The organism is Pollutimonas subterranea, from assembly GCF_002849655.1.
Taxonomy (GTDB): Bacteria; Pseudomonadota; Gammaproteobacteria; order Burkholderiales; family Burkholderiaceae_B; genus Pollutimonas; species Pollutimonas subterranea.
Window position 1 is genome coordinate 1 of the sequence record NZ_PDNW01000002.1, and the last position, 230,686, is coordinate 230,686.

Genomic DNA, 230,686 nt, shown 5'->3' on the forward strand with positions numbered 1-230,686 from the left:
GCCAACAGGCCTTTGGTTTCACTGCGCTTCGCCGTCTGCACCGCGGGTAAACCCTAGGTGTTGGAGCAGCGAAGAACGAAACTATAGCACAGGTATTTTGTGCCGCGCAAACGAAAAACGGGGAAATTAGCAGGAAAAACGGGGGATGACGATCGAAATTGGCGTAAGCTGTTGAAACAAAACGGTAAGATATTTTTAACCGGAACGAAATAATTTGGGGTCACGGGCCCAAATCACGCGAAGGGGACGGAAAATGAGCTGTTCTCCCCGGTAAAATCTCTGGATGCGTGACATAAAACAGCCCGGCGCTTCCCATACAGCTTCGACTATTGGCCTCCAGGCTAAGCAATACGATCTAAAAAAGTTTCCCCTATACCTACATATATAGATCCCTGCCCAAATAAGGCCTCTTCCCAGAGGACGTGAGCGGATCTGCGGCTATATCAAAGCTCTCTACCTATATAAGATCTCTACCTATATAGAATCCCCACCCACCTCTATGTAGGATCTCTACCTATACAGGATAGATAGCGCCTCGACCTCAAGGTGACGCCCACTATAATCGGCGACACCCATACTCAATACTATTGCACGACCATGAATTCGCAAACGCCTTGTTTCGTCGTTAACCTTGACTCCGATACTCGGCGGCGCCGGTCAATGGAGGCGACGCTACAACGTGCAGGCGTGCGTGCTGAGTTCTTCTCGGCCGTAGATGGCCGGCTCATGTCCGAGGATGTCCTTGAAAGTCATGTGGACCGCATAAAAGCCGAGAAAGAATACGGCGCGCTGGCAAAGGCCGAGATAGGCACTTCGTTAAGCCATATCTATATATATAGGGAGATGGTGAAACGCAACCTTCCCTACGCTGTCATTCTGGAAGACGATGTTTGCCTGGACAGCGGCTTTGCCCGACTGCTCCAATCAGGGTCGGCCGATGCGCTTGAAAGCTTGTTTGACGCCAGTGTGGCGGTGATGATCCAGCTCTCACATGTGAATCGCGCCTATCGGCGCCCGGAAAAATCACTTGGATCGACTGCTTACGCGGCTGTCCGTCCCTATGGCGCGGTATGGTTGACCAGCGGCTACTTCATCACTCTGGCGGCGGCAAAACAGCTGGCCGATGGCTTGTACCCTGTATGGGCGGTCGCCGATTATTGGGGCCGCTTCCAGCAACTGGGACTGGTCGAGCTATGGGCGCTGACGCCCAATGCGGTGTGGGAATCAAGTGAAGCGCAAAACTCGAATATTTCGGCAGAACGCAAGGTGCGCCGCAAGTCGCCCAAGACATTGAAAAGCCGTTTACAACGCATAGGCCACGAACTTATCGTGAAACCGCTGCTAGTCAGGCGCCTTCCGAAAATTTCCACCTGATGCTCAGACAGCCTATAGTGGAAACCTGCTCACAGAATAAAGACAATCAGCACATGACTGAAGACATCCTCATTAACGTAACGCCTTTCGAAACACGTGTCGCACTGGTCGAACAAGGATCCGTCCAGGAACTACATATGGAGCGCAGTATCCAGCGCGGACATGTGGGCAACATCTACCTGGGCAAAGTGGTACGAGTACTGCCGGGCATGCAGAGCGCCTTCGTCGACATCGGACTGGAAAGAGCCGCTTTCATCCACGTCGCCGACCTCAGGCAGAATCGGCTTGAACGCACGAGCGGCGCCATTGCCACTCCCATTGAAAAATTGCTGTTCGAGGGCCAGTCGCTCATGGTCCAGGTCATCAAGGATCCGCTGGGCACCAAGGGCGCGAGGCTTTCCACCCAAATCAGCATAGCGGGGCGCATGCTTGTATACCTGCCGTACGACCCTCATGTCGGCATATCGCAGAAAATCGAATCGGAAGAAGATCGCGCATCGCTGCGCGAGCGCGTACTTTCGTTCATGCCGGAAGGCGAGAATGGCGGATTCATCGTCCGCACCCAGGCTGAGGGCGCCACCGACGACGAATTGCGAGCCGACCAATCCTACCTTCGTACTATCTGGAACAGCATACAAACGAAGACCAAGTCTCAACCGACGCCATCTGTGCTGTACACCGACCTGACGCTGGCTCAGCGGGTACTGCGCGACATGGTGGGGCCGTCGACAGGCATGATCACGGTGGACTCGCGCAGCACTGCGCAAGAACTGCTGGACTGGGCCACCACCTACACCCCTTCCGTACTGAGCCGCATCCGCCACTACAGCGGCGAACGGCCGCTGTTCGACACTGCCAATGTAGACGAAGAAATAGCGCGCGCACTGTCTCGGCGCGTCGACCTGAAATCGGGCGGCTATCTGATTATCGACCAGACAGAGGCATTGACCACGGTTGACGTCAATACCGGCGGCTTTGTGGGTGGCCGCAACTTCGACGACACCATATTCAAGACCAATCTGGAAGCGGCTGTGGCTCTTGCGCGTCAATTGCGCCTGCGCAACCTGGGCGGCATCATCATTTTAGACTTCATTGATATGGACGATGCCGGGCATCGAAGTTCAGTGCTGGCCGAGCTGAACAAGGCGTTGTCCAAGGATCGCACCCGCATGACCGTCAGCGGTTTCAGCCAGCTTGGCCTGGTCGAGATGACGCGCAAGCGCACGCGCGATTCATTGGCTCACCAACTGTGCGAGCCCTGCCCGACCTGCCAATCACGCGGCAATGTGCGTACGCCTCGTACCCTGTGCTACGAAATCCTGCGCGAGATATTGCGCGAGTCGCGCCAATTCAACCCCAAGGAATTCCGAATACTGGCATCCCAGGCCATTGTGGACTTGTTCCTGGAAGAGGAAAGCTCTCACCTTGCCATGTTGGGCGATTTCATCGGCAAACCCATATCGCTGGAAGTCGAAAGCCTGTATTCCCAGGAACAATACGATATCGTGCTTATTTAGCCGGACACACTTCTGGGTGCAGGATAGCGTTGAACACCTGATCAACGCGGTTCTTTGTGGCGGTATCGCTATAGTAAGTATAGATCTGCCCTCTGGTCCGCGAGTCTTCCATCATGGTCGACTGATACTGGACCAGATCTACCAGCACAGCGTGTTCGAAATTTTCAGCACCCTCGGGCCTATCGATAATCGTGGCGTAATTCGTTTGGCGCGGGTCTACGGAAAAATGGGGTGCGCTGCCACATGCGTCTTTATGCTTGAACAAGGCCATCTGAATCTTGGGGAAGGTCAGCGGAATGGTACGCTCACCCCGGGAATATTTTGGATCGCGCAAGTCGACCAGCCTCAGGCCTGCCGCACCCGCAGCGCAGCCGGCCAGCACCAGTGCGGCAACCATAATCGTCAGTTTCTTCATGTTGTTCTTCCCGTTCATTGTTCAATCCTCGTCCCGGAATTGCATGCGGTAAAGCGACGCATACAAGCCATTCAGTTCCAGCAATTCCTCATGGCGGCCCTGCTCCACTACCTGGCCGGCATCCAGTACGACGATACGGTCGGCTTTCTGGACCGTGGAGAGCCTGTGCGCGATAACCAGCGTCGTTCGCCCGGCCATCAGCAGTTCAAGCGAGGCCTGTACTTGCCTTTCCGATTCGTTATCCAACGCCGAGGTGGCTTCATCCAGGATCAGGATGGGCGCATTCTTGATCAAGGCCCTGGCAATCGCCAGGCGCTGCCGTTGCCCACCTGATAGCTGTCCCGCATTCTCGCCGACAGGCGTATCGAGGCCTTGCGGCAGGCCTTCGACAAAAGAAAGCAGATTTGCCGCATCAAGGGCATTACGGATTTCTTCACGGCTGGCTTCGTGCAGCGCACCATAACCCACATTTTCGGCGATGGTGCCTTCGAAAAGGACGACATCCTGGCTGACCAGCGAAAGTTGGGCACGCAAATCGCGCAAGGCGACATCTTTGACGTTCTGCCCATCGATCCGGACTTCTCCGCTTAGCGGATTGACGAAGCGCGGCAACATATTCACGAGTGTGGTCTTGCCGCTGCCCGAGCGGCCCACCAACGCTACGGTTTGGCCCGGCTCGGCAAGGAACGACACGTTGGAAAGCGTATCGGTCTGCGAATTGGGGAAGCGGTGATAGACATTGCTGAATTCCACGCGTCCCTTTACGGGGAGGACCAGCGCTTGCGTTCCTTTGTCGTCCTCGGGCTTCTCGTCGATCAGCGTAAAGACACTTTCCGCGGAAATGAGCATGCGTTGCATGGCGCTTGCGATATTGGTCAGCCGCTTCATGGGATCGAAAATCTGGCCCAGGGCGGCCATGAAGGCCGCAAAACTGCCCACGGTAAGTCCTTCGGTATTGGCCTGGTACAAGGCGACCGCAATGACGGCCGCGACGGACAAGCCTACCGAGAACTGCGTCAACGGCGACATGGCGGCATCGGCGCCCGCTGCTCTCATGGCAAAGCGACGCAAGCGGCCATTGACGTACTCGAAGCGGCTGGCCTCGCGATCATAGCCATCGAACAGCTTGATGACGCGCTGGCCATCTATGCCTTCGCGCACCACGCGGGTCAGTTCGGCGTTCATGCCGATCGTTTCCCGATTGATGCGCCGCAACCGCTTGATGAACACCCGGGCAATCAGTGTGGAAATCGGCAGCATGATCAGCACGATCAAGGTAAGCTGCCAGGACATGTATAGCAGGACGGCGAGCAGGGCCACGACCACCAATGTTTCGCGGACCACCACCGTGATCACTTCGGTGGCCAGCCCGGTGACCGTACCGGCGTCTATGGTGAACCGATTCAGCAGGCGGCCGGAGTCGCCACGCTTGAAATGTTCGTCGGAGAGCCCCAGCAAGCGCTGGAACATCTCTTTGCGCAATCCAAGCAGCATATTGTTGGCCACCCAGGCAAGCAGATAGGTACTGCCATAACTGCAAACGCCGCGCAGGAACATCAGCCCCACGACAGCCAGTGGAATTGACCAGATGTACGACGGTTTATTGCCGGAAAAGCCTTCGTCCAGCAGTGGCTTCATGATGATGGCGAGCGTCGGCTGCGTTGCGGCGGCCACGCTGACCAGCAATACCGCAACCAAGACTGCCTTCCAATAAACCCCGACGCGAGTGTAGATCCGACGCCACAGTTCGAATTTAACGGGATCAGAATGAGACGAAGTGGCTTGAGAGGGAGACTTCAACAATTAACTCGCTTATATACTATTGGATGCGTCATTTTAGCGTTCTTGCCAGGGCATGACCCTGCATGCACCGTTGAACAAGAATATCAGCCATCATACTTCCCCGCTACCGCCTGCAATACATGCCTACTCTTTCAGCTATCTATGTGCGTCTACCCAACTGGATTGGCGATGTCTGCATGAGCCTGCCCAGTCTGCATGCCCTGCTGAATACCCGCCTGCCCATCGTGGTATGCGCCAGGCCGTGGGCCCGGGACCTCCTTTCCGCCTATAAGCTGGGCGGATTCATAGAAATGAAAGGCCGGTGGCGCGAAGACAGGGCCACCGTGCATGCGTTCCGCAAGAAAGCTCAGCACGCTCATCCGCGCGGGCTGCTATTGCCGGACTCCTTGTCCAGCGCCATGGTGTTCAAGTTTGCAGGCGTGCCAAGCGCCGGATATCGTGACGACGGCCGCAGCTTGATATTGCGCTGGCCCGTCAATAAGCCGTCTTCGCGCATGCATGCCGTAGAGTCCTGGTATTACATTACGAATCAGGCCCTGAAGCGATGGAATCAAACGCCTCCGCCGGCCAACCCTCCGTCTGCCCTGGATCTTCAACTGACGGACAAACACCGCGCCGAAGCACTGCAGGCACTGAACACCGCGGGTCTTGCCGCTGGGCAGTTCATTTTGATTGCACCGACCGCGACGGGATTGCATCGGGGCAAAGCCAAAGTATGGCCGCATTTTGACACGCTGACCCGAAGACTGCAGCGACGGGGTTACCAAGTGGCCATGTGTCCCCCGCCCAGCGAAGCCGAAGCGGCCAGGACCAATGCACCCACCGCGATCACGCTTCCTCCGCTGCGCCTGGGCGCGTTTGCTACACTCACCCGACTTGCCTCACTGGTCGTGTGCAATGATTCGGGAGTTTCCCATCTCGCGGCGGCAACCAGCGCCCGGCAACTTTCCTTGTTCGGCGTCACACAGCGCGAGCGTACCGGCCCCTGGTCCGAGAACGCCAGTTGTCTGGGATCGTCGCACGCATGGCCCACCATCGAGGAAACGGAACAACGGATTCTCGCCCTTTTGCAATAGAAGAAAACTTAACGGCAGCGCATGACACTATCGAGTTTCCTGACTAACCTCGTGATCCCCTTAAACTTGAGTATCACGCTTTTGGTGCTGGGCGTCGTGTTGTTCATGCTGCGGCAGCGCAAAACAGCCTTCTTCTTTGCCGCACTCGGCCTGGGCTGGGCTTTGTTCTGGTCGTTGCCTGCATCGTCGCTGTGGGCAGGCGGCCGGCTTGAGCAGCTTTATGCCCACACGATGCCGATGAAGCTGCCCAACGCACAAGCCATCGTGGTACTCGGGGGAAGCACGGCAAACAATAGATCGAACTGGTTCGAACCCTACGACAGCGACACGGCCACCGCCCGCGTCGATACCGCTGCCATGCTTTACAAGGCGCATCGCGCGCCGTTTATCATCGTGTCAGGCGCGGCGCTGGAAGGCAACATCAGCGAAGCGCAAATCATGGCCAATGCACTCAGGCAACTGGATGTTCCCCAACAGGCGATCATCCTGGAAAGCGGCAGCTACACCACGTACGAGAACGCGGTAAACACCAGCAAGGAACTCAAGCAGCGCAATATCGACCGCGTATTGCTGGTCACGTCGGCGCTTCATATGCCGCGCGCCATGGCCGTCTTCAAAAAGCAGGGCGTCGACGCCATAGCAGCGCCGTCAGCACCGCAAATCGTCGTACCCAGCGATCGCGGATTCTCGTTCTGGCAGCCCAGTATGCGGGCATTACAGGCCAGCCGTTCCATCGTCAAGGAATATGTCGGGCTGCTGGTGTATTGGGTGCGCGGCTGGATTTGAATATGGAATGCCGCGCACATTGCGGTGCCTGTTGCATCGCACCATCCATATCAAGTGCGATTCCCGGCATGCCCGATGGCAAGGCGGCTGGAGTGCGCTGCGTCCAGCTGGACGAGAATGAACAATGTTTGATATTTGGCCATCCTGATCGCCCCAGCGTGTGCGCTTCCCTACAGCCGCAGCGCAGTATGTGCGGGGTAAACCGCGAACATGCCTTGCATTGGCTCGGGCACCTGGAAGCGCTTACGGCGCCAGGCAACTGAGAGGTCCGCGCCGGCAGATCAGCATCCCTGGCTACTGGAGGATACAAAAAAAACCCCAGCGCAGGCCGGTGCAGCATGGCGCAAGAGTATAGTAATTCATGGAAATGGCCGCCCCCAAAACAATGCGGCCTGCAGGTGGAGTGCCGGGTCTAACAGCACGTTGACCGAAAGGCCATGTTTAGAATAATCCGCATATTCCAGAACATCCGGCGGGTTCTGCGTTCATCACTATGTCCGATTCAATTGGCGATAACGGACTATGGAGATAACCATGACGAATACCCAAGCCATTGCCACCGAAAAACTGAAGAACGGATTTGGCGGAGGGATCTTCCTGCCGGGCGACCCCTCATATGAAGATGCACGAAAAGTCTGGAACGCAACCGTCGACAAACACCCTGCGCTGATCGCGCGGTGCTCCGACACACAAGACATTACCCGTGCAATAAACTATGCACGAGACCACGAAGTCTCACTTGCAATACGAGGTGGTGGCCATAACATCGCGGGCAATGCCATTTGCGACGATGGCATTGTCATTGACCTTTCCGCTATGAAGGCAGTAAATGTGGTTCCCGCTGACCGCCGGGTTACCGTGGAAGGCGGCGCGACGCTTGCCGACATGGATGCCGCCACACAAGCCCATGGGCTTGCAACTCCGCTGGGCATCAACTCCACCACAGGCGTAGCAGGCTTGACACTGGGCGGCGGATTTGGATGGCTCAGCCGGAAGTTCGGCATGACGGTAGATAATCTGGAATCGGCAGAGGTCGTCACGGCAGATGGCCGACTGATACGCGCCAGCGAGACCGAATATCCTGACCTGTTCTGGGCGCTAAGAGGCGGCGGCGGTAATTTCGGCGTCGTCGCTCGATTTACCTTCAGGCTTCATCCAATAGGACCGGACCTGTTGAGCGGCTTGATGGTCTATCCGATTGCCGAGGCAAAATCAGTACTTCAAAAATACCGCGACTTCATGGCCGCGGCGCCGGACGATCTTACCGTATGGACCGTACTGCGCCAAGCCCCGCCGCTGCCCTTCCTGCCACCGGAATTCCATGGCCAGCCCGTCATAGTCCTTGCAATGCTTTATATGGGCGACCCCGAGTCCGGTAAGAAAATCATTGAGCCTTTGCGCACGCTTGGCACCTTGGCGGGCGAGCACATAGGCGTCCAACCTTATGTTGATTGGCAAAAAACCTTTGACCCGCTGCTCACGCCAGGAGCCCGCAATTATTGGAAATCCCATAATTTCGCGAAACTTGAGGACGGCTTGTTCGATATCGCTATCGAATACACGAAAACGCTTCCATCACCGCAATGCGAAATTTTCTTCGCTGCAATCGGATGCGCTACAACAGAACAGTCTCCCGACTATACGGCCTACGCCCACCGTGACGCGCAATTCATCATGAACGTGCACGGCCGGTGGGACGATCCCGCCGATGACAAGCGCTGCATAGCCTGGGCTCGCGACTTCTTCGCGGCCACGGCGCCCTTCGCCAGCGGTGGCGTCTATGTCAATTTTCTTACCGCTGAGGAAACCGATAGGGTGCGTAGCGCTTATGGTCCGAACTATGATCGCCTGGCCCAGATCAAACGGAAATACGATCCCGATAATCTGTTTCGCATGAATCAGAACATCGCGCCCGCGTGAAGGGGCCAGCACGCCTACGCTCAAATAGAGGTACGCCGCGGCTTCCGGACAATACCGACGAGCTGCGGCGTGCGATCGTCAGGTATCCGCAACGCCCGGCGCGCTGCACGAAAACCGCGCCGGCGGCAATGACTAGCGCTCTTTCATCACATCCGCGTAAAGTTCCAGATACCGATCTGTTACCTTCGCCCAGCTATGGCGGTCCACGACCTGGCTTCCACCTTCGACCAGGCGCTCACGCCATGCCGCGTCACCGCTGATTTGCATGGCGAGCTGCGCCAACTGGTCGGCATCTTCGGGATGAGTCAGCAACGCTGCCTCATGTCCGTCGCGGACATACTGGGCAAAGCCGCACCATGGTTCCGGACTAAGGATGACGGGCAGTCCAAAAGACATGGCCTCCAGCGGCGCCATGCCGAAACTATCGTTCAGGGTCGGATGTACATAGAGATCGGCGGCCGCATAATACGGTGCCACATCATGGGTTTCCTCCACCAGCCGTATACGATCGGCCAGAAGGCGAAACGCCGACGAGCGGTGAATGTATTCGCGGGTGCTTGCATTGCCGCCAACGACCAGCAGCTTGAAATGCCCGGGCAGTTTCTCGAGCGCTTTCAAGACGGTCGGCAAGCCCTTGCGCAGAGGGTTGCGGGCGACCAGCAGGCATACGTAGTCATCCGCTGTCCAGCCCATGGCATTACGAACCTCGCCCCTACGATCAACAGTCGACGCTTGAGGTCGAGTGACGCCGGGAGGAATGACGGGGCAGGAAAATTTTCGACCATAAGCCTGGCTAAGCTGCTCGGCGATAAGCCCGGAAACTGCCACGGTACGGTGGGCAGCCCGGGGCTCGACCCGCTTTTCCTCCAGCTTGAGATAGGTATATACCCGCAGGCTGACGTATGAGAGCAGCCGTTTGATTGCAGGTAGCGGACGCACGCGCCAGTTATAACGCACCGGTGTGACGTGCACCACTTCAATGTCGCCGCACCATCCATTCATGTGTGAATGGACGATATCGAATTTGCCGCGGGTGGCCATTCGGGCCCGCCATGCAAAAATCAGCACGCGGATCCAGCTCGGCCAGCGGGACCAGGAGCGCAACGGTACGAAAGGCAAGCGCAAATCGCAAGCGTCGTCGTACTCACGCGCGTATACCGTAACATCGTGGTCCCGTACCAGCTCACGCATCAAGGCCACGCCATAGGCTTCGGCGCCCCCGAAGCGATTACCGAATCGATCTACAACAAAAGCGATCTTGAGTCTCTGCGTCGGCATAGGCCTGCAATCAAAATGAATAAAAAGCCTCTTGGGCTGAGGGCCTAGCCGTCGCGTCGTTTCTCTTCAAGCCGCGTCATGCATTTTTGCAGGAAACGCAAGATATTGGTGGATCGCGCCACCGTTACCCTGGGCAAACCGTAGATATCGTCGGAAGGATTGGCCAACCCACCCTGAGTCGTAGTGGCATTAAGATAGCCGGCATTCCGCACCATGGCACGCAATTCAGGCGTCTCGCCGCCATACGGGTAACAGAAGGCCGTGACCTCCGCAGCGAGGACTTCCTGCAATTCGTGCCGCGATTGCCTGATTTGATAGTCGGCAAGTTCCGGAGAAAGCTTGGGCAGATAAGGGTGGTCGAGGGTATGCGAGCCCACTTCCATGCCGGCGGTTGCCCACGCCCGCATTTCGTCTGGCGACATGAGGTCGGAATGGACGATGCCTTTTTCCCGGTCCCACACATTGCCCCCACCCAGCTGGCGGGCTACGAAGTAGTTGGTCGCGGTGAAGCCTTGCTCGGCCAATACAGGCAATGCATTCTGATAGACGTTGCGGTAGCCGTCGTCGAACGTTATACCCACCACTTTGCCGTGGCGTTGGCCGTTGACATAAGGCATGAGATCCCGCATGGAAAGGCCGCGATAGCCGAAGCGCCGCAACCATGTCATCTGCCGCCGGAAGTCGGCCGGATGCACGACAAGACTGCGATAGGGCGACCCCTTGGGCGCGGGCTGCCCTATCTGGTGGTACATGAGGATAGGAATCATGAAGACGATTATATCGGCGCAAGCTGGTTGCTTGCCACCGTACAGGCACTTATGTAGGCTTTTTTCGTATCGCCAAGAAAGTGGCTGCTGGAGAACCTATGTGTCACCCTCTCGCGGGCGGATCTTCCCATTACCGGCAGGCACGCGGGATCGGCGAGCGCTTGACGCAATACCGGGACGAGGAGATCGACATTGCCCGTGGGTACGATCCATCCGTCCATGCCATGACGAATGTTTTCCGGCAGCCCACCGGCATCTGATACCAGCGTGGGCAAGCCCATGGCCATGGATTCATAGCACGCATACGAGGCCGCCTCGCGATACGATAATACAAAGCCGACATCGCAAGCGCCAAGCACGGGACGTACGTCCTTGACCAGGCCCGGGAACACGATTTGATCTTCCACGTGAAGCGACTTGATCTTGCTGCGCATTTCCGGCGATGGGGGATCGCCGGCGACCACCATCCGGAAACGGCTCTTCGAGTCGCTGTCCAGGCGGGAAATCGCTTCGGCAAGAACCAGCCAACCTTTGTTGTAGTCTGTTCCGCCGGTGCTTCCGAATACCAGTACATCATCATCCAGCTTTCCGAAGAGCTGCTGTCGATAGTGCTGCCTGGCCTGAGGGTCGGCGGGTTGCCATGCATTCGCATCAATGCCATTGCGCACTACATGAATAGGGCTGTGGCGATACCGCGAGTCCGATAACATTTGCCCGACATAATCAGATACCGCAATGCAGATATCCGTACCGAAGCGTGCCCGCAAACGGTGCCCGAAACTGCTCACTGGGCTCGTGTTGTGCTTGGTCCAGACAATGGCGGCGCGATGGCGCAAGCCTATGCTGGCCAGCATGATGTGGCGATGATCCGCCCCACCGTTTACGTGAATGATATCGAATCGCTCCTGGCGCAAAAAACTGCGCAGGCGCGCCACTTCTTTCACCAGCGCCAGGGGCCTTGAAGTATAGAGTCCGGGTAGAACCCGTACGCCGGATTCACCGGAAGCACTTTTATACAGGCGGCCTGTAGGCGGTGCCGCGACAGTCAGGTCGAAGTCGTCCTTGAATCCCTTGAGAAGATTGAGCACATACGTGACATGGCCACCACCATTTCCGTGGTGTATGTCGGTAATCAGGACTTTCATTGTGGGCCCGCAGCTGTCTACAGCAGCGCCGCCCTAGGGACTTCGCCGTATAGCTATTTATTTTGTTTATTTAAAAAAAGCAGTTTATTGTAACGAAAAAAGCTGCCGGCGGCGCCCATTGTTGCCAAAATGAAACCTTCCTTGCCGTCGAGAAATCCACGCCTGATCAGATAGATGCGAACGAATGTCCATACCGCATGGCCGGTAGCGCCGAGCACACTGGTTCGACGGCCTTTGGCGTGCATCATCCCCGCCGCCTCGGACGAATAATGGTTGATCTTGGCAATGAATGTTTCAAGATCGGCATACGGATAATGCAGAAAATGGTTCTTCAGCGTTGTCACCGATGAGGTGGTCTGTACGCTTTCGTGTACCGCCACATCTTTGAAACGCGCGGTTCCACGCTTGAATAAACGCAATACGTGATCAGGCCACCATCCGCTGTGACGTATCCAGCGCCCCCCGAAATTCGAAAGCCTTGCAATCTTGTAGGCGTCGGACTGCGGAGCGGCGAGCTCTCTTTGTATTTCAAGCGCCAGCTCCGGCGTCACGCGCTCGTCCGCGTCGATGGAAAGCACCCAGGCACAGCTTGCCAGATCCAGGGCCCTGTTCTTCTGCCGGCCAAAACCGGGCCAGTCGTCGGTCAAGCTGACCCTGGCGCCTTTAGCTTGCGCGATTTCACGCGTTCCGTCCGTGCTGCCGGAGTCGACGACAATAATTTCATCGGCAAAACTGACCGAGTCGATGCATTCGCCAATATGTGCCGCCTCGTTTTTGGTGATGATGATGACGGACAGCGTCATGCGTGCTTCTTGCCGAGGCCGCGTTTCCATAGTTTCCACTTATTGAATAGCGGTCCGATCACGGGATGGCCGGCAACCTGGATACGGCGCCCTACCGAGTTGCCTGTCGTATTGCGCACCGCGAAGCGATAAATATGCGCAGGATCCGTGCCGGCCCGATTTTGTCCAAATGCTTTGGTGGTATAGAGATAACGAAATCCCGCATCTTGGGCGAGCTTCGTGTAATCGGCATCGAAATAGCCTTGGGGCCAGCAGAAATGCTGGGACACGTCACCCAGGTTGTCCCGCAATGCCGCGCGGGACAATTCCAACTCTTGCGCCATATGCTGGTTTTTCTCGTGCGGCACCTTTTGGTCCCAGCGCGTGTGTGTGTGCGTATGGCTATGGAACTCGACCACGCCTTCATCGCGCATGACTTTTATTTCGCTCCAGCGCAGAATGACGTCATCGCTCTGGCCCGCTTCTATGCGGCGTTCACATTCGCGATGCGAAGGTGTTTCGGGCAATTCGCCCTGCCCCAGACAATGCCGCAAAGGGCCGTCCTTGATCCAGGAAGTTACCAGGAACACAAGCGCCGTGTAGCCGTACTTCTTGAGCAATGGATACGCGTACACCCAGTTATCCAGATAACCATCGTCAAAGGTAATAAGAACGGACTTTGCAGGAACCGGTTGGCCGTTCAAATGGCCCGCAAACTGATCGCTGGACAGCGAACGGTAACCCCGCCGTTGCAGCCACTGCAACTGATTCTCGAAATTCGTGGTCGATACGGAAATCATGCCGTCCACCGGGGAAACGTGGTGATACATCAGTACCGGTACAGTCTGCGCAGACTTCATGCTTTTCGTTCCTTGAGCCAACGGACGTAATTGTTCTCGGCGTGCTCTGCCATGGATTCGGCGCTGAACCTGCGCTCGACCCGGCAAAACATCAGGCCGGCCTGCCCCATGGTTCGGCGCAGCGCCGGATCATCAATAAGCTGCTTCAAGGCGGCCGTAAATGCGGCACGGTCGTCCAGAGGAACCAAAAAGCCGTTGATGCCGTCCCGGACCATTTCAGGTACACCATCTACTTTCGTGCCGACAACCGGCAGTGCAGCGGCGCCCGCCTCGATGAAAACAGTACCGGACGCTTCTTCGCGGGTCGCCAGCGCAAATATATCGAAGCCCGCCAGCAAATTGGGAACATCCTGGCGCGCGCCCAGCAAATGCACCCGCTTTCCCAGTCCTTTTTCGGTCACGTATGCCTGCACTTCCTCGAATACAGGCGATCCGCCGCCCACGAATACCAAATGCACGTTAGGCCGTTCCTTGATGAGCGGCTCCATGGCGTCGACGAGATCACGGTGTCCTTTTTGCGCCCGCATCACTGCGACACAGCCCACCACAATATCGTTCTGCGCCAAATGCAGTTCCTGTCGCAAGGTGGACTGTTCCGGCACGGCGTGCAGATCCACGGCCGGATATAGCGTGGCCACATGTTCTGGGCGCACGCCCCTTGAAATGAGGTGGTTGCGCACGAATTCACTGGCCGCGGTAACGCGGTGCGGAATAATCGTATACGACAATAAAGAACCGACTTTCTTGGCCAGATGCCGGGTGCGCACGATAAGTGGCGTACCTGCCAGCCGGGCGGCGCAGCCGGCCAGTATCGTGTCGCGTCGGCTGTGTGTATTGAGTACGTCGAAGCGACCTTTCTTCAATATTTGCCGGATTTTTATGACACCCTTGATGAAGTTGGCCGGCCCATCCATGTAAGTGGTGTGCACGGTGAATCCTTCATCGCGCAGGCGCTGCGCCAACTTGGCATGGGGCTGGCAGACGGCTTCCAGGTGATGGCCGCGTTCGCGCATGGCCATCATCATTCGCAAAATATACTGTTCCTGGCCACCAAAACTGGTGGCCGCCTCGGAGTGCAGGATGCGCAAGGGTGTCATAAGTAGTTGATCTCCACGCCTTCGGGTTCAACCCAGGCACTAAGCTGCTCCAACATGGCATCGGCCATGCGCACGCGCCACTCTTCCCCGAGCCGGACGGTGCACAGAAAGTCATTGCGTTTCAAGCGCAACTCAACGGGTATGCCGGGAACGCCGTTTTCGGGCTCGGCCCGGAAAGGGTTCAAGAGCTGGCGCAGACGCTGCGCATCGGCATTGCCATTGAGCGTGACACGCAGGCTGCGCGCCCTGGCTTCGCGCGCCAGTTGCAGGTCGAATACCGACTCGGCCGAGACGCGCAAGCCACCCGAATAATCATCGTTGCTGACCTTGCCCTGGATGATGATGAGTCGATCTTCCTTGAGGCGATTCCGATGCTGCTCGTACAGTTCGTTGAAGATGGCCACTTCGACCTGGGCCGAGCCATCGTCCAGCAAGGCGTAGAGCATCTTGCCCCGGCGCGTCATTTTAGGCCGCACAGACGAGAGCACGCCAGCAAACCATTGCAGGCTGCGCGAAGGCTCGAGACGGGCCAGCGGTTGCGGCGCAAAGCGCCGGACCTCGTCGCGCCAGGCATCGAAAAGGTGACCGCTAAAAAAGAATCCCAGCGCCGCCTTTTCTTCGGTAAAGCGCGTCTGGAGGTCCCAAGGCGGCACCTTGGCCAGCTCGCCTTCGACAATGTCATTGGCATCGTCGGCAAACAGGGAAACCTGGTTGGCGCTACGCTCGGCCTGCTCGGCAGCCTCCATCGCGCTGCCCACCGTGGCCAGCAAGGCCGCGCGGTTCTCTTCGATCTGATCGAACGCGCCCGCGCGAATCAGTGCTTCGATGCTGCGGCGGTTTACGGAATGCCGATCGATGCGGCGGCAGAAATCGAACAGGCTGACAAAGGGGCCGCCTTCCTGGCGCGCCTTGATAATGGCTTCCACTGCGCCCTGTCCAGTGCCCTTGACCGCACCAAGTCCAAAGCGCATGGTGCGCGGCGGCAAGCCCTTGGCCGAGTGCTCGTCCATGACCGGCTCGAACCGGTAGGCCGACGCATTGACGTCCGGGGGCAAAACTTGTACATCGTTAGCCAGTGCATCCTTCCAGAAAATCTGCACCTTGTCGGTGTCGTCCATGTCGGAAGACAGGGTGGCAGCGATAAATTCCGCAGGATGATAAGCCTTGAGCCATGCAGTCTGGTAGGCGATAAGCGCATAGGCGGCGGAGTGGCTCTTGTTGAACCCGTAGCCCGCAAACTTTTCCATCAGGTCGAACAGCTTGACGGCCAAATCCGCCGCATAGCCTTTTTCCACCGCCCCTTTCTCGAAGATGGCCCGGTGCTCGGCCATTTCCTCGGCCTTCTTCTTGCCCATGGCGCGTCTAAGTAGGTCGGCGCCCCCCAGCGAGTACCCGCCTATGATCTGCGAGATGAGCATGACCTGCTCTTGATACACGATCACACCATACGTGCTCTTGAGTACCGGCTCCAGGTCTTTGTGGAAGTAGTCGACCTCGGCCCGCCCGTGTTTGCGGTTGACGAAGTCGACCACCATGCCCGATTCAAGCGGTCCGGGACGGTACAGGGCCAGCATGGCAATGACGTCTTCGAACGTATTGGGCTTCAGGTTCTTGAGCAGCTCTTTCATGCCGCGCGACTCGAGTTGGAATACAGCCGTGGTGTTGCCCTCGCTAAGCAGCTTGTAGGCACGCATGTCATCGAGCTTGAGCGCCATGACGTCGAAATCGCGCTTGGTCTCGTTGAACTGGCGCACATAGCGGACAGCCCAGTCCAGAATGGTCAGGTTGCGCAAGCCGAGAAAGTCGAATTTGACCAAACCGGCCGCCTCGACATCGTCTTTGTCGAACTGCGAAACCGTATTGCTGTCGACGCCCGGCTGGCAATATAGAGGGCAAAAATCCGTCAACTTGCCTGGCGCAATCAGCACCCCACCTGCGTGCATGCCGATATTGCGGGTCAGACCCTCAAGGGGACGCGCCAGATCGATAAGCGCCCTGACTTCTTCATCCTGCTCGTAACGTTCCTTGAAGCTGGGCTCTTCGGCGAGCGCGCGGCCCAGCGTCCAGGGGTCGGCCGGACTGAACGGTATCATCTTGGACAGGCCGTCGCACAGCATGTAAGGCATTTCCAGCACCCTCCCTACATCGCGCACCACCGCCTTGGCGCCCAAAGTACCAAACGTCGCGATCTGGCTCACCGCCTCTTTACCGTACTTCAGCTTGACGTAGTCGATGACGCGTTCGCGGTTGTCCTGGCAGAAGTCGATGTCGAAGTCGGGCATGGAGACCCGCTCGGGATTCAGGAAACGTTCGAACAGCAAGTCGTAGCAGATGGGATCCAGATCAGTAATACCCAGCGAATATGCAACCAGCGAGCCGGCTCCGGAGCCGCGACCTGGCCCAACGGGCACCCCGTTGTTCTTGCCCCAGTTGATAAAGTCGGCGACGATCAGGAAGTAGCCCGAAAAGCCCATGCTGGTAATGGTCTTGCATTCCCATTGCAGACGCTCGAGATACTGCGGATAGCGCGCCTGGCGTTCGGCCTCGTCCGGAAACAGCTGGGCCATCCGTACAGCCAAGCCTTCTTCCGCCAAATGACTCATGTAGTCATCCAGCGTGATGCCGTCCGGCGTGGGGAAGTCGGGCAGGTGTGGCTTGCCCAGGACCAACGTGAGGTTGCATCGCTTGGCGATTTCGACAGTGTTGGCCAAGGCAGACGGCACATCGGCAAATCGCAGCGCCATTTCCTGGCTGCTAAGCAGATACTGGTCTTCGGTGAACCGGCGCACTCGCTTGGCATTGGCCAGCTGCTCGCCTTCGGCGATACAGACCCGGGCCTCGTGGGCGCGAAAGTCGCTGCGCTGCACGAACTGCACAGGATGGGTCGCTACAACCGGCAGGCCAAGCTCACCCGCGAGTCGCATGGCTTGTTGCACGTAGGCTTCGTCGCCGTCGACACCTGCTCGCTGAAGCTCGACGAAATAACTGCGTGGAAACGCCTTGGCCCAGCCGGACGCCAGCACGGCAGCCTCGGCCGGTTTGCCGGCTTCCAGCATCTGGCCTACATCACCCTGTCGTCCCCCGGATAGCACGATAAGGCCGTCCTTGCCCAGAAGCCAGTCGCGACGCACCTCGGCTCGGCCGCGATACTGGTTCTCCAGCCATGCCCGACTGAGTATTTCGCACAGCGCCAGGTAGCCTTGCTGGCTGCTGGCGAGCAGCAGCAGGCGAAACGGCTTGTCGCGATCGGCTTCGTTTTCCAGCCAGATATCGGCGCCCGCAATGGGTTTGACGCCCGACTTGCGGGCTGCCTTGTAGAACTTGATGAAACCGAACAAATTGCATAGGTCGGTAAGCGCCATGGCAGGCTGCCCATACTCGGCGGCCTTCGCAACCAGGTCGGGGATGCGGCCAATACCATCCACCACCGAAAACTCGGAGTGGATGCGCAGGTGTACAAATAGAGGAGAGGAATTCGCTTCGGTCATGCTCGAATTGTACTCAGTGATCGACCCTCGCGCGTCCTAGCGCTGCATGGCCGCCCACGCTTTTTGCAGCCGTTTCACCGAAACCGGCATGGGCGTGCGCAATTCCTGCGCAAACATTGCAACCCGTAGCTCTTCGAGCAACCAGCGGTATTCATCCATCTGCGTATCCGGGGCACCTTTGCGCGCCAACAGTGCGCGCTGATACTGGACGATCAGCGGCGCCATCTCGGCCATCAGGCGACTGTCCCGTGCCGGATCGGCACGCAGCTTGTCGATGCGAACCTGCGCGGCCTTGAGGTAGCGCGGATAGTGAGTAAGTTGACGATAAGGCGTGTCCTTCACGAACCACTTGCTCATCAATTGGCCTTGCTGCTTTTGCAGGTCGGCGTAGGCGGCCGCATGGGGCTTCGCCTGCGGCAGCTTTTTCTGCAGCGCATTCCATTCGGTCAATATCTGGCCGGTAAGCCGGGCGATTTCCTGCGCCAGCAGGCCCAGCCGGGTTTTCCCCTCGCTGCGGCGCAATTCAAACGCCTCCTTGTCACTGGGCCACGGCTCAGCCAGGCACGCCTGGTCCAGTGCGCAATCGATGATCTGATCGCGCAGTTCTTCCTGCGTGCCCAGGCTCATGTACAGCATGCTCATCCGGGTCAGGTCGCTTAAATTCTTTTCCAGGAACTTCACCTGCTCGCGCAGGGCCAGGCGGAACAGCCGCAGCAGTCCCGCGTGATGCTGCACACGCGCTTCCCCCGGATCATCGTAGACATCGAGGTCGCAGTGCGTCTGACGGTCCACCAATGCCGGATAACCCACGAAAGATCGCCCCTTGCGGCGAATCTCCATAATTTCGGGCAAGGCGCCGAAGCTCCAGTCGGTGAGCTTCTCATGGGCCAGGGCGTGAGCGACCTGCTCGTCGCGCGCCGCAAATTTCTGGAACGACGCCTGTGCCTGCTTGCCGTGCTCAGCCTTGAGCTGGTCCAGATTTCTTCCGCCGGAAAGCATACGCCCGTGCTCATCGACGACCTTGAAATTCATGAACAAATGAGCGGGCAAGGTTTCGACCTTGAAATCGCTGCGTAGCGGCCGTACCTTAAGCTGCGTCCACATGTCCGAGCCTATGGCTTCCAGCAGCCCGCCTTCGGGATCCGATGCATGATCGAACCATCGGTCCATGAAGCCCGCCGCGTAGTCGGGCAGGGGTACGCAGTGCCGCCGGATTTTCTGCGGCAGCGATTTAAGCAGCAAATGCACTTTTTCCTTGAGCATGCCGGGCACCAGCCATTCGCAGCGCAGTGGATCGATCTGGTTCAGCGCGAACAGCGGAACGGTCAGCGTTACGCCGTCGCGCGGCGAGCCCGGCTCAAAATGGTAGTCGAGCGCCATCTGCACGCCCTGCCATTCGACCTTCTTGGGAAAGACGTCGGTGGTGATGCCGGCGGCGTCATGCCGCATCAAGGCGTCACGGGTAAGCACCAGCGATTTCGCCTGCTGTTTATCAAGGCGCTTGAACCATTTCTCCAGCGTTACGGCCTGGCAGATCTCAGCGGGTATCTGCTGATCGTAGAACGCGTAGATCAGGGCATCGTCGACCAGAATATCGGGCCGCCGTGTCTGATGCTCCAGCTTTTCTATGGAGGCAATCAGCTGGCGATTGTGCTGGATAAATGGCAGGGCAGTATCGATGTCGCCCGGCACCAGCGCTTGGCGGATGAAGAGTTCGCGCGCCTGGACGGGATCGACCTTCCCGTAGTGGATCCGGCGTCCTGTATAGACCGGCAAGCCGTAAAGCGTGGCACGCTCGTTGGCGACGATTTGTCCGGCCTTTTTTTCCCAGCGCGGATCGGACCAGCTGCGCCGTATCAGGTGCGCACCGACTTTTTCCAGCCAAACCGGGTCTATGCGCGCCACGCAGCGTGCGTACAAGCGTGTGGTTTCCACCAGTTCGGCGGCGACTATCCAGCGCCCGGCCTTCTTGACCAGGCGCGAACCCGGATGGATCATGTAGCGTATATCGCGGGCACCCTGGTAGGTGCCGCTATCCTCGCTTTTCAGGCCGATATTCCCCAGCAGTCCGGATAGCAGGGCCAAATGGGTCTGCTCATAGGTGGCGTCGAGCGTATTCATGCGCCAGCCCTGCTCGCCGACGATGGAAGCCAATTGGCTATGCACGTCGCGCCATTCGCGCAGGCGCAGCGGCGATAGGAAATTTTGGCGCAGCAAAGCCACCAGCTTGCGCTGCGACGCCTTATGCTCCACCTGTTCGCCATACCATCGCCACAGCTTGATGTATGAAATGAACTCGGACTTGTCGTCGCCAAATTTGGCGTGGGCCGCTTCAGAGGCCTCGCGCTCGTGCATGGGGCGGTCGCGCGGATCCTGTACCGACAGCGCCGAAGCGATGATCAGGATTTCCGCCAGGCACTCGTGGTCCTTGGCCGCCAATATCATGCGGGCCAGGCGCGGGTCGACAGGCAGGCGCGCCAGGGCCTGGCCCACTTCAGTCAGGCGATTGTCCTCGTCCAGTGCTCCCAGTTCCTGCAGGAGATGGTACCCGTCTGCGATGGCACGGCCGGACGGCGCATCCACGAAAGGAAAGGTCTCGATATCGTCCAGCTTCAACGCCTTCATGCGCAGAATGACCGATGCCAGTGAAGAGCGCAGTACTTCCGGGTCGGTAAACGCGGCGCGGTTCTTGAAGTCCGCCTCGTCGTACAAACGTATGCATACGCCTGGCCCTATACGGCCACAGCGCCCTGCACGCTGGTTTGCCGATGCCTGACTGATGGGCTCGATACGCAGTTGCTCGACTTTGTTGCGCCAGGAATAACGCTTGACCCGTGCCAGTCCGCTGTCAACTACGTAGCGGATGCCGGGCACCGTAAGAGAAGTCTCAGCCACGTTGGTGGCGAGTACGATACGGCGCGCATTGCTTTGCGGGCGGAAGATTTGCTCTTGTTCGCCCTGGGAGAGCCTGGCATACAGTGGAAGCACTTCCGTGCTGGGCGGATGGCTTTTACGCAGGGCTTCGACCGTCTCCCTGATTTCGCGCTCGCCAGGCAGAAACACCAATACATCGCCCGGGCCATGGCGCGCGCATTCGGCGACGCCTTCCACGATCGCATCGATAAGATCCCGTTCCTCGTCGGCATTGGCCCGCCGGCTGCCCGGCTCGGCACTGTCCTGCTCTTTGTCCTGCATGACAGGCCGATAGACGATGTCGACCGGGTACAAGCGGCCCGACACCTCGATGACCGGCGCCGGCTTGCCATTCTGTGCGAAATGCCGGGAAAAGCGGTCCGCATCGATGGTTGCCGAGGTGATGATTACCTTGAGATCGCGACGCTTGGGCAGCAGTTGCCGAAGGAATCCCAACAGGAAATCGATATTCAGGCTGCGCTCGTGGGCTTCATCAATGATGATGGTGTCGTAGCGGCGCAGCAGCGGATCGCGTTGCGACTCGGCCAGCAAAATACCGTCGGTCATCAACTTGATCGCGGCGTTGGGGCCAGTGCGGTCATTGAACCGGATCTGGTATCCCACCCAATCGCCAAGTTCAGTCTTGAGCTCTTCGGCGATTCGCTTGGCCACTGACGTAGCCGCCAGCCTGCGCGGCTGGGTGTGGCCTATCATTTTTTCCTGGCCACGGCCCAGCTCCAGGCAGATCTTGGGCAACTGCGTGGTCTTGCCCGAGCCAGTTTCGCCGCAGACTATCACCACCTGGTGCGCCTTGATGGCAGCGGCAATATCGTCGCGGCGTGCGCTTACCGGCAGGTCCTCGGGATAGTTGACCGGCGGCAATGCCCTCTTGACCGCCGGCCTGGCCGACGGACGTCGCTGGGTGTTCCTGCCCGTGGAGGGCTTCGTATTCTTGTCTTTGTGTTCGTTTTCCGACAAATTGACTGGCTCTTGCATGAAACTTCTTTTTAGTGGGCTGTCCGTCATTATAATTTTGCTCCGGACCTAAACAATTTGCAGACACATTACATTACCTCATGACCCCTAGCGACATCGATACCACTCTCTCCGCGCAGGATGCGCCTGAATTCGCCCCGGCCCAGTTTGTGCGTTGGTTTCGCGAGGTCGCGCCCTACGTCCACGATTTCCGGGGCAAGACGTTCATCGTCGCCTTTGGCGGCGAGCTGGTCAGCGACAATGCCCTTAACACACTGGTACAAGATCTATCGCTGCTATCGGCGCTGGGCGTAAAGCTTGTATTGGTGCACGGCTCGCGTCCGCAGGTAAACGAACAGCTCAAGCTCAAAGGGTACGCGACGCAGTTCGGCCGCGACATCGAACCGACCAGCAACGAAGCGCTGGAATGCGCCAAGGAAGCCGCCGGAGAAATCCGGCTTGATATCGAAGCGTCGTTCAGCCAGGGTCTGCCCAATACGCCGATGTCGCATGCGCAGATACGGGTTATATCGGGCAATTTCGTTACGGCGCGTCCGGTAGGCGTCATAGATGGAATCGATTACACCCACACCGGCGCCGTGCGCAAGCTGGATGTCGATGCCATAAAGATGATCATTCACCAAGGCGCAATAGTACTGCTTTCGCCACTTGGTTTTTCGCCGACCGGCGAAGCGTTCAATCTGGCCATGGAAGACCTTGCTACCAGCGCCGCCATCGCCCTGCGCGCGGAAAAGCTCATTTTCCTTACCCAGAATAAGACGGTCTTCAATGAAGATGGTTCCGTCGATACAGAACTGGCTCGCGAAGATGCCGACAAGCTGCTGGCCTCCGGTACGCTCGATGAAGACACCTCGTCATTCCTGACTCACGCCTCCCGCGCCGTCAAGCGCGGTGTGGCCCGAGCGCACCTGGTGCCCTACACGCTGGATGGCAGCGTATTACTGGAAATTTTTACCCATGACGGAGTTGGCACTATGGTCGTGGAAGATACGCTTGACGACCTGCGCCCCGCCACCGTCGACGACGTGGGTGCCATTGTGCAGCTTATCGAACCGCTTGAAGCGGACGGCACCCTGGTGCCCCGGGGCCGCGCCGTTATAGAGCGTGACGTCGAAAAGTTCACCGTACTGGAACATGACAGCGTCATTTATGGTTGCGTGGCATTGATGCCGTACCCGGAAGACAACATGGCCGAAATGGCCTGCCTGATCGTCCAGCCGGAATGGCAAGGTTCCGGCGAAGGCGAAGTGCTGTTGCGCCATGCCGAATCAAAGGCCCGCGCCGTAGGCGCCAAACGGCTGTTTGTACTGACCACGCGCACCTCACACTGGTTTATGAAACGCGGCTTCGTGCAAGGCGGAATTTCCGATCTTCCCAAAGAGCGCCAGGCGCACTACAACCGTTCACGCAACAGTTTGGTCTTCATCAAGAAACTGTAATCGCAACCGGCCCGGTCCATGGAACCCTGGGTACAATACCCAGGTTGGATAACTCGTTCTAAAGGTAAGACTGTCATGGCACGTATGGTTCAGTGTGTAAAACTCAAGCGCGAGGCCGAGGGCCTTGAGTACCCGCCGTATCCCGGCGATCTTGGAGTGCGCATCTGGCAAAGCGTTTCCAAAGATGCCTGGGCGCAGTGGATGGATACTCAAACCCGCCTGGTCAACGAGAACCGGCTGAATCTGGCCGATGCGCGGGCGCGCAAGTATTTGGCTCAACAGATGGAAAGCTTTCTATTTGAAGACGCCAATGTCGAGGCCCAGGGCTACGTGCCTCCCGAAAATTAAGGCACGCTCCCCGGCACGGGCCCTTATACTTCGTTGTCTTCGCCTACCGGTTCGCCACGGGCCAGGCGCTCAGTGTTCTTGATGCCGGTATGGCGCACGTCATCACCGCGGACCATGTAGATGACACGTTCCGACATATTCTTGGCATGATCGCCTATGCGCTCCAGCGCGCGCGCAATGAAGATAAGGTCGATGGAGCGCGAGATGGTACGGGGATCCTCGATCATGTAGGTAATGATGTGCCGCAACGAGCCCTTCCATTCCTTGTCGACTTCCTTGTCGTTGCGCACGACCTGTGCGGCATGCAAGGGATCCTGGCGGGCAAAGGCGTCAAGCGAGTCACGTATCATGGTCGTGACAAAACCCGCCATATGCCGCAGCTCGACCACCGGTTCGTAGCGAGCGCCAGATTCATGCAGGCGGCGCGCCATTTTGGCAATTTTCTCGGCTTCGTCACCGCAGCGCTCCATGTCGGTGAGCATTTTCGAGACAGACAGCAAGAGACGTAGATCGCCAGCGGTAGGCTGATTGCGGGCGATCAGCAGGCCTATGCGCTCGTCGATTTCGACTTCCAGGCGATTGACCTCTTTCTCGCGCTCCCGCACCTGGTCAACCAGGCTGAGATCGCCGCTTGCCAGGGCCTCCATGCCGTCTTTGACCATGGACTCGACCAACCCGCCCATTTGCAGGAACAGGGAACGCGTGGTTTCAAGGTCGGATGTGAACTGCTTATTGGTATGCTCGGACATGTCAGCCTTCGGTCAATACAGGAATCAATAAATAAGTAGCGTAGCACCGTGACCATCGCGTGCAAGCGATTTCGTACGGCCCGGTATCACCGCAGCAAGGCTACACGCAGATGATGACACCATTATGACGGGTTTTTTTCCATGCGCAGCACACCGTCCTGCGTGGAGACGAGTACGACGTCGGCACCCGCGATGGCGAACAGGCCGCAACTGACGACACCGGGAATATTATTGATACGCGCTTCCATCTGGCTGGGGTCACTGATGGCAAGGCCCGACACATTGAGAATCTGGCAGTCATTGTCCGTGACGAAGTCCGTACGCAAGGCGGGCTTGCCGCCCAGCTGTGCCAACTGGCGCGACACGGATTCGCGCGCCATGGGAATTACCTCTACCGGCAAGGGAAACGTGCCCAGGCAGTCAACCCGCTTGGATTCGTCCACGATGCATACAAACTGGTCAGCCACCGAGGCTACGATTTTCTCGCGCGTCAGCGCGCCGCCCCCGCCCTTGATCATGCTGAACCCGTGGTCGATTTCGTCGGCGCCGTCGATATAAAACGGCATGCCCTGTACATCGTTCAGGTCAAACACCTGGATACCGAGCGCAGCCATCCGCGCCGAACTGCGTTCCGAACTGGATACGGCGCCGCGAAACCGGCTTCTGTGCGGTCCCAGGCAGTCGATGAAAATATCGACAGTGGAACCGGTGCCCACGCCGAGTATGGTGTCTGGTGTCAAAAAAGGGAGGACGTATTCAACAGCCGCCTGGGCGACATTCTGTTTTAGCTCGTTCTGGGTAAGCATGGTAGCAATTCCTGGCGTATGCAATAACGTTTGATTGTGTATGGGTGGCGCGTAGTGTGTGACTGCATGGCCCCGGGGCTATGCGTTCGGCGTAAAAAGCTCGCTGTACTTTTTCTCGGAGAATCCGACGGCGACATTGTTGGGGCCGGTCACGGCTACCGGCCTTTTCACCAGCGCCGGAAATTCGGCGATCAGCGCCAACCACTGCTGCTCGTTTCCCGGGGCCTTGCGGCTCTCAGGCAGGTTGCGCCACGTCATGGAAGCGCGGTTCACCAGCTTTTCCCACCCCCCTAGCACCCCCGCCCACGCTACCAGCTGTGCGCCGGAAATCGGCTGCTCGCGGTAGTCGGTGAACGAGTAAGGAAGCTCGCGCTGCGTGAGCCAATTCATGGCCTTCACACACGTGCTGCAGTTCTTTAAACCATAGAGTTGCACAACGTCCATCGTATCTTTTCCCTTTACTAAGATTGCTTGCGCCACTGCATGCGACTGAGCAGCACCACAATAATGCCGACGGCAACCATGAACAACGTGGCGAGCGCGTTTATTTCAGGCTTCAGGCCCAGGCGTACCCGTGAAAAAACCTCGAGCGGCAATGTAGTGTAGCCGGGGCCGGACAAGAATGAGGCAATGACCACATCATCGAGCGAGAGGGTAAAGGCGAGCAGCCAGGCGGCCAGGATGGCCGGGACGATCAGCGGCAATGTAATGACGAAAAACACCTTCAGCGGCGTTGCCCCGAGGTCAAGGGCGGCCTCCTCCAGGGAGCGATCCAGGTCGCGGATGCGCGACTGGACGATGACGGCCACATAAGCCATGCACAAGGTTACATGCCCCACCCAGATGGTGAAGACGCCATTGCCCGCCGGCCACCCGAACAAATCACTGACCTCGACGAACATCAAGAGCAGCGAAATACCCAGCACCACCTCCGGGATGACCAGCGGCGCGCTGAGCATCCCGATATAAAGCGAAAATCCCCGGAACCGCCCCATCCGCGCAAGAACGTATCCGGCCCAGGTACCGATAATGACAGCGGCCGTGGCAGAGAGCGTGGCGATCAGCAGCGACAGGCTGGCAGCGGATAAAAGCGCCTGGTCGTTGAAGAGTTCGCCATACCACCTCAGCGAGAACCCGGTCCATGAGGTCATCATGGACGAGTCGTTGAACGAAAACACCATCAGGCACAAGATGGGCACATAAAGAAACGCATACCCGATCGCAAGGACAATCGCGCGCAGTACGGGATCAGGTTTCGTCATGCCGCCCCCCGTTTACCGGCTTCCTGCTGCTTGACCTGGTTGTACTGGAATAGCATCAGGGGCAGGAGCAATAGCATGACCATCACGCAAGTGACAGCGGCCGCCATGGGCCAGTCGGCATTATTGAAGAATTCGGTCCACATCACCCGGCCCATCATCAGCGTATTGGCGCCTCCCAGCATTTCCGGTATGACATATTCGCCCACGGATGGTATGAAAACCAGCATCGCCCCGGCGACTACGCCCGGCATCGACATGGGCAACGTCACCTTGCAAAAGGCGCGCCATGGAGTAGCACCGAGGTCATAGGCCGCTTCCAGCAGCCGGACATCAAGCTTGACCAGATTGGCATACAAGGGAAGGATGAAGAAAGGCAGATACGCGTATATCAGCCCGATATACACCGCCATATCGGTACGATAGATTTCCAGCGGCGCGCTGATGATACCCAACCACTGCAGCAGCTTGTTAAGCAGGCCGTCATTGCGCAATATTCCCACCCAGGCATAGACTCGCAACAGCAAGGACGTCCAGAATGGAAGAATCACCGCCAACAGCAGGAGGTTGCGTATCGACGGACTGGAACGCGCGATGTAGTAAGCCATCGGGTAGCCGATCAAGGCGCAACACACCGTGGTGACCAGCGCCATTTTTATGGAGTTCAGGTAGGTCGCGATGTAGAGGCTGTCGGTAAACAAAAGATCGTAACCGCGCAGGTTCAACATCAGCGATACGGTTTGATCCTTGATTTCGGTCAGCGATGTATAAGGCGGAATACCAAACCTGAGGTCCGCAAAACTGATCTTCAAAACCAGGATGAACGGCACCAGCAAAAACAGGATAAGCCACAGGAATGGCGGCACGACGGCCAGGGTCGTCCTTGCGGGCAAGGCGCCGCGCCAGGTGAACTTTTTCATGATGGCAGTACCGTCGCGCCGTCGCTGCACCAGCTTGCAAACACTTGATCGTCCAGAGCAGGAGCATCGGCTTGCGAAAGAACAAGGCTGGGTACCATTGCTTCGACGATCAGTCCTGAGTCAAGCCGGATCTGGTAGCGCGCATAGCTGCCCATCCAGGCCACATGGCTGACGACGCCGCGCCCCCAGTTGGATTCGGATTCCGGCTGCTCCCGCAGAACCTGTATGTGTTCGGGGCGGACCGAAACATGGACTTCCATGCCGAGAGGCTCGCTGATGCCATGGTTCACATACAAAGGGCGCGAAAGATCGCCGCTTTCAATAAGGACATGGTCGGGCTCATCGACCACTATCGTTCCGGTAAACAGATTGGTGTTCCCGATAAAGCCGGCTACAAAGCGGGAGTTCGGAAAGGTGTAGACGTCTTGTGGCGTGCCGTATTGGACGATCTGGCCCTCCGACATGACCGCCAGGCGATGCGCCATGGTCATGGCTTCTTCCTGATCGTGTGTCACCATGATGCAGGTAACGCCGACATCATCCAATATTCTGGCCAGCTCAATCTGGGTTTTCTGCCGGATTTGCTTGTCGAGCGCCGACATGGGTTCATCGAGCAGCAACAGCTTGGGTCGCTTGACCAGGCTGCGTGCCAGGGCGACCCGCTGTTGCTGGCCGCCGGAAAGCTGCTGCGGCTTGCGCCGGGCATAGCCGGCCATCTGAACAAGATCCAGTACGTCGAAGACACGATCGTGGATTTCGTTCTTGGGTACGCCCTCTTGCTTGAGGCCAAAGGCCACATTCGCCTCGACAGTCATATGCGGAAAGAGCGCATAAGACTGAAACATCATGTTGACCGGCCGGCGGTAGGGAGGCAGGTCGGTGATGTCTTCGTTGTCAAGGTAAATGCGCCCCGAGCTTGGCTGTTCGAAGCCGGCCAACATGCGCAGCAACGTCGACTTTCCGCAGCCCGAACTACCCAGCAAGGCAAACATCTCGTGGCGGCGCACCGAAAGATTGACAGATTGCACAGCCACGGTGTCGCCAAATATTTTGACGACATCCTCGACGCGCACAAACTCATCGGCATCCCCCGACCACGACGGAACGACAGGGCGAGCATCCGGCATACGACTACCTTCCCGATTTCAGTTCGGCCCACATGCGGGTTTGCAGACGCATGATGGCCAGAGGCTGTGGCTTGATGACGTACAAGGTCTTGGCAACCTCGGGCGCCGGGTAGATCATGGGATTATCGGCAACGTCCTTGACCACGTACTTGCGAGCCTCTTTGTTGGCATTCGGGTAGAACATGGTGTTGGTGATTGCCGCGTGCACCTGCGGCGTTTCAATGTAATTGATGAACGCATGTGCTTCATCGACATTGGCAGCGCCCTTGGGGATGGCCATGGTATCGAACCAGGCCGGCGCCCCACCCTGCGGAATGAAATAATCGACGCTGTAGTCCTTGCCCGCTTCGCGGGCACGATTCCGTGCAATCATCACATCGCCGGAAAATCCATACACCATGCATAGATCGCCGCCCGCCAATTCATCGATATAACCGGATGAACTGAACTGCCGGATGTAGGGCCGTATGGTCTTCAATAGCTCGAGCGCCTGACGGTAGTCGTCGGGCTGGCTGCTGTTGGGATCCTTGCCCAGGTAGTGCAATACCGCCGGGAAAACCTGAGCCGCTTCGTCTAGCACGGAAATACCGCAAGCCTTCAGCTTTTCCGCGTTCTCGGGTTTGAACAACATGTCCCAACTGTTCAGGGGCGCGTCCTTGCCCATGATCTCCTGGACCTTGCTGACGTTATAACCCAGACCGTTGGTGCCGTATCCCCACGGAACCAGGTATTGATTTCCCGGATCGACCGACGCGACCAGATCCATCAGGTCTTGATCGAGAAATTTCCAGTTGGGGATCTTCGACTTGTCCAGTTTCTGGAACAGGCCGCCTTCAATCTGGCGCGCCGCATAATGCGTAGAGGGAACCACGACGTCGTAACCCGATTTACCTGTGAGCAGCTTGGCCTGCAGGGTGTCGTTGCTATCGTACACATCGTAGCGCACCTGTATGCCGGTAGCTTCCTGGAAACCGGAAATCGTATCGGGAGCGGTATATTCCGCCCAGTTGTAGACGTTGACCACCTTGCCTTGCGCCCATGTTGACGACAGTCCCGTCAACAGTGCCGTGCCCAGTAGCAACTGTTTCGCCATGCTGAATTTCATTGCGGCCTCCACAGACAATACAAACAGCGAAAAGGCATGATGATAATGCCTTTTCAGGCCGGATTGGCTAGAGTATGCCTTTGGTGCGCGCAAGAAGCGCGTAGGCACGGCTGAGTTCGTCCCACCAAAGCACTCCGGCTGTATCCGCCACCTTTTCCAGTGAACGGCGCAAGCGCAAAAGATTGGCTTGCCGACGCTCCAGCGACAAATCCTGGCGATGGCATTTGTCAAAGTCGATGATCCAGACTTTTCCGGCTTCATCGACCAGAATATTGTAGGCATTCAGGTCGGAGTGCCAGACTCCCGCTTCGTGCATGGCATAGATAGCGCCGGCCACCGCCTTGTGGCTGGCCTGTTCAAGAACGCTTACCAAAGGCAGCACGCCGGGTATTCTCTCGACCAGAATGGCAGCACGGTAGCTGAGGCCATGTCGCCAGTATGCGGCGGCAATCGGCCGCGGCACGGCTAGGCCCTGCACCACCATGGATTGCAAAAGATCGAACTCGGCAAAGGAGCGTGTTGCGGAGGCGCCGGTCCAGAAATAGCGATCGGCATTGATGCGAGCCATCAGGCCGCCGCGCCGATAATGGCGCAACACGCCGGATCCAAACTCCCCTTTTACGAACCAGGCGGCCTGGCGTCCGCCCTGGCTGACCGCCTCCGCCTCAAGCTGCGCGCTCGAAGGATCAAAAAGAAACGGCCCTGGCAAAGAAATACGGCTGGCATCATAGCGCACGCAACCTGCCTCGATAGGCATATCAAGCGGACGAACGTCCTGGCTCATACAACCTCCCGCAGCGATACCAGAGGCGGGGTCTTCAACACGCCTGACAGCGTCATGCTGCCGCCTATGACCGACGCCAATACGCCGACTCCCACGCCTGCGGCCCATGGCCACCACGATAGCGTCAGGGTGAAATCGAAAACCTGCAGCGCCAGCACCCATGCTACGCCCACCGCGCCGAATGCCGCCAGCAATCCGGCCATGCCTCCCAGAACAACCAGCTCGATGCGCAGCGCTGAAGCCAGCTGGCGTCCGCTGGCGCCCAAGGCCCGTAGAACGGCCACTTCATGCATGCGCTCGTCGCGTGTCGAGAACAAGGCCGCGCCCAACACCAGAATTCCGGCGGCCACCGTAAAGAGGAATAACAACTGCACGGCCTGCACGACCTGGTCGAGCACGTGCTGTACCTGTCCCAGTATCGATCCCACATCGAATACGGTGAGGTTGGGAAAGCGGCTCAGCAATTCCTGTGTAAGCCGCGTATCGCTTGAGGGCACATGCATGGACGTGATGAAGGTCGCGGGTGCGCCTTCCAGGGCAAGTGGTGTCATGATGGCGAAGAAATTGGCCTGGAAGGAGTCCCATTTGACCTCGCGCACCCCGCTTACCGTGACTTCCGTGGGGCGTCCTGCAACCTCGAAGGTAAGCCGGTCGTTGACGGCTATGCCCAGCGATTCGGCAAGCCCGCTTTCCAGCGAAACCTCGGCCTTCGTTGGGTCCAGCCAGCGTCCGTGCACGATCTCGTTACTGGACGGCAATGTTTCTGTATAGGAGAGATTGAATTCGCGATCGACCAGACGCTTGGCGCGGTCATCGTCATAGTTGTCCGGATTCACCGGCTTTTGATTGATGGCAAGCAAGCGTCCTCGAACCATGGGCGAAAGCACGGGATCGGGGATGCCTGCCTGCTTGAGGCGTGCCGACACGGCCACGCGCTGATCCGGCTGAATATTGATGAGAAAGGTATTGGGCGCATCCGCGGGCAAGGTGCTTTGCCAGCCTTGCAATAAATCGGTGCGCGTAATGGCCAGCAGCAGCAATATCATCAAGCCCATGGCCAGGGAACAAAGTTGCGTCACGGTGAGACCGCGGCGGCGTACCATGCCGGCCAACGCAAAGCGCAGCGTCGGATATCCCCGGACGCGATGCCGCAGCATGGCCAGGACTCGCAACAAGCCGTATGCCAGCGCTGCGAAAGCCAGGAATGCGGCCAGGAAGCCCAGCGACACCACGACGCTCAGGCGCAAGTCGCCGGATATCCATACGATAAGCAGGAAGAAAGCGGTCAGGCCGACGATACGGGAAGGCCAGCGCCGCATCAGCGCCATGGATGCGTCGCGACGCAAGACGCGCGCGGGGGGAACCTGCCGCAAGGATGCCAGCGGCGGCAAGGCAAAACCCAGCAGCAATAGCAGCCCGGTTACGAGCCCCTGCAGCGCAGGCTGCCATGATGCCTGCGGCAGACGTGTATCGAGCCATGCCGTCACCACAGCGACCAGCCCCTGGTGCACCGCATAGCCGACCAAGGCGCCGAGTGCCGAGGCAATCAAGGCCAATAGCAGGAATTCCGTCCACAGCAATATACTTAATTGCGATTTACTGGCTCCCAGGCAACGCATGATGGCAATGCCGTCCTGGTGGCGCAGGCTGAACCTGCGCGCCGCCAATGCAACCGCGACGGCCGCTATCATGACCGTCAGCAAAGCGACCAGAACCAGGAACTGGTTCGCGCGAACCAGCGCCCGCTGGATTTCTGGACGGTTGGATTCAATCGTCACCAGCTTCTGCCCGCGCATCAATTGGCTGTCCAGCCACGATTCATAGGTGGCAACGGCTACGGGATCGCCTGCGATCATCAATTGGTAGGATATCCGGCTGCCCGGTGCAACCAGGCCGGTGGCGGGCAAATCAGCCTGGCTGATCATCAGTCGCGGCGCAACGTTGACAAATTGCATACCGCGATCCGGCTCATAGGAAATTACCTTGGCAACTGTCATGGTGGCATCACCGACAGACAGCGCATCACCTATGGCTATGCCGAGCAAACTAAGCAATTGCGCGTCCACCCAGACGGTTCCCGGTTCGGGCGGCTGGCGCAGCAGTTCCCCGGTTCCGGCAGCCGTATCGGCCAGGCGCAGCTGGCCACGCAGGGGGTAACCGGGCGATACGGCCTTGAGCGAGACCAGCTGGGCGCCCTCGCCGTTGCTTACCATGGATGGGAATTGCTGCGTGGTGGCGGTGGCCAGATGCAAGTCGGCTGCCTTATCGATAAATCGATCGGGAATGGCTTCATCGGCCTGGATGACAAGATCGCCACCGAGCATTTGTGCGGAATCGCGCTGCAGTGCGCGCCCTACCCGGTCGGCGAGAAAGCCCACGCTGGTTACCGCCGACACGGCAATAATCAGTGCCAGCATCAGCAGGCGGATTTCTCCAGAGTGCCAATCGCGTCGTAGCGCGCGCACTCCTAGCCGAATGTCGGGAAATCTGCTTGGACGCATGATGTCAGGCCTTTATCAACAACAAAACCATGATAACCAGAAGCATACAGGCAAAGGTCAGTTTCAATCGCGGTTCCGGCAAGGAATAGGCCAGCCTCACTCCGTAGGGCACCAGGAAAATACTGCCCATCGCCATCGGTATTCCTATTGCCCAGTCAGCCTGCCCATGCGCGGCGTACGCGAACAGGGCCACAAAGGTTCCGGGTATGACCATGGTAAGCGCCAAGGCTTGCGCGCCAGTCTGGGTCAGGCGAAACACAGTCGTGAGTATCGGGACGGCCAGGACCGAACCGCCCACACCGAAGATGCCTCCAGCCAGACCCGCGATAGTGCCTATCAGGGCAAACCAGCCTTTATGGAATTCTTCAACACTGCGCCGCGGCTTTTGTGGCGGGCCTTGTTGCCCCGAACGCCGGCTTTGGTAAAGATAGAATATGGCAATGGCCAGTACGAAGCCGGCATAGGTGCGGCGCAGCATCATCGGATCTATGCCCAGGGCGATCTGCGCACCGATCCAGGTGAAAACGATAGAGCTTGCGGCCCCGGCCGCGGCGGCCTGCAAATTGATCTTCGCTTTCTGGTTGTACTTGCGCACCGTCATGAGCACGGCAGGCAGCACCATGATCAGGGCCGTCCCTTGCGCCGCCTGTTGGTCCATGTCGAGGATTAATCCCAGCAATGGAATGGCAAGCAGGCCTCCGCCTATCCCAAGTACTCCACCTGCGAAACCAATCAAGGCGCCCGCGGCCAGGCAAGCCAAAACTACTCCATACCACTCCAACACAATACCCCTTTAGACTAGCGCAAACGCTCGATCGCGGATTCTACGCGGTCTACCGCCCATATTTCGAGCCCCTCTATGGGCTGCTTGGGTGCATTGGCCTTGGGAATTAAGGCAACACTGAATCCCAGCTTGGCGGCCTCTTTGAGGCGTTCCTGCCCTCGCGGGGCGGGACGGATCTCGCCAGCCAGGCCCACTTCGCCAAAAACGATCAGTCCTTTGGGCAGGGATCGATCACGCAACGACGACACAATGGCAAGCAGGACCGCCAGGTCGGCGGCCGGTTCGGTAATCTTCACGCCACCGACGGCATTGACGAAGACGTCCTGGTCGAACGTAACAACCCCCGCGTGGCGATGGAGCACCGCCAGCAGCATGGCCAACCGCGTACCTTCCAGCCCTACGGACAAACGCCGCGGATTCGGTACGTGGGCGGTATCGACCAGCGCCTGGATTTCCACCAGCAGGGGCCGCGTTCCTTCCTGTGTCGCCATGACGCAGGAGCCGGCGACGTCTTGCGCGTGTTGCGAAAGAAACAGGGCCGAAGGGTTGGCTACCCCACGCAGGCCGCGATCGGTCATGGCAAAGACGCCCAATTCATTGACAGCACCGAAGCGATTCTTGAACGCCCGCACCAGCCGGAATGAGGAATGGGTGTCACCCTCGAAATACAACACCGTGTCCACGATATGTTCGAGAACCCGCGGTCCGGCCAGGGTGCCGTCCTTGGTGACGTGCCCGATCAGAACAATGGTGATTCCTGTCTGCTTGGCCATGCGCGTCAGCTGTGCCGCACATTCCCGTACCTGCGACACGGAGCCGGGCGCAGCGCTTAATTCGCTGGAATACAAGGTCTGGATGGAGTCGATGACCGCCACGCTGGGGCGCTGTTCAACCAGAGCAGCCATGATGGCTTCGAGACGGATTTCGGCAAGCAGATCTACGTCGCCCGTTGCCAGCTCGAGCCGTCTCGCCCGCAAGGCAACCTGCTCAGCGGACTCTTCCCCCGTTACATACAGCACCTTGACCGCATGCGAAAGCGATACCAGCGCCTGCAGCAACAGCGTGGATTTTCCGATGCCCGGGTCGCCGCCGATAAGGACGACAGCACCCTTGACCAGTCCGCCACCCAAAACGCGATCGAATTCGCTGATGCCCGTGGGCTGACGCGGCAATTCGCGCGCCTCGATCTCAGCCAGGCTGCGTATTGGGCTGCTCCCGGCCAGCGGCGCAAACCGGTGCGCCGACACGCCCGGGTCGCGCGATTCCTGCAAGGTATTCCAGGCATTGCAATGGGGGCACTTGCCTTCCCATTTGGGGCAGCTTCCCCCGCATTCGCTGCAAACGAATAAAGTTTTAATCTTGGCCATGCAGCGAGTTTAACCGGCGCAGCGTTTTCTACCGGCCGGCCAGGCTGCCGCCGCCGTCCACGCCCAGCACCTGGCCGGTAATGAAGCCGGCCTCGTCGCCGAGCAGGAAGGTGACCGCGGCGGCCACATCGGCAGGCTGGCCAAAACGGCCCATGGGTATGGAGCTGAGCGCCTTTTTTTCGGCCTCGCTGCCTGTGGCATGGCCAGCGCGAAACAGTTCAGTATCGACAGGCCCCGGCGATACCGCATTGACCGTAATACCGTAAGGTGCAAGTTCGAGCGCCCACGTTTTGGTACAACCGACAAGCGCGCTTTTCGCCGCGGAATAGCTGGTGCGATTGATCGCCCCATGCGTCACGCGGCTGCATATATTGACGATACGGCCGTCCCGGCGGGCTTTCATGGAAGGAACAAAGGTTTGCGTGACCTGAACGGCAACCCGGACATTCAGGTCGAAGACCTGATAAAGCGAAGCCAGGTCCACTTCGCCCAAGGGCTCGGGCATCACCAGGCCTACATTGTTCACCACGGCGTCAACGGGATACTTTTCACGTATGACTCGCAAGACATCCTCGGTTTCACCGGCATTGTGCAGGTCGCAGGAATACAGATACCCCGGGAAATCGATGTCCTGGGTGTGACGCGCCAGGCCGACCACATGACATCCCAGGTCGGCCAGCCGCCGGCTGATTGCCCACCCTATTCCCTTGGTGGCACCTGTTACCAATACACATTTGTCTTTCACGCGATTTCCTTTGAGCGTTCCTGGAGGGCCCACCCGCCGCGCGGGCCCTTCGCAAGCACTGATTAAACTCCAATTTGGCCTTGCATACTGCTAAGAGATGACAATTTTGGGCACCCGGGCCGCCACGGCGCACAACAACTCGTAGCCTATAGTCCCCGCCGCCTGGGCCACCTCATCGACTGAAGGACCCTCTTCGCCCCACAACACCACCGTCGAACCGTTATGGGCCTGAGGCACTGGAGTCAGATCGACCACCAGCATATCCATGGATACGCGACCGAGCAGACGGGTTCGCACACCATCGACGGCGACCGGTGTGCCGGTGCCCGCATGCCTGGGATAACCGTCGGCATAACCACAAGCCACCACGCCTATGCGCATCGAGCCACTGGACGTAAACGTGTGGCCATAGCCTATGGATCCGCCCGAAGGGATATCGCGCACGCTGATCAGCCTGGATGACAGCGTCATGGCCGGGCGCAAGTCCAGGGAATCGGCCGATTTGCCGGCGAAAGGCGACGCGCCGTAGAGACAGATGCCGGGGCGGACCCATTGCTCCTGGTCATCCGGGATGGACGACCAGACGCCGGGCGTCAAGGTAGCCGCCGAATTGCAAACGCTTACTCTGCCGGGCAAGCCCGTGGTGACGCGTTCAAACACCTGCAACTGCTGCCTCGTCACATCGGGATCGTCGTCCGCCCGGGCAAAGTGGGTCATTTTGCCCAGAGTGTTCACGAGACCTTCGGCTTGCATGGCCCGGGCCCGCTCGTACGCCGCAGGGTAATCGGCAGCCGAAAATCCAAGCCGGCTCATACCGGTATCAAGCTTCACGAACGCATCGATCGCCTGTTCGACGCGGGCTGAGGCCAGCATATCGAGCTGTTCCTGGCAGTGCAGGGTCGTGGCGATACGATAGCGGTCCATGAACGCGATATCCGAAGGTTCGAAAAAGCCCTCCAGCAGAAGGATCGGACCCGTCCATCCCGCCTCCCGGCATCGCAAGGCCTCGTCGAGATCCAGCATGGCCAGGCCGTCGGCTTCCTTGAAGCTCTGGATAGCGTTTTCAATGCCGTGCCCATACGCATTAGCCTTGATTACCGCCCAGACCTTGGGCCGCCTTCCGCCGGCCTTCCCGCTTATATCGCTTAAGCCTTGTGTAACGACGCGCAGATTATGACTGAGCGACGGCAACGAAATCGTCGCCGATATTGGACGTGGCATGATTCTTTCCCAAAGACCAAGATAAAGCAGCGCAAAGACGTGAATGGTACGACTATGAGGCGAGCCCATGCAACTCGAACGCAGCCGCAGTACCAGCCATGGCATGCGTCAGCGTACGAAGGGACCAACAGCGAAGGCCATGTCTTATACTTCCCGCCTATGGCCGTCGATCACTACGAAAACTTCCCAGTGGCATCTTTGCTGTTGCCGCGTCGCCTGCAAGCCCCCGTCAGAAATATCTATCGCTTTGCACGAAGCGCCGACGATATTGCGGACGAAGGCGATGCCACCCCGGACCAGCGTCTGCAGCAGTTGGCCTCCTATCGCGATGCGCTGCGTCAGATAGAGGCCGGCGCACTTGCACTGCCGGCGTGCGACGCAAGGGCCGAGGTCTTCATGCCGCTGGCTCAGTCCATCAGGCAGCACGAACTGCCCATGGAACCCTTTTTCGACTTGATATCGGCCTTCGAACAGGATGTGGCGACCACGCGCTACGAGAGCGACACCGAATTGCTGGATTATTGCCGCCGCTCGGCAAATCCGGTCGGACGCCTGATGCTGCATTTGTATCAGGCCGCCACGCCGCCGAACCTGGCGCAGGCCGACGCCATCTGTACCGGCCTGCAACTGACCAATTTCTGGCAGGATATCGCCGTGGATTGGCAAAAAGGACGCATCTACCTGCCACGGCAAAAGCTGAACCACTATGGCGTCAGCGAGGATCATATTGCACGGAAGCTGCACACAGATGCCGCATGGCAGGCGCTTATGCAGGCGCAGGTTCAACAGGCGCGCGAACTGCTAAATTCGGGACTGCCGCTGGCGCATAAGCTGCCCGGCCGCTTAGGCCTGGAGCTCAAGCTTGTCGTCCATGGGGGATTACGTATCCTTGAGCGTCTCAACCAATTACACTATGACGTATTCTTCCACCGCCCCACACTGACAAAACGCGACTGGACCCTGTTGCTTTGGCGCTCCCTATGGTAAGACGCCCTGCCACGGGTCCGTCACCACTGTGCCTTACCGAGCCCCGCTACCATTACGCATGAGCCCCGACGAATACTGCCAGAACAAGGCCGCCCAGAGCGGCTCGAGCTTCTACTACGCTTTCCTTTTCCTGCCCCCCGAACGGCGCAAGGCCATCACCGCACTCTATGCGTTCTGCCGCGAGGTGGACGACGTGGTCGACGAATCCAGCGAACCGTCCGTCGCACGCATGAAACTGGCATGGTGGCGTACGCAGGTCGAACGCCTGTATGAAGGCCATGCCGATCACCCGGTCATGCAGGCCCTGCTGCCGCACCTGCACACTTATTCACTGACTTCAGAGCGTCTGCATGCCGTCGTCGAAGGCATGGAAATGGACTTGGATCAGTCACGCTACATGGACTGGCCGGGACTGCGCAAATATTGCTGGCATGCCGCCGGGGTGGTGGGCGAATTGTCCGCCAGCATATTCGGCTACACGCAGCCCGAAACACTCGTTTATGCCGAGAAACTCGGCCTCGCATTTCAGCTCACCAATATCATCCGCGACGTAGGCGATGACGCGCGTCGCGGTCGAATTTACCTGCCCGTCGATGACATGCAGAAATTCAACGTCACGGCATCCGAGATCATTGACCGGCAACATTCGGAACGCTTCGTCGAATTGATGCGCTTCCAGACCGAAAGAGCGCGGCTATGCTACCGCGAGGCCATGCAGGCCTTGCCCGAAGCCGACCGCCGCGCACAGCGGCCCGGCCTTATGATGGCGTCCATCTATTACGCCTTGCTCGAGGAAATCGAACGCGATAACTGGCAGGTATTGGACCAGCGCATTTCGCTGACGCCTATCCGCAAATTCTGGCTGGCGTGGAAGATCTGGGTGGGTGGCGGACGCGGCCTGGTCAAGCGCCTGGGACGATGAACATTGCCGTAGTCGGCGGTGGCTGGGCCGGCCTTAGCGCCGCAGTCCGCCTGAGGCAGTACGGCTGCTCAGTCGTCGTATTCGAGGCCGCGCGGACGCTAGGCGGGCGAGCCCGCAGGGTGTCCTCTGCGACGCTCAATACCCGCATCGACAATGGCCAGCACATATTGCTGGGGGCCTACACCGAGACACTGGCATTGATGCAAGAGCTGGGCCTGAACGTGCCGGACCTGTTCCTGCGCGAGCGCCTGCAACTGCACTCGGCCGATGGCAGCTTTTCCTTGCGCGCTGGCGCCCTGCCCGCGCCCCTGCATTTGCTGGGCGCCATCCTGGGCGCACGGGGCTTGGGCTTGATGGAACGCTTGCGCATCATCGCCATTACCACCCGGCTGCGAAGGCACGGATGGAAGGTCGATGGCGGGATGACTGTTGCGCAATGGCTGGCACAAGGAAGGCAATCGCCCCGTGCAATCCAGTTGTTCTGGCAGCCCCTGTGTCTTGCCGCACTCAACACCCCCATGGACGCTGCATGCGCCCGGTTGTTCGCCCGCGTCCTGCAGGATAGTCTGGGTGGACCAGGTCATGCGTCCGATGTGCTGATACCCCGGGTCGATCTATCGCAATTATGGCCGGACCAGGTCGCGCAATACAGGCCCGACGGGACTCCCGGCGAGCTGGCTGTGCGCCCCGGATGTGCCGTAAGAAAATTGCAAGCATGGTCCTCGCACGTCAATGTGGACGGATCGCGGTTCGATGCCGTCGTCGTGGCCGGCAATGCACCCGCTACGCATCGGCTGCTGCAACAACTGGACCCTTGCGAATCCGGTATCGACTACCTTTCGACGCTTTCCGCATTTCAATACCTGCCGATCGCCACCCTCACGCTTCAACTGGAACGACCGTGGAATAGGGTGCACCCCATGCTGCTGCTCAAAGATTTTCCCGAACGGATGCAGTACGGCCAATGGCTTTTCGACCGCAGCGCCAGCGGACCGGCTGATTCACAATGTTTGCTGAATATCGTCATCAGCGATGCCCGCGCCTTCATGGAGCATTCCAGGGCGAAGGTCATTGCCGCCACGATCGACCAGGTAAGGGAACAGAGCGAGCGCGAGGCCGACATGCCCGGGGTGCGGAACCACGAAGTCATCATCGAAAAACGCGCCACATTCGCCGCCGTTCCGGGCCTGAGGCGGCCTTCCAACAGCACGCCCTGGCCACGAATATGGGTGGCGGGGGACTGGACGGACACCGGCTACCCGGCGGTGCTGGAGGGCGCCGTGCGCAGCGGCAAGGAGGCCGCGCACGCGATTTATCGAACGCTAGGATCCCGCCTGGCCCAATGACGATAATAGGCTGGCCGTGGCAAAACCAAGACAAGTCAGGGCCAGGCTACCCGCAAGACTGAAACCGATATAGCCAAAGGCCGACAAGTAGGCGCCACGCTCCAGCAGGCCCACCGCCTCCCCGGAAAACGTCGAAAATGTTGTCAGCCCACCCAGAAAGCCGGTGACCAGCATGAGCTTGAGCCACATCGGCGCTTCGGGATACATCGCCAGGGCGCCCAATAGCAGCCCAACGAAATAGCCCCCCAACAAATTAGCCGCCAGCGTGCCCCACGGCAAAAGCCAGCCTGGCTGGTTGAGCCACAATCCCAGCATCCAACGGCATATTGCTCCCGCTGCGGCGCCTATGCCGATGGCCATGAAATTAGTGGGCGTGAACATGGATTCGCAAGAGTCTCGGCGACTACCCCTTGGGGGCCAGGGTTACATCGGCCCACCAGCGGTCCGGGTGTGTTTGAAGGACTTCTATTTCAGCATGGTTCTGATTTGACATGTAGGGCTCCTTGTGAGGGTGCTACCGCTGTTCGAATTCAATGCCTCATCACACAGGCGCATGCTGACGGATATAGTCGCGCACCAGTTCCACGTTGCAGTCCATGACCTCCACCCGTTGCGGCAGCGCCGCCAGTTCCCGCAAATGTGCGGGGATTGGCGCGGCTTGGCCTATGGCTTCCTGTATGGTTTCTCCGAACTTGGCCGGCAAGGCTGTCTCGAGCACCAGCATGGGTATGCCTTCTTCGGTATAGTCGGCGGCAACTTTTACGGCGTCGGCGGTATGCGGGTCGATGAGCACGCCGGTTTCACCATACACCTTCTTGATCGTCGCCAACCGGTCCTGATGACTGCTTACCCCGGCCACGAAGCCATAACGCGACTCAAACAGCGGCAAGAGCCGGCTTAGATCGAATTCGCCCTTGATTTCAAGCTGCTTCCAGCAATCACGAACCTGCTCCGCATCCTGGTCAAGCAGATCGAATACGAAACGCTCGAAATTCGATGCACGCGAGATGTCCATGGAGGGACTGGAGGTTGCATGGGTGTCAGCGGCGGACCGGGGACGGTAGATTCCGGTGCGGAAAAATTCTTCGAGCACGTTGTTCTCGTTCGTCGCCAGGACCAGCCGGTGTATCGGCAGGCCCATTTGACGGGCAACATGCCCGGCAAGGATATTTCCGAAGTTACCCGATGGCACGGCAAACGACACCAGCTGCCGCGGCGCCGTGGTGGCACGCAACCAGCCCCAGAAATAATAAACCACCTGTGCCGCGATCCGGGCCCAGTTGATGGAGTTCACTGCGCCCAGATGATGACTGGACTTGAATTCCAGGTCGCCAGCCAGCGCCTTGACAATATCCTGGCATTCATCGAACACGCCCTTCAGCGCAATGTTGTGAATATTCTGGTCTTGCAGCGAATACATTTGCGCGCGCTGGAATTCGCTCATGCGGCCATGAGGCGAGAGCATGAACACCGATACGCCGCGCTTGCCGCGCAACGCGTATTCCGCAGCCGACCCGGTATCCCCCGAGGTCGCTCCGAGGATATTCAGGCTTGCATGGCGCTTGTCCAGCACATATTCGAACACCTGGCCCAGGAACTGCATGGCCATGTCCTTGAAGGCCAACGTCGGGCCCTCGGACAAACCCAGTAGGCTGACGCCCTGCGCCAGCGGCTTGAGCGGCACCATTTGTTCACCCGGAAACACGTCGGCGTTGTAGGCGGCGTGAGTCAACCGGGAGAGATCTTCCCGGGGAATGTCGCCGATGAACAGGCTCAATATTTCGGTGGCCAGGTCGGCATAATCGAGGCCACGCCACGATTCGAGCGTTTCCGCACTGATTGCAGGGAGGCTTGCAGGCATCGCCAGGCCGCCATCGGGCGCGAGCCCCTCGAGCAGGATATCGGAAAAGGCCATGGGCGCCATGGCACCCCGTGTCGAGCGATATTTCATACCAGATTCTCCACGCGCAAACGTGTGACCGGGGAACGTACGAACGGCAGGGCCTGGATACGTTCGAGCGCGGTGTCGACGTCGCCTTCCCGTGCCGAATGCGACAGGAAAATAATGTCAGCCTCTGTCGTGCCGTGCGGCTCCTGGAACATCGAGCCGATCGAAATTCCGGCGTCTGACAGAATGCGGGCCAAATCGGCCAGCACGCCCGGACGATCCTCGACGCGCAGGCGCAGGTAGTACGACGATTGGATATCGGCAATCGGCAGGATGGCAATGTCATCCATGGCATCGGGCTGGAAAGCCAGGTGCGGCACCCGGTGATCGGGATCGGCTGCCTGCAGACGGGTTACATCGACCAGATCGGCGATGACCGCCGAAGCCGTGGGCAATTCGCCCGCGCCCTGCCCGTAATAAAGCGTGGGACCGACTGCATCACCCTGTACCAGTACCGCATTCATGGCACCTTCGACATTGGCCAGCAGGCACTCCATAGGCACCAGGGTAGGATGCACACGCAGCTCGATACCGTCGGCGCGCCGGCGGGTAATACCCAGCAACTTGATGCGGTAGCCCAGGCGTTCGGCGTGGGCAATGTCTTCCTGCGCCAGCGAGGAGATCCCTTCGACGTGCGCTTTATTGAATTGCACTGGAATACCGAAGGCCAGCGAGGCCAGCAGCGTAAGCTTGTGCGCCGCATCGATGCCTTCAATATCGAAGGTGGGATCGGTCTCGGCATAGCCGAGCCGCTGTGCTTCCGAAAGCACTGCGTTAAAGGGCAGGCCGCGGGAGCGCATCTCCGACAGGATGAAATTGGTCGTCCCGTTGATGATGCCTGCCAGCCATTGAATCCGATTGGCGGTAAGTCCTTCGCGTATGGCCTTGACGATGGGTATGCCACCGGCGACGGCGGCTTCGAATACCACCATTACGCCCTTCTCGTGTGCCGCGGCAAAGATTTCGTTGCCATGCCGGGCAAGCAGCGCCTTGTTGGCGGTGACCACATGCTTGCCCTGCTTGATGGCTTCCATGACCAGGTCGTGCGCCAGCGTATCGCCGCCGATCAGCTCGACCACGATATCGATATCGGGGTTACGCACGATGTCCATGCCGTCTGTCGTGACCGATACCTGGTCGCCGACCAGGCGCCTTGCCTTTTCAATGTCCCGCACCGCCACGGCAGCGACTTCAATACGTCTTCCCGCCCGGCGTGCGATTTCTTCCGCGTTTTGCGTCAATACTTTCCAGGTTCCGCCGCCAACAACACCCAGACCCAATAAACCAACTTTCATAGGACTCATTTATTTACTACCCAACCCGTCTTTGCGGAACATTTCTTTAATGCCGCGCACCGCCTGGCGGGTACGCTGCTCGTTTTCGATCAAGGCAAAGCGCACGTAGTCGTCGCCGTACTCACCGAAGCCTATTCCCGGCGAAACCGCCACCTTGGCATCGGCCAGCAGACGCTTGGAAAATTCCAATGAACCGAGCTTCTGGTAGAACTCGGGAATCTTTGCCCAGATATACATGGATGCTTTCGGTATATCGACCATCCAGCCCGCTTCGTGCAAGCCTTTGGCCAGAACGTCACGCCGATTCCGATACTGTTCGACAACTTGACTTACGCCGTCCTGAGGGCCTTCCAGCGCGGCAATCGAGGCGACCTGGATAGGCGTGAACGTGCCGTAATCGTGATAGCTCTTGATGCGTGCAAGGGCGTTGACCAACTCCTGGTTGCCCACCATGAAGCCCACGCGCCAGCCCGCCATATTGTAGCTTTTGCTCATGGTGAAAAATTCGACGGCAACGTCGCGGGCGCCTTCGACCTGCATGATGGATGGCGCGACGTAGCCGTCGAAGGTGATGTCGGCATAGGCCAGATCGTGCACGACCAGTATATTATGCTCTTTGGCCAAGGCGATCACCCGCTCGAAGAACGACAGGTCGACACACTGGGCAGTGGGATTGCTGGGGAAACCCAATATCATCATCTTGGGCTTCGGAATACTTTCACGCACCGCCCTGTCGATTTCTTCGAAAAAATCCAGGCCGGGCGTCATAGGCACGGAACGTATGTTGGCGCCGGCGATTACCGCCCCGTAGATATGAATGGGATAGCTCGGATTCGGCACCAGTACAGTATCGCCGCGATCCAGGGTCGCCAGCATAAGGTGCGCGAGGCCTTCCTTGGAGCCTATCGTGACAATGGCTTCGGAATCCGGATCGATCTGCACGCCGTAGCGGCGTTCGTACCATCCGGAGATTGCCTTGCGCAGTCGCGGTATGCCTTTGGACACCGAGTACCCGTGCGTATCGGGCCGGGAGGCGGCCTCGACCAATTTATCGACGATATGCTTGGGGGTCGGGCCGTCAGGGTTACCCATGGACATGTCGATGATGTCCTCACCTCGTCGCCGTGCCGCCATCTTCAGTTCGCCGGTAATGTTGAATACATAGGGCGGTAGGCGCTCTATACGCGGAAAACTCGTCATGATGGTCCTTGGGCGACAAAAATGGGAAATGGGTAGTGATGAATGCAGCGCAACAAAACGGGGTGTCCAATTTGAACGCGCGAGCGCAAAACAGCTAAGTAGTTTAAACGATCCAAAAAAAAGGCGGAGTCGCCATAAATCGACCGGCTTTGCGCTATGATCTTCAAGACTTTGGGAGTTTTTTGTGCAATTGCAAAGCGAATCCAACCCGGCGCTCAATACCGTGACCGCGTACGGGCATGACTATATAGAAATCAATGAAGTCTCCTATGGGCACGCGGTCTACTTCGCGCCCGAAGGAGACATCAACACTTGGTCGGTGAACGTCTTCAGCGACATCACCGCCGATACGCTGCGCGCCATCGTCGGCATTACGTCCGCCCGCGTTGACCCCATGGCTTTCCTGGATGCCGATGCTGCACCGCAAAAGCCGGCTGGCGCGCCAGAGGTTCTCCTGATCGGGACCGGAAACAGGCAGCATCTGCTGCCGGCACACATAACACGGCCATTGCTTGAGGCAGGCATTGGCGTAGAAGCCATGAGCACTCAGGCAGCGGCCCGTACCTACAACATTCTGATGGCTGAAGGGCGACGCGTTATCGTCGCGCTCCTGCCTCTCGAGGAGGCCGACGCATGAGCGAAGTTGCCGTTGGAAAACCCATCCCCGACTTCGTCGCCGCCAGCACGCACGGCGACATAAGCCAGGAAACGCTTCATGGCCGCACTACTGTCGTGTACTTCTACCCAAAGGACAGTACACCGGGCTGTACGACCCAGGCCCAAGGCTTTCGCGATCATCACCAGGATTTTGCCGACGCAGGCTGTCAAATCGTCGGAGTCTCCCGCGACTCGCTCAAGTCGCATGCCAACTTCACCGAGAAGCAAGGCCTGCCCTTTGCGCTCATCGCCGATCCCGACGAAAACCTGTGCGAACTGTTCAAGGTCATGAAAATGAAAAACATGTACGGTAAACAGGTACGGGGGATCGAACGCAGCACGTTCCTGATCGACAAACAAGGCGTGCTGATTAAAGAGTGGAGAGGGCTGCGGGTCCCCGGCCACGTTGACGAAGTACTGAAGGCGGTGCGCGAACAGGCATGACGCCGCACGCACACTCCGCGCTGCCTTGACTCCGACTGCTACGATTACTTACTTTCCAGAACGCTCAGGGAGCACACACCTTATGCCGCTACCGAAGTTGCCGACCCGCATGGGAGCCATGATTTCCCCTGCTGCATATGACGATGCAAGCAATGCGCCCGAACCCGCAGAAACGCAAGTGGCTCCTACCCCCCGTGCTCCTGTGCGTAAAACACCCTCAAAACGCGTCTCCACCAAGCCGGCCGCCTCTCCGCCCGTAACGCCCGTACCCACCACGGCGTCGGCAAAAGCTGCCGTTGCGCCGCCGCTGGCGGCAGTGCCTACACGCAGCCCGCGCAAATCCCGCCTGCCTGCGGCCAAGCGCAAGCTGTTTGTGCTGGACACCAACGTGCTGTTGCACGATTCGAATTCCTTGTTCAAGTTCCAGGAACACGATATTTTCCTGCCCATGATCGTGCTCGAAGAACTCGATCATCAAAAAAAGGGAATGTCGGAAGTGGCGCGCAACGCGCGCCAGGTCAGCCGTTTCCTCGATGGCCTGGTTGGCACATCGACCGAACTGGAACCCGGCGTCGAGCTTGACACATTGGGCAACCAGGAAGCCCTAGGGCGCCTGCATTTCCAGACCACCGCACTGCACTCGCAACTGCCCATCGAATTGCCGCTGGGCAAGGCCGACAACGTCATCCTGAACGTCGTGCACGCGTTGCAGGAAGCGTACCCCAAGCGCGCCGTGGTGCTGGTATCCAAAGACATCAACATACGCCTGAAGGCGCGCTCGCTCGGCATGCCCGCCGAGGACTATCTGAACGATCATGTTCTGGATGACTCCGATCTTCTCTACGACGGCGTCATGCCATTGCCGGAAAATTTCTGGCTCAAGCATGGCAAGGACGTGGAGTCATGGCAACAAGGCGGCACGACCTTTTACCGGATCAAAGGGCCTCTGTGCTCCGAATTCATCGTCAACGAGTTCGTGTATTTCGATGGCGAGCTTCCGCTGCAGGCCCAGGTCAAGGAAGTCAGCGGCACGACCGCTGTGCTGGCCACGCTGCGCGACTACAGCCATGGCAAGAACAATGTATGGGGCATCACCGCGCGCAATCGCGAACAGAATTTCGCCCTGAACCTGCTCATGAACCCTGACTGCGACTTCGTCTCATTGCTGGGTCAGGCCGGCACAGGCAAGACGCTGCTGGCGCTGGCAGCCGCCCTGACGCAAACGCTCGAAACCAAGCGCTACAACGAGATCATCATCACGCGGGCCACTGTGCCAGTCGGCGACGATATCGGCTTCCTGCCCGGCACCGAGGAAGAGAAAATGCTCCCCTGGATGGGTGCGCTCGAAGACAATCTTGAAGTACTGCATCTGGGGCCCGGCAATAGCGACATCGCCCCTGCTCCCGGCGGACAGGACTGGACCAAGAATGCGACGATGGAACTCATACGCTCTCGCATCAAGGTCAAGTCCCTGAATTTCATGCGCGGCCGTACGTTCATGAACAAGATTCTGATCATCGACGAAGCCCAGAACCTGACTCCCAAGCAGATGAAGACCCTGGTCACCCGTGCCGGACCTGGCACGAAAATCATATGCCTGGGGAATATCGCCCAGATCGACACACCGTATCTCACCGAGGGCAGCTCCGGCCTGACCTTCGTGGTCGACCGTTTCAAGGGATGGCCGCATGCCGGCCATATCACCTTGCAGCGGGGCGAACGCTCACGCCTGGCCGACTACGCCAGCGAAGCGCTGTAAACCTTTGCGTACGACATGAGCCAACCTTCACGCTTACCGATAGGACTTACCATGGGCGATGCGGCAGGCATCGGCCCTGAAATAATCGTCAAGCTATTTGCCGCCGGCCTGCCTTACCCCGCGGTGGTATATGGCGACGCCGGTGTCCTGCAAGCCACCCTTGAACAATTGAATATATCGGATTCGCTGCACATAGAGCTGGTAAGCGAAGCCGAGCTTGCCAATCACAAGCCCGATTCCATTCCAGTACTTAATCGATGGCAAGCCCTGCCGGCCAGCCTGCCTCCGGGCCGGCTCAGTGCCGAAGCCGGCCGTGGCGCCTACGAGTATTTGTGCCACGCCATCGACGATGCGCAGGCCGGGCGCCTGCGCGCCATCGTCACCGCGCCGCTCAACAAGAAAGCCATGCAGGCGGGAGGCATCGATTTTCCGGGCCATACGGAAATCCTGGCTGAACGAACCGGCACGTCGCGCTACGCGATGATGCTTGCCAATCCCGAGCTGCGGGTCATCCTCGTCACCATCCACGTGCCTTTGCAACAGGTCAGTGCCCATATCGCTTACGAAACCGAACTCGACACCATACGGCTGGCTCAACGGGCCTGCCTGCAGGCAGGCATCGAGCATCCCCGCATCGCGGTTGCCGGACTGAATCCGCATGCGGGCGAAGACGGACGATTCGGACAAGAAGAAATCACGGTCATCACACCCGCCATCGACCAGGCACGGACAGAAGGAATGGACGTCAGCGGCCCCTTTCCGGGCGATACAGTCTTCATGCGCGCCCGCCAGGGTGAATTCGATATCGTTGTCGCTCAATACCACGACCAGGGACTAATACCCGTCAAGTACCTGGGCGTCGATGAGGGCGTTAACGTAACGGTAGGATTGCCCTTCGTGCGTACCAGCGTCGACCATGGCACGGCCTTCGACATTGCCGGGCAAGGCATAGCCGACGCGGGTTCCCTGCGTTGCGCCTACGACCTTGCCTTGTCCATGACGCCCGACAACACTTAAACTCCTCCTTCGCAATCTCTCTGCTGCATCCCTGATGACCCCACGAATCTCTGTCGACCCCTTCCTGATCAAACTCTTTTTTGCCATCTTGCTAGCCAGTTTCGCACCCGCCCATGGCATAGGCACGCCCATTTTCGGCTGGATCACCAACGTCGCCATCGCCCTGCTTTTCTTTCTGCATGGCGCGCGATTGTCCCGCGAGGCGATTGTCGCGGGTGCATCGCACTGGCGCCTGCACAGCACCATCTTCGCGGTAACCTTCGTGGTATTCCCGGTACTGGGCATCCTGTCGGGACCGCTGCTCAAGCCCTACCTCACCCCCGATCTCTATACCGGCATCTTGTTTTTGTGCTGTTTGCCGGCCACGGTGCAGTCGGCCATTGCGTTTACTTCCATTGCCCGGGGAAACGTGCCTGCCGCGGTATGCAGCGCCTCGGCGTCAAGCCTGCTGGGCGTATTCGTAACGCCTGTACTCGTCGGCCTGGTGCTGGCGGGCAGCAGCATCAATGACGTGCCCTTGTCCTTTGATGCCATCGGCAAGATCATGCTGCAATTGCTCTTGCCATTCGTGCTGGGGCAGATTGCCCGGCGCTGGATCGGGGCGTGGGTCATCAAGCGCAACCGCCTGCTGAAGATCGTGGACCAGGGATCGATATTGCTGGTGGTCTATACCGCGTTTTCCGAAGCCGTGATAGGCGGACTATGGGCGCGCACGCCGCTATCGGCCCTGATCGCACTGGTGATCATTTCATTGGTTCTACTGGGACTGGTGCTGGGTATTTCGCTGCTGCTGGGGCGCCTGTTCAAGTTCGAGCTGGCCGATCGCATCACGCTGATGTTCTGCGGCTCAAAGAAAAGCCTGACCAGCGGGATTCCCATTGCGAACATCCTTTTTGCGGGCAGTTCCGTGGGTGCCATCGTGCTGCCGCTGATGATATTCCACCAGATACAACTCATCATCTGCGCCATGATCGCCGGCGCCTACGCAAGGCGCCCGTAGGCAGTGGTTTAGCCCATTCCTGAAGTGAAATTCAGGAATCGGGTGCTGGCACCCTGGAAGGTCAGGCGCACGCTGCCGATTGGACCGTTACGCTGCTTGCCCACGATGATCTCTGCCGTACCCTTGTCAGGGGAATCCGGGTTGTAGACTTCATCGCGATAAATAAACAAGATCAAGTCGGCATCCTGCTCGATAGCGCCGGACTCGCGCAAATCGCTCATTACCGGGCGCTTGTTCGGGCGCTGCTCAAGACTGCGGTTCAACTGCGACAAGGCAATAAGCGGGCACTGCAGCTCTTTGGCCAGGCCTTTCAGCGAACGGCTGATCTCGGAGATTTCGGTAGCCCGATTTTCGCCGGAGGAATTCGCCGACATCAACTGCATATAGTCGATAATGATCAAGCCCAGTTGACCACACTGCCTGGCCAGTCGACGAGAACGGGCCCGGACTTCCATGGAAGTCAGTGCCGGTGTCTCGTCGATGTAGATCTGGGCTTCCTGCACTTGCTGTACGGCATGGGTAAGCCGGGGCCAGTCGTCGGCCGTGAGCTTGCCCGTACGCATGCGATGCTGGTCCAGCATACCCACCGAGCCGACCATACGCATGGCCAACTGCACTGCACCCATTTCCATGGAGAACACGGCCACCGGCAAGCCCTGCTCAATGGCGACATGCTCGCCGATATTCATGGAAAACGACGTCTTGCCCATGGAGGGACGGCCCGCGACGATGACCAGGTCGCCCGCCTGCAAGCCCGACGTCATGCGATCAAGGTCGGTAAAACCGGTGGGCACACCGGTAATGTCGGAATCGCCTTCGCGATGGTACAGTTCATCGATGCGCTCGACGACCTGCGTCAGCAGTGGCTGGATCTCTTGAAAGCCGGTCGTGCCACGCGAGCCCTCTTGTGAAATCTGGAATACCCTGGACTCGGCCTCGTCCAGCAACTGGCGCGCTTCTTTTCCTTGAGGATTGAAGGCGGCGGCCGAAATTTCGTCGGCGACCGACACCAACTTGCGCAGCATCGAGCGTTCACGAACGATTTCCGCGTAACGCCTGATATTGGCAGCGGACGGCGTGTTATGCGCCAGAGCATTCAGGTAGGCCAGGCCGCCGACTTCGTCGGACTTGCCGGCGCTTGCCAGCGATTCATTGACCGTGACCACGTCGGCTGGGCGCGCCAGGCCGACAAGCCTAGTGATGTGCTGCCAGATGATCTTGTGGTCAAAACGATAAAAATCGTCTTCGTTCAGTACATCGGTAATGCGGTCATAGGCGGCATTGTCCAGCAACAGCCCGCCCAGCACAGATTGCTCGGCCTCGACCGAATGGGGCGGCACACGCAGGTAATCCAGCTGCGCATCACTGTTTTTCTTCTTGCTGTCCAAATCGACGCTCCGGAACAAAACTGATCAAAATACAAAAAGCCGGCATACACCGGCTTCTTGCTTCATGCGGGCGAGGTGTACATTCCAGAACCAAGGAATGTACCACGTGGCTGATACGGGATCAGGCCATTTCGCCTTGTACACGAACCGTGATGTCGACCACTACGTCAGCGTGCAGAGCAACGGACACGGGAAATTCGCCGACGGCCTTGATGGCGCCATCGGGCAAGCGAACTTGCGATTTCTGGACCGAGTCGAAGCCTTGCTTGGCCAACGCGGCAGCGATATCCATGCTGGTGACGGAACCGAACAAGCGGCCGTCGACACCGGCTTTCTGTGAAATGACGACAGTCTGGTCGGCCAGCTTTTCGCCGGTGGCCTGTGCTGCAGCCAGTTTGTCGGCCTGGACTTTTTCAAGTTCGGCACGGCGCTCTTCGAACTCTTTCAAAGCAGTTTCAGTGGCGCGACGGGCTATTTTCTGGGGAATCAGGAAATTACGGGCATAACCGTCGCGGACGCGAACGACTTCACCGAGATTGCCTAGATTGACGACTTTTTCGAGCAGAATGATTTGCATGACGATAGGCCCCGGATTAGTTGTGGTTATCGGTGTAAGGCAACAAGGCCAGGAAACGCGAACGCTTGATCGCGGTGTCCAGCTGGCGTTGGTAAATTGCCTTAGTACCGGTCAAACGCGCAGGAATGATCTTGCCGTTTTCCTGGATGAAGTCACGCAGGGTGTCCAGATCTTTATAGTCGATCTCGTCAACATTGGCGGCTGTGAAACGGCAGAATTTGCGACGTTTGAACAGCGGGTTTTGTTGCGTGAACTTGCGTTTTTCTTTGTCTTTTTTGAAGAAAGCCATAATGTGCCTCTTTAATGTCTGGGCTTAGCCCAAGCTGTATGTTCCATGCATCGAGCGTTTATTCGCTCGCGCAGCGATTTACCATGAATTCCTGCTATACAACGGCGCTTGCGCCGCCGGCAAAAACCCGATTTGCCTGCTGTATATGCAATACCAATTTGTTGGAGCCTTTACGCGCCGGAGCCAAAAAGCCCTGGATCGACAAAGACGCACCCAAAGGGGTATCGGCCAACAACAAGGCGATGTCTCCGAGAGCAACCGCAGAAAGTACCAGTTCGATCCGGCGCATATGACCGGCTTCCTGAACTTCTGATTCGTGACTCAACATCATTTCAACTGCTGGCAATCCGGCCGGGGTATACCTTAAAGGCTTGACCTCGAGGGCTGAAGCAGACAATAGAAGTTGATTCACGCGTTGGCTCGAGACACAGGTCCTTATTCCGCCTGTGCTGCGGGCGCGGCTTCGGCGCTTGCCTTGCGGGCTTCTTCACGCTCGACCGACTTCATCATGAGTGACGGCGCGGTGTGCGCTTTCTTGGTCTTGATGAGCAGGTGGCGCAAGATAGCGTCGTTGTAGCGGAAAGAATGTTCGAGTTCGTCGAGCACGGTCTGGCCGCATTCGATGTTGAAACAAACATAATGGGCCTTTACCAGCTTCTGGATAGGGTAAGCCAATTGACGGCGGCCCCAGTCTTCCAGGCGATGGATCTGGCCACCATTGCTGGTAACCACTGCCGAATAACGTTCGATCATGGCGGGCACTTGCTCGCTTTGATCGGGATGCACAATAAACACTACTTCGTAGTGACGCATAAACTACACTCCTTGTGGATATCTTTTGATGCGGCCAGCGACATCGCTGCCATCAAAAGGGACAGCCCGCCCATAAAGCCCGATAAGCCGCCAAGGCGGCATAACCAGCATGAAAACATATGGGTCGAGCAAGAAACAACCAAGCATTCTACCACTGTTGCACAAACCATCGCAAGCGCTGATGGAAGGGACGCAGTGGTCGATCTACCCTTCGACTACGGCGTAGGCGGAATGATTGTGTATGGATTCAAAATTCTCGGCCTCAACGCGAAAGCGTTGGACGCCTGCCACATTCTGAAGCTGAACCGCCACATCCCGTACAAGATCTTCGACGAACTTCGGGTTTTCGTAGGCACGCTCGGTCACGTACTTCTCGTCGCCGCGCTTGAGCAGACCCCAGAGTTCGCATGACGCCTGCTGTTCGATCCCGCGTATAAGCGTATCGATGTCCACCAATGCCGGATCGGCAAACACGGCATTGACCGTGATATGTGAGCGCTGATTGTGCGCCCCATACTGGGAGATGGCCTTCGAGCATGGGCAAAGGCTGGTGACGGGTACGAGCACGGATAGTTCGAATTCCGTCTGGCCGACCGCCTTCACGTCTGGGGAGCCAGCCAGGCCTGCGGCAGCGAAGGGCGCGACCTGCGCTCGAGCAGTCCATTTGATTTCATAGTCCATCAGGCTTGCCACGCCGGACACCGGCGCCACCTTGGTCATGAAATAGGGAAACGATGCCGCGATATCGCCTTTATCGGAATTAAGGAGCACCAGCATGGAAACCGCCATGTCGCAGAACAGCGCGGGGGTCATGGGCGTTTGCCGATGTTGCTCGAGCAAGGCCACGAAACGGGACATATGAGTGCCCTTTTCATGGGCCGGCAAGGACACGGTGAGTTCCCAGTTGCCCACGGTGGGAAGCGATGGGCCCTGTGCGGCGGCTATCAGCATGGGATGCCGTACCCCGCGCACACCCACACGTTCGATGGCAATATGCCGTGTATCGACGCTGCTTTGCACGTCAGGCATGGCAACAGCAGAATCAATCATAATATTCATGATAATAGACCTATAGAGCACCCGCTACGCGGAAGTGCCGGTTTGCAGACAACCATTCATTATGCGGCACATAGTCGCCGCATAACCCTATAACCATGATGGTATTAGGCGCTTTCCCTGGCAGCGGGAATAACTTGTTCCGCCAATAGGGCGCCAAACCGCTGCTGGGTCGATCGCTGGATACCCTGCGCGTCGAGTCCCAACTCGCCGAGAATGACAGTTTGCTCGCCATGATCGATGAACTGGTCTGGCAGGCCCAACTGCAGCACGGGACGCAAGATGCCTTGCCGGCTGAAATATTCCAAAACCGCGCTGCCGGCTCCGCCCATGATCGCGGCCTCTTCGATGGTAACAAAGCCATCGTGGTCCTGGGCCAGTGTTTGCAACATGGCTTCATCCAACGGCTTCACAAAGCGCATATCGACCACGGTTGCGTTTATTTCCTGTGCCGCTTCCAGCGCTTCGTGCAAAAGCGGACCGAATGCCAGGATGGCAATTCTGCTACCCCTACGCCTGAGCACCGCCTTGCCGATGGCGACCGTCTCGAGGTCGGCCTGGACGTCGGCGCCGCATCCGGCGCCACGCGGGTACCGCACTGAAGCGGGACCGGGATGCTCGTAGCAGGTGCTCAGCAGCAAGCGCGTTTCATTCTCGTCGGACGGAACGGCAACGACCATATTCGGTATGCAACGCAGGAATGCGATATCAAAATTTCCGGCGTGGGTTGCTCCGTCGGCGCCAACAATACCGGCGCGGTCCAGGGCAAAGGTGACATCCAGGTTCTGCAAGGCAACATCATGGATCAACTGATCGTAGCCGCGCTGCAGAAATGTTGAGTAGATGGCCACAACGGGCTTTTCGCCCTCACAGGCCAGGCCCGCGGCAAACGTGACGGCGTGCTGTTCGGCAATGCCCGCATCGATATAACGGGCCGGAAAGCGCTGCTCGAAAGCGACCATGCCGCTGCCTTCGCGCATGGCAGGGGTAATACCGTAAAGGCGGCTGTCCGCAGCGGCCATGTCGCAAAGCCAATGCCCGAATACCTGGGTGAAGGTCTGCTTGGGCGGCGACTTGGGCTTCTGGATGCCGACGCTGGGGTCGAACTTTCCAGGCCCGTGATACAGAACCGGATCGGCCTCGGCTAGCTTGTATCCCTGCCCCTTCTTGGTGACCACATGCAGAAACTGCAAGCCGCCCAGGCTACGCAGGTTCTCCAGCGTCGGGACCAGCGCGTCGAGATTGTGGCCATCGATAGGCCCGACGTAGTTGAAGCCCAGTTCTTCGAACAAGGTGGCAGGCGAGACCATGCCTTTGGCATGCCCTTCGAAGCGGCGCGCCAGCTCAAGAACGGGAGGAACGTGCTGCAATACCGCCCGCCCCACGTTCTTTGCGGTGGCATAAAAACGCCCCGACAAGAGGCGGGCAAAGTAATGGTTCAGTGCTCCGACCGGCGGCGAGATCGACATATCGTTGTCGTTGAGCACGACAAGGACGTTGACCCCTGGCGTCACCCCGGCATTGTTCAAGGCTTCGAATGCCATGCCGGCCGTCATGGCACCATCGCCAATCACCGCAATGTGCTGGCGATCTCCGAGGCCTGCGTTTCGGGATGCGACCGCCATCCCCAGCACTGCCGATATGGACGTGGACGAGTGCGCCGTGCCGAACGCGTCGTACTCTGATTCGCTGCGCCTGGGGAAACCGGAAATGCCGTCTTTCTGCCGCAGCTTGGCCATCTGTTCGCGACGGCCGGTAAGTATCTTGTGGGGATACGACTGATGCCCGACGTCCCAGACAATTCTATCGTCGGGTGTATTGAATACATGATGCAAGGCAATCGTCAGCTCGACCGTACCCAGATTCGATGACAAGTGGCCACCGGTCTTGGAGACGGTATGCAGGACAAACTCACGCAGCTCTACCGCGACCTCCTTGAGCTCGCGCCGATCCAGCTGACGCAGGTCGGCCGGTGAATGAATTTGTTCAAGAGAGGCGTTGGTCATACGAGTGATAAAGTAGTATCCAGGCGGTATTTTAGACCGTCAACAATAACAGCAAGCGCTGGCAACGTGAAATGGGCCTAGCGATCGCGGTCCACGATGTAATTGGCAATGCCGGCAAGATGGGCCGCCGAGGGTCCCAGAGGCAGCAAGGCGCTGTGTGCCTGGTCGCACAAGCTGCGCAGCAGATCGCGGGATCCGTCCAGTCCCATGATGGACACATAGGTAGGCTTGTTTTCAGCAGCGTCCTTGCCGGCGGTCTTTCCCAGCGTGGCGGTGTCGGAAGTCACGTCCAGGATGTCGTCGACAACCTGGAAGGCCAAGCCAATGGCGCCCGCATAGCTTTCCAGTCCGGCGCGCGTGGCCGAGCTGGCACCGGCCACTATTCCGCCCAGCAACACACTGGCTTCCAGCAAGGCGCCGGTTTTCATGCGGTGCATCTGCTGCAACTGATCGCCCGTCAGCGCGTGGCCCACGCTGCCGCAATCTATGGCTTGCCCGCCAACCATGCCAAGGCTACCTGCCGAACGCGCCAGCAACTGGGTCGCCTGCACGGTCAGGGCGGGCGCAATCGGCATGAGACCCAACAACTCGAAGGCCAAGGGCTGCAGGGCGTCACCCGCCAGCATGGCCGTCGCCTCATTGAATTTGACATGTACGGTGGGACGCCCGCGGCGCAAGGCATCGTCATCCATGCATGGCAAGTCGTCATGGACCAGCGAATAAGCGTGGATCAACTCGACAGCGGCAGCGGCGTGATCCAGGGCGATGCGCTGGGCCGACGCTTCGGAGCCGGTTTGCAAGGATGCTTCGCCGGCGGCATAGACCAAAGCGGCCCGCACGCGCTTGCCACCGCCCAGCACTGCGTAGCGCATGGCGTGATGCAGTCCTTCGGGCACGGTTTCCGCCGAAGGCAGGACTTGCTCGAGTACACCTTCAATATGCTCGACACGCTCTTGCAGCCACAAGGAAAAATCGACCGGTTCACGCCCCATTCTTATTCCTCGTCGCCGTCTGGCGTGCCGGCCAAAGGCTTGAGCAGGTTGCCCTGCAGTACTTTTACCTGCTGTTCGGCCTGATCGAGCCGGCGCTGGCATATCTTGGCCAATTCCACGCCCTCTTCATAAGAGGCCAGGGACTGATCAAGCGCCAGCGATCCGTTCTCCATTTTGGCAACCAGGGCTTCGAGTTGCGCGAGGGCCGTCTCGAAGTCCTGGGGCAACGCTGTTGCCTTGCCAACCGGCTTTTCGCTCTCAGGCAGAGCGCTTGTTTTCGTGTCAACCATTATTCATTCCAGAAGATAAGCAGGCCGGGAACACCCGCTTTTTTTGCGTCTTGTCCAAATTGTACGAGATGCCCGCCAAATTACCGAAACCGCTCCATTCAGCCTCCGGCAGGCTCCGTTGCGGTACAATTCTCGCTTACTCATTTATCGGCCAGGCCTTTTTTCGTCGCACCAGGACGCGCCATCCTCCTGGTTCATCACCGCGGGGGCGAATTATGACCGACATTGGTCGGAAAGCGCACATTGCGCCGGCACAAACGCAACTATCTGTCAGCAGCTACTTCGACGATGCAATCTTTGTCCAAGAGCAAGAACTCATTTTCAAGAAATCCTCGCTGTACATAGGGCATGAAAAGCTTGTGCCCGAAATCGGCGACTGGCGCACACTGCCCCAGGAGGACAGCGGCCGGGTGCTGGTGCGCAACAGCCAGGGCGTCGAACTGATATCGAACGTCTGTCGCCACCGACAGGCCATCATGCTGGGGGGCATACCCCAAAATGGCTGCACGTCGCAAACACAAAGCGGGAACCTGCGCGATACCGGCGGAAATATTGTGTGTCCTGTACACAGATGGACGTACAGCCAGCAAGGAAAGCTGATGGGGGCACCGCAGTTTCCCGAAACGCCGTGCATGAACCTCCAGAAGTTTACGCTCGGGAACTGCCACGGATTGCTGTTCGAAGGGCCGCGTGATCCGGCTGCCGACATGGCGGCTTTATTCGAACGGCCTGAATTTGATTTTTCCGACTATGTACTCGACCATGTCGAGGTCCACCAATGCCGCTACAACTGGAAGACCTTCATTGAAGTCTATCTGGAGGACTATCACGTAGGCCCTTTCCATCCTGGACTGGGAAGATTCGTAAGCTGCGAGGACCTGACCTGGGAGTTCTCCGACACGTACAGTTCGCAACGCGTGGGCATACATGGCGCGCTCGGCCAGCCGGGTACCGGCACCTATCGCCGCTGGCATGATCAGCTCATGAACTATCGCAATGGCGAAGCGCCCGAATTCGGTGCGGTCTGGGTGACGTACTTTCCGACGCACATGATCGAACTCTATCCCCATGTAGTGGTCCTGTCGACCCTGCATCCGGTCAGCCCGCAAGAAACCATCAACATCGTCGAGTTCTATTATCCGGAAGATGTCGTGGCTTTCGAGCGCGACTTCGTGGAAGCGCAGCGTGCAGCCTATATGGAAACCGCCATCGAAGACGACGAGATCGCCGAACGCATGGACGCCGGCCGGCGGGCACTGATGCGCCGGGGAGTCGATGAGCGGGGGCCGTACCAATCACCCATGGAAGACGGCATGCAGCATTTCCACGAATGGTATCGCCGCATGATGGGCCTGTCCCGGACTTAACCCCGTTCGACCGGGCGTGCGGGGTCGCTGCACCACTCGCTCCAGGAACCGGGATACAACACTGAACCGTGCAAGCCCGCCAGTTCCATAGCGAACAGGTTATGGCTGGCGGTAATGCCCGAGCCGCATTGGTGCACGATACGGTCCGCAGGCTGTCCCTGGAGAAGCTCGTTGAAATCGTGGCGCAATTCGGCCGCGGGCTTGAAGCGCCCGTCGGCCTGGACATTCAGCGTACTCGGGCGATTCAAGGCGCCCGGGATGTGCCCGGCCACGGGGTCCATGGGTTCGATCTCACCGCGATACCGGTTGGCCGCCCTTGCGTCGAGCACCGTAAATGATGGCTCGTCGATATTGGCCAATATCTTCTGCGCATCCAACGTGGGCATGCCGGCCTGGCCTGAATAGCGGGCACCTTCAACGGCCTGCGCATTGCTTGCCGCCGGCATATTAGAGCCGCTTTCGATCGGTCCGCCAGCTGCCACCCATGCCGCCCATCCGCCATCGAGCACCACCACAGCGTCGTGCCCGAGCCAGCGCAGCATCCACCACAGATGGGCGGCGTACATGCTATTGCCGCCGTCGTAGACAAGCACTGAAGTTTGTGGCGTGAGTCCCTGGGCCCGCATGAGCGTGGCGAAGTCATCCCTGGAAGGCAAGGGATGACGGCCGTTTGTTCCATTCTTCGGTGCCGCCAGCTGATTTTCATGGTCGAGGTAGAGGGCGCCCGGAATATGCCCTTGCTCGTAGGCCACCCTGCCCGCCATGTGATCGATGAGATCATGCCTGACGTCAAAGACAAGCCAGTCGGAAGCCGGCAATTTACGTATGAGGGTGGGCGCATCGATCAATAGATCAGACATGTCGGGACTCCTGTTCGGTTATGGTGCTGGTTGTGCCGCTTGCGGCAGTCTGCATGGACACGGTGGTCTGGCCTCGCATGATGCGATCCTCGCTATAGGTGCGCCATATGGACAGCAGGCCTGAAGCAATGATCATCGCCATACCTCCCCAGGCGATTGCATCCGGCAAGTCGTCCCAGAAGATGATCCCCAACATGGCGGCAAAGATGATCGTGGTGTATTGCAATGCGGCCGTCAAGAGGGCCGATCCCATGCCGAAGGCCCGCGTCATGGCCAATTGCCCCACCAGGCCCAGCAAGCCGACTCCGACGAGCGCCAGCCAGGCGAGAACGTCTATTTGGCGCCATCCCTCTACAGCGATGCCGCCCACGCTGCTCAGGCATACGCAGCAGGAAAAGATGAGCACGGTGCGCCACTCGGGTTCACCGACCCGTCCCAACTCCCTGACCTGCATCATGGCAATCGCCGACAAAGCGCCGGCACTGAGTCCCAACATGGCGGCAAACCAGTGCTCTTCGGCAATGCTCGGGCGCAGCACCGCAATCACGCCGATAAAGCCGAACAGCACTGCGATGAGGCGGACGGGATCGCGCTGGGAACCGCCACGGGCGAGCATCCAGCCGGCAATGAATAAGGGAGCCGTGTAGTTAAGGCTGATAGCCGTTGAGAGAGGCAGGTGCGAGATGGCGAAAAAACCCAGCCACATCGATGTAACGCCCGACACATTGCGCCACAAGTGAAGCTTCCAGCTTGGCGGCCTGAGTCGGCGATGCGTGAATTTGGCCCAACAAAAAAGCAGCAGCACCGAGGGAATACCGCGAAACAAGACCACGTGCGGCAGAGAGGCCCCATAATCGGAGGCGACTTTCACACAGGCCCCCATGCCAGCAAACATGACACTCGCCAGTAACATCCAGAGAGACTGCATGAAATCAACCGAAATTCTGATTTAAACGACAAAGTCGATACTATACTCTGCCGTTTTCCCTATTTTGAGCCGAGCCCGCTTTAAATCCGGGAACTGTGCTCCATATATAAAGTCCAACTTCGTTGTTCGCTACGCCGGAAACATAAAAATGAATCGAATCATCCTATTTTTGCTCACCAACCTTGCTGTAATGATTGTCCTCGGCGCCTCCATGAGCGTACTGGGCGTGGGCCGCTTTATAACGTCCAACGGGCTGGACCTGACCCAGCTGCTGATTTTCTCGGCCATCATCGGATTCACCGGCTCGTTCATTTCACTGTTCATCAGCAAGTGGATGGCAAAACGCAGCACTGGCGCACGCGTCATCGACCCGCAAGCACCGGCCAACGCGCAGGAAGCCTGGTTGGTCGACACGGTGCACCAGTTGGCCGACCGGGCCGGCATCGGTCGTCCTGAAGTCGCGATCTACGACGGCGCCCCCAATGCATTCGCGACCGGCGCCTCCAGGAACAGCGCACTGGTCGCCGTATCCACCGGCCTGCTGGAAAGCATGACTGAAGAGGAAGTCGCAGGTGTACTGGGCCACGAAGTCGCACACGTCGCAAACGGCGACATGATCACGCTTACGCTGATCCAGGGCGTGGTCAATACTTTCGTCGTATTCTTCGCGCGCATCGTCGGTTATTTCGTCGACCGCGTCATCTTGAAGAATGATCGCGACATCGGCATAGGCTATTACGTCACCGTTATCGCCTGCGAAATCCTGTTCGGCATCCTGGCCTCGATCATCGTCGCCTGGTTTTCACGCCAGCGCGAATACAGGGCCGACGCCGGCTCCGCAAGCCTACTCGCATCGCGCGAACCGATGTTGCGTGCGCTGGCACGTCTGGGCAATCTCGAATCCGGTGAGCTGCCCAAGGCATTCAAGGCCTCCGGCATTTCCGGAAACCGCGCCATCAGCGCCATGTTCGCGTCGCATCCACCCATCCAGGCACGCATTCACGCCTTGCAGGCAGCCCAACGAATTTAAGGCCTATGGCTGGTATATCATGCAGCCATGAAAGAACTATTCGCCCTGCTTGATTTTGGCGGCTACATCGCCCTGCTGCTCTGGGGCGTCCATATGGTGCAGAGCGGCGTACAACGTGCATTCGGTGCAACGCTCGGTGTCTGGATGGGCCATGCGCTGGGTACCCGCGTACGGGCATTCTTCACCGGCCTCGCCATTACATCGGCCATACAAAGCAGTACGGCCACGGGCCTGATGATCGTCAGCTTTGCTGCCGGCGGGCTGGTAGCGCTCGGCCCCGGCCTTGCCGCCATGCTGGGCGCAAACGTCGGCACAACCTTGATTGTGCAGCTGCTGTCCTTCAATCTGACTGCGCTGGCACCCGCCTTCATCCTGGTCGGCGTGTGGCTGTTCCGGCGCAATCAGCCCAGCCGCCGGCGTGACCTCGGTCGCGTATTCATTGGCCTGGGCCTGTTATTGATGGCGCTGCACCAGCTGGTGCAGCTCTTTGCACCGCTGCAAGACGCCAGCCTGCTCCGAATTCTACTCAACGCCTTGTCCGACCAACCTGTGATCGCCCTGCTGCTTGCCGCGATACTCGCATGGGCGGCGCACTCCAGCGTGGCGGTCGTGGTCTTGATCATGTCATTGGCCGGTCATGGCCTGGTCACTCCCTCGCTGGCTTTCGCGCTCGTGCTGGGCGCAAATCTTGGTACGTCGATCAATCCCATACTGGAAGGCAGCGGCGACAACGATCCGGCCGCCCGGCGGCTTCCACTGGGCAATCTGGGCACACGCCTGGCAGGATGCATACTGGCGCTATTGCTGCTGCCGTGGCTGCCCTCGCTAATGGCCATTTTCAGCTCGGACCCGGCCCGCGCGGTGGCCAATTTCCATACACTGTTCAATGTCCTGACCGCATTGCTCTTCCTGCCTGTCCTTACGCCCTATTCGAAATTGCTCGTGCGGCTGCTGCCCAAGCGCACCGATCCCAACGACCCTTCACGTCCGCAGTATCTGGATGAATCCGCTCATGAAGTCCCGGGTATCGCGCTGGGAAATGCGGCGCGCGAAGCCTTGCGCCTGGCCGATATGCTGCAGAGCCTGCTTGGAATGGCTCGCGCCAGCTTGCTGCAGGACAACAGGCACCGCAATGCCCATGCGCGCTACATTAGCAACGCCATCAGCCGGCTGGACCAGCTTATCACTACATACGTGGCAACCCTGGACCAGGATGCCATGAATAGCGCGGATCACCGCCGCCGTGACGAAATCCTTGTCTTTTCAACGAAAATCGCCCATGCCGCCAGCCTGGTCACCGGCGGCTTGCTTGCCCATGCCGCCAGCCTGTTCAAGAAAGGCAGGTCTTTCAACGCCAAGCAAGGTGCCGAGTTGACGACGATGATGGACCGGCTCATTCGCAATCAACGCCAGGCCGCCGCTCTGTTCGTCGCCGAAGACGTCAGGAGTGCGAAATTCCTGGCCTTCGAAAAAGATCATTTCAGGGAACTGGAAACCAGCGCGGCGGAACAGCACCTGGAGAACATCAAATCGGGGCGACTTGACGAGGCGGAACTGGGCTCGTTCTACCTCGACATACTGCGCGATATCAAGACCGTGAACTCTTACCTGGTCGAGGCTTCCGCCTACCCGATACTGGCCAAGAATAACGAGCTGTTGCCCAACCGCCTGCGCGACAGCGAAGGCCTGCTGGAGTAAACGCTCCGGCAGCCTATCGGAACGCTCATGCCGGGTTGGACAGATGCCGTTCAAACCATGCCAGAGCCTTGTTCCAGGCATTTTGTGCATCGTCGGCCCGGTAGCTGGGCCGATAATCGGCGTAAAAGGCGTGGCCGGATTCGGGATACACCACGATTTCGGAAGCCCGGGCGGCAGCGCTGCCCTGCGCAAGGCAAGCTTCCATGCGGCGTATATCATCGAGCGGGATGCTGGCATCCTGGCCGCCGTACAGCCCCAGCACAGGCGCGTGCATATCCGCCGTGACATCGATGGGATTCTGTACTTGCAGCGGGCCGTGACCCGCGGCCAGTTTGCCGTACCAGGCTACTCCGGCCTTGCATTGCGGGTTATGCGCGGCATACATCCACACCTGCCTTCCTCCCCAGCAGAATCCGGTCACGCCCAGCCGGGTCGTATCCGCGCCCTGGCTATTGGCCCATTCGACACTGGCATCCAGGTCGGCCAACACCTGCTCATCGGGCACCTTGGACACGATATCCTTGATCAACAAGGATATATCGGTATAACCGGCTGCGTCGCCCTGGCGCTGATATAGCTCTACGGCAACCGCCATATACCCCTGCACGGCGAATCGGCGGCACACGTCCTTGATATGCTCATGCACGCCGAATATTTCCTGTATGACCAGGATAAGCGGCGGACGCTCAAGGTCGGCCGGCGCGGCGTAATAGGCCGATAGGGTGCCATCGGCGGTCGGAATGTCGACCAGGCCGTGGCGCAGGCCGTCGGCACTGGTGTGCAGTGTGGACTCAGTGCTTCCCGTGATGGAAGAAAATGACATGGCAACTCCTGAAAGAATGAGCAGGGAATTAGGAACTAGTGCGCCTGCTCCCAATTGGGGCCGACACCGACGTCGGCCACCAAAGGAACACGCAGGTTGGCGACCTTGCACATCAGTGCGGGCAGATTTTGTGCGACCGTCTCGACTTCGTCCGCCGGTACATCGAATACCAGTTCATCGTGTACCTGCATAACCATAAGGCTTTGAAGCCCCTGGTCTTCGATCCACTCCTGGGCCGCGACCATGGCAAGCTTGATAAGGTCGGCCGCTGTACCTTGCATGGGCGCGTTGATGGCCGCCCGTTCGGCGGCGGCAAGGCGCGGCCCTTTGGCGCCGCGTATTTCCGGCAGCCACAGGCGCCGGCCGAATACGGTCTCGACGTAACCCATTTCCCGGGCCATCCGGCGGGTCTGGTCCATATACGAAGCCACGCCGGGATAGCGGGCGAAGTATCGATCGATATACGCCTTGGCGGCATCACGAGTGATGCCCAGGCTGGAAGCCAGGCCGAATTCGCCCATACCGTAGATTAGCCCGAAGTTAATGGCCTTGGCTGCCCGGCGCTGTTCCGACGACACATCAGCCAGCGCGACGCCAAACACTTCGGACGCGGTGGCACGGTGAATGTCTTCACCCAGTTCAAAGGCGCGACACAGGTTTTCATCGTCGGACACATGCGCCATGACCCGTAATTCGATTTGCGAATAGTCGGCCGATACGATTTTGCCCTTGGTCGCCACGAACGCGGTACGAACCCGCCGGCCTTCCGGATTGCGTACCGGGATATTCTGCAAATTGGGGTCCGATGAAGCCAGGCGCCCGGTGATGACGGCCGCCTGGGCGTAGCGGGTATGCACCCTTCCCGTCGCCGGATTGATCATCTTCGGCAGTTTGTCGGTATACGTGGACTTCAACTTGGCCAGTCCCCGGTATTCGAGCAGGAGTTCAGGCAACGGGTAGTCGCGGGCCAGCTTGCTGAGCACATCCTCATCGGTGGACGGAGCGCCACTGGCGGTTTTACGGACTACCGGCAAGTTCATGCGCTGGAAAAGGATTTCGCCCAGCTGTTTGGGGGAATTCAGGTTGAACGGCTGCCCGGCCAACTCGTAGGCCTTGTTTTCAAGCCGCAGCAACTGTTGCCCGATTTCGTGGCTTTGCATGGCCAAGACATGGGCGTCTATGCCTACGCCGTTGCGCTCGATGATGGTCAGGACGCGCGAAGCCTTGATTTCCAGCTGATAGATGGCCTCAAGCCCGGGATCCACGGAAACTTGAGGGCGCAGCACCCGATGCAGTTGCAAGGTGAAATCGGCGTCTTCGCAGGCATAGTGTGAAGCCTTGTCGACATGGACTTCGTCGAAGCAGATTTGCCGCGCGCCCTTGCCGCACAGATCTTCGAAGGTCGTACCAGTACGGCCAAGCCAACGCTGGCCCAGTTCCTGCAGATTGACACGTTTATGCGATTCGAGCACATAGGCTTGGAGCATGGTGTCTTCAGTGATGCCCGCCAGGTTTATGCCCTCGCTCATGAATACATGCGCATCGTACTTGGCGTTATGCAGAAGCTTGGGCGCTGCCGGGTCTTCGAGCCATTTGCGCATGCGCTCCAGTACCTGCTGCCGAGGCAATTGCGGGACCTGATCGGGTCCGCGATGACCGACCGGTATATAGCAAGCCACGCCGGGCTCGATGGACAAGGAAATACCTACCAGCCGGGCCAACATGGGATCCAGCGAGGTCGTTTCGGTATCCAGGGCCACGAGTTCCGCGGATTCCAGCAAGGTCATCCAGCGATCGAAATCGTCCCATTCCAGCACGGTTTCGTAGCGGGTCTGAACGGGAGCCGGTGGCGGTTGAGCTGCCACGCGGCTGTCCTGGGCAGGAATGCGCTCGCTCTCGCCGCTGAGTTCACGCAGCCAATTGCGGAAACCATAATCGTCGTACAGCTTAAGCAAGACCTCGCGATCCATGGCCTTGGGCGTCAAGTCGGCCAAACCATGCGCGAGGTCGGGAATTTCGCAGTCGGTCTTGACCGTAATCAGTCGACGCGTCAGGTCGAAATTGGGAATGGCAGCTCGCAAGTTGTCGCCAATGACCCCTTTGATGCCCTGCGCGTTGGCAACCAGCCCGTCGACCGTCTTATATTCCGTCAGCCATTTGACCGCCGTTTTTGGACCCACCTTGGGCACACCGGGTATATTGTCGACGGTATCGCCGACGAGCATGAGGTAATCAATAATTTGATCGGGCCTGACGCCGAACCGTGCCACAACGCCCGCCACGTCCTGGCGCTCGTTGGTCATGGTATTGACCAGTTCGACATGCTCGTTCACAAGCTGGGCTAGGTCTTTGTCGCCCGTGGATATTATTGTACGTACGTCTTCCGCCGTAGCCCGCTCGGCCAATGTCCCTATGATATCGTCAGCCTCGACGCCGGCTACGGTCAGTACCGGCCAGCCCAATGCGGCTACCGCGCGATGTATGGGCTCGATTTGTGCTGAAAGCTCATCAGGCATCGATGGGCGGTGGCCCTTGTATAAGGGGTACATGTCGTCGCGGAAGGTCTTGCCTTTGGCGTCGAATACACACGCGGCATAATCGGCCTTGTAATCCTGCTGGAGTCTCCTTAACATGGAGATGACACCATAGAGGGCTCCAGTTGGTTCTCCCTTGGCATTCCTGAGGTCGGGCATGGCGTGGTAGGCCCGATACAGATAGCTGGACCCATCAACAAGCAACAAGGTTTTTTTCATGTCAGATAATAAAGTAGTCCGTTTGCCGGCAGCCCAGCAGATTCCCGGAATTATGTCAGAGATGCAGAAAGCTGCAGATACTCTGGAAGAAATAGGTTGGGGCGTAAGCATTTTCGGCAGCGCACGCATTAAACCCGATTCACCCTATTATGCATTAAGCGAAGCCATCGGTTCCCGGCTTGCCAAGGCAGGCCTCACCGTCATTGCGGGCGGCGGGCCCGGCATCATGGAGGCCGCCAACAAAGGAGCATTCCAGGCGGGTGGCAAGAGCGTCGGTTTGAATATCAACCTTCCGCATGAAGCCAGTTGCAACCAGTACCAGACCCATAGCCTCGCGTTCGATTATTTCTATTCGCGCAAGGCCACCTTTTTCATGCATAGCGCTGCCTACATCGCCATGCCTGGAGGTTTCGGCACGCTCGACGAACTCTTCGAGGTCATGACCCTGGTCCAGACCCGCAAAGTGCCTGCGGCTCCCATAATCCTCATCGGCGTTTCGTTCTGGACGGGCTTGATCGACTGGATAAAGGCCAACCTGCTTGCGAATCATCTTATCGGACCGCAAGACTTGCACCTTTTGACCATCACGGACGACCTCGACGTCGCCATGCGGCATATTGAAATGTTCTGCTCCCACCTGGCTGAAGAGGACAACTATGCGCCCGCCCTGCCCGAGTAAGGCGCGAACCACCGCCTCATGCCGGGGCGCGGCCTTTTACCCTTTCCCATCGACTCACCACCACGCAGGTTCACCCACACAATGAGCACCACAACGCTACCCGTACACCTGAACGACCCCACCCTGTACAAGACCAGTTCCTACATAAACGGACTATGGACCCAAGCCCCCGATGGCGCCACCTTCGGCGTTGACAACCCCTCCAACGGCGATATCATCGCGCAGGTAAGCAACCTGGACGAGACCCAGGCACGCAACGCCATCGACGCCGCCGACCGGGCCTTCAAGCCATGGCGGGCTCGCACCGGAAAAGACCGCGCAACCATCCTGCGCCGCTGGTTCGACCTGATCCTGGCCAATGCCGAAGACCTGGCCCAATTGATGACCCTGGAACAGGGCAAGCCCATCAGCGAAGCGCGCGGCGAAGTCGTCTATGGCGCGTCCTTCGTCGAGTGGTTTGCCGAACAGGCCAAGCGCGTCAGCGGCGACATCATGGCATCACCCAGCACTGCAAATCGCATGCTGGTCATGCGCGAGCCCATTGGCGTATGCGCGGCCATTACCCCGTGGAATTTTCCCCATGCGATGATTACCCGCAAGGTGGCGCCCGCCTTGGCAGCAGGCTGCACCATTGTGCTCAAGCCCGCCGAACAAACTCCCTTGTCGGCATTGGCGCTGGCCGAGCTGGCTCACCGCGCCGGTATACCCGCCGGCGTGCTCAACATCATTACGGCAGACAGCGAACGGTCCATCGCCATCGGCAAAGTGCTGTGCGCAAGTCCGATCGTCAAGAAGGTTACCTTTACCGGCTCGACCGCAGTCGGCCGCATACTCATGCAGCAAAGTGCAGCCACCATCAAGAAACTGTCTCTCGAGCTGGGCGGCCATGCACCTTTCATCGTGTTTGACGATGCCGACCTGGACGCTGCGGTCGAAGGTGCGATGATCTCCAAGTATCGCAATGCGGGCCAGACCTGCGTCTGCACGAACCGCTTCTACGTGCATGAAACCGTGTACGAGGCCTTTGTCGAGAAACTGGCTGCCAAGGTGGGCAAGCTCCAGGTAGGCGACGGTTTCAGCGACCAGAGCACTCAAGGTCCGCTTATCGATGACGCGGCGGTAATCAAGGTGCAGGAACACGTGCAGGACGCGATCGCCAAGGGTGCTAAAGTGGCTGCCGGCGGCGAGCCTCATGCGCTGGGCGGACGCTATTTCCAGCCTACGGTATTGTCCGGCATCACCGAAGACATGCTGTGCATGCGCGAGGAAACTTTTGGCCCCGTGGCGCCGGTCATCAAATTCACCGACGAAGACCATGTCGTCAAATTGGCCAACGACACCGAATACGGCCTTGCCTCTTACTTTTACAGTCGCGATGTAGGCCGTATCTTCCGTGTGGCCGAAGCACTCGAATACGGCATGGTCGGGGTGAACACAGGCTTGATATCCAATGAAGTCGCGCCTTTTGGCGGTGTCAAGCAATCGGGGCTTGGGCGCGAAGGCTCGGTCTACGGCATGGACGATTTCATGGAGCTTAAATACGTATGCTTGGGCGGCATGCAGTAACCATCGCCAAACAGCAATACACCCATCGAAAAAAAACTACCCGTCTTGCGACGGGTAGCTTTTTTACGCATGACCTACTTGGCGGTTAGCTGCCTTCGCGCGAATTGCGACGACGCTCGTGTTCCTGCAAGTAGCGCTTGCGCAGGCGTATGGATTTCGGCGTCACTTCGACCAATTCATCGTCGGTAATGAATTCAACCGCATATTCCAGCGACATCTGAATAGGCGGAACCAGGTCGATATGCTCGTCCTTGCCCGACGAACGCACGTTGGTCAGCTTCTTTTCCTTGATCGGATTGACCACCAGGTCATTATCGCGACTGTGTATGCCGATGACCATGCCCTCATACAAAGGATCCTGCGGCGAAACGAACATGCGGCCGCGCTCTTGCAGTTTCCACAAGGCATAGGCAACTGCGTTTCCGTTGTCCTGGCTGATCAGGACGCCGTTGCGACGTTCTCCGACACCACCTTCGCGCACCGGACCGTAGTCGTCGAAAATATGGCTCATCAGGCCGGTACCACGCGTCAGCGTAAGGAACTCGCCTTGCAGGCCGATAAGGCCACGGGCGGGAATGCGATATTCAAGACGCGTACGGCCACGGCCGTCGGCAACCATGTCCAGCAAGTCGCCCTTGCGGCGGCCGAGCTCTTCCATGACGCCGCCTTGATGCGGATCTTCGATATCGACGGTCAGAAGCTCGTAGGGTTCGCTGCGAACACCGTTGATTTCCTTGAAGACCACGCGAGGCCGGGACACGGCCAACTCGTAGCCTTCACGGCGCATGTTTTCGAGCAAAATCGTAAGGTGCAATTCACCACGGCCGCAAACCTCGAAAACAGTATCGTCATCGGTATCGTTGACGCGCAGCGCCACATTGGATTTCAATTCGCGATCCAGGCGTTCGCGCAGCTGGCGGCTGGTCACGAATTTGCCTTCACGGCCGGCCAAGGGCGAGGTGTTCACCATGAAATTCATGGTCAACGTAGGCTCGTCGATGCGCAGCATCGGCAGGGCTTCCGGATTCGCGGGGTCGGTAATGGTGCAGCCGATGCCGATTTCATCGATACCGTTGATCATCACGATGTCGCCGGCTTCGCCCTCGTCCACCAATACGCGCTCCAGACCCTTGAACTTCAGCACTTGGTTGATACGGCCCTTGATCGGAGCTCCGTCCGGACCGAATTTCACCACGACGTCCTGCGCGGCGCGAATGCGGCCGCGATTGATACGGCCCACGCCGATCTTGCCGACGTACGTGTTGTAGTCCAGCGAGATGACTTGCATCTGCAGGGAACCTTCGGCGTCGTCCTCACGCTGTGGCACGTACTTCAGAATGGCTTCGAAAAGCGGACGCATATCGCCTTCCCGCACGTCCTCGGTCAGGCCGGCATAGCCGGCTAGGCCGGATGCGAAGATGACCGGGAAGTCCAGCTGGGCTTCCGTTGCACCCAGCTTGTCGAAGAGATCAAACGTTGCATTGATGACATGGTCGGGGCGGGCACCGTGGCGGTCAATCTTGTTGACCACGACGATAGGCTTCAAGCCCAGGGCCAACGCTTTACGGGTCACGAAACGGGTCTGCGGCATAGGCCCTTCGACCGCATCGACTAGCAGCAATACACCGTCGACCATGGACAGCACGCGCTCGACTTCGCCGCCGAAGTCGGCGTGTCCCGGGGTGTCCACAATATTGATGTGCGTACCTTCGTATTCGGCCGAACAGTTCTTTGCCAGAATCGTAATGCCGCGTTCTTTTTCGATGTCGCCGGAGTCCATGACCCGTTCCGTCAAATGCTCGTTCTCGCGGAACGTTCCGGATTGACGGAGCAGTTGGTCTACGAGTGTCGTTTTTCCATGATCGACGTGGGCGATGATCGCCACATTGCGCAAGGCGCGATTCATAATTCTTCCTTCTGTTTGGTGGTTGCTGGCAATAAGCCTGCGGGCAAGGCGTCTAGTGCAATTAAAGTAGTTTGAGGTGCAGGCATCGCTTGCAAGGCTTCCAGCTCGATTGCATCGTCGAGGTGAAATGGCCCCACGCTGGTACGGCGCAATGCCTTCAGGTGAGCGCCGCAGCCCAACTGGCGGCCGATGTCTTGCGCAAGAGTACGGATATAGGTGCCTTTGCTGCACTGAACCATAATTTGCGCCTCAAGCCCGGTAAAGCTCAAGAGTTCCAGTTTGTAAATCGTGACGGCCCTGGGAGGCCTATCGAGTTCGATGCCCTGTCGGGCGTATTCATACAGCGGTCGGCCGTCGCGCTTGAGTGCCGAATACATCGGTGGAACCTGTTGGAGTTCACCGCGGAAATCTTCCAGGACCGTCTCCAGATCGCTCTGGACCACACCATTAAACTCCGGCGCAGCGGTAAAGACAATATTGCCGGTAAGATCGCCGGAATCCGTTTCCTGGCCGAACTGCATAGTGGCTACGTAGCCTTTGTCGGCATCGAGCATGCAGCCGGCAATCTTGGTAGCCCGGCCCAGGCAACAGACCAGCAAGCCGGTCGCAAAAGGATCAAGGGTACCGGTATGCCCGGCCTTGCGGGCATCCAGCGCGCGCTTGGCGCGCTGCAAGGCGTGATTGCTGGACAAACCTACCGGTTTATCAAGCAACAGGACACCATCGAGCATCTGCCCGCGTCGGGAAGCCATCGTTTATAGTTCCATGCAAAAACGATAGCCTCTTAGGGCTGCTCGTCGGGGTCCTCGGGTTCCGAGGGAGTGGATGTCTCGACGCGAGGCCGGTTGGCCTCGTCGATTAGCAGTGAGAGCTCGAGGCCACGCGCCAATTGGTCATCGTGGAAAAAGCGCAAGGTGGGTACAGTATGGATATGCAACAACTTGAACAGCAACGAGTGCAACCAGCCGGCCTTTTCGTTCAGGGCGGCGCTGGCCACGGCGGGCTCGGCACCGAGCACACTGAAGTACACCTTGGCATGCGCATAATCGGCTGATAGCTCGACGCCGGTGAGCGTGATAAGCCCCACCCGCGACATATCGAGCTCGCGCTGAATCAGGCCGGCCAGATCTTTCTGGATCTGGTCAGCCAGCCGGGTATTGCGCCCCGGATTGGGTTTGGACTTATGACGACTCATGATTACAGTGTCCGCGCCACTTCTTTGATTTCGAAGATCTCGAGCTGGTCGCCGACTTCGATATCGTTGTTGTTCTTCAAGGTGATACCGCAATCGAAGCCGGACTTGACTTCCTTGACGTCGTCTTTGAAGCGACGCAATGATTCGAGCCAGCCTGTCCATTGCACCACGTGATTGCGCAACAAGCGTACCTGCGAGTCGCGGCGCACGACACCATCGGTGACCATGCAACCAGCGATATTGCCGATACGGGAGATGCTGTAGACCTCGCGAATCTCGACCATGCCGATGACTTCTTCGCGCTTCTCAGGTGCCAGCATGCCGGACATGGCATTGCGCACGTCGTCGATGGCATCGTAAATGATGTTGTAGTAACGCAAGTCGATGCCGTTGTTCTCGGCGAGCTTCTTGGCGCTTTGCTCGGCCCGCACGTTGAATCCGATGACTACGGCACGCGAGGCGATTGCCAGGTTGACATCGCTTTCAGAAATGCCGCCAACCGCCGCGTGCACGACCTGTACACGCACTTCGTCGGTGGACAACTTGGTCAGCGAGGACACCAGCGCTTCCTGCGAACCCTGGACATCGGTCTTGACGATCAGCGCCAATGTTTGCGTACCCTCGCCCAGGTTATCGAACATGGACTCGAGCTTGGCTGCCTGCTGGCGTGCCAGCTTGACGTCGCGGAACTTGCCCTGGCGGAACAGCGCGATTTCACGGGCCTTGCGTTCGTCGACCATGGCGATCACTTCGTCGCCGGCAGCGGGAACTTCTGTAAGACCTTGGACTTCGACCGGAACCGACGGACCGGCGGAATTGACCGGCTTGCCATTTTCGTTAAGCATGGCGCGGACCCGGCCAAAGCTTGCGCCGGCCAGTACCGCGTCACCGCGATTGAGCGTGCCGCTAAGCACCAGGATGGTTGCGACAGGTCCACGGCCCTTGTCGAGGCGCGCTTCGATCACGATACCCTTGGCAGGTGCATCGACAGGCGCCTTGAGTTCAAGGATTTCGGCCTGAAGCAGTACGTTTTCAAGCAAGTCGTCGATGCCTTGGCCGGTTTTTGCCGAAACACCAATAAAAGGAACATCACCGCCGTACTCTTCAGGAACGACCTGCTCGGCAACGAGCTCCTGCTTGACACGCTCGGGATTGCCATCGGGTTTGTCGATCTTGGTGATCGCCACGACCAACGGCACGCCTGCGGCCTTGGCGTGGTGAATCGCTTCTTTGGTCTGCGGCATGACGCCGTCATCGGCCGCCACGACAAGAATGACAATATCGGTCGCCTTGGCACCACGCGCCCGCATGGCGGTAAACGCTTCGTGGCCCGGGGTATCGAGGAAGGTCACCATGCCGCGTTCGGTCTTGACGTTGTACGCGCCAATATGCTGCGTTATGCCGCCGGCTTCGCCGGTAGCGACCTTGGCGCGACGGATATAGTCAAGCAAGGAGGTCTTGCCGTGGTCAACGTGACCCATGACTGTCACCACCGGTGCGCGCGGCAAGGCGTCGACTTCTTCGGCCGCTTCGGTGAGTTCGAGGAAAGCCTCTGGATCGTCAAGCTTCGCAGCAATGGCAACGTGTCCGAGTTCCTCGACCACGATCATGGCTGTTTCCTGGTCGAGGACCTGGTTGATGGTAACCATCTGGCCAAGCTTCATCAGGTGCTTGATGACTTCAGCAGCCTTGACAGACATTTTGTGTGCCAAATCGGCCACGGAAATCGTTTCCGGCACATGAACTTCACGAGCGATGAACTCGATGGTCTGTGGTTCTTTGCGTTCGGGCTGGGCGTTCCTGTTGCGGCCACCGCGGGCATTTCCGCCCTTGCCGGCCTTGGCGCCTGCGCGCCAACCGTCCCGGCTGGGACTTGCTGGAGGCGCATCGGCCTTGGCGGCCGGCTTCTTGCGGCCACTGTCATCGGTCCAGGACGTGGAAACTTCAGTGGCCTTGACCACTTTCTTCACATCGGTGGCCTTGCCGTCTTTCTTGGCACCCTTTACGCCGGCCGGTTTGTGCAGAGTACCGGATATGGTACCCGCCTCGGGCTCAGGAGCTTTAAGTACTTTGCGTGGACGACTGAGCATTTCGCGCAAGGCGGCCGCTTCAGCTTCCGATGCGCGACGGGCACGCTCGCGCCCCTCGTCGACGACCGGAGCCGGAGGAGGAACGCGCTTGAATGCCGTTTTACCAGGCCTGGCGCCAGCTGGCGCAGCAGTTTTGGCAGCGCCAGCTTCGGGCGCCACGGGTGCAGCCGCTGCGGCGTCGGTAGCCGCCGCTTTGGCATGCTCTGTTTTGGCAGGCGCTGAATCAGCAGCCGCTGGTTCGCCAGCCGCTGGTTCGCCAGCCGCTGCTTCTATTGTTTTGGAATCGGGCGTCTTGGATTCGGCGGACTGTTGCCCGGAAACCTGTTCTTTCGCCTTCTGCCCGGCAGTCCCATCCGTGACATTGACGGGCGCTTCAACTGGCGCTGCCGCTACATCGGAGACAGGCGCAGCCGTCGAGGCTGCTGCATCTTCTTGTTGTGGCTTCTTGTCTGCTTGCTGTCCGACAACGGCCGGCTCGGCATCAGCCGATTTCGCATCAACTGCTTTCGTATCAGCCGTTTTCGCATCAGCGGTATCGGCAGCGGCGGTAGAAACGGCCGGCTCGGAGCCGGTGGCTGCGACAGGCGCAGATTCGCCAACCTTGTCCTGGCCAACGGACTGATTTTGCGCTGCGGCGTCAGCCGGCGCAGAGTCTGCCGGAACAGCCTGGGTATCGGGGACGGCAACGGGCGCGTCAGTGGACGGCGCCTCGATGGCGTCGGCCTGCGACTCAAGAGAAAGAGGAAGGTCTTCGTCTTTGACGACTTCTACGCCGGCTTCAGACGGATCGCGCTTGACGAACACTCGCTTCTTGCGCACTTCCACCTGGATCGTGCGCGAACGGCCCGAACCATCAGCCTGCCGGATTTCGGAAGTCTGGCGACGAGTCAGGGTAATTTTCTTGCCCTCGGACCCACCGTGGGAGCGGCGCAACGACTCGAGAAGTTTCGCCTTATCCGCGTCGGTGACGGCATCGTCAACCGACTTGAGTTCAACACCAGCCGAGCGCAGCTGATCCAGCAGTACGTTGGCAGGCATTTTCAGTTCAACAGCGAACTGGGCGACGGTGTTACTCAACATTCGACTCTCTCTTGCTTACTACAACTATTTTTCAATAAATACACCCTGACTCATTCAGCCTGGGTATCAGGCTTCGTCGTCGAACCAGTGAGCGCGAGCGCGCATAATCATCTGACTAGCGTCGTCCTCGGACAAACCGGTAATTTCCGACAGCTCATCGGTTGACAATTCAGCCAGGTCATCGAGGGTGAGAACCTCTTTTTCAGCCAGCTTGGCAACCAGTTCCGGGGTAATCCCATGTACTTCCAACAGATTTTGCGCCGTCTGCACGCGTTCTTCCTGAGCAATTGCCTCAGTCAGCAGAGCGTTGCGGGCGCGGGTACGAAGTTCGTTGATGGTGTCTTCGTCGAATGCTTCGATTTCAAGCAGTTCCTGCAAAGGCACGTAGGCGATTTCTTCGAGGCCGGTAAAGCCTTCATCAATAAGGATGTCGGCGACTTCTTCGTCGACATCAAGCCTGCTGGTGAACGTCTGGCGCAGACCGCTGCGCTCTTCTTCCTGGCGATTCTGGTTCTCTTCCGGCGTCATGATGTTGATCTGCCAGCCGGTGAGCTCGGAAGCCAGGCGAACGTTTTGCCCGCGGGCACCGATAGCCTTGGGCAGGTTTTCGGCGTCGACCACGACATCCATGGCGTGCTTGTCTTCGTCAACGACAATCGATTCGACATGTGCCGGTGCCAGGGCACCGATAACAAACTCGGCCGGATCTTCCGCCCATAATACGATATCAACCTGCTCGCCGCCAAGCTCGTTGCGCACCGCCGTAACACGCGAACCGCGCATTCCGACGCAGGTGCCGATAGGATCGATACGCTTGTCGTAGGCCACGACTGCAATCTTGGCACGCACCCCGGCATCGCGGGCCGCCGCCTTGATTTCGAGCAGTCCCTGCTCGATTTCGGGAACTTCGTTTTCGAACAGCTGGCGAATGAATTCAGGCGCCGTCCGGGAAAGAATGACCTGCTGGCCCCGGGCGGTATGATCGACTTTCAAGACCCATGAGCGGATGCGGTCGCCGACCCGGATATTTTCCTTGGGGATCATTTCCGAACGCGGCAAACGGGCTTCGATCTTGCCCGTTTCGATGATGGCATCGCCCTTGTCCATACGCTTGACGGTACCGGATATGATGTTTTCCCCGCGCTCGAGGAAATCGTTCAATACCTGCTCGCGCTCGGCATCGCGGATTTTCTGCAAAATGGCCTGCTTGGCCGCCTGCGCGCCGATACGCCCGAACTCGATAGGCTCAAGGGCGTCTTCGATGTAGTCGCCGACTTCGATACCCGGCACGATTTCCTGCGCTTCGGAATAAAGCTCTTGCTGATCCGGCTCTTGCAGGCCCGCATCGTCGGGCACAACGAGCCAGCGACGGAATCCTTCGTGTTCGCCGGAAGCACGATCGATGGAAACACGGATGTCAGCGTCTTCCTTGAAGCGTTTTTTCATGGCAGACGCCAAAGCGTTTTCTAGCGCTTCGAAGACGACTTCGCGCGCTACGTTTTTTTCACGCGCTAAGGCGTCAACCAATAAAAGAATTTCGCGACTCATCGCTTCTTACCCTTGAAATCAATAATGGGATCCAGCTTGGCCCGGTCGATGTCGTCGAAGGTGAAGCTTAAAACCTGGGCTTCACCGGACTTGGTTTCGAGCTCGAGACCGAACACAGGAGCAGAGGATGCTTCGACTGCCGCATTCTCGGGAACGCGCAGCGTACCGGAATACGTCTTGCGGTTATCGACAGCCTCGCGCAACTTGATTTCGATGCGCTCGTTGGCAAATCGTATAAAATCGGCAAGCCGCTTCAACGGACGATCGATGCCAGGCGAACCGACTTCCAGGCGCTTGAAGTCGATGTTCTCGACCTCGAAGACCCGGGACAACTGTTTTGAAACCTGTTCGCAGTCTTCGATTCGCACACCTTCAGGGCGATCGATCGTAACGCGCAAAAGCCCCAAAGGGGCGCGTTCCACGTCGACAAGCTCGATATCCATACCGGCCAGGGCCTCTTGTGTCAAAACGAATATATCTGCCATAAAATCCAAAAAAAATGGGCTGTATGCACCAGCCCACTGTTATCACGCCATGGTGCGACTCAAGGGCCTAAGCCCGAACCAGCCCCAACGCATTCGAAATGTGCCGCCACATTGTCAACGCCCGACGATGCAGGCGCCAAGCACCTTGCCGTAACAAAGTGCCCTTGCAATCAAAAACAATATAGCTGTAAAGCCCTATATTCTAACAGAGAATTGCAAAATTTCCTGCTATCACCGGAACTTACAATTAAATAGCAACATTCGGGCTGCAGCAGGCAGCCCGAATGCCGGTATTATGGGGCCCGCGTTATAGATCGATACGCGGCCATCCCCCATTGATATGCCGATCAGCGATCGCGGCCACGGCCGCCAAGCTTGCCCAGATGGGACTCATGAGCGGATGCGCTACGCGGTTGCCAATCGTCGCCGCGTGGACCAGCCGACCCCTTGGAGCGACCGCCTGCGGGCTTGCCATTTCCCGACCGTGGGCGCGCCGGAGCCGCGGCGCCGGACTTGGCTTCCCCCCTAGGTGGCCGCGGAGCTCCTTTAGCACCTGCCCGGGCTCCCGGACCCCGGCGACGAGCGTCGGAAGCCGCAGCCCCTTGGCCTGTCCCAGCTCGGGGGCCTCCCCCATGGGCGGCCCCCGCACGGGCGGCCCCCGCTTGGGCGGCCCCCGCTTCCGCGCGAGGACCTCGCGCCGGACCATTGCCTGCCTTCTTACCCTTGCCGCCGCTCTTGGAGCGACCGCCGCCCGCCGCCGTACCCGGATGGCCGTTGGCCAGCCCGCCAGCGAAGCTCAGGCCCGTTCCGTAAGGATCCGAGGGATATGCCTGATTGCTGGTGCCGCGCTGCGGACGCCCTCCGGACAATTTACCGCCGCGGCTGACCTTGGCGCCATTCATGCCATTGCGCTCCATCGTGCCGTAGCCCGGGGGCAATGCGCTGTCGTGCGAGGTAGGCTGGCGTTCGCCGCGCCCGCCCGCGCCCGCCTGCCCGTCGGAATCATCGTCGCGCAGCAGGCCCAACTGCAACATCAATGCCGTTACGATGGAAGCATCGAGTTCTTCCCATCGACCACGGCGCAGATTGCGGGGCAGGACCACTTCACCGAAACGCGTGCGTATCAAGCGGCTGACCGTAACGCCTGCCGCTTCGAACATGCGGCGAACTTCGCGGTTGCGCCCCTCTTTGAGCGTAACCCGATACCAACGATTGCTACCCTCGCCGCCAAGATATTCGAGCATGCCGAATTGCGCAACGCCGTCTTCAAGCTGGATTCCCTTGAGCAGACTGGCTTGCTGCTCTTCGCCGAGCTCGCCCAGGACCCTGACCGCATATTCGCGTTCTGCGCCGTAGCGCGGATGCGTGAGGCGATTTGCGAGGTCGCCCGATGTAGTAAGTATGAGCAAACCTTCAGTATTCAAGTCCAGCCGCCCTACGGACAGCCACTTTCCTACGCGCATCTTGGGTAAGCGCGCAAAGACCGTTGCACGTCCTTCGGGATCATCGTGGCTGACAATTTCACCGGCAGGCTTGTGATACAGAATGACGCGCGGCGGCTTCTGGGCATTGGGCCGGGTAACAGGTCGGCCATTGACTCGGACCTGGTCATTGGCGCCCACACGCTGGCCGATGTGAGCCGGCTCGCCATTGACAGAAACACGCCCGGCGACGATCAGCTCTTCCATTTCGCGACGCGATCCGACGCCAGCGTCGGCCAATACCTTGTGCAATTTGGGCATCAGCGCATCGCTGCTGAGATACTTGCCCAGGCGCTGCGTCATCTTGGCGGCCGTGTCCAGGTAAGACAACGCGCGTTCTGCTTCTTTTTCACTTTCGGCATTACCGCCCTGCTTGCCGCCACGGCCCGGGGCCTTGCCCGCAACGGGCGCATCGACGCCAACCTCGACGGCAGCGGCCACTGCCGCAGCGGACGGCTTGCCACGCCGTGGCGCACGTCCAGCCGGCCGCGCGACAGGGTCCTGGGCAACGCCCGGAGCCGCGTTCCCGGCAGCGTTCCCGGCTGCGTCCTGAACCGCGTCCTGGGCCACCTTCGGCGCTGCGGCTTTGCTGCGGCGGGGTGCGCGGGCAACTGGAGCCGCGACAACGTCTGCCTCTGGCGCTGCAACAGATTTCTTGCTGCGCCGCGGGGCGCGCGTGCCGGGAACCGTATCGGGCGTGACCGCGAGCGCGACCACGGGGTCGACTGCGGCATCGATCGCGACATCGCCCTGCTCGGCCACCGCAGCTTTGCTACGACGCGGCGCGCGCGGTTTTTTGACAGCAGCCGAAGGTTCGGTCGTATCCGCGTGTGCCTGCACTGGAGCAGACTCGGTCGGCGCGGATGATTCAGCGCCTTCGGGCATATCGGCTTGCGCATCACCCCGGCGACGCCGGAAAGGAGTTCTTAACTTACGGCCTCGCCCGCGCTGCGATGCAGCCTTGTCATCGCCGTTCGCGGCGTCTGCGGCAGCGGGTATCGAAGCCTCGCCAGCGGCCGGACCAAATTCGTTGGTGTCAGTCATTTTCTTTTAGGTACTCCATATGTATTTGTTCGTCTGACGTTGGTTCACTGCCGCCAGGGTTATTCATTGATTCAATTAATGTGTGATCTTGTACTGTGCTGTCTGTCGGCAGCGGCTCGACCGGCGTGTCGGGCACGACTTCCAGATCGAGTCCCGCCAGTGCCGCGACAGCATCCTGGGACTCAAGCTCCGGAAGCTCATCAAGAGCCCTCAAGCCGAGGTCATCGAGAAACTGCCGCGTGGTACCCAGTAAGGCGGGCCGGCCCGGGGCATCGCGGTGGCCCAGCACCTCGATCCAGCCGCGGTCTTCCAGTGTGCGCACTATCTGTGAAGAAACGGTCACGCCGCGTATGTCTTCGATATCGCCCCGCGTAACCGGCTGGCGCCACGCAATGATCGCCAGGGTTTCAAGCACCGCACGGGAATATCTGGGCGGCTTTTCGGGGTTCAGGCGAGCAAGATAGCGTTGCATTTCGGGACGGCTTTGAAAACGCCATCCGGTTGCAAGGTTTACCAGCTCGAGCCCTCTTTCATTCCAGTCCCGCTGCAAAAGCGCCAGATAGCGGCGCAAATCGTCATTGGAAAAGTCTTCGGCGGCAAACAGTTTACGCAATTCTGCCAGAGGCATGGGCTGGTCAGCACATAAAAGTGCCGTTTCCACTACGCGGATAATTTCATTATCAGTCATCAATTACAGGATATCTGCCTACTCGCTTGCATTAAATCAAAGCATGGGGTACTATTCTTTTTCCAGACGCGGGGTGGAGCAGTCTGGCAGCTCGTCGGGCTCATAACCCGAAGGTCACAGGTTCAAATCCTGTCCCCGCAACCAGCTTCCCAAAAGGGCCAATCGTTAAATGCGATTGGCCCTTTTTTGTTGCCAAGCGCAATGTAGAAACTTTCAAGCGCCGACCGGCAACGGCGCGCACTGCGCCAGCCGCAAACGAACCATGGCCTGCCAACAAGGCAAAAAGTACCGGCGCAAGAAGGCGCCCGTGACGCGCACCGGTATCGAGTCCATCAGTTTTATACGGAATAGTAGCCATCGTTCCTATTTCAGTGCATAGCGCTAGCGCCGTACCTGCCATGGCCCAAAGTGCGAACATGGCGTGGAAACCCCGTAGGGTGACGGCGCGGGCTACTGTGAAATATTGGGGTTCAAGCGCTTTCGATACATCAAGGGAAGCTCGCCAATGAATAGGCGACATCCTGACGTACGTACAGGCGCTTGCTTAAAAATTATTCAATTTATATTGCGGTGGCCGGAGAATGAATCATCGCGGACCAAAGCCAGCAGGAGCCAGTCTTTTTGCGTTTAGTTTGATTAAAAACCGCTGTAGACGGCGGGACAGCGATGTTGATGATCAACGCGCCCCAACCTGTGGCATAACAGCCCCATTACACCATCAGGCCGCAGACATTGCAATACCTCACTGCACAAAGTTGCCACCAGACGACAGCGCCACGCGGTGACCACCCGGCAACAGCCGCGCGAGCCTGCATTCAAGGTCATCAATATCCGCGGCGCGAAAGATCAGTACCAGCACCGACACTCTGTCATCCAGCTTCGCTGCCTGACCATCTTGTGGCGAACCCGGCATCGGGTCGATGGCAGGCGCAGTTTCTTCTATAGGAACCAAGGGGTACAACTGCCTGTGGACGCCATGAAAGGCGCTGGCTTTGTCGTCTCCACCCAGCCACAGGACGCCTTTCATTCGCAACAGGTCGAAGCTGCGGTCTTCATGAAGAGCGCTCATGGCGGTCAGGAATGCCGACCGCTCAATCGGACTGTGCCACGACATAGTCAGCGCCTGCACATTACCGTGGACCGATACTGCAGGCCCCAGGCCGCCCCCCAGCCAGGGCCCGGCTCGTGATCCTGTCCTGGCAACGTTCGCCCGCAAGGAGCTTTCCAGCAACAACGGCTGCAACGCCGGCGCATGTTGGACCAGGTACTGCCGGGCATCCTGATTCAAATACTGCAACGCTTGCTGCAGTTTAGGGAGCTCTTCCGGAGGCGCCAGGTCGGTCTTGCTGATCACCAGCACATCGGCAAGCACGACCTGCTTGACGGCCACCGGTTCGCTCTTGAGCTGCTGGACGCCAAGCACCGCGTCAACAACCGAGATGCACCCGTCATACATATAGCGGTCGCTGAGAAAACGTTCGTACTTGAGCGTATGGCTGATTGCCGCCGGATCGGCAATGCCGGTGGTCTCTATGATTATTCGCGAAAAAACCGGGATTTTCCTGTGGAGGGCTGCCAGAAACAAGTCACGCAGGGTCTCGACAAGCTGGCCGCGCACTGTGCAACAAAGGCAGCCCGAATCCAGCAGCACGACACTATCCCTGACATGCCGAACCATGGTGTGTTCGAGTCCAATGGCGCCCAGTTCGTTAACGATTACGACGATCCGCACACCGGTACCGGCTCCGTCGCCGGGCGATGCCAGCAAGCGATTAAGTAAGGTAGTCTTCCCACTGCCCAGGAAGCCGCTCACTACCGTTACGGGAATTTTGCGAACTGTCATGCTGAGTCCCTCACGCCACTACAATAGAAATGCAGGCGTGTAGCCAGCCGGTTCGTCCTTTGCACTCTATTCATTGAATCCAATAAAGCCATCGCCTTGTCACCCACCTTCACCCTCACCCGCAATCTGCAAGATATTAACGCCGAACAGTGGGACGAGCTGTCCGGAGATCACCCGCTGGTACGCCATGCGTTCCTGCTGGCGCTGGACCAGGCCGGATGCGCAACTCCGGAGACGGGGTGGGCACCGCATTATCTGCTGCTGCACCGGGACGGCAAACTCGAAGGCGCAATGCCTTTGTATTTGAAGTCGCACTCTCGCGGCGAATATGTATTTGACTATGCGTGGGCAAGAGCTTTCGAACGGCACGGTCTGCCCTATTATCCAAAACTCCTGTCGGCCATTCCGTTTACACCGGTTCCGGGTCCGCGCCTATTGGCGGCCACGCACGACGATCGGGTACTGCTGGCTCGCAAGGCCATAGAGATGGCCCAGGAAAACAAGATTTCGTCGCTGCATATCCTGTTTCCCTCCGAGGATGACAGATCAGCCCTGGCCGAGGCCGGCTTCCTGTTCAGGGAAAACATCCAGTTCCATTGGTTCAACAAGGGCTACCGCGATCTGGACGACTTTCTGTCCACGCTCAGCCAGCAAAAGCGCAAGAAGATCAAGCAGGATCGAAAGAAAGCAATTCAAGCCGGCATCAGCTTTCGCTGGCTGCAAGGAACGCAGATCGATGGTCCAGCCCTTGATTTCTTTTACCGCTGCTATTACCAGACCTATATGGAACATGGCAACGCGCCGTATCTAAGCAGGGACTTCTTTGCGCAACTGCTGCACAGCATGCCTCAGAACCTGGCTCTGGTATTGGCTGAGCAGCAGGGCCACCCCATTGCCTGTGCGCTCAATATGCGCAGCCGGACACGGCTGTTCGGCAGATATTGGGGAAGCATCCAGTATGTGCCCGGCCTGCACTTTGAAACCTGCTACATGCAGGCCATCGAGTTCTGCATCGAATATGGCGTGCAAGTATTTGAAGGGGGAGCCCAGGGCGAACATAAACTGTCCCGTGGCATGCTTCCCGTACAGACATCGTCGGCGCACTGGATACGGGATCAGCGCTACGCCGAGGCCATTACCAATTTCCTGGCCGAGGAAACACCGGCTGTCATGGCGTATTTCAACGAACTCCAGGACCATAGCCCGTTCAAGAAAGGCCCGCCGGATCTTTAGAACCGGCTACCAGACCGCAAAGAACAGTGCCCATGCGACGCAATACGGAATGGTCCCCAGTGCGACCAGCAACAAGGCATTGAGGCGGGATCCCGACGACGCAGTACGAGAAGACGTGATGCGCCACACCAGGCGCATGCTCCAGAGCATTGCCAGGCCGAGCACGCCGAACCGCAATGCGCTTGCCCAGGCGATGGACACACCCTCATGTTGAAGCAAGGTCAGCGTTGTGGCGGACAGCCCCAGGAATACCCCCGCACCCGCCGCAGGAATGAGACCCAACGCCATGTCATGAATGCCGCGGCTCGCTTTCGCGATCGGTGCACCTGAGGAGTCTTTCACACCCGGCATGCGTAGCGGTGGCAATACCTTGTCGGCGGCCCATAAGCCGAGGAATACCGGGCCGCCCAGACACACGGCGGCACCAACGATGAACAACACAATGACGCTGCCGTCCAGCCAGCTGAAACTATCGTTGACTTCGGGATAGTGCGTAAGCAGGAACCAGGGAGCGTTCTGCTCCAACGGCCAGTAGACATCGTGGTTGACCAGCCAGGTTGCGGCAGCCTGCTTTACCACCACAAACCATGGGCTGGCGCTCCAAAGGAAAGCCCCCACCGCCAGGCCCATCAAGCCGAAAACGATGAGCGCTGTCTGCCAGCCATCACCATTCGCCACGCGCACGATCTCTGCCTCTGGGGATCGCGGCGTCAATTGAATGGCGCCACGATAATCGCTACAGCGTCCACACATATGGCAATCCGATGCGCCCTGCATATGCCGCAGAGGCACGAGCGGCGCGCAATTGATTGTTTCGGTACGGCGCTCGGGATGCCGCCAGGCATCTTCATTGACTTTATAGTGCCACGGGGCCAGCTTGGCCAACAGGTTGAATACACCATTGACCGGGCATAGATACTTGCACCATACGCGCTTGTTGCGTCCATACAGCCACCCCACCAGCATGGCTGCGAGCGTCGACCCGCCCAATACAGCTAGTACCGCCCACGGATATTGATACACGCTGACCAGTTGCCCATAGATGGTGGTCAGGGAAAACGCGACAAAAGGCCAGCCGCCCCACCGCATCCACTTGGGGATCGCCCTGCCCCGTCCATGCCCGCTGGCCCACTCACTGAGCATCCCTTCGGGACAAAACCAACCGCACCATGCCCGCCCCATCAGCGGCATGGACACCAGTACGAAGGGCCACCAGATTCCCCAGAAGGCAAATTGGGCAAAAACCGTAAGGTTGTTGAACACAGACGCTGTACGTCCCGGCAGTGGCAAAAGCGCCGGCACGATAAGCAGAAACGCGTAGGCGGCAACGATTATCCATTGCATGCCACGGAGCCATTTTGCATGGTCGCGCAGAAAGTCGGCGAAGCTCACCGCCCCATTTTTCAGTATTAGCAGGGACATATACCCGCCTTATGCCTTGGCCGTAAGCGGCGCCGCCGAACGTGCCGAGGGCGCCCGGGCACGCCGCAATAGCCGCCATGCCGCGATCCAGTACAGCACCCAGATCAGTACTGCGGAAAGCGCCGGATAAGCGCGGTACCCGGCAAAGTCGGCCAGTACCTTGCCCAGCCCCTGATTGGCATCGAGCAGCGCCGAACTATCCCAGACTGGATCCACGATGACCGGCAAGGCTTCCAGGGAAATAAGATGGTCCAGCCCTGACATCAGCAGTGAACCGGCCAGCAAAAGCAGCACTGTTTCGGTAAGCTGGAAGAAGCGCCGCCAGCTGATCAGCCTTCCGCCCAGCTGCAGTACCCAAAACGTAAGCAGTGCCGCAACGAATCCCATGACGCCCGCTATTGCCAGCTGCAAGTCTGAATGGTCCGCGCCACCGCCCGCTATGGTTCCGTAAAGGAAGACGACTGTTTCGCTTCCTTCGCGCGCCACGGCAATCATGACGAGAACCAGCAGACCCCACCAGTTTGAATCGTTCGTTTGCCGCGCGGCACTGTCTTCGAGCTCGCGCCTAAGTGATCGACCATGGCGCTTCATCCAATACACCATCTGCACGACCAGAACGCAAGCGGCCAGAGCCATGATGGCCTGAAACCATTCCTGCCCCGCATCGGACAACCAGGACGATACACCCAACAACACCAGCGCCAGTGCCACGGCCAGCGCGAGCCCGGCTGCGACACCGCCCCACAGCCACGGAAGCCCGCGGCGCCCGGCCGCACTGGTGCGCAGCCAGGTGAACAGTATGCCGACCACGAGCAGAACCTCGACGCTTTCGCGCCAGACGATGAAAATCACTTGTTCCATTTTGAGTACCCGGTTTATGGCTTGGGCAGCACCACCAGGGTGCCCTTGGCGTCTTGATGGAAATCATCGAAAAAGGGGTAGTCGCCGGGCCGGGAGACATTCAAGACAACAAAAGATTTCACACCCGGGCCCAGGACTTTTTCCTTGCGCAATGGAAGGCTTTCAAACTCCACGGGTTCTTGGCTTTCATTGACCAGCACAAGCTTGAAGCGTCCCGCCGGGACCTCAAGTCGTTGGGGGTCGAAGTTGCCGTCCGGCTTGAACGTGATTGTGAAGGTGGGGAGGTCGGCGGCCAGCGCCGGAGTACCGAGCCCCGCCATCAGGGCGAGGGCAAGAAGCGCCCAGTATCTGGAAGACACCATCAATAACCGCCTTTCTTGCCCGTGCCGGCATAGACGAAGTCGTACTGCACCTCGAAGCGCGTGAACCAGGGATCGACGCCCGTTTCCTTGTCAATGTGGCGTCCGAAATGGTTCATCTTTCCGGATTCGGGATTGCTTATGATGAAAGTAAGCTGATATTTACCGGGCCCATCCAGCTTGACGTTATCGCCGTAATGCGGACCATCGTTGGCGACCATGGGCATCAACTCGCCTTTGTGGACAGCGCTCGCGCCTTTCTTCTGCAAGACGTACTGAATGTTCAGGTAAGGTGCCCAGGCGCCTTCCGGCAAGCCGTTCTTGTTGTCGGCGGTAGCATGGATGTCGGCTTCGAGGTGAATATCGGAATCTTTGGCGTCGCGCATCATGCCGGGCGGATCCATTTCGATGGGCTGCAAATACACGGCAGCCACCTCCAGGCCGTGATGTTCAGCGGGGACGCCTATAGGGTATTCAGCCGCGTTAGCCGACAAGGCGCAGCCAGCCCCCAGCAAAATCGAAAAGAATTGTTTGTTCATGGGTACCGTTACCAAAACGTCGTGAATGGGGATGATTCTCATTATGAGCCTCACGATCTTACAAGCGTCTGAAATACCGGCTTTTGATTCAAAACAATCAATTCGGTGCTGGACGATATTTTTTGCTGGAGGTACGCCGGCTGCTGGACGGAACAAGCTGTGAGCGCGCCCTGCCGGGCGCACCATAAAAAAGCGGCCCGATCGGGCCGCCCAGAGAGCGCAAATGAAGCGCGCGCTATTTCTTTTTGTTATCGACCCCAGTAGGAGTGAACGGGAACCCCGTAAAGATATTTCGCGACTGATCCTGCATCTGGTCCTGCATCTGGACGAACATATTCTTGCTTTGGTCAATATAATTGCTCATCATGTTCTGCAGCACCGGAGTCTGCACATTCATGAATTGAGCCCAGGCTTCCGGCCCGAACTGCGTGCCGTATACGCCTTTTGATTGCTCGGCCATCCGGTTCTGGATGTCCATGAAGGCCTGGATATTCTTTTCAAGAAAAAGGCCCATGACGCCCTGGGTGGAATGGCCATAGAAGCGGATAATTTGCGATAACGCCGTAGGCGAAAACATAGGCACGCCACCGCTTTCTTCTTCAAGGATGATTTGCAAGAGAATGCTGCGCGTGAGGTCTTCGCCGGACTTGGCATCGATGACCTGAAAGCCTTCGTTATCCAGCACCAGTTGCTTCACGTCCGACAAGGTAATGTAACTGCTGGTTTTCGTATCGTACAAGCGCCTGTTCGGGTACTTCTTTATCAGACGGATCGAAGCAGCAGTTTGAGTTTGCGTCATAACCTAACCAAGTAAAAACATAACAGTGTTCGCCGACCTGTCGGCAAACACTGTTAAGGAAGGCAAAGCCCTGGAGGGGCTTAACCCATATGCAAGCCACCATTCAGCGAAAAATCTGCGCCAGTGGCAAAACCGGAGTCGCCGGACGCCAGCCACGCCACCATCGAACCGATCTCTTCGGGCGTGCCCAGGCGCCTGACCGGAATGGTGGCGATGATCTTCTCGAGAACGTCAGGACGTATCGCCCTGACCATATCGGTACCTATGTACCCGGGAGATATCGTGTTGACCGTTATTCCTTTATTGGCCACCTCTTGGGCCAGCGCCATGGTGAACCCGTGTATGCCCGCCTTTGCCGTGGAATAATTGGTTTGCCCGAATTGCCCTTTCTGACCATTTACCGAACTGATGTTGATAATACGCCCCCATTGCTGATCTATCATGCCCTCGATAACCTGCTTGGTCACATTGAACAGACTGTTCAGGTTGGTGTCGATGACGGCGCGCCAATCTTCCTGGGTCATTTTCCGAAACAGTCCGTCGCGGGTGATGCCAGCGTTATTGACCAATACCGAGACGGGCCCGATTTCGTCCTGCACTTTATGGAAAGCGTCGACGGTTGAGTCCCAATCGGAAACATTGCCAACCGAAGCATGAAACTTGTATCCAAGCGCCGCCTGTTCGTCGATCCATTGACTGAAATTGCGGCTGGGGCCGCAACCGGCCACCACGGTAAAGCCTTCTTTGGCCAGACGCTGGCATATGGATGTACCTATGCCGCCCATTCCACCTGTTACATACGCAACTTTGCCGCTCATTGTGTGCTCCTTTTTTTAAATTTCCGACAATCTGCCGTTGCCGGCCTGCATTGCGGCGCTTCTAGACTGCTTTGACCTTGACGTAGTCGCCGGGAGCCGGCTGCAACGGCATGTAATGCGCATTACCCAATTCTGTACGGGCGTCGACCAGGCCGCCGGAGTGCGAGCTGAGCCAGGATGTCCAGTCGGGCCACCAGCTGCCGGCGTGCTGTGTTGCGGCATCGAGCCAGGCTTGCGGACCGGAAACCTTTTTGCCGGATGAGGATTCGGTGTCATGAACCCAGTAATTACGACGCTTCTTGGCAGGATGGTTGATGACGCCGGCAATATGCCCCGATGCGCCCAACACGAAACGGGATGACCCCGACAAAAGATGCGTTGCCTTATACGAGGCATGCCATGGCACGATGTGGTCATCGCGAGAGCCATAAATATAGGCAGGCATAGTCAGCCGGCCCAGATCGATGCCCTGCCCGTCAACCGTTACCCGGTTTGGAACCTTCAGGTTGTTCTCGAGATAGGTATTTCGGAAGTACCAGGTAAAAAATGGGCCCGGAAGATTGGTGCCGTCGGCATTCCAGAACAACAGGTCGAACTTCTGTGGCGATTCGCCTTTGAGGTAGTTGTTGACGACGTAGTTCCAGACGAGTTCACTGGGGCGCAGAAAGGAGAATGTGGTACCCAGTTCGCGCGCAGACATGAGGCAGCCGTGACCTAGTTGCCTTTCACGTGAACTGGCGTGCAGTTCGTCGACGAACACATCGAGCACACCCGTTTCTTCGAAGTCGAGCAAGGTGGTGAGCAGCGTAAGCGACGCCACCGGATCGCGGCCTTCGGCACGGGCAAGAGCCAGCGCCGACGCCAACAAGGTGCCGCCCACGCAGAAGCCCAGGGCATTGACCTGCGCCTGTTCCGATACGTCGCAGGCGATATCGACAGCCTGAAGCACGCCATGCTTGAGGTAGTCGCCCCATGTGGCATCTTTGATGCCGTCGGTGTCGCCAGGCAGCGGGTTGCGCCATGAAATCAGGAAGACCGTAAAGCCTTGCTCTACCGCGTAGCGCACGAAGGAATTTTCGGGCTGAAGGTCGAGTATGTAGTATTTATTGATGCAAGGGGGCACGATAAGCAGGGGCTTCTGGTGCACCTTGTCGGTGAGAGGCGCGTACTGAATGAGCTGCATGAGCTCGTTCTGGAATATGACCGAACCTTCGGTAACGGCGATGTTCCGGCCCAGTTCGAACTGAGACTCGTCAGATTGGGTAAGCCGCCCCTTTTGCATATCGGCCAACAGGTTCTGGATGCCGAGGCCAAGAGATTGCCCGTTGGTTTCGAGGAGCTTGCTTTGGACCTCGGGATTGGTGACCATGAAGTTTGAGGGCGACATGGCTTCCACCCACTGCATGACTGAAAAGCGAAGACGGTTTTTTACGGGTTCGCTTAACTCGGCGGCGTCGACCATTTGATTCATGGCCCTTGCCGAAAGCAGGTACGCGTGGGCAGCCACCAGATAGCCGGGGTGGGTTTTCCATGCTTCAGACGCGAAACGCCGGTCTGCCGGCTTTTCGAGCGAGCCCTGCTGGGCCGACGTAATGATACGCAGCCATTCGCGCGAGAAATCGGCCTGTATTTCAGCGAGCTTTTCGGGCGCTACGCTTACCGGACCTGGCCACTGGGATGGGGACGAAGCACTCACTTTGGACACCTTGCATAGATCGACGCTCGACACCATCTTGTATCCCAATCGAGATGCTGTCAATCAGGGAAAGTCGCTACGCAATTCGGCCTCTTGTCATAGTGAAGAGGGATTATCCAGCCAAGCCAGGGTAACGAGCCGCCCCGTTTGCATATCGCGCCGGTATGAATAAAACAATTCGGGCCGGGAATAGGTGCAATAACCGCTAAGCTCAATGCTTTCGACGCCAGCCCTTTGCAGCCTGTGTCGCGCCAGGGACGGCAGATCAGCCAGCCATTTCGTGCCCGGGACGGTTTCGGCGAAAAAATGGGCGGCCTGTTCATCATGGTCGGCGAACGCGGCGAACACATCGGCGCCCACCTCGAAATGCCTGGGACCAATGGCAGGCCCTATCCAGGCGCGCCAAGCTACGGCTGCCGGATGACGTTCGCGCAATGCGGCGAGCGTGTTCTCGAGCACGCCGGCGGCAAGTCCGCGCCATCCGGCATGAGCCACGCCCAACGCACGGCCATCGATGCTGGCCAACACCACGGGCAGGCAGTCTGCCGTCATCACGGCCAGCACCCGACCGTACTGCATCGTGATCGCCGCATCAGCGTTCGGAACCGGTGGCGGAGTGCCGGGCGGCACGTCGGCATAATGGTCCGGGTCATGGACTTCACAGCCATGCACCTGGTTCAGCCATACTGGGTCGCCGGGCAGAAAGCGACGCAACGCGTCCCGGTTGGCCTGTACATGCGAGGCCTTGTCTCCGGTATGCAGGCCAACGTTAAGCGAGGACCAGGGACCGCCGCTGACCCCGCCTTCGCGCGTGCTGCAGAAATAGCTGACGCCCGGCCACGCCGTGCCCGATATGGTGGGAACAGCCCTGTGTGGACTCATGCCTCCCACGATATGCCTTCCAGCACTTGCCTGAAGTCGTCAGGAAGAGGAGCTTCGAATGACACCCTTTCACCGGTGGCCAGGTCGTCGAAACTGAGGATTTGCGCGTGCAGCATCTGGCGCGTTGCGCCGGCGATGAGCTTGCCCCCATAGAGGACGTCGGCGACCAGAGGATGGCGCAAACTGGTCATATGCACGCGAATCTGGTGGGTGCGTCCCGTTTCCAGCTTGCATGCCACTTCCGTCACGGGCATATCATCATTGGAGCAGCCGGAACGCAGGGGGGAATAATGGGTGACGGCTGGCTTGGGCGCGATGGGGTTGTCGACGGCCATCCGCACCGGCACGCGCGGGTCGCGGCCGATCTCCGCCTTGACCGTACCCGGCCGGTTCAGGCGTCCGTGTACCAGCGCCAGGTATTCCCGGCTGACGGTTCTGGCCTGCAATTGCCGGATCAGATGCGTTTGCGACTTTTCATGGCGGGCCACCACCAGCAGCCCCGATGTGTCCTTGTCCAGCCTATGCACAATGCCTGCGCGAGCCACCAGGCCAAGCTCGGGAAAACGGTGAAGCAAGCCATTGAGCAAGGTGCCCTGCCAGTTGCCGGCACCCGGATGCGTAACCAGGCCGGCCGGCTTGTTCACGACGATCCAGTCGGCACTTTCCGCGATTACGCTGAAATCGACAGGCTCAGGGCTGAAGGCCAGCGATTCCGGGGGCGATTGCTCGAACACCGCAAGCTTGTCGCCGGCATTGACCATTTGCTTTATGCGCCCAGGCTGGCCGTTGACCAGCACATGCCCGCCTTCTATCCAGCCCTGGAGCCGGCTGCGGGAATGATCGGGAATAAGCCGGGCCAGCACTTTGTCCAGCCGTTCGGGAAGGGCCTTGAATGGAAGCTGGAATTCCAGGGGCGCGGCAGGTAATAAACTTTCTTTGGAGATATCTGTGTCAGGCATGGCGACAAATCATATAATCAGCCTGCAATGCTAACACCAAGGATGCTTTTGTGACTCGTCTCGACCTCCACATATTTCGATTTCCCGGCCTGAAGCGCCTGGGTCAGGCCCTGCTTGTTTTTGCTGCCGCCAGCTTGATTGCCGGATGCGGTACCGTCAAGACCGAAACAGATCCCACCGCGGGCTGGTCAGCCGACCGCTTGTACCAGGATGCCCGCACCGAAATCAGTGCTGGCAACTGGAAAGACGCCCGCACCCGCCTGGAAGCGGTGGAAGCACGCTACCCGTTTGGCGGCTTTGCGCAACAATCGCTTATCGATCAGGCCTACATCAACTGGAAAGACGAAGAGCCCGAACAGGCATTGGCTGCCATCGATCGCTTTCAGCAGCAGTATCCGAATCATCCCGGCACCGATTACATGCTGTATCTGAAGGGGCTGATCACCTTCACCCCGCCAAGCGCGGCATTTACGAAGTTCACACGCCAGGACCCCAGCGAGCGAGATCCCAAGGGGCTGCGCGAATCCTATGAGTCGTTCAACGAGCTCATCGAAAGGTATCCCGACAGCCGCTATACGGCCGATGCCAAGAAACGTGTAACGTGGCTGGTCGACACCATAGCCCGCAACGAAGTCCATGTGGCTGAATACTATTACACGCGCGGCGCCTATGTGGCCGCCATTAACCGCGCGCAAACAGTCATCACCGATTTCCAGGGCGTGCCCGTGGCAGAACGTGCGCTATATCTTATTTACCTGTCGTACGACAAGCTGGGCATGACCGAGCTGCGCGACAACGCCAAGCGCGTGCTCGACCATAACTTCCCGAACACCCAGTATTACGAAAAAGGCCTGGAAGAGTCGGTCAACAACTGGAACCCCATCAACTGGTTCTAGTGCTCCTGCTGAACCTATAGCGCTTGCGTGGCCTGCTTCTTCTCGATAAACGCCACGACTTGCGCAGGTTCACGGGTGCGGGCAAACGGCGGCAAGCCGCGCCACAACAGTTTGCCGTAGGGTTTCTCGACGATACGTGCGTCGCCCACCATCAACACCCCCCAATCCTGCTCTGATCGAATAAGGCGCCCGGCGCCCTGCTTCAGGGCAATGGCCGCTTCCGGCAACTGATATTCCATGAAGGGGTTGCCGCCTTGCGTGCGGCAGAGGTTCAGCCGCGCCTCCAGGACGGGATCGTCAGGAGGCGCAAAAGGCAGCTTGTCGATGGCGACCAGTGTCAGGGCATCGCCCGGCACGTCGATGCCTTCCCAGAAGCTGGCACTGCCGACCAATACCGCGTTCTTTTCCGTACGGAATCGTTCCAGCAGCGCACCACGGGAACTTTCCCCCTGCCGCAGCAAGACACGATCAATATCGTGATCTTCAAAATGATCTTGCAGCAGCTCCGCGATTCGGTCCACCGCACGCAGAGTGGTGCACAACACCAGCACGCCGCCAGTGGATGTGCGGATCAAGGGCAGCAAGGCGGCCACGAATTTCTCATTGAACTCGCGATCGCTGGGCAGCGGCAGGTTCTTCGGCACATACAGCACGCCTTGTCCTGCGTAGTCGAAGGGAGAGTTCCAGCTTTCCGTGCGGGCTTCCCAGAGGCCCAGCTGGCGCAGGAAGTGGCCAAAATCGCCATGCACGGACAGCGTTGCCGAAGTGAGCACCCAGGCCTGGTCTTTGCCGCGGTAGCGGGAAAAGATCTGCGCAACGGACAAGGGAGCGCTATGCAGTCGCATATGATGCAGGCTTTGCTCAACCCACCGGACGGCGGCGACAAGCTCTTTGCCGCCTGGCGAGCCGTCGGCCTTGGGAGGATTGAGCGCGTTGTTCCCCATCCTGTCGGGCTGGCTCCACTGGTACAGCTTGGCCCGTATATCCAGGCAGGTCTTGGCCACCGCGGCAAGATCCGGGTGTTTTTCGCTGACCACGCCCAGCAGTGCCGAGCTGTCGTCCAGCACTTGCAGTAGCTCCTGCAGTGCCGCATCGAACTCTGCCGCATTGGGGATGGCCTGGAAAGTAGCTTTGCGACCGGGCATCTTGTCGATAGGCGCGCCTGCAAGGCGAAGCTGGCGCGCTGCATGCTCTATTCTCTTGCCGACTTCGCTCCAGTTGGTCGATTCGCGTGCGTAGGCCAGCCCTGCGGCTTCGGTCGCCCGGGACAGATCCAGCAACTGGTGCGACGAAACGCTGGAGCCCAGAAAGCGCGTGGCGATATCGGGCAACTGGTGGGCTTCATCAAATACGACCAGCTCGACGGTGGGCAACAATTCGGTGATGCCTTCCTCGCGCAGTGCCAAGTCGGCCATGAACAAGGCGTGATTGACGACCACGAGGTCCGCATCCTGTGCCTGGCGGCGCGCCTTCAGCACGAAACAGTCGCGTACATGGGGGCATTCCTGGCCCAGGCAATTCTCCCGCGTGGACGTGACACGATTCCAGATATCGGCATCTTCGGGAACCTGTACCAGATCGCTTTTGTCCCCTGTCTTGGTTTGCTGTGCAAAGAGCTGTATATGACGCAACTGGCTTATTTCGGCACGCGACTTCAGTGCGCGGTCGTCACCCGACAAGCGTTCCAGGTGATACGGACAGACATAATTGCCACGGCCTTTCAGGAGGGCAACATTGATGGGCAGGGCCAGGGCCTTGCGCAAGCGCGGCAGATCGCGCCGGAACAGCTGATCCTGCAACGTGCGGGTTCCGGTGGACACCAGCACCTTGCTGCCGCTGAGGAAGGCGGGCACCAAGTACGCCCAGGTCTTCCCGGTGCCCGTGCCCGCCTCGGCGATCAGGATGGAATGATCACGCAAGGTTTCCTCGATTGCCTGAGCCAGTTCGAGTTGTGCCTGCCGCGGATGATAGTCGGGCATGGCCTTGGCAATAGGCCCATCGGGGGCGAAGATATCAGAGAGTTCTTGCAGGAGCATTGAGGGTAAATACGGAAACTATCCGCGTGAATGGGGTACGGAAAAAGGGTAAAGTCCTCAGAGAGGAACCGTACGTGTGATGATACCCGCGTATTTTCGGCTACGCTGTCGGCTTGTGGCAAAATTCGCCGCACGATTTATGTTTTTATTATGGACTCATGACTGATACCTCTGTGCAAGCCAAACCCGTCTCTGTGGTGCAAGCGGCGGATCCCGCCCGCATCATTGCCTTGCTGGCCAATGAACTCAATGTTCGAACATCGCAGGTCGCAGCCACGGTAGAACTGCTCGACGACGGCGCAACCGTTCCATTCATTGCCCGTTACCGCAAAGAAGCCACCGGGGGGCTGGACGATACAGTACTGCGCAATCTTGAAATACGCTTGTTATACGTGCGCGAACTTGAATCGCGGCGTTCGGCCATCCTGGAGTCCATCGAGCAACAAGGCAAACTCAGCGAAGCCTTGCACAAGGAAATCAATGCCGCCGACACCAAGCAGCGGCTTGAGGATCTGTATGCACCATTCAAGCCCAAGCGACGCACTCGCGCGCAAATAGCCCGCGAAGCCGGCCTCGAACCGCTGGCCGATGCCATTATCGCCGATCCGGCGTGCGATCCCGCCTTGCTGGCCGCGGACTATCTGAATGCCGAGGCCTCCATCAATGATACCAAGGCGGCACTCGACGGCGCCCGCGATATCCTGGCAGAGCGCTACGCCGAGAACGCGGACCTGCTGGCCAACATGCGTGACTATCTGTGGAACACCGGACTTCTGTATTCCAAAGTGGTCGAAGGCAAGGAAAACGACGGCGACAACTTCCGCGACTGGTTCGACTTCAGCGAGCCGCTGCGCCTGCTGCCCTCCCATCGCATTCTGGCCATGCTACGCGGACGACAACAAGGTGCCCTGGACATCCGCCTTGGTCTCGAGACCGAGCTCGAATCGCAAACGCCCCATCCCTGCGTCGTCAAGATCGCCAGCTTTTTGAACGTGCCGGCCGGCTTCGCCCCCGAAGCGCCTCCCCAGGCACGCTGGCTGGGCGAAGTGTGCCGCTGGACGTGGCGCGTCAAGCTGCTGACGGCCTTCGAGTCTGAACTCATAGGCCGCTTGCGCGATACCGCCGAGCAGGAAGCAATACGTGTATTTGCAGCGAACCTGAAAGACTTGCTGCTTGCCGCCCCGGCCGGCCCTAAGGCGGTGCTGGGCCTGGATCCCGGCATACGCACGGGTGTCAAGGCAGCGGCGATCGACGCCACGGGCAAGGTGCTGGATACCGCAACCATCTATCCTTTCGAGCCGCGCCGCGATCGCGACGGCAGCATCAAGACGCTGGCTGCCCTGGTGGCAAAGCACAAGATCGAACTCGTTGCCATTGGAAACGGCACCGCCTCGCGAGAAACCGAAAAGCTCGTGATCGACATGATGGAAAAGTACCCCGCCATTACACTGACGCGCGTGATGGTCTCGGAAGCGGGGGCATCGGTGTATTCCGCCTCGGAATTGGCCGCCCATGAGTTCCCCGACCTGGATGTCACGTTGCGGGGCGCGGTATCCATCGCCCGGCGCTTGCAGGACCCGCTGGCTGAACTGGTCAAGATCGAGCCCAAGGCAATCGGTGTCGGCCAGTACCAGCACGACGTGAACCAGCGCGAGCTCGCGCGGTCACTGGACGCCGTCATCGAGGACTGCGTAAACGCCGTTGGCGTCGACGTCAATACGGCGTCGGCGCCGTTACTGACACGCGTCTCGGGCCTTAGCGCGCTAGTGGCCAAGAACATAGTCAACTGGCGCGATGAACATGGCGCCTTTTCCAATCGCAAGGCCCTGCTCAAAGTCCCACGTTTCGGCGACAAGGCCTTCGAGCAGGCAGCAGGATTCCTGCGGGTGCCCGACGGCGACAATCCGCTGGACGCGTCATCGGTCCACCCTGAAGCCTACCCGGTCGTCGAGCGCATACTGGCAAAGGTCAAGGCCGAAGCCAGGCAAATCATGGGACAGCAAGGCGCTCTCAAAGGTATCTCGCCGTCCGAATTCACCGATGAGCGCTTCGGGCTTCCCACCGTAAAAGATATTTTTGCCGAACTGGAAAAGCCTGGTCGAGACCCCCGTCCGGAGTTCAAGACGGCGCAATTCAAGGAAGGCGTCAATACCATCAACGACCTTCACGTCGGCATGATACTGGAAGGCGTGGTCACGAATGTGGCCAACTTCGGCGCCTTTGTCGACGTCGGTGTCCATCAGGATGGACTGGTCCATATTTCCGCCCTGTCCGATACCTTTATCAAGGATCCGCGCGATGTCGTGAGGGTCGGACAGACAGTAAAGGTCAAGGTCCAGGAAGTGGACGCTCCACGCAAACGCATCGGGCTCACAATGCGCCTGAACGATGATGCCGCTCCGGTGCGCCGCGCGGCCCCCGATCGTCGCCCCGGCGCCGGCACACCCCGCCATGCCCAGGCACGGAACGCCCCGGAACCTGCTGCTTCAGGCGCCATGGCAGCCGCTTTTGCCAAACTCCGGAAATGAGCCCTATGACTACCGAACCCGACTCTTATCCACAGAAGCTGGCCACGCTTATCGGACTGCTTTCCTGCGACGACCTCGATGAACACGAGACATCCCGCATCGTCAACATCTGTATCCAGGCGAAAACCGATGCGGCCAAGACCCTGAAAGAAAACTACGGAGCTGACGCGGCCAAGGTGGCCGAATACGATTCCCAGGGCGTGAGTTCTTTCATCATTTTTGTCGAACTCGAAGACTACTTTGCGGTTGCCGATACGGTGGACGAACTTTATGAGCAGATCATCGATGCCTTCGAGCATCCCGCACTGCCTGAGTATCCTTACGACAACAACAGCTTCGAGACCATCAATGACTTCTATCATTGGGTCGACCAGCAACTACAGACGCATCATGAAAAGTACAGCCTGATTACTTTCGGCGAGAGCTATACGCACGATTTCCAGGTCATCCTGGTTTATCGGGACAAAGTTTCCGACATTCTTTCGTTGTGCCGCGAACTCGGACTACAGGCACAGCGCTGCGAATAAAGGGCGCCCGGCCACACGGGCGCAAGAGGTCTAACCCGGTCACCGGCGGCAGGTATGGATATGTCATCAAAGCTTGATCCCCTGGTCAGCTTCCGCAATGTGCAAAAGTCGTACGACGGCGGAGCGCTGGTCGTCAAGGACCTGAATCTCGATATATACCCGGGCGAGTTTCTTTCTTTGCTGGGCCCTTCCGGTTCGGGCAAGACCACATGCCTGATGATGCTGGCCGGTTTCGAGTTTCCTACCGGCGGCGAAATTTTCCTGGATGGGCAAAGCCTGAACCATGTGCCGCCGCACAAGCGCAATATAGGCATGGTGTTTCAAAACTATGCCCTCTTTCCGCATTTGACTGTTGAAAAAAACCTGGAGTACCCGCTCAAGGTAAGGAAGATGCCCGCCGCACAACGTCGGCAACGTATTGCAGAGGCCCTGGAAATGGTCCAAATGGGCAGTTTTGCCAAGCGCTATCCCGGCCAGCTTTCTGGAGGCCAGCAACAACGTATCGCCCTGGCGCGGGCCCTGGTCTTTGACCCCAAGCTGGTATTGATGGATGAGCCGCTGGGCGCGCTGGACAAGCAACTTCGCGAGCACATGCAACTCGAGCTCAAGGCCTTGCATCGATCATTGGGCATTACCTTCGTATACGTCACCCACGATCAAAGCGAGGCACTGACCATGTCGGACAGGGTCGCGGTATTCCATCAAGGCGTTATCCAGCAGGTGTCGGCCGTGAACACGCTCTACGAATCGCCCTGCAGCAGCTTCGTGGCGGGCTTTGTCGGCGATTGCAATCAATTGACCGCCACCGTTGAATCCGCTGAAGGCGGCAACTGTGTCGTACGGCTTGCCGACAATTCGCCCCTTGCCGCGTTGAACATCAACGATCTCGCTGCCGGCGCATCCTGCATCGTGGCGATACGTCCGGAGCGGCTGCACATTGCCGGCAGTGGCGTATCCAATGCGATTGCCGCCACGGCGCTCGATACCGTCTACTTCGGCGACCATGTCAGGCTGCGGTGCCAAATAGCAGAACAAACATCTGTTTTCGTCAAGCTGCCCCTGACGGATGGCCAGCTCATCGATGCGATAAATCCCGGCAATCCCATTTTTCTACAAGCCCTGCCGCAACATGTCAGGGCCTTCCGCCCCCCGGTATAACTGAACGACACGATACGGAGACAAAACATGAAAATTCGAAACACGCTACAAAGCGCCGCACTCGCTACCTGTTTGGTGACTACCGCAATGGGATCAGCCATGGCCCGCGATCTCACTGTCGTCAACTTTGGAGGTGCTAATGGCGACGCGCAAAAGATCGCATTTATTGAGCCGCTGGAAAAAGAACTCGGCATCAAAATAATCGGCGTGGCCTACAACGGTGAACAAGCCAAGGTGAAAGCCATGGTCGAAACCAATAATGTGGTCTGGGATGCGGTCGAAGTCGAAACCGCGGACCTGGGCCGCGGCTGCGAAGAGGGCCTGTATGAACAGCTCGACTGGAGCAAGATAGGCGACAAGAACAACTTCGTCCCCGAGGCCGTCCATGACTGTGGCGTGGGCACGTTTGTATGGTCGACGGTGCTGGGCTACAACGGCAAGACGCTCAAAGCCACGCCGCAGGGCTGGGCCGACTTCTGGGACGTCAAGAAATTTCCCGGCAAACGCGGCATGCGCAAAGGCGCTCGCTACAACCTCGAGTTTGCGCTCATGGCCGACGGTGTCGCGCCCAAGGATGTCTACAAGGTGTTGGCCACTCCCGAAGGCATAGACCGGGCTTTCAAGAAGCTGGATGAGATCAAGCCCCACGTCCAATGGTGGGAGGCCGGCGCGCAACCGGTCCAGATGCTTGCGGCGGGCGATGTCGCCATGTCCACGGTATATAACGGCCGAATCGATGCGGCGAACCGTGAAGGCCAGTCATTGAAGATAGTCTGGAACGAAAGCATTTACGACCTGGATTACTGGGTGATCCCAACCGGCTCTCCCAATAAGGAGCTCGCCGAGAAATTCATCAAGTTCGCTTCCTCGACCGCGCCGCAGTTGAACTACGCGCAACACATTGCCTACGGCCCCATCAACAAAGAGGCGATCGCAAAGCTCGATCCCAAGCTGTTGGCCGACATGCCGAACTCGCCCGACAACATCAAGAACGCCTTGCTGTCCAGCTACGACTATTGGGCGGACCACGGCGAAGAACTGGACCAACGTTTCTCGGCCTGGTCCACGCGTTAAACCAGGCGTACGATGCAATTGAGCCGCGCTGCCCGATCCGCCATGGAAAAAACCATGTCGGCGACGGCCCGCCGACAAAAATGGCGGGCGTTTGCGCTGATCGCTCCGCTTGCCCTGTTCCTGTTCGTCATTTTCGTCATTCCGATCAGCGCGCTGCTGTATCGCGCGGTCGACAATCCCGAAGTGATTGAACGCCTTCCGGGCACGCTCGTCGTTCTGGAAAACTGGGACGGTGAACAGGCGCCCGCGGATAACGCCTATACCGCACTGATGAACGACCTGCTCCAGGCAAAAGCCGATTCAGGCACGGGCAGCCTGGCGCGCAGGCTGAATTACGAAATTTCGGGCTATCGCACGCTGATTTTCAAGACCGTACGGCGCCTGCCCTTCGACGACGGAAGCGCACTGAGCGCGGAGCAGGTCAAATCGCGTTTTATCGACGTCGACCCGCGCTGGGGCGAGGCGCGCTACTGGCAAGCCATCGCCAACAATGGAACATCTTACTCGCCCTATTATCTTTTGGCGGCGCTAGACCTGAAGCAGGAAGCCGACGGCAGCATCGCGCGGGTGCCACCCAGCACGTCGGCTTTCCTGGAGATCTTCGGACGGACTTTCCTGATCAGCGCGGTCGTCACCGTGGCAACGCTGCTTCTGGGCTTTCCCCTGGCCTACTGGATATCGACCTTATCCAAACGACGGGCCAACCTGGTCATGATATGCATCCTGATACCCTTCTGGACATCGATACTGGTGCGCATCGCCGCATGGGTCGTGCTGCTGCAACGCCAGGGACTGGTCAACAAGACGCTGATGGGCGCCGGGCTTACCGGCGAACCGGTTGATTTGCTGTTCAATCGCCTCGGCGTGTATATAGCCATGACGCACATCCTGCTGCCGTTCATGATCCTGCCTATCTATAGCGTGATGCAGTCCATTCCGCCGACCTACCAGCGCGCGGCCGTATCGCTGGGCAGCCATCCATTTGCCGCATTCTGGCGCGTATACGTGCCCCAGACTTATCCCGGGGTAGGCGCGGGCACATTGCTGGTATTCATCATTGCCGTCGGCTACTACATTACACCGGCCTTGCTGGGCGGCGCAGGCGACCAGATGATCAGCTACTACGTCGCCTATTTCACCAACCAGACCATCAACTGGGGTATGGCCAGCGCGCTCGGATTCATCCTGCTTGTCGGCACACTGATACTGTATTCCTTGTACCGGCGCCTGTCCGGGCGCGAACTGGGGCTGGGCTGATGCCAGTTGATCAGAAAGGATTGCAATGAAGGCCAGCCACTTCCCGCCCTACACGTCCGGACCCCAACGCGCCTGGCACTACGGCCACCGGGTCCTCAGCATACTCACGTTGCTGTTCCTGCTGTTGCCCATCCTGGTCATCGTTCCCTTGTCCTTCAGCGAAAGCAGCTTGCTGATGTATCCCATACCCTCTTTTTCAATGAAGTGGTATGAAGCGCTCTTCGAATCACGCGACTGGATGCGTGCGGCGCGCAATAGTTTCATCGTGGCGCCGTCGGCCACGGTCATTGCGACGGTATTGGGCACGCTGGCGGCCACCGGACTGCATAACAGCAACTTTTTTGGCAAGAGCCTGCTGATGGCGGTTTTGATTTCGCCGATGATCGTCCCGCTGGTCGTGGTCGGGGTCGGAATATATTTGTTCTTTGCACCCTATGGCCTTACCAGCAGCTATATGGGCCTGATCCTGGCCCATGCCGCGCTGGGTGCTCCATTTGTCGTCACGACGGTACTGGCAACGCTGCAAGGTTTCGATCAAAACCTGCTGCGCGCCGCCTATAGCCTGGGCGCCAATCCACTAAAGGCATTCTTCACCGTCACCCTGCCCATTATTGCGCCTGGTGTCATTGCCGGCGCCTTGTTCGCCTTTGCCACCTCTTTTGACGAGGTCGTGATCACCCTCTTCCTGGCGGGACCGGAACAGGTCACCCTGCCCCGACAGATGTTCACCGGCATACGCGAAAACATAAGTCCCATCATTGCCGCCGTGGCGACCATACTTATTGTTTTCTCAACCTTCCTGCTTTTGACTCTGGAGTGGTTGCGCGGTCGCAGCCAGGCCGCGGCGGTGTCCGCGACCGGAGCTTGACCAATGGGGGTCAGGCTTGATCGGAGCGCAGGCCTTCGATGGCCTGCGTGACGGACTCAAGCTGGGCCAAAGGAAAGCGCACAGCCACGGTCCCGTCTATATCGACAAGGATCGTTCCGCTTTCTTCCCTCAACAGCGTTGCAAGCGGCGTTTCCTGCAAGGCCTTGGTCAGTGCGCCGGCCGCCTTGGGATTATCAAAAGGCTCGGACAACAGCAGCTCCCGACCATCCGCAGCCAGCAGGCGAAAACGGAATTTTCCATCCTCATCACGGAAACTGACGAAGCGCGCCCGCTTGCCGGCAGGCTTTTTGTCAGTAGCCGGCTTCGCAGCGCGCGGCGCAGGCGTTGTGCGCAAGCCCACCGCCTCGCGCAAACGCTCCATGAGCGGCTGCGAAAGGCGGCGCGCCTTGCCGGCGCCGGCCTGCAGGATGTCTTCAATACGTTCGGGGTGGGCCATGAGGTCGGCATAGCGCTCGCGCATGGGCGCGAGATCCTGCTCGATACGGTCCGATAACGCGTCTTTGGCATCGCCCCAACCCATACCCGCTTCGAGTTGCTCGCGAAAGCTTCGGGCTTCGGACGGCGTGGCAAATGCCCGGTACAGCATGTACAGATGCGAGCCCTCGGCGTCTTTTGCCTGGCCGGGCTCGCGCGAATCCGTCACGATGCGCTTGACTGCGGCACGCAAAGCCTTTGAGCCGCCTTCGAACAACGGTATGGTGTTGTCATAGCTCTTGGACATCTTGCGGCCATCAAGGCCAGGCAGGGTCGCCACGTCATCGTCGATCTGCACATCGGGCAGTACGAAGAAGTCGGTACCGCGCCCATACAAATTATTGAAGCGCTGGGCAATGTCACGCGTCATCTCCAGATGCTGGATCTGGTCGCGGCCCACGGGCACCTTATGGGCATTGAACATCAGGATATCGGCCGCCATCAGTATGGGATAGGAAAACAAACCCATATTGATGCCATCGTCCGGCTCGGCGTGCCGGGCAATATTCTGGTCCACGGATGCCTTGTAGGCATGGGCCCGGTTCATCAAGCCTTTTGCCGTCACGCAGGTAAGCATCCAGCACAGTTCCGGAATCTCGGGGATATCGGACTGACGGTAGAAAGTGACTTTCTCGGGATCCAGTCCCGCTGCGATCCAGGTCGCTGCTATCTCGAGACGGGAACGCGCAATACGCTGTGGGTCGTCGCACTTGATCAGCGCATGGTAATCGGCCATGAAATAGAATGCATCCACCCCCGGAAGCAAACTGGCTTGTATCGATGGTCGAATGGCGCCGGCATAATTGCCCAGGTGAGGAGTTCCGGAAGTCGTGATGCCAGTTAATACGCGGGTATTCATAATCGCTTGATTCAGACAGATTGCAGGGAAGGTGCCGTGTTCTTGCTTGGCGGTGTTCTACAGGGTAACGGCCATACGCCGATCGGATTCGAGATATTCGAGCGACTGCATCTCCATGATGCGTGACACCGTACGGTGGAATTCATTGGCCATTGGCCCCTCAGTGTACAGTTCATCGGCCTCGCATTCGGCGGATATGATCAGCTTGACCTTGTGGTCGTAGAAGACGTCGATCAACCAGGTGAAGCGACGCGCTTCCGATGCGTGGCGCGGGCCCATGCGCGGTACGTCCGACAATATAACCGTATGGAAACGGCTTGCCAGGTCCAGATAATCATTTTGCGACCGCGGGCCACCACACAAGGTCGCGAAATCGAACCAGACTATGCTGCCGCCCAGCGCGATGGCCTTGAGCTGGCGGTGCTCAACCGTAAGCACCGGTTTCATGGGCGCGGTATCGAGCAGGCGGTTGAAGTCGGCCTCAAGCTCTTTATTAGTCTGGGCGGTGATAGGGGTAAGGTACATGCGCACCTGTTCCAGCGCGCGACGACGATAGTCAATTCCGGTATCTACATTCAATATATCCATTCTTTCCTGCAGCAGCTTGATCGCGGGCAGAATGCGATCACGGTGCAAGCCGTCGGGATACAGCGTCGAAGGTTCATAGTTGGAGGTCATGACGAATGACGTACCGTGTTCAAACAGCTTGAGCAAGAGACGGTACAGAATCATGGCGTCGGCCACGTCGGACACATGGAACTCGTCGAAGCAAATAAGGCGATAGCGCTTCGCAATGCGTCGCGCCACCTCATCCAGCGGATCCTGCTGCCCGCGCACCTCGCCCAGCTCGTGATGCACCCCTCGCATGAATTCATGAAAATGCAGGCGAGCCTTGCGCTTGACCGGCACGGTGAGGTAGAAGGCGTCCATCAGAAAGCTTTTGCCGCGCCCCACTCCGCCCCAAAGGTAAACGCCCCGGGGTACGTCCGGCCGACGGAAAATCTTCTTGAACGATGAGGATCGCGCATTCTTGAACGCTATCCATTCGTCAAAATACACCTGGAGGCGCTCGACGGCGGCCAGTTGTGCTTCATCGCATTGGAAGCCGCGCTCGTTGAGCGCCTGGTGGTAATACTCTAGGACATTCATTGGACCGGACTCGTATAACGATGAAGGGCAGGTCAAACGCCCGCCCCTCATCAGGTCATGCTGTACGTAAAATCGTTGATCAGAAATTCAACGTGCGCTTGTCGACAGCCAGGGCCGCTTCTTTCATGGCTTCGGACAAGGTTGGATGAGCATGGCAGATACGCGCGATGTCTTCAGCCGCACCCCGGAACTCCATGATAGTGACGGCTTCGGAGATAAGCTCGGACGCCTGGGGACCAATGATGTGAACGCCAAGCACCTCGTCTGTCTTCGCATCGGCGAGTATCTTGACGAAGCCCGTTGTATCGCCCAAGGCGCGTGCGCGTCCGTTAGCCATGAAGGGAAAGCTGCCTGCCTTGTATTCGCGTCCTTCGGTCTTGAGCTGTTGCTCGTTCTTGCCGACCCAGGCGATTTCCGGCGAGGTGTAGATGACTGAAGGAATGGTGCCGAAGTTGACGTGACCGTGCTGTCCGGCGATACGCTCGGCCACCGCAACGCCCTCTTCCTCGGCCTTGTGGGCCAGCATGGGACCGCGCACCACGTCGCCCACTGCCCACACGTTCGGAAGATTGGTCTTGCAATCGTCGTCAACGGCAATGAAGCCGCGTTCGTCCAGCTTGAGACCAACGGTCTCGACACCCAGGCCCGAGACATTGGGAACCCGGCCGATGGAAACGATGAGGCGGTCGACAACCAACTTCTGCTCGGCGCCCGATGCGTCGGTATAAGGGACGGTAACGGATTTGGCCGTGGATTTGACTTCACCGATCTTGACGCTGGTCTGGATGGCCAGGCCTTGCTTGGCAAACGCCTTCTGTGCTTCCTTGGCCACTTGCTGGTCGGCAACCGCGAGGAACTCGGGCATGGCTTCCAGTATGGTCACTTCGGCACCCAGGCGACGCCATACGCTGCCCAGTTCCAGGCCGATTACGCCCGCGCCGATAACGCCCAGTTTCTTGGGCACGGCCGGAATGCGCAAGGCGCCGTCGTTGGACAGTACTTGCGTTTCGTCGAATGGCAGGCCGGGCAGCGCGCGCGGCGAGGAGCCGGTGGCCACGATGACATGCTTGGCGACCAGGTCTTCGTCGGATGTGCCCGACACCTTGATGGACCAGCCGCCGTCAACGTGCGCCACGAATGAGCCCGTGCCGTGGAAGAACGTGATCTTATTCTTCTTGAAAAGATACAAAATGCCATCGTTGTTCTGCTTGACGACGGTATCTTTACGGCCAACCAGGGTGTCGAGCTTGAGCTCCACGCCTTTGATTTCGATGCCGTGCTCGGCAAAATGATGGTTGGCCTGCTCGTAATGTTCGGACGACTGCAACAAGGCCTTGGACGGAATGCAACCTACGTTGGTGCACGTGCCGCCAGGAGCGGGCTTGCCATCCGCTGTGCTCCAGGCATCGATACATGCCACGCTTTGGCCCAGCTGGGCAGCACGGATTGCGGCGATATAGCCGCCTGGGCCCGCACCGATGACGACCACGTCAAATTGTTTAGCCATAATTTTCTCGATCTAGATAGTGTTGGCGCGAACCACCCGAGGGATTCGCGGGGCGCGAGGAAGCGGCGGCCTTGCCACTGAACGCTTCCACGACGAAAACAGACATCAAAAAAACGGCCGGCACGTCCTGCACAAGGAGCGCCAGCCGGGTTTTCATTGCACCGTAGCCTGCATGCCTGGCTTAGACGTCCAGCAGGAGGCGCTGTGGATCTTCCAGCGCTTCCTTGATGGCTACCAGGGCCAGCACCGCTTCGCGTCCGTCGATAATACGATGGTCATAAGACATGGCCAGGTAATTCATCGGGCGCACCACAACCTGGCCGTTCTCGACCACTGCGCGGTCTTTCGTGGCATGGATGCCCAGAATGGCCGACTGCGGAGGATTGATGATAGGCGTGGACAGCATGGAACCGAAAACGCCGCCATTGGAGATGGAGAACGTACCGCCGGTAAGCTCTTCGAGAGTCAACTTGCCGTCGCGAGCCCGGTTGCCGAAATCGGCGATCTGCTTCTCGATGTCGGCAATCGACATTTGATCGGCATTGCGCAGGATGGGAACGACCAGCCCGCGCGGACTGCCGACCGCAATACCGATATCGAAGTAGCCATGATAGATGATGTCTTTTCCGTCGACCGAGGCATTGACGACAGGGTACTTCTTGAGCGCGGCCACGGCGGCCTTGACGAAGAAGGACGTGAAGCCCAGCTTGACGCCGTGCTCTTTCTCGAATTGATCCTTGTACTTCTTGCGCAGATCGAGAATGCCTTGCATATTGACTTCGTTGAAAGTCGTGAGAATGGCATTATCGGCCTGCGACTGCAGGAGGCGTTCGGCAACGCGGGCACGCAGGCGGCTCATGGGCACGCGCTGTTCAGGACGACCGTCGAGCGACATGGTAGCGGGTGCGGCCGGGGCGGCGGCCTTCTTGGCGGGAGCGCTATTGGCGGCGAGTGCATCGCCTTTGGTCACGCGGCCACCGCGCCCCGAGCCTTCCAATGTAGCGGGATCCACGCCTTTTTCGGCCAGGATCTTGTTTGCAGCGGGAGAGGCTGCTGTGGACGCAGCCTGGGTAGTCGCGGCGGGAGCTGATGCAGCAGCCTCAGGGGCGCTGGCCGCTGGAGCTTGCGCAGGAGCGGCAGCTGCCTTGCCTTCGCTGTCGATGCGCGCCATGACTTCGCCCGAAGCGACGGTGCTTCCGTCACCTTTGACGATTTCCTTGAGCACGCCGGACGTTGGCGCGGGAACTTCCAGGACCACTTTGTCGGTTTCGACTTCTATCAGGATCTCGTCTGCTTCGACCGCTTCACCAGGTTGCTTCTTCCATGTAAGCAGCGTCGCCTCGGAAACCGATTCGGAAAGCTGGGGAACGAGAACATCAGTAATAGCCATGGTATGTATTCCGTTTTGAAAATATTCGTTATTTAGTCAGCATGAAGCTTTTGAATTTGGGCGCCAGGGCCTGTTCAAGCAAGTTGCGTTGCTGCTCTTGGTGCTTGGCCAGGTAGCCCACGGCTGGAGACGCCGACGCTGCACGCCCCGCATAGCCCAACTTCTGGCCGTCGGCCATGTTTTCGTAAAGATGATGCTGAATATAGAACCAGGGGCCTTGATTTTGAGGTTCGTCCTGAACCCAGACAATTTCCTTGGCGTTGACGTACTTGTGCAGCTCGGCCTGGAAAGCTTTGTGCGCGAACGGATACAGCTGCTCGACACGCAATATTGCTACATCGGTACGACCGGCTTCTTTACGGGCATGGACTATATCGTAGTAGACCTTGCCCGAGCAGACCAGCACCCGGGTGACGGCGGCCGGATCGATGCTGTCGTCTTGTTCGCCGATAACCGGCAGGAACTGGCTGTTGGCCAGGTCCGACAAGGGCGAAGTGGCGTCTTTGTTGCGCAGCAAGGACTTGGGCGTGAGGATGATCAGTGGCTTGCGGAACGGCCGTATCATCTGGCGGCGCAAGACATGGAAAATTTGCGCGCCGTTGGTGGGCTGCACGACCTGGATATTGTTATCGGCGCACAGCTGCAGGAAGCGCTCGATACGCGCCGAGGAGTGCTCGGGACCTTGACCTTCGTAGCCGTGCGGCAGCATCAGGGTCAGGCCGCACTGACGGCCCCATTTTGCTTCACCCGACGTAATGAACTGGTCGATAACGACCTGGGCGCCGTTGACGAAATCGCCGAATTGGGCTTCCCAGATGGTAAGGGTATTGGGTTCTGCCGTCGCGTAACCGTACTCGAAGGCCAGTACCGCTTCTTCGGACAAGACGGAGTCGATGACCGTGAAAGGAGCCTGGGTATCGGTTACGTTCTGGAGCGGAATGTAGGTGCCGTCATTCCAGCGCTCGCGCTTCTGGTCATGCAGCACCGCATGGCGGTGCGTGAATGTACCGCGCCCGGAATCCTGGCCGGTAATGCGGATGGCATAGCCACTTGCCACCAGCGTAGCGAAAGCAAGGTGCTCGCCCATGCCCCAGTCGACGTTCTGCTCGCCGCGCGCCATATTGCGACGGTCATTCAACAGCTTGTTGACCAGTGAGTGAGGCGTGAAATTTTCAGGCACCGTGGTGAGCTTTTCGCCGATGCGGGTAAGCTCGGCGACCGGCACGCCGGTATCAGCCTGGTCAGTCCACTTGGCACCCAGGAACGGAGACCAGTCGGTGGAGTACTTGTTCTTGTAGTCGGTCAGGACAGGTTCGATGGTGCGTTGACCATCTTCCATGAGCTGACGGTAGTCCTTGACCATTTGATCGGCTTCGTCTTCGGACAGGATTCCTTGCGCCACCAGCTTCTCGGCATACACCTTGCGGGTGCCGGGATGCTTGCCGATGCTCTTGTACATGAGCGGCTGGGTGAGCGAGGGCGTGTCTTGTTCGTTGTGGCCAAGCTTACGGAAGCAGACGATGTCCACCACCACATCGTGATGGAACTGGAGACGGTAATCGAGAGCCAGCTGAGTAACATAGACGACCGCTTCGGGATCATCGCCGTTTACGTGAAAAACCGGCGCCTGGATCATCTTGACCACGTCCGTGCAATACAGCGTGGAACGCGTATCGCGCGGATCGGATGTGGTAAAGCCGATTTGGTTGTTGATGACGATATGCAGCGTGCCACCGGTGCCGTAACCGCGCGTTTGCGCCAGGTTAAGAGTTTCCATGACGACGCCCTGGCCTGCAAAGGCGGCATCGCCGTGAACCAGCACAGGCAGGACTTGGGCGCCGACTTCGTCGCCGCGGCGATCCTGACGGGCACGCACACTGCCTTCGACCACAGGATTGACGATTTCCAGGTGCGAAGGGTTGAAAGCCAGGGAAAGATGCAGCGGGCCGCCGCGCGTGGAGAGGTCGCTGGAGAAGCCGTTGTGATACTTCACATCGCCGTCTGTCAGGCCTTCGGCGTGCTTGCCTTCGAATTCGGCGAACAAGTCGCCGGGCATCTTGCCCATGATGTTCACGAGCATGTTCAGGCGACCGCGGTGCGCCATGCCCACCACGAGTTCCTGCACGCCATTTTCACCGGCATGTCCGACCACTTCGTCCATGCAGGCGATGAAGCTTTCGCCGCCTTCAAGCGAGAAGCGCTTCTGGCCAACATACTTGGTGTGCAGGAAGCGCTCGAGCCCTTCGGCCTCGGTGACTTGCTGCAGGACGTGGCGCTTGCGTTCCGCCGAGAACGACGGTACGCCCAGCGTGGATTCAAGACGTTCCTGTATCCAGCGCTTGGCGGCCGGATCGGAGATATGCATGAATTCGGCACCGACACTGCGGCAATAGGTATCCCGCAAGGCCTTGAGCATGTCGCGCATGGTCATCGTGTCGGCTTTGGTGAAATACGTATTGGTAGCCGAATAGACCTGGTCGAGGTCGGCTTCGGTCAGGCCGTAGAAGGTGGGATCAAGCTCGGGGATGGCCGGACGGTCCTGGCGTTTCAGCGGATCGAGCTCGGCAAATCGGGAGCCCAACGACCGGTATGCGGCAATGATGGACTGAACGTAGACTTGCTTGCCGGCGACCGTGAGGTCAGGCTCTTGGGCGCGTGCGACGAAGGCATTGGCCTTGGCGCGCTGCGCAAATGATTCGACAATGGGCGCGTGGGCCTGGTCGCGCGTGACTTCCCGACCGTCAGTGGCAGGCTGGTGCTGCAACTGGTCGAAATAATCGCGCCACTCGTTTGGCACCGACCCCGGATTGTCGAGATAGGATTCATAGAGATCCTCGACATATGGGGCGTTACTACCAAACAGGTAAGAATTGGATAAAAGTTCTATTTCCGATGACATAAATGCGCTTCACCTATCCGAGTGTCTCACTCGTTATGATGCAGGGAACAACCTTCCGCGACACGGCCAGACCGATTAGCGGATAGCGGGGCAGAAGGCAACGTACGACGCCTTGATAAGCCGTATTCCTACTAGTATACCTGTCGGGCATAGAGGGACAACCCAAAGCCGGAGAAATGCCGGGCAAAATCAACAAAGCGTTGGCATTAACAAACACCCTGGTCCATTTAACCGATGAACCGCCTTATTCGCCGGGTACCGCGCAGTCACAATCCAGTCTGACAATGGATCCACGATGGCACTACACTTAAGGTTTTCGTCCTTCATTCAATCTCTTCGCGACTCAGGAGTTCCAACAAATGGACGCCAATTCCGATCTTGAAAAACTTGCCCTGGACTACCACGCCTACCCGTCCCCCGGCAAAATCTCCGTCATGCCCACCAAGCCGCTGGCCAACCAGGATGACTTGTCGCTGGCGTACTCTCCCGGCGTCGCATTTGCCTGCATGAACATCCATGCGCAAGGCGAAGACGCCGCCGCCAAGTACACATCGCGCTCAAATCTGGTCGGTGTCATCACCAACGGTACCGCGGTGCTGGGCTTGGGCAACATCGGTCCGCTGGCCGCCAAGCCGGTCATGGAAGGCAAAGGATGTCTGTTCCGCAAATTTGCCGGCATCGATGTCTTCGACATCGAGCTTGACGAGACCGACCCCGACAAGCTGGTCGACATCATTGCGGCGCTTGAGCCCACGCTGGGCGGCGTCAACCTTGAGGACATCAAGGCGCCCGAATGTTTCTATATCGAAAAGAAACTTCGTGAGCGCATGAAGATTCCGGTGTTCCACGACGACCAGCATGGCACGGCGATTATTTCCTCGGCCGCCATCATCAACGGACTGAAAGTCGTCAACAAGAAGATCGAAGACGTGAAACTGGTGTGTTCGGGCGCCGGCGCGGCCGCCATTGCCTGCCTGAACCTACTCGTACACCTGGGCATACAGCAGTCCAACATCTACGTCGTGGATTCGCGCGGGGTGATCTGGAATGGCCGCGATGAAAACATGGAGCCCAACAAAGCCCGCTACGCTCAGAATACCGATGCCCGAAGCCTGGCCGATGCCTGCAACAACGCCGATGTGTTCCTTGGGTGTTCCGCGCCCGGGGTGCTGACCGCCGACATGGTCAAGACCATGGCCTCGCGCCCTCTCATCCTGGCCCTGGCCAATCCCGAGCCCGAAATCCGCCCCGAGGTTGCCAAGGCCGCGCGCCCCGACTGCATCATTGCGACGGGCCGTTCCGATTATCCGAACCAGGTCAACAACGTATTGTGTTTTCCCTTCATCTTCCGCGGTGCGCTCGACGTCGGCGCCACGGTCATCAATGAAGAAATGAAGCTGGCTTGCGTCAAAGCCATTGCCGAACTGGCCGAGGCGGAGCAGAACGATGAAGTCGCTATCGCTTACGCCGGCCAGGAATTGGCCTTCGGCCCCGATTACATTATTCCCAAGCCGTTCGACCCACGGCTGATCGTCAAGATTGCGCCGGCGGTGGCCGAAGCAGCCATGGCGTCGGGCGTTGCCCGGCGGCCTATCGAAGACCTGGAAGCCTACCGGCAAAAGCTGATGAGCCTGGTCTACCACACTGGCCAGCTCATGCGGCCACTGTTCATGCAAGCCAAGAACGCACCGAAGCGGGTCATCTATGCCGACGGCGAAGACGAACGGGTGCTGCGCGCTGCGCAAACTGTGGTCGACGAAAAATTTGCCCATCCCATCCTGGTGGGCCGCCCTTCGGTGATCGAGATGCGCATTCAGAAGTACGGCCTGCGCCTGGAAGTCGGCCGCGACATTGAAATCGTCAATCCTGAAGACGACGACCGGTTCAACGAAACATGGTCGGCCTACTACAAATTGATGGGCCGTGATGGGGTGACGCCGGATATCGCCAAGGCCATGGTGCGCAAGCACAATTCATTGATCGCCGTCATGCTGCTGCAGCGCGGCGATGCGGACGCCATGATTTGCGGCGTGGCCAGCCGGTTCGACAATCAGTTGAAGTACGTGCAGGAAGTCATAGGATTGAAGCCGGGCGTGCAAACGTTTGCCGCCATGAACGTGCTGATGCTGCCGACACAGACACTGTTCATCTGCGATACGCATGTGAATGAAAACCCAAGCGCCCAGCAGATCGCCGACATGACGATCCAGGCCGCCGACGAAATCCTGCGCTTTGGCGTCATCCCGAAGGTCGCCCTGCTGTCGCACTCCAACTTTGGCAGCAGGTCCACCGAGTCGTCACGAAAAATGGCCGAGGCCCGTCGGCTTATTTCGGAGCGCGCGCCGACGCTGGAAGTCGACGGTGAAATGCACGCCGACTCGGCCCTTTCGGAAACCATCCGGCTCAAGGCCTTTCCCGATTCGACATTGAAGGGACCAGCCAATTTGCTGATCATGCCGAATCTCGACACTGGAAACATCACCTACAACATGCTGAAGATGACGGGCAGCAATGGCGTAGCCATGGGACCCGTATTGTTGGGCGCGGCACGCCCGGTACACATACTGACGACCAGTTCGACCGTGCGCCGTATCGTGAACATGACAGCCCTTGCCGTGGTGGATGCGCAGCAGGAGGCCGGTCTGGTCCAACTGTAAATGTATCGCAGGGCTACTCCACTTTGCCGATATCCTGGACAGCCCTGCGAAGCACTTTGTCATCGGCATCCCAATAAGCCTGGAACTCGGGCGTATCGAGATACTCGATAGGGCTGCCGGCGCCAAGCACCTTCGCCTTGACATCCGGGTCGTTCGCGACCCGTCTTGCGCTTTCGCGTAATGTATCCACGATTTCCTGCGGCACTTGGCCCGGCACAAAAATGCCGGACCATTGCACGAATTTGGCGTTGTAACCCAGCGACTCCAGGCTGGGCACATCCGGCAGAGTTGCCAGGGGCTTATCACCCCAATGCGCCAGGGGCCGCAACGTACCGGCCTTGATGTGTTGGAGAACGCTGGAAGGTCCGGTAGAGATTGCATCCACCTGCCCGCCCAGCAATGCCGCCACGGCCGGCCCCGCCCCCGTGTAAGGTACGTGGGTCATTTTGATGCCGGTAGCGTTGGTCAACATCGCCATGGGCACATGCATCGAGCCATAGATTCCTGAGCTGCCATAGTCGATCTTGCCCGGCGACTGGCGGGCATAGTCGATAAAGTCCTTTGCCGTCTTCCAGGGCGCATCCGCGCGCACCACCAATACCGTCGGGTCAGCGGTGATCCGGGCGATGGCCTTGAAGTCGCTGGTGTCGTAGGCCGGTTCGCGACCCAGTATGCGATCTGCTTCAGGCAGGATCGATATGGACGAAAGCATCAGCATGATGGTGTAGCCGTCGGGTTTGGCCCGGGCCGCCGCCCCCACGCCGATGGCGCCCCCGGCGCCGGCCTTGTTTTCCACCACAACCGGTTGACCCAGATCTTTACCCAGGGCATCTGCAATAGGACGCGCCACCGTATCGGTGACGCCTCCCGGCGGGAAAGGCACAATCATGGTCACAGGCCGGTCAGGGTACTTTGCCATGACGGCGCCGGCTGCGAACAGCGCCGAGGCCGCCATAAGGAGCTTCATGGGTATTGTGCTTTTCATCGCTGCCTCCTTGGTGAAGGACCGCCCCGCATTCAGACAAAGCGGTTTTCGATGCTGCCCAGACCGTCGATCTCGATGCGGACGGAGTCGTTGGGTTTCAGGTACTGCGGCGGGTTCAGGCCCATGCCCACGCCGGCCGGCGTTCCGGTGGCAATGATGTCGCCCGGGAACAGGGTGATGCCGCGCGAGCAAGTTTCAATAAGCGCCGGGATGTCGAAAATGAAGTCGCGTGTGCTGGCGTCCTGGCGCAATTCGCCGTTTACCCAGCATCGCACCCGCGTATCGGAACCGTCGAGTTCATCGGCGGTGACGATCCAGGGGCCCATAGGGCAGAAGGTATCGAATGACTTGCCGAGATCCCATTGCTGATGGCGCATCTGCACATCGCGCGCGGTGACGTCGTTGACAATGGTGTAGCCGAAAATGTGGTTCAGCGCGTTTTGCCTGGAAATATTCTTGCCGCCCGTGCCGATGACGACCGCAAGCTCTGCCTCGTAGTCGATCTGGCTGGATAGTTCTGTTGGCAGCGACACGTCGTCGGCATGGCCGACGACACACTCGGGTACTTTAGTGAAGACGATGGGCCAGGCGGTAGTATCGGCATTGCTGGCCTTGAACACGGACCCCGATAACTCTTTGGCGTGCGCATGGTAATTGCGGCCCACACAGAAGATATTGCGCCGGGGCAGCGGAATGGGTGCGATCAGGCGGACGTCGTCCATGGAGGTGGTTTCGCCATGGAGCAGACTGGCCAGGTCGTGCCCCGCCGATGCCAGTTCAACCAATGACAGCACGCCGCGTTGAGCATCCTGCGGTGGCAGATCGAGGGTCTGCACAGACTGTCCGTCGCTGGAAACGACTCCTACACAACACTGTCCATTGTAACGGTAGGTGGCGAATCGCATGCGTGTAGTTCCCGTAGTTGGTCACCCGCGCAGTATATAAGCGGCTAGTTCACAAGGCAATACAGCTTTATACCCAGGAAGATGGCAGCCAGCCGGATACCGACACGCGCCCTTGGACTACCCCAATAAAAAAGGGCGCCTTGCATAGCCCATTATGCAAGGCGCCCTTCCCGTTACCGCCGATTACTTGCGGTTGGCAGGTATGTCGCGTGGTACCGAACCGGTGTACAACTGGCGTGGACGGCCGATTTTGTAATCGGGATCCGACAGCATTTCGTTCCATTGGGCAATCCAGCCCACTGTGCGCGCCAATGCAAAAATGGCGGTGAACATCGAAGTGGGTATGCCGATGGCGCGTTGCACGATGCCCGAATAGAAGTCGACGTTCGGGTAGAGCTTGCGTTCGACGAAATACGGATCTTCCAGCGCAATGCGCTCGAGTTCCATGGCCAGCTTGAACAGAGGATCATTTTCCAGGCCCAGGGCGGCCAGCACTTCCTTGCAGGTTTCCTGCATGAGCGTGGCACGCGGGTCGTAGTTCTTGTAGACGCGGTGACCGAAGCCCATCAAGCGTACGCCCGAATTCTTGTCCTTGACCTTTTCCATGAACTCGCCAACCTTGGCGATTCCACCATTGGCCTGCAGTTCTTCCAGCATTTGCAGGCATGCTTCGTTGGCGCCGCCATGAGCGGGGCCCCACAGGCAGCCTACACCTGCCGCGATGGCGGCAAATGGATTGGTGCCCGACGAACCGCAAAGGCGAACCGTCGACGTGGACGCGTTCTGCTCGTGGTCAGCGTGGAGTATGAAAATACGATCTAGCGCACGTTCGACGACTTCGTTGACCTTGTACTCTTCGCAAGGCGTTGCGAACATCATGCGCAGGAAGTTGCCCGTGTAGGACAGATCATTCTGCGGGTAGATGAACGGCTGTCCTTGCGAGTACTTGTAGGCCATCGCGACCAGCGTAGGCATTTTCGCGATCAGGCGAATGGCCGACACATGGCGATGATGCGGGTTGGTGATATCGGTGGAGTCATGATAGAAAGCCGACAAGGCGCCCACCAGGCCCGTCAACACGGCCATGGGATGCGCGTCGCGACGGAAGCCGCGCAGAAAGAAATGCAGCTGCTCGTTGACCATCGTGTGATGAGTGACGAGCGAATCGAAGTCAGCCTTTTCGGTTTCGTTGGGCAGATCGCCGTTCAAAATCAGGTAGCAGATATCGAGAAAATTACAATTTTCAGCAAGTTGGTCGATGGGGTAGCCGCGGTACAAAAGCTGACCCTTGTCGCCATCAATATAAGTAATGCCGGATTCGCAGGATGCCGTCGATAGAAAGCCCGGATCGTAGGTGAACATGCCGGTTTGGCCGTACAGCTTGCGGATATCGATTACGTCTGGACCGATCGTACCTTGGTACACCGGAAATTCAATCGGCGCACTACCATCGGAGAACGATAGTGTGGCTTTGTTATCTGACAATTGCATCACATTTTCCTTAAAATTAAAGCTTTTGCATCTGCGTGACTAGGCGAAGGATATCGGGCGTGTCATACACCCCGTCCAGCTTTTCGCGGCCCAGCAATACATCAAGCAATTCGTTGTCATCCATCTCGAACAGCAGGGTCAGGGCAGATACGTCGGTGTCGGTCAGTTCTGTTTCGAATTGATCCAAAAATCGGGTGATGATCAGGTCATTTTCCAACAAGCCCCGTCGAGCACGCCACCTCAGGCGGGCACGCTCCAGTTCTGACAACTTTCTCATCAATGATCCAAACCTTCTTTATATAGTGCGGCGAACCAGCATTTCCTTGATCTTGCCGATGGCAGCCGATGGATTCAGGCCCTTGGGACAGACGTCGGCACAGTTCATGATGGTGTGGCAGCGGAACAGGCGATATGGATCTTCCAGATTGTCCAGGCGCTCGCCCGTGGCTTCATCGCGGCTGTCCACAATGAAGCGGTAAGCCTGCAACAAGCCTGCGGGACCGACGAATTTGTCGGGATTCCACCAGAAGGAAGGACATGCGGTGGAACAGCATGCGCACAGGATGCATTCGTACAGGCCGTTGAGTTCGTCGCGCGCTTCTGGAGTCTGCAGGCGTTCTTTCTCGGGTGGCGGCTGGTCATTGATCAGGAACGGCTTGATCGAATGATACTGATTGAAGAAGTGCGTCATGTCGACGATGAGGTCGCGCACCACGGGCAGGCCCGGCAAAGGCTTCAGGACGATGGGCTCTTTGAGCTCGAGAAGATTGGTGGTGCATGCCAGCCCGTTCTTGCCGTTGATGTTCATGGCATCGGAACCGCACACGCCTTCGCGGCATGAACGGCGTATGGCAAGACTGTCGTCGACATCGCTCTTGATGCGGATGATGGCATCGAGCAGCATCTTGTCAGTGGGCTGCAGCTCGACTTCGAGCTTCTGCATGTATGGCCGCTCGTCCTTGTCCGGATCGTAGCGATAGATTTCAAACTTGACGGTACGTTTTTGACTCATTTCGATATCCTGCTTAGAAGGTCCGCGATTTGGGCGGGAAGCTGTCTACGGTAAGCGGCTTCATTTGCACCGGCTTGTAGTCGAGACGGCTGCCTTCCGAGAACCACATTGTATGGCGCAACCAATTGACGTCATCGCGCTCGGGGTGATCGTTCAGCGCGTGCGCTCCGCGACTTTCCGTACGGTTGGCGGCCGACTTCGTCGTGGCACGCGCCACTTCGATCATGTTGGTCACCTCGAGGGCTTCAATACGCGCCGTATTGAAAACTTTCGATTTATCTTTGAAGTAGAGGCTGTCCACCTGAGGAGCCAGACTTTCAATGGCGTCCACGCCCTTGTTCAGCAGGTCGAGCGTGCGGAATACCCCGCAGTGATGCTGCATGGCCATTCGAATGGCGTTGCCGACATCTTGTGTTTTTTCGCCATCGGTGCGCGTCTCGAGCTTGTTCACGCGGTCGAGGGAGAAATCGATGGCCGACTCGGGAATGGATTGATGGGAACGCTGGCGTTCGGGATGCGATTCGACGATATGGTTGCCCGCCGAGCGCCCGAACACGATAAGGTCCAGCAAGGAGTTGGTACCCAGACGGTTGGCGCCGTGCACCGACGTGGCGGCGCATTCGCCGATGGCGTACAAGCCATTGACGGGCGTGGTCTCGCCGTTGGCGACGCTGACAACCTGGCCGTAGATATTGGTGGGGATACCGCCCATTTGATAATGGATGGTGGGCACCACGGGGATGGGATCTTTGGCGGGATCCACGTTCGCAAACTTGATGGCGATTTCGCGAATGGAAGGCAAGCGCTTCTGGATGGTTTCGGCACCAAGGTGGTCGAGCTTGAGAACGACATAGCTGCCGTCTCCGCAACCGCGGCCTTCCTTGATTTCCTGGTCCATCGAGCGCGAAACGAAGTCGCGCGGGGCCAGGTCCTTGAGCGTGGGCGCGTAGCGCTCCATGAAGCGTTCACCGTCTTTATTCAAGAGAATGCCGCCCTCGCCGCGCACGCCTTCGGTGATCAGTACGCCAGCGCCAGCGACGCCAGTGGGATGAAATTGCCAGAACTCCATGTCTTGCAAGGGGAAGCCGGCACGCGCCGCCATTCCCAGGCCATCGCCGGTATTGATGAACGCGTTGGTGGAAGCAGCCCAGATGCGGCCTGCACCGCCCGTGGCCAGCACAGTTTGCTTGGCTTCCAGCACGTAGATCTCGCCGGTTTCCATTTCGAGCGCGGTAACGCCCAGCACATCGCCTGCATCGTTGCGCAACAGGTCGAGAGCCATCCACTCGACAAAGAATTGCGTGCGCGCCGCCACGTTACGCTGATACAGCGTGTGCAGCATGGCATGCCCTGTACGGTCAGCCGCGGCACAGGCGCGTTGCACGGGCTTCTCGCCGAAATTGGCGGTATGGCCGCCGAAGGGCCGTTGATAGATGGTGCCATCGGGATTGCGGTCGAACGGCATGCCGAAATGTTCGAGTTCGTAGACGGCATTGGGCGCTTCACGGCACATGAATTCGATAGCGTCCTGGTCGCCGAGCCAGTCGGAACCCTTGACGGTATCGTACATATGCCAGTACCAGTTGTCTTCGCTCATGTTGCCCAGCGAGGCGCTGACGCCGCCCTGAGCGGCAACGGTATGTGAACGCGTCGGGAACACTTTGGACAGGACCGCGACGGACAAGCCGGCCTGAGCCAGTTGCAAGGAGCAACGCATGCCGGCTCCGCCGGCGCCTACGACCACCACATCAAACTGGCGGCGCGGTAAGGAATTTTTGACAGCAGCCACGGCTTATAAGCTCCAGAGAATTTTTGCAAAGAATACGACAGCGCCTACCAGCCACAGGAGGGTCAGGACTTGCAGGAACAAGCGCAGGCCCGCCGAACGGACGTAGTCCATCCAGATGTCGCGCACGCCTATCCATGCATGCCAGGCCAGCGACAAGAACGCCAGCGTGGCCAGCAAGGAGCCAACAGGCATCCCGAACCATGCAAAGGTAAAAAGGTGGCGCCAATTTTCGAAATTCATTTCAGACGTGAAAATAATTCCGAAAAAAAGCACCAGCGTGTAGACGGCCATTATGATGGCGGTAACACGCTGAACGATGAAATCGATGGTGCCGTAATGGGCACCGACAACGAGGCGTTTCGTGCCGAGACGTTCTTGAGTTGTCATTACCACACCCCAAACAGTTTAAGACCAAAGACGATGGTCAGCGCCAGGCTGACCCCCAGGACGACGCCCGCCGTTTTCTGGGCCGAATGCTTGTCGTTGGCAATATGCAGGTCGAGCATGAGATAGCGGATGCCGGCACAGAAATGGTGCAGGTAACCCCATATAAGAACCAGCAGCACCAGCTTGCACAATGGGTTCGCCACCCAGGATTGAATGCTTGCGTAGCTTTCGGGTGATGTCACGCTGAGCGCGAACAGCGGCAAGATGACCAACGGTAAACAGACGAACAACAATGCGCCGCTGATGCGGTGCAGAATCGACGTTTTCCCTGCCAACGGCAGGCGGTAGCTCAGGATCTGCGGAATGCTTAGGTTGCGAAACTGCGGACGTGGCTTTGAAGCTGAATCGGACATGATGGCCTCGAGTTATAACAATTAATTTATTGCAAAGAGCTGCGGTATTTTCGCCTATTTGGCGGCGGTCCACCAAACGGAGTAAAAAAGGTAATCAATTCAAGCTGTTCTTGTAATGGAATCGTTCTGTTACATACAATCCCCTACGTACCTCCATGGGTCGATCCCCATAGGTATAAGACACACGCTCGACTTGCAGCAACGGACTTCCAGCGGCAATCTGGAACAAGTCGCATTGGTCTTGAGTCGCCGAGACGGCTCGTATTTTTTCTTCGGCCCGCACCATGCTTACGCCGAATTCAGATTCGAACAACGCATACAAGGGGCCGCGATAGCGCCCGAGTGAATCGGCGGTAAGCCCACGAAACACAGACCCGGGCAGCCAGATGTCATCGAGTATGGTCGGGATCTGGTCAAACGACAGCAATCGCCGGATATTGACGACGATGTCGGCCGTGCGCAGATCGAGCAGTGCCGCGATATCGGCGGGTGCCTTCACCCGTCGGCATTCAAGGACCCGGCTGCCGGACAGGGACTGCTTGGCATCGTCGGGCGTAAGCCGCAGGAAACGGAACCGGACGTTGGCTTCGTGGTGCGTGGCCACGAAGGTGCCCTTGCCTTGGCGGCGTATCAACAGGTTTTCGGCGGCGAGTTCGTCGATGGCCTTGCGCACCGTGCCCTGGCTGACCTGAAAGCGGCCGGCCAGTTCAAGTTCGCTGGGTATGGCTTCGCCAGGCTTCCATTCGCCGCGGTCCAGGCTGTGCAGCAACAAGCCCTTGATTTGCTGATACAACGGACTGAAGGCCGCACTGCTTGCAGAGCGACCCGCGTCTGAGGCGTGATCAGCGGAAGGGTTATTGGGCATAAGGCAAAGTCGGTTTTGCGTAAGATTCGGCGAGGCGTAGAAAACTTTCATGGGGCACCCGGCATTTTCGCATGCCTGACGGTTTCTGTCTAACACTCTTGTGTCTTATATAAGATATAAGACAATTGACGCGCCTAACGTTTTTCGCTAACCTAGCGTGCTACCGTGGCGTGTGCGCCCGCTGTTGCCGCGCCCGCACGGGGAGCCTGTCATGCCTCGCGTCCAGGCACCCGAAAGCACTACACTATTAGTATCCGTACCCACTCATTCCTACTATCTACGGGAGATTGTTCATGTCCAAACCCGCCATGCGTGTCGCCGTCACCGGCGCTGCCGGCCAGATCGGCTACGCCCTGCTGTTCCGTATCGCCTCAGGCGAAATGCTCGGCAAAGACCAGCCCGTCATCCTACAGCTGCTTGAAATCCCCGACGAAAAAGCCCAGAAGGCGCTCAAAGGCGTCATGATGGAGCTGGACGATTGCGCCTTTCCTTTATTGGCGGGCATGAGCGCATACAGCGATGCGCGTGAAGCCTTCAAGGACGTCGACGTTGCCCTGCTGGTTGGCGCACGCCCCCGCGGACCCGGCATGGAGCGCAAAGACCTGCTGCACGTCAATGCCCAGATCTTCACGGCTCAAGGCAAGGCATTGAACGATGTCGCCAGCCGCAATGTCAAGGTACTGGTTGTCGGCAACCCTGCCAACACCAATGCCTACATTGCCATGAAGTCGGCACCCGACCTTCCGGCCAAGAATTTTACCGCCATGCTTCGCCTGGACCACAACCGCGCGCTGTCGCAATTGGCCGCCAAGTCGGGCAAGCCGGTCGCCGACATCGAAAAGCTGATCGTCTGGGGCAACCACTCGCCCACCATGTATCCCGACACTCGTTTCGCCACGGTCGGCGGCGAAAGCCTGCAGGGCATCATCAACGACGAAGCCTGGAATCGCGACACGTTCATTCCTACTGTCGGGAAACGCGGCGGCGCCATCATCGAAGCGCGCGGCCTGTCATCGGCTGCCTCGGCGGCCAACGCGGCCATCGACCATATCCGTGACTGGGTGCTGGGCTCGAACGGCAAATGGGTCACCATGGGCGTTCCTTCCGATGGATCCTACGGTATCCCCGAAGGCATTATCTATGGTGTACCGGTCACCACGGCCAACGGCGAATATACACGTATCGAAGGCCTGGAAATCGATACCTTCTCGCGCGAACGCATGGATTTCACGTTGAACGAGCTGCTCGAAGAACGTGACGGCGTGCAAGATCTATTGAAGTAATGCGACACAGACAAGGCTCGGTAATCCGGGCCTTGTCTTCGATATGCCCCGACGCATATCCGGTACTTTGTCCCCACGAAGACAGTTCCGTGGCAGCCAATACATTAGAGTCTGGGCATCTGCCCACGACACAGCCATTTTCGGAGATCCCGATGACCCGACCCGCCTCGCCCGGCGCTCTGTTTCGCCAGGCATTAAAAGAAGAACAGCCATTGCAAATCATTGGCGCCATCAACGCCAATCACGCCTTGCTGGCCAAGCGCGCCGGCTACCGGGCCATCTACCTTTCCGGTGGCGGAGTCGCCGCCGGCTCGCTGGGCCTGCCTGACCTGGGCATCAACACGCTGGACGACGTGCTGACCGACGTGCGGCGTATTACCGATGTGTGCGACGTACCCCTGGTGGTCGACATCGACACCGGTTTCGGGCCTTCCGCCTTCAATATCGGGCGCACCGTAAAAAGCCTGATCAAGTTTGGCGCGGCCGCCTGCCACATCGAAGACCAGGTCGGTGCCAAACGTTGCGGCCACCGGCCCGGCAAGGAAATCGTCACCACACAGGAAATGGCTGACCGCGTCAAGGCGGCGGTCGACGCCCGTACAGACAGCGATTTCTTCATTATTGCGCGCACCGATGCCATCGCCGTCGACGGCGTGGATGCCGCACTCGAGCGTGCCGTGGCCTGCGTCGAAGCCGGCGCAGATGCCATTTTTGCTGAAGCCTCGTACGACCTCGCCACCTACGAGCGGTTTTCCAAGGCGCTGAACGTACCCGTGCTGGCCAATATCACCGAGTTCGGGCAAACGCCGCTATTCAGCGTCGACGAACTGGCAGGCGCAGGCGTGGGCATGGTGCTCTACCCGCTTTCGGCATTTCGCGCCATGAACAAGGCCGCCGAATCGGTATACACGGCAATACGCAAGGATGGCCACCAGAAGAACGTCATTGACATGATGCAAACCCGGGAAGAACTCTACGACCGCATCGGCTATCACGAGTTTGAATCCCGGCTTGATGCACTATTTCAGCAAGGCAAATCGAAATAACCTTCCAGGAGTTGAGACATGGCTACAAACGAAGTTAAAGATAGCAAGCCCGGCCCAAAACCCAAGAAATCCGTCGCCCTTTCCGGCGTAGTCGCAGGCAATACAGCGCTGTGCACTGTCGGACGCAGCGGCAACGACCTGCACTACCGGGGCTACGATATTCTCGATATTGCTGAAGCCAGCGAGTTCGAAGAAGTCGCCCACTTGCTGATACACGGCAAACTGCCCACTAAGGCCGAGCTCAAGGCCTACAAGCAAAAACTTCGCAGCCTGCGCGGACTGCCTGCCGCGTTGCAAAGCGCGCTCGAAGCCTTGCCGGCGGCCAGCCATCCCATGGACGTCATGCGCACGGCCGTATCAGTGCTGGGCTGCGTCCTCCCCGAAAAGGATGACCACAACATCCCCGACGCCCGCGACATCGCCGACCGGCTGATCGCCAATCTGGGTTCGGCCCTGCTGTACTGGTACCACTTCAGCCATAACGGCCGCTTCATCGATGTACAAACCGACGACGACAGCATAGGCGGACATTTCCTGCACCTGCTGCACGGCACTGAGCCCAGCGAAGAATGGGTCCGGGCCATGCATACATCGCTGAACCTGTATGCCGAACACGAGTTCAACGCATCGACGTTCGCCAGCCGCGTCATTGCCGGCACAGGTTCGGATATGTATTCCGCCATTACCGGCGGTATTGGCGCGCTGCGCGGACCCAAGCACGGCGGAGCCAATGAAGTCGCTTTCGAGGTTCAAAAACGCTACGACTCGCCGGACGAGGCTGAGGCCGACATCCGTCGCCGCGTCGAGAACAAGGAAGTCATCATCGGCTTCGGTCATCCGGTGTATACGGTTTCCGATCCGCGCAATAAGGTGATCAAGGAAGTCTCGCGCAAGCTGTCCAAGGAGCAAGGCAACATGAAAATGTTCGATATTGCCGAGCGATTGGAAACGGTGATGTGGGACGCCAAGAAAATGTTCCCCAACCTGGATTGGTTCTCGGCCGTGTCCTACCACATGATGGGCGTGCCCACGGCCATGTTCACGCCACTATTCGTGATTGCCCGCACTGCCGGCTGGGCCGCGCATATTCTTGAACAGCGTGCCGACAACAAGATCATCCGCCCCACCGCCAACTACATTGGCCCGGAAGATCAAACTTTCGTACCGCTCGCCAAGCGCTGATCGCGACAGGGGCATAAGCCGGGCATCGCGCCCGGCCGTTCCCCGCACCACCCCTGGACATCACATCTCAATCTTCCGGATGCCATGAACACTGCAAACCGCAAACCCCTGCCCGGCACTGATCTCGACTACTTCGACGTACAGGCAGTCGTCGACGCCATCCAGCCCGGTGCCTATGAAAAGTTGCCATATACGTTACGCGTACTGGCTGAAAACCTGGTGCGTCGCTGCGATCCGGCCACGCTGACGGCTTCGCTCAAACAGCTCATCGAGCGCAAGCGTGACCTGGACTTTCCCTGGTTCCCCGCGCGCGTGGTTTGCCATGACATCCTGGGCCAAACCGCACTGGTCGACCTGGCCGGCCTGCGCGATGCCATTGCCGCGAAAGGCGGCGATCCCTCCCTGGTCAACCCGGTCGTGCCAACGCAACTGATCGTCGACCACTCGCTGGCCGTCGAACATGGCGGTTTCGAGAAAGATGCCTTCTCCAAGAATCGGGCCATCGAAGATCGGCGCAACGATGATCGCTTCCATTTCATCAACTGGACCAAGAAAACGTTCAAGAACGTCGACGTGATCCCGCCGGGCAACGGCATCATGCACCAGATCAACCTGGAACGCATGTCACCGGTCGTGCATGCGCGCGACGGCGTTGCCTATCCGGATACCCTAGTCGGCACAGACAGCCATACACCCCACGTCGACGCGCTGGGCGTGATCGCAATCGGCGTGGGCGGCCTTGAAGCGGAAAGCGTGATGCTCGGTCGCGCATCGTGGATGCGCCTGCCCGACATCATCGGTGTCGAACTGACCGGCAAGCTGCGCCCCGGCTCCACCGCCACCGATCTGGTACTGGCGCTGACCGAATTCCTGCGCAACCAGAAAGTCGTATCGTCATACCTCGAGTTCTACGGCGAAGGCGCGTCCCGCCTGACCCTGGGCGACCGCGCCACCATTTCGAACATGACGCCCGAATATGGCGCCACCGCGGCGATGTTCTACATCGACCAGCAGACCATCGATTACCTGAAACTCACTGGCCGCGACGACGATCAAGTCAAGCTGGTGGAAACCTACGCCAAGCAGGCCGGCCTGTGGGCCGACAGCCTCAAGAATGCCGAATACGAACGCGTGCTCCAGTTCGACCTGTCGACCGTCGTGCGCAATATCGCCGGACCATCGAACCCGCATCGGCGCGTACCCACGTCCGAACTGGCGGCCCGCGGCATATCGGGCACGGTGGAAAACGAACCCGGCCTGATGCCGGACGGGGCCGTGATCATCGCCGCGATCACCAGTTGTACCAACACCAGCAACCCGCGCAACGTGATTGCCGCCGGACTGCTGGCCCGCAACGCCAACGCGCGTGGCCTGAACCGCAAACCCTGGGTCAAGACCTCGCTGGCACCGGGATCCAAAGCGGTACAGCTTTATCTTGAAGACGCCAAGCTGCTGCCCGAACTGGAAAGCCTGGGTTTCGGCATCGTCGGCTTTGCCTGTACCACGTGCAATGGCATGAGCGGCGCCCTGGATCCCGTGATTCAGAAAGAAATCATCGACCGCGACCTGTACGCGACAGCCGTGCTGTCCGGCAATCGCAACTTCGACGGCCGTATCCATCCTTATGCCAAGCAGGCCTTCCTGGCCTCGCCGCCGTTGGTGGTCGCCTATGCCATTGCCGGCACCATCCGCTTCGATATTGAAAAAGATGTCCTGGGTATCGACAAGGACGGAAATCCGGTCACGCTGAAAGACCTCTGGCCCACCGATGAAGAAATCGATGCCATCGTGGCCGCCAGCGTCAAGCCTGAACAGTTCCGCCAAGTCTACGAGCCCATGTTTGCCGTGAGCGTCAATAGCAATGAGCAGCTCAGCCCGCTATACGACTGGCGCCCGACCAGTACCTACATCCGCCGCCCGCCCTACTGGGAAGGTGCACTGGCCGGCGAACGCACGCTCAAGGGCATGCGTCCGCTGGCGGTACTGGGCGATAATATCACCACCGATCACTTGTCTCCGTCCAACGCCATCATGGCGAACAGCGCCGCCGGTGAATACCTGACCAAGATGGGCTTGCCGGAAGAAGACTTCAATTCTTACGCAACCCACCGCGGCGATCACCTCACCGCCCAGCGTGCTACCTTCGCCAACCCAAAACTGTTAAATGAAATGGTCCAGGAGAACGGCCAGGTCAAGCAGGGTTCGCTCGCGCGCATTGAACCTGAAGGCAAGGTTACACGCATGTGGGAAGCCATAGAAACCTACATGGAACGCAAGCAGCCGCTCATAATCGTTGCGGGCGCCGACTACGGCCAAGGGTCATCGCGCGACTGGGCCGCCAAAGGCGTGCGCCTGGCCGGCGTGGAAGCCATCGTTGCCGAAGGCTTTGAACGCATCCACCGTACCAACCTCGTTGGCATGGGCGTATTGCCCCTCGAATTCATGCCCGGCCAGAATCGCAAGACGCTGGGCATCGACGGCACGGAAACCTACGACGTCATCGGTGAATGCACGCCGCTTGCGACGCTGACCCTTGTGATCAACCGCAAGAACGGCCAGCGCGCCGAGGTGCCCGTCACCTGTCGCCTCGATACAGCGGAAGAGCTGTCGATCTACGAAGCGGGCGGCGTATTGCAACGTTTTGCCCAGGACTTCCTGGACTCCACCGCGGCCGCTTAAGAACAAAGGAACTATTCATGGCTCACTCCCCACAGATCAAGGTTCCCGCCGTTTATATGCGGGGCGGCACCAGCAAAGGCGTGTTCTTTCGCCTGCAGGATTTGCCCGATTCCGCCCAAGTGCCAGGCGCCGCACGCGACGCGCTATTGATGCGCGTCATCGGCAGCCCCGATCCCTACGCCAAGCAGACGGACGGCATGGGCGGCGCGACCTCCAGTACGAGCAAGACGGTCATTCTCTCCAAAAGCAGCCGGCCCGGCCACGACGTCGACTATCTGTTTGGCCAGGTCTCCATCGACAAGGCCTTTATCGACTGGAGCGGCAACTGCGGTAATCTCTCGGCAGCTGTCGGCCCCTTCGCCCTCAGCAATGGCCTCGTGGATGCCAGCCGTATCCCGCAAAACGGCATGGCGACGGTACGCATCTGGCAGGCGAATATCGGCAAGACTATCGTCGCCCAAGTGCCCATCACCGACGGCGCCGTACAGGAAACGGGCGACTTCGAACTGGATGGCGTCACCTTCCCCGCCGCAGAAGTGCAGTTGGAGTTCATGGATCCGGCCGCCGATGAAGACGGCGCGGGCGGCTCGATGTTCCCCACCGGCAACTTGGTCGACGATCTTGATGTACCGGGCATAGGTACGCTGAAGGCCACCATGATCAATGCCGGCATCCCGACCATTTTCATCAATGCCGAAGACATCGGCTACACCGGCACCGAGCTGCAGGATGCCATCAACGGCGATCCCGGCGCGCTCTCGAAGTTCGAAACCATACGTGCCCATGGCGCATTGCGCATGGGCCTGATCGCGCATATCGATGAAGCCGCCCAGCGCCAGCACACTCCGAAAGTGGCTTTCGTCGCCAAGCCGGCCGCCTACGCCGCGTCCAGCGGCAAGCAGATTGACAACGCCGACATCGACCTGCTGGTGCGTGCCCTGTCCATGGGCAAGCTGCACCATGCCATGATGGGCACAGCCGCCGTCGCCATTGGCGCCGCGGCAGCCATTCCAGGCACCTTGGTAAGCCTGGCGGCTGGCGGCGGAGAACGCAATGCGGTACGCTTTGGCCATCCCTCGGGAACATTGCGGGTCGGTGCACAGGCCCGCCAAGAAGGCGGCGACTGGGTCGTCACCAAGGCCATCATGAGCCGCAGCGCCCGAGTACTGATGGAGGGCTGGGTGCGCGTGCCCGGCGACGCGTTCTAGGAACGCCAACGACTGTTGCCCGGAGGACAAGTCCATATGGAATCTGCCAACCGCCCCGACTGGGATCCCGTCCTGGTCGACATCGTCGATTATGTCCAGCGCTACGAGATCAAGTCGGAACCGGCCTACGAAACCGCCCGCCTGTGCCTGATCGATACCCTGGGTTGTGGCCTTGAGGCGCTGGAGTATCCCGCCTGCACCAAACTGCTGGGGCCCATCGTTCCTGGCACCATGGTGCCCAACGGCGCCAAAGTGCCGGGCACCCAGTTCCAGCTTGATCCCGTGCAGGCGGCGTTCAACATCGGCGCCATGATCCGCTGGCTGGATTTCAATGACACCTGGCTCGCGGCGGAATGGGGCCATCCGTCGGATAACCTGGGCGGCATCCTGGCCACCGCCGACTGGCTCTCGCGCAACGCCGTTGCCGCGGGCAAGGCGCCGCTGACCATGCGCGCCGTCCTGACCGCCATGATCAAGGCACACGAAATCCAGGGCTGCATTGCACTGGAAAACTCCTTCAACAAGGTAGGCCTGGACCACGTCGTACTGGTCAAAGTGGCCTCCACGGCAGTGGTGTCCCAGTTGCTGGGCCTCACGCACGAGGAAACTCTCAATGCCGTGTCGCTGGCCTGGGTCGATGGCCAGAGCCTGCGCACCTATCGTCATGCGCCCAATACCGGCAGCCGAAAAAGCTGGGCAGCCGGAGATGCCACCAGCCGCGCGGTTCGCCTGGCCCTTATCGCCAGGACCGGTGAAATGGGCTACCCCTCGGCACTGTCGGCGAAAACCTGGGGCTTCTACGACGTGCTGTTCAAAGGCCAGCCATTCAGGTTCCAGCGGCCCTATGGCAGTTATGTCATGGAAAATGTGTTGTTCAAGATTTCCTTTCCGGCCGAATTTCATTCGCAAACGGCCGTGGAATGCGCAATGGCCATCCACCAGAAGCTGAAGGCGGTCGGCAAGTCGGCTAGCGATATCAGGAAAATCACGATTCGTACACATGAAGCATGCATACGCATTATCGACAAGAAGGGTCCACTGAATAACCCGGCCGACCGCGATCATTGCATCCAGTATATGGTGGCTGTCCCTATCCTGTTCGGTCGCCTTACCGCCGGTGACTACGAAGACAACATTGCCACCGATCCGCGTATCGATGCGCTGCGTGCCAAGATCATATGCGTGGAAGACCCTGTCTTCACAAGCGAATACCACGATCCCGATAAACGCTCGATCGCCAATGCATTGACCGTGGAGTTCAACGACGGCAGCATCCTGGATGAAATAGTGTGCGAGTACCCCATCGGGCACAAGCGCCGCCGCAATGAAGGCATACCGTTGCTGGAAGACAAGTTTCGCAGCAAGCTCGCACTCCGTTTCCCTACAAAACAGCAACAGCACATCCTCGATGCGTCGCTGGACCTGAAGAAACTCGAGGCCATGCCGGTGCATGAATACGTGGATCTCTACGTCATCTGAAGCATAAGTGGTACCGTAGGCGGTATCATCCGCCTTCGGCGTTGATCGACCCGCGTTCAGCGGACCAGCGCTCCGACAAGCCGCTTCCATTTCAAATACCTCTAGCCATAGCCCCACCGCCACTATCACTATGTTTCAAACTTTTGTCCTGTACGCCCTACCCTTCAGCTTCACATTACTCGTCGCATGCGCATTGACCTCTCTTGTTTCAGCGCTTGTCCTGCTGCTGTTCAGGCTGAGAAAGACCAACGAGGTCCTGCGCCACCCTTATCTGAAGCATCAGCCCTGGGAGCGCTATCCACTGTCGATACGTGCAGCCATCCTGCTCGATTATTTCCTGCGGCTTGCCTTTCCCAAGAGCACGTTCTGGATTGCGGGCGAGGCCAACCGGCTGCTTCCCCATATCGAGCCGGTAGACGTACCCATTGGGATAAAGTGGCCGATCATAGGCCTATGGGCGGGCTGCTTTATCGGTACCGCCGCCATGCTGGTGATGTGGGCACTGATCCTGCTTACAATGAACTCCTGATCATTCCCTTGTCCAGGAGCAACAATGAGCCGCAGCATCGAAAACAACACCAGCTTGCAACGATTTGAATGGGTAGAAGACGGCATCCTCAGTGTTCTTGATTATCAATTGCAAGACGGCGTCATGATCATTACCCATACCGGTGTACCCGAGGCTGTCGGGGGCCGGGGCATTGCCGCCGACCTTACGAAATATGCCCTGGATACCGTCCGCGGCAATGGGTGGCTGGTGCGCCCGCAGTGCTCCTATGCCGCCGCCTACATAAAACGACACCCCGAGTACGCTGACCTGCTGGCGTGAACTGAACCGTCTTTTTGGCGCCGCCGCCACAAAAGTGTATCTTATGTCTTATATAAGATATAAGACATTTGCTTCCGGCCGCCCTTCCTCCTACAATTAGGGGTAAGCACTATTCCATTCATCATCGAATAAAAGGGCATGCACAATGCTGGATTCATATCGCCAACATGTTGCCGAGCGCGCCGCGTCAGGCATCCCTCCTCTTCCTCTTTCCGCACAGCAAACCGCCGACCTGATCGAGCTGCTCAAGAATCCGCCTGCCGGCGAAGAAGCGTTCCTGGTCGACCTCATCACGCACCGCGTCCCCGCCGGTGTGGATGATGCTGCCAAAGTAAAGGCCTCGTATCTGGCCGCCATTACCCTGGGCAAGGAAGCCTGTCCTCTCATTGATCCCCAGTACGCCACTGAACTGCTGGGCACCATGCTTGGCGGATATAACATCGGTCCCCTGGTCGACCTGCTCGACAACGATATGCTTGCCAGCATCGCCGCCGAAGGCCTGAAGAAAACCCTGCTGGTGTTCGATGCCTTCCACGACGTCAAGGACAAGGCCGACAAAGGCAACAAGCATGCCAGCGCCATCCTTCAAAGCTGGGCCGATGCCGAATGGTTCACCAGCCGCCCCGAAGTCCCACAGAGCCTTACCCTTACGGTGTTCAAGGTAACGGGCGAAACCAATACCGATGACCTGTCTCCGGCACCGGACGCATGGAGCCGCCCTGATATTCCGTTGCATGCCCTGGCCATGCTCAAGAACCCCCGCCCGGGCATCGAGCCTGAACAGCCCGGAAAAATCGGCCCGATCAAATTCATAGAAAGCCTGAAGCAAAAAGGTCACCTTATTGCTTATGTGGGCGACGTGGTCGGTACGGGCTCGTCGCGCAAATCAGCCACCAACTCGGTGCTCTGGCACACCGGCGAGGACATTCCTTTCGTTCCCAACAAGCGCTTTGGCGGCGTTTGCCTGGGCGGAAAGATTGCTCCGATCTTCTACAACACCATGGAAGACGCCGGCGCCTTGCCTATCGAACTCGACGTGACCAATATGAATATGGGCGACGTCATCGAGCTGCGCCCTTACGACGGCGTCGCACTGAAGAACGGCGAAGTCATTGCTGAATTCAAGGTGAAGTCCGATGTATTGTTCGACGAGGCACGCGCCGGGGGCCGCATTCCCCTGATTATCGGCCGCGGCCTGACCGCCAAGGCGCGCGAGGCGCTGGGCTTGCCGGTATCGACGCTGTTCCGCCTGCCCCAGGTTCCTGCCGATACCGGCAAGGGCTTCACGCTGGCCCAGAAAATGGTTGGCCGTGCCTGCGGTCTGCCGGAAGGTCGCGGCATGCGCCCAGGCACCTACTGCGAACCAAAAATGACGTCCGTGGGCAGCCAGGACACCACCGGCCCCATGACGCGCGACGAGCTCAAAGACCTGGCCTGCCTGGGCTTCTCGGCCGACCTGGTTATGCAGTCGTTCTGCCATACCGCCGCCTACCCTAAACCCGTGGACGTGAAAACCCACCACGAACTGCCCGCTTTCATCAGCACACGTGGCGGCATTTCCCTGCGCCCGGGCGATGGCATCATCCACTCGTGGCTGAACCGCATGCTGTTGCCCGATACCGTGGGTACCGGCGGCGATTCACACACGCGCTTCCCGATCGGCATCAGCTTCCCCGCCGGCTCCGGCTTGGTGGCCTTCGCGGCAGCCACGGGCGTCATGCCCCTGGATATGCCCGAGTCGGTACTGGTGCGCTTCAAGGGCACGCTGCGCCCCGGCGTTACCTTGCGCGACCTGGTCAACGCCATCCCGCTGTACGCCATCAAGCAGGGCCTGCTCACGATCGAAACCCAGGGAAAGAAAAACATATTCTCGGGCCGCATCCTGGAAATCGAAGGATTGCCCAACCTCAAGGTTGAACAGGCTTTCGAACTGTCGGATGCCTCGGCAGAGCGCTCGGCCGCCGGCTGCACCGTGCACCTCAGCAAAGAGCCCATCATCGAATACATCAACAGCAACATTACGCTGCTCAAATGGATGATTGCCAACGGCTATGAAGACGAGCGTACGCTAGGCCGCCGCATCAAGGCCATGCAAGCATGGCTGGCCAATCCGCAATTGCTGGCACCCGACGCCGACGCCGAATATGCGGCCGTGATCGAGATCGACCTGGCCGATGTGCACGAGCCCATTGTTGCCTGCCCCAACGACCCTGACGACGTCAAAACACTGTCTGATGTCTCCGGCACGGTGATCGATGAAGTCTTCATCGGCAGCTGCATGACCAATATCGGCCATTTCCGCGCAGCATCCAAGCTGCTGGAAGGAAAACGCGATATGCCGACCAAGCTGTGGGTTGCGCCGCCCACCAAGATGGACCAGAAGCAACTCACGGAAGAAGGCCATTACGGCGTACTGGGCAGCGCCGGCGCGCGCATGGAAATGCCCGGCTGCTCGCTGTGCATGGGCAACCAGGCACAAGTGCGCGAAGGTGCCACCGTCATGTCGACCAGCACGCGCAACTTCCCGAACCGTCTGGGCAAGAACTCCTTTGTCTTCCTGGGTTCTGCCGAACTGGCCGCCATTTGCTCGCGCCTGGGGCGCATTCCCACCAAGGAAGAGTACATGGCCGACATGGGCGTGCTCAGCGAGAATGGCGCTGAAATCTACCGCTACATGAACTTCGACCAGATCGAAGACTTCAAGGAAATCGCCGACTCAGTCAGCGTATAGTCCGGCCTCAGTACCGCTCGCCGAACAAACTCCCGGGGCCCTGGCCCCGGGAGTTTTTTTATCAGGAGAGCGTTACACTAGTCATCTAACCAACTTGTACTGTCTTATGCCCCGTATGCCTGCCGCCCCCCCCTCCCGTTTGACTCGCGACGCGCAACGCCTTGTCACCTTGACGCTTGCCCTGGCACGTTCAGGCAGCCGCCTGGAAGATATCTATTGGGAGAACCTGATTGCCACGCAGTTGAACAAGATGCTGTCCGGCAAGAAGAACAAAACGATTGAAAGCGTTCTTGAACACTTGCTGGCCAGCGACTTGAACGCCTACGAGATCCTTGTCGAACAAGCCGAAACGCTGTCCGAATCAACGACTATCGTGCACCAGGGTATCGAATACGACGCCTTATTATTCTCGGCACCCATCGTGGCCTGGACCCGCTATCAGTTGCCCGAGGGCGATCTTACGGCTGTCCAAAGCGCAACACTGGCCCGCCATCTGCACGAGCATATCGTCGCGGAAGGCGCCAGAATGGCGCTCATACCGGCGTTCGTCAATTTCGACCAAATGCCCCAGTCGTTCCAGGAAACGCACGCATGGACGCAACGCCTGGCCCAACTGGCACTGGGTGTATCCACCGAGCCCTGCATCATCAATACGCCCGAAGAAGCGGAAGGCATGCTGGCCGATGCGCGCTTCGCCGTCGGCGTCATCGTCGTTCCGAAGGGACAGGCAGTATTCCGCTGGCAAGCACCCCAGGACGACGCCATTGCCCTGCGGCAGGCATGCCAGGAAGCCTGGGAGAAAGCCAGCGCCGAAGTTTTCACGCCCATGTTCACTGGTTGCCATATGGAGTTCCTGCAGCCCGACGCGTATTACATGAACAGCCGTGAAGCTGACCGCCGCATACGCCCCCTCGCCTTGAAAGCCGCCGTAACATGGCTGCAAACCGCTGCTCATCTGCCCGGCGAGGACCTGCGCGCAGTCATCACGGGTTGTGGCGCCACCAGCATCGAAGAATACCGCGTCGGGTTCAGCACGCGGCAAAGCAACGAGGTCATCTACGGATGCATCTGGCCGGTACTCAGCAAGGAAGAGGCTGTCGCCGACGACGCGGAAGACGAAACCGTCGACATACCCGATGAGATCGCAGCGTTGCTCAAGGAGCAGGGCGTGGGCGACGTGCGGCGCTTGCCTGGTGTTCATCCCGCCGAGTTCTGCGACGACTGCGGGGCGCCTTATTTCCCCAATGCACAAGGCGAGATGATGCACCCCGAACTTCCTGAAGAGACCGACCTGGCGCCCGTCCACTTTCACTGAATGGGCAGGCTCAGTTTCGACATCTTCTGCCGGGTCGTCGACAACTATGGCGACATCGGCGTGTGCTGGCGTCTGGCCAGGCAATTGGCGCAGGCGCCGCACCAGCATGAAGTCCGGCTCTGGGTGGACGATCTGCACAGCTTCTCCCGGATCGCACCACAGCTTCGTACGCAGGATGGGTCCCAACGTATCGACGATGTGGATATTGTCCATTGGACCGCGCCGGCACCTGTCATGCAGCCCCATGCGGTGGTCATCGAAGCCTTTGCCTGCGATCCTCCGCCCTCCTTCATCGAGGCCATGGCCCGCCACGATAGCTTGTGGATCAACCTCGAGTACTTAAGCGCAGAAAACTGGGTCGAGTCCTGCCACGGGCTGCCGTCCTTGCAGCCCAATGGCCTGCGCAAATATTTTTACTTTCCCGGGTTTACAGCGAAAACAGGCGGCCTGCTGCGCGAGCCCGGCCTGCTGGCGAAGCGGGCTCAATGGCTATCGAACCCGGGACGCCGCCTGGACCTGATGAAATCAGTCAATGTCCCGAACGAGCAGATCCACCGCCTGGAAGAAGGTGCGCTCCTTGCTTTCCTGTTCTGCTATCCCGATGCGCCAGCCCGGGCTTTGCTCGCCGGCCTGAATGAGCAGGATCGTCCTGCCTTGCTCCTTGTGCCCCAAGGCGTCTACCCGTCCCTGGCCGCACACACCAGCGAACATGTGCATCTCCACGAAGTGCCCTTCGTCGACCAGGCGAACTTCGACTTGTTGCTCTGGAGCAGCGATTTGAATTTCGTGCGGGGTGAGGACTCCCTGGTTCGCGCCCTGTGGGCGGGGAAACCGCTGGTCTGGCAGATATATGCCCAGGAAGCCGGCGCGCATATGGATAAACTTCAGGCCTGGCTGGACCAGTCCGGCTACCCGGCGGCGGCGCAAGCGCTGATGCAGCACTGGAACCTGGGCAATGAACGGGAAGTTTCAGCGCATCTATGTGAAGCGCTGAAGCCACAGAATTGGCAGAACTGGCAATCCAGTTGCGCGGATTTCAGTCAAAAACTGGCTGAGTATCCCGATTTGGCCCACTGCCTTGTCGACTTTTGCACGCAAAAGCAGCGATCAGGTTAAAATCTAAGGTTTAGTAAGTCATGCTCCGGCCCGGCAGTGGCATCTGGCGGAGCAATCAAACCCCCGGAGTCTTTGGAATATATGAAAACCGCACAAGAATTGCGCGTTGGGAACGTCGTAAAAGTAGGTAACGACGCACTGGTAGTGCAAAAAACCGAATATAACAAGTCAGGCCGCAACTCGGCTGTCGTCAAGCTTAAGTTCAAGAACTTACTTACCGGATCGGGCAGCGAATCGGTGTCCAAGGCCGACGAAAAATTCGAGGTCGTTCAACTCGAAAACAAAGAATGCACCTATTCGTACTACGCTGATCCCATGTACGTCTTCATGGATGAAGAATACAACCAGCACGAAGTCGAATCGGAAAGCATGGGCGACGCCCTGAACTACCTTGAAGAAGGCATGAAAGTACAGGTCGTGTTCTACGATGGACGGGCCATTTCCGTCGAACTTCCCACGATCGTCGTGCGCGAGATCATGTACACCGAACCTGCCGTCAAAGGCGACACGTCGGGCAAAGTACTGAAGCCTGCCAAGACCAACACCGACATGACCATCAACGTGCCGCTGTTCTGCAATATCGGTGACAAGATCGAAATTGACACACGCACCAACGAATACCGCAGCCGCGTAATGTAATAAGCAAAACCCAGCCGATTCATTCGACTGGGTTTTGGCTACAGCTTGCGTCCCCAAGGCGCAATCCAGAGGCACCAATTTAACGATTGGTGCTTTTTTATTGCAAAGGCCGCAGGCCCTTACTGCAGGCGGTCATCGTCCAGAAATTCCGGTATGGGCATGACTGTGATTCCCTCTTCCGCCAATTCCCGCCGTTCCTCGCGGGTAGCTGTTCCGCGAATGGCACGCTCCTGGGCCTCGCCCTCGTGCATGCGACGGGCTTCTTCGGCGAACCGTACGCCGACGTCTTCGGTATTGCGCAGCATCTGGCGAATATGGCGCATGACTTGAGCCTGCAACTGCGCCATCTGGGCCGCGGCAGGCGCAGCCACCGCAGTGGCGGCCACCCCAGTGGCGGCCACCGCAGAGCCAGGCCCGGCAGCAGGGGCGGACCCCGTGCCCGCAACGGGGTCCGGGCCCTTTGCATGGCCAAGATTCAGGCGCGGTGCCGATAACTTCTTCGAGACGCGGGAACTGCTGCAAATAGGACAGCTCAACAAGCCCCGGGCTTGCTGCGATTCATAATTGTCGACGGACCCGAACCAGCCTTCAAATACATGGCCCTGGTCGCATTGAAGATCAAACACTTTTAATGACATAAGACCAATATGTGGGTGGCGGCGCCAACTACAAGGCGAGGAACCCGCCCAGCATGCGCAACGCTAAAAGACCATTATAGAGAGAGCTGTCGCTACAGGCGGGGAACGGCGGCGAGCAGGCGGCGGGTTTCACTATGCTGTGGCGCGGAAAGAACGGATTCAGTCGTACCGGCTTCGACGATTTTCCCTTGATGCATGATGGCGATACGGTCGGACAGATACTCGACGACGCCAAAATTGTGCGTAATGAACAGGTAGGCAATACCGAACTCTTCCTGTAGCGCACGTAACAGATCGAGAATTTGCGCTTGTACCGATACATCCAGCGCAGAGGTGGGTTCGTCGCATATCAGCACGGAAGGCTCCACGGCGAGCGCGCGGGCGATGGCGATTCGCTGGCGCTGCCCACCCGAGAACTCGTGCGGGTAGCGCTGTGCCGTATTTTGGGGTAGCCCTACCCGGTCCAGCAAGCTGCTGATTTGCGCCTTGCGATCGGCTCTGGATCGATCAGGACGCAAGGCGGCAATGCCTTCATCCAGAATCTCGCCGACCAGCATGCGCGGATCGAGCGAGGCATAGGGATCCTGGAAAACGATCTGTATGGCCTGGCGCAACTGACGCAAGCGTGCACCGCGGGCGGAAAGCAGATCTTCACCCTGCAAGCTGGCGTGGCCGCCGACTGTGGCTTGCTTGTCCAGCAGGCGCAGCAGCGCCTTGGCGGTCGTTGTCTTGCCGCAGCCCGATTCGCCGAGCAGGGCCAGTGTTTCGCCTGCGCGCAAGTCGAACGACACATTCTCGACAATTTTCACGGGCTCAGGATGCCTCCAGAAACTTCCCCTGGCGGAATACGAGACCGAGAGATTCTTTACCGCCAACACGGGGGCATCGCTAAGACCCGCCTTGCTGCGGGTCGCGGCGGCCATGGGCAAGCCGGAGATTTCCGTGGACCGCGAGGCGGCTTCCGATACAGGTACCTGGCTCGCCGACAAGGGCTTGCCGCGCTTGGCAAAAGTGGGGATGGCCGCCAACAACTCACGGGCGTAGGGATGCTTAGGCGCCGAGAAAAAGGAGTCCGCATCCACCGTCTCGACGATACGGCCGCCGCGCATCAGCGCGACATGGTCCGCCACGTTCTTGACCACGGCCAGGTCATGGGTAATAAGCATGATGGCCAAGCCCATTTCTTTCTGGATATCGGCCAGGAGATCGAGGATTTGCGCCTGTACCGTGACGTCCAGTGCGGTGGTGGGCTCGTCGGCAATCAGCAGGCGCGGTTCGGCGGCCAGGGCGATGGCAATCATGATGCGCTGCTTCTGTCCGCCCGAAAACTGGAAGGGATAGTCGTGCAGGCGCTTATCGGCTTCCGGTATGCCGACTCGTGCCAGCCACCAGGCGGCACGCTGCCGGAGCTCCTTGCCGCGGTATGAGGTATGCGCACGCAGTGTCTCGATAAGCTGGTCGCCTATCGTCATGACGGGATTCAGGCTGGTGGACGGCTCCTGGAATATGATGCCGACCTGTCCTCCACGTACACGGCGCATGCCCTGTTCCGTCAGCCCGTTGAGTTCAATGTCGCCCAGGTGGATTTCGCCGGAGACAACACGGCCGGCTTCGGGCAACAGGCGCAGCAAGGCAAGCGCCGTCATACTTTTGCCACACCCGGACTCGCCGACCAGCGCAAAGGTTTCTCCACGCGCTATGGTCAGGGCCAGGGACTTTACCGCGTCCTGCACCCCCGCATCGCTTGATATCTGTACTGACAGGTCGTGAATCGACACTACTGTATCGCCTGCACCGGCGCGCGAATGCCTGTCGCTATGGACAATTTCATTCATGGCGTAGCGTCCTTGAGCGCGTATCGACGTGGCTTATAGCGGCGTGTACGGGGGTCGAACGCATCCTGGACGGCGTCAGCGAAGATGTTGGCCGACAACACCAGCGCCAGCAAAAACATAAAGGCGCCCAGGAGATTCCACCAGATCATGGGGTCGCGTGACATTTCCAGGCGCGACATGTCTATCATCGTACCGAATGAGGGCGTGCTGGGGTCGACCCCTATGCCCAGGTACGACAATATTGCCTCGTAAAGGACCAGGCCGGAGAATTCCAGGACCATGGTGATCAACACGATGTGCATGAGATTGGGAAGCAAGTGGCGCCGCATGATGCGCCAATGGCCCACACCGAATGCACGGGCCGCCTGGACGTATTCGAGTTCGCGCAGCTTCAGCGTTTCAGCACGCAGCAAACGGCACAGTCCAGCCCAACCGGTCAAGCCCAGGATCAAGCAAAGCAGGAACAGGCGGAGGTCCGCGCGGGCCGCGACCGTATCGAACAAACCGGGGTTATTGTCAATATAGACCTGCATCATCAGTACGCACGCGGCAATGAGCAAAACGCCCGGGATGGAAGTAAGCGTCGTGTAAATATACTGAATGACGTCATCGACGCGCCCCTTGAAGTAACCGGCCGCAATACCGAATATAAGCGCCGGGGGCAGCATAGCCACGGTGGTCAGCGTGCCTATCACCAGTGCAGTGCGTATGCTTTTCAGGCATTGCCACAGCACATCGTTGCCCGTGCGATCGGTACCCATTACATGGTAGTCACCACCCAGGCTCAGGGCGACGGCGGCCAGCAAGAGCCCTATCCCGAATGTGATCCACATGGGCCGCCAGGGCACACCGGATTCACCGCGCCACCATATTTGCCAGGCGCGTCCGAAACTGGCTGCACCACGCAGATGAGCCATCGTCAGCAGCAAGGCCGCGATCAGCGATGCGCCCAGGCCAGTGGCGACTCCCCACGCCAAACGCCTGTAGATGTCCTGCAGTCGATCGTCCTCGCTCTGCAAATACTGGCCGGCATGCTTGAGGCGCGGGTATTCACGCGTGGCCTGGCCATTGTCGACGACGGTTTCTTTGGTGAATTGGCGCACTGCCAAGGGCGCGGAATAGGTGTTCTCGCGCTGGGCCAGCTGGGTAAGCGACAACAGGTCATCCAGCGCAGAACGCAGCCGTGGCGAATAGATGGGCGGCGCGTCGGCGACGGCTGGAACCGCGGTACTGACCGGTGGCAGTAAAGGCCGGTAGTGCACGGAGTCGAGAACGCCTACCGACACAAAGCCGGCCAGGACGACCGCCGCGCACATGGCCGATGACGTGCGGGCCACACTGCGCCAGGCCGAGCGCAAGGATGCGCTGCGCCGAACCCGTAACGCATAAAACAGCACGGCAAGAACCATGCAGAACACAAAGATATCGGTCCAGAGGAAGACAAATTTAGGCATGGGCTACTCGAACCGGACCCGGGGGTCGGCCAGGGTGTAGGAAATATCCGCCAGGATCAGTCCAACGATATACAGGGAAGCCCCCAGGAAGACCATGGCGCGCACGATGGAAAAGTCTTGGGCGTTGATGGCATCGATGGTGTAGCTGCCCAGGCCGGGGATGCCGAAAAACGACTCGGAAATCAGGCTGCCCATAAAAAGTAGCGGTATGGCCGAGACAGTGCCCGTGAGTATGGGCAGCATGGCGTTTCTCAGTACATGGCGAAACAGCACTATTCGCTCAGACAGGCCTTTGGCTCGCGCTGTGCGTACGTAATCCTTGCCCGCTTCTTCCAGGAACAATGTGCGATAAAAGCGGGATTCGGCACCCAGGCGCGACAACACGGCCACCAGCACCGGGAGCACAAGGAAACGCACGCTGCCCCAGCCGTCTACGTAGCCCGAATAAGGCACCCAACGCAGCACCTTGGCAAAAACCCATTGGCCCGCAATGATGTAGAACAGCCCGGAGATCGACAGGAGCACGACACATAACACCACGCCGGCAAAGTCCAGCGGCGTGCCCTTGAAAAACACGAGCAGCAAGGCGAACGATACACACGCCAGAAGGCCAAGAAAAAAGGTGGGCAGGGCCAGCGCCAGGCTGGGGCCCATGCGCTGGCCGATTTCGTGACTGATATCCCGTCCTTCGTCGGAGAATCCGAAATCGAAACGCAATAGCGGCACCGAGCGGTCGACGAAGATGGTGTCGGTCCATTGGTCCGCACCGACCGCCTGCTTGTTGAAGAACAAGGGCTTGTCGTAGCCCCTCTCGGCTTTCCATTTATCGATGGCGGTCTGGCTGACACGCTGGCCGCCTATCGACAAGCGTGCCATGTCATCGGGTGTATTCACCGCAAAGAACAGCACGAAAGTAAGAACGTTCACTCCGATCAGGATGAGGACCCCGTACAGCAGGCGCCGTATTACATAGCGTGTCATGCTTGCCTCGTTGTATCGTGGCGCGCCAGGGCCGTGCTGCGGTCCCGGTTGCGCGCCGTTCGCCAGGCCAGGAATCCGCCCACGGCGATCAGTCCGCCCAGCAACCATAAGGGCCACCAGACAGGTTGATTCCATTCCTTGATTTTTGCCGCACGCAGCGCGGGATCGATCCGGTAGAACTGCAAGGTATTGCGCACCATTTGGGTTGGCTTTGCGTTACCCACCCATGCCTGGTAGGCCCCGCCCGATTTGGGAAAATAGCCGAACAGCCAGGGCGCATCGTGCTGGACCAAGTCGACCATTTTATGCACCAGCGCCTCTTTTTCGGGGCCATCGTCGAGAAACCGCATTTGCTCGAAGAGACGATCAAACAGCGGATTCTGATAGTTCGATGCGTTCTCGCCCCCGCCTTCGGCCTTCGCATTGGGGCCATAAAGCAGGAAAAGGAAATTCTCGGCATCGGGATAGTCGGCGACCCAACCCCACATGAACATTTGCGCGCTACCGTTGCGCATCTTGTCCTGGAAGCGGTTGTAATCAGTGGCACGCACTTCAAGCTGGATATTGATGGAAGCCAACTGGCGCCGCATCCAGTCCAGCATGGCGCTGGAACCCATGCCGCCGGCGGAATCGAAATGCAGGATGAGGGGCCGGCCGGTGTCCGCCTCGCGGCCATCGGGATACCCCGCCTCTTTCAGGAGCTGGCGTGCGTCATCCAGCGGACGACGCAAGGCACGGCCGTTTTCCAGGGTATAGATCTGCTCATTAATGCCTTGCGGCAGGTCCTGATAACCAAGGATGCCCGGCGGCACCGGGCCATAGGCAACCTGGGCCTCGTCGTTCTGGAATATGGAGACAAACTGCTCCCAGTTGAACGCAATGCCGATTGCCTGGCGAAGCTTGCGATTTTTTTCCTGCTGCTCGGGCGTGTCGCCCTGTCCCACCACCGGGTCGCGCCAATTGAAGCCCAGGTAATACACCTGCGCTTCCGTTGAGCTGCGCAACTGTATGCCATGGTCACGATACAGGGATGCCTTCTCGGCGGAGTCGCCTGCGGCAACACGCAAGGCAACCCCATAGTCGCCCCGGTCTACTTGAGGAATGTCGTAATAGCCTTGCATGAATTTGCCCATCAGGGGCACGCTTTCTTTTTCCAGCGAAAAGACCACCTTGTCGACGAAAGGCGTGAGTTTTCCACAGTCGGCCAAGAGGCCTGCCGCGGCATCGGCCGGCTCGCCCTGGCAAGGATAAGGCTCGCCACGAAAATTCGGATTGCGCGACAAGACGTGTCGTCGGTTCGGGATGGATTCGGTCAGCATATAGGGACCGGTACCCACAGGCCAGGTATTGAGCGACAAGTCGTGCTGGTCCATGCCGGCCTGCGCATAAAAGCGATCGACTTCCCAGGGGACCGGAGCCGTAAACGTCATGGCCAGCCAGTACTTGAATTGTGGATACTTGCCCTTTACCTTGATGCGCAAGGTGTGGGAGTCCAGCGCCTGTACCCCGTCGAACTGGGTCTCGCGCAAGTCCAGCCATGGGCGGTGCGCGAATGCCATCGTAGCGGATTGGGTCTCGTCTATTTTCTTGAGCTGTTCACCATAGTCGCGCAAGCCAACGACATGCTCGGCCATGACCCCATAAATGGGTGAGGCCACACGGGGGCTTGCGAGCCGCCGGAAAGCATAGACATAGTCGCTGGCCAGTAGTTCTCGCGTTCCCGTATGTGGAAAATCGTCAATGCCGAATTTATGTTCAAGCTCGCCGTCTTGTAACGGCCAGTAGCGATACCCGCCCGAGGCGTCGCGTGCCAGGGCGGGATGCGGCTGGAACTTGATGCCCGGCTTGATCTGGATATCGTAGACGCTGAGCGCGACTTGCTGGCCCGGAGCGTCGTCGGGCAACTGCTGACCGGCAGCATCGAAGTACACGGGCTGCTCTATCGCCAGCGCCGTCTTGGGCACCAGCTTATAAGGCCGCGCCAGGTAATCATAGCCATACAGAGGCTCGTAGATGGAGTAGGTAAACGGCGTCTCGTCTGCCGAATAAGAGCGCGCCGGGTCCAGGTATTTTGGCGAACGCTGCGCGAAAGCCGTATACAGGACATTTTCGTCTGCTTCTCCGTGGGCGTAGGGGCTATTGACCGGCCCCGATGTACACGCCGCCACCAGCGTCACAGCTAGGAGCACAAGCATGCGCACTGCCCGTGCGCCTAGCATTGACCTTGCTTCCAGCACTGATAGCGCCACGCCCATGGGCTGACCGGCCTCGCCTGCTGCCAGACGCCGGCGCCGGCGCGCCTGGCCTGCTGTTCCAGGCCAGGCAGCTCGGGATCGCGCATGAACTTTCCACGGCCTTCCATATTGGCCCACGCCATGCCCGCGGCCACTTGCTTGCGGTTGGCGGTGTCGCCGCCGGGCAAAGGAACATTGCAGACATTTCGGTCGTAGCGATCACGTTCATAGCAATCAAGCGTAATGGTTTGGCCGGCTATGAGTGCCGTCAATGCTTTTTTTGATGCTTGCCCATGCGCCTGTCCAGGCCGATCTGGATTTCCACCGATTTCGGGCGCATCGATGCTCGCCATGCGAACGCGTTGTTGCTGGCCCTTCACGAGCAGGGTGAAGGTATCGCCATCGATCACCTGCACCACGCGCCCAACCATGGTGTAATTTCCATCGACCGGCAGCGTGCTTGAGGCCGTATCGGCCGAGGTCTTTGGCGTGAAGGCAGTGACCGAACCCAACCCCGCCAGGCCCAGCATCAAGGCTACCGCCAACCATCTGGTCCACGGCTTGGCCGTCGGCCCAGCAAGCAGCCTGCTCGTCAATTTATTCAAGACTCTATTCACTGGGTCCCCGGAAAAATACAGTGTAGATGCCGGCGACCATTGCAGGACGGGCTCTGCGATTATATGGGCTTGCCGCGACGCGCAACAGACGGTTAATCCCTAGAAATTACTTGCTCCTGTTTGCGTCGTAGTCATTCCGGCCATGCCCGCTCCAGCACACTGTATAGGGCCAGGGGCGCCGCGCTTACGCCGTAGACTCGCCCGCCCGTGCCGCCAAAGCGGCTTTGCACAAAAGCATCGGCCAGCACCGATGGCGCATGCCGACGCAGCAGATTGGCCTGTGTCAACAACACGAGCTCTTGCGCGACATAACGGGCAGCCGCCTCGAGCGTAGGACCGGACGATGACAAAACGGCAAGGAGATCCTGCATGCGCTGCTTCAAAAGCGGCTCACCGGCGCAATCTTCCTGCAGCGCCGCCAATAAGGCCTGTGCCTGATCGGGATGCCGCTTCAGGCCGCGCAATACGTCCAGGCACATCACATTCCCGGATCCTTCCCAAATGGAGTTGACCGGCGCTTCACGAAACAGGCGCGCCATGGGGCCGTCTTCTATGTATCCGTTGCCGCCCCATACCTCCATGCATTCGCCCGCCGCCTCGATGCTGCGTTTGCATATCCAGAACTTGGCGGCCGGCGTCAGGATGCGCCGGTAAGCGTGGTCGATAATATCGTCCGACGCATCGAAGGCCCGCGCGAGACGCAGCGACAAGGTGGTGGCCGCCTCGCTTTCCAGTGCGAGATCCATCAACACGTTTTGCATTAGCGCATGCCGGATCAAGGGCTGTCCGAAAGCCAGCCGATGCCGCGCATGATGCAGCGCCTGGACGAGCGCCTGCCGCAGCAGCGCCGTACTTCCGAGCACGCAATCAAGCCGGGTATAAGAAGCCATCTCGACCAACGTCGCGATACCACGGCCGGGCTCGCCAACCATGACGCCGATGGCCTCATCGAATTCGACCTCGACGCTCGCATTCGAGGTGTTGCCCATCTTGTTCTTGATACGCTGGATATGCACGGCGTTCTTGCTGCCATCGTCGAGCCAGCGGGGCATGTAGAAACAGGAAAAAACATCGTCGTGGCGCGCCAGCACCAAGTGCGCATCCGATGTGGGTGAGGAAAAAAACCACTTGTGGCCGATCAGCCGATACGTGCCGCCGCGGCCGCCAGCTTCGGTGGGCGTGGCGAGTGTCGTGTTGCTGCGCAAGTCCGAGCCGCCCTGCTTTTCGGTCATGCCCATGCCTACCATCATCGAACTTTTCTCCGACAAGGGAAGGTCGCGCGCATCGTAGTCGCGCGAATATAGCCGGCTAACGATGGAATCGAACCAGGGTTCCTGTTGAAGCACCGGGATCGCCGCTGACGTCATGGTCGTAGGGCATAGGGACCCGGCTTCGATCTGCCCGTGCATCAGGTAGGCCGCCGCCCGCGCCACGTGGGCACCGGCTTGCGGCGCCGACCAGGCGCTGCAATGCATGCCCTGCTGGAACGCCATGCCCATGAACTGGTGCCAGCCTGGGTGAAAGCGGATGCGGTCAACACGATGGCCTTGTTGATCGAAAGCGTCGAGCTCCGGCTTGCAACGGTTGATCTCGTGTGCCAGCGCCATGACATCTTTCCCGCCAAGACGCCCGCCATAATCAACCAAGGCCTCATCGTGCCACTGACCACCCTCTCGCCTGACACCTTCGCGCAAGGCGATATCGCTGCCGTAAAGGTTGTAGTCACCCAATTCGGGGACCTGGTTAGTCACTTCATGTGTCGTAGTACTCATGGCGTCACCCATATCGCCGCAGCGATTCATAACCAGTTTGACTTCCTGAACTTCCAGTACAGCACGGCGCATACCGCGAAGGTAGCGCCCATAACCAAGGGATACCCATAGGCCCAGTCGAGTTCGGGCATATACTTGAAATTCATGCCATAGATTCCGGCTACGGCTGTCGGGACCGCCAAAATGGCCGCCCACGCAGCCAGCTTTTTCGTTGTATCCGTTTGCTGCGACTGCCCTATCATGAGGCTGGCTTCGAACGCGAACGCCAAGGCTTCGCGCAGACTGTTGATAAATTCATTGGCGCGCAATACGCGATCGGCCACCTCGCCAAAATAAGCACGGCTATCCGCGTCGATATTGCGCATCTCGACCCGCGACAGGCGCCGGCAGATTTCCGCCATGGGCGCAATTGCCGTATGGATGCGAAGCAGGTCGCGGCGCTGGCGATACAGGCGGCGCACATCCGTTTCCCGGAATCCTCGCAACAGGAACTGTTGCTCCACCCCTTCGACGACGCTCTCGAGCTTGGTCAAGGCAATGATATAGCGGTCTACCAGCAGGTCCAGCAAAGCCGATGCCACGTAATCGGCGCCGCGGCCAAGGAATTCAGGCGAGTTCTCGAGCTGGTCGCGCAATTCCTGATGGGTGGCCATGGCGCCACGCCGTATGGTCACCAGGAAGCCTTCCCCGATCAGTATCTGGGTTTCTCCGAAGCTGGGCCGCAGGCTCTCGACTTCAACGGTAATCGCCACGATCAGCGTCAATCGCTCGTACTCGACAACTTTGGGTCGCCGGTGCGGGGACGTGATCTCTTCCATGGCTTTGCGCGAAAAACCAAGATCAGCGCCAAGTTTCTGCAGCTGTCCCAACGAAGGCTCTTTAAGCCCTATCCATAACAAGCCATTCTTCGACATCACACAGGAAGCGACCTGGTCCAGGTCCACATGCAGCGGATCGAGGCCAGGCCGATATAGCATCGACGCTACCACCCCTTGATTTGCCGCAGGCGTATCTGGACTATCAATGACCATACCCGGAGTTTCCTTCACTGACCCGTTGCTCGAATATAGAAAACAGCAAATTCATCATATCACCCCTGGACGCGTCCGCCGGATGAACATCTGGAGCTGCCGAAGGCCAAAAAACGTCCACGCTGTTAAAGTATTACCTTATACCGTCGGCCAAAAAATTACTGGACTTAACTTATCATGATCCGAGACCCTGAAACGCAGACCTTGCTCGAAGAAGGCGTGCGCCGCTTCATCAAAGAGGTGCTGATTCCCCGCGAAGAAGAGGTTGCCGAAACCGACCAGATTCCCGCCGATGTCATTGCCCAGATGAAGGAAATAGGCTTGTTCGGCCTGTCGCTTCCGGAAGAATTCGGTGGCCTGGGCGTGACCATGGAAGAGGAAGTCCGCATCGCCTTCGAACTGGGCCAGACCTCGCCGGCTTTCCGGTCGCTCATCGGTACGAATAACGGCATCGGCGCGATGGGCATCTACCTGGACGGCACCGACGAACAGAAGCAGGCTTATCTGCCCCGTCTGGCCAGCGGCGAACTGATCGGATCATTCGCCTTGACCGAGCCGGAAGCGGGCTCCGATGCGGCATCGCTCAGGACCACGGCAGTACGCGATGGCGATCACTACATTCTGAATGGGACCAAACGCTTCATCACCAATGCGCCCGAGGCGGGAATTTTCACCGTCATGGCGCGTACCGATACCAGCATTAAAGGTGCTGGCGGTATTTCCGCGTTTATCGTCGAAGCGGGTACGCCTGGACTTTCCTTGGGCAAGATCGACAAGAAGATGGGCCAGAAAGGCGCTCACACCTGCGATGTCATCTTTACCGACTGCAAAGTGCCGGCCGCCAACCTGATCGGCAATCGGGAAGGTGTCGGCTTCAAGACCGCCATGAAAGTGCTGGACAAAGGACGCCTGCATATTGCGGCGGTGGCCATCGGCGCCGCCAAGCGCATGTTGGGCGATGCGCTGGAATTTGCCATGAACCGCAAGCAGTTCGGCCATCCCATCAGCGACTTCCAGCTTGTGCAGGGCATGCTGGCTGATTCCAAGACCGAAATCTATGCCGCCGAATGCATGGTGCTCGATGCCGCCCGCCAGCGCGATGAGGGGAAAGACGTATCCATACAGGCGTCCTGCGCCAAGTATTTCTCCACCGAAATGTGCGGCCGCGTCGCTGATCGGGCGGTGCAGATACATGGTGGTTCGGGCTATGTCAGCGACTATGCCGTCGAACGCTTTTACCGCGACGTGCGGCTGTTTCGCCTGTACGAAGGTACTTCGCAAGTACAGCAAGTCATCATTGCTCGCGGCCTGATCCGCGGCGCAGCCATTTAGCAAACGCGGGGACGCGGATTGAAATCGTCCTTGCAAATCCTATTCGAGACCACACGATGACCGACCGCCGACTGTTGATCCTGGGTGCACTGACCCTGCTTACCGGTGTCGGCGCCGGCGCGTTCGGCGCGCATGGACTCAAGTCCATCATCAGCGCCCATCTCATAACGGTCTGGCAGACCGCAGTCTTGTACCAACTGGTGCATGGGCTGGGTATGTTGCTGCTGGCTAGCCTGGGGGCGCGATTCGGCTCCGCCTTGATGAGCAAAGCCGGCACATTGATGTTTGCCGGTGTCGTGGTCTTCAGCGGAAGTCTTTACGTACTGGCGCTGACAGGGGTTACCTGGCTGGGCGCCATCACGCCCCTGGGCGGCCTCGCATTCATTGCGGCCTGGGGCATGGTGGCGCTGGCGGCGTATCGATTGCCTCAGTGAACCTGGCGTGCAAAGCGCACGACGGTAACGCCGGGTACAAGTTGCCGCAAGGAAGGCATGACCAATACGCAGTTGTCGTAGGGCGTGACGATGGGCACGCCATCATCGTGTCCAATCGTCGTCCCTGCATGTTCGATACATTCCATGCCCTGCCAAGGACTGCTGAACGTCAGATTCTTCGACTTTGCGACAACCGGCTCGGTGACCTGCAAGACTTGCTGGGCAATATCCTGGCCATCGCGCTCCTGCCATTCGGCAGGCAACTGCCCCGCTGAGACCACACCGGACTCAAGCAGAAAACGTGCAGTAGTCTGCTTGGCAATGCGTACTGACGATGGATCGCCATGAAACCCGCACTCCACCAGCAAGGCAAGCGCCTGGCCTTCAGGATCGCCAAACTGGGCATAATCGCGCATTCGTGTGCCGTCTTTGTGGCCGGCATCGACGACAAGATGGCGGGGCACGCCCAGGCGTAGTCCCACATCGATATTTCGCTGCAGGATCCCGGTGACCAGTAAAGGCGGTGAGGGTTCATGCATGGAATGCAGATCCAGCAAGCGGTCCGCCTGTTTCACCCACGGCAGCAGTTCGGCCGCCCGTTGGCGTTCGAGAGTGCTGGGTTCCGCGAGCTTCTGCTCTGTCCATACGCGGTTCAGGTCTTCATCGGCAAAGCGCGACGTGTCGTGGGCCAGCGGGTCGAAGCGATCGAATGCGGCCAGGTTGCAAAATGCCAGCGTAAGCTTGCCATTTTCAGGCTTCAGGCCACTGGCAAGTAGATCCTTCAGCGCCCATGCCCCGCAAAGCTCATTCCCGTGTATCAACGCGGAAATGAGCACGCTGGGCCCGGGCTTGCCGGAATCAAAATGCCATACGCCTGGCGTGCCGGTGTTTCCGGCGCGCTCTTGCGTGAGGTCGGGAGTATCAATCTTGAAGATCATGGAAAAGTCTCACTTCACGCCAATTCCGGCAGTATCCACCATTTTCTTGAACTTCTCGCGTTCGGCGGGAAGAAAGGTCGCCAGATCGGGTTGCTCGGCCATGACGACTCCGCCTGTGCGCTTGTATTTTTCCTGGAATGCGGGATCCTTCAGCACATCGGCCAATGTCGCCTGCAATTTCTTGATGACGGGTTCGGGGGTGTCTTTAGGTGCGAACAATCCGAACCAGATGTTGATGTCCACCCCCTTGAATCCCGGGTTCTCGGACAGGGCTGGAATCTCTGGAGCCGTGGGAGCGCGCGTGGTGGACGTAACGCCGATCGGAACGATCTTGTCGGCGGCAACCTGGGGCAAGCCTGAAGACAACACAAACATGCCGAACTGCAATTGGCCGCCGACCATGTCGGTCAAAAGAGGTGCAACGCCTTTATATGGCACGTGTTGCACCTTGCCCCCAGTTGTGGTGTTGATCATTTCACCTGCCAGGTGCAAGGCGGTGCCGACACCGGACGAACCGAAATTGGCGTCTTGCGATTTGCCGGCCTTGACCATCTTGAGATAGTCGTCTGCGGATGTCACGCCCGTCGCTTTTGATGCCGCGAGCAACATGGGCTGCGAACCGATGAACCCTATGGGACGCAAATCGGTGACGCCGTCGTACTTGACGTTGGGGTTGATCAAGCCGGCGATAATGATCTCGTTGACCGAGCCTACCAGCAGAGAATGGCCATCGGCCTTCTGGTTGACGACCTTCTGCGCGCCGATCGCGCCGCCCGCGCCGCCGAGGTTCTCGACGACAACCGAGCTGCCCAGCTTTTGCTCAAAGGCTTCGGCCAGCAAACGGCCGTTAAGATCGACGCTGCCACCGGCCGGGTAGCCCACCACAATATTGATTGTCTTATTGGCCGGGTAAGCCTGCTCGGCATGAGCAATACTGCCAAGATTGAACAGCATGCCTGTTCCCAATAGCGCATAAGCTAGCGTGCTCGTTTTTTTCTTCATTTCGCGTGCTCCTTGTATTTATCTGTTGTGGTGATCTATGGTAATAAGAAGTAAGTCGTACACCGTGCCTTTACGGCACAACGATGTGCCAATTGAAGCAACCAATGACCGAAACAAAACTACTGCAAGACTTCATCGCTTTATCAAGAACCGGAAGCTTCACGAAAGCGGCGGAGCTCAGGCACGTGACTCACCCTGCGTTCAGCCGGCGGATAAAAGAACTGGAGGAATGGGCGGGAACATCCCTGATCAACAGGAAGAAGATGCCCATCACATTGACAGAAGCGGGGCTTGATCTGCTTGGCGTTGCCGAGCATGTCATTGCAAGGCTCAATACAATCCAGCAGCAAATCGCCAAGCCCGAAAGCCAGGCGAACCGCAAGTTGCGCATTGCCACCGGCCGTACCCTTGCCCATTATCTCGTTGCCGACTGGGCCAGTGAACTTGCCCGGCAGGTCGAGCGCAACATGGGTTGCCCCATACCGATAGAGATACACACCGGCATTACGCAAGACATGATTACGCTGCTGAAGCAGGGCCAGGTCGATTTCCTTTGCTGTTATGAACATCGCGCCCTGTCGGTACCCATCAGCACCAAGGATTTCCAGTACGTCAGCCTCAGCGCGGACAGGCTTATTCCCGTAAGTTTGAACACCAGTGACAGCGGTGGCGCTTACCGGTTGGAAGACGAGATCACTCCCCTGCCCCACATCAGCTATTTCTCGAGCCTGGCCTTGCAACACATCATCAACGACCACCTGCGCTCCAGCAGTTATCATCTGCGGGAGGTCGCGCACTGCGACTCGGTCGACGTTGCATACAGCCTGGTGAAGAAAAACCTGGGCATGGCCTGGCTGCCATGGTCTGCCGTCAAGCAGGACTGCGAATCCAACGTCCTTTCCGTGCTTGGAAACCGGAAGGATGAAATTCCCTACGAAGTTCGCCTGTATCGACCGAAAAGCCCCCTATCGGCCGCTGCCGAACTGGCCTGGAAGAAAACAATAGCCTGATGCGTTGCCGGACGGATTGCCGGATACCGGACGCGCTACGCCGGCGGGGTCTGGCGCTACTCGCGAGATATCATTAATTTAGCTTAACTACATCACAGCATGGCAATCATGTCACTGTTCTGCCAGACTATTTGCTCTATTATGTAGTATAACTACATATCGTCAGGCATAGACGTCTTCCCCTAAGGTTCCGATCATGGCATTGCATTCCGTCGTTCAACGCGTGTCCGAGCGCATCATCGAACGCAGCCGCGCTACCCGCGAGCAGTATATGGCCCGCACCCGTGCGGCCTGTGGAAAGAAGGTCGAGCGGGCCCATCTGGGATGTACCAACCTTGCTCACGCCATTGCCGCCATGCCTGTGCCGGAAAAACAGCGCCTTAAAGCCGCGGCACGCCCCAACCTGGCCATTGTTTCATCCTATAACGACATGCTCTCGGCCCACCAGCCACTGGCCGCCTATCCCGCCCTCATCAAGCAGGCCGCCTTCGCGGCCGGCGGAACGGCACAGTTTGCCGGCGGCGTCCCCGCCATGTGCGACGGGATTACACAAGGCGAAACCGGCATGGAGCTTAGCCTGTTCTCGCGCGACGTGATTGCAATGTCGACGGCCATCGCGCTTAGCCACCAGATGTTCGACGCAGCTGTATTCCTGGGCGTTTGCGACAAGATTGTTCCGGGCTTGCTGATAGGCGCCTTGAGCTTCGGCCATTTACCCGCTGTATTCATTCCGGCCGGACCCATGAGTACTGGCATATCGAACAGCGCCAAGGCTCATACCCGCCAACTGTTCGCCCAAGGCAAGGCAAGCCGGTCCGAACTGCTTGAGTCTGAAGTGCAGTCTTATCATGGGCCAGGTACCTGCACGTTCTACGGTACGGCCAATTCAAACCAGATGCTCATGGAAATCATGGGCCTGCATTTGCCCGGCGCAGCCTTCGTACCGCCCAATACGGCACTGCGCGAGGCGCTCACCCGGGCAGCCGCCCAGCGCGCCCTGATGCTCGGCCACCAGGGGGACCAATTTACGCCCGTTGCCGAAGTGATCAGCGAAAAAGCGATTGTGAACGGCATCGTCGGCCTGCTTGCCACCGGCGGCTCGACCAACCACACCTTGCATCTGGTCGCTATTGCACGTGCGGCGGGCATTGCCATCAACTGGGACGATTTCTCGGACCTCTCGAGCATCGTGCCGCTGCTGGCGCGCGTGTATCCCAACGGCGGGGCCGACGTGAACCATTTCCATGCCGCGGGCGGCATTGGATTGGTGATCGCGGAATTGCTGGATGCCGGACTGGTGCACGCAGACGTCAAGACTGCCGCCGGCGACGGTCTTAGGCACTACACGCAAGAGCCGTACCTGGCCGACGGGAAACTGGCCTGGCGGCCCGTTGCGCCTGCATCGCTGGACAGGGCCGTTATCCGTCCCGCCAGCCAGCCATTCAGTGCGGATGGCGGGCTGAAGCTGCTCCAGGGCAACCTGGGAAGGGCCATGATCAAAGTATCCGCAGTCAAACCCGAACATCGCCGTGTCCAGGCTCCCGCTCTGGTATTCAATAGCCAGGAGGCGTTGCTGGCGGCCTACCAAAGAGGCGAACTGGCGCGCGATTTCGTCGCCGTCGTGCGCTACCAGGGCCCGTCGGCGAACGGCATGCCGGAGCTGCACAAGCTGACGCCTGCCTTATCGGTGTTGCAAGACCACGGGTTCCAGGTGGCACTGGTGACCGACGGCCGCATGTCCGGCGCATCGGGCAAGGTACCTGCCGCCATACACGTCAGCCCCGAAGCCCTTGGCGGCGGACCCCTGGCATTGCTGCGCAATGGTGATATCGTAAGCCTGGACGCCGACGCCGGTGTACTGTGCGTTCTGGAGCCTTCCAATTGGCTGGAACGCAGCCCGGATCCGGTAAACATTGATACGCACGCCACCGGTTTCGGGCGCGAGCTTTTCGCGTCGGCGCGCCAACATGCCGGCACGGCGGAATCGGGCGCCACACTTTTTCAACACCCAGACTGGGCCGCGTCTTAAGCACAGTCCCCCCACGAATGAGAAACCCATGAATGCTCTTGAACTACTCGAACAAAGCCCTGTAATGCCAGTGATGGTCATCAAGGACCTCGATACCGCCGTCGAACTGGCCCGCGCCCTGGTGGCCGGCGGCGTGCGCAGCCTTGAGATAACCTTGCGTTCCGAAGCGGCACTGCAAGCCATTTCGTTGATCACCCAGGAGGTTCCTGAAGCATTGGTCGGGGTGGGCACGGTGCGCAGCGCTCAGCAGCTCGACGCCGCAGTCAGGGCCGGCGCGCGCTTTGCCGTCAGCCCGGGGCTGACGGCCGACATCGCGCAAGCAGCGCGCCAAGCAGGCATTGCATTCCTGCCCGGCATTGCCACGCCCTCGGAGTCCATGTTCGCCGCGGACCACGGCTTTATCGTACAGAAGCTGTTTCCCGCAGAAGCCGTGGGCGGCGTGGCGCTGCTGAAGGCCTTGTACGGTCCCCTGCCCGATATCGTGTTCTGCCCGACAGGGGGCATCAATGCAGGCAATGCCGCCCAGTACCTGGGCTTGCCCAATGTGAAATGCGTGGGTGGTTCGTGGCTCACGCCGGATGCAGCGGTGTCGGCCAAAAACTGGGGCGACATTACAGAACTGGCCCGGCAGGCATGCCTGCTGCGCAAATCGTAACGCCGCCTTCCGCTCCCTACCTTGCAGGCGCGGGACTATAAGCCGCCAGGGGCTGCTTGCCTTGCAAGGCAAGCAGCAGATTGGTGGTGGCCATTTCGCACATGGCCCGGCGGGTTTCATGCGTGGCCGAACCGACATGCGGCAGCGCCAGCACTTTGGGATGCGTGCGCAAAAGAGAATCGACCGGCAAAGGCTCGATGTCGAACACGTCCAGGCCGGCAGCCCGCAACTGCCCATGCTCCAATGCCTGCAACAGGGCTGCCTCCTGGACGATAGGCCCGCGCGCGCCATTGATCAGGATAGCGCCAGGTTTCATCAAGGCAAATTCCTGCGGCCCGATCAAGCCGCGCGTCTGTTCGGTCAAGGGCAACACCAACACGATGAAATCCGACTGCATCAGCACTTCGCGCAAGGTGACCGGCTGTGCGCGACCTTCAGGTAGACCGCTAGGCACCGGGGTGCGCGTGTGATAGAGCACCGGCATATTGAATCCCAGCGCCGCGCGATGAGCCAATGCCTGCCCAATACGCCCATAGCCCAGTATGCCCATGGTCTTGCCATGCACATCCCAGCCGTAGAGGTCTTCGCCCACGCTGCGATTCCATTGCCCTTCCCGGACATACCGGTCGAGCTCGGCGACGCGGCGGCTGGTGGCAAGCACCATGGCAAAAAGCAGATCGGCAACCGTCTCCGTGAGCACGCCCGGCGTATGGCACAAGGTGATGCCGCGACGGTGCAAGGCATCGGGCGAAAATTGATCCAGGCCCACCGAAATACTGGAAATGACTTCCAGGCGGGGAGCCAGCGTAAGCACCTCTTCATCAATGGGGTAGCTGGATCCTATCATCCCCTCGGCGGTGGGCAAGGCCTTCAGGAACGCATCCTTCTGGCCGGCTACGCGCGGGTTCGCGATCACGACATCATGCTCTTGCTGGATACGGGCCAATTGATCCGGCGGCAGTTGCCTGTAAACCAATACCTGTCTGCGGCTCATTTTCGGGACTCCATTGTTTGCCGGGGACCTCCGAACGCCAGTGCCGGACGGCACACTAACGTCCGGCCTGCTCGAGCACGTCGCGGGTGGGCAGGCCTTCGGTGTCGCCCAGTACCTGCACGGCGCGGGCGCCTATCCATGCGCCCCGCTCGACCGCCTTGCGCAAAGGCAGTCCCGCCAGCAACGCGCTGATCACGCCTACCGCAAAACCATCGCCCGCACCTACTGTATCAAGCACGGTATCGACAGGGAATCCGGGCACGTAACCGCGTTCGTCGCCATTGTCGAAATAGGCGCCCTTCGCACCCAGCTTGATCACAACGAGCCGGGGGCCGCCCATGCGGGTGCCGCCGGCTCGGTAAAAGCCGGCGATGTCTTCGGGGGTTTCATGTCCCGTCAGAAGTCGGCCCTCTTCGATGCCGGGGAAGACCCAGTCGGCTGAGAAGGCCAGCTCATTGATGCCTTCACGCATTCGTTCGGTCGAAGGCCACAAGGTGGGACGCAAATTGGGATCGAAGGAAACGGTCTTGCCCGCCTCGCGCATCAAGGCCATGGTCTTGCGCTGTACCTCGAAACAGTTGTCAGAGATTGCCGCAAAAACACCGGTGCTATGCAGATGCCGGGCGCCGCACAGCCACGCCTCATCCACGTCGGACACCTGCATCTGGCTTGCGGCAGAACCCTTGCGGTGGTATTCGATGGGTGGATCGCTGCCATCGGTGACGCGGCCCTTGAACTGCATGGCAGTGCGTTGCGTGGGATCGCTCACCACGTGTGAACAGTCGATGCCCTCGCCTTGCATCTCGGCAAGCAGATAGCGGCCCATGGAATCGGCGCCCAGGCGGCTGGCCCAGCCTACTTTCAAGCCCAAGCGCGCCAGCCCGATCGCGACATTGGTCTCGGCGCCCGCTGTGCGCCTATGAAAGGCCTTAGCGTGCTCCAGTGGTCCGGGCTGGTCGGCCACCAGCATCATCATCGCTTCGCCGAAAGTCACGACATCCAATTCGCCGCTCATGAGCGTTTCTCCAGGTTGCGCAAGCCATCAATGGCGTCGCGGGTCACAGACAGCAAATCGTCGCCGATCAAGGGGTATTCAATGGCGCATGGCGTATCGCCGGGAAGCGCCCTCAATATCGCACGCCAGGGTGCGCTGGATTCGGCAAGGGGAACCGCGACCCAGCGTGCGGGTTGACGCTGCACCCCTTTGCAATGTACGTAGCGTACGCGATTTGAAAATACGTCGGCGGCCTGAACCGCACATTCGCCCACCCAATGCCAATTGCCCATGTCGAAGGTCATGCCCAGGTCCAGCCCGTAAGCGTCGGCGGCCCCAAAAAACCGCTGCAACGCGTCCAGTGTGCCGGCAGCGGCGGTCTGGTCGTTCTCGATAAGCAGACGCACGTTCTGCCGTTCCAGGGTCTGCTTCAGCACCCCAAGCGTCTCGGAGCTGGCCCGCTCGAAATGGCCTATGGACATCTTGAGCACCGGGGCATTCAGGCTGACCGCGCGAGCAAGGCTTTGTTGCAGCGCGTCCAGATTCAATAGCCCCGAAGTCTCCCAGAGCATCTCCGGGCAAGAATAGACGCAGGACAAGCCGGACTGGCTTATGCCGGCGGCAAGTTCGTCCAGCTCTTGCGCATGGCCCTGAAGCAGCTCACCGCGAATCTCAACGCCATCGGCACCGGCGGCGCGGCACAGCTCGACGAACCACCCCTGCCCGTGGCGCCGCACTTCGCTCGCGCCGAAAGAGGTCAAAGAAATAATAATCTGTCTGGACGAATTCATGGTTCCATAGGAGCCGCATAAATGGGGCTCGCCAATGAGAGGACGCGGCAAGACGCAGCCGGGGATCGATCGATACGGCTGCGGTAAAGACCTAAGAGTTCAGGATCTGTCCGAGGAAGCTGCGGGTCTTCTCGTTCTCGGGATTGCTGAAGAACTTTTCCGGTGGCGCCTGCTCAATTATTTTACCGTCCGCCATGAAAATGACCCGGTCCGCCACGCTGCGGGCAAAACCCATTTCATGCGTCACGCACAACATCGTCATGCCGTCCTCGGCCAATCCGATCATGGTATCGAGCACTTCCTTGACCATTTCGGGATCGAGCGCCGAGGTGGGCTCATCGAACAACATGATTTTCGGCGTCATGCACAAGGCCCGCGCGATGGCCACCCGCTGTTGCTGTCCGCCGGACAACTGGCTGGGATACTTGCGCGCCTGATCAGCGATACGGACCCGGGTCAGGTATTTCATGGCCATGGTCTCGGCTTCCTGCGAGCTGATGCCTCGTGAGCGCATGGGCGCCAGCATGCAATTCTGCAGCACCGTCATATGCGGGAACAGATTGAACTGCTGGAACACCATGCCCACTTCCTGGCGGATCGCATCGATATTGCGCACATTGGCGGTCAGGTCGATGCCATCTACCACAATACGGCCTTGCTGGATCTTCTCAAGGCCGTTGATGCAGCGGATCAGCGTCGATTTGCCCGAACCCGAAGGCCCGCAAATGACGATCCGTTCACCCGTTGCAACCGTAAGGTCAATATCGGTCAGGGCATGGAACTTGTCGTACCACTTGTTGAGAGCGTCGATTTCGATGATGGTCCCGCCTTGCTGCGCGGGACCACTCGACACATCGACCGCGATAGTGGTCTGTCTGTCAGTCATGATGAATTGCCAGGTTGATCAAGAGGCTTTCAGTTCAGGCAGGGGAGCACCCAGCCATTTCTCGAAGAGCTTGCTGAATTCGCCGCTCTTGATGTTCTTGTCGACCATCTGGTTGACCGCCTCAAGGGTCTTAGCTTCGCCTGGACGCAGGGCTACCGCCATTTCCTGCTGAAGCAATACGAATTTATTCTCGAAACGGTCTGGAGCGCGCTGGGCGATCTGGCCGGCGACGGTCGTCGAGCAACCAATGGCATCAACCTGGCCCGACAGCAATGCCTGCATGGCCGAGGCGTCGTCATCGAAGCGGCGGATGTTGGCATCCTTTGGGGCGATTTTGCTTACAGCGATATCCTGGGTGCTGGCACGGGCCACACCAATACGCAAGCCCGACAGGTCTTCCGCCTTGGCGATCTTTGTGTCTTTGCCGCCGAACACGACAATCTGGGCTGCCGAATAGGGATGGGAAAACTGTACCTGCTTGGCGCGTTCAGGAGTGATCGCGAGCGACGCAATCAGCATGTCGACTTTGTTGGTTAACAGGTAAGGAATGCGATTGGGGCCTGTAACGGGAACAATATTGACCTTTACGCCCAGGTCTTTCGCCAATTGGCGTGCCACATCGGCATCGTAACCATCGGGCTTGTTTTCAGTATTCAGGATGCCATAGGGCGGAAAATCAACAAGCATGCCCACGGTGAGCTCGCCCTTCTCCTTGATTTGGTCTATGGTTTCGGCCTGCGCCGCGGTGGCGCCCATCGCCAGGGCGGCACAACTGGCCAGTAAGGTCGCACCCACAAAGCTGCGCATTTTCTTGATTACGAACATTTCATGTCTCCAGGATTGAAGTAAACGTCAACAAAGCACGGGCGCAGAACTATCGCTGCGCCCAGGTTCTAGCGTGAAAGCGACACGGCAAGGCGCCGTTCCATATAGGAAGCCAGCAAAGACAGGGGCCAGCATAGTAAAAAGTAGATGGCTGCGACCACCGAAAACACCACCATGGGCTGGAAGGTAGCGTTATTGATGATCTGGCCCGCACGGGTCAACTCGGTGAAGCCGATAATGGCCGCCAGCGAGGTGCCCTTCACGATTTGCACCATATATCCCACTGTGGGAGGCACGGCAACCTTCAGCGCCTGCGGCAGCACCACGTCGCGCATTTTGTAGCGATACGACAGGCCCAGCGCTTCGGCGGCTTCCCACTGGCCGCGTGGAATTGCCTGGATGCAGCCGCGCCAGATCTCGCCCAAAAATGCGCCACTATTGAGGGTAAGCGCCACTGCCGCGGCAATCCAGGGATTCACATCGAGCCCGAGTACCGGCGCGCCAAAAAAGACCAGGAACAGTTGCAGCAACAGGGGCGTTCCCTGGAACAGCTTTATGAATCCCATGGAGGCGCCGCGCGCAATCGTATTATCGGATGAACGCGACAGCGCAACAATCAGCCCGACAATGCCGCCGCCGATGAAGGCCATGATGGACAAGGCGATGGTCCACTGGGCGGCTTCGATAATGAACCAGAAATCGGAATAGCCAAAAGTACGCATTATCGACGGTCCGGATAATTGAGGCCCCACTGGTAGATCAGTCGGAACAGATAAGAAAAGGCCAGGGTAAGTAGAAGGTAGATGCCGGTCACGACGATATAGATCTCGAAGCTTCGGAAAGTCTCGGACTGCAGGTTGGCGGCCACCGAAGTGAGGTCATCGGCCGATATCACCGAAACGACGCTCGATGCCAGCATCAACAAGATGAATTGGCTGGTCAGTGCGGGATAGATCGCCTTCAACGCCGGCTTGAGCACAATAAAACGGAAGATTTCGATGCGCGACAGGCTGAGTGCGGCTCCGGCTTCGATTTGGCCTTTGGGGATGGATTCGATACCGGCGCGCACGATCTCGGTCGCGTACGCACCCAGGTTGAACACCATGGCCACCAGCGCTGCCGTATAGGGCGACCAACGTACTCCGACCGCGGGGAGCGCAAAGAAAAAGAAAAACAACTGCACGAGGAAGGGGGTATTGCGTATGACTTCGATATACGCATTGATGATCCAGCGCAACGGGGCGGGACCTGCCGTCTTGCCCCATGCGCAAAAAATCGCAACGAGGGATCCGAGCACCATTGCCATGAATGACAGCTGAATAGTCATCCAGGTGCCGTGAAGCAACAAAGGCCAAGCGTCGAAGACCGGGCCAAATTGGAAGGAATAATTCACGTTATCTCAGACCTAAGGTATTGCCGGCGGGTCAAGCTTACCGCGTTGTGGCGGAAAATACCTACAAAAAAAGCATATCGCCATAAGCATGACGCCCCATCAATAAGTATTGATTTGCACGCTATTTGCGTATGAAACCGGTTTCACGTCGGGGCGACAAGACTGAAAATTATATCAGGACTTTTGCCTAGGCGGTCGCCGGACGCGATGAACCCCGGGCCATCAATGTGCCGGGCAACAAGATTTGACGCGCCGCAACGGTCGATCCTGCCACCCGTTGCATGAGGCATTGTGCCGCCTTGCGTCCGAGCTCATTGGTAGGCTGGGACACCGTGCTGATGCCTGGTCCCACGTACGGCGCCCATTCGGTATCGTCGATACCGACCAGGCCAATGTCCTTTCCCAATTCCCACCCCAGCCGGTCGACGGCGGCGACGACCCGCAGCGTCACGACAGCATTGTTGGCGATGATCGCCGGCATGGCGGACCTGGCTCGGGCGCGGTCACGGCATGCCCGCAACGCATCGGCCAGGGCGTCTCTATCTTGTTCGCGGCTTTCGGTGCAGCGCCCCGAGACCGGGGGATGCCCGGCGACGAATGCATCGAAGGCCCGAGCGCGCTCAACCCGGGAGCTGACCTCCCCCAGCGGTTCGGTGACCAGCAACAGCTCGTGATAGCCGGCGTCGAACAGATGCTGTGCGCTCAAATAGATGGCTTGATGATTGTCCAGCGAGACGAAGTCCACGTCGAGCCCTTTGTGCAGGCGGTCGACCAATACCATGGGCTTGCCTTGCCTTGCGGTCTCCAGGAGCGCGCCCGCATCATGGCCCATGGTATTGAGTATGAAACCTTCAACCCGATACGACGACAAGGCATGAATGCCTGCGGTTTCGCGTTCGCCTTCATTGCCCAGGTTGAACAGCATAAGCAGGTAGCCGGCTTCACGGCATGCCTGCTCGGCGCCCCGCAGGACAGCCACGGAATAGGGATTCGTAATATCGGCCACGACCAGCCCTATAAGGCGCGAGCGCCCGCGCTTCAGGGATTGGGCCATCGGGCTGGGGGTATAGCCCAACTGCGCGATCGCGGTTTCCACGCGGATTGCAATCTCGGGAGAAAGCAGGGTTTCGCGATGATTGAGAAAACGCGATACGGTGGCTTTGGAAACGCCCGCGTGACGAGCTACGTCGGCTATTGTGTTGCGGGCCGGGCTTTTGATCATGGTTGGGTCTGACAGGTGAATGCGTGAATCGATGATACCGTTACGATGAACATAACACGCTCACCCTTCCCGATTTGCACTTTACATTGTGGGCGGCCTGTAGCTTAATTACATTTTCGATCAGGGAGCTTTCCATGGCCACCACGCCGGCATTCGATATCGTTTTTTTCGGCGGCACCGGCGACCTGGCACTACGCAAACTGCTTCCCGCGCTATACCAGGCTCACAAGGCAGGCGCCTTGCATGCGGACGGCCGCATTTTTGCACTGGGCCGCAAGCCCATCGGACTTGAAGGTTACCTTGACCTGCTGCAGCAGCGGGTCCGGCCCAAGCTGGGCGGCGACTACGATGACAAAGTATGGGAAAGTTTCGTCAGCCGCCTGCAATTCCAGACTCTGGATGCCGGCAATATCGAAGACTATCGCAAGCTGGTCGCGGCAATGGACAGCCCAGGCAACCGCATTACGGTATGTTATCTGGCGACTGCTCCCCACCTGTTCATCCCTATCTGCCAGAACCTGGCTGCGGTGGGCCTGAACCATCCCTGTGTCCGCATCGTCCTGGAAAAACCCCTGGGTCACGACCTGGAATCGTCCGGCACCATCAGCGAGGCGGTGGGACAGTGCTTTGCGGAAAACCAGATATATCGTATCGACCACTACCTGGGTAAAGAGTCGGTACAGAATCTGATGGCGATCCGCTTCGGCAACACACTGTTCGAACCCCTGTGGCGCCGCGAATGGATAGACAATATACAAATCACCATTGCCGAAGACCTGGGCGTGGAGGAACGCGGCGAATTCTATGATCGCACCGGAGCACTGCGGGACATGCTGCAAAGTCATCTGCTGCAGCTTCTGTGCATCGTAGCCATGGAACCCCCGCCCAGCCTTTCCGAGGACGCAATACGCGATGAAAAGCTGAAGGTACTGAGGTCGCTCAAGCCCTTCAGCACTGAAGACGTGCTGTCCAAAAGTGTACGAGGCCAATATCGCAGCGGCGCCATCAACGGCATGCCAGTGGCGGGATACCGCGAAGAACTGAATGTGGCGCCGGATAGCAACACCGAAACTTTTGTTGCCTTGCAAGCGGAAATCGTCAACTGGCGCTGGGCCGGCATTCCTTTTTTCCTGCGTACCGGCAAGCGCCTGCAAGAGCGGGTAGCCGAGATCGTCATCAATTTCCGGGACGTTCCGCATGCGCTGTTTCCCTCACCCCTGGGTTCGCACTGCGCCAATCGCATGGTCATAGGCCTGCAACCCAAGGAAAGCGTGCGCCTGTATTTCCTGGCCAAGGAGCCAGGCGATGCGATGAATCTGCAATCCACTTACCTCAATCTGGATTTCCACGCTATGTCTAAGTCGCGCCGCGCCGATGCCTATGAGCGCCTGCTGCTGGACGTCATACGCGGGCAATTGTCGCTTTTCATGCGCCGCGACGAGCAGGCGCAGGCGTGGGCCTGGGTCGAGCCTATATTGGAATGCTGGAACAAACACTCGGTCCCGCCAAAACCCTATACGGCAGGCAGCTGGGGCCCCGCCGCTTCCAGCGCCCTGGTTTCGCGTGCCGGGGTGGTGTGGCATGAGGAGACCTGAATTGCAATACGATTTCGACGATCAAAAAGACTATCTGAACACCATGGTCGACAAGGTGTCCTCCGTGCTTGCCAATGCCATAGAACACACCGGCTGCGCCGGACTGGCCGTGTCGGGCGGACGATCGCCCGTGCCATTGTTCGAACGGCTCAGCCTCGAGGCCCTGCCTTGGGAGAAAATCCATATCACGCTGGTTGACGAGCGTTTTGTTCCTCCCGATCATCCCGACAGCAACGAGCGGCTTGTTCGCACTCATTTGCTGAAGAACCGCGCCCGACAGGCACGTTTCACCGGCCTGGTCAGCCACCCCGGCGATCTCGCACTGTGTTTGCAGGACGCCAATCGTCAAACCCACGCCATCAGCCTGGCCGTGCTGGGTATGGGCGATGACGGTCATACAGCGTCGTTATTCCCCGAGGCGCCGCAGCTGGAACAGGCCCTGGATACACAGGCAAGCCACCGCTATGTTCATGTCAGCCCGGCGCATGCACCCCACGAAAGAATCAGCATGACGCTGGCGGCGCTATTGGCAAGCGGGCACCTCCTGCTGGCCATCAGCGGCCCGCACAAGCGGCGCATTGCTGAACAAGCCGCGCTTCAAGCGACACCGCGCCTGCCAGTAAGCTACCTTATATCGCAATCCGGAGTACCTCTTGATGTCTACTGGCACCCCTGAAACCAAACCGTCCCGCCTTGTCGCCGACATAGGCGGAACGCACGCGCGATTCGCTTTATCGACATCGGTCGACGATATCCGGAACGTCAGCGTGGTCAACGTGGCGGACTACCCCAGCATCGTAGACGCCATCAAGGGCTATCTGCACAGCGTCGGCAGCCCGGCAATCACGCATGCCGCCATCGGGATCGCCAATCCTATCGTCGGCGATCATGTAAAAATGACCAATTTCCCATGGGAGTTCTCGATCGAGGCCACGCGAGAAGCGTGTGGCTTCGAGAAGCTGCATGTCATCAACGACTTTACGGCGCTGGCGCTGGCATTGCCCCATCTACCGCAAAGTGAACTGCGTGCCGTCGGCGGCGGCCAGGCTGTAGCCGGGACACCGCTGGGGGTCGTGGGCCCGGGTACGGGCCTGGGCGTCTCTGCCCTTATCCCCACATCGCAAGGGTGGGTGCCGTTGGCCGCTGAAGGCGGGCATGTCAGTTTCGCGCCCTCCGACCAGCAGGAGCTCCTGCTTTGGCAGGAAGCCCATGAAGAGTTCGGGCATGTCTCCATGGAACGCCTGGTCTCCGGATCCGGCCTGCAGTTTATTTACCAGAAACTATGCCGGCGCGCGGGCAACAAGGGACTGGACTATTCGGCTTCCGACATCAGCAAGCACGCAATCGCGGACAGCAGCAACCATTGCCGGCAGGCGCTGGACACCTTCTGCGCCATTCTGGGCACGGTAGCCAGCAATCTTGCGCTCATGCTGGGCGCGCGAGGAGGCATTTATATCGGTGGCGGCATCATTCCCAAGCTCGACGGCTATTTCGCCGATTCCCCGTTTCGCCAGCGCTTCAACGACAAGGGCCGCTTCTCGGACTATATGGCGGCCATACCCGTTTTCGTCATCACCAGCGAGAACCCGGCACTGACAGGTGCTGCCGCCTATCTGGATGCATGCATCAATGAATGACTCGGTGCTTGAGCAAATAGAACGCCAGCTTCCCCAGTTGAGCACGGCCGAAGGCAAAGTGGCACGCCTCATCCTGGATCAGACTCAAGCCGTTGCGCGGTCTGCTCTGGCCGAGGTGGCCAAGCGGGCTCACGTCAGCGAACCTACCGTAATCCGATTTTGCAGGTCGCTCGGCTACGACGGCTGGCCCGACTTCAAAATCAAACTCGCAGCCAGCCTTATGGTGGGCGTACCGTATGTGCACTCATCGCTTGGCGCCGGGGACGGCACTGCGGTACTGGCCGCCAAAGTACTCGACAATGCCGTATCGGCGCTGCTGCGCGTGCGTAACGACATCAATGCCGACCGCCTCGATACGGCCATCGGCCTGCTGGCCGGCGCCCGGCGCATCGAGTTCTACGGCGTCGGGAATTCCGGCATTGTCGCCGCCGACGCACAGCACAAGTTTTTTCGCTTTGATTTGTCCACGGTGGCCTATTCCGATACCCACACACAGCTCATGGCGGCCTCTCTGTTAAGTCCTGCGGATGTGCTGGTGGCCATTTCGCACTCGGGACGTTCGCGGGAATTGCTGGATGCGGTCAAACTCGCTTTGGGAAATGGCTGCCCGGTCGTCGCCATCACCGCCTCGAACACGCCATTGGCGCAAATGGCGACGGTTCTGCTGCGAGCCGATACCCAGGAAGACACCGATATCTACAGCCCCATGATCTCGCGCCTGGTCCATCTGGCACTGATCGATGTACTGGCTCTGGGCTTGGCGCTAAAGTACGGGAACAATGTCAGCAGAGTGCTGGAGAAAACCAAGCAGAGCCTGCGCGACCGGCGCGCGTAGCCGCCTACATGCTTGAAGACAAGCCACCGTCAACGGCCAGGACTTGCCCGGTTACGAAACGGGATTCCCGGGCAGCAAGAAAGACCAGCGTCGACGCAATGTCGTCAGGTTCGCCCCACTTTTTCACGGGAACCCGGTTTTCCAGCCAGGATGTGAATTCAGGGTCTTTCCACAGCTTGGTGGTGAGCTCGGTTCTTATATAGCCCGGCGCAACGGCGTTGACGGTAATCCCCGACTCCGACAATTCGGTGGCCCACTGACGCACGATACCGTGCATGGCAGCCTTGGCGGCGGTATAGGCGGTCACTTCCCGCCGACCCAGCAGTGCCGTGATCGAACCCGTAAAAATAATACGCCCGTACCCCTGTGCATGCATGCCGGCCGCCACATGCCGGCCCAGCGCCCACTGCGCCGTCAGATTGGCAAACACCACGCGCTCAAACTCGGCCAGCGGAAAATCGAGAAGTTTTTCCCTGTGTTGTATGCCGGCGTTCGAAAAGAATATGTCTATCTTGCCCACTGTCTTCAGCACCGTGTCGACCGCCACGATGGATTGGTCGATATCGGTGATGTCGAAAGGCAAAACAACGCTGTCGATGCCTTCGACGGCAAGTTTTTCCCGGGCGCGCTCCAGCGAGTCGGCATCCCGGCCATTGATGATGACCGTCGCGCCCTGGCGTCCCAATGCGCGTGCGGCGGCCAGGCCGATGCCGCGTGATGACCCCGTAATCAGCGCGACCTGTCCAGACAAATCAAACATAGACCATCCCGGTAAAGGTATTCGTTGGAGCGCGACAAAATGCGCGCCCCTTCATGCAACCATCAGAAGGCGACCTTGTCGGCGCCTTTCAGATGCAGGATGGCGCGGGCGTCGGCCGGCGTTGCCACGTCAAGGTTCAGAGCCTCCAGGATGATGCGTATGCGGCTTACCTGCTCGGCGTTGGACGATGCCAGCTTACCGGGCCCGATCCACAGCGAATCTTCCAGGCCGACGCGTACATTCGACCCCATGGCTGCGCCCATGGTCGCCAGCGGAATCTGGTTGCGCCCGGCACCCAGGATGGACCATTCGTAGTTATCCCCGAACAGGCGGTCCGCGGTACGGCGCATATGCATCAAGTCTTCCGGGTCGGGGCCAATACCCCCCAGTATGCCGAATACCGACTGGATGAATGGTGGGTTCTGCACCAGCCCCTTGTCCATGAAATGCGCCAGGTTGTACAAGTGGCTGATGTCGTAGCATTCGAATTCGAAACGCGTGCCGTTTTCCGTGCCCTTCCTGAGTATGGCCTCTATATCCTTATAGGTGTTCTTGAAAATGAGATCGCGGCTGTTTTCAAGGTGTTCGCGCTCCCATTCATGCTGGAAGGTTTTGAAGCGATCGAGCATGGGGAACAGGCCGAAATTCATGGAGCCCATATTCAGCGATGCCAATTCGGGCTTGAACGTCATGGCCGGGCGCATGCGTTCCTCGACCGTCATGTGCGGGCTGCCGCCGGTGGTGATGTTGACCACGGCGTCGGTACTGGCCTTGATGCGCTCCAGGAACGGCCGGAATAAATCGGGTTCTTGCGAAGGCTTGCCATTAATCGGATCACGCGCATGCAGATGCAGGACTGCAGCGCCGGCTTCGGCGGCTGCAATCGCAGCGTCTGCGATTTCATCGGCGGTGACCGGAAGGTGCTCGGACATGCTGGGAGTGTGGATGGCGCCGGTTACCGCGCAGGTGATGACAACTTTCTTCTTGCTGGCCATGGTTGGTTCTTCCTTAATGATGCTGATGCGATATGAGTCAGTCGGGTACGCCGGAATCAGGCATTTTTGAGCCGCAACAATTCCATCAGGCGCGCGTCACGCCAGAGGCGCCGATCCAGCAGTTCCGCTTTGGGCAACAAAGACCGCCGCTGTTGCTCGATGTCAGCCACGATTTCCGCATCCCATGCATCGACCGATGTCTGCTCCCTGGCAATTGACTGGTACATGTCCCCGTAGCGATTGCAATAATCCTGGACGCCTTCCGGGGCGTTCAGGTCTATGGTCTCGAACGGCCCCATGAAGGCCCAGCGCAGGCCCAGGCCGTCCTTGACCGTGGTGTCCAGATCCTCGGCTGAAATGCAGCCGCCCTGGACCAGGCGAAATGCCTCGCGCAGCAGCGCGCCTTGCAAGCGGTTGAGCACGAACCCTTCCAGTTCCTTGTGCACGATGACCGGCTTCTGTCCGACCGACGCGTGCAGGGATCGCGCCTTTTCCACGGCGGACTCATCAGTCCATGGAGCGCCGCACAGCTCGACCACGGGAATGAGATACGGGGGATTGACCGGGTGCGCCACCAGGCAGCGGTGCCGTCCAGCCAGATGCTCGGTAAAGGCCGATGCGGGGATGCTCGATGTTGAGCTGGCCAGTACGGCACGGGGGTCGCTCAAGGTATCCAGTTTGCTGAAAATTTCTTGCTTCAATGCCACTCTTTCAGGCAGATTTTCCTGAACGTACTGGGCGCCGCTCAGGGCGTGCTCCAGGCTGGCCGACGTCTGTATGCGTGACATGACGCTGGCCGCATCAAGCAGCAGTTGCTGATTCTCGAGCTCGGCCACCTGCCTGCCGATAAGCGTCAGCGCACTATCAAGAGCCTGCTGATCGCCATCCCACAGCCGCACATCGCAGCCTCCCCGCGCAAACACAATAGCCCACGCCTGGCCGATGAGTCCTGCGCCTACAACTGCAACGTTCATTATTTTCTCGCTATTGTCAGAGTTAAACGAGAGACTGGGTGTGCCCGTCAACCACCAGGGCCTGCCCGCTTACACTGCCGGCGGCGGCGCTTGCCGTGAACAACGCCATATTCGCAATATCGCGCGCCGAGACCATGCGCCCCATCGACGCCTGCTGCTCATACGCGGCAGCGACCTCTTGCACAGGCTTGCCCAGTGTTTCGGCCTTGGCCGCGATGACCGCCCTGATGCGGGGTCCTTCGACCGCACCCGGCAAAATCGCATTGACCCGTATGCCATATTTGCCCAGCTCTATGGCCAGGCTTTTCGTGAATCCAATTACGGCCCATTTGGACGCGGCATAGGCGGACCGGCCTGCAAATCCCAGATGCCCGGCCGCCGATGACATATTGATCATGACACCGTCATCCGACTTCTTGAGCAATGGGATGGCAAGCCGTGCACACAAAAACTGACCCGTGATATTGACCGCCAGGGTCTTGTCCCAATCAGCCTTCTGCAATGTCTCGACATAGCCGGTTGGGCCGGCTATGCCGGCGTTATTCACGAGCACGTCCAGCGTCCCGAAAGTGCCGGCGACCTGTTCGAACAAAGCCGCGACACTGGCTTCATCGGATACGTCCGCAAGCGCCGTATGAAGTGACGGAAGCTCTGCCCGGGCCTGCTGAAGAAGATCCTGATTCACATCGCAAATAAAAACCTCGCATCCGGCCGCCATAAAGACGCGTGCCATCTCCAGCCCCAGGCCACTGGCCCCGGCGGTAATCAGCACCTTTTTCGCTTTCATGCTCACGTCTTCAAACATAGATGCCTCTCCTTGGGTCGCTGTGGTATTTTCTCGCTATACTAGCAACTGAGATCACAGATCACAGTAAGTGATAACCCTTAATCAAGCGCCATGCAGACACTGCTACAGCCGGCCCCGCGAAGAGAGACGCTCGGTGCCAATGTGCTTTTCCAAATTAAAGACCTGCTGCTCAGCGGGCGTCTTATGCCGGGCGAACAACTTTCCCTTCGCTCCACGGCCGAGGCATTGGGGGTCAGCGTAATGCCCGTACGCGAGGCCGTATATCAGTTAGTTGCGGACCAGGCGCTGGAAGTGGCGCCGAATCGATCGGTCAGGGTGCCCACCATGACGCGGGAACAGTTCAAGGAAATCACCGACATTCGTCTGCAGATCGAGGGCTATGCCGTAGAGCAAGCCACCTTGAAGGCCACACCGGCGCTGATACTGTCGCTTAGAAGCCTGAACGAAACGCTTGCCCGGGAAATGGACGCTCCCGACAACAACAAGGCATCGATTGTGATGCTCAACAAGGAAATCCACTTCTCGATATACGAGGCGGCGGCAATGCCCATGCTCCTGAAAATCATCGAAACGCTATGGCTCAGAATTGGTCCGATCCTGAACTACGACATTCGTGCCGGGTCGGAACGAACACAGAACAAAATCGCCGTGAATCACCACATCAAAATGATTGACGCGCTCGAACAGGGAATACCGGCTGAGGCCAGACAAGCGCTGCACAACGACATAAAAGGCGCCTTCGACTATATTTACGCCAAGCAATTTTCATGAAGCGCCCAGCATGTCCAAATCAGTACTCCAGCTAGACCTGCACACCTTTGTGCGCGGCCTGCCCAAGGCCGAACTCCATCTCCATATAGAAGGTTCGCTCGAGCCCGAGCTGATGTTCGAGTTGGCAAGGCGCAACGGCGTTGAACTGCCCTACTCCAGTGTCGACGAGTTGCGGCGTGCCTATGCTTTCGACAGTCTTCAATCCTTCCTGGACTTGTATTACGCCGGGGCCGGCGTGCTGATCACGGAACGCGATTTCTACGACATGACGATGGCCTATATGAGCCGGGCCAGGCAAGACGGCGTGGTACATGCGGAAATCATGTTCGATCCGCAAACGCACACGGCGCGCGGCGTGGCCATGGAAACCGTTTTCGCCGGCATTGCGCGAGCACTGCGGGAAACGCGTGCGACCACGGGAATCACCAGTTACCTGATACTGAGCTTCCTGCGCCATCTGTCCGAGGAGGACGCCATTGCCACCCTGGAAGCGGCCCTGCCTTTGCGGGAACAGTACAACGACCTCTGGACAGGCATCGGGTTGGATTCCGCCGAGCATGGCAATCCGCCCGGCAAATTTGCACGAGTTTTTGCGCGATGCAGGGAACTGGGCTTTCGCCTGGTGGCCCACGCAGGCGAAGAAGGCCCCGCCGACTATGTGCGCGATGCGCTGGATTTGCTTCAGGTGGAACGCATCGACCATGGCGTGCGCAGTGAGGAAGACGCGGTGCTGCTGCAGCGGCTGATTGACCAGCAAGTGCCGCTGACCGTCTGTCCGCTTTCGAACCTGAAGCTGCAAGTCATTCAAAGCATGCCGCAGCACAATCTGGCACGCTTGCTGCGATTGGGCGTAATGGCTACCGTGAACTCGGACGACCCTGCCTATTTTGGCGGCTACGTGGCGGATAACTATATTGTCTGTGCCGAACACCTGGCGTTGACGCGTCACGAACTTTTCGAGCTGGCACAAAACAGCATAACGGCATCGTTCCTGCCGCCAGAGCAGAAGCACAAGCATATGGAGACTTTGTCTGCGTATGTGGCGGACAACAGCACGCCGGCCATGTAGCGCCCATAAAAAAACCCGCCTTGCGGCGGGTTCTTCTGAAATCCAGCGAAGCTTAGATGGCTTCGATCGATTTGGCTTGTGGGCCTTTTTGGCCTTCGGCAGCGACGAAAGAAACACGTTGGTTTTCTTCCAGCGACTTGAAGCCCGTACCGACGATGTCGGTGTGGTGCGCGAACAAGTCCTTGCCACCCGATTCAGGCTTGATGAAACCAAAGCCCTTTTCGTTGTTGAACCACTTTACAATACCAGTTTCTGTTTGCATTTTTTTGCAATCCCTAAAAATACGAGCACTATGCCCTATAGAAGACGGTCAAGGTGTAGAGATTTGAACAAAAAAATACTGTTTCCTGGTACTTCACTTGCACTAACTTCAACGAACTTGAAAATCTAACCGCTAATGGTAGCATCACGAAAACAAACTGTCAAACAAAATTTAATGCCTCCACTTCCCAGAGAATTCTACAACAGAGACACCACGCAGGTCGCTCATGACCTGCTCGGCAAACTGCTGGTTCATCACATTGACGGTGCCGAGCGCATCGGAAAGATTGTCGAGGTCGAGGCCTATTTGGGGCCACACGACCTTGCCGCGCATACCTCCAAGGGCATCACTCCCCGCACCCAAGTCATGTATGGGCCTCCCGGGTTCGCCTATGTGTACCTGATATACGGAATGCACCACTGCATGAACGTCGTCACCGAGCCGGACGGAACGGGCGCGGCCGTCCTGTTGCGGGCACTGGAGCCTATCGCCAATCTCTCGGATAACACCAAGGGTCCAGGCCGGTTATGCAAAGCCATGGGCATAGACCGCAGCCATTACGGCCACGACCTGACCAGCGAAGATTTCTACATCACCAATGCGCCCGAGCCGCAAACGATAGAAATTGTGCCACGCCCCCGTATCGGCGTGGACTATGCCGGCGAATGGGCTGGAAAACTATTGCGCTTCTATATAGAAGGCAATCCTTATATTTCCAGGAAGTAGGCGCTCGCAGCCTTGGATGCATAAAGGCCCAACGTGCAGGCAAAAAAAAACCGCCTAGAGAATTGAAGCTCTAGGCGGTTTTAACCAACAAACTACATTGGTAAATTCTGGCGCGGCTGGCAGGATTCGAACCCACGACCCCTTGGTTCGTAGCCAAGTACTCTATCCAACTGAGCTACAGCCGCTTTGGAAGAGGCGTAACTATAACACAGATTTTTTTTCGTGTCCCGCGCGCCTTTGGCGATGGTGAGTAGAATGAGGTTTTCGCCAAGGATTCCGGCATGAGCCCACCCCGCGCTGCTTACTCTTATGACTACTCGCGTATCGAAACCGTCATTTCAGGCTTTGTCCCAGCGTGGAGGTTCATGAACTTCCATGCCGTGGTCGCCATCGCACGCGGAGCGCTGACACCGGGCGTCATGGCCTCTACAAGCCTGGACGTCCCGCTGCATGCGCTGGCCTATGCTCGTGCCAGTCGACAGGTCTCCTGGTATACCGTCGATCAGCCCCAACCAAACAGCCGCCTGCTTCTCATTGAAGATGTTGCCGGACGCGGCACCACCTTGTCGGACAGCGTAGATTATTTGCGTGCGCAAGGTCACGACGTTACCGTCTTTACCTTGGCCTACGATGACGAATCACGTATCAAGCCGGATTTTGGGATAGAGATCCCGACGGGCTTCCGGGCCTGGTTCCCATGGGAACGGGAATCCATTACCCCATCGTTCGATGCGACCCGGAATTGCCCTGACCGGCTCGCCTATGACTACGCGTCCTGGGCCATTGACCTGGACGGCGTGCTATTGATGGATTTGCCTGAACACGAATACGCGCAGGCGCTGCATGAAACCCTGGCGCGCCGGGATGTGCTGCCTCCCAGTGCCAGCTTGCCGCAGCTTGATTTGAGCGACATTACGATTATCACCGGCCGCCCCGAGCAGGATCGCGAACGCACACAGTGCTGGTTGGATCAGCATGGGTTTCATGGGCCATTGATCATGCGCGACGAGGCCCTTCACACCGCGGCACAAAGTGCCTCGCACAAGGCGCAAGCAATTCTCGCACGATGCCACACGCACTTTATTGAAAGCGATCCCAGGCAGGCGCTTGATATTGCCAGCCTAGCCCCGGTCGCACGCGTGGTGTGGTGGAATGGCAGCAAGGCGCTGATGGTCTACGCCAATGCCGTGGAACAACTTGATATGGCCTAATAAACCTGCGCGACCGCCTTCATGAATCGTATCAATCCAGCGATGATTTTGGTTAAGATGCGATATTCGATAAAAAAGACGGCCGTACCACCCCACGTCCAGACAAAAATCAAGGAGATGTTTCTTGCCCAGTCCATCCAAAATCACCTGCATGGAAGACTTTCGCCGGCTAGCCCAGCGCCGGGTCCCTCGAATGTTTTACGATTATGCCGACTCCGGCTCCTGGACAGAAGGCACGTACCGCTCCAACGAAACTGATTTCCATAAATTGAAGTTTCGCCAGCGTGTAGCCGTTGACATTGAAACGCGTACTCACCGCAGTTCAATGATAGGGATCGATGTCGCCATGCCCGTGGCCATCGCGCCAACCGGCCTGACTGGCATGCAACATGCCGACGGAGAAATCCTGGGTGCCAAGGCAGCCGAAAAATTCGGTATTCCGTTCACCTTGTCGACCATGAGCATCTGCTCCATCGAAGATATCGCGGCCCATACGCACAAGCCATTCTGGTTCCAGTTGTACGTCATGCGTGATCGGGACTTCATCGAGCGCCTGATTAACCGTGCCAAGGCCGCCAATTGCTCGGCCCTGGTACTGACGCTGGACCTGCAGGTATTGGGGCAACGCCATAAAGACATCAAGAACGGTTTATCCACGCCTCCACGTCCCACCTTCGCCAATCTGGTCAACCTGGCCACCAAGCCAAGTTGGTGCCTGGGCATGCTGGGAACCAAGCGCCGCAGTTTCGGCAATATTGTCGGCCATGCCAAGGGCGTGGGCGATCTGTCTTCGCTGTCGTCATGGACGGCCGAGCAATTCGATCCCGCCCTTAGCTGGAAGGATATTGAATGGATCAAGAAATGCTGGGGTGGAAAACTGATACTCAAAGGCATCATGGACGCTGAAGACGCGCGCCTTGCCGTCGACAGTGGCGCCGATGCCCTGGTCGTCTCCAACCATGGTGGTCGCCAGCTTGACGGCGCACCCTCCTCCATTTCCGCGCTGCCGGCAATTGCCCACGCCGTAGGCAAGGAAATCGAAGTATGGATGGACGGTGGCATCCGTTCAGGGCAGGACGTGCTCAAGGCCATCGCGCTGGGCGCCAAGGGCACCATGATAGGACGCTCTTTCCTGTATTCGCTGGGCGCCATGGGAGAAGCCGGTGTGACGCGCTGCCTTCAGATGATCGCCAACGAGCTGGACATCACCATGGGCTTCTGCGGCCATACCGATATCCACAATATCGACCGCTCAATTTTATTGAACGGCGATATATTCGATCGCCGTTGATTCACGGCACCGCTTCGCGCCTAGGCTGACGGATTCACCAGCTCGGGCGTGAGACGCGCCCTGCCTGGTTCGACCGTGGTGAGCGGGTCAACGGCCTGCATGGTTTGCAGGCAGCGACGGGTAAGCATCTGGTATTGGCGCGTTCCAAACGACTTGCCCGCCACTTCGGCGTCGCTCAGCTCACGCAAGACACGTGCCGGCGCACCCACCACCAGGCTGCGCGGCGGCACCACCAGGCCCGTCTTCACAAAAGCCATGGCCGCCACGACACTGGAATGACCAATGACGGCCTGGTCCATGACCACGGCGTTCATGCCCACCATGGCGTTGCGTTCGATAGTACAGCCGTGCAGTACTGCACCATGCCCGATGTGCCCATCGACATCGACAATGGTGTCATTGCCGCCCACGCCATGAATGACACAGGTGTCTTGCACGTTAGAGCCTTCCTTGAGCTCGATTCGGCCGAAATCCCCCCGCAAACTGGCGAGCGGGCCAATATACACGCCCGCACCGACAATGACGTCGCCAATGAGGACCGCGGTGGGATGCACGTAGGCCGAAGGATGGACCACGGGAACGATGCCGTCGATGGCATAAACTTTGAACATGCAGCGAGTCTCCGAGACTTTTATACCTGGTTGCGGAACGGTTGTTCAATTTACCAGCGAGCATGCCTTGTGGACAAGGCTTTCTACCCCGGCACCGTGGATTCAGTCAGATCCAGGGCTGAACGCCGCCGGACCCAGAACGCCGAATCGGCAAATCGGCCTTCCCGCCCGTACAAGACGGCGCGCTGTGCCAGGAATTGCTTTCTGCCCGCCTCCAGTGCGTCCGCATAGGCTGTTAATGGCGCGCGATCGCCCGCTAGGGTAGCCACGGCGGCGTCTCCAACGCGTGTCGCGCACCACAATGCCGACGTGATGCCATGCGAAGACAATGGATCAAACGCAGCCGCCGCATCGCCCACTGCGGCCCAGGCAGCGCCATTCGCTGCCCAGCCACAAGCGCGATCCAGCCATGTTGTTCCGGCGCTGGCCAGCCTGGGGGCTCGGTCGGCGACGAAACCCGCCTCGGACACCCAGCGGCCAATATAGTCGGTATCGGCCAACAGGCGCCGCCATACCGCTGGATCACGCGACAGGCCGGCGGGCAGTATGTCCGGGTCGGAAAAATAGACCAGCGACAGCCGGCCATCAGCCAGCAAGGACGCATACCACCAGCCGTCCCGCTGCGCTTCAATAAGCGTGGCCGGCGTCGGCGCCACGGGACTATCGTGCTGACGCAATATGACCGCCGCTGCCGCAAGATTATCGGCACGCCGGTACGCGGAAAGATGGCGGCCCACTGCGGCGCCACGGCCGCTGGCATCGATGACGAACCGGGCAGTCGCCACAACGCCATCGGCCAATGTCAGTCGCCACCCGTTGTCGTCGAGCGGCACCACGGACGCTAACGTACAGGTGTGACGCAGAGCCACTGCCGCAGCCCGGTCGGACAAGCCGGATTCAAATATCCGCCTGTCCAGCACCCGACCCGGCCCGTCCAGATGAATGATGGCATTCCGTTCCACCAGGCGCGAAGAGCCCCAGGCTGAAAAGGTCGTATTGGCCGGCCTGTGCCGCGGGCTGTCGAGCAAATCCTGCAAACCCAGCCTGGTCAATATCGCGTTCGCCGCCGGTGCCAGCGATTCCCCGACGGGATCGTGTTGGGTGCACGCCGAAGGCCCTATCCACAATGGCTCAATACCGTAGCGGGATAGTGCAATGCACGTCGCGGCAGCTGCGATGCCGCCTCCCACGACGGCTACGTCGACAGCGATATTCATCGCGGCAGCTGTCCGTCCCGAAGCGACCAATCAAAGCGCATCTCTGTATTGGAACGGCCGATTTCCACATACAGCTCGTCGGGGATTCCCGCAGGCTTGCCGGCATCCGTTGGTCCGGCACGTTTTTCGACAAAACCCATATGCTGCCAAAGACGGATCATGTTTGTGATTCCGTCCCAGTAGCTGCCATTGGCGTGATAGCCGATACCGGCAACGCCGCGCGACCACGCCACCCTGGTTTCGTAGAATTTAAGCCTTGCATCGGCGGAAAGGTCCGCCCGCATAAGCTGCTCGTAATGATGCTGCGGCAGGACATCGATGGGCAGCAACGCGGGCCACCATGCCGCAGACGGGAAATCTTCCTGCATGACGACCTGCTGGCAACTGAAGGCATCGCACTGCCATGGCAGCCCCATCCAGCGCGTCAAGTCGCCCGGCATCTGTGGGCCGATGGGCGCCGGCGCACCATTGCCGCCCTTCAGTGCTTTCTCGGTCGTCAGCAAACGCCCAACGTTCTGCAACAGGCTTCCGCGCTCGCCTTGGGCAATGCGGAAGGGTTCCTGCGTGCTGTCGTAAGCCCGCGCATACAAAGGAGCGAGGCGCATGTAGTAGCTAAGCTCCACGCCCGGATGGAACGCGCCTCCGGAACAGGGTTCCAGCGCCGCTTCAGTCAATGCCGCAGGCTGAAGGGCCACGTCGATATCATCCAGCGTGGCAATGGCGTTCGCAGCCGCATCATCAAGGTCGTCAACGAAATTGCCCGCCGCCCACTCTTTCAGCCATGCATACTGCAGCTTGGGAAACTGGAACCACTGCAAAGGACTGCCGTCGTAATTGATGCCATCGCCCGGCATGTAAGGCATCTTGAGCCGTTCTTCCTTGTAGGCCTGGTCACTGATGTTTTCAGGATTGCGAAACTTCTGGAATATCGATGAACGGAACTGAGCATTTTCAGGCGATGGATCGGCAAGCTGGGCCACGTAGGCGGGATCGGTAAAGTCGCCAATACCCAGCCAGCCCTGGCGCAAGTTTGCCTCCGAAGCCACCCACTCCGCCAGCCCCAGGCGTCGAAACGTCGGATAGATATGTTTCCGGAAGGACAAGGGCAATGCCGGCACATCGGTCCAGCCTTCGCGCACATTCAGGTCGGCAACCACATCGTACAAGGTGGTGATGGGCGGAATGTCGGGCGCAAAGTTCGGGCCCACACTAGCCACCCAGGAATGCGCCGCCTTCAGGCGTCGGCCATCCGGCAAGGTAACGGTTGCGCCGACAGGACCGTCGCACCAGTCGTCATACCATCCATCGTTATCGGCAAAGCTTGTAATCGGACTGCCGACAGGGCTGCGCGACACGCCATCCGGCGGAAAAACCAATAAGCGCCCTTTGTCATCGGTGCGCAAGTGGCCCAGCCCGACGTCAGTCTTATCGTAGAATCGGCCCACCATGGCATGCGCGGCGGACGTCCCATCGGCATTCGCGTCGATGCCTGAAATTGTCTTGCGGCCGCCGTCGATCAGCAGCATCTGCTCGCGCTGTGCATCCGAGACAAAATACTGATTGCGCAATTGACCGGGCAGGCCCGGAGCCAGCTCGCCATTATCGAGTGGGTTATTAAACCCGTACCAGGCCGCCTTGGTGTTGGCCACGTGTACGCTCCATTCGATGCTTGCCTTTCCCTGGGTGATCTCGCCAATGACCCTGTCGTGGTCGTCAAAAGCGTAAACCCGGAAGCGCTGGATCTGCTTCTTGATGAGTTGCGCCCCGTCCTTGAAGCCGCCTTCAGGTTGCGATGGCAGGCCGGGGACCTCAGGAGCCAAGAACCACTGGGGACTGCCACCGACCCGGCAGATACCAATGGCGGGATAAATGCCCAACCGTGCGATCTTGGCATCCGCCGGCGCGACAGGGGCTGCCGACGCTTCGGTGAAGTCCGTTCCTGCGATGGCGGCACGGGCCAGCATGGGAAAACCGAATGCAAGGGCCCCTGCCCCAGCCAGGAAATCCCGTCGGCTAACCGCCGTATTGGATACGTCTGACGACATCTTGTCCCTTTTATTCTGCAATATTGTAAGTCGATGTTTCGATTTTAGCAGAGGGAAAAGACGGTTTAAGAGGGGCAGAGAGACCGGACGCTCCGGTCTTTTGCCGTGGCGGGTCGTCACTTTCGGCAGCGTTCAAAACTCGACCCTTACCCCCGCCATGATGCTGCGGCCCTGGAGGGGCGCCTCGCGAGAAATAAATGACGTGTGGTTGTAAGCCAGCTTGTTCATCAAATTGCTGCCTTTCAAGTACAACAGGAAGTCCGTGTCAGCCATTGTGCCTTTGTACGATACTCCGGCACCCAACAAGCCATAGCCGGATGTGGTCTCTTCATAGCTCGCAATGCGGTTTTGGCTTAGAACCTGTGTGTACTCCAGGAAGCCGCCCCAGCGGTCCCACGTCAGGTCGGTGCGCGTTCCGATGCGTGCCGAGGGTATGCGCGGCAGGTCGCCGGCGCCATCACGCAGCTTGCCACGCACATAATCACCAAAGACGGTCACCGACATATTCGGCGAGAACCGGTATGAAGCTTCAGCCTCAACGCCGGCAAAGAAGGCATCGCCTTGCGTATATTCGATCAGGCGAAAATCCTCGTGCTGGTCCAGTGTATTGCCATAGATGTAGCCGTCAATACGACTAAGAAAGAGGTTAACCGCAAAGCGCAGGTCGCCATCCGTTTTGCGCAGACCCAAATCCACCGTGCGGGCTGTTTCCTTGTCGAGGCTGGCGTTGCCTTTCTCGTAGGTCAGCGTGGCAAAGTGCACGCCCCGGGCGTAGAGTTCCTGCACATTCGGCATGCGTTGTGAGCGCGATACGGAGAGCGACGCAGCGTACCCGGGCACGAAATTCCAGGTCGAGCCCGCTGACAGTGACGTAGCGTTGCCATCGTAGTCAGGCTGGATACCGCTTTCGGGGGAGACCGATTGCCATTCGTGGCGCGCACCAAGCTCAAAGCGCCAATCATTCCATTCATAGCTTTCCAACAGGAACAAACCGGTAGACTGGGTGCGGGTATTAGGGATGAAGTTCTCCGCGCCCCCAAAGGATGCAAAATCATAGCGTGAGGCCTGCATGCCAACCACGCCATCCCAACCGGCCAACGGCTTATGGCGCAACTCCAGTCGTCCGTCGTAGCCCCGATTGGTAAAGGTCGTGCCCAATTCGCCATCGTCACGCTCGTCGTGCCTATAGTCGGTATAGCCGCCGCGAAAACTCAGATTGGAAAAACCGGCGAAAGGATCCCGAAGCTCGCCTCGTAGGTCCAGCCGATCACTGCGCAGATGCGCGGTCGCGGCATGCTCTCCGTGCTCACGATCATGGTCGTGGTCGTGGTCGTCATCGTGGCCATGGTCATGGCCACCGCAATGCAGCGTCGAACCATGCGGATGGCAGTCCTCGTACTCATGACTGTGGCCAGGCAAGCCGTAGTCGTCCTCGCGATACGAATAGGCTGCTCCGATATAGCCTCGACTTCCTATGAACGACAGTCCGACGCTGCCCGTGGTGCTGTCGGCATTGGAGTTGGGCACCCGGCTTTCAGTCCAATCCGCCACGCGATAGTCGTCGGCACGACGCCTCGCGCCCTCTACGTGCACGGCAATATTGCCTTCTCCCACAGTCAATCCGACGGCCCCGGCTCGTTCTTTCGCCGCTGTGGCGCCCAGCACCTCGATCGAGCCACTGAACCCGTTCTCCGGTATCTCGGTGGGAATCTTGTCGTCCAGCACATTGACCACCCCGCCAATGGCGCCGCCGCCGTACAACAGCGCGGAGGGACCGCGCAGGATTTCAACACGGCGGGCCAGCAACGTATCGACCGTCACTACATGGTCGGGCGACACTCCGGACGCGTCCATCACCTCGGATCCATCGCTTAAGACCTTGACGCGCGGTGCCGTTTGCCCGCGGATTACCGGCCGGCTTGCCCCACCACCAAACGTATCGGCGCGCACACCGGGCTCGCCTTCAAGCAGTTCACCCAGCGTGCTGCGGCGATTCAACGTCAGGCGCTCGCCCTGCAACACACTGGCCGGTGTCGTCAAACTGTCACTGTCCAAACCGAGCGGGTTAGCCGTCACGATGATGGATGGCAAGCTCCCGACCGAGGTGGGCGCGGTCTTGGTTGTCTGCGCATAGGCAGGCTGCGCGAACGCCATAACCAAGGCCAGTGTCAAAGGGCGGGGGATCGGTCGCATGAGTACTCCTAGAAAAATAATGTAATGTTATAACATAACATATTATCTGAGCATTAGGCCCCACCCCGTTTCTATCCTATACTCGCTCGCACGCAGGGGTACTCGCTGTTTACAGCGGGTTGAGAAAGGCCCTTCGTACCAGTACGGATAATGCCGATGCTGGGAGCGTGCCCGTTGATATCGTTTGACTTCATGTCATCCGATAGCGACGGGTCTATTCCCTATCGGCTCCATTATTGATTTTTGGAGCATGTCTTGAACACCAATCACACCTTTACGGCAACCAGCGCCGAAGTCGACGCTGCCGCCATCGCCCCCCTTCCCCAATCACGCAAGGTTTATCAACAAGGCTCGCGTCCCGATATTCGCGTGCCATTTCGAGAAATCTCACAAGGCGAGACGCCAACGATGTTTGGCGGTGAAGCAAATCCACCGCTGACTGTTTATGACTCTAGCGGGCCCTATACCGACCCGTCGGTCAACATTGACATCCGCAAAGGTCTCCCCGCATTACGCAGTGCCTGGATAGCAGAGCGCAACGACACCGAACAGTTGGATGGGGCCAGTAGCGAATATGGACAAGCCCGTTTGCAGGATCCAGGGCTTGCCTCCTTGCGATTCGAATTGAAGCGTGCACCACGCCGTGCAGTGGCGGGAAGCAACGTTTCCCAAGTGCATTATGCGCGTCGCGGCATCATCACGCCCGAAATGGAGTTCATCGCCATTCGCGAGAACCTGCAACGGGAACGCTACGTGGAAATGTTGCGCGCCAGCAGCCCTGACGGCGACAGGCTGGTGCAGCGCTTGCTGCGTCAACACCCCGGACAATCCTTTGGGGCCGCGATCCCGGTGTCGGTCACGCCGGAGTTCGTACGCGCAGAAGTGGCGAGGGGGCGGGCCATTATCCCGGCCAACATTAACCACCCTGAAAGCGAGCCTATGGTGATCGGCAGAAACTTCCTGGTCAAAATCAACGCCAACATAGGAAACTCAGCGCTAAGTTCGAACATCAGTGACGAAGTCGAGAAAATGACATGGGCGATACGCTGGGGCGGCGACACTGTTATGGACTTGTCGACTGGGAAGAATATTCACGAAACCCGTGAATGGATCATACGCAACTCACCGGTGCCGATCGGCACCGTGCCCATCTACCAGGCTCTGGAAAAGGTAGACGGCAAAGCCGAAGAACTGACTTGGGAAATCTTCCGCGACACACTCATTGAGCAAGCAGAGCAAGGTGTCGATTACTTCACGGTTCATGCGGGCGTTCGGCTACCCTTCATTCCCATGACGGCCAACCGCATGACGGGCATTGTGTCGCGTGGCGGATCAATTATGGCCAAATGGTGCCTCGCCCACCATAAAGAAAGCTTCATTTACGAGCGCTTCGAAGATATTTGCGAAATCATGAAAGCCTACGACGTCAGTTTTTCACTGGGCGACGGCCTGCGTCCCGGATCAGGATACGACGCCAATGACGAAGCGCAATTTGCCGAATTAAAAACATTGGGCGAACTAACCCAGGTAGCCTGGCAACACGACGTGCAAGTCATGGTCGAGGGGCCCGGCCACGTGCCCATGCACTTGATAAAGGAAAACATGGACATGCAATTGAAGCACTGCCATGAAGCACCCTTCTATACGCTGGGGCCGCTGACGACCGATATTGCACCTGGCTACGATCATATTACGTCCGGCATCGGCGCGGCCTTGATCGGCTGGTATGGCACGGCTATGCTGTGCTATGTAACGCCCAAAGAGCACCTGGGCCTGCCCAATAAAAAGGACGTCAAGGACGGCATCATCACTTACAAAATTGCCGCGCACGCCGCCGATCTGGCCAAAGGGCATCCGGGCGCTGCCATACGGGACAACGCCTTGTCCAAGGCGCGCTTCGAGTTTCGTTGGGATGATCAATTCAACTTGGGGCTGGACCCCGATACCGCCAAGGACTTTCATGACGAGACCTTACCTAAGGACTCCATGAAAGTCGCCCACTTTTGTTCAATGTGCGGCCCGCATTTTTGCAGCATGAAAATTACGCAGGACGTACGGGATTATGCAAAGCACAAGGGTTTGCAAGAAACTGAAGCCTTGCACCTGGGCATGCAGGAAAAGGCCACCGAGTTTGTGAAGAAAGGGGTACAAATCTACCATCAGACCTAGCCTAAGCCCCCCCACATGAATCATGTACCGGAACCCGATCGATGACTCAACGCATAAATCCCGTTACTGCCACGCATAAGGCAAATCTGGACAGCAAGCAGAGCGCGACGCGTTGGCGGATCCTGATTGTCCTGTTGACGGCGCTCTTCATGTCGCTCGTCGGCGTAAGCATCGTCAACGTGGCTCTTCCATCGATGCAGAATGCGCTCCATGCCTCGCAATCGGATATCCAATGGGTGCTTTCAGGCTACGCGCTGACGTTCGGCGTTGTTCTGGTCAGCGCCGGACGCGCGGGCGACCTCATGGGACGTGGCGGCCTCTTCCTCATTGGAACGGCCATATTCACGGTTTCTTCGGTCGCAGCCGGCCTGGCTCCGGACGCCACTTGGCTCAACGTCGCGCGCTTCGTGCAAGGGTTGGGCTCGGGGCTGCTAAGCCCACAGGGCATCGGCATGATCCAGCAATACTTCAGGGGCGCCGAACGCGGTCGGGCATTTGGCTATCTGGGCACTGTCGTGGGCTTCTCCGTCGCGATCGGACCGGTACTCGGGGGGCTCCTGATCGAGCTGGGTGGTGCCAGCATCGGTTGGCGGCTCACTTTCCTGGTCAACGTCCCCATCGGGCTCATGACGATTGTTCTGGGCTTGCGCTGGTTTCCCCGCCCCCTCTTCGCCTATGTCGGAAATCCTGAAGAACCACGATCAAACCGAAACAGCAGCATTCTGCGCTCGCTGGATCCCGTCGGCGCCGGCTTGCTCGGCCTGGCGGTGCTGGCCGTTCTGTTTCCGTTCATGGAATTCCGCAGCTCGCCACTGACGTGGCTGCTGGTGCCCGCTGGCCTCGTACTGGCCTATATGTGGGTCAAGTGGGAGCGTCGTTACGCTCGCCTGGGCGGCAGTCCCATGGTCGATCTGAATATTTTCTCCATCTCGAGTTTTACCAACGGAACCCTGATCATGACGCTCTACTTCCTGGGGATGACCAGTGTCTGGGTCCTGGTGGCGCTCTACGTGCAATTGGGCACTGGCAAGACCGCATTTGAAGCCGGGCTGTTTGGCGTACCGGCGGCGCTGCTGTCCGCCTATGCCGCCGCCTGGGCCGGCAAACGAGTCATGCGCTATGGCCGCAGGATCGTCATCGGCGGCCTTTTGCTGGCGCTACTGGGCCTGGCATTGAGCATACTCGTTGCGTTGTTCCATGAGAAAGGCGCGATCAGCATCTGGTGGTTGCTGTTGACGCTGTCCTTCATCGGTTTGGCGCAAGGCTCCATCATCAGCCCGAACCAGGCGCTGACGCTGGCAGATGTGCCGCTGGACTACGCAGGAAGTTCGGGTGCCATTATGCAGACTGGCCAGCGCATCGGTACCTCGATAGGCATTGCCGTGATCACGGCCGCCACCTTTGCATCGCTCGACGCCTCATCATCCTGGGCAACCGCCGTCATGGTCGGCTTTGGCATAATTTTTTTTGTGGTCTTCCTGACCTTGATCGTAGCCATCAAAGATATGCATGAGCGCAATAAGCCAGTTGTGTAGCGTAAATCGCGGGGCTGCCACTACGAAGAACGAGCGGCACTCTTGGTATGAGCGCCGCTCGCAAACCAAGACTTAACTACTGATTATTTTCGTATTGCTTCGATTTGGATCAACAGGCGAACATCATCGGGAATGCCTTTATCGATGCCCCAGGTCATGCCCCATTGACTGCGTTTGATGGTGGTTTCAAAGTCTCCGCCGCAAATCTGAGCTTTCATTCTGGCATTATCGTAGCAGTTGAAGTTGCTGGCGGTGAGCGTAACCGGTGCAGTTTTGCCGAGCATCGTCAACTGGCCCGTTAACGCTTTTACCTTATCGCCGTCGAAGCTGAAATCCGTACCGATGAACTTGGCCGTGGGTGCTTTGGCGACGTCAAGGAAGTCCTGGTTTTTCAGATGAGCATCGAAGTCAGGTATGCCGGAGCTGATGGAGTTGGCGTTGATAGCGATGTCGGCTTGGCCCGTCCCGGCTTTGCGGTCCAGCACGATGAAGCCGTCGACTTGGTCGAAACGGGCGCGTGTCGTCGAGGTCTTGGAGTGCGTGACTTCGACGTTGACGAAAGTATGAGTGGGCTCGATGTCGTAGCGGACGGGTTCGGCGTAGATAAATCCGGCCCATAGGCTCGATAGTGCGATTGCGGTGGCGATTCCGGTTTTTACTGATTTCAGGGTCATGGTGTGTTCTACAGGTAAGTTCAGTTTTCACTTATGGAAAGCGCCAGGCGTTTGCATTGCGTGGCGCTCTCATCGCGGGCGAAGAAACCATTGTCAGTTTTTCTACTGAAGTGTTTTTGATTCTTCGCAAGTTCTGATTTACTGGTGGGTAGAACGTAATCCATTGAAACAGGTAACGCCGCTTAGGCGGGATACTCCCGCAAATCAGCAAATGTCATAGGTGATCATTACGCACATCCAACGCGTCACGCAGCCCATCGCCGATGAAATTGAAGCTGGTCACAGCAATGGTGATCGTGATGCCCGGTACGATGGCGAGCCATGGCGCAGTCGCCAGATATTGCTGCGCACCGTTCAGCATGTTGCCCCAGCTTGGCAATGGCGGCTGGATTCCGTAGCCGAGGAAGCTGACATACGCTTCGAGCAGGATAGCGCGCGCCACTGTGAGAGTGGCGGCCACAATGATCGGGCCCATTACATTGGGCAGAATCTCGCGAAACATAATGTGGTTGCTGCTGAGGCCCAGCATCAGTCCTGCCTGTACGAACTCCCGCTCGCGCAGGGAGCTCACTTCGGCCTCGACGATACGGGCGACTTCCATCCAGCTTGTGACGGCGATGATCACGGTGATCATTATCGGACTGGGCTTTAGCAGTGCGGCAAGCGCCAAAACCAGGAAAATCGAGGGAAACGCCAGAAAGGCATCGACCACGCGCATCAGCGTAGCTCTCAGCCAACCGCCGCGATAGCCCGCAATGACTCCTACCGCGGTACCGATGATCGTCGAGAGGACCATTGCCGAGAAACCGACCAGGAGCGAGATATTTCCGGCCTCCAGCAAACGCACAGTCTGGTCGCGGCCCAGAGGATCGGTGCCCAAATAATGTTGCCCGGTAAGGGGGGGCGCGAAGCGCGCGCGCAGGTCAATGTAAAGCGAGTCGTAAGGCAGAAGCCAGGGGCCCACGATACAAGCCAGCGTCAGTGCAGTAATCATGAAGATCCCGACCAGGGCCAGGCGATGGCGGGCGAACCGGCGCACGGCCCGGCTCTGCCACCAGCGACTGTGGCCGGACGATGTTGCGATAGCGGTCATAACAGTCTCCTGATTAAGGGGTCAGGCAAGGCGGATGCGTGGATCAACCGTCGCCACGATGACGTCGGCGATGAGGTTTCCAAGCAGTGTCAAAATGGCGGAGAGCATAAGAAGCCCCATCACCACCGGGTAATCGCTGTAACCGAGGCTGTCGAGAAACAGCCGTCCCATTCCGGGCCAAGTGAAAACCGTCTCGGTTACCAGTGCGCCGCCGAGAATCGTGGGCAGCTGCATTCCTGCCAGCGTGATCATAGGAAGCAGAGCATTGCCCACCACGTGCTTCATCACGACCCGGCGCTCTCGCACCCCCTTGGCCCGGGCAGTCTTGATGAAGTCTTGATTGATCACGTCGAGCGTGGCCGAGCGCATGTAGCGGCTCCAGGTGGCAATGCTCACCAGGGACAGTACGAGGCTCGGCAAGATAAGGTGATGCAGGTAGTTCAGTACCGACTGATCGCCGATCGTGTACATATTGCCCGCGGGCACCCAGCCGAGCTTTAGTGAGAATACATAGATACCAACAAGGCCAAACCAGAAGGTCGGGATCGAAAGCGCGATCATGGCGCCGATGGTGGCGGTGTAGTCGAAACCCGAATAGCGGTGCGTCGCGCCACGGATACCTATCCATGTACCGATGGCGATGGAAATGGCCGTCGATGATCCCATCAGCAACAGCGTCGCGAAAAGATGTCGACCGATCACTTGCAGGACCGGAACGCCGTCGCGAAAAGAGGTGCCCCAGTCTCCGCGCAGCATTCGCCACGCCCAGTCGAAATATCGCAGAATCAGCGGTTTGTCGAGGCCAAGCTGACGGGTCAGGCGGTCGATGTCCGCCTGCGTCATGCTGGCGTCAAGTGCAAATTGCGATAAGGGACCGCCGGGTATCATGTTCAGCACCGTGAAGCCGATGATAGACACGATCACCAGCAGGATAATGCTCTGCCACAGGCGATTAAACAGAAATCCGGCCATTCAGCCCCCATCGGGATTACAGGACTTTGAAAGAAATGCCCGGGCACTGCGCTTGCCCGGGCGGCGCATACGATCAGGCCTTGCGGGACCAACCCGCCGCATTCCAGGATTCGCTGCGGGTGTTGCTGTTGCTGACCACGCCCTTGATGTCCGACTTCCAGCCTTGGACGGAATTCTCTGAAAACAGGGGCAGAAAGGGCAGATCGGCGCGCACTGTCGCCTGAATTTCCTTGTAGATCTCGATCCGGCGCGCCTGGTCGAAGCTGCGTGCGCCTTCTTCCAGAAGCTGGTCGACGCGCGGATTGCTGTATTGCGCGGTATTCGAGCCCCGTCCGCCTTTGACGCGAGTTGCACCGCTATGGAAGCGGTTGAATACGTCGGGGTCCGCCCCCACCAGATAATTGATGCCCACCACGACAGAGTCGAATTGCGACAATGTCCAGAAATCTCCCCAAATCACAGCGGCGGGCAGGTTCGAGATGGTCATCTCGATGCCGATCTCCTTCAGTGTCTGTTGGACAAATTGCTGCATCTGTTCGCGCAGATGGTTGCCCGTCGTGGTCGAATTGGTGAACGCAAGCCGCACGCCATCCTTGGCGCGGATTCCGTCACGCCCCTTCACCCAACCTGCGTCATCAAGCAACTTCACCGCATTCTCGAGGCTGAACTCATGCTTGGGCAGGTCTTTGTTGTAGTAAATCGAGCCACGCGGCATGTAGGATTCGACGGGCTCAGGCAGGCCATAGTAGAGCGCATCGATGATCGACTGCTTATCAATGGCTGCATAGATTGCCTGGCGCACTGCCAGATCTTTGAAAACCGGACGTTCCAGATTGAGGTAAATCTGTTCGACGGCCGGCGCCGGTTGCAGCTGGACCACCCGATTTTTCAGAGTCTTCGCCTCGGCATAATTGTCGGGGGTGATATATTGGCGCCCCACAAGATCGATGTCGCCGCTCTTGAACTGGGTATAAAGTACCGTCAGGTCGGGAATATATTTGAAAACCAACTGCTCGATATAAGGCCCTTCGCCGTGGTAGCTGGTATTGGCAACCAAATTGATATGGTCGCCTGCGACGCGACTACCCCATTTGAATGCGCCGGTACCAATCGGTGCTTGATTGAAAGCGGCGGCGTTCTTGTCCGCCTCGCGCTCGAGCACGTGCTTGGGAACGATGAACGTCTCGGTCAGGAAAGACAGATAAGGCGCAAAGGGCTCTTTCATTCGCCACGTCAGCTCGGTCGGCGAGACCACGGCAATGTCGTGTACGAGGTTATGTCCCGCAGTTCGCCAGCTACGGAAGTTTGGATCGACGATCAATTCCAGCGTGAACTTGACATCTTCGGCGGTCAGCGGAGCGCCATCATGCCATTTCACATCGTCACGCAGCTTCACGCGCCATTGCAGACCATCGGCAGAAAGCCCGCCATTCTCCTGGCTCGGCACCTCCGTGGCGAGATTTGGCACGATGGATCCGTCTGGCATGGTTCTGAACAACGCGTCGAAAACCGAAAAGTGGATGCCATCGTCAACTTCGATCTTCAGCATCAGTGGATTGAATACGGTCGGCTCCTGTGACAAACCGACGATGACCCTGCCAGAAGGTGCTGCTGGAGGGGTTTGGGCGAAGGCGGGCTTGCCCAACAAGTACGGGGCAAACAAACCCGCTGCACCAGCAACACCCATAATCTTCAGGGCTGAACGGCGGGTTGTTTTCGGGATAATTGGGTCAGTCATGAGACGATCTCCTTGATACGGCCTTGTTGATACAGCGATTATTCAGTCACGCGGCTCTTCTGGCCTGCTCCTTGCCCGGTATGGCGGCGACCAGTTCCCGGGTATAGGCGGACTTCGGGGCGAGGAAAATCTGCGAGGGCGGACCTATCTCGACAAACTTACCCTTTTGCATCACGGCAATTTCGTCGCAGATCTGGCTGGCAACGCGCAGGTCATGGGTGATGAAGACCATCGACACACCTGTCTCGCGCTGCACTTGGTCGAGCAACTTCAAAATTTGTGCCTGAATCGAAACATCGAGCGCAGAGACGCACTCGTCGGCCACAAGCAACTTCGGCCTGAACATCAGCGCGCGGGCTATGCCAATGCGTTGGCGCTGTCCCCCCGAGAATTCGTGCGGATAGCGCCGGAAGGCTCCGGCATCGAGGCCGACATGCGATAACAGCACCATCGCTTCTTCGCGGGCCTGAGGGTAGGCCATACCGTGCGCCACAGGACCGACGGTCATGATATGGCCGACAGTCGAGCGCGGATTGAGCGAGGCAAAGGGATCCTGGAAAATCATCTGGATCTTCGGGCGCAACGCGCGGAAAGTACCTTCCGCCATCTTGGCGATATCGGTGCCCTCGAACAGGATGCTGCCACTATCGCTTTTCATTAACTTGATCAGCAACCGCCCAAGTGACGTTTTTCCCGAGCCGCTCTCGCCCACTACGCCAAGGGTTCGGCCGGGTTTCAATTCAAATGAGACGTCGTCGACCGCCTTGGTCAGCCGCTCGCTGCGCAAAAGGCGGCTGCCGCTGCTATAGGTCTTCACCATATGCTCAACCTTGAGGATCGGCGTCGTTGAGGTCTCGGGCTGCACCCGGTCGGTGCCGGTCAGCTCCGGCACCGATGCAATCAAGCGCTTGGTGTAGGGATGGTCAGGGTTATTCAACACCTTGTCGGCGGGTCCCTGCTCGACGATTCTGCCCTTCTCCATCACCACGACGCTGTCTGCGATCTCCGCGACCACGCCGAAGTCATGAGTGATGAACATGACGCTCATCCCCTTGCGACGCTGGATATCCCGGATCAGATCCAGGATTTGCGCTTGCGTGGTCACGTCGAGAGCAGTGGTTGGCTCGTCTGCGATAAGGACGGCGGGTTCCATTGCCAGCGCCATCGCGATCATTACCCGCTGTCGTTGTCCGCCTGACAGGCGAAACGGATACTGGTGATACATCAATGAGGGCTCCGGCAAGCCAACCTCGGCTAGAAGTTCAAGGCTGCGGTCCTTGCGGCTCTCCGCTGTGCCCTCACCGTGGGCCGCCATTGCCTCGGCAATTTGCGCTCCGACAGTCATCAGGGGGTTCAATGCCGAAAGCGGGTCCTGAAAGATCATGGAGACTACCCGCCCACGCAGGCCGCGCAGGTATTCAGGGTCGGCATTAATAATCTCGGTATCGATCAGCCTTATCGATCCGTCGGTCACGCGGATCACCTTGGGCAGCAGGCCCATGATCGCATTGGCCGTCACCGATTTCCCCGAGCCCGATTCTCCGATAATGCAGAGTATTTGTCCTTTCAGAAGATCGAAAGAAATTTCGCTGACGGCATGGGCGCGCTCCATACCGGGGGGCAGGCTGACGGAAAGATTGCGCACCGAGAGGACGGCGGCTGGGGCTGTCATGATGCTTGCCGATATAGAAACCACAGTCCTCTCCTGTTCAGTCATGGCAGCTAAAAAATTCAATATATATTAAAAATCGCCGCAAGGTCGATTTAAATTGTTTAGCTCGAAAATATGATGCAGCCGTACATTTTCTGCTATGCTTTTTTATAGGCTATCTGGACAAACTTGATGCTCGTGAGGTAAGTGGGGTGATTGCAGGATTCACCATATTTATGTTGAAAATTTCTCATGAGTATTTCATTATATTGTTTGATCATCATTTTCTGTCAATAGGGAATTTCAGCAGCAACATGCGAAAAGACATGGAACCGCGCGTCACCGCTACACCCTCATCGGGAGTACCCGAATTTCAGCTTGGCGCCAATCTTCGGAAGCTGCGCAAACAGAAGAGCCTGTCGCTTCAGAGTCTAGCGCAGGCCTCAGGCGTCTCGGTAGGGATGATCAGCCAAGTCGAACGCGGCATCGCCAATCCATCGATGCGGCTCCTGACCTCGCTGCGGCGGGCGCTGAACATCTCTATGCAAGAATTGTTCGGCGAGACCGGGAATGAAATTCCCGTGGCTAGCGACCCGCAATTCGTGCGCCGCCGCGCGCAGCGTCCCGTGATCGATTTGGGCATCCTTCACAAGGAGCTTCTGACACCCTCAGGCCGCCAAAACCTGCAAATCATGATCCTGCGGCTGGAGCCCGGCGGCGAATCCGGAGGCAAGGCACTCAGCTATCCGGCGGAAAAAGGCGGGCTCGTCCTGTCCGGCAAGGTGGTCCTCAGCGTCGATGATGTAGCCGCCGAACTGGAAGCGGGCGACAGCTTCGTCTTCGACAGTACCCAACCGCACTCCTTGCGCAACACCAGCGACACATCGACAGAAGTCCTCTGGATCATCGGGGCGGTACAGTTCGACCGCCACCTTTAGCCCTTCACCGCAACAAGGAAAATCCGTCATGCAATCATCCCGAATCGCCGAAAAGAGTACTCCCTACTGGTGGGAAGCCGCGCCGGTTCAGCCGCTGCCGGAGCAGCCGCTAGCCAAGCAGGTGGATGTGGTCATCGTCGGTGCGGGTTATGCCGGGCTGACCGCGGGGCTGACCCTTGCGCGAGCGGGACGTTCGGTCGCGGTACTGGACAAGATGAATCCTGGCGAGGGCGCCTCGTCGCGAAATGGCGGCATTACCAGCGGCAACATCCGGCTCGATTACGCCGAGCTGGTACGAAAATACGGCGAAGAGCACGCTAACGCCATCGAAGCCGAAGGCAAGGCCGCGCGCGAATTCATCTATGACTTCATCCGTAACGAAGGCCTCAACTGCGATTTCAGTCTGACCGGCCGCTTCTATGGCGCCATCGGCAAGGAGCAATACGAGACCATGGCCCGCAGCGCCGAGAAGCTGCAAAAGGCGCTTGGCGTCGACTCCTATGCTGTCCCCCATGCCGAACAACGCCAGTATCTCGGCACAGATTACTATCGCGGCGGCACCGTACGCATGGACATTGGCGGCTTGCATCCGGCGAAGTACCATGCCGAGATCCTTCGCATCACCCTGGCGGCAGGCGTCACTGTGCACTCCAATACAGCGGTGCAATCCATCACGAAGGACGCCACGGGCTTTCGGGTCGAAACGGCGGTGGGCACGATTACCGGCCGACAGGTGCTGATTTGCACCAATGGCTATACCGATGGCGCCGATCCATGGCTACGCCGTCGTCTGGTGCCAGTGCGCAGCCGTATCATTGCTACCGAGGAACTGTCACCAGAGCTGATGATGAAGTTGATGCCGCGCAAGATGATGTGTGGTGAGAGCAAGGTCCTTGGCTATTACTACCGCCCATCGCCGGACGGGAAGCGCATCCTGCTGGGTGGTCGCGATGCCTCGCAAAGCGGCGATCCGGCGGCACCGACTGTCGCGCTGCGAGACGGACTGATCCATCTTTTCCCCGAACTCGCGGATGTGAAAATCAGTCACAGCTGGTTCGGCAACGTTGCCATGCACCGCGACATGCTGCCACGGATCTTCGAGCACGACGGCCTGACCTACGCCACGGGCTTTTGTGGTTCCGGCGTTGTCTGGGCACCCTGGATCGGCAGCCGTGCCGCACACAAGCTCTTGGACGACGATCAGCGGAAGTCGGCGTTCGATTTCCGGCCAATGTCTTCCATCCCCTTCTATGCTGGCAAACCTTATTTCATGCCAGCCTTCATCCAGGTGTATCGGTTGCAGGACCGTATCGCTCTGGCACGCGCCACACGCTAAGCCTTTTCTGCCGCCGGTCCTCGCAAGAGTTCGGTGGCCTCGATCCAGCAAGGATGTCCGATGACTCTCCTCATGCTTTCCTACCCCGAACGCGTCGAGGTCTTTCGCCGCGCCTTCGCCCGTGACCTGCCGGAAGTGCCTTTCGCCAGCGATCCTGCGCAGATCGACCCGCGGGAGGTCCGCTACCTGATAACCTGGAATTATCCCGACAACCTGGCCGAACGCTATCCAAACCTCGACGTGATTTTCTCGGTCGGGGCGGGAGTCGATCAGATGATCCAGGCGCAGATCCCGCCAAGGGTCAAACTGGTCCGCATGATTGAAAGCGGCCTGACCAGCCTGGTGCGGGACTATGTGGTGATGAGCGTGTTGGCCCTGCATCGCCGCCTGCCAGCTTATATCGAGCAGCAGCGACGGCGCGAATGGGTCAATCTGGAATTCACGTGGGCCGACCAGCGCCGCGTGTCGGTCCTGGGCCTGGGAGAACTCGGACAGGCCTCGCTTGAAGCGCTCAAGCATTTCGGTTTCCGTCTTGCAGGATGGAGCCGCAATCCGAAAGAAATCGAGGGCATCCGCTCATACCATGGTCGTGAAGGATTGATGGCGATGCTGGCTGAAACCAACATCTTGATCTGCTTGTTGCCGCTGACCCCAGAGACCCGACATATCCTCAATGCCGACCTCTTTGCGCAGCTACCGCAAGGGGCCTCGCTGGTTCAGGCGGGACGGGGCGGACACCTCGATCAGGAAGCGTTGCTGGAGGCACTCAATACAGGACATCTGGAAGCGGCATTCATCGACGTGACTGATCCCGAGCCGCTACCGGCCGACCACCCGCTCTGGTCGCACCCGAAAGTGGTGCTGACACCTCATGTGGCCGGCCATACCCGCGCCGAAAGCTCGGCCGAAGCAACCATTGCCAATCTGCGCTGCATTCTTGCGGGTGAAGCGCCCAACGGACTCGTCGATCGCCAACGCGGGTATTGACCCCGCTTTCGCCCTTGCCTTTTCCGCCAATGGGACAAGGTTTTCCGCCAATGGGACAAGAGTTTGGCAAGGGTGCTTGAGGAAAACAGACCCCCGTCTGGACGCTGTTTGGCAGTCGGGTGTCAGGTGAGTTCCCGTTAAGTGCCAGTTGAGTGCCCGTCGAGCGTTAGTTGAGTGACGGTCGGTTACCGTCGCGTGCAGCTGCGCAGGTCCCGATCTCTAATTCATTTAATCCAAGTAAGTAAAACGCTTGCGTACGTTACAAAACCGAACTATTATTTTTCGTTGGTAACCCTGATGGCTCGGGCCGTTGGGTGTCGCATGAAGCGCATCAGCAAGCCCACCCTCACAACACAGGAGTACCGCCGTGACTTCCAACAATCCCTCCCTCGACTCTGCCAACACAACTGAAGATAGCCAGGTAATCCAAGCCGCCAAGCCTTCAGTTGACATGGAAGCGGCCAACGCCCAAGCCGAGAAGATCATAAAGAAACAGGTGAAGTGGGCTGCAGCGGCCGCCATTGTGCCGATCCCCCTCTTGGATCTGGCTGCGCTGGCCACTGTTCAAGTCAAAATGATCAAGAACATCGCCGAATGTTATGGCTGCGAGGCCAAGGAAAGCTCGCTTAAGCCGCTGGTCGCTTCCCTGGCGGGTACGCTGGGCGCCGCTGGCCTCAGCGGTGGCTTGCTCGGCTCTTCGGCCAAAGTCGTACCGGTCGCAGGCACCATTCTGGGCAGCATCGGGTTTGCCGCTTTTGGTTCAGCGGCTACCTATGCGCTGGGGCGGGTATTCGCGTCGCACTTTGCCTCGGGCGGCACTCTTGCAGATTTCAATGCCAGCGCAGCCGGTAGTCGCCTGAAAGAAGAATTCCAGAAAGCACGCAGCGAATAACGCCATGTCGCCGATGTCCGTTCTTGCCTACGTACTTCTTTGTCTGGTCGTTGCCTTCATCGGGCGCAACAGTCGGGTACGCTTCGTCGGTGCTTTTGTGCTGTCGCTGCTGCTCACACCCGTCATCATGGGGCTGGTTTACCTTGTAGCCGAACCACGTAAAACACCGTGATTCCTTATCGCTCAACTGGGCCCCAAAATAACCATGGCTGAACCGATAGCACCCCGGAGCACTGGAGCATTTCTGCTCCGGCTGTTGGGTCGCTCAGATAACCAGGATGAACGAGCCCCTTTACCTTTTCTTGCGTTTCTGACCATGTGGGGGCAACAAGGCACCCGTGGCTTCCTGCTGGCCTACGCGGTGCTCTCGGCCGCGGCCGGCACGGGCATTCTTGTATTACTCAACACAGAAGCCGAATTGCTCCAACGCCAAGGCTATTCCACATTGATCGCGGTGTTTTTCATCGTTCTGCTACTGGTATACCGATTTTCGCAACGCATGCTGGTGGCCAACGCAGCCGCCCAGATCGAACAGGAACTGCATGCACGTCGGCAAACCATCGTGCGCAAAACCCTGAATCTTTCGCTGCGCGACATTGAACACCTTCGCGGCGAACGGGTCGTCAATGGGCTGGCGGCATCGTACGACTCATTGTCCCAGGCTATCGTGCCGCTGGTGGCTGGCCTGGAAGGCGTCGTCATGCTGGCGTTCATGTACGCCTACTTGCTCGTCCTGTCGCCCGCAGCGGGGGCGCTGACGGCAGTCGTAGCCGGACTCTCGGTGCTGGGCTACCTTAGCCTTAATCGCCAGCTCGATCATACACTGCGCGAAACCGAAGAAAGCGGGCGGCGCTTCCGCAGCTATGCGGCCGCCTTGGTACAGGGCAACAAAGAGCTGCGCATGAACACACAACGGCGCGTCGAGCTTGAGCGCGACATGGCCGAAACATCTGCAAGCATGGCAGCAAGCAGGTCCAATAATGCTCACATCCTGGCCCAGATCCTTACCACCGGTACATCGGTGTCTTATTTACTGGCGGGCAGTGTCGTGTTCCTGCTGCCCATGCTCGCCGACATCCCCGGCGAAGATATATCCCGCATTGTCATGGCTGTGCTGTTCCTGATCGGGCCAGTAGGTTCTCTGGCCAACAGCGTCCAGCACTTCATCATCGCGCGCTTTGCACTGGACAATATCCAGCAGTTTGAACAGCGTATCGATGAGTGCGGCGCCCCCGCCCCGGATGCCACCGATCCGCCGCCGGCGGCTTTCGACGGACTGAAACTGAGCCGCGTTTGCTACCAGCACCAGGCGGCTCAAACAGCGAACGCTGCGGGCTTTCGGGTCGACGACATCTGCCTTGAACTAAAGCCCGGTGAAGTCATCTTCATTACCGGGGGCAATGGGTCAGGAAAAACCACTGCACTACGGGTGCTTACCGGACTGTACCCGCGCGACGGCGGGACCATTACCGCGCGGGGCGTGCAAATACCCGCGCAAGCTCCTCAATGGTATTGCAATCTCTTTGCCGGTGTATTCGCCGATTACCACGTGTTTCCCCGCGCCTATGGCCTTGAAGCCTCCGGGCTGGCGGCGCTCGACCATTGGCTCAAGCGGCTGGGAATCCGCGACGAACTGGCCGACGACCTGAGCACGCTGCAGACCGAGGCGCTATCGACTGGCCAGAAGAAACGACTGGCCCTGGCTCTGGCTCTGGCCGAAGAACGTCCAGTGCTGGTGCTGGACGAGTGGGCTGCCGACCAGGATCCGGCCACACGCCTGGCCTTCTATACCGAAATCCTGCCCGAGCTCAAGCGCCAAGGCAAGGCCATTATCTGCATCACCCATGACGACCGCTATTTTGATTGCGCCGACCGACGCTTTCATATGTCTGAAGGAAGAATGACCCCTGCGGACGCCTCATGAACTTAAAACTCCGACACAAATTGCGGCGCCTGACCTCCGCCCTGGTGTTCCTGCTGCTGATTTTCGTCTTCCTGATCATCGTGCTGTGGGACTCCGTCGTGCAAACCACGCCAGTAGGGCACACCAGCGTGCTATGGCACCGGTTTCCCATCAGCGATGAGCACTCGGTCGGGCCCCTGCGCGAAGGCGTGCACCTCATCCAGCCGTGGGATCAGTTCTATACCTATGACTTGCGGCTGCAGACCAGCGACCACGACTTTCAGGTCGTTTCCAAGGACGGTCTGCATTTCAATATTTCATTTACCATCCGCTGGCGGTTGTTGCGTGACAAGATCGTATTGCTGAACCAGACCCTGGGGCCCGCTTACGTCGAAAAACTGCTGGCTCCGAAAATCGGCTGGGCCGCCCGCCGCGTCGTGGCACTTTATTCCGCAGAAGCGCTCTTCACAGAAAAACGCAGCGAAGTCCAGGATGCCTTGTATGAGCTGATCACCAGCGCATCGATTGAAAACGGCATTGCCCCTGAAGCGCCCGGCAGGCATGACCCGAACGACGTTCTGGAACTCACCGACGTACTTATCCTCAGGGTCGAACTGCCGCCGCAAATCAGGCAGGCCATTGAAAACAAACTCGAACAGGGACAAATTGTTGAAGAATACCGCTTCATCGTCGAGCGTGAAGAACTCGAGTCTCAACGCAAAGCCATCGAAGCCGACGGAATCCGGAAGTTCCAGGAAACCATCGCACCCGCCATATCCGACAGCTATCTGAAGTGGCGCGGCATTGAAGCCAGCCTGGAACTGGCCAAGTCGCCCAACAGCAAAATTGTGATCTTCGGCAACAGCGAAAGCGGGCTGCCGGTCATTTTCGACGCCACTGACAAGACCGCCCCTGCAGGCGGTCCGGCCGGCATCGACGACCCAGCATCTGCCGTCAGTACGGGCCCCGACAAAACTTCACCGAACAAAGCCGGAGTTCAAACCCAGCAGCCGGCTTCAAGCAGCACGACACCAAACATGCCGCCTATTCCCGGCCCGATGCGGGGCTATAAAGACGATGGCCCTGGCCATCGCTACCCGGCGGCTCATTCGCAACAAAGGTAATTCCCATGTTCAGCCCGAACACGTCTGCTGACAGGCCGGGAAGCGTCAATGCATCGCTATTGCAAGCACGGCTGGAACAGCAGCCGGGCATCCATGCCGTCACTGCCGCCACCGTCAAAATCCATGGGCAAGACAAAACGGTTTTCTGGCTGAGCGGCCCAGGCAGCCTGGCCCTGAGCGCAAACCCGCCTCAATGGGTGGGTCCAGGCGTGCAATTGCTCGCCGTCACACAGGCTCCAACGCCTCATGAAACCGCCACTCTTCCCGTCTGGACGCCTGCGGCGCTCGAACACGCCGAGGCCACCGTACGGCGGGAAACCAGCGATCCCACTGCTCGGCTGGTCATGCAGTCTCCAATAGGCAGCCTTGTCGCAATACCCGGCCATGACAGCCCCGCCGATACCGCGGCGAGCGACTCCACCAAGCCGTTGCCATCAATAATCGGCCGCTCGCGCGGCAAGATTCCGGCATTGAGCGACGGCGGTCCGCAGCATTGGCCGGAGGGCTTTCCCCGCGATTGCGTAGAAGCCTTGACGCGTGCCGCCACTTCGGACGCGCAAGCGGTCATTTACCAGCCCGACGGGCAAATCACCCGTATCCCTTACGCCGCCCTGCAGCACGAAGCGCTGCGCGTACTGGCCGGACTGCAGCAATCGGGCCTGAAGGCCGGCGACACGCTCCTGGTCGCCTCCAACAAGGCCGACGTCCTTTTGACGGGTTTATGGGCTTCGATTCTGGGAGGCATATACGCGAGCGCCATCGAATTGCCGGATCCCCAGGCGGATTCTGCCGCGTATCACCGTCTGGAAGCCGTCTGTGCAGTACTGAACAATGCTCCCCTATTGCTCGATGCCCAAGCGGCGGCACAGCGGGCGCATCTGCCCGCAATCCAGGTCCGCCGCCTGCTAACGCTCGAAGCGCTGCGACAGGCACCGGCCGCCCAGGCTCGCGTCCATTGTGCCGACCCGCATGACACCGCGCTCATCATCCTCACTTCGGGCAGCACCGGCGTGCCCAAAGGCGTCATGCAAAGCCATCGCGCGATCCTGGGCATGGTGGCGGGCGTGCTGCAACAAAACTGCCAAGCCGGACCCGATGACGTCATGTTGAACTGGATGCCACGCGATCATGTCGGCGCCATGGTGTTCGTCTTTCTGGCTGCAGCCATCTTGCGGGTCAGGCAGGTTCACGCCGACACCGCTTATGTGCTGGGGCAGCCCGAACGCTGGCTGCAACTGATCAACGACGAAAAAATCAGCATTACCTGGTCTCCCAATTTCGTTTACGAACTGCTGGCCCGCGCCGCCCGGGCCACAAAGATCCGCTACGACCTGACCAGCCTGCGTCGCATCTTCAATGGGGGTGAGGCCGTCAATGAACAGGCCTTGCTGTCCAGTCTTCACGATCTGGAGCGGCACGGGCTTGACCCTGCCGCAATGATTCCTTCGTTCGGTATGTCGGAAACCTGCTCTGCCATCACCATGGGCCAATTGGGCAATACCATCGGTGCTTTCACCAGCATGGGACCTCCCGTACCAGGCTGCCGGATTCGCATTACCAACGACCATAACCAGCCCCTCACCGAAGGTGAACTGGGCAATATACAGATCGAATCGTCCCAACTGCTGACGCGCTACTTCGGGCTGCCTGAAAGCTTGTCCCGTATTGAAAATTCATCGTGGTTTGATACCGGCGACATCGGCTTCCTGGCAAATAGCGAGCTGTACCTCACAGGGCGAATCAAGGACACGCTCAATGTGCGGGGCGTCACGCTGTTTGCCCATGAGCTTGAAAACTCCCTGATCAGAATCCCGGGTATCGATCCAGTATGCCTCGCGGTAACCCCTGTCCAGCCCGCAGGCTCGTCTACCGAACAGATCGCCGTTTTCTTTTCAACCTACCCCGAGACCGGCGTGTGCAACGTACCGGCCCTGTCGGCTGTCCTTGCCTCTGTGCATGAGATCCTGCGCTCGGCCCATGCCGTGGCGACCCACTACGTGATTCCGCTGGCGCCCTGCGAATTTCCAAGAACACCCATCGGGAAAATCATCAAGAAAGAGTTGCGCCAGCGCCTGGAAAGCGGGCACTATGACGCAGCGCTTCAACGCGCCCGACGGCTAACCGCGCCTGCTGCACATCAGGCTGCGCTTCACCGACGCCGCTGGGTGAAGCTGCCCACTCCCACGGTACCGGGCGCTGTCCCCGCAGCAAACACACGCATTTTGGTCATGACCGCCGATTCGGGCGTTAACGATGTGCTGGAAACGCTGCAATCCAACCCCGAACGCCAGACGCTGCTGCTTGATATCCGCCCCCTGCTTGCCTCCGGCACAGGTGCTTCAGGCCTGGCCTACAACCTTTTGCAGGACATCAATCGGGCTGTGGTTGCGCAACCGTCTATCAGTGCGCCGATCCAGGTGCTCGCCCACTCTTGCCTGCACCTTGGCCCTGAAGACCTCCTGGACCTGGAAGCCGCCATGCTGCCCGGACTGATCCACAGCTTCAACTTGGCCGCGTCGGACTGGCGCTGGGCTCTGGTGGACCTTCGGCCGAACGCACCGGGTTCCGCGGCCATAGCCTTGCAAGGCAGCGGCTATGCCCCGATTGTCGCCCTGCGCCAGAACGTCTTCCTGATCGAGCACTTTGATACCGTCGACCCCGACACCAGTTCTTTCAAGCCGGCACCAGGGCTTTGGCTGCTTATCGGCGGCCTGGGTGGCGTGGGGGATCAATGTGCCCAGGCGCTACAGGAACTGGGCGCCGGTCTGCTGATCTGCGGGTCCACACCGCAAGACGCACTGCCCGATTCCAAGCGGCAAAGGTTAGCGTCGCAGGCCGCACATGGCCCGGTTCGCTATGTCGCCGCCGCCGACATCGAAAGCCTGTTGTCTGAAGTGGCTGCAGCAGAGCAAGCCATGGCCATGCCGCTGCGCGGGGTCATACATTCGGCGGGGCTTGATCTGGGTGGTCACGAACGCTGGGAAGACGACGCATTTCAGCGCAGCCTCGCCGTCGCGCACGGACGTTTGGCACAGTTGGACACGCTATTGCGCGCACGCCCAGGTACGCAGTGTGTCGTGATTGCATCGATCACGGGAATGGCCGGCGGCCGGCTGGGCAGTTACGCGGCACAACAGTCCGCCCTGATCTCGCTGACGCAACGCTTGCCTGCAGTCAGCATGCCAACCGTTCTGGCCTTTTCTGCCTGGAACAATATCGGCCTGAGCCACAATCGCACGAGTCCCTCACTGCTTGCCAACGACGGTCTGCTTGTCATCAGCCCGGCAATAGGGCGCCGCGTTTTGACATGGGCCCTGCATCATCCGGGCGGCGTATTCAGTATCGGTCTGAATGATCGTCATCCGCTCCATGCCTGGCGTGTGCCTCAAGCATTGACGCCGCTTCTTGAACCGGCCATTCATGCTCTGCGCGGTGGCGCCATTTGCGCGCCGGACGGACAAGGCCACCTGCACTGGCTGCCCATTCTGCACGCGTCAACAGCAAGCGCCGGCCTTGATCCGGCCGCAACGTGCATCGCCGGTTTCATTGCCCTGGCGCTGGATCAAGCCACCATCGATGTCCATGACGATTTCTTCCTGATTGGTGGCGATTCGATCAGCGCGAGCCGTCTGGCCGCGCAGCTTTCAGAGTGGTTCTTCACCGATGTGCCGGCAGCAGCCGTTTTTCAGCACCCGACCGCCAATGGGCTGGCCGGCTATCTGCGTATTCAGGTTGACGAGCCCGAACTGTTTGCGACGGTCATTGCCCACTTGGATCAAATGCTTGACGGCGCCAACGCTGGCGTCGGAGCCCTTGACTCATGAAAAGAATCTTTGCTCACCACCACGAAGCGCTAAAAGCTGCTCTGCAGGAAAAAGGTTTGCTTGACAAAGGTTCGGCAAGGTCCCTGCGGGAAACCCTTGATGCGTCATGGCCCGCCCCGGCTGCCGTGCAGCGCCTGTGGCTTCAGGAGTGCCTGGAAGGCGATGAACGCCTTAATGGACTGGGCGTATGGCTGAGGCTTGAACAAGCGCACGCAATGCCACAAGTCGAACAGGCCATCCAGGCATTGGTAGACCGCCATGAAACCTTGCGCACCATCTATGAACCCAAAGATGATCAGCTCTACGCGAGGGTTCTGACCGAAAAAACCTTTGTGCCCGCGCCGATCATGGACGAGCCCGACGAAACGGCCCTCACGCAGCTGCTGCATACTCATAGCCCCTCTCTGTCAAGCAACGAAAGCTGGCGCGTGCATCCCATTGTTGACGCAGATGGCGATTGCCGAGGCATCATCTGGCTGATGCACCACGCCGTGTGCGACTGGTTTGGCCTGCAAGTGCTGATACGGGAGTTTGCGGGCTTGCTTCAGAACCTGCCCCTGGCGGACACCCCGCCGATGCAACCACGCCACGCAAGCCAGGCGGAACGGCAGCGCTCCGCAACCCGTACGGACACCTTGCGAGCCTACTGGCGCGAGCGGCTTCAGGGTGCGTCCATTTTTTTTTCGCCGCCTATCCGCCTGGCCGCTGCAGCATCGGCTGTACCGACCGAATTCGCCTGCGAGCGTTTCCGCGTATCGATCGACCCCGGACAGACTGCGGTCTTGAGAACCGCTAGTCGCAAGATCAAGACCACGCCGTACTTTTTTTTCCTGACTGCCTTCGTACGTTTGCTGCAAAGCCTGACTCTGGACGAGGAAGTGGTCGTTGCCACCACCATCGCCCACCGTGATCGTCCGGGTACCGAAACGCTGGCTGGCAGCCTGAGCGATCTGCTCCCCCTGCGTTGCGACCCGGCAACATCCCTTACCTTCATTCAGGCCCTGCGCCATATTCAAACCCATGCCTCGAAAGACATGGCGCATGCCGAACTGGGCCTGCACCAGATCGTCGAGGCCGTGCGACCGGAACGCCGGCCCGGCAAGGCTCCGCTGACGCAAGTCATGTTCAATGTGCTGCCGCCGCTCTCGGCGCAAGGGATGGAAATCATACCCGCGCCATTGCCAGTTGCCCGCGCCGATCTGGTATTCGAAATTCTTGAAGACGAGGGTTTTACGGTAAACATCGAATGCCGCGCCGATTCGTTTCCAGCCGGGTTTACGCAGCTGCTGGCGCAGGCGTGGCAGCGGGAAATCTCTGCCGCGCTGATTGCGTTGCAGGATCCGGTATCAGACACGCACACGGCTGCGCATTGCGAAACTGTGCCGGACACCCAGTTCGCGGCAGCGCCACCGCTGCTGCCGGCAGACGCCGCCATCGAACTGTTCATGCAGCAGGCGAAAAAAACTCCGCTAGCTCCTGCGCTGATGTCCGGTAGCCGTACGATTAGTTACGACGAGTTGACGAAACACGTCGACCTGCTGGCGCACGCATTGCGCGAGCACACCGCGTTTTCATCCGGCTGCAGGGTCGGCGTGTGGCTGCCTCGGTCGATTGACCTGGTCGTTGCCGTACTGGCCTGTCTTAAAACCGGTGGGATCATGATGCTGCTTGATCCCAATCATCCCGCACAGCGCCAGCGTCAGATTCTTTCAAGCGCGCGTCCCGCGCTGCTGATAGTCCGGCCCGACGCGGCTCCCCCGATTGACCCGGCTACCGCCATCGTCCATACGCTCGACACGTCATCGCCTCAAGCCGTCCCCCATACCGTATTCGAACCGGCCTTCCCTTTACCCGACGACGCATTCATTGCCTTTACCTCAGGATCCACGGGCACCCCCAAGGGGGTGGTCTGCACCCAGCGGGCGCTGGTCAATCGGCTGGCATGGTACGCCTCAGCTTTCCCGCCAGCACACGACGATGTCGCCTGCCTGAAGACTTCGTCCGGGTTTGTAGACATCTATGCCGAAATGCTCGGCCCATTATGTGCGGGAATCCCGCTGGTTATCGCGTCCGATGAGACCGCGGCTGACCCGCCGGCACTGGCGAGCCTTATGCAACAGCACCGGGTCACCCGGCTGGTGCTGGTACCGACTTTATTGGAAGCGCTGCTTGCCCATGGCGACTCAGCCGGCCTGCAATACCTGCGTCTATGCGCCTGCAGTGGTGAACCGCTTGCCCCGGCGCTGGCCAGATCGTTTGCCCTTGCCGTGCCAACCTGCCGCCTCATCAACATCTATGGGGCGTCCGAAGTCACGGCCGACGCCACCTGGGCTGAAATAAAGCCTCCATTAGCGGCATACTGTGATATTGGCGAAGCGCTGCCCGGTGTTGCGATCGCGGTCGTCGATCGCAACGGCGATCGCGTGACCGACGGTTTCCCCGGCGAACTCGCCATCAGTGGAATCGCGTTGGCCAACCACTATCTGGATGATCCCGTGCTGACCGAAAAGCGATTTCGATCGCTGCCCGCTTTCGGCGGCCAACGGGCCTTCCTGAGCGGTGACACCGCCATCAAGATTCCTCACGGGCCGCTGCTGCTGCTCGGCCGCAGCGACCGGCAACTCAAGCTTGAAGGTGTACGGGTCGACGCAGCCGAAATCGAAGCCGCGCTGGCGTCACTTGCGGGCATTTCGCGCTGCCGCGTCGTAATGGATACACAGACAACACCTCCCCGATTGCTGGCTGCCATCGTCGGCAGGCCGCCTGCCGATGACTGCACGCTGCGCAGCCGCCTGTGCGATCTTCTACCCAGCTCGGCCATTCCCCAGCGGCTGCTCTGGATGGATGCGCTACCAGCCGGACCCACGGGGAAGGTGGACGACGCAGGTATTTTGGCAGCGGCTCGACAGACTGCACTGACACCGGCCTCAACTGCGCTTGCCGGCCACGAGGCTCCGAAGGGCGACATCGAGCTCCTGCTGGCACAACAGTGGTCTGAGCTGCTCGATTGCACTATTGACGATCGCCACGCGCATTTCTTTGAACAAGGAGGCAGTTCACTCAAGGCCATCATGGCCATGAACCGGGTACGCTTGGCACTGGGTCTGCCGGCTGATGCGCGCTGGCTGTTCGAAACCCCCACACTGGCAGGCATTGCGGCGCGCATCCATCAGGCACGCGCGGATCATCCGCCCGCTCAAACCGCACAGGCAACACCAAAAGAAGAAACAGTCCCAACCGGCCATGCGCCGGTGCAAGCTCCCCTGACATTCAACCAGCAATGGCTGGTCCGCGAATACACGAACAACCCCAAGCGTACCGCCTATAACCTGGCCATCGCCTACCGCTACGCCGGGTCACCCGATGCCAATACCTTGCAAGAGGCTTTGCAACATTTGGCCAATCGGCACGCCGCCCTGCGCACGCGGTTAAAGCATTCCTGCGGCCAGTGGGCCCAACACATTTGGCCGCCCGGTACCCCCTTGCTGGTCACCCGGCGTGAAACGCCGTCCATGAACGACGAAACCGCCGCCCGCCACCGGGACACCTTGGCGGGAATACCCTTCGTGCTCAATGGCGAACCGCTATTTCGGGTTGAGATCTGCGTTGCAACTGCCGATAAGCTGTATTTGTTCATGACCGCCCACCATGCCATGATCGATGGCTGGTCAAGCGAACGATTGATGCGTGATCTGGCCCGCCATTACGCCGCCATCTGCGGGCAGGCCGAGGCGCCATGCGACCTGCTTACCGGCATCGGCGAAATCGCCACTGCCCAGCACGCCCGCCTGACGACATTGGCCCAGGCACTGCCCGCCTATCGGGACTACGTGACGGGCGGAGCCTGCCCGCGCTGCCCGTCGACCGGACGCGGCACAACACGCGGCGGCCCACTGGCCAGCTTACCGGTCCTCTCGCAAGCGCCCCTCCACGCCAAAGACTCGAAAGGGGTTACCCCGTTCGTACTTGGGCTGTGTGCGTTGGCTGGCGCTTTGCAGCAATTCAACACGCTTGATCGGCCGATCCTCATCGGTTTTCCCGAAGCGGGCCGGCACGATCCCCACCTCGAAAACAGCATTGCATTTCTTGCCAACACCGTACTGGGGCGCTTCGATCTCTCGGGCCAAAAACCTGGTCCGGCCGCTGTAAACGCCGCACAGCGGCAACTTCTGGAGGCCCTGTCATTTCGGGACATCCCTGCATTCTGGCTGCAAGAACAGGGATGGAAGGGGCTCGACGACCGCAGCGACGACCTGCAGGCGATGGTCGTGCCGGAACAGGACTTTGATTGGAACGTGACGATACCGGGTTTGGACATTGCCTGCCTGGGCCAGGCCACCGCGAGGGGGGCTCGCGTCGATCTTGCCCTGACCATCAGACGGGGACGCCAGGGCGGCACCGACTTCGGGCTGGAATATGACAGTCAGCGGGTGCCTCACGAATTTGCCCAACGCCTGGTCCGGGTTCTGCAAACCCTTCTGGCGCTGAATCAGCCGGCACGGCCGCCGACTACCGCAGCAGACCTTGCACTTGCCGTGGTGGGAGACCAGTCCGCACAGGAAGCCGTGTCCGTTGCGCAGGAATCAGCCCGGCCCATTCCCGCCAGCCGGCTGGATATCTTGCTGGCAGGCCTGGCCGCGTCCTGCCCGGATGTCCGTCTGGCCGCCGACGCCACAACGACACTGACGGGCGCGCAGTTGTGGACGCGTGCCCAGGATATCGCCCGGATGATGCGTCGGGCACATCCGGCACCCGGCGTCGTTGCCCTGTGCATGGAGCGCTCAGCCAATTGGCTGGCTTCGTTGCTGGCAATCTGGCAAACCGGCTCGACCGCTGTCATCATCGACCCGCAATGGCCAGCCGAACGGGCTGACTTCATCATCGGGGACAGCGGGGCACAACTGCTTTGGGCCAACGGCATCGGGGCCGATATGGGCGCCAACACAGCAGACAGCGACGCGGCGGCGGCCCCGCCCAACCCGGTGGCGGCGCTCGTCTACACATCGGGATCCAGCGGTCGGCCAAAAGGCGTGCCGATATGCCATGATGCCCTGATCCGCTTGGGCAGCAGCCTGGCAAGCCATTACGAACTGAAATCCAGCAGCACCATCTTGCAGCTGGTCTCCCCCGCTTTCGACGTTGCTCTGTCGGACATTGCCATGAGTTGGTGCTCTGGCGCCTCGCTGGTCACCCTGCCCCAGCACTCAGTCATGCCGGGCAGCACGCTGAGTCATGCGATTGATGCCTGGGGCATTACACACTTACAGGCACCGGCGGCCGTTTTAAATGGCACCCAGGCACAAGCTCACCCGTCTCTGGAAATGGTGGCCGTAGGCGGCGAAATCTGCCCAGCCGTCACCCTGGATGCCTGGTCGCAGAATCGAAAGCTATTTATTGTGTATGGCCCAACCGAAACCACGGTGACAGCCAGCTTAATGCCTTATCGAGCCGCGCATGCTCCGGGCAGCCTGGGCACTGCTGTGGCGGGTAATCGGCTCGCCATTGTAGATTCGTCGGGTCGGCCGCTGCTATTCGGGATGCCCGGCGAGCTCCTGATTGCGGGGCCGCAAGTGGCTCAGGGCTATCACGGCCATGCCCAATCCTTATCCAAGGCGTTTGGCACAACATCCCTGTTTGGAGAGCCGTGCCGCGCATACCTCACCGGCGACCGGGCCTGGATGGACGAAAGTGGGCAAGTCTGGTTGCTGGGGCGACTGGACCGGCAGTTCAAGATCCGGGGCCAAAGAATTGATCCGGAAGAGATCGAGATCATATTGCGCCAGCACCCCGCGGTCAGCCAGGCCGCCATCGCCTCACGGCCGACGCTGGACTCGGGCACCGCGCCCGGCGCGGCCGAAGCCGAAAACCTGATCGTCGCCTGGATAGTATCCGCAACGGCCGCAAGACCTTCGGAAGAGACCCTGCGGCGCTGGTTGCAAGATCGATTGCCAGCGGCGTATGTACCCGCACGCTGGGTCTTCATTGCAGAGTTGCCGTTGAACGCAAACGGCAAAACCGACTGGGCGGCGCTGGTTGAACCAGCATCCGCGGCACTGCCCTCAGTACAAGCAAGTGCAGTCCGCCTTGAAGATCGCGACGATCTGATCGAATTCCTTTATGCCTGCTGGTGTGAGTTGCTGGATCGCGACGAGATCGAATACGACCGGAGTTTTTTCGACTACGGCGGTCACTCGATGCTGATGGTCAAGCTCCACGAACGCCTCGAACAGGCGACCGGCCTCACGCTGTCCATCGGTGAGATTTTCGGGCATCCCACCCTCGACGAACTGGCGAACTATCTGCTCGAGCAGATCAATGCGTAATCAGAGACTCATAATGCAGAAGCCGTCCTCATCCACATTCCTCGAACGACTGGCTCACGATAAAGCAGGGCTTCCCTCTACGGTCCGCCTCCCCCTGAACGCAGAACAAACACGGCTGTGGTTCATCGACAAGCTCAGCCAGAACAGCCAGGGTTTTGTGCTGCAAGCCTCCTTCCTGCTGCGCGGCGCAGTCGACCCTACCGTCTGGCAAAAGGCAGTACGCCTTACGGTTGAACGCCATGCCATTTTGTCGGCTCGACTGGTGGAGCACGATAACAAGGCCTGGCTGGAATTGGCGGATACCTCTTCCGAACTTGAAATGTGCGAGGCCGACACGCCGCGCGCACTGCCGCCCGGCACCCTATTTCGCGCAATGCTGCAGCCGCGTGCTGAACACTACCAACTGACGTTCCTCATTCATCATCTGATCGCCGACCGCTCCTCCATGGCGATACTGATCAACGACTGTTTCACTTCCGTACGCGGAATCGGCCTTCCGTCCGCCGCACAATTCACCGAGCGCTTGCTGGCCCGTCAGGCGGAGCCGGCAAATGCGCCCGAGGCATTGGAGTGGTGGCGTGCGGCTCTGGAAGGCGCCCCGGCCGAACTGGCCTTACCCTTCGATCACCCGCGCCCACCCGAGCGAGGTCGGCGCGGTGCGACGATCAGCCTGCCTTTGACGGAAGATGCCGACCTGACGGCACTCAGTAAATCGCTAGGGGCCACACCTTTCATGACCTATCTGGCCCTCTACGTGCAACTGCTGCAACGCTGGAGCGGCGAGGAAGACCTGGTGATCGGCTGCCCGGTCTCCATACGCAAAACCCGGGAAGACCAGCAGATGGTCGGGTTTCTGGTCAACACCTTGCCGCTGCGACTGAAGCCAGGCCTGAACGATGATCTCGCGACGCGAGTCAGTCAGGTCAAGCAAACCCTTCTGAACACCCTGGGTCAGCCGGCAGTCACGCTCGATCAGATCGTCAGCACACTGAACCCGCGCCGGCATCTGAACCGCAACGCCTTGTTCCAGGCAATGTTCGTGCTGCAGGCACAGCCGCTGGCCATGCCCACGCTGCCCGACATCGACATCGAGGCTCTGTCGACGGCGCCATTGGCGCCGGAGGTCGATCTGAACCTCAGCGTGGAGCGCACGACAGACCCGCAGACCCCTTACGTCGCGCATCTGGAATACGACCCCGAACTCTTCCACGCCGAAACTGCCCTGGAATTTCTGCAACAGTTCATAGCCTTATGCCGCGCGGCGGCCCAGCCACAAGGCGCCGCACAAAAGCCGTCGGCAAGCCACCAACTGGCTTGCTGGAAGGGGCCGCGACTGGCGTTGCCGCCGCATACCGTTGACACCCTCATCCTTGAAACTCTGAACGGTTTGGCGCCCGAGCGGCCCATGCTGCAGGATGCCGGCCAAACGCTTTCATGCAAGGAACTACTGTGGAACATTGCACACACTTCCGACGCTCTCGAGGCCGCCGGCGTCGCGCCGTACACACGCGTCAGCCTGTGCCTGCCGCGCCTGACCGAACTGGTACCGGCGCTGCTGGCGGTTTGGCGGTTGGGAGCCTGTGCTGTTTTCCTGCCCACCGATGGGCCGCATGACGTCATCGCGGAGCGTGCAACGCTGGCGGGCGCAAATATCGTGCTCATTGGCACTGATAGCCCCGACCTTGCCGGCCTGGCAGCCGATAGCTGCAAGGTGCTCACCTGGGATGCCCTGCGGCACGCGCATTCATCCGGTGTCCACGCTCGAACCGATATGGGCGCGTTCAAGGAAGAGCCGGCCTATGCCTGCTTCACTTCCGGTACAACCGGCACACCCAAAGCCGTATTCATCAGTCACGCCAGCTTACTGAACCATGCGCTGGATTGCAGCCGTCGCTTCGAACTGGATGCGACAGACCGGGTCTTGCAGTTTGCCGCGCCTGCCTTCGATGTCCTGCTCGAAGAGGTGATTCCGGCCTTGTTATCCGGCTCAAGTCTTGTGCAACTGGCAACCGGGTACACCGGCGATCTCGAAGCCTTCCATCAGGCCCTGGAAGACAAGCGCATTACCGTCGCCAATTTACCGGCAGCCTTCTGGCACACCTGGGTGCATGAACTGATCGCAGCCGGTACTCCTGTGCCGACAACACTCAGACTGCTCATCACCGGCAGCGAAGCGGTTCAGGCGGCCGCTGCACGCATCTGGCGAACACACGCCGCCCATTGCCGCCTGTTGTGCGCTTATGGCTTGACTGAAACCACCATTTCGGCCGGCTTTATGCAGGTGGACGACGTGCCCGGACACTGGTCCACCATGCCTCTTGCCGAAGCCGTTCAAAATACCGAATTGGCTGTAGTCGGGCCAGACAACCAACCGCTGCCTGCGCTATGTCTGGGTGAAATCCGCGTTCGCGGCCAGGCGTTGATGCTGTCTTCAACGGGCGAAGTCCACCCTATATCAGGCCGCGCCCCCATCACTGAATTGCATACCGGCGACTACGGCCGGATGGATCTGAATGGACGGCTATGGTGCCTGGGGCGCCGTGACCGGCAAATCAAGATTCGCGGCATCCGCGTAGAGCCAGCCACGCTTGAACACGCCTTGACCCGGATTTCGGGCATCAGCGAGGCTGCCGCACTGGCCATTCCGGTCGGGCAACGCCACAGCCTGTGGGCCTTTGTCACAGGCCATGCGGCGCCTGCGGCCGCGGCCATCAAAGCCGCGCTGCAAAACCGGCTGCCAGACGTGCTGATGCCGGAACAGATCATTGCACTACCCAGCCTGCCCCGTACGGCGCAAGGAAAAACCGACTACAAGGCTCTGGCCGCACGGGCTGCGCAACAGCCGAGGCCGCCGTCCGATACCCGCTTGAATTCTGGCCGGGAACGTCTGATCGCCCAGCTGTTCAGTGAGGTTCTGCAACGCAGCCCGGTCGGTCCAGAGGACAATTTTTTTGACCTGGGCGGCGACTCGATCAGCAGCCTGCAGGTAATCTCGCGCGCGCGCCGCGCGGGCGTTGACCTGTCTGCCAAGACCGTCTTTGAATATCAGACGGTGCGCGCTATTGCGCAACAGACGACTGAAACCGCCAAAGCCTCGCACGATGCGCAGAGTTGCGGGTCTGTGTGGGCCACGCCCATTCTTTCGTGGTTCAAGTCGGAAATGAAAGGGGCATGGCGTCAGTTCAACCAGGCTGTTGTCATTGCTCTGCCCGACCCAGTTGACCTGCCCCGGCTTCAGCAAGCACTGAGCGCCGTCGTTCACTGCCACGAAATTTTCGGCCTCCATGTCGCGACGGCGCCTGATGGTGAGGTGAGCTACCACATCCCGACCACTCGGCCAGCCCCTCTGTTCAGCGTGGTGACACGACCTGACGATGTGGCCGACTCAGCCTGGGCCACCCTGCGGCAGAGGCATCTGGCTGAGGCACAAGGCCGGCTTGATCCGTCCACCGGCATTAATGTTTCGGCCGTGGCCCTGCCCGCCGATAAACAATTAATGTTGACGGTTCATCACTTGTGCATCGATGTCCTGTCGTGGCAGGTCGTGCTGCGCGACCTGCAGAACGCTTATGAGGCTGCGGACCGGCTGGATGCGTCACCGCTGCGTCGCCACGGTTCACCATGGCGGCGCTGGGCTTTGGCTCTACAAGACTTCAGCCTCGACCCCGATGTACGCGCGTCGCTGCCCTTTTGGATAAAAAGCCTGTCGGCCCGCCCGACCCCACTGGCCCCGGGTCTGCCCGCCAAGCCCGGCATCGAAGCGGACGCCCGAGTTCATCAACTGGCCCTCAGCACCGAACTGACGCAACATCTGCTGCGCAAGGTTCCTGCCGTGTGGGGGCTGCGCATGGACGAAACGCTGCTGACAGCCCTTGCTCTGGCCCATGCGGCAGACGAGAGCGTAGTCTTGCGCGTGGATCTCGAACGCAATGGTCGCGCCTCCCCCCTGGATGACCTGGATATTTCCGAAACTGTCGGCTGGTTCACCTCGGTCATTCCATTAAGTCTGCAGACAGGTCGGAATGCTCAGACCATGGCCCAAGCCGTTAAAGCGAGACTGGCAGACGTCCCACACGAAGGTCTTAGTTATGGCTTGTTGCGCTACGGGAATAACCCCGAAACAGTCCGCCTGCTAGCTGGCTTGCCTGAAGCCGATGCTCTGTTGAATTACGTCGGCATTCTCGACGGCTGGGCCCAGGGTCCGTTCCAGCCAGTTGATGCCGACACGGGCCCGACCATCGCCCCGGATCTCGCGCGGAGCCACCGCATTGAGCTTAATGCGGGCGTTGTCGCCGGCCAGTTGCGCGTGGCACTGAATTACGCCGATGGGCACGGCAGCAAGCAAGCCGCAGCCTCACTGATGGCCAACATCGAAAGAGCGCTGAACCGGATTGCCGCCGAGACCGGTTACCAGCGCAGCGTTGGCGGCCAGGCCGACGTCGCTAACAATGAAGTCCGTGCCGCGGGGGCCTTGCCCCATATCCCGGTCACCCCCCTGCAGCGCGGGATTTTGCTGCACAGCCTGCATGAACCGCAAACGTATTTCGACCAGCTTCATTTCAGGCTTGACGGGCCCCTGAACCTCGATGCGCTGAAAACCGCTTGGGCTTTGCTACTGGATCGCCACGGAGCCCTGCGATGCGCCTTCGGATTCGATGACAACGATGAACCGTGCCAATACATCGAATCCGGTCTCGCGCTGTCGTGGCAGCTCTATGATTGGACGACGCTGGATGAACCCGAGTCGCGCCGAGAACTACAAACGCTGATGCAAGCCGACCGCCAGAAAGGCTTCGTGCTGGACCAGGCGCCGTTGATGCGCATGCATTTGATCAAACAAGCGCAAGATCGGCATGATTGGATCTGGAGCAGTCACCACCTGATACTCGATGGCTGGTCTGTATCCATTTTGATGCAGGACTGCCTGAGCGCGTATACCGCCAGCCTCGAGGGCACCGTACCCGACTGGCCCAGCCCACCCGACTGGCACGCCTTTGTTCACCGCTGGCATCGCCTTAATGCGGCGGGTGCATTACTGTGGTGGAAACAGGCGCTGGCCAATGTTGCCCCAACGCTGATGGCTCAACGCGATACCGTTGGCCTTGCCCCACCCGCGCAGAGAGCGCTGCACGACGCCGGGATTGCACTGGATCCGGCCATACGCGACGCCCTGGCCTCCGTGTGTCGTCGACATGGCGTGCCGCTGGGCGTATTGATTCAGGCGTCATGGGCCATGCTGCTGCGCCGATACCGGTCTATCGACACGGTGGTCTTCGGGATCACACTCGCCCACCGCCCACCCGAGTTCAACAACGCTGACGCCTTGGTCGGCATGACCATCAATACCGTGCCGGTCATCGCCGACATACAGCCGGATATGCCGCTTTCTACTCTGCTGGCCAACCTACGGCAACAGTCGTTCGAACGGACTGACCACGCCTTCGTGGGACTTGAAGAAATCCTGCAAACGGCGCGGCACGACCCGGCCTGCCCCCTCTTTGACACCTTGCTGCTGGTACAGAACTACCCGCGCCCCACAACCCTGGCGGCAAGCGATCTGACCATTCAGGTATGCGACGTGCGGGAGCAAACCAACTTCGCCCTCACCGCCATCGTCACGACGGGTGAGGACGCCGCGATGAGTCTAGCCTGGGACAGCACACGTATTTCCGACGCGCTGGGGCGCGATGTACTGAACCACTGGCATCAGCTTCTGCGGGCCATGACACATGATGCGCCGTCACTCGTACGCGACTTGTCTATCTATACCGATATCGCGCTGAACAAGCGGATTGCGTTGGCCACGGGTCCTGACAGCGAGCTATCGGCACCGGACGTGTTGGAACGATTCGATCAATGGGTGGATGCCACTCCCGAACATCCCGCGGTTCAGGCCCTGGAAGGCTGCTTCAGCTATCGAGCTCTGTCGTGTGCCGCTGATCAACTGTGCCAGGCGCTGCGCGACTCAGGCGTAGTCACGGGCGAACCCGTTGCCATTCTTTTGCCGCGCGGCGCCCGCGCCATCGCGGCTTTGCTCGGTGTCATGAAATCAGGGGCGATGGCTGTCCCCATCGATGCCGCCTACCCCGCCGAGCGCATTGCTTTCATGCTGCAAGACAGTCAGGCCAGATGGCTGCTCACCGAATCGGCCCTTACGGATCGCCTACCGTCACCCCTCCCTATCAGAGCCTTATTTATTGACCAGATGCCCGATACGACTCAGCCTGTCGTTACGCATCGGCCCGAAATTTCCCCCACAAGCCCGGCCTATCTGATCTACACATCAGGCTCGACCGGCCAGCCCAAGGGGGCGATCACGCACCATGGCGGGCTGGCCAACATGATGCGCATCCAGCAATACCATCTGTGCCCAAAGGCGACAGACCGAGTGCTGCAATTCGCCGCCTTGTCCTTTGACGCGTCCATTTGGGAAATCTTCATGGCCCTAGGGTCAGGCGCCACCTTGCACGTCCCAGACCCGGTTGCGGTCCGGTTTGGTGAAGAATTGCTCGACACCATCGAGCACGAACGCATCACAATAGCTACCTTGCCGCCGTCCCTGATGGCCACGCTGCCCCCACGGGCCTTGCCGTCGCTGCGCATACTGATGGTAGCGGGCGAAGCCTGCCCCGATGTCGTGGTGGAAAAATGGGCGGACGGTCGGCGACTGTTCAACTGTTACGGGCCCAGCGAAACCTCGGTATGTTCCAGCCTCCATGAAGTCACGGGCCGAACCTTGCACATTCCCATCGGCAAACCGGCGGCTCATACGCGGGCCTACGTCATTGACCCGGACGGCCAACTGGTCCCTCCAGGCGGCGAAGGCGAGCTGCTCATTGGCGGAGACGGGGTCGGGCTGGGCTATCTGCATCGAGCCGAGCTGACGGCTGAACGCTTCAAACCGGATTCCTGGAGCACTGAACCCGGCAATCGGGTCTATCACTCCGGCGACCGGGTGCATGTCGGGCACAACGGCGAGCTCACTTTTTACGGCCGTATCGACCGGCAATTGAAAGTACGTGGCTTTCGTGTCGAGCCCGGCGAAATCGAACGCCAGCTGGAACAACTTGGTCCTATCGACAAAGCCCTGGTCGGACTGTCGCCCCGTGTCGACGCCGAGCCGGTCCTGCTGGCCTGGGTACTTCCCCGGGCGGGTCTAACCATCGATACGCAACGACTGCGCGACGACTTGTCCAGACGTCTGCCTTCTCACCTGGTGCCCGCTGTCATCCAGGCCCTGCAGCAGATACCGCTCACACCCAACGGCAAAATCGACTGGGCAGCACTGCCGATGCCCGCTGATGGTGCCTACGCAATTGAAGCCCCGGTTCAAACGGACAGCACAGACCGGGCCAGAACGATTGCCCAAAAATTGGAGTCCATCTGGGCCGAACTGCTGAAACTGCCCAGAGTCGACTGGCACGGTAACTTTTTTGATCTGGGAGGACAGTCGCTATTGCTGGTCAAAATGCAGCCCATGCTGCGCAATACCTTCAACATCAAAGTGCCCACCCGCATTCTGTTTGAACATGTCACGATATACGCGCTAGCCCAGTGGCTGGCCACGCAACAGACAGCAGAGCCCGGCGTGCCCGAAGTCGACTCCGACTCCATCGCCATCGTCGGCATGGCCTGTCGTCTTCCTGGTGCCGATTCCGCCGAGGCTTTCTGGACTCTGCTGCGCGAAGGCCGCGAAGGCATCACCGAGTTCGAATCCGATCTGTCTGGCGATACCTTGCAAGCCGGTCAAAGCCACTTTGTGCCGCGATGCGGCGTCATCCCCGACAGCGACCAGTTCGACGCCGCCTTTTTTGGCATTGGGGCTCGCGATGCGCTCCTGCTTGACCCGCAGCACCGGCTATTTCTGGAAGGCGCCTGGAATGCCTTTGAAGACGCCGCTGAAATTCCTGGCGGCAACATTGGCGTATTCGCCGGCTGCAGTCACAATACCTGGTTGCGCGAAGTCCTGGTGCCAGGCGGCGAAACCCTCGGTGGCCCGGCGGGTTTTCATGCCATTACCGCCAATGACAAAGACTTCCTGGCAACACAGGTCGCCTACCGCCTGAACCTCAGCGGCCCCGCGGTCACCGTCCAATCGGCGTGCTCCACCTCCTTGGTCGCGGTCGCCCAAGCGGTCGATGCCTTGCGTGCCGGGCGCTGCGACATGGCGCTGGCCGGCGGTGTCTCGTTGAGTTTCCCCGACCCGTCCGGCTACGTTTACGAACCCGGAATGATCCTCTCGCCCGATGGCCATTGTCGTTCCTTTTCAGCCGATGCTGCGGGCACGGTTCCCGCAGCGGGGATGGGTGTGGTGCTGCTCAAGCCGCTTGAGAAAGCACTGGAGGACGGAAATCGCATTTACGCCACCATACGGGGCGTTGGCGTCAGTAATGACGGCGCTCGCAAGATGAGTTTTGCCGCGCCCGGCATTGAAGGCCAGGCCAAAGCCATTCAGCAAGCCCTTTCGGATGCCGGGTTGCGCAGCGACGAAGTTGACCTGGTCGAAGCGCATGGCACAGGCACTGCGCTGGGCGATCCAGTGGAGATCACCGCCCTTGGCAAGGCTTATGCCAAAGGACGCAGCCGTCCCTTGCTGATTGGTTCCGTCAAGAGCAATATCGGGCATGCCGACGCCGCTGCCGGCATTGCCGGGCTGATCAAAGCTACTCTAAGCCTGCACCATCAGTTCCTTCCCGCCAGCCTGCACGCAGACCGATTAAATCCTAAGCTGGATCCCGGGCCACAGCCTTGGTTCGAGATCGCCCGCGTAGGCTCGACACTATCGCCCCCCGGGCGCCCACTGCGCGCGGGGGTCAGCTCGTTCGGCATCGGGGGCACCAACGCCCACGTCCTGCTCGAGCAAGCCCCTTGCCGGCAGGCAATACAGACTGTGAACGACAACTGGCAAGTCGTCCCGGTATCGGCGTCGGTCCCCGGTCAGCTGGCGGTTGTCCTCAAGAAGCTTGAAGACCATTTGCGGCATTCACCCACACCGCTTGCTTTAGCCGACATCGCCACCACGCTGCAGCAAGGCCGTACGGCAATGAAGGCGCGTATAGCGCTTATCGCCGATAAGACAAGCGGTCTGATCCAGCTATTGCCCGGGACTGTTACGGATACCGTAACCTTAGGCTCAGGCACTACACGCCGCCCACCGAAGATTGCTTTGCTATTGCCGGGCCAGGGGGTTCAGCATCCGGGTATGGGGGCTGCGCTATCGGCCCAATACCCAGCCTTCAGGGAACATCTGGCAGCCCTGTCCGACCTGCTGCGCCCGTTGTTGAACCTCTCGTTGATCGATACACTCAATGATTCCGCCCTCGATTCCGGATTCTGGCAAGACACCCGCGTAGCACAACCCGCCATCCTGGCCATCAGTCTGGCCTGCGCCCAGTGGTGGGCATCGCTGGGTATCAAGGCCGACCTCATGTTAGGCCACTCGCTGGGCGAATACACTGCCGCTTGTCTGGCGGGCGTATTTTCGCCGGAGGACGCATTGAGCATCGTGGCCGAGCGTGCTCGCCTGATGGCAGCCATGCCCCACGGAGCCATGCTCGCCATCACGCAAGAGGGACCCGCTATGGAGGCCCTGCTCTTACGCCACCCGGCACTTGATCTGGCAGCCATCAACGGCCCGCGTCAGGCGATCATATCAGGCCCCGTTGACGCCATCGATACGCTTGCAGCCGAGCTGGCCCAACAGCTGCTGCCCGCGCAACGGCTTTGCACCTCGCACGCATTCCACTCGCGATCCATGCAACCTGCAGCCGATGCTCTGCGCGCCTTTCTGAGCACCCGGGTCCTGAATCCACCCACCGGCAAATTCGTGTCCAACCTGACCGGAACCTGGATCACACCGGAACAAGCCGTATCGCCCGACTATTGGGCCGAACACATGCTGGCGCCCGTGCGCTTTGCGCAGGGCTTGCAAACACTGCAGGACAAAGGCGCCGGTCTTGCGATTGAAGCGGGTCCGGGCAGGGTCCTGACCATGCTGGCACGCAGCAAGGGCTTGCCCGCCTGCCCCAGCCTGGATGCCGCCTCGCGGTCCGGGACAAGTTCGGCGCCAGAGCATGCGCCCGCCCACATCCAAAGCGTTGCGCAGCTTTGGGAAAGCGGTATTGAAGTGGATTGGAGCGCGTTCAATACCCAGCCTGGAAAGCGTATTGCCCTGCCCGGCTATTCGTGGGCGCGCCAAGTATTCCGGCCAAAGGCGGTATCAATACCGGCGGCACCGGATACGGAGGCAACACCGCCCAAAGAAAAACCATCGCCTGACCACTGGTTTTACACGCCGCTCTGGGTTCGCCGATCACCGGTAACCTGCGCGGACGCCTCGGGTCCTTTGTTGATTTACAGCTCGGCAATGGCACTTGCCAACCCGGTAGCGCAAGTCCTCAGGCAATCAGGACGCGAGGTCAGAGTAGCGACATCAGCCGAGGCCTTGCTGGCCGTGCCCGGCGAAGCGCGCACGCAGCTTGTTGTACTGATGCCCCCTGCAGGCGGACAGTCGGCACTGGCCATCATGACGCAGTTGCGCACTACGCTGCTGACCGTACGCGACGCCATCCTGGCTTGCCACCCCAAGCCGATGCGCATCGACCTGGTCACGATGAGCGGCGCTGCCGTACAGGGCAGCGAGCCCCTGTGCCCGGCGAATACGGCGCTGATCGCCGGGTTCAGAGTGTTGGCCCATGAGTTCCCGGAACACCTGTTCGCCGGACTGGACCTGGTCTCGCCCGATCCCGTTCTGGTGGCCCGGCAGATGCAGGAATGGCTGAACACTGAAAGAACGGGGCAGTTCCTGGCCTACCGCCAAGGCCAATACTGGAACGAAGAAGTGGCGCGCTGCCACATGCCCCCGGCACAGCCCTGGCCCTTGCGGGCTGGAGGAACTGTCCTGATCACGGGAGCTGCGGGCGGGGTCGGCCAGGCTTTTGCTCTGGACCTTGCTCGCCACGCCGACACACCGCATTTGCTGCTCGCAACCCATCGCACGCCCCTGCCTGACATGCTTTGCCGGCAATTACAGGCGCTGGGCGCGAAGATCAGCCAGCTGACGCTCGAGCTGGCCGACGAGCAGTCCACTACCGATACCCTGACGAACTGGCAAAACGCCTTCGGCCCGATCAACGGAGTCATACACGCGGCCGGGCTGGCCGACTATGGCGGCGTCATGGCTCGTCGCAGTGCCGGCTCGATTGACAGCGTACTGGCGCCGAAAATCATTGGACTGCACGGCATTGAAAGCGCCCTGACGGGTCTGCCCCTGGACTTCATGGTGCTGTGCTCGACATTGGGGTCCTTTCTTCCCGCCGCCAAATTTGGTCAAGTGGCATACAGTGCTGCCAACGCGTATCTGGACACGGCGGCTGCCGCACTAGTGCAACGCCATCCCTGGCGTGCCGTCACCATAAACTGGGATGATTGGGTGGAGGTCGGCATGACAGTCGCCGCCCGTCAGCGGGCAGGGTTGCAGGCCTTGAGTGCGGAGTCCGGCCTTTTGCATGATGAAGGCCCCGCCGCCGTCCGACGCGTCTTGCCCACCCCGCTCACCCGCGTAGCCATTGCAGTCAATGATCTGACGGCGCTCGTTGCCCGCAGCGGCACATGGTTTTCAGACGAACTCGCCGGACCCAACATTGACAGCACCGACCGGCCTGTTTCAAGCGTGACAGCTCCAGTCGCGCAAGCTCTTGCCGGCCCTGCCGATCTTTGCCCCGTTCTGGAGGACCTATTCTGCGAAGTACTGAACGAACCTGTTTGCGGGCCCCATGGCAATTTTTTCGATCTGGGCGGACACTCCCTGCTGGCCATGCAACTGATTAGCCGGGTCAAAGAGACAACCGGCCTGGATGCAACACTGATCGACTTGTTCGCCTCGCCCACGCCCGATGCGCTGGCGCAATTGCTGGTCACCAAAGCGCCCGAGACGCCCTAATCAACGGACTCAACTCTCATGCCGGATGGCTGTAAAAACCGGGCCATCCGCCGTCAGGGACGATTCGTGCATGATAACGGCGGGCGCCGGTTCGCCTGCTGCGGGCCTGTGAACGGCCAGCCCCAGGCAAAAATTCTCGTCACGAAACACCCGTAGCGGCCAGGACGCGGACCCACTCGGCCCGAAAGCCGCCGGGAGGTGCACGGCCGGAATCCAAGCCTCTGCGGCGGGCAACCCGCACGGCGACAGCCATCCGAAAGCCCCATCGGTCCATGAAAATACCGGTAGCTCCAGCTCGCAAAGAGGCTGGCGAAGCCCCAGACCCACCGCCTTGACCAGTGCCTCTTTGGCCACCCACCACGCCAACCGCTGCGCACCCTGGTCCTTGTCCAAGGCCGACGTTAGAGCAAGCCGTTCCCCAGCCGACAACCAGGCCTCATCCATATCGGACAAGGCATGTACGCGGTCGACCACTTCGACATCAACGCCTACCGGACCTCGGCGGGAAACCACTACTGCGACGCGACCGCGTGTGTGCGACAAACTGAAGAACGGCTGTGCGACGGGGCTAAGAACGTGGGGTTTGCCGAGAGCGTCGACGTCGAACCTCCATTGTTCGAACCTGCCCGCGACGTGGTCCAATGCGACGCGCAGCAGCGCGTGACTGGCCACATAGGCTCGCCGGTCCACCGCGTGAACAAAGCGTCCTGCCCGCGCATGCTCGGCACACGTCAGGCGTTGCATCATCCAGTCGGGCTCGCCGGCGGGTACAACGGCTACAAAAACTTCAACTGCCATTCGCGACTCCCGGTACCATGCCTGATTGATCAGTCTGCAAGGGAACGCAGCCTTCGAGCCAACGCGTAGAAATCATTATCAAATGATAGCAGCACCACGTTGTCATCCAACGTCCTGTTGAGCGACGTGGCCAGCTGCATATGACACGGCCTGCCTGCGAAAGCCAGTCGCTGCGTGCGAATGAACTGGGCTCTTTCCGACCAACAGGGGAAAACGCATCAGTCGCTGACTGGCCTGATTCGTGGATAGGAAAGCTGGTAAGAAACGCCCAAAAAAAATCCTCGTAATCATTGGATTACAAGGACTTTTCAATACTGGCGGAGACGGAGGGATTCGAACCCTCGATGCGGGTATAAGCCGCATGCTCCCTTAGCAGGGGAGTACCTTCAACCACTCGGCCACGTCTCCGAACAGGCCGCCATTCTAGCACGATAAAACCTCATTTTTTCTGATACCCCGCTCGCGAGGCGAAATCACAAGAAATTTCGGTAAAGAATGGCGGTTTGAAACTCTAAAATTCAACGATACAACAGACACGGACTCAGGGGTTTGCAGCCTGGCCGCTTTCCGTATCCAGACCGAACGCCTTGTGCAACGCACGTACGGCCAATTCCATGTACTTGTCGTTGATAATCACTGAGGTCTTGATCTCGCTGGTGCTGATCATCTGAATATTGATGCCCTCTTCCGACAAAGTGCGGAACATCAGGCTTGCGACGCCTACGTGGCTGCGCATGCCGATACCCACGATGGAGACCTTGCAGACCTTATCGTCGGAAACGATCTGTCCTGCGCCGACTGCCGGTCCAATCTGGTTATTCAGGAGGTCCAGCGTGCGCGCGAAGTCGTTGCGATTCACGGTGAAGGAGAAATCCGTGGTGCCCTGCACGGACTGGTTTTGCAGGATCATGTCGACGTCGATGTTGGCGGCGGCAACCGGACCAAGAATCGAATAGGCCACACCCGGGGTGTCCGGTACGGCTAGGAGGGTAACTTTCGCCTCGTCACGGCTGAAGGCGATGCCCGATACAACGGCGGCTTCCATTTTTTGATCTTCCTCGAAAGTGATAAGGGTGCCCGAAGTCATTTCTTCTTCGAGCGGAATCAGGGGGTCGGTGAGCGACGACAGGACGCGCACGGGCACGCGATACTTGCCGGCGAACTCGACGGAACGGATCTGGAGAACCTTGGACCCAAGAGACGCCATTTCCATCATCTCTTCGAACGAGATGACTGCCATGCGTCGCGCCTCGGGCACCACGCGCGGATCGGTCGTATAAACGCCGTCGACATCGGTAAAGATAAGGCATTCAGCGGCGCCCATGGCGGCCGCCACGGCAACCGCCGATGTATCGGAACCGCCGCGTCCAAGCGTCGTAATATTGCCGTCGTCGTCGATGCCCTGGAACCCGGTCACGATAACCACGCGGCCCGAGTCGAGATCGCCACGTATCCGGGCATCGTCGATGGACTTGATACGGGCCTTGGTGAACGAGGAATCGGTACGCACGGGCACTTGCCAGCCAGCGTAGCTGCGCGCTGGAACGCCCTGCGACATCAGCGCCATGGCCAATAGCGAGCTGCTTGCCTGCTCTCCCGTGGAGGCCAGCATGTCAAGCTCGCGGGAATCGGGTTGCGGTGAAATTTCCTTGGCCAGGCCAAGCAGGCGATTCGTTTCACCCGACATGGCGGAGGGAACCACGACAACCTGGTGGCCGGCTGCATGCCATTTGGCGACGCGTCGCGCCACGTTCTGGATGCGCTCGACCGAGCCCATGGACGTACCGCCGTATTTTTGAACAATCAGGGACATCTTCTACTCTGCATTAAAGAGACACTGTCAGATAGACAAAGTCGATTAGTTTAACGTTTTTCATCATTGCTGTTTTCGGCGGGAAGGCAAGCGGGCGCGGCCACGGCGGCGTCAAGCAGTACTCGACCCTGGACGCAACGTATCCATACAGGGCCGTGCTTTACCCGCATCTGCCTGTCGTGACCCATGGCATGCAGGCCGCGCAATTGGCGCATGATGTCCTGCAACCGCGCATCGGTGGGCATGCGCACACCATGCAGCGCCAGCCAGTAGCGCAAGACCAGCGCCTGGCGCGCGGCGGACAGCAGGCGCCATCCCGCCAGCGAGAAGCTTCTGGAATCGTCTGCGGGTGACAGTCCAGCGAAATCCTGGGCCGCAACCTCGTCCAGCACTTGCTGCGTTTCGGCGCTTTGGCGGGCGTGGCGCAGTACGATGCCCTGCCAGCCCGGCCAGCGTTCGTTCAGTACCGGCACCAGACGTTCGCGCACGGCTGCGCGCGTGTACTTGTCGTTGGCGTTGCTGGGATCGTCCACCGGCGCCCAGTCGCTGAACGAGAAAAACTGATCGGCTTGCTCAAGTATGACGGCCCTGTCGACATCCAGCCAGGGGCGCAGATACGTCAAGCCTTCGCGTTTCATGGTGGACGCCATGGCCGCCAGGCCGGTGGGGCCCGAACCGCGTAGCAGGCGCAGCATGACGGTTTCCGCCTGGTCGTTGCGATGATGCGCCAGCAGTATGTGCGCAACGCCAGTCTGGGCCGCCATGGAACGCAGGGCTTCATAACGGGCGTCCCGCGCTGCGGATTCCATGCCGGCGCCGGTAGACAGGCCTACGCGCACCATGCGGCTGTGGCAGGGCACGCGCAGCCAGTGCGCCAGGTCATGGACATGGCCCTGCCACTGCGCGGCAGCCGCTTGCAATCCATGATGCACGTGGAAGAAATGCAGCGTCAACTTATTGCGGCGGGCGAGAATGGCCGCATGCACGGCCAGCATCGCGGAGTCGGCTCCACCGCTAAGCGCCACGGCAATGCGGTTGGCCGGCTGCGGCAAGGCAGCCAATGCGTCGTCCATGGCCTGAAGCAGGCCGGCCGAACCAAAATTACTCCAGAACTCATCGCTGGGCATGGCTGGCGTCAGGAAGCGCTTTCCTGGAAGCGGCCATAAGACATCAAGCGTTGCAGGCGGTGTTCGATAAGCTGGTCGGGGTTCATACCCGACAACTGTCGCAAGGAGTCCGACAGGGCGCGACTAAGCTGGCGGGCCATGACGACAGGATCGCGATGGGCGCCACCAACCGGCTCGTTGACGATGCGATCGATGAGGCCCAAATCCTTGAGCCGCGGCGCGGTAATGGCCAGCGCTTCGGCGGCGGTGGAGGCCTTGTCGGCACTGCGCCACAGGATGGATGCGCAGCCTTCCGGCGAAATAACGGCATAGGTGGCGTATTGCAGCATCATGACGACATTACCGACCGCGATGGCCAATGCACCGCCTGAACCGCCTTCACCGATGATGGTGGCGATGATGGGCACTTTGAGTTCGGCCATCGCGTACAGGTTGTGGCCGATGGCTTCAGACTGGCCTCGCTCTTCGGCACCGATACCGGGGTAGGCGCCCGGGGTGTCGACGAAGGTGAAGACCGGCAGGCGGAATTTTTCGGCGACCCGCATCAGGCGCAGTGCTTTCCGGTAGCCTTCGGGGCGCGGCATGCCGAAATTACGCATGGCGCGCTCTTTGGTATCGCGTCCTTTCTGGTGGCCGATGACCATGCAGGGCGTACCGTTGAAACGGGCCAGCCCGCCAATAATGGCCTGGTCATCGGCATACATGCGGTCGCCGTGCATCTCGTGAAAATCGGTGAAGATCTCGCGCACGTAGTCCATGGTGTAGGGCCGCTGCGGGTGGCGGGCGACCAGCGCCGTCTGCCATGGCGTCAGCTTGGAATAAATGCTTTTAGCGAGCGTCTGGTTCTTTTGTTGCAACCGGCCGACTTCTTCCGATATATCGACGGCGGAATCGGTTTGAACAAAACGCAATTGCTCGATTTTGTTTTCGAGCTCGGCCAGAGGCTGTTCAAATTCCAGGAAGGTATTACGCATAAGAGCTTGGTATCCAGATTAGGGCATTTGCTTTTTATCAGTACTGTATGGCGGCCGGGTCCAGGCTGCGCCATAAGTACCAGGTAGCTACCGTGCGCCACGGCGCCCAGGCCTGGGCAACTTCCCGGGCCTCGAAACGCGAAACGGGCTCACCACTAAAGTAGTGTAGCGAAATTGCCTTGAGCAGGCTGGAATCGTCCAAAGGAAGAATGTCCGGGCGCTGCAGGTTGAAGATCAGGAACATCTCGGCCGTCCACCGCCCTATCCCACGGATGGCGCACAGATCGGCAATAACGGCTTCATCGTCCATCGTGCCCCATGCGGCGGGCTTTACCTTCTTTTCGGCAAAATGGGTGGCAAGGTCGAGAATGTATACGGACTTTCGTTTTGACAAGCCGGCCAGGGCGCTATCGGTCTCGGCCAGCTTCAGCACCGAGCGCGGCGTAGGCTGGCGCCCGCAAGCGTCGGTGAAGCGTACCCACATGGCATCGGCCGCGGCAACGGACAATTGATGCCCGATAATAGCCCGGGCCAGCGTGATGAAAGGTGTGGCCGAAGGCGCCAGCCATTCGGACTTGTGCTGGGGAATCAGCTTCTTCAGGATCCGGTCGCGCCCCATAAGCTGCGCGGAGGCCTCGTCCCAGAACTCGGGCTTGTCTTTGATCACTATCATGGTTTCTGGCATGGCATTTCCTAGGCGCGACGCCATTGGGTGATGCCGCCGGCCTTGTCTTCAAGCTCGATTCCGCCGTGCTGGAGTTCGGTGCGCAGGCGGTCTGCCTCGGCAAAATCACGCTGTTGTTTTGCCGATGACCTGGCTGTGATCAGCGCTTCGATTTGCTCGTTGGACAAGACGTCTTGTGTGCTGCCGCCGCGCTGATAGCGACTGGAGGACTGCAGATACAGAGCCGTATCGGCCTGCAAAATGCCCAGCAACCCACCCAGCTTGCGCATCAGTCCCGACACCTCGCCGGAGCCGCTGCGATTGGCCTCGGAAGACAGTTCGAACAAAGCCGCAACGGCGCCCGATGTATTGAAGTCGTCGTCCATGGCGGCGCGGAATGCCTGTGCGCCGGGATGAGCCCAATCGATATCCACCTGGGCAGGCGGAACGTTATGCAATGTCTGATATAACCTGTCGAGCGCATTCTGCGCATCCAGCAGGTTGTCGGGCGCATAGTTTTGCGGACTGCGGTAATGATTGCGGACAATGAAAAACCGCAGCATTTCGGCTTCGCGGACATTGGGCTGGTAGACGGCCTGGTCATCCGACAGCGCGGCATCGGCGGCGATCGTAGCGCGTATCGTGCGGAAGTTCCCCAGCGACTTGGACATCTTGTCGGCATCGACCATCAGTGGGCCGCAATGCATCCAGATAGAAGCCAGCGTGCCCCCAAAAGCCCCCTCAGTCTGGGCGATTTCGTTTTCATGGTGCGGAAACTTCAGGTCGGGACCGCCACCGTGAATATCCAGCGGCAAGCCCAGCAAAGACTTGCTCATGGCCGAGCATTCTATATGCCATCCCGGCCGTCCCGTGCCATACGACGATTCCCATTGGGATTCGGACGGTTCGTCGGCCTTGGCGGATTTCCATAGCACGAAGTCCAGCGGATCGCGCTTGCCCGATGACACCGCGACACGCTCTCCGGCCCGCAGGTCATCGAGCGACTTGCCCGAAAGCTTGCCGTAGCCGGGAAACTGGCGCACTGCGTAATTGACGTCGCCATCTTCGGACTGATAGGCCAGCCCTTTATCCTGGAGCTGCTTTATGATGCCGAGCATGTCGCCGACATGGTCGGTGGCGCGAGGTTCGAAGTCGGGCGCGGCAACGCCCAGGGCGCGCTCATCGGCGTGCATGGCATCAATATAGAACGACGTGACTTCGCTCATGCGACGCCCGCTTTGCACGGCGCGGCGAATGATCTTGTCGTCGATATCGGTAATGTTGCGCACATACCTGACCTTATAGCCGCTCTCGCGCAACCAACGCTGCACGACATCGAAACTGACCAGCATGCGCGCATGCCCCAGATGGCAGAAATCGTAAACCGTCATGCCGCAAACATACATGCGCACCTCGCCGGGCTCTACGGTTTTCAGTGGCTCTTTGCCCCGGGAAAGGGTGTTATAAATGTGCAGCATGGACGATTTTGTCTATAAATAAATACGATTGCAGGCCCGTTCAATGCAAATCTCCTTGCAGTAAACTGGGTGCTGAACGTAAAGCATGGCTAAAATGGCGGTCGATAAGTATAGCAAGCGTTGATGCTATACCACCCACCCACCCTAACGTATAGGTGCGCAACCTGTGTTTCGAATTTATTGTCCTGTATTAGCGATCGCCCTGTTTACGGGCGGGCTGTCGGTACAAACTGCCGGTGCCCAGACGCCCGTGCCCGGCCTCGAGCCACATGTCGATCTTAACGCCACGCTTGACGCCGGTCCAGACGCACCCTCTTTTGCATCATCTTCAGGCGGTATCAGAGTCGAAATGGCACGGCAATCGCTGAGCGCCAATGAGAAGCTCTTCAACGACGAGCCCCCGCCTGAAGGCGGCTGGAAAGGGCTGGCCCGGCTGCTCGAAGCCATCACGCCCAGTGTGGACACCGATATACCATTGACGCCTTCGCAGATCACCTCGCGCATCTCGGCCATGATAGATCGTGGTGAAGCGCGCGAAGCGCTCCAGATCATCGATAAGCGCGCGGCCCAGCTTGACGCGCAGGCCGACCTGGGCAGCGATGTACAGTTGATGTTCTTGCGGGGACGCGCCTTGGCCGCATTGGGCCGGCAAGCCGAAGCCATAGAGCTCTACCTGACGATGACCACGCTGTATCCAGAGCTGCCCGAGCCATGGAACAACCTTGCATCCGAATATGTAAAGCAGGGCAAACTTGAAATGGCCCAGGACGCGCTGGCCATGGCGCTGTCGGCCAATCCCAATTACGCGACCGCCCGGGCCAATATGGGCGACGTACAGCTTATGCTAGCCCGCCAGTCTTTTCAAAGCGCCGCGCAACTGGGCATCGGCGACGCGGGCGGCAAAGCGCAGGCAACGGCCGAACTCCTGAACAACAACCGTTAGGAAACTACTTTGCACATGATGCTTCCACGTTCGTTTTTAACCGGCATGTCGCGTCCGACGCTGCGTGCCGTCAGCCTTGCTTGCGCAACATCGCTCGCCCTGTGCATGGGTAGCGTCGCGCAGGCAGCCTCTTCAACTTCCAATCAAGGTAAGCCCATGAGCACAACAGCAACTCCACACGTCAAGCTTCAAACCAACCACGGCGACCTGCTCATCGAACTGAACGCCGAAAAAGCGCCAAAAACCGTTGAAAGCTTCCTGATTTACGTCAACGAAGGCTTTTACGATGGCACGATCTTCCATCGCATCATCAACAACTTCATGGTCCAGGGCGGTGGTTTCGATGCCGACATGAAGCAAAAGCAAACGCATGCGCCCGTCGAAAACGAGGCCAACAATGGCTTGAAGAACGACCGCTACACCCTGGCCATGGCCCGCACGTCCGACCCGCACTCGGCGACTGCCCAGTTCTTCATCAACGTGGCCGACAACGACTTCCTGAACTTCACCGCGCCTACGCCTAACGGCTGGGGCTATACCGTCTTCGGTAAAGTCATAGAAGGCACCGAAGTGGTCGACAAGCTCAAGGGTTTGAAAACCGGAAACAAGGGCTTCCACCAAGATGTTCCCGTCGAGGACGTCATCATCGAGAAAGCAACGGTCGTTGAGTAAGCTTCCGCTGGCGGGCGCGGTATGGATCGCCTCGGATATTCATCTGGGGCCGGATACACCCAATACTGCGCGCGCCTTTCATGCTTTTCTGGACAAGGCATGCGCCCAGGCGGATGCCTTGATTTTATGCGGCGACATCTTCGACGCATGGATAGGCGACGACTTCGCGCTGGCCAGTCCTCCGGAATGGCTCGTGCATACACTGGACAAGCTGGTACACGTATCCTCGACCACGACGTTGTGGCTAGGACGCGGCAACCGTGACTTCCTGATTGGCCACGCCCTGGCGCGGCGAGTCGGTGCCCAATTACTGCCCGATAAAGTGTATCTGGTCACCGAATACGGTAATGTCCTGCTTTCGCACGGGGATGAATATTGCACTGCCGACGCCGGCTATCAGCGTTTTCGCCGCATTGTGCGAAACCCCGTTGTGCAGAAAACCTTCCTTGCATTGGGCCTCAAGCTGCGGCGCGATATTGCCGACTGGGCCAGGCAGCGCAGCATGACCGCCAACCGCTATAAATCAGCCCGCATCATGGATGTGGAACCGCAAGCCATCGAACAGGCCTTCCTGGACTATGACGTCGATACGATGGTGCATGGCCATACCCATCGGCCTGCGACGCACCGACACATCGTGGGCGGACGACCACGCCAGCGCATCGTGCTGCCCGATTGGGATTACGATCATAGCCAGCCTGCGCGTGCAGGCTGGCTAACCATAGATCGCAACGGCCCGGTACTGCATCAGCAGACCTGAAGCGTCACGCCTCGAAATCCAGCTGCAGTTGTGCGATGGCATCACGCTGGCGCACCTGCACACGCTTGGCGAGGCGGCTGAGCAAATAGGCCGTAAGGTGGGCAGTGGCTTGCGGATCATCGATCAAGGCTTCGGGCGTGGGGGCTATATCGCGCGCGACAGGCAAGGCCGCGCCCGAATACGTAAAGGTCACGCGCAAGCCATACTCATCAAAACGGGTCCGTACTTCCAGCCACGGTTCCTCGGGGGAAATCCGGTTGGAATGGGCGAGCAAGTCGAAAGCCTGCCACACGGCCTGCTCGGCGCGCTGGACGGCGTCGCGCCGGGCACCCCACAAGCGCCCCTGGTTCTCCATGAATTGATTGAGATCATCGGCGGTGGTTGCATCCAGCGAGAAACGCTGCCTGGTGCGCCGCGATGCCCCCAGGCGAAACAGCATGGTCAATACCAGCGCTATCAGCGTCCCGTTGGTGACGCCGGCCAGATCCATGAATCCGGCCAATGGCGCATACTCCAGGCCGCGCACGATGTACTGGTGGGAAACCCCGACAATCAGCCCCACGCCCAATGCCAGCGAGCGCCGGTCATCGAGCATGCGCGAGGCCACCAGCTTCAGTCCGGCCATGATCAGGAAAGCGGATAGGAACAGCAATAAAGCACCGACCACCGGACCCGGGACCGCAAGCCATAGCACGATCAATTTCGAGCACAAGGCGGTGACGATCAGGAAACCGGCGACCCAATAGCCAAGATAGCGGCTTGCGCTGCCCGAGGTGGCGGCCAGGCCCACCGCGCCTCCACTGGAAGACTGGGGCATTGCGTTGATAAACGAAGCCAGTACGTGGGTCAGGCCTTCGGCGCGCAGGCCGCGGCCATAGGCACGCAGGTCCGGCTTGTGCCAGTCGGCGTCGGCAGTGCGCTGTGCTACGGTCTGCGTGCCGATGGACATCAAGGACAAGGCCAGGCCCATAAGCATATAGGGCCAGACCAGATTCCAATCGAAGGACCAGCCGAATACGGGCAGATTGGGCAAGCGCAGCCAAGGGGTCGACGCAATATAACTCACGCTTTCCGAAGGCATCAGGCCCACCAAAGCAGCCATGATGCTGCCGGCCAGCAAGCCCAGCAAGGTGGCGAACAGACGTACTCGCGATTTCAGCCAGATATTGCAGAACACCATGACAAAGAATGTGAACGCGGCGACCATGAGTTCCAGATTCGTCGCGCCTTGCCCGACCTGGGCATCGAACAGGACTTTGAGTCCGACCTGCCCGGTTGCAACCCCGGTCAGCATTACCGCGAGACCTGCAATCTCGACGGTAAATACGCTGCGCAAGCGCACGATGCAAGCGCTGAATACAAGCTGGGTTAGCCCCGTCACGAATACCATGCCGTAGGCCAACGGCATGCCGCCCGGGCTGCTGCCCGCCAGGAACATCACGGCAAACACCGTAGGCGTGGCTTGCAAGGGGTAGTAATAGCCCGAGCCTATTCCCCAGCGGTTCATCGTCTGCAACAGTATGGAAAACGCACTGGCAATCAGCGAAGCGCTGGCGATGTCCAGGTAGACGCTACTGCCAAGATTGACAGAGCTTTCGTGGACAAACAAGTTGGGCACGACCAGCAGCGCCCCGAGAAAGGCGATT

183 protein-coding genes, 3 tRNA genes and 1 pseudogene (1 of these 187 cut by a window edge) are annotated in these 230,686 nt (G+C 59.0%); 72 read left to right on the forward strand and 115 right to left on the reverse strand.

All coding sequences use genetic code 11. The annotated features are described in order from the left end of the window. The first annotated feature begins 597 nt into the window (after window positions 1–597). Window positions 598–1,374, forward strand: coding sequence for a glycosyltransferase family 25 protein (locus CR159_RS02570; protein WP_102072455.1), 777 nt, complete (start codon window positions 598–600; stop codon window positions 1,372–1,374). Between the two features lie 53 nt (window positions 1,375–1,427). Further along, window positions 1,428–2,891: a ribonuclease G gene (gene rng, locus CR159_RS02575; RefSeq protein ID WP_102072456.1), complete on the forward strand. Its 1,464-nt coding sequence runs from the start codon at window positions 1,428–1,430 to the stop codon at window positions 2,889–2,891. On the opposite strand, the gene CR159_RS02580 is transcribed toward rng, so the two are convergent. Together CR159_RS02580 and msbA are read right to left on the reverse strand one after the other, a co-directional pair. After that, window positions 2,884–3,324, reverse strand: coding sequence for a hypothetical protein (locus tag CR159_RS02580; protein WP_102072457.1), 441 nt, complete (start codon window positions 3,322–3,324; stop codon window positions 2,884–2,886). The genes rng and CR159_RS02580 overlap by 8 nt on opposite strands. 3 nt (window positions 3,325–3,327) lie before the next feature. Next, a complete protein-coding gene (gene msbA / locus CR159_RS02585) occupies window positions 3,328–5,109 on the reverse strand; it encodes a lipid A export permease/ATP-binding protein MsbA (protein ID WP_102072458.1) in 1,782 nt (593 codons plus the stop codon). A 119-nt stretch (window positions 5,110–5,228) separates the two neighbouring features. On the opposite strand from msbA, the gene CR159_RS02590 reads away from it, so the two are divergent. The 4 genes from CR159_RS02590 to CR159_RS02605 all read left to right on the forward strand — a co-directional run bounded on the left by CR159_RS02590 (window position 5,229) and on the right by CR159_RS02605 (window position 8,891). Beyond that, complete coding sequence (locus CR159_RS02590) at window positions 5,229–6,185, forward strand: glycosyltransferase family 9 protein (protein WP_102072459.1); 957 nt, start codon at window positions 5,229–5,231, stop codon at window positions 6,183–6,185. A gap of 21 nt (window positions 6,186–6,206) precedes the next feature. Then, entirely contained in the window at window positions 6,207–6,971 is a 765-nt protein-coding gene (locus tag CR159_RS02595; RefSeq protein WP_102072460.1) for a YdcF family protein, read from the forward strand. A gap of 2 nt (window positions 6,972–6,973) precedes the next feature. Further along, on the forward strand, window positions 6,974–7,234 hold the full coding sequence (locus CR159_RS21380) for a YkgJ family cysteine cluster protein (protein WP_143705437.1): 261 nt from the start codon (window positions 6,974–6,976) through the stop codon (window positions 7,232–7,234). Between the two features lie 271 nt (window positions 7,235–7,505). Further along, window positions 7,506–8,891: an FAD-binding oxidoreductase gene (locus CR159_RS02605; protein WP_102072461.1), complete on the forward strand. Its 1,386-nt coding sequence runs from the start codon at window positions 7,506–7,508 to the stop codon at window positions 8,889–8,891. Between the two features lie 132 nt (window positions 8,892–9,023). On the opposite strand, the gene CR159_RS02610 is transcribed toward CR159_RS02605, so the two are convergent. The 8 genes from CR159_RS02610 to hrpA are packed head-to-tail and all read right to left on the reverse strand — an operon-like array spanning window position 9,024 to window position 22,217. Continuing rightward, window positions 9,024–10,169 (reverse strand): glycosyltransferase family 4 protein, encoded by a 1,146-nt coding sequence (locus CR159_RS02610; protein ID WP_102072462.1) that lies wholly within the window; start codon window positions 10,167–10,169, stop codon window positions 9,024–9,026. A gap of 44 nt (window positions 10,170–10,213) precedes the next feature. Further along, on the reverse strand, window positions 10,214–10,921 hold the full coding sequence (locus CR159_RS02615; protein WP_102072760.1) for a polysaccharide deacetylase family protein: 708 nt from the start codon (window positions 10,919–10,921) through the stop codon (window positions 10,214–10,216). A gap of 23 nt (window positions 10,922–10,944) precedes the next feature. Further along, window positions 10,945–12,081: a glycosyltransferase family 4 protein gene (locus CR159_RS02620; protein WP_102072463.1), complete on the reverse strand. Its 1,137-nt coding sequence runs from the start codon at window positions 12,079–12,081 to the stop codon at window positions 10,945–10,947. A 53-nt stretch (window positions 12,082–12,134) separates the two neighbouring features. After that, window positions 12,135–12,884, reverse strand: a complete 750-nt coding sequence (locus CR159_RS02625; RefSeq protein ID WP_102072464.1) for a glycosyltransferase family 2 protein — start codon at window positions 12,882–12,884, stop codon at window positions 12,135–12,137. Next, complete coding sequence (locus CR159_RS02630; RefSeq protein ID WP_102072465.1) at window positions 12,881–13,723, reverse strand: polysaccharide deacetylase family protein; 843 nt, start codon at window positions 13,721–13,723, stop codon at window positions 12,881–12,883. The genes CR159_RS02625 and CR159_RS02630 overlap by 4 nt, the downstream gene beginning before the upstream one ends. Continuing rightward, window positions 13,720–14,820 (reverse strand): glycosyltransferase family 4 protein, encoded by a 1,101-nt coding sequence (locus CR159_RS02635; protein ID WP_102072466.1) that lies wholly within the window; start codon window positions 14,818–14,820, stop codon window positions 13,720–13,722. The genes CR159_RS02630 and CR159_RS02635 overlap by 4 nt, the downstream gene beginning before the upstream one ends. Then, the gene (gene dnaE / locus CR159_RS02640) at window positions 14,817–18,308 is read right to left on the reverse strand and encodes a DNA polymerase III subunit alpha (RefSeq protein ID WP_102072467.1); all 3,492 of its coding nucleotides are present in this window, start codon (window positions 18,306–18,308) and stop codon (window positions 14,817–14,819) included. The genes CR159_RS02635 and dnaE overlap by 4 nt, the downstream gene beginning before the upstream one ends. Before the next feature lie 36 nt (window positions 18,309–18,344). After that, complete coding sequence (gene hrpA, locus CR159_RS02645) at window positions 18,345–22,217, reverse strand: ATP-dependent RNA helicase HrpA (RefSeq protein ID WP_102072761.1); 3,873 nt, start codon at window positions 22,215–22,217, stop codon at window positions 18,345–18,347. Window positions 22,218–22,297: 80 nt separating this feature from the next. Between hrpA and argA the strand changes: the two genes are divergently transcribed. After that, entirely contained in the window at window positions 22,298–23,656 is a 1,359-nt protein-coding gene (gene argA / locus CR159_RS02650) for an amino-acid N-acetyltransferase (protein ID WP_102072468.1), read from the forward strand. A 75-nt stretch (window positions 23,657–23,731) separates the two neighbouring features. Continuing rightward, a complete protein-coding gene (locus CR159_RS02655) occupies window positions 23,732–24,004 on the forward strand; it encodes an oxidative damage protection protein (RefSeq protein ID WP_102072469.1) in 273 nt (90 codons plus the stop codon). A gap of 23 nt (window positions 24,005–24,027) precedes the next feature. Here the strand turns inward: CR159_RS02655 and phoU are convergent, their stop codons facing one another. The 13 genes from phoU to alr all read right to left on the reverse strand — a co-directional run bounded on the left by phoU (window position 24,028) and on the right by alr (window position 37,372). Next, window positions 24,028–24,753 carry a phosphate signaling complex protein PhoU gene (phoU, locus tag CR159_RS02660; RefSeq protein WP_102072470.1) on the reverse strand — a complete coding sequence of 242 codons (726 nt, stop codon included), beginning with the start codon at window positions 24,751–24,753 and terminating at the stop codon, window positions 24,028–24,030. 122 nt (window positions 24,754–24,875) lie between these two features. Continuing rightward, on the reverse strand, window positions 24,876–25,559 hold the full coding sequence (gene rpiA / locus CR159_RS02665; protein ID WP_102072471.1) for a ribose-5-phosphate isomerase RpiA: 684 nt from the start codon (window positions 25,557–25,559) through the stop codon (window positions 24,876–24,878). A 78-nt stretch (window positions 25,560–25,637) separates the two neighbouring features. Beyond that, window positions 25,638–26,003 carry a Spx/MgsR family RNA polymerase-binding regulatory protein gene (locus CR159_RS02670; protein ID WP_102072472.1) on the reverse strand — a complete coding sequence of 122 codons (366 nt, stop codon included), beginning with the start codon at window positions 26,001–26,003 and terminating at the stop codon, window positions 25,638–25,640. Between the two features lie 17 nt (window positions 26,004–26,020). Further along, window positions 26,021–26,821: an ABC transporter permease subunit gene (locus tag CR159_RS02675; protein WP_102072473.1), complete on the reverse strand. Its 801-nt coding sequence runs from the start codon at window positions 26,819–26,821 to the stop codon at window positions 26,021–26,023. Beyond that, entirely contained in the window at window positions 26,818–27,738 is a 921-nt protein-coding gene (locus CR159_RS02680) for an ABC transporter permease subunit (RefSeq protein WP_102072474.1), read from the reverse strand. The genes CR159_RS02675 and CR159_RS02680 overlap by 4 nt, the downstream gene beginning before the upstream one ends. Continuing rightward, on the reverse strand, window positions 27,735–28,865 hold the full coding sequence (locus CR159_RS02685; RefSeq protein ID WP_102072475.1) for an ABC transporter ATP-binding protein: 1,131 nt from the start codon (window positions 28,863–28,865) through the stop codon (window positions 27,735–27,737). The genes CR159_RS02680 and CR159_RS02685 overlap by 4 nt, the downstream gene beginning before the upstream one ends. A 4-nt stretch (window positions 28,866–28,869) precedes the next feature. Continuing rightward, window positions 28,870–29,970: a polyamine ABC transporter substrate-binding protein gene (locus CR159_RS02690; protein WP_102072476.1), complete on the reverse strand. Its 1,101-nt coding sequence runs from the start codon at window positions 29,968–29,970 to the stop codon at window positions 28,870–28,872. Window positions 29,971–30,037: 67 nt separating this feature from the next. Continuing rightward, entirely contained in the window at window positions 30,038–30,754 is a 717-nt protein-coding gene (locus CR159_RS02695; protein WP_102072477.1) for a 3-deoxy-D-manno-octulosonic acid kinase, read from the reverse strand. After that, window positions 30,751–33,255, reverse strand: a complete 2,505-nt coding sequence (locus tag CR159_RS02700; RefSeq protein WP_102072478.1) for an ABC transporter permease — start codon at window positions 33,253–33,255, stop codon at window positions 30,751–30,753. Before CR159_RS02700 ends, CR159_RS02695 begins: the two co-directional genes overlap by 4 nt. A 4-nt stretch (window positions 33,256–33,259) precedes the next feature. Continuing rightward, entirely contained in the window at window positions 33,260–34,015 is a 756-nt protein-coding gene (locus tag CR159_RS02705) for a sulfite exporter TauE/SafE family protein (RefSeq protein ID WP_439650484.1), read from the reverse strand. Between the two features lie 38 nt (window positions 34,016–34,053). Continuing rightward, window positions 34,054–35,406 carry a DNA repair protein RadA gene (gene radA / locus CR159_RS02710; RefSeq protein ID WP_102072480.1) on the reverse strand — a complete coding sequence of 451 codons (1,353 nt, stop codon included), beginning with the start codon at window positions 35,404–35,406 and terminating at the stop codon, window positions 34,054–34,056. Between the two features lie 28 nt (window positions 35,407–35,434). Beyond that, a complete protein-coding gene (locus tag CR159_RS02715) occupies window positions 35,435–36,151 on the reverse strand; it encodes an SDR family oxidoreductase (RefSeq protein WP_102072481.1) in 717 nt (238 codons plus the stop codon). Window positions 36,152–36,241: 90 nt separating this feature from the next. Further along, window positions 36,242–37,372, reverse strand: a complete 1,131-nt coding sequence (gene alr / locus CR159_RS02720; protein WP_102072482.1) for an alanine racemase — start codon at window positions 37,370–37,372, stop codon at window positions 36,242–36,244. Window positions 37,373–37,531: 159 nt separating this feature from the next. Here alr and hpnC point away from each other — a divergent pair, with 159 nt between their 5' ends. Genes hpnC through hpnE form a run of 3 tightly spaced genes read left to right on the forward strand, consistent with a single transcriptional unit; the run spans window position 37,532 to window position 40,627 of the window. Then, complete coding sequence (gene hpnC, locus CR159_RS02725; protein WP_102072483.1) at window positions 37,532–38,359, forward strand: squalene synthase HpnC; 828 nt, start codon at window positions 37,532–37,534, stop codon at window positions 38,357–38,359. 58 nt (window positions 38,360–38,417) lie between these two features. After that, the gene (gene hpnD / locus CR159_RS02730) at window positions 38,418–39,281 is read left to right on the forward strand and encodes a presqualene diphosphate synthase HpnD (protein ID WP_102072484.1); all 864 of its coding nucleotides are present in this window, start codon (window positions 38,418–38,420) and stop codon (window positions 39,279–39,281) included. Further along, window positions 39,278–40,627: a hydroxysqualene dehydroxylase HpnE gene (gene hpnE, locus CR159_RS02735; protein ID WP_102072485.1), complete on the forward strand. Its 1,350-nt coding sequence runs from the start codon at window positions 39,278–39,280 to the stop codon at window positions 40,625–40,627. The genes hpnD and hpnE overlap by 4 nt, the downstream gene beginning before the upstream one ends. Here hpnE and crcB read toward each other — a convergent pair. The 4 genes from crcB to alaC form a co-directional block, all read right to left on the reverse strand. Then, a complete protein-coding gene (gene crcB, locus CR159_RS02740; RefSeq protein ID WP_102072486.1) occupies window positions 40,604–41,008 on the reverse strand; it encodes a fluoride efflux transporter CrcB in 405 nt (134 codons plus the stop codon). The genes hpnE and crcB overlap by 24 nt on opposite strands. 160 nt (window positions 41,009–41,168) lie before the next feature. Further along, window positions 41,169–42,578: a threonine synthase gene (thrC, locus tag CR159_RS02745; RefSeq protein ID WP_102072487.1), complete on the reverse strand. Its 1,410-nt coding sequence runs from the start codon at window positions 42,576–42,578 to the stop codon at window positions 41,169–41,171. Continuing rightward, window positions 42,575–43,879 (reverse strand): homoserine dehydrogenase, encoded by a 1,305-nt coding sequence (locus CR159_RS02750; protein WP_102072488.1) that lies wholly within the window; start codon window positions 43,877–43,879, stop codon window positions 42,575–42,577. The genes thrC and CR159_RS02750 overlap by 4 nt, the downstream gene beginning before the upstream one ends. Continuing rightward, on the reverse strand, window positions 43,880–45,070 hold the full coding sequence (alaC, locus tag CR159_RS02755; protein WP_102072489.1) for an alanine transaminase: 1,191 nt from the start codon (window positions 45,068–45,070) through the stop codon (window positions 43,880–43,882). A gap of 184 nt (window positions 45,071–45,254) precedes the next feature. Here alaC and CR159_RS02760 point away from each other — a divergent pair, with 184 nt between their 5' ends. The 5 genes from CR159_RS02760 to CR159_RS02780 all read left to right on the forward strand — a co-directional run bounded on the left by CR159_RS02760 (window position 45,255) and on the right by CR159_RS02780 (window position 49,947). Next, window positions 45,255–45,707, forward strand: a complete 453-nt coding sequence (locus CR159_RS02760; protein ID WP_102072490.1) for an Mth938-like domain-containing protein — start codon at window positions 45,255–45,257, stop codon at window positions 45,705–45,707. After that, the gene (locus CR159_RS02765) at window positions 45,704–46,171 is read left to right on the forward strand and encodes a peroxiredoxin (RefSeq protein WP_102072491.1); all 468 of its coding nucleotides are present in this window, start codon (window positions 45,704–45,706) and stop codon (window positions 46,169–46,171) included. Before CR159_RS02760 ends, CR159_RS02765 begins: the two co-directional genes overlap by 4 nt. A gap of 82 nt (window positions 46,172–46,253) precedes the next feature. Further along, window positions 46,254–47,930, forward strand: coding sequence for a PhoH family protein (locus CR159_RS02770; protein ID WP_102072492.1), 1,677 nt, complete (start codon window positions 46,254–46,256; stop codon window positions 47,928–47,930). Window positions 47,931–47,945: 15 nt separating this feature from the next. Continuing rightward, entirely contained in the window at window positions 47,946–48,947 is a 1,002-nt protein-coding gene (gene pdxA, locus CR159_RS02775) for a 4-hydroxythreonine-4-phosphate dehydrogenase PdxA (RefSeq protein WP_102072493.1), read from the forward strand. Window positions 48,948–48,981: 34 nt separating this feature from the next. After that, window positions 48,982–49,947 (forward strand): bile acid:sodium symporter family protein, encoded by a 966-nt coding sequence (locus CR159_RS02780; RefSeq protein WP_102072494.1) that lies wholly within the window; start codon window positions 48,982–48,984, stop codon window positions 49,945–49,947. 8 nt (window positions 49,948–49,955) lie between these two features. Here the strand turns inward: CR159_RS02780 and CR159_RS02785 are convergent, their stop codons facing one another. The 9 genes from CR159_RS02785 to CR159_RS02825 all read right to left on the reverse strand — a co-directional run bounded on the left by CR159_RS02785 (window position 49,956) and on the right by CR159_RS02825 (window position 57,358). Further along, window positions 49,956–51,335 (reverse strand): replicative DNA helicase, encoded by a 1,380-nt coding sequence (locus CR159_RS02785; RefSeq protein WP_102072495.1) that lies wholly within the window; start codon window positions 51,333–51,335, stop codon window positions 49,956–49,958. 121 nt (window positions 51,336–51,456) lie between these two features. Next, window positions 51,457–51,912, reverse strand: coding sequence for a 50S ribosomal protein L9 (rplI, locus tag CR159_RS02790; protein ID WP_102072496.1), 456 nt, complete (start codon window positions 51,910–51,912; stop codon window positions 51,457–51,459). A gap of 16 nt (window positions 51,913–51,928) precedes the next feature. Continuing rightward, window positions 51,929–52,201, reverse strand: coding sequence for a 30S ribosomal protein S18 (gene rpsR / locus CR159_RS02795; protein WP_102072497.1), 273 nt, complete (start codon window positions 52,199–52,201; stop codon window positions 51,929–51,931). A gap of 94 nt (window positions 52,202–52,295) precedes the next feature. Beyond that, window positions 52,296–52,613, reverse strand: a complete 318-nt coding sequence (gene priB, locus CR159_RS02800) for a primosomal replication protein N (protein ID WP_102072498.1) — start codon at window positions 52,611–52,613, stop codon at window positions 52,296–52,298. Window positions 52,614–52,636: 23 nt separating this feature from the next. Then, on the reverse strand, window positions 52,637–53,014 hold the full coding sequence (gene rpsF, locus CR159_RS02805) for a 30S ribosomal protein S6 (protein ID WP_102072499.1): 378 nt from the start codon (window positions 53,012–53,014) through the stop codon (window positions 52,637–52,639). 204 nt (window positions 53,015–53,218) lie between these two features. Then, entirely contained in the window at window positions 53,219–54,073 is an 855-nt protein-coding gene (folE2, locus tag CR159_RS02810) for a GTP cyclohydrolase FolE2 (RefSeq protein ID WP_102072500.1), read from the reverse strand. Between the two features lie 104 nt (window positions 54,074–54,177). After that, on the reverse strand, window positions 54,178–56,076 hold the full coding sequence (dxs, locus tag CR159_RS02815; RefSeq protein ID WP_102072501.1) for a 1-deoxy-D-xylulose-5-phosphate synthase: 1,899 nt from the start codon (window positions 56,074–56,076) through the stop codon (window positions 54,178–54,180). Between the two features lie 77 nt (window positions 56,077–56,153). Continuing rightward, window positions 56,154–57,068: a polyprenyl synthetase family protein gene (locus CR159_RS02820; RefSeq protein ID WP_102072502.1), complete on the reverse strand. Its 915-nt coding sequence runs from the start codon at window positions 57,066–57,068 to the stop codon at window positions 56,154–56,156. Between the two features lie 2 nt (window positions 57,069–57,070). Beyond that, on the reverse strand, window positions 57,071–57,358 hold the full coding sequence (locus tag CR159_RS02825; protein WP_102072503.1) for an exodeoxyribonuclease VII small subunit: 288 nt from the start codon (window positions 57,356–57,358) through the stop codon (window positions 57,071–57,073). Window positions 57,359–57,573: 215 nt separating this feature from the next. On the opposite strand from CR159_RS02825, the gene CR159_RS02830 reads away from it, so the two are divergent. After that, entirely contained in the window at window positions 57,574–58,725 is a 1,152-nt protein-coding gene (locus tag CR159_RS02830) for an aromatic ring-hydroxylating oxygenase subunit alpha (RefSeq protein ID WP_102072504.1), read from the forward strand. On the opposite strand, the gene CR159_RS02835 is transcribed toward CR159_RS02830, so the two are convergent. Together CR159_RS02835 and CR159_RS02840 are read right to left on the reverse strand one after the other, a co-directional pair. Further along, window positions 58,722–59,585 carry a sulfurtransferase gene (locus CR159_RS02835; protein ID WP_102072505.1) on the reverse strand — a complete coding sequence of 288 codons (864 nt, stop codon included), beginning with the start codon at window positions 59,583–59,585 and terminating at the stop codon, window positions 58,722–58,724. The genes CR159_RS02830 and CR159_RS02835 overlap by 4 nt on opposite strands. Beyond that, window positions 59,578–60,498: a DMT family transporter gene (locus CR159_RS02840; RefSeq protein ID WP_199173228.1), complete on the reverse strand. Its 921-nt coding sequence runs from the start codon at window positions 60,496–60,498 to the stop codon at window positions 59,578–59,580. The genes CR159_RS02835 and CR159_RS02840 overlap by 8 nt, the downstream gene beginning before the upstream one ends. 163 nt (window positions 60,499–60,661) lie before the next feature. Here CR159_RS02840 and htpX point away from each other — a divergent pair, with 163 nt between their 5' ends. Further along, window positions 60,662–61,543, forward strand: a complete 882-nt coding sequence (gene htpX, locus CR159_RS02845; RefSeq protein WP_102072507.1) for a protease HtpX — start codon at window positions 60,662–60,664, stop codon at window positions 61,541–61,543. Window positions 61,544–61,570: 27 nt separating this feature from the next. Then, window positions 61,571–63,241 (forward strand): Na/Pi cotransporter family protein, encoded by a 1,671-nt coding sequence (locus tag CR159_RS02850; protein ID WP_102072508.1) that lies wholly within the window; start codon window positions 61,571–61,573, stop codon window positions 63,239–63,241. A 25-nt stretch (window positions 63,242–63,266) separates the two neighbouring features. Here CR159_RS02850 and CR159_RS02855 read toward each other — a convergent pair whose 3' ends face one another. Next, window positions 63,267–64,064 (reverse strand): dienelactone hydrolase family protein, encoded by a 798-nt coding sequence (locus CR159_RS02855; protein ID WP_102072509.1) that lies wholly within the window; start codon window positions 64,062–64,064, stop codon window positions 63,267–63,269. A gap of 35 nt (window positions 64,065–64,099) precedes the next feature. Further along, on the reverse strand, window positions 64,100–66,817 hold the full coding sequence (gene polA / locus CR159_RS02860; protein ID WP_102072510.1) for a DNA polymerase I: 2,718 nt from the start codon (window positions 66,815–66,817) through the stop codon (window positions 64,100–64,102). Here polA and CR159_RS02865 point away from each other — a divergent pair. Continuing rightward, window positions 66,816–67,496 carry an LOG family protein gene (locus tag CR159_RS02865; protein ID WP_102072511.1) on the forward strand — a complete coding sequence of 227 codons (681 nt, stop codon included), beginning with the start codon at window positions 66,816–66,818 and terminating at the stop codon, window positions 67,494–67,496. The genes polA and CR159_RS02865 overlap by 2 nt on opposite strands. 81 nt (window positions 67,497–67,577) lie before the next feature. Further along, complete coding sequence (locus CR159_RS02870) at window positions 67,578–69,062, forward strand: NAD-dependent succinate-semialdehyde dehydrogenase (protein WP_102072512.1); 1,485 nt, start codon at window positions 67,578–67,580, stop codon at window positions 69,060–69,062. Between the two features lie 85 nt (window positions 69,063–69,147). Here CR159_RS02870 and typA read toward each other — a convergent pair whose 3' ends face one another. The 8 genes and pseudogenes from typA to scpB all read right to left on the reverse strand — a co-directional run. Continuing rightward, window positions 69,148–70,968, reverse strand: a complete 1,821-nt coding sequence (typA, locus tag CR159_RS02875) for a translational GTPase TypA (protein ID WP_102072513.1) — start codon at window positions 70,966–70,968, stop codon at window positions 69,148–69,150. Beyond that, complete coding sequence (truB, locus tag CR159_RS02880) at window positions 70,965–71,720, reverse strand: tRNA pseudouridine(55) synthase TruB (protein WP_102072514.1); 756 nt, start codon at window positions 71,718–71,720, stop codon at window positions 70,965–70,967. Before truB ends, typA begins: the two co-directional genes overlap by 4 nt. Window positions 71,721–71,752: 32 nt before the next feature. Then, the gene (gene rbfA / locus CR159_RS02885; protein WP_102072515.1) at window positions 71,753–72,163 is read right to left on the reverse strand and encodes a 30S ribosome-binding factor RbfA; all 411 of its coding nucleotides are present in this window, start codon (window positions 72,161–72,163) and stop codon (window positions 71,753–71,755) included. 2 nt (window positions 72,164–72,165) lie between these two features. Beyond that, window positions 72,166–75,333 (reverse strand): translation initiation factor IF-2, encoded by a 3,168-nt coding sequence (gene infB, locus CR159_RS02890; RefSeq protein ID WP_102072516.1) that lies wholly within the window; start codon window positions 75,331–75,333, stop codon window positions 72,166–72,168. 66 nt (window positions 75,334–75,399) lie between these two features. Continuing rightward, complete coding sequence (gene nusA, locus CR159_RS02895) at window positions 75,400–76,881, reverse strand: transcription termination factor NusA (protein ID WP_102072517.1); 1,482 nt, start codon at window positions 76,879–76,881, stop codon at window positions 75,400–75,402. Continuing rightward, a complete protein-coding gene (rimP, locus tag CR159_RS02900) occupies window positions 76,878–77,366 on the reverse strand; it encodes a ribosome maturation factor RimP (protein ID WP_102072518.1) in 489 nt (162 codons plus the stop codon). Before rimP ends, nusA begins: the two co-directional genes overlap by 4 nt. Before the next feature lie 347 nt (window positions 77,367–77,713). Continuing rightward, on the reverse strand, window positions 77,714–79,417 hold the full coding sequence (locus CR159_RS02905) for a pseudouridine synthase (RefSeq protein WP_102072762.1): 1,704 nt from the start codon (window positions 79,415–79,417) through the stop codon (window positions 77,714–77,716). A 616-nt stretch (window positions 79,418–80,033) separates the two neighbouring features. Beyond that, window positions 80,034–80,579: pseudogene (gene scpB, locus CR159_RS02910) on the reverse strand (SMC-Scp complex subunit ScpB); the annotation flags it as partial. A 67-nt stretch (window positions 80,580–80,646) separates the two neighbouring features. Here scpB and CR159_RS02915 point away from each other — a divergent pair. Then, window positions 80,647–80,723, forward strand: a tRNA-Met gene (locus CR159_RS02915). 598 nt (window positions 80,724–81,321) lie between these two features. Here the strand turns inward: CR159_RS02915 and CR159_RS02920 are convergent. After that, window positions 81,322–82,422 carry a CobW family GTP-binding protein gene (locus CR159_RS02920; RefSeq protein ID WP_102072520.1) on the reverse strand — a complete coding sequence of 367 codons (1,101 nt, stop codon included), beginning with the start codon at window positions 82,420–82,422 and terminating at the stop codon, window positions 81,322–81,324. Window positions 82,423–82,518: 96 nt separating this feature from the next. Here CR159_RS02920 and CR159_RS02925 point away from each other — a divergent pair, with 96 nt between their 5' ends. Beyond that, window positions 82,519–83,655, forward strand: coding sequence for a GNAT family N-acetyltransferase (locus CR159_RS02925; RefSeq protein WP_102072521.1), 1,137 nt, complete (start codon window positions 82,519–82,521; stop codon window positions 83,653–83,655). A gap of 6 nt (window positions 83,656–83,661) precedes the next feature. Here CR159_RS02925 and CR159_RS02930 read toward each other — a convergent pair whose 3' ends face one another. The 9 genes from CR159_RS02930 to CR159_RS02970 all read right to left on the reverse strand — a co-directional run bounded on the left by CR159_RS02930 (window position 83,662) and on the right by CR159_RS02970 (window position 91,990). Continuing rightward, a complete protein-coding gene (locus CR159_RS02930) occupies window positions 83,662–85,077 on the reverse strand; it encodes a 4Fe-4S binding protein (RefSeq protein ID WP_102072522.1) in 1,416 nt (471 codons plus the stop codon). Window positions 85,078–85,086: 9 nt separating this feature from the next. Continuing rightward, on the reverse strand, window positions 85,087–85,938 hold the full coding sequence (locus tag CR159_RS02935; RefSeq protein WP_102072523.1) for an FTR1 family iron permease: 852 nt from the start codon (window positions 85,936–85,938) through the stop codon (window positions 85,087–85,089). A 14-nt stretch (window positions 85,939–85,952) separates the two neighbouring features. Continuing rightward, entirely contained in the window at window positions 85,953–86,300 is a 348-nt protein-coding gene (locus tag CR159_RS02940; protein WP_102072524.1) for a cupredoxin domain-containing protein, read from the reverse strand. Further along, window positions 86,300–86,836 carry an iron transporter gene (locus tag CR159_RS02945; RefSeq protein ID WP_102072763.1) on the reverse strand — a complete coding sequence of 179 codons (537 nt, stop codon included), beginning with the start codon at window positions 86,834–86,836 and terminating at the stop codon, window positions 86,300–86,302. The genes CR159_RS02940 and CR159_RS02945 overlap by 1 nt, the downstream gene beginning before the upstream one ends. A gap of 235 nt (window positions 86,837–87,071) precedes the next feature. Further along, window positions 87,072–87,635 carry a polyhydroxyalkanoate synthesis repressor PhaR gene (gene phaR, locus CR159_RS02950; protein ID WP_102072525.1) on the reverse strand — a complete coding sequence of 188 codons (564 nt, stop codon included), beginning with the start codon at window positions 87,633–87,635 and terminating at the stop codon, window positions 87,072–87,074. A gap of 80 nt (window positions 87,636–87,715) precedes the next feature. Beyond that, window positions 87,716–88,453: an acetoacetyl-CoA reductase gene (phbB, locus tag CR159_RS02955; protein WP_102072526.1), complete on the reverse strand. Its 738-nt coding sequence runs from the start codon at window positions 88,451–88,453 to the stop codon at window positions 87,716–87,718. A 61-nt stretch (window positions 88,454–88,514) separates the two neighbouring features. Further along, window positions 88,515–90,149, reverse strand: coding sequence for a PHA/PHB synthase family protein (locus CR159_RS02960; protein ID WP_102072764.1), 1,635 nt, complete (start codon window positions 90,147–90,149; stop codon window positions 88,515–88,517). Window positions 90,150–90,245: 96 nt separating this feature from the next. Continuing rightward, window positions 90,246–91,031 carry a peptidoglycan editing factor PgeF gene (gene pgeF, locus CR159_RS02965; RefSeq protein ID WP_102072527.1) on the reverse strand — a complete coding sequence of 262 codons (786 nt, stop codon included), beginning with the start codon at window positions 91,029–91,031 and terminating at the stop codon, window positions 90,246–90,248. Next, complete coding sequence (locus CR159_RS02970; RefSeq protein WP_102072528.1) at window positions 91,028–91,990, reverse strand: RluA family pseudouridine synthase; 963 nt, start codon at window positions 91,988–91,990, stop codon at window positions 91,028–91,030. Before CR159_RS02970 ends, pgeF begins: the two co-directional genes overlap by 4 nt. A gap of 98 nt (window positions 91,991–92,088) precedes the next feature. Here CR159_RS02970 and CR159_RS02975 point away from each other — a divergent pair, with 98 nt between their 5' ends. Continuing rightward, on the forward strand, window positions 92,089–92,886 hold the full coding sequence (locus tag CR159_RS02975; protein ID WP_439650485.1) for an outer membrane protein assembly factor BamD: 798 nt from the start codon (window positions 92,089–92,091) through the stop codon (window positions 92,884–92,886). Window positions 92,887–92,900: 14 nt separating this feature from the next. Here the strand turns inward: CR159_RS02975 and yoaA are convergent, their stop codons facing one another. Further along, window positions 92,901–94,922, reverse strand: coding sequence for a DNA repair helicase YoaA (yoaA, locus tag CR159_RS02980; RefSeq protein WP_102072529.1), 2,022 nt, complete (start codon window positions 94,920–94,922; stop codon window positions 92,901–92,903). 158 nt (window positions 94,923–95,080) lie between these two features. Here yoaA and CR159_RS02985 point away from each other — a divergent pair, with 158 nt between their 5' ends. The 6 genes from CR159_RS02985 to CR159_RS03010 are packed head-to-tail and all read left to right on the forward strand — an operon-like array spanning window position 95,081 to window position 102,334. Continuing rightward, window positions 95,081–97,450 (forward strand): Tex family protein, encoded by a 2,370-nt coding sequence (locus tag CR159_RS02985; protein ID WP_102072530.1) that lies wholly within the window; start codon window positions 95,081–95,083, stop codon window positions 97,448–97,450. A gap of 5 nt (window positions 97,451–97,455) precedes the next feature. Next, entirely contained in the window at window positions 97,456–97,977 is a 522-nt protein-coding gene (locus tag CR159_RS02990) for a hypothetical protein (protein ID WP_102072531.1), read from the forward strand. A 60-nt stretch (window positions 97,978–98,037) separates the two neighbouring features. Beyond that, complete coding sequence (locus CR159_RS02995; RefSeq protein WP_102072766.1) at window positions 98,038–99,135, forward strand: ABC transporter ATP-binding protein; 1,098 nt, start codon at window positions 98,038–98,040, stop codon at window positions 99,133–99,135. A gap of 27 nt (window positions 99,136–99,162) precedes the next feature. Beyond that, window positions 99,163–100,209 (forward strand): ABC transporter substrate-binding protein, encoded by a 1,047-nt coding sequence (locus tag CR159_RS03000; protein ID WP_102072532.1) that lies wholly within the window; start codon window positions 99,163–99,165, stop codon window positions 100,207–100,209. Between the two features lie 12 nt (window positions 100,210–100,221). Beyond that, complete coding sequence (locus CR159_RS03005; protein ID WP_102072533.1) at window positions 100,222–101,466, forward strand: ABC transporter permease; 1,245 nt, start codon at window positions 100,222–100,224, stop codon at window positions 101,464–101,466. Window positions 101,467–101,491: 25 nt separating this feature from the next. Continuing rightward, the gene (locus CR159_RS03010; protein ID WP_102072534.1) at window positions 101,492–102,334 is read left to right on the forward strand and encodes an ABC transporter permease; all 843 of its coding nucleotides are present in this window, start codon (window positions 101,492–101,494) and stop codon (window positions 102,332–102,334) included. Window positions 102,335–102,344: 10 nt separating this feature from the next. Here the strand turns inward: CR159_RS03010 and CR159_RS03015 are convergent, their stop codons facing one another. The 6 genes from CR159_RS03015 to CR159_RS03035 all read right to left on the reverse strand — a co-directional run bounded on the left by CR159_RS03015 (window position 102,345) and on the right by CR159_RS03035 (window position 110,633). Next, the gene (locus CR159_RS03015) at window positions 102,345–103,688 is read right to left on the reverse strand and encodes a tryptophan--tRNA ligase (protein WP_102072535.1); all 1,344 of its coding nucleotides are present in this window, start codon (window positions 103,686–103,688) and stop codon (window positions 102,345–102,347) included. A gap of 57 nt (window positions 103,689–103,745) precedes the next feature. Beyond that, the gene (gene zapE / locus CR159_RS03020; RefSeq protein ID WP_102072536.1) at window positions 103,746–104,837 is read right to left on the reverse strand and encodes a cell division protein ZapE; all 1,092 of its coding nucleotides are present in this window, start codon (window positions 104,835–104,837) and stop codon (window positions 103,746–103,748) included. A 79-nt stretch (window positions 104,838–104,916) separates the two neighbouring features. Next, on the reverse strand, window positions 104,917–106,344 hold the full coding sequence (gene lpdA, locus CR159_RS03025; RefSeq protein ID WP_102072537.1) for a dihydrolipoyl dehydrogenase: 1,428 nt from the start codon (window positions 106,342–106,344) through the stop codon (window positions 104,917–104,919). Beyond that, window positions 106,337–106,501, reverse strand: coding sequence for a hypothetical protein (locus CR159_RS21510; RefSeq protein ID WP_158238492.1), 165 nt, complete (start codon window positions 106,499–106,501; stop codon window positions 106,337–106,339). The genes lpdA and CR159_RS21510 overlap by 8 nt, the downstream gene beginning before the upstream one ends. Window positions 106,502–106,525: 24 nt before the next feature. Continuing rightward, window positions 106,526–107,734: a 2-oxoglutarate dehydrogenase complex dihydrolipoyllysine-residue succinyltransferase gene (gene odhB / locus CR159_RS03030; RefSeq protein WP_102072538.1), complete on the reverse strand. Its 1,209-nt coding sequence runs from the start codon at window positions 107,732–107,734 to the stop codon at window positions 106,526–106,528. A 28-nt stretch (window positions 107,735–107,762) separates the two neighbouring features. Next, complete coding sequence (locus CR159_RS03035; protein ID WP_102072539.1) at window positions 107,763–110,633, reverse strand: 2-oxoglutarate dehydrogenase E1 component; 2,871 nt, start codon at window positions 110,631–110,633, stop codon at window positions 107,763–107,765. Window positions 110,634–110,992: 359 nt separating this feature from the next. Here CR159_RS03035 and CR159_RS03040 point away from each other — a divergent pair, with 359 nt between their 5' ends. After that, window positions 110,993–113,290: an NADP-dependent malic enzyme gene (locus CR159_RS03040; RefSeq protein ID WP_102072540.1), complete on the forward strand. Its 2,298-nt coding sequence runs from the start codon at window positions 110,993–110,995 to the stop codon at window positions 113,288–113,290. Window positions 113,291–113,303: 13 nt separating this feature from the next. Here CR159_RS03040 and CR159_RS03045 read toward each other — a convergent pair whose 3' ends face one another. From CR159_RS03045 to CR159_RS03085, 9 genes are all read right to left on the reverse strand, one after another. Then, window positions 113,304–114,275: a tripartite tricarboxylate transporter substrate binding protein gene (locus CR159_RS03045; RefSeq protein ID WP_102072541.1), complete on the reverse strand. Its 972-nt coding sequence runs from the start codon at window positions 114,273–114,275 to the stop codon at window positions 113,304–113,306. A gap of 32 nt (window positions 114,276–114,307) precedes the next feature. Next, complete coding sequence (locus CR159_RS03050; RefSeq protein ID WP_102072542.1) at window positions 114,308–115,180, reverse strand: fumarylacetoacetate hydrolase family protein; 873 nt, start codon at window positions 115,178–115,180, stop codon at window positions 114,308–114,310. Between the two features lie 183 nt (window positions 115,181–115,363). Then, entirely contained in the window at window positions 115,364–116,671 is a 1,308-nt protein-coding gene (gene gltA, locus CR159_RS03055) for a citrate synthase (RefSeq protein WP_102072543.1), read from the reverse strand. A 16-nt stretch (window positions 116,672–116,687) separates the two neighbouring features. After that, the gene (locus CR159_RS03060; protein WP_102072544.1) at window positions 116,688–116,948 is read right to left on the reverse strand and encodes a succinate dehydrogenase assembly factor 2; all 261 of its coding nucleotides are present in this window, start codon (window positions 116,946–116,948) and stop codon (window positions 116,688–116,690) included. 18 nt (window positions 116,949–116,966) lie between these two features. Then, complete coding sequence (locus CR159_RS03065) at window positions 116,967–117,683, reverse strand: succinate dehydrogenase iron-sulfur subunit (protein ID WP_102072545.1); 717 nt, start codon at window positions 117,681–117,683, stop codon at window positions 116,967–116,969. 13 nt (window positions 117,684–117,696) lie between these two features. After that, on the reverse strand, window positions 117,697–119,472 hold the full coding sequence (sdhA, locus tag CR159_RS03070) for a succinate dehydrogenase flavoprotein subunit (protein ID WP_102072546.1): 1,776 nt from the start codon (window positions 119,470–119,472) through the stop codon (window positions 117,697–117,699). A 3-nt stretch (window positions 119,473–119,475) separates the two neighbouring features. Then, a complete protein-coding gene (gene sdhD, locus CR159_RS03075) occupies window positions 119,476–119,859 on the reverse strand; it encodes a succinate dehydrogenase, hydrophobic membrane anchor protein (protein WP_102072547.1) in 384 nt (127 codons plus the stop codon). Continuing rightward, window positions 119,859–120,272: a succinate dehydrogenase, cytochrome b556 subunit gene (gene sdhC / locus CR159_RS03080; RefSeq protein ID WP_102072548.1), complete on the reverse strand. Its 414-nt coding sequence runs from the start codon at window positions 120,270–120,272 to the stop codon at window positions 119,859–119,861. The genes sdhD and sdhC overlap by 1 nt, the downstream gene beginning before the upstream one ends. 94 nt (window positions 120,273–120,366) lie before the next feature. After that, complete coding sequence (locus tag CR159_RS03085) at window positions 120,367–121,137, reverse strand: GntR family transcriptional regulator (protein WP_102072767.1); 771 nt, start codon at window positions 121,135–121,137, stop codon at window positions 120,367–120,369. Window positions 121,138–121,430: 293 nt separating this feature from the next. Here CR159_RS03085 and CR159_RS03090 point away from each other — a divergent pair, with 293 nt between their 5' ends. The 12 genes from CR159_RS03090 (at window position 121,431) to efp (ending at window position 136,644) form a co-directional block, all read left to right on the forward strand. Further along, on the forward strand, window positions 121,431–122,420 hold the full coding sequence (locus CR159_RS03090) for a malate dehydrogenase (protein WP_102072549.1): 990 nt from the start codon (window positions 121,431–121,433) through the stop codon (window positions 122,418–122,420). Between the two features lie 152 nt (window positions 122,421–122,572). After that, window positions 122,573–123,466 carry a methylisocitrate lyase gene (gene prpB / locus CR159_RS03095; RefSeq protein WP_102072550.1) on the forward strand — a complete coding sequence of 298 codons (894 nt, stop codon included), beginning with the start codon at window positions 122,573–122,575 and terminating at the stop codon, window positions 123,464–123,466. 18 nt (window positions 123,467–123,484) lie between these two features. Continuing rightward, window positions 123,485–124,648, forward strand: coding sequence for a bifunctional 2-methylcitrate synthase/citrate synthase (gene prpC / locus CR159_RS03100; RefSeq protein ID WP_102072551.1), 1,164 nt, complete (start codon window positions 123,485–123,487; stop codon window positions 124,646–124,648). 84 nt (window positions 124,649–124,732) lie between these two features. Next, window positions 124,733–127,327, forward strand: coding sequence for a Fe/S-dependent 2-methylisocitrate dehydratase AcnD (acnD, locus tag CR159_RS03105; RefSeq protein ID WP_102072552.1), 2,595 nt, complete (start codon window positions 124,733–124,735; stop codon window positions 127,325–127,327). A gap of 17 nt (window positions 127,328–127,344) precedes the next feature. Beyond that, on the forward strand, window positions 127,345–128,535 hold the full coding sequence (gene prpF, locus CR159_RS03110; RefSeq protein ID WP_102072553.1) for a 2-methylaconitate cis-trans isomerase PrpF: 1,191 nt from the start codon (window positions 127,345–127,347) through the stop codon (window positions 128,533–128,535). Window positions 128,536–128,571: 36 nt separating this feature from the next. Continuing rightward, the gene (locus tag CR159_RS03115; protein ID WP_102072554.1) at window positions 128,572–130,014 is read left to right on the forward strand and encodes a bifunctional 2-methylcitrate dehydratase/aconitate hydratase; all 1,443 of its coding nucleotides are present in this window, start codon (window positions 128,572–128,574) and stop codon (window positions 130,012–130,014) included. Window positions 130,015–130,144: 130 nt separating this feature from the next. Further along, the gene (locus tag CR159_RS03120; protein ID WP_102072555.1) at window positions 130,145–130,543 is read left to right on the forward strand and encodes a hypothetical protein; all 399 of its coding nucleotides are present in this window, start codon (window positions 130,145–130,147) and stop codon (window positions 130,541–130,543) included. Window positions 130,544–130,567: 24 nt separating this feature from the next. Further along, window positions 130,568–130,843, forward strand: coding sequence for a GNAT family N-acetyltransferase (locus tag CR159_RS03125; protein WP_102072556.1), 276 nt, complete (start codon window positions 130,568–130,570; stop codon window positions 130,841–130,843). A 145-nt stretch (window positions 130,844–130,988) separates the two neighbouring features. Then, complete coding sequence (gene acnB, locus CR159_RS03130) at window positions 130,989–133,574, forward strand: bifunctional aconitate hydratase 2/2-methylisocitrate dehydratase (RefSeq protein WP_102072557.1); 2,586 nt, start codon at window positions 130,989–130,991, stop codon at window positions 133,572–133,574. Window positions 133,575–133,689: 115 nt separating this feature from the next. Then, complete coding sequence (locus tag CR159_RS03135; RefSeq protein ID WP_233208152.1) at window positions 133,690–134,889, forward strand: DUF2863 family protein; 1,200 nt, start codon at window positions 133,690–133,692, stop codon at window positions 134,887–134,889. Beyond that, window positions 134,890–136,005, forward strand: coding sequence for an elongation factor P maturation arginine rhamnosyltransferase EarP (gene earP / locus CR159_RS03140; protein WP_102072559.1), 1,116 nt, complete (start codon window positions 134,890–134,892; stop codon window positions 136,003–136,005). An 81-nt stretch (window positions 136,006–136,086) separates the two neighbouring features. Then, window positions 136,087–136,644 carry an elongation factor P gene (efp, locus tag CR159_RS03145; RefSeq protein ID WP_102072560.1) on the forward strand — a complete coding sequence of 186 codons (558 nt, stop codon included), beginning with the start codon at window positions 136,087–136,089 and terminating at the stop codon, window positions 136,642–136,644. A gap of 119 nt (window positions 136,645–136,763) precedes the next feature. On the opposite strand, the gene CR159_RS03150 is transcribed toward efp, so the two are convergent. The 8 genes from CR159_RS03150 to CR159_RS03185 all read right to left on the reverse strand — a co-directional run bounded on the left by CR159_RS03150 (window position 136,764) and on the right by CR159_RS03185 (window position 147,206). Next, window positions 136,764–137,282 (reverse strand): DUF1178 family protein, encoded by a 519-nt coding sequence (locus CR159_RS03150; RefSeq protein WP_102072561.1) that lies wholly within the window; start codon window positions 137,280–137,282, stop codon window positions 136,764–136,766. 92 nt (window positions 137,283–137,374) lie between these two features. Then, window positions 137,375–139,117, reverse strand: coding sequence for an ABC transporter ATP-binding protein (locus CR159_RS03155; protein ID WP_102072562.1), 1,743 nt, complete (start codon window positions 139,115–139,117; stop codon window positions 137,375–137,377). Beyond that, window positions 139,114–140,571 carry an ABC transporter permease gene (locus tag CR159_RS03160; protein WP_102072563.1) on the reverse strand — a complete coding sequence of 486 codons (1,458 nt, stop codon included), beginning with the start codon at window positions 140,569–140,571 and terminating at the stop codon, window positions 139,114–139,116. Before CR159_RS03160 ends, CR159_RS03155 begins: the two co-directional genes overlap by 4 nt. Before the next feature lie 3 nt (window positions 140,572–140,574). Then, a complete protein-coding gene (locus CR159_RS03165) occupies window positions 140,575–141,552 on the reverse strand; it encodes an ABC transporter permease (protein ID WP_102072564.1) in 978 nt (325 codons plus the stop codon). Further along, window positions 141,549–143,771, reverse strand: a complete 2,223-nt coding sequence (locus CR159_RS03170; protein WP_102072565.1) for an ABC transporter substrate-binding protein — start codon at window positions 143,769–143,771, stop codon at window positions 141,549–141,551. Before CR159_RS03170 ends, CR159_RS03165 begins: the two co-directional genes overlap by 4 nt. Beyond that, window positions 143,765–144,391, reverse strand: coding sequence for a thermonuclease family protein (locus tag CR159_RS03175; protein ID WP_233208153.1), 627 nt, complete (start codon window positions 144,389–144,391; stop codon window positions 143,765–143,767). The genes CR159_RS03170 and CR159_RS03175 overlap by 7 nt, the downstream gene beginning before the upstream one ends. Before the next feature lie 143 nt (window positions 144,392–144,534). Next, window positions 144,535–146,175, reverse strand: coding sequence for an acyl-CoA dehydrogenase family protein (locus CR159_RS03180; RefSeq protein WP_102072768.1), 1,641 nt, complete (start codon window positions 146,173–146,175; stop codon window positions 144,535–144,537). Window positions 146,176–146,201: 26 nt separating this feature from the next. Then, a complete protein-coding gene (locus CR159_RS03185) occupies window positions 146,202–147,206 on the reverse strand; it encodes a magnesium and cobalt transport protein CorA (protein ID WP_102072567.1) in 1,005 nt (334 codons plus the stop codon). 177 nt (window positions 147,207–147,383) lie between these two features. Between CR159_RS03185 and CR159_RS03190 the strand changes: the two genes are divergently transcribed. Both CR159_RS03190 and CR159_RS03195 read left to right on the forward strand, forming a co-directional pair. Then, window positions 147,384–148,538, forward strand: coding sequence for an acyl-CoA dehydrogenase family protein (locus CR159_RS03190; RefSeq protein WP_102072568.1), 1,155 nt, complete (start codon window positions 147,384–147,386; stop codon window positions 148,536–148,538). Window positions 148,539–148,594: 56 nt separating this feature from the next. After that, a complete protein-coding gene (locus CR159_RS03195; protein WP_102072569.1) occupies window positions 148,595–148,972 on the forward strand; it encodes a DUF423 domain-containing protein in 378 nt (125 codons plus the stop codon). On the opposite strand, the gene CR159_RS03200 is transcribed toward CR159_RS03195, so the two are convergent. Both CR159_RS03200 and CR159_RS03205 read right to left on the reverse strand, forming a co-directional pair. Further along, complete coding sequence (locus CR159_RS03200; RefSeq protein ID WP_102072570.1) at window positions 148,966–149,910, reverse strand: M14 family metallopeptidase; 945 nt, start codon at window positions 149,908–149,910, stop codon at window positions 148,966–148,968. The two genes, CR159_RS03195 and CR159_RS03200, sit on opposite strands and share 7 nt — an antisense overlap. A gap of 9 nt (window positions 149,911–149,919) precedes the next feature. Continuing rightward, window positions 149,920–150,912, reverse strand: coding sequence for a Bug family tripartite tricarboxylate transporter substrate binding protein (locus CR159_RS03205; RefSeq protein ID WP_102072571.1), 993 nt, complete (start codon window positions 150,910–150,912; stop codon window positions 149,920–149,922). A gap of 104 nt (window positions 150,913–151,016) precedes the next feature. On the opposite strand from CR159_RS03205, the gene CR159_RS03210 reads away from it, so the two are divergent. The 3 genes from CR159_RS03210 (at window position 151,017) to eda (ending at window position 154,606) form a co-directional block, all read left to right on the forward strand. After that, window positions 151,017–151,922 carry a LysR family transcriptional regulator gene (locus CR159_RS03210; protein ID WP_158238493.1) on the forward strand — a complete coding sequence of 302 codons (906 nt, stop codon included), beginning with the start codon at window positions 151,017–151,019 and terminating at the stop codon, window positions 151,920–151,922. A 196-nt stretch (window positions 151,923–152,118) separates the two neighbouring features. After that, a complete protein-coding gene (gene edd, locus CR159_RS03215; protein ID WP_102072573.1) occupies window positions 152,119–153,951 on the forward strand; it encodes a phosphogluconate dehydratase in 1,833 nt (610 codons plus the stop codon). 28 nt (window positions 153,952–153,979) lie between these two features. Further along, window positions 153,980–154,606: a bifunctional 4-hydroxy-2-oxoglutarate aldolase/2-dehydro-3-deoxy-phosphogluconate aldolase gene (gene eda / locus CR159_RS03220; protein ID WP_102072574.1), complete on the forward strand. Its 627-nt coding sequence runs from the start codon at window positions 153,980–153,982 to the stop codon at window positions 154,604–154,606. A gap of 16 nt (window positions 154,607–154,622) precedes the next feature. On the opposite strand, the gene CR159_RS03225 is transcribed toward eda, so the two are convergent. The 8 genes from CR159_RS03225 to CR159_RS03260 all read right to left on the reverse strand — a co-directional run bounded on the left by CR159_RS03225 (window position 154,623) and on the right by CR159_RS03260 (window position 161,711). After that, window positions 154,623–155,600 (reverse strand): 2-hydroxyacid dehydrogenase, encoded by a 978-nt coding sequence (locus CR159_RS03225; protein ID WP_102072575.1) that lies wholly within the window; start codon window positions 155,598–155,600, stop codon window positions 154,623–154,625. Between the two features lie 55 nt (window positions 155,601–155,655). Then, window positions 155,656–156,615, reverse strand: coding sequence for a sugar kinase (locus tag CR159_RS03230; protein WP_102072576.1), 960 nt, complete (start codon window positions 156,613–156,615; stop codon window positions 155,656–155,658). After that, window positions 156,612–157,385 carry a sugar phosphate isomerase/epimerase family protein gene (locus CR159_RS03235; protein ID WP_102072577.1) on the reverse strand — a complete coding sequence of 258 codons (774 nt, stop codon included), beginning with the start codon at window positions 157,383–157,385 and terminating at the stop codon, window positions 156,612–156,614. Before CR159_RS03235 ends, CR159_RS03230 begins: the two co-directional genes overlap by 4 nt. A gap of 91 nt (window positions 157,386–157,476) precedes the next feature. Continuing rightward, window positions 157,477–158,271: an amino acid ABC transporter ATP-binding protein gene (locus CR159_RS03240; protein WP_102072578.1), complete on the reverse strand. Its 795-nt coding sequence runs from the start codon at window positions 158,269–158,271 to the stop codon at window positions 157,477–157,479. Between the two features lie 18 nt (window positions 158,272–158,289). Beyond that, on the reverse strand, window positions 158,290–159,096 hold the full coding sequence (locus tag CR159_RS03245; protein ID WP_102072579.1) for a transporter substrate-binding domain-containing protein: 807 nt from the start codon (window positions 159,094–159,096) through the stop codon (window positions 158,290–158,292). Between the two features lie 68 nt (window positions 159,097–159,164). Further along, window positions 159,165–159,818 carry an amino acid ABC transporter permease gene (locus tag CR159_RS03250; RefSeq protein WP_102072580.1) on the reverse strand — a complete coding sequence of 218 codons (654 nt, stop codon included), beginning with the start codon at window positions 159,816–159,818 and terminating at the stop codon, window positions 159,165–159,167. Continuing rightward, window positions 159,818–160,489, reverse strand: coding sequence for an amino acid ABC transporter permease (locus CR159_RS03255; protein WP_102072581.1), 672 nt, complete (start codon window positions 160,487–160,489; stop codon window positions 159,818–159,820). Before CR159_RS03255 ends, CR159_RS03250 begins: the two co-directional genes overlap by 1 nt. A gap of 187 nt (window positions 160,490–160,676) precedes the next feature. Beyond that, window positions 160,677–161,711, reverse strand: coding sequence for a LacI family DNA-binding transcriptional regulator (locus CR159_RS03260; RefSeq protein WP_102072582.1), 1,035 nt, complete (start codon window positions 161,709–161,711; stop codon window positions 160,677–160,679). Between the two features lie 134 nt (window positions 161,712–161,845). On the opposite strand from CR159_RS03260, the gene zwf reads away from it, so the two are divergent. The 4 genes from zwf to CR159_RS03280 are packed head-to-tail and all read left to right on the forward strand — an operon-like array spanning window position 161,846 to window position 165,778. Then, entirely contained in the window at window positions 161,846–163,306 is a 1,461-nt protein-coding gene (gene zwf / locus CR159_RS03265) for a glucose-6-phosphate dehydrogenase (RefSeq protein ID WP_102072583.1), read from the forward strand. Window position 163,307: 1 nt separating this feature from the next. Next, window positions 163,308–163,982: a 6-phosphogluconolactonase gene (gene pgl / locus CR159_RS03270; RefSeq protein WP_233208154.1), complete on the forward strand. Its 675-nt coding sequence runs from the start codon at window positions 163,308–163,310 to the stop codon at window positions 163,980–163,982. Then, the gene (locus CR159_RS03275; RefSeq protein WP_102072585.1) at window positions 163,963–164,943 is read left to right on the forward strand and encodes a glucokinase; all 981 of its coding nucleotides are present in this window, start codon (window positions 163,963–163,965) and stop codon (window positions 164,941–164,943) included. Before pgl ends, CR159_RS03275 begins: the two co-directional genes overlap by 20 nt. Before the next feature lie 4 nt (window positions 164,944–164,947). Beyond that, window positions 164,948–165,778: an SIS domain-containing protein gene (locus CR159_RS03280; protein ID WP_102072769.1), complete on the forward strand. Its 831-nt coding sequence runs from the start codon at window positions 164,948–164,950 to the stop codon at window positions 165,776–165,778. Window positions 165,779–165,782: 4 nt separating this feature from the next. On the opposite strand, the gene CR159_RS03285 is transcribed toward CR159_RS03280, so the two are convergent. The 4 genes from CR159_RS03285 to CR159_RS03300 form a co-directional block, all read right to left on the reverse strand. After that, window positions 165,783–166,538 carry an SDR family NAD(P)-dependent oxidoreductase gene (locus CR159_RS03285; RefSeq protein ID WP_102072586.1) on the reverse strand — a complete coding sequence of 252 codons (756 nt, stop codon included), beginning with the start codon at window positions 166,536–166,538 and terminating at the stop codon, window positions 165,783–165,785. A gap of 62 nt (window positions 166,539–166,600) precedes the next feature. Continuing rightward, window positions 166,601–167,533, reverse strand: a complete 933-nt coding sequence (gene kce / locus CR159_RS03290) for a 3,5-dioxohexanoate:acetyl-CoA acetone transferase (RefSeq protein WP_102072587.1) — start codon at window positions 167,531–167,533, stop codon at window positions 166,601–166,603. A gap of 56 nt (window positions 167,534–167,589) precedes the next feature. Continuing rightward, on the reverse strand, window positions 167,590–168,507 hold the full coding sequence (locus CR159_RS03295; protein ID WP_102072588.1) for a 3-hydroxyacyl-CoA dehydrogenase: 918 nt from the start codon (window positions 168,505–168,507) through the stop codon (window positions 167,590–167,592). A 22-nt stretch (window positions 168,508–168,529) separates the two neighbouring features. After that, complete coding sequence (locus CR159_RS03300) at window positions 168,530–169,312, reverse strand: SDR family oxidoreductase (RefSeq protein ID WP_102072589.1); 783 nt, start codon at window positions 169,310–169,312, stop codon at window positions 168,530–168,532. Window positions 169,313–169,456: 144 nt separating this feature from the next. Between CR159_RS03300 and CR159_RS03305 the strand changes: the two genes are divergently transcribed. Then, window positions 169,457–170,086: a GntR family transcriptional regulator gene (locus CR159_RS03305; RefSeq protein ID WP_233208155.1), complete on the forward strand. Its 630-nt coding sequence runs from the start codon at window positions 169,457–169,459 to the stop codon at window positions 170,084–170,086. Window positions 170,087–170,096: 10 nt separating this feature from the next. Then, window positions 170,097–171,155 carry an adenosine deaminase gene (locus CR159_RS03310; protein WP_102072591.1) on the forward strand — a complete coding sequence of 353 codons (1,059 nt, stop codon included), beginning with the start codon at window positions 170,097–170,099 and terminating at the stop codon, window positions 171,153–171,155. 52 nt (window positions 171,156–171,207) lie between these two features. Here CR159_RS03310 and CR159_RS03315 read toward each other — a convergent pair whose 3' ends face one another. Continuing rightward, window positions 171,208–171,417, reverse strand: a complete 210-nt coding sequence (locus CR159_RS03315) for a cold-shock protein (RefSeq protein WP_102072592.1) — start codon at window positions 171,415–171,417, stop codon at window positions 171,208–171,210. A gap of 174 nt (window positions 171,418–171,591) precedes the next feature. On the opposite strand from CR159_RS03315, the gene CR159_RS03320 reads away from it, so the two are divergent. Then, entirely contained in the window at window positions 171,592–172,143 is a 552-nt protein-coding gene (locus tag CR159_RS03320; protein ID WP_102072770.1) for a DNA-3-methyladenine glycosylase, read from the forward strand. Between the two features lie 108 nt (window positions 172,144–172,251). Here the strand turns inward: CR159_RS03320 and CR159_RS03325 are convergent. Further along, window positions 172,252–172,328: transfer RNA gene (locus CR159_RS03325), tRNA-Arg, on the reverse strand. 96 nt (window positions 172,329–172,424) lie between these two features. Between CR159_RS03325 and CR159_RS03330 the strand changes: the two genes are divergently transcribed. Both CR159_RS03330 and CR159_RS03335 read left to right on the forward strand, forming a co-directional pair. Continuing rightward, window positions 172,425–173,354, forward strand: coding sequence for a hypothetical protein (locus CR159_RS03330; RefSeq protein ID WP_102072593.1), 930 nt, complete (start codon window positions 172,425–172,427; stop codon window positions 173,352–173,354). Between the two features lie 124 nt (window positions 173,355–173,478). Further along, window positions 173,479–174,645: an alpha-hydroxy acid oxidase gene (locus CR159_RS03335; protein ID WP_102072594.1), complete on the forward strand. Its 1,167-nt coding sequence runs from the start codon at window positions 173,479–173,481 to the stop codon at window positions 174,643–174,645. 20 nt (window positions 174,646–174,665) lie between these two features. Here the strand turns inward: CR159_RS03335 and CR159_RS03340 are convergent, their stop codons facing one another. From CR159_RS03340 to CR159_RS03355, 4 genes are all read right to left on the reverse strand, one after another. Next, entirely contained in the window at window positions 174,666–175,256 is a 591-nt protein-coding gene (locus tag CR159_RS03340; protein ID WP_102072595.1) for a phenylacetic acid degradation protein PaaY, read from the reverse strand. An 83-nt stretch (window positions 175,257–175,339) separates the two neighbouring features. Beyond that, entirely contained in the window at window positions 175,340–176,473 is a 1,134-nt protein-coding gene (gene goxB / locus CR159_RS03345; protein WP_102072596.1) for a glycine oxidase maturase GoxB, read from the reverse strand. After that, window positions 176,470–178,518, reverse strand: a complete 2,049-nt coding sequence (gene goxA / locus CR159_RS03350) for a CTQ-dependent glycine oxidase GoxA (protein ID WP_102072597.1) — start codon at window positions 178,516–178,518, stop codon at window positions 176,470–176,472. Before goxA ends, goxB begins: the two co-directional genes overlap by 4 nt. Before the next feature lie 132 nt (window positions 178,519–178,650). After that, entirely contained in the window at window positions 178,651–180,711 is a 2,061-nt protein-coding gene (locus CR159_RS03355; protein ID WP_199173221.1) for a TonB-dependent receptor domain-containing protein, read from the reverse strand. A 255-nt stretch (window positions 180,712–180,966) separates the two neighbouring features. On the opposite strand from CR159_RS03355, the gene thiC reads away from it, so the two are divergent. Both thiC and CR159_RS03365 read left to right on the forward strand, forming a co-directional pair. Beyond that, window positions 180,967–182,880 carry a phosphomethylpyrimidine synthase ThiC gene (thiC, locus tag CR159_RS03360; RefSeq protein WP_102072598.1) on the forward strand — a complete coding sequence of 638 codons (1,914 nt, stop codon included), beginning with the start codon at window positions 180,967–180,969 and terminating at the stop codon, window positions 182,878–182,880. A 41-nt stretch (window positions 182,881–182,921) separates the two neighbouring features. Next, entirely contained in the window at window positions 182,922–184,415 is a 1,494-nt protein-coding gene (locus CR159_RS03365) for an MFS transporter (RefSeq protein ID WP_102072599.1), read from the forward strand. A gap of 83 nt (window positions 184,416–184,498) precedes the next feature. Here CR159_RS03365 and CR159_RS03370 read toward each other — a convergent pair whose 3' ends face one another. The 5 genes from CR159_RS03370 to CR159_RS03390 form a co-directional block, all read right to left on the reverse strand. Further along, window positions 184,499–185,089 (reverse strand): YceI family protein, encoded by a 591-nt coding sequence (locus CR159_RS03370; RefSeq protein WP_102072600.1) that lies wholly within the window; start codon window positions 185,087–185,089, stop codon window positions 184,499–184,501. Between the two features lie 214 nt (window positions 185,090–185,303). After that, the gene (locus tag CR159_RS03375) at window positions 185,304–186,182 is read right to left on the reverse strand and encodes an ABC transporter permease (protein WP_102072601.1); all 879 of its coding nucleotides are present in this window, start codon (window positions 186,180–186,182) and stop codon (window positions 185,304–185,306) included. Between the two features lie 21 nt (window positions 186,183–186,203). Further along, window positions 186,204–187,154 carry an ABC transporter permease gene (locus CR159_RS03380; protein WP_102072602.1) on the reverse strand — a complete coding sequence of 317 codons (951 nt, stop codon included), beginning with the start codon at window positions 187,152–187,154 and terminating at the stop codon, window positions 186,204–186,206. 73 nt (window positions 187,155–187,227) lie between these two features. Then, window positions 187,228–188,799: a peptide ABC transporter substrate-binding protein gene (locus CR159_RS03385; RefSeq protein WP_199173222.1), complete on the reverse strand. Its 1,572-nt coding sequence runs from the start codon at window positions 188,797–188,799 to the stop codon at window positions 187,228–187,230. 139 nt (window positions 188,800–188,938) lie between these two features. Beyond that, window positions 188,939–190,564: a dipeptide ABC transporter ATP-binding protein gene (locus CR159_RS03390; protein ID WP_102072604.1), complete on the reverse strand. Its 1,626-nt coding sequence runs from the start codon at window positions 190,562–190,564 to the stop codon at window positions 188,939–188,941. Window positions 190,565–190,779: 215 nt separating this feature from the next. On the opposite strand from CR159_RS03390, the gene CR159_RS03395 reads away from it, so the two are divergent. From CR159_RS03395 to CR159_RS03435, 10 genes are all read left to right on the forward strand, one after another. Beyond that, window positions 190,780–191,481 (forward strand): cupin domain-containing protein, encoded by a 702-nt coding sequence (locus CR159_RS03395; protein ID WP_233208156.1) that lies wholly within the window; start codon window positions 190,780–190,782, stop codon window positions 191,479–191,481. Between the two features lie 28 nt (window positions 191,482–191,509). Beyond that, complete coding sequence (locus CR159_RS03400) at window positions 191,510–192,817, forward strand: NAD(P)/FAD-dependent oxidoreductase (protein WP_102072605.1); 1,308 nt, start codon at window positions 191,510–191,512, stop codon at window positions 192,815–192,817. 60 nt (window positions 192,818–192,877) lie between these two features. Continuing rightward, window positions 192,878–193,804: a 2-hydroxyacid dehydrogenase gene (locus CR159_RS03405; protein ID WP_102072606.1), complete on the forward strand. Its 927-nt coding sequence runs from the start codon at window positions 192,878–192,880 to the stop codon at window positions 193,802–193,804. A gap of 367 nt (window positions 193,805–194,171) precedes the next feature. Next, window positions 194,172–194,696 carry a YcjF family protein gene (locus CR159_RS03410; protein ID WP_102072607.1) on the forward strand — a complete coding sequence of 175 codons (525 nt, stop codon included), beginning with the start codon at window positions 194,172–194,174 and terminating at the stop codon, window positions 194,694–194,696. 4 nt (window positions 194,697–194,700) lie between these two features. Further along, entirely contained in the window at window positions 194,701–194,868 is a 168-nt protein-coding gene (locus CR159_RS21515) for a hypothetical protein (RefSeq protein WP_158238494.1), read from the forward strand. A 144-nt stretch (window positions 194,869–195,012) separates the two neighbouring features. Continuing rightward, the gene (locus CR159_RS03415; protein ID WP_158238495.1) at window positions 195,013–196,620 is read left to right on the forward strand and encodes a cyclic peptide export ABC transporter; all 1,608 of its coding nucleotides are present in this window, start codon (window positions 195,013–195,015) and stop codon (window positions 196,618–196,620) included. Continuing rightward, the gene (locus CR159_RS03420) at window positions 196,617–197,723 is read left to right on the forward strand and encodes a prohibitin family protein (RefSeq protein WP_102072609.1); all 1,107 of its coding nucleotides are present in this window, start codon (window positions 196,617–196,619) and stop codon (window positions 197,721–197,723) included. The genes CR159_RS03415 and CR159_RS03420 overlap by 4 nt, the downstream gene beginning before the upstream one ends. Window positions 197,724–197,728: 5 nt before the next feature. Next, a complete protein-coding gene (locus CR159_RS03425) occupies window positions 197,729–201,547 on the forward strand; it encodes an AMP-binding protein (protein ID WP_102072610.1) in 3,819 nt (1,272 codons plus the stop codon). Next, entirely contained in the window at window positions 201,544–207,870 is a 6,327-nt protein-coding gene (locus CR159_RS03430; RefSeq protein ID WP_102072611.1) for an AMP-binding protein, read from the forward strand. Before CR159_RS03425 ends, CR159_RS03430 begins: the two co-directional genes overlap by 4 nt. Window positions 207,871–207,883: 13 nt before the next feature. Then, complete coding sequence (locus tag CR159_RS03435; protein ID WP_158238496.1) at window positions 207,884–219,811, forward strand: non-ribosomal peptide synthetase/type I polyketide synthase; 11,928 nt, start codon at window positions 207,884–207,886, stop codon at window positions 219,809–219,811. A 9-nt stretch (window positions 219,812–219,820) separates the two neighbouring features. Here CR159_RS03435 and CR159_RS03440 read toward each other — a convergent pair whose 3' ends face one another. The 7 genes from CR159_RS03440 to cysS form a co-directional block, all read right to left on the reverse strand. Continuing rightward, window positions 219,821–220,609 (reverse strand): 4'-phosphopantetheinyl transferase family protein, encoded by a 789-nt coding sequence (locus CR159_RS03440; protein WP_102072613.1) that lies wholly within the window; start codon window positions 220,607–220,609, stop codon window positions 219,821–219,823. Between the two features lie 315 nt (window positions 220,610–220,924). After that, window positions 220,925–221,017, reverse strand: a tRNA-Ser gene (locus tag CR159_RS03445). Between the two features lie 133 nt (window positions 221,018–221,150). Next, the gene (locus CR159_RS03450; protein ID WP_102072614.1) at window positions 221,151–222,422 is read right to left on the reverse strand and encodes an aspartate kinase; all 1,272 of its coding nucleotides are present in this window, start codon (window positions 222,420–222,422) and stop codon (window positions 221,151–221,153) included. A gap of 50 nt (window positions 222,423–222,472) precedes the next feature. Further along, complete coding sequence (tilS, locus tag CR159_RS03455; RefSeq protein WP_102072615.1) at window positions 222,473–223,549, reverse strand: tRNA lysidine(34) synthetase TilS; 1,077 nt, start codon at window positions 223,547–223,549, stop codon at window positions 222,473–222,475. A gap of 8 nt (window positions 223,550–223,557) precedes the next feature. Then, window positions 223,558–224,523, reverse strand: a complete 966-nt coding sequence (locus CR159_RS03460; RefSeq protein WP_102072616.1) for an acetyl-CoA carboxylase carboxyltransferase subunit alpha — start codon at window positions 224,521–224,523, stop codon at window positions 223,558–223,560. Window positions 224,524–224,560: 37 nt separating this feature from the next. Then, entirely contained in the window at window positions 224,561–225,208 is a 648-nt protein-coding gene (locus CR159_RS03465; RefSeq protein ID WP_102072773.1) for a DNA-3-methyladenine glycosylase family protein, read from the reverse strand. A gap of 8 nt (window positions 225,209–225,216) precedes the next feature. Next, entirely contained in the window at window positions 225,217–226,665 is a 1,449-nt protein-coding gene (gene cysS, locus CR159_RS03470; RefSeq protein WP_102072617.1) for a cysteine--tRNA ligase, read from the reverse strand. 166 nt (window positions 226,666–226,831) lie between these two features. Between cysS and CR159_RS03475 the strand changes: the two genes are divergently transcribed. The 3 genes from CR159_RS03475 (at window position 226,832) to CR159_RS03485 (ending at window position 229,040) form a co-directional block, all read left to right on the forward strand. Continuing rightward, window positions 226,832–227,608 carry a tetratricopeptide repeat protein gene (locus CR159_RS03475; protein ID WP_102072618.1) on the forward strand — a complete coding sequence of 259 codons (777 nt, stop codon included), beginning with the start codon at window positions 226,832–226,834 and terminating at the stop codon, window positions 227,606–227,608. A 156-nt stretch (window positions 227,609–227,764) separates the two neighbouring features. Further along, window positions 227,765–228,280 carry a peptidylprolyl isomerase gene (locus tag CR159_RS03480; RefSeq protein ID WP_102072774.1) on the forward strand — a complete coding sequence of 172 codons (516 nt, stop codon included), beginning with the start codon at window positions 227,765–227,767 and terminating at the stop codon, window positions 228,278–228,280. Further along, window positions 228,273–229,040: a UDP-2,3-diacylglucosamine diphosphatase gene (locus CR159_RS03485; protein WP_102072619.1), complete on the forward strand. Its 768-nt coding sequence runs from the start codon at window positions 228,273–228,275 to the stop codon at window positions 229,038–229,040. Before CR159_RS03480 ends, CR159_RS03485 begins: the two co-directional genes overlap by 8 nt. 4 nt (window positions 229,041–229,044) lie before the next feature. Here CR159_RS03485 and CR159_RS03490 read toward each other — a convergent pair whose 3' ends face one another. Further along, on the reverse strand, window positions 229,045–230,686 hold the 3' portion of the coding sequence (locus tag CR159_RS03490) for a solute carrier family 23 protein (protein ID WP_102072620.1). It continues 80 nt past the right edge of the window; the window shows 1,642 of its 1,722 coding nt (coding positions 81–1,722); its start codon lies off the right edge, out of view; its stop codon occupies window positions 229,045–229,047.

What these genes read in the sequence shown, in the direction of transcription:
- CR159_RS02570 (WP_102072455.1), top strand. Translation starts at nt 598, where the DNA reads ATGAATTCGCAAACGCCTTGTTTCGTCGTTAACCTTGACTCCGATACT.
- rng (WP_102072456.1), top strand. Translation starts at nt 1,428, where the DNA reads ATGACTGAAGACATCCTCATTAACGTAACGCCTTTCGAAACACGTGTC.
- CR159_RS02580 (WP_102072457.1), bottom strand. Translation starts at nt 3,324, where the DNA reads ATGAACGGGAAGAACAACATGAAGAAACTGACGATTATGGTTGCCGCA.
- CR159_RS02590 (WP_102072459.1), top strand. Translation starts at nt 5,229, where the DNA reads ATGCCTACTCTTTCAGCTATCTATGTGCGTCTACCCAACTGGATTGGC.
- CR159_RS02595 (WP_102072460.1), top strand. Translation starts at nt 6,207, where the DNA reads ATGACACTATCGAGTTTCCTGACTAACCTCGTGATCCCCTTAAACTTG.
- CR159_RS21380 (WP_143705437.1), top strand. Translation starts at nt 6,974, where the DNA reads ATGGAATGCCGCGCACATTGCGGTGCCTGTTGCATCGCACCATCCATA.
- CR159_RS02605 (WP_102072461.1), top strand. Translation starts at nt 7,506, where the DNA reads ATGACGAATACCCAAGCCATTGCCACCGAAAAACTGAAGAACGGATTT.
- CR159_RS02610 (WP_102072462.1), bottom strand. Translation starts at nt 10,169, where the DNA reads ATGCCGACGCAGAGACTCAAGATCGCTTTTGTTGTAGATCGATTCGGT.
- CR159_RS02615 (WP_102072760.1), bottom strand. Translation starts at nt 10,921, where the DNA reads ATGTACCACCAGATAGGGCAGCCCGCGCCCAAGGGGTCGCCCTATCGC.
- CR159_RS02620 (WP_102072463.1), bottom strand. Translation starts at nt 12,081, where the DNA reads ATGAAAGTCCTGATTACCGACATACACCACGGAAATGGTGGTGGCCAT.
- CR159_RS02625 (WP_102072464.1), bottom strand. Translation starts at nt 12,884, where the DNA reads ATGACGCTGTCCGTCATCATCATCACCAAAAACGAGGCGGCACATATT.
- CR159_RS02630 (WP_102072465.1), bottom strand. Translation starts at nt 13,723, where the DNA reads ATGAAGTCTGCGCAGACTGTACCGGTACTGATGTATCACCACGTTTCC.
- CR159_RS02635 (WP_102072466.1), bottom strand. Translation starts at nt 14,820, where the DNA reads ATGACACCCTTGCGCATCCTGCACTCCGAGGCGGCCACCAGTTTTGGT.
- dnaE (WP_102072467.1), bottom strand. Translation starts at nt 18,308, where the DNA reads ATGACCGAAGCGAATTCCTCTCCTCTATTTGTACACCTGCGCATCCAC.
- hrpA (WP_102072761.1), bottom strand. Translation starts at nt 22,217, where the DNA reads ATGCAAGAGCCAGTCAATTTGTCGGAAAACGAACACAAAGACAAGAAT.
- argA (WP_102072468.1), top strand. Translation starts at nt 22,298, where the DNA reads ATGACCCCTAGCGACATCGATACCACTCTCTCCGCGCAGGATGCGCCT.
- CR159_RS02655 (WP_102072469.1), top strand. Translation starts at nt 23,732, where the DNA reads ATGGCACGTATGGTTCAGTGTGTAAAACTCAAGCGCGAGGCCGAGGGC.
- phoU (WP_102072470.1), bottom strand. Translation starts at nt 24,753, where the DNA reads ATGTCCGAGCATACCAATAAGCAGTTCACATCCGACCTTGAAACCACG.
- rpiA (WP_102072471.1), bottom strand. Translation starts at nt 25,559, where the DNA reads ATGCTTACCCAGAACGAGCTAAAACAGAATGTCGCCCAGGCGGCTGTT.
- CR159_RS02670 (WP_102072472.1), bottom strand. Translation starts at nt 26,003, where the DNA reads ATGGACGTTGTGCAACTCTATGGTTTAAAGAACTGCAGCACGTGTGTG.
- CR159_RS02675 (WP_102072473.1), bottom strand. Translation starts at nt 26,821, where the DNA reads ATGACGAAACCTGATCCCGTACTGCGCGCGATTGTCCTTGCGATCGGG.
- CR159_RS02680 (WP_102072474.1), bottom strand. Translation starts at nt 27,738, where the DNA reads ATGAAAAAGTTCACCTGGCGCGGCGCCTTGCCCGCAAGGACGACCCTG.
- CR159_RS02685 (WP_102072475.1), bottom strand. Translation starts at nt 28,865, where the DNA reads ATGCCGGATGCTCGCCCTGTCGTTCCGTCGTGGTCGGGGGATGCCGAT.
- CR159_RS02690 (WP_102072476.1), bottom strand. Translation starts at nt 29,970, where the DNA reads ATGAAATTCAGCATGGCGAAACAGTTGCTACTGGGCACGGCACTGTTG.
- CR159_RS02695 (WP_102072477.1), bottom strand. Translation starts at nt 30,754, where the DNA reads ATGAGCCAGGACGTTCGTCCGCTTGATATGCCTATCGAGGCAGGTTGC.
- CR159_RS02700 (WP_102072478.1), bottom strand. Translation starts at nt 33,255, where the DNA reads ATGCGTCCAAGCAGATTTCCCGACATTCGGCTAGGAGTGCGCGCGCTA.
- radA (WP_102072480.1), bottom strand. Translation starts at nt 35,406, where the DNA reads ATGGCCAAGATTAAAACTTTATTCGTTTGCAGCGAATGCGGGGGAAGC.
- alr (WP_102072482.1), bottom strand. Translation starts at nt 37,372, where the DNA reads ATGCCACGTCCAATATCGGCGACGATTTCGTTGCCGTCGCTCAGTCAT.
- hpnC (WP_102072483.1), top strand. Translation starts at nt 37,532, where the DNA reads ATGGCCGTCGATCACTACGAAAACTTCCCAGTGGCATCTTTGCTGTTG.
- hpnD (WP_102072484.1), top strand. Translation starts at nt 38,418, where the DNA reads ATGAGCCCCGACGAATACTGCCAGAACAAGGCCGCCCAGAGCGGCTCG.
- hpnE (WP_102072485.1), top strand. Translation starts at nt 39,278, where the DNA reads ATGAACATTGCCGTAGTCGGCGGTGGCTGGGCCGGCCTTAGCGCCGCA.
- crcB (WP_102072486.1), bottom strand. Translation starts at nt 41,008, where the DNA reads ATGTTCACGCCCACTAATTTCATGGCCATCGGCATAGGCGCCGCAGCG.
- thrC (WP_102072487.1), bottom strand. Translation starts at nt 42,578, where the DNA reads ATGAAATATCGCTCGACACGGGGTGCCATGGCGCCCATGGCCTTTTCC.
- CR159_RS02750 (WP_102072488.1), bottom strand. Translation starts at nt 43,879, where the DNA reads ATGAGTCCTATGAAAGTTGGTTTATTGGGTCTGGGTGTTGTTGGCGGC.
- alaC (WP_102072489.1), bottom strand. Translation starts at nt 45,070, where the DNA reads ATGACGAGTTTTCCGCGTATAGAGCGCCTACCGCCCTATGTATTCAAC.
- CR159_RS02765 (WP_102072491.1), top strand. Translation starts at nt 45,704, where the DNA reads ATGAGCGAAGTTGCCGTTGGAAAACCCATCCCCGACTTCGTCGCCGCC.
- CR159_RS02770 (WP_102072492.1), top strand. Translation starts at nt 46,254, where the DNA reads ATGCCGCTACCGAAGTTGCCGACCCGCATGGGAGCCATGATTTCCCCT.
- pdxA (WP_102072493.1), top strand. Translation starts at nt 47,946, where the DNA reads ATGAGCCAACCTTCACGCTTACCGATAGGACTTACCATGGGCGATGCG.
- CR159_RS02780 (WP_102072494.1), top strand. Translation starts at nt 48,982, where the DNA reads ATGACCCCACGAATCTCTGTCGACCCCTTCCTGATCAAACTCTTTTTT.
- rplI (WP_102072496.1), bottom strand. Translation starts at nt 51,912, where the DNA reads ATGCAAATCATTCTGCTCGAAAAAGTCGTCAATCTAGGCAATCTCGGT.
- rpsR (WP_102072497.1), bottom strand. Translation starts at nt 52,201, where the DNA reads ATGGCTTTCTTCAAAAAAGACAAAGAAAAACGCAAGTTCACGCAACAA.
- rpsF (WP_102072499.1), bottom strand. Translation starts at nt 53,014, where the DNA reads ATGCGTCACTACGAAGTAGTGTTTATTGTGCATCCCGATCAAAGCGAG.
- folE2 (WP_102072500.1), bottom strand. Translation starts at nt 54,073, where the DNA reads ATGAATATTATGATTGATTCTGCTGTTGCCATGCCTGACGTGCAAAGC.
- dxs (WP_102072501.1), bottom strand. Translation starts at nt 56,076, where the DNA reads ATGACCAACGCCTCTCTTGAACAAATTCATTCACCGGCCGACCTGCGT.
- CR159_RS02820 (WP_102072502.1), bottom strand. Translation starts at nt 57,068, where the DNA reads ATGGGGCGTGAACCGGTCGATTTTTCCTTGTGGCTGCAAGAGCGTGTC.
- CR159_RS02825 (WP_102072503.1), bottom strand. Translation starts at nt 57,358, where the DNA reads ATGGTTGACACGAAAACAAGCGCTCTGCCTGAGAGCGAAAAGCCGGTT.
- CR159_RS02830 (WP_102072504.1), top strand. Translation starts at nt 57,574, where the DNA reads ATGACCGACATTGGTCGGAAAGCGCACATTGCGCCGGCACAAACGCAA.
- CR159_RS02835 (WP_102072505.1), bottom strand. Translation starts at nt 59,585, where the DNA reads ATGTCTGATCTATTGATCGATGCGCCCACCCTCATACGTAAATTGCCG.
- CR159_RS02840 (WP_199173228.1), bottom strand. Translation starts at nt 60,498, where the DNA reads ATGTTACTGGCGAGTGTCATGTTTGCTGGCATGGGGGCCTGTGTGAAA.
- htpX (WP_102072507.1), top strand. Translation starts at nt 60,662, where the DNA reads ATGAATCGAATCATCCTATTTTTGCTCACCAACCTTGCTGTAATGATT.
- CR159_RS02850 (WP_102072508.1), top strand. Translation starts at nt 61,571, where the DNA reads ATGAAAGAACTATTCGCCCTGCTTGATTTTGGCGGCTACATCGCCCTG.
- CR159_RS02855 (WP_102072509.1), bottom strand. Translation starts at nt 64,064, where the DNA reads ATGTCATTTTCTTCCATCACGGGAAGCACTGAGTCCACACTGCACACC.
- CR159_RS02865 (WP_102072511.1), top strand. Translation starts at nt 66,816, where the DNA reads ATGTCAGATAATAAAGTAGTCCGTTTGCCGGCAGCCCAGCAGATTCCC.
- polA (WP_102072510.1), bottom strand. Translation starts at nt 66,817, where the DNA reads ATGAAAAAAACCTTGTTGCTTGTTGATGGGTCCAGCTATCTGTATCGG.
- CR159_RS02870 (WP_102072512.1), top strand. Translation starts at nt 67,578, where the DNA reads ATGAGCACCACAACGCTACCCGTACACCTGAACGACCCCACCCTGTAC.
- typA (WP_102072513.1), bottom strand. Translation starts at nt 70,968, where the DNA reads ATGAATCGCGCCTTGCGCAATGTGGCGATCATCGCCCACGTCGATCAT.
- truB (WP_102072514.1), bottom strand. Translation starts at nt 71,720, where the DNA reads ATGGCTTCCCGACGCGGGCAGATGCTCGATGGTGTCCTGTTGCTTGAT.
- rbfA (WP_102072515.1), bottom strand. Translation starts at nt 72,163, where the DNA reads ATGAGTCGTCATAAGTCCAAACCCAATCCGGGGCGCAATACCCGGCTG.
- infB (WP_102072516.1), bottom strand. Translation starts at nt 75,333, where the DNA reads ATGTTGAGTAACACCGTCGCCCAGTTCGCTGTTGAACTGAAAATGCCT.
- nusA (WP_102072517.1), bottom strand. Translation starts at nt 76,881, where the DNA reads ATGAGTCGCGAAATTCTTTTATTGGTTGACGCCTTAGCGCGTGAAAAA.
- rimP (WP_102072518.1), bottom strand. Translation starts at nt 77,366, where the DNA reads ATGGCAGATATATTCGTTTTGACACAAGAGGCCCTGGCCGGTATGGAT.
- CR159_RS02920 (WP_102072520.1), bottom strand. Translation starts at nt 82,422, where the DNA reads ATGACAGTTCGCAAAATTCCCGTAACGGTAGTGAGCGGCTTCCTGGGC.
- CR159_RS02930 (WP_102072522.1), bottom strand. Translation starts at nt 85,077, where the DNA reads ATGTCCCTGCTAATACTGAAAAATGGGGCGGTGAGCTTCGCCGACTTT.
- CR159_RS02935 (WP_102072523.1), bottom strand. Translation starts at nt 85,938, where the DNA reads ATGGAACAAGTGATTTTCATCGTCTGGCGCGAAAGCGTCGAGGTTCTG.
- CR159_RS02940 (WP_102072524.1), bottom strand. Translation starts at nt 86,300, where the DNA reads ATGGTGTCTTCCAGATACTGGGCGCTTCTTGCCCTCGCCCTGATGGCG.
- CR159_RS02945 (WP_102072763.1), bottom strand. Translation starts at nt 86,836, where the DNA reads ATGAACAAACAATTCTTTTCGATTTTGCTGGGGGCTGGCTGCGCCTTG.
- phaR (WP_102072525.1), bottom strand. Translation starts at nt 87,635, where the DNA reads ATGACGCAAACTCAAACTGCTGCTTCGATCCGTCTGATAAAGAAGTAC.
- phbB (WP_102072526.1), bottom strand. Translation starts at nt 88,453, where the DNA reads ATGAGCGGCAAAGTTGCGTATGTAACAGGTGGAATGGGCGGCATAGGT.
- pgeF (WP_102072527.1), bottom strand. Translation starts at nt 91,031, where the DNA reads ATGAGTCCACACAGGGCTGTTCCCACCATATCGGGCACGGCGTGGCCG.
- CR159_RS02970 (WP_102072528.1), bottom strand. Translation starts at nt 91,990, where the DNA reads ATGCCTGACACAGATATCTCCAAAGAAAGTTTATTACCTGCCGCGCCC.
- yoaA (WP_102072529.1), bottom strand. Translation starts at nt 94,922, where the DNA reads ATGCTCCTGCAAGAACTCTCTGATATCTTCGCCCCCGATGGGCCTATT.
- CR159_RS02985 (WP_102072530.1), top strand. Translation starts at nt 95,081, where the DNA reads ATGACTGATACCTCTGTGCAAGCCAAACCCGTCTCTGTGGTGCAAGCG.
- CR159_RS02990 (WP_102072531.1), top strand. Translation starts at nt 97,456, where the DNA reads ATGACTACCGAACCCGACTCTTATCCACAGAAGCTGGCCACGCTTATC.
- CR159_RS02995 (WP_102072766.1), top strand. Translation starts at nt 98,038, where the DNA reads ATGTCATCAAAGCTTGATCCCCTGGTCAGCTTCCGCAATGTGCAAAAG.
- CR159_RS03000 (WP_102072532.1), top strand. Translation starts at nt 99,163, where the DNA reads ATGAAAATTCGAAACACGCTACAAAGCGCCGCACTCGCTACCTGTTTG.
- CR159_RS03005 (WP_102072533.1), top strand. Translation starts at nt 100,222, where the DNA reads ATGCAATTGAGCCGCGCTGCCCGATCCGCCATGGAAAAAACCATGTCG.
- CR159_RS03010 (WP_102072534.1), top strand. Translation starts at nt 101,492, where the DNA reads ATGAAGGCCAGCCACTTCCCGCCCTACACGTCCGGACCCCAACGCGCC.
- CR159_RS03015 (WP_102072535.1), bottom strand. Translation starts at nt 103,688, where the DNA reads ATGAATACCCGCGTATTAACTGGCATCACGACTTCCGGAACTCCTCAC.
- zapE (WP_102072536.1), bottom strand. Translation starts at nt 104,837, where the DNA reads ATGAATGTCCTAGAGTATTACCACCAGGCGCTCAACGAGCGCGGCTTC.
- lpdA (WP_102072537.1), bottom strand. Translation starts at nt 106,344, where the DNA reads ATGGCTAAACAATTTGACGTGGTCGTCATCGGTGCGGGCCCAGGCGGC.
- CR159_RS21510 (WP_158238492.1), bottom strand. Translation starts at nt 106,501, where the DNA reads ATGAAAACCCGGCTGGCGCTCCTTGTGCAGGACGTGCCGGCCGTTTTT.
- odhB (WP_102072538.1), bottom strand. Translation starts at nt 107,734, where the DNA reads ATGGCTATTACTGATGTTCTCGTTCCCCAGCTTTCCGAATCGGTTTCC.
- CR159_RS03035 (WP_102072539.1), bottom strand. Translation starts at nt 110,633, where the DNA reads ATGTCATCGGAAATAGAACTTTTATCCAATTCTTACCTGTTTGGTAGT.
- CR159_RS03040 (WP_102072540.1), top strand. Translation starts at nt 110,993, where the DNA reads ATGGACGCCAATTCCGATCTTGAAAAACTTGCCCTGGACTACCACGCC.
- CR159_RS03045 (WP_102072541.1), bottom strand. Translation starts at nt 114,275, where the DNA reads ATGAAAAGCACAATACCCATGAAGCTCCTTATGGCGGCCTCGGCGCTG.
- CR159_RS03050 (WP_102072542.1), bottom strand. Translation starts at nt 115,180, where the DNA reads ATGCGATTCGCCACCTACCGTTACAATGGACAGTGTTGTGTAGGAGTC.
- gltA (WP_102072543.1), bottom strand. Translation starts at nt 116,671, where the DNA reads ATGCAATTGTCAGATAACAAAGCCACACTATCGTTCTCCGATGGTAGT.
- CR159_RS03060 (WP_102072544.1), bottom strand. Translation starts at nt 116,948, where the DNA reads ATGAGAAAGTTGTCAGAACTGGAGCGTGCCCGCCTGAGGTGGCGTGCT.
- CR159_RS03065 (WP_102072545.1), bottom strand. Translation starts at nt 117,683, where the DNA reads ATGAGTCAAAAACGTACCGTCAAGTTTGAAATCTATCGCTACGATCCG.
- sdhD (WP_102072547.1), bottom strand. Translation starts at nt 119,859, where the DNA reads ATGACAACTCAAGAACGTCTCGGCACGAAACGCCTCGTTGTCGGTGCC.
- sdhC (WP_102072548.1), bottom strand. Translation starts at nt 120,272, where the DNA reads ATGTCCGATTCAGCTTCAAAGCCACGTCCGCAGTTTCGCAACCTAAGC.
- CR159_RS03085 (WP_102072767.1), bottom strand. Translation starts at nt 121,137, where the DNA reads ATGCCCAATAACCCTTCCGCTGATCACGCCTCAGACGCGGGTCGCTCT.
- CR159_RS03090 (WP_102072549.1), top strand. Translation starts at nt 121,431, where the DNA reads ATGTCCAAACCCGCCATGCGTGTCGCCGTCACCGGCGCTGCCGGCCAG.
- prpB (WP_102072550.1), top strand. Translation starts at nt 122,573, where the DNA reads ATGACCCGACCCGCCTCGCCCGGCGCTCTGTTTCGCCAGGCATTAAAA.
- prpC (WP_102072551.1), top strand. Translation starts at nt 123,485, where the DNA reads ATGGCTACAAACGAAGTTAAAGATAGCAAGCCCGGCCCAAAACCCAAG.
- acnD (WP_102072552.1), top strand. Translation starts at nt 124,733, where the DNA reads ATGAACACTGCAAACCGCAAACCCCTGCCCGGCACTGATCTCGACTAC.
- prpF (WP_102072553.1), top strand. Translation starts at nt 127,345, where the DNA reads ATGGCTCACTCCCCACAGATCAAGGTTCCCGCCGTTTATATGCGGGGC.
- CR159_RS03115 (WP_102072554.1), top strand. Translation starts at nt 128,572, where the DNA reads ATGGAATCTGCCAACCGCCCCGACTGGGATCCCGTCCTGGTCGACATC.
- CR159_RS03120 (WP_102072555.1), top strand. Translation starts at nt 130,145, where the DNA reads ATGTTTCAAACTTTTGTCCTGTACGCCCTACCCTTCAGCTTCACATTA.
- CR159_RS03125 (WP_102072556.1), top strand. Translation starts at nt 130,568, where the DNA reads ATGAGCCGCAGCATCGAAAACAACACCAGCTTGCAACGATTTGAATGG.
- acnB (WP_102072557.1), top strand. Translation starts at nt 130,989, where the DNA reads ATGCTGGATTCATATCGCCAACATGTTGCCGAGCGCGCCGCGTCAGGC.
- CR159_RS03135 (WP_233208152.1), top strand. Translation starts at nt 133,690, where the DNA reads ATGCCTGCCGCCCCCCCCTCCCGTTTGACTCGCGACGCGCAACGCCTT.
- earP (WP_102072559.1), top strand. Translation starts at nt 134,890, where the DNA reads ATGGGCAGGCTCAGTTTCGACATCTTCTGCCGGGTCGTCGACAACTAT.
- efp (WP_102072560.1), top strand. Translation starts at nt 136,087, where the DNA reads ATGAAAACCGCACAAGAATTGCGCGTTGGGAACGTCGTAAAAGTAGGT.
- CR159_RS03150 (WP_102072561.1), bottom strand. Translation starts at nt 137,282, where the DNA reads ATGTCATTAAAAGTGTTTGATCTTCAATGCGACCAGGGCCATGTATTT.
- CR159_RS03155 (WP_102072562.1), bottom strand. Translation starts at nt 139,117, where the DNA reads ATGAATGAAATTGTCCATAGCGACAGGCATTCGCGCGCCGGTGCAGGC.
- CR159_RS03160 (WP_102072563.1), bottom strand. Translation starts at nt 140,571, where the DNA reads ATGCCTAAATTTGTCTTCCTCTGGACCGATATCTTTGTGTTCTGCATG.
- CR159_RS03165 (WP_102072564.1), bottom strand. Translation starts at nt 141,552, where the DNA reads ATGACACGCTATGTAATACGGCGCCTGCTGTACGGGGTCCTCATCCTG.
- CR159_RS03170 (WP_102072565.1), bottom strand. Translation starts at nt 143,771, where the DNA reads ATGCTAGGCGCACGGGCAGTGCGCATGCTTGTGCTCCTAGCTGTGACG.
- CR159_RS03180 (WP_102072768.1), bottom strand. Translation starts at nt 146,175, where the DNA reads ATGAGTACTACGACACATGAAGTGACTAACCAGGTCCCCGAATTGGGT.
- CR159_RS03185 (WP_102072567.1), bottom strand. Translation starts at nt 147,206, where the DNA reads ATGGTCATTGATAGTCCAGATACGCCTGCGGCAAATCAAGGGGTGGTA.
- CR159_RS03190 (WP_102072568.1), top strand. Translation starts at nt 147,384, where the DNA reads ATGATCCGAGACCCTGAAACGCAGACCTTGCTCGAAGAAGGCGTGCGC.
- CR159_RS03195 (WP_102072569.1), top strand. Translation starts at nt 148,595, where the DNA reads ATGACCGACCGCCGACTGTTGATCCTGGGTGCACTGACCCTGCTTACC.
- CR159_RS03200 (WP_102072570.1), bottom strand. Translation starts at nt 149,910, where the DNA reads ATGATCTTCAAGATTGATACTCCCGACCTCACGCAAGAGCGCGCCGGA.
- CR159_RS03205 (WP_102072571.1), bottom strand. Translation starts at nt 150,912, where the DNA reads ATGAAGAAAAAAACGAGCACGCTAGCTTATGCGCTATTGGGAACAGGC.
- CR159_RS03210 (WP_158238493.1), top strand. Translation starts at nt 151,017, where the DNA reads ATGACCGAAACAAAACTACTGCAAGACTTCATCGCTTTATCAAGAACC.
- edd (WP_102072573.1), top strand. Translation starts at nt 152,119, where the DNA reads ATGGCATTGCATTCCGTCGTTCAACGCGTGTCCGAGCGCATCATCGAA.
- eda (WP_102072574.1), top strand. Translation starts at nt 153,980, where the DNA reads ATGAATGCTCTTGAACTACTCGAACAAAGCCCTGTAATGCCAGTGATG.
- CR159_RS03225 (WP_102072575.1), bottom strand. Translation starts at nt 155,600, where the DNA reads ATGAGCCGCAGACAGGTATTGGTTTACAGGCAACTGCCGCCGGATCAA.
- CR159_RS03230 (WP_102072576.1), bottom strand. Translation starts at nt 156,615, where the DNA reads ATGAGCGGCGAATTGGATGTCGTGACTTTCGGCGAAGCGATGATGATG.
- CR159_RS03235 (WP_102072577.1), bottom strand. Translation starts at nt 157,385, where the DNA reads ATGAATTCGTCCAGACAGATTATTATTTCTTTGACCTCTTTCGGCGCG.
- CR159_RS03240 (WP_102072578.1), bottom strand. Translation starts at nt 158,271, where the DNA reads ATGACTGACAGACAGACCACTATCGCGGTCGATGTGTCGAGTGGTCCC.
- CR159_RS03245 (WP_102072579.1), bottom strand. Translation starts at nt 159,096, where the DNA reads ATGTTCGTAATCAAGAAAATGCGCAGCTTTGTGGGTGCGACCTTACTG.
- CR159_RS03250 (WP_102072580.1), bottom strand. Translation starts at nt 159,818, where the DNA reads ATGCGTACTTTTGGCTATTCCGATTTCTGGTTCATTATCGAAGCCGCC.
- CR159_RS03260 (WP_102072582.1), bottom strand. Translation starts at nt 161,711, where the DNA reads ATGATCAAAAGCCCGGCCCGCAACACAATAGCCGACGTAGCTCGTCAC.
- zwf (WP_102072583.1), top strand. Translation starts at nt 161,846, where the DNA reads ATGGCCACCACGCCGGCATTCGATATCGTTTTTTTCGGCGGCACCGGC.
- CR159_RS03275 (WP_102072585.1), top strand. Translation starts at nt 163,963, where the DNA reads ATGTCTACTGGCACCCCTGAAACCAAACCGTCCCGCCTTGTCGCCGAC.
- CR159_RS03285 (WP_102072586.1), bottom strand. Translation starts at nt 166,538, where the DNA reads ATGTTTGATTTGTCTGGACAGGTCGCGCTGATTACGGGGTCATCACGC.
- kce (WP_102072587.1), bottom strand. Translation starts at nt 167,533, where the DNA reads ATGGCCAGCAAGAAGAAAGTTGTCATCACCTGCGCGGTAACCGGCGCC.
- CR159_RS03295 (WP_102072588.1), bottom strand. Translation starts at nt 168,507, where the DNA reads ATGAACGTTGCAGTTGTAGGCGCAGGACTCATCGGCCAGGCGTGGGCT.
- CR159_RS03300 (WP_102072589.1), bottom strand. Translation starts at nt 169,312, where the DNA reads ATGTTTGAAGACGTGAGCATGAAAGCGAAAAAGGTGCTGATTACCGCC.
- CR159_RS03310 (WP_102072591.1), top strand. Translation starts at nt 170,097, where the DNA reads ATGTCCAAATCAGTACTCCAGCTAGACCTGCACACCTTTGTGCGCGGC.
- CR159_RS03315 (WP_102072592.1), bottom strand. Translation starts at nt 171,417, where the DNA reads ATGCAAACAGAAACTGGTATTGTAAAGTGGTTCAACAACGAAAAGGGC.
- CR159_RS03320 (WP_102072770.1), top strand. Translation starts at nt 171,592, where the DNA reads ATGCCTCCACTTCCCAGAGAATTCTACAACAGAGACACCACGCAGGTC.
- CR159_RS03330 (WP_102072593.1), top strand. Translation starts at nt 172,425, where the DNA reads ATGAGCCCACCCCGCGCTGCTTACTCTTATGACTACTCGCGTATCGAA.
- CR159_RS03340 (WP_102072595.1), bottom strand. Translation starts at nt 175,256, where the DNA reads ATGTTCAAAGTTTATGCCATCGACGGCATCGTTCCCGTGGTCCATCCT.
- goxB (WP_102072596.1), bottom strand. Translation starts at nt 176,473, where the DNA reads ATGAATATCGCTGTCGACGTAGCCGTCGTGGGAGGCGGCATCGCAGCT.
- goxA (WP_102072597.1), bottom strand. Translation starts at nt 178,518, where the DNA reads ATGTCGTCAGACGTATCCAATACGGCGGTTAGCCGACGGGATTTCCTG.
- CR159_RS03355 (WP_199173221.1), bottom strand. Translation starts at nt 180,711, where the DNA reads ATGCGACCGATCCCCCGCCCTTTGACACTGGCCTTGGTTATGGCGTTC.
- CR159_RS03365 (WP_102072599.1), top strand. Translation starts at nt 182,922, where the DNA reads ATGACTCAACGCATAAATCCCGTTACTGCCACGCATAAGGCAAATCTG.
- CR159_RS03370 (WP_102072600.1), bottom strand. Translation starts at nt 185,089, where the DNA reads ATGACCCTGAAATCAGTAAAAACCGGAATCGCCACCGCAATCGCACTA.
- CR159_RS03375 (WP_102072601.1), bottom strand. Translation starts at nt 186,182, where the DNA reads ATGACCGCTATCGCAACATCGTCCGGCCACAGTCGCTGGTGGCAGAGC.
- CR159_RS03380 (WP_102072602.1), bottom strand. Translation starts at nt 187,154, where the DNA reads ATGGCCGGATTTCTGTTTAATCGCCTGTGGCAGAGCATTATCCTGCTG.
- CR159_RS03390 (WP_102072604.1), bottom strand. Translation starts at nt 190,564, where the DNA reads ATGACAGCCCCAGCCGCCGTCCTCTCGGTGCGCAATCTTTCCGTCAGC.
- CR159_RS03395 (WP_233208156.1), top strand. Translation starts at nt 190,780, where the DNA reads ATGTTGAAAATTTCTCATGAGTATTTCATTATATTGTTTGATCATCAT.
- CR159_RS03400 (WP_102072605.1), top strand. Translation starts at nt 191,510, where the DNA reads ATGCAATCATCCCGAATCGCCGAAAAGAGTACTCCCTACTGGTGGGAA.
- CR159_RS03405 (WP_102072606.1), top strand. Translation starts at nt 192,878, where the DNA reads ATGACTCTCCTCATGCTTTCCTACCCCGAACGCGTCGAGGTCTTTCGC.
- CR159_RS21515 (WP_158238494.1), top strand. Translation starts at nt 194,701, where the DNA reads ATGTCGCCGATGTCCGTTCTTGCCTACGTACTTCTTTGTCTGGTCGTT.
- CR159_RS03415 (WP_158238495.1), top strand. Translation starts at nt 195,013, where the DNA reads ATGTGGGGGCAACAAGGCACCCGTGGCTTCCTGCTGGCCTACGCGGTG.
- CR159_RS03420 (WP_102072609.1), top strand. Translation starts at nt 196,617, where the DNA reads ATGAACTTAAAACTCCGACACAAATTGCGGCGCCTGACCTCCGCCCTG.
- CR159_RS03425 (WP_102072610.1), top strand. Translation starts at nt 197,729, where the DNA reads ATGTTCAGCCCGAACACGTCTGCTGACAGGCCGGGAAGCGTCAATGCA.
- CR159_RS03430 (WP_102072611.1), top strand. Translation starts at nt 201,544, where the DNA reads ATGAAAAGAATCTTTGCTCACCACCACGAAGCGCTAAAAGCTGCTCTG.
- CR159_RS03435 (WP_158238496.1), top strand. Translation starts at nt 207,884, where the DNA reads ATGCAGAAGCCGTCCTCATCCACATTCCTCGAACGACTGGCTCACGAT.
- CR159_RS03440 (WP_102072613.1), bottom strand. Translation starts at nt 220,609, where the DNA reads ATGGCAGTTGAAGTTTTTGTAGCCGTTGTACCCGCCGGCGAGCCCGAC.
- CR159_RS03450 (WP_102072614.1), bottom strand. Translation starts at nt 222,422, where the DNA reads ATGTCCCTGATTGTTCAAAAATACGGCGGTACGTCCATGGGCTCGGTC.
- tilS (WP_102072615.1), bottom strand. Translation starts at nt 223,549, where the DNA reads ATGCCCAGCGATGAGTTCTGGAGTAATTTTGGTTCGGCCGGCCTGCTT.
- CR159_RS03460 (WP_102072616.1), bottom strand. Translation starts at nt 224,523, where the DNA reads ATGCGTAATACCTTCCTGGAATTTGAACAGCCTCTGGCCGAGCTCGAA.
- CR159_RS03465 (WP_102072773.1), bottom strand. Translation starts at nt 225,208, where the DNA reads ATGCCAGAAACCATGATAGTGATCAAAGACAAGCCCGAGTTCTGGGAC.
- cysS (WP_102072617.1), bottom strand. Translation starts at nt 226,665, where the DNA reads ATGCTGCACATTTATAACACCCTTTCCCGGGGCAAAGAGCCACTGAAA.
- CR159_RS03480 (WP_102072774.1), top strand. Translation starts at nt 227,765, where the DNA reads ATGAGCACAACAGCAACTCCACACGTCAAGCTTCAAACCAACCACGGC.